Here is a 200,576-nt window from a genome sequence, read left to right as displayed (position 1 = left end):
TCCATTCGCTCGACTTGCATGTATTAGGCACGCCGCCAGCGTTCATCCTGAGCCAGGATCAAACTCTCCAATAAAGTTAGTTTGTCTAGCATCTAAAAATAAAAATTGACGTTTCACGTTGTTTGTTTCGTTCAGTTTTCAAAGAACTTGTCTGCCACTTCAGAAGCGACTTCATCATATTAACATCTTCATTTTTCGATGTCAACTACGTTTTAAAATTTCTTTTTTGTCGTTTTCTGCGTTTCCGCGTCAGCGACGTTTATTAATATACCATCATGATTTTTAAATAACAAGTGTTTTTTTAAAAAAACACAAAAAAATATCCATCCTACTTTCTTCTATATAGAGACACCTCCTCCCATCTATGGAAAACAGCTATTTAAATTGTATACCAATACACTCTAGTTAACCAAACTGTATTTCATAACCCCTTCCTAGATTTTCATTCTCTTCTATATTAAAGCCCTGATCATTTACTTCTCTATAGACTAACAATATAAAAAACAAATCAATCCAAACTAAAAAAACAGATTCACCATTTCCTACATAAAGCAAACATGCCGATTTTTAGTTTTGTTCCTCCACACAAACTATTAATTGAACGAATCGGTTGTTTACAGACAGCTCGATTAGGTAATAGTCTTATCGCTCGGCGAATAGCGGAATAAATAACGAAATTCCAACAAAAACATTAACTTAAGATTATTGTTAGAATTTTTTTACATTTAATTAATGAAAAATATCCATTTTTTGTTATATAGTAAGGAAGGACGTACTCAACTATAAATAAACCAATGGAGGAATTACTTTATGGATAGGTTAACAAAGTTTTCATTAAAAAACCGCGCCGCTGTTATCATCATGGTTTTTCTCATTTCCGTACTTGGCGTTTATTCCGGATCTAAATTACCTATGGAATTTTTACCAAGCATCGATAATCCAGCAGTCACTGTCACAACCTTATCTCAAGGACTCGACGCTGAAGCGATGACAAAAGAAGTAACTGATCCCCTCGAAAAACAATTTCGCAATTTAGAACACATCGACAGCATCACCTCTTCTACGCACGAGGGGTTATCACGTATCGATATCGCGTATACATCCAAAGCAAACATGAAAGACGCAGCACGCGAAGTTGAAAAGGCCATTAACACAATTAAATTACCTAAGGATGCAACTAAACCCATAGTTAGCCAATTAAATACTTCTATGATTCCACTCGCTCAAATTGCTATCCAGAAGCAAAACGGATTTTCAAAAGCAGATGAAAAACAAATCGAAAAAGAAATCGTACCACAACTCGAAAGCATTGATGGTGTTGCCAACGTTATGTTTTTCGGAAAATCAGCCTCTGAATTATCTATCATACTAGACCCAAACCAATTAAAAGATAAAAACGTAACAACAGAACAAATATTAAAAGTTTTACAAGGAAAAGAAACTTCTACTCCAGCTGGAGCAATTACCGTTAATAAAGAAGAATATAACCTTCGTGTCATTGGGGATATAAAAAATGTAGATGATATTAAAAACATAACCGTTGCACCTCAAGTAAAATTGCAAGATGTTGCTCAAATCGAACTTAAACAACACTACGATACAATCTCGCATATAAACGGAGAAGAAGGAACCGGATTAATCATCATGAAAGAGCCAAGTAAAAATGCAGTTGCAATCGGAAAGGAAATCGATAAGAAAATCAAAGATATAAGTAAACAATATAAAGATCAATTTTCTATTAAACTTTTAGCCTCAACTCATGAGCAAGTTGAAAATGCTGTTACTAGTATGGGCAAAGAAGTAATTCTTGGAGCAATTGCTGCAACTCTAATTATCTTAATCTTTTTGCGTAACTTCCGAACGACACTCATCGCCGTTGTCAGTATTCCATTATCTATTTTATTAACACTCTTTTTACTACACCAATCTAACATCACACTTAACACCTTAACGCTCGGTGGTTTAGCAGTTGCAGTTGGACGTCTCGTTGATGATAGTATCGTTGTCATCGAGAATATTTTCCGTCGTTTACAAAAAGAATCTTTCTCTAAAGATATTATTCTCGATGCAACGAAAGAGGTCGCCGTCGCAATTACTTCTTCTACTTTAACAACAGTCGCTGTTTTCTTACCTATCGGCCTCGTATCAGGAGTAATCGGAAAATTAATGTTACCTATGGTATTAGCAGTTGTATATTCTATACTATCATCCTTAATCGTTGCACTAACAGTTGTTCCACTTATGGCTTTTTTACTACTCAAAAAAACAAAGCACAAAAAGCCAAGTTCTTCACCACGATATGTTGCTACATTAAAGTGGGCTCTTTCGCATAAATTCATTATTTTACTTACTGCTTTTTTATTATTCGCAGGATCGATTGCAGCCTATGTATTACTACCGAAAGCGAACATAAAATCTGAAGACGACACAATGTTATCTATTAATATGACTTTCCCAGCTGATTACGCTCCTGAAACACAAAAACAAAAAGCCTTCGATTTCGAAAAGAAATTACTTTCTAATTCGGATGTAACAGATGTTATTTTACGAATGGGATCTAGCGCAGAAGATGCACAATGGGGGCAAACGACAAAAAATAATCTTGCCAGTATATTTGTAGTCTTCAAAAAAGGCTCTGATATTGATCAATATATTAAAGAGTTAAAGAAAGAACATAAAGCTTTTGAGCCTGCTGAACTAGATTATATAAAAACGAGTTATTCAAGCTCTGGTGGTGGCAACAATTTGCAATTTAACGTAACAGCAACTAACGAAACGAATTTAAAAGAGGCTGCTACTATCGTCGAAACAAAACTAAAAGATATGGCTGCTCTCTCTAAAGTAAAAACAAATTTAGAAGACTCTAAGAAAGAATGGCAAATCCATGTTGATCAAACAAAGGCCGAACAACTAGGCTTAACACCAGAATTAGCAGCACAACAAGTAGCATTCCTTATGAAGAAATCACCTATTGGTGAAGTTTCAATCAATAATGAAAAAACAACTATTATAATAGAACACAAAAAAGAAAACATCACTAAACAAGAAGACATTTTAAACACAAACATACTATCACCTATCAATGGACCAATTCCTTTAAAAGACATTGCAACTATTTCAGAAAAGAAACTTCAAACAGAAGTCTTCCATAAAGACGGAAAAGAAACGATTCAAATTACTGCCGAGGCCTCAAATGAAGATTTAAGTAAAGTAAGCGCAGAAGTAAACGAAACGATAGCTAACTTAGACTTACCTAGCGGCGCAAAAGTAACTATTGCAGGTGCAACTGAATCTATGCAAGAGAACTTCACAGATTTATTCAAAATTATGGGGATTGCAATCGGGATTGTATATTTAATTATGGTTATCACCTTCGGACAGGCGCGCGCTCCTTTTGCAATTTTGTTCTCCTTACCATTAGCTGCTGTTGGCGGTATTTTAGGATTAATCATTTCAGGAACACCCGTTGATGTAAATTCCTTGATCGGCGCATTAATGTTAATCGGGATTGTCGTTACAAACGCGATTGTATTAATAGAAAGAGTGCAACAAAATCGGGAACACGGAATGGAAACAAGAGATGCCTTACTAGAAGCGGGATCCACTAGATTACGTCCAATCATTATGACAGCTATAACAACAATCGTCGCTATGCTCCCTCTCCTATTTGGTCAATCGCAAGCAGGAAGCATGGTATCAAAAAGTCTTGCCGTCGTTGTCATCGGTGGTTTAGCAGTCTCAACCGTTCTTACATTAGTAGTCGTTCCAGTTATGTATGAACTATTAGATAAAATCGGGAGAAAAAGACGCTCTCGTAGAAAAATAAGCACTTCCACAGAAACACCTGATATTTAAAAGAAAAGCGTTATCTTCATGAATGAAGATAACGCTTTTCTCTACCTACTCATATAATCCATCATTTTTTGAGCATATCGCTCTAGAGGTTTATCAGAATCTACAATAAGATATTCAGTATTCGAAGGTCTCTTACTACCATCTAACCACTTTTTAAAAGCTACTTCCGAATCCACTTTTCCAATCTGACTGGCCATACGTTTACGTGTTTGCAGCCTATGATTAATCTCTTCCATATCATTAAGGTAACATTCGATATATTTATATTTTACACCATGTTTATTAGACAATTTTATTCCTTTTTCAACCATCCCTTCATATAGACACGGACTATCCAATATAACACTATGCCCTTGTTCTAAATAAGAATCAATCAATGCCCATTCAATATCGTATGATACTCCTCCAACAATTGTCGATTCAACCCCTTTCATTTCTAATGATTGTAACAATGCCGATTTCAAAACGTCATGATCTACAATTACAGCACCTGTTAACTTCGCTATATACTTAGAAACTGTCGATTTTCCCGATCCAGGAAAACCTGACATTTGTAGAAAAAACAAATTAACTTCTCCTCTCATCTGTACCTATTCATCTATATAATCAATTACAAATTCAACAATCATTACATCCATTCCTTCTATATTAAAATACAAAAAGAACTCTCTACTTATAAGTAGAGAGTTCTTTTTGTATTTTATGCTGCTTTTACCTTCTTCGTCGTTTTACTTTTTCTTTTCGTTCCTGTAAAACGCTTATGCAATATAGATGCTACCAAGCGCGAAATAACATTGAATAGTAATACCATAATAATTAATACAGCTGCAGATTTTGTCGCAATCAACTTTGCATCCGGAATAACTCCTTCAGAATTTAACTTCCAAATGTGAACCGCTAATGTTTCAGCTGGTCTAAATGGATTTAGAGGATGGGCAGGACTTGAGAAGTCCGCTGCTGAATTTAAAATCGGGGATGTTAAACCCGCTGTGTAAATTAACGCTGCCGCTTCACCAAATATACGACCTGCCGCTAAAATAATACCTGTAATAATTTGCGGTAATGACGACGGAATAATGATACGAGCAATTGTTTGCCATTTCGTTGCACCTAATCCAAGACTTGCCTCTTTTACATTATGAGGCACTTCTGAAATCGCATTTTCACAAACACGTGTTAAACCTGGTAAGTTTAAAATAGTTAAAGCAAGAGCACCGCCCATTACTGTGTATCCCCAACCTGTCATGGTAACGAACACTAACAAACCGAATAAACCAACAACAATCGAAGGTAACGACGCCATTGTCTCAATACATAAACGAACAAAATTTAAAAAGCGCCCTTGTTTTGCGTACTCTGCTAAATATATTCCAGCCCCTAACCCAAGAGGAATAGATATAACAAGCGTTATAACAAGCATGTAGAAGGAATTGAATAACTGTGGACCAATCCCACCACCAGCTCTTGTATTACTTGGTTCTCCAAACAAGAAATCAGGATCCCAAAATCCCCATCCCTTTTGCAGAATTTCAAACACTAAGAATACTAGCAGAGCTACAACTAAAGCTGCAACTGCATAAAAGATACCTGTCCAAATTTTATTTACCGTTCTTGCATTCATTATTATCGCTCACCTCTTTGCCCAATCGCTCGAATTACTAAAATAAACAGGAATGAAATAACAAGTAAAATCATCGCTAAAGTCCATAGCGCATTATTCCAAGCAGTTCCGTTTAATGTATTTGTCATGTCCATTGTCAAAATACCAGTTAACGTCGCTGTCGGGCTATATATTCCTTCTGGTAATTTAATTGTGTTCCCGATTACCATTTGAACCGCTAATGCTTCACCAAAAGCACGCGCTAAACCTAAAACAACACCTGTTAAAATCCCTTTTTTCGCAGCAGGAACAATCACTCGGCTAACCGCTTGCCATTTCGTCGATCCTAGACCATAAGAAGCTTCTAAATAATCAAATGGAACAGAGCGTATTGCATCAGAAGCGATACTAGCAATAGTAGGTAAAATCATAATACTTAATACAACAATACCCGCAATTAGACTAAATCCCACTCCCCCGAACGAATCACGTAATAGTGGCACTAAAATCGTAACCCCTAATAATCCGTATACAACCGAAGGAATACCAACTAATAATTCTAAAACGGGCTTCAATACTTTATTTCCAAACTTTGGCGAAATTAAATTCATGAATATAGCAAGAGCTATAGCAATTGGCGCACTAATAATAACCGCACCTAACGAAACCACCGTTGAACCTACAATAAAAATCAAAGCCCCGAAGGTTCCTTCGTCAGCATTTGGATTCCATTTTGTCGATGTTAACATCTCAGTAAATGAGATACCACTTTGTGTAAAAGATTGAATACCTTTACCGCAAATAAAAGCAATAATAGCTAATGTAATTAAAACAATAAAAATACCACAAAACGTAACAAGCGATCTTCCTATATATTCACTTTTTACGTAATTAATTTGTTTTTTCCCCTTCATCACAGGTCAGACCCCACTTCATAGATTGAAATGAACAGGACTGGCCTTGCAGCCAGCCCCATAAAAATTTATTACTTATTTAATTTAGACATTGGGATGTAACCCATATCTTCTACTTGCTTTTCAAAGTCTTTGCCTTTTACATAATCAATGTAAGCTTTCGTTGCTTCTTTCGCTTCACCTTTTGTTACCATGTACTCGTAAGACCAGAATGGATATTTACCAGACGAAATGTTTTCAACTTTTGGTTCAGAACCATCAATTTTCACTGTTTGTAGCGCACCTTTTTTATCGCCAACCATGTAAGACATTGCTAAATAACTTACTGAACCTGGAGTAGAATTGATCGCTTGCTCTACTGCACCGTTAGAATCTTGTGTTGTACCAGTTCCATCGTTAATTTTCGCTTCTTTCATAACTGTCTTTTCAAATGTAGCACGTGTACCAGATGAAGCTGGACGGTTAATTACGTTGATTTTTTCATCTTTCCCGCCTACCTCTTTCCAGTTTGTTACTTTCCCAGTGAAGATATCTTGTACTTGTTGCACTGTTAAGTTATCAACTTTTACATCTTTATTTACGACAAGCGCGAATGCAATACCCGCAACCTTGTTATCTACTAATTCTTTCGCTTTTTCAGCATCTTTTATTTTATCCCCTGATGGAACATCTGAATTACCAATTTGTACTGCACCCGATGCTACTTGGTTAATCCCAGTTCCACTACCGCCGCCTTGCACTTGAATAGAAACTTTTGAATTTTTCTCCATGAATTTCTTTCCAGCTTCCTCCGCAAGAGGTAGAAGAGCTGTAGAACCAGCTGCTGCAATCGTACCTGATAATTCTTGTTTTGTATTATCGCTTCCTTTAGCAGTTTCTTTACTAGCTGTATCATCTGCTTTCCCACATCCAACTAACGCTCCTGCTACCACTAAAGCCGCTAAAGAAAATTTAATACCTTTTTTCATAACCATGTCTTGTACCCCCATTTGGATTCTCACTTTTCGAATTCATTTTCTTTCGAACACAAATTCATTGTAGGACAACAATATTATGTGAGTGTTAAGCAATTTTTAATTTTAAGTAAATGACGATAATAGCCCTTAAAAGCTAGGAATCCCAACATTTATAGTTAAAGAACCCAACAAAATCCACACGAATTAAGCTGTAATGTAAATTTATTCTTAACAATGTAAATTCAATGTAAATGTTTTTCGCTCTTTTCCCCTTTTAATTAAAAATACATTTACAAATACATTGTATCTTTTAACTTTTACACTCTTACTTTATTTACATTCAACAGAATTTCAGTAATATTTTTTAGTACAACTAAATAAATTGGAACAATTCTAAAAATAAATGAATATTTTTAAAGTACCAATTGACAGCATCATCCAATGTAGTCTACTATATTATTAACAAAAAGTTTACCTAAGGAAACTTTTTAAACTTAAACAAACAATATAGAGATGAGGTAACTTTTATGGTATCGGCTAATACAAAACCACTTTCCGAGTTTAAGACAGGAGAGTTTGTACAAATTGAGAAGATACAATTAGAAGGAACTATGAAACGACGTTTATTAGACTTAGGATTTATCCCTGGGGCAACAATTAAAGTATTACAGCGCAGTCCACTTGGAGATCCGGTCGCTTATCAAGTAAGCAATACAACTATCGCACTACGTAAGGAAGAAAGTTCCCTTATTTTCGGGGTATTAATAGGAGATGATTTCAGATGAGCAAACATCGTATTGCTTTAGCTGGCAACCCGAACACCGGGAAAAGTACATTATTTAATACTTTAACAGGCTTAAAACAACATACTGGAAACTGGACGGGGAAAACTGTTTTAAAAGCTGAAGGGGAATACGAACATAACGGAAGTAAATATACATTAATAGATTTACCTGGAACTTACTCACTATATTCAAATTCTGCGGATGAAGAAGTAGCAAGAGATTATATTATATTTGAAAAACCAGAAGTAACTGTAGTTGTTATAGATGCAACTGCAATGGAAAGAAATTTAAATTTAGCCCTCCAAGTGATGGAAATGACAAGCAATGTAGTCATTTGTATTAATTTAATTGATGAAGCGGAGAAAAAAGGCATCGTTATTGATGAAAAGAAATTAGCAAAATCGCTCGGTGTACCTGTAGTTAAGATTTCTGCTCGTAACCGAGTAGGTATTGGGCATTTGCTAAGTGTTATCGCTAAAGTAGCAAATAAAAAATTAATTCCAACACCAATTAAAATTTCTTACAGTGAAAAAATCGAAAATATGATTCAGGAATTAGAACCACAAATTTATAAAGTGTTCGGTGATACGTATCCAGCACGTTGGATTGCGTTACGTATATTAGATGGAGATAAAAATTTCTTAACTACACTTCAAAAACACCATAATGAACCACTTGTAAGGGAGGTCGTAATGAATGGAATCTCACTCAGCCAGTAAAGCTCTTCCATTAGACTATATTATTCAACATGCACAAGCACTCTCAAAAGAAGATATACGAGATGATATTGTCGGAGATATTTATCGAACATCTGCAAGCATATGTAAAGAGTCTGTTCAATATACAAATACTGATAAATTGTATCGTTCTGAAAAACTAGATAAAATTTTCACATCTCCAATCTGGGGATTTCCAATTATGCTCGGTATTTTATCTATTATTTTTTATCTTACAATTGCAGGTGCTAACGTACCATCTGATATGATTGCTGAGTTTTTCGGATGGGCCGAAGGATATTTAACATCTTGGTTCCAGGCAGCACATGCACCCGAATGGCTACATGGCATTTTAATACTTGGTTTATTCCGTGGTATCGGTGCTGTTATTAGCGTTATGTTGCCACCTATGGCAATCTTTTTCCCTATGTTCGCACTATTAGAAAACTACGGATATTTACCACGTGTCGCTTTTAATATGGATCGCTTATTTAAACGTTCCGGTGCACATGGCAAACAATCTTTAACAATGGCAATGGGATTTGGTTGTAATGCAGCCGCTATTATGTCAACGCGTATTATTGAATCACCACGTGAACGTATGCTTGCAATCTTAACAAACAACTTCGTTCCTTGTAACGGTCGCTGGCCTATGTTAATTTTAATGGCTTCATTATTTATGGCTGCTGGTTATACAGGTAGTATGCAAACATTAGTTACTGCTGGCGTTGTAGTTGGAATGGTTGTAATTGGTGTTATTATGACATTAACTGTTTCTTGGGTACTATCAAAAACAGCTTTAAAAGGTGTGCCAACTCACTACACTCTTGAGTTACCACCGTACCGTAAGCCAAAAGTTTGGAATACAATTGTACGTGCAACACTCGATAAATCAATTTATGTTTTAAAACGAGCTATCGTTGTAGCTGCCCCTGCGGCTGCATTAACTTGGTTACTAGCTAATATTTTCATCGGTGACACAAGCTTACTTATGTATTTTGTAAACTTCCTAGATCCATTCGCTAAAATGTTAGGACTTGATGGATTCATTTTAGCTGCGTTCATTCTTGGACTACCAGCGAATGAAATTGTTATCCCGATTTTATTAATGTCTTACTTATCAACCGGAGCTTTAACTGAAATAGATGATTTTAACCAAATTAAAAATCTATTCTTAGAAAATGGCTGGACTTGGTTAACAGCGTTAAACACAATGTTGTTCTCACTTCTTCATTTCCCATGTGGAACAACACTGGTTAACATATATAAAGAAACAAAAAGTGCAAAATGGACATTCTTATCGTTTGCAATCCCTACCGTTATCGCCATTGTTGTGACATTCCTCTCTACACAATTGGTACATTGGTTAGGGCTTTTATAAGCAAAGCATACATAGAAGGTATCCCCCTTCACATTTGCTTTGCGCGAAAGAAACCTGAAATCATTCAGGTTTCTTTTTTTGTGCATCAGTATTCCAAGGCTGTGCTCCATACGTTGTGAGTTTCTTATGAATAAAGTATATGGCTCCCGGAAGAACTGCCATTAATATCGTGCAACTAATCCCTAATCCAGTAAACAACTTACATCACCTTATTTCACTCTTTTCGGTAAGGCGGAACCTGAATGCTCAATTGTCGGGTGAACATGAACAGTAACCTCCGCATTACTAAAGTAATTTTCACCTTGATCCCAATTCTTATCTATCTTCTTCCATTCTTTATAATTATGCCGCTTATATACTTCTCCTAACGCTAATACATCTACCTTATATTTTTTTTGAACAAGCTTAATCGATTTTTGGATACGCTTCTCCATTTCTTCCGCAATGGTTTTCTTTAATCCCTTTTCATTCATAATTTGTTTATGATCACTAAAATGTAACTCTGCTAAAGTCCCTTCCAAAGATAAATGGATATCAAACTTCGGTTTTGTAGCATTTTCCGTAGATACTTTAATCTTTCGGCGCATCTTATGAATTTCGTATGTAACAAGCTGACCTTGTTTACGGATAGTAAAGAACCCTCCAATTTTTTTACCTATTACATAATTCATTCCTAATGTTTCTTCTCCATTCAAACTGCCTACACACTTATTATCTTTTCCACGAAACAACGCTGCCCCGTTCATTTGTACCCCCTGCTTTGTTAGTTCTAGAATAGGTAATACGAAACTTCGGTTAGCAATCATTTTTTGCTGTACCTCACCAATTCTTGCAGCTTCAATCATTTGAGCATTTTTCGGAGGATGCTCAGCTAACATATCAATATACTGCGCCGGTAAGTTCTCAGGCTTGGCACTCTGCTTTAAAATAGCTTCTGCATTTTTCTTAGAAACGAACAAACGAATATTTCTTCTCATCTCGTGATCACGAATATATACATCTAACGTATTTTGTAAAACATATGGATTCGCTAATAAATCTTTAGAAAAAATTATCACTTGTATGTGCGGAAAGAATAATGAGCGACTAATTTTTTTAGAGATAATTCGTATTTGCTCAAAGACACTATCTGCTTTCGCACTAACATTAATATAATTCTCACTATCTCGACCGCTTTGGCCACCTTGCTGCGCTAACTTACTGGGAAGTACCATCTGATACGTCCCTTTCATAATTGGATTTGATTTCTTTTTTTTCACAATATCATAGGCTGCACCTACTACAAATCCCCTTTCTTCTATCTCCTCTAACTCAGAACACCCACTCATAAATCCAACTACAGCTATAACCATTATAAATTTAAGAAGGTGTTTCATTTCCACCATTCCTTCTTTTTATTTTATATACAATTAAAACGAGCAAAGGCGCTAACACAACAAATCCCATATCTATCCAAGCTAAATAAGTTCCGTAATGTGATAATGAATCTAAATTACTCGGTATCATATTCACCATAAAAATAATAGGAGCACTTACGAAAATAAAAATATGTTTCTTCACTTTCGGAAACATAGCACAAAACAATAAAGATGCGACGTCATAATACATTGCTGTAGTGTTATAAATAGTAATAATCCAAGTCGTAAAAAAAATCGCATCAAATCTTTCTAAAAAACCTCCACCAATTTCAATTTCTTTACCCAATTCAATTGTTGGATACGTCAATCCACGGGTTGTCATATACGAAAAAACGCTAATACAAGTTACATAAATTAAAATGTATGACAGCACATTTACCATCACTGCTTTTGCAACTGCCATTGGCGCTTTTTTCGCTGTCTTATCGTTCAACATCACAGCATAAAACAGAGCTACCTCAAATCCGATAAATGTGAAAATAGAGTTTTTAACTCCTACAGCATATTGACTTGCGTTCGTTTGAAAAGCTGGTAGTAAATTGTTTATTTCCATTAAATTTATATTCAATAAAGAAAGCAACACTATCGCAATGAGCACGATAGGTAAGAATAGAACATTTAACCTTACTAAAGCCGCTCTCGATCCTGCTACTCCATAAATAACAACTAATAAGAAGAAGAAAGAGAGTAGCTGTATTGGTGTATCACTAAATAAATATGTTTGTGAAATAATTGCAATCATTCGTGACTCATATGCTGTCAAAGCAACAAACGTTAATACTAAAATGCTACTAATTGTGTATGCAACAGGCTTTGTCAAATGCGTACTCGTATATTGAACAAAGTTTTGTTTCGGGAATAAAATAGCTATCCTCGTTACAAACCAACCTAAAACTGCACATATCAATCCACCCAGAAGCAAAATAATCCAACCGTCTGAAAATAAAGTTTGGTTAGCGATATCTCTTGGCATAGACAATGCTCCTATACCAATAATTGTTGAAGATACCGCAAACCCAATTTCCCGAGATCCAATCTCTTCATCGCCATACTCAAATGGTTTCAATTACTCTCGCTCCTTTGGACGTAATGTAGCGTCTTTCGTTTGTAAATATTCCGGTCTCTCTTTCAACATCGATTTTGGCATACGAATAAGTTCTTCTTTCCAATCTTTATAAAATGCAGGAGCGATAGGCGTTGTATACGGCACCCCGACACTCTTCAAATTCGTAATATGAACCGCAAGTGCAATAAGAGCTAAAATAATTCCATACAAACCAAAAGCAGTCGCCGCTAAAACAAAGACAAAAAGTAAAATCCGAAACGTAATCGTAATACTATATACAGGCAGTGAAAATGTAGCAATAGCTGTAACCGCAATAATGATAACTAAAAACGGATTTACAATTCCTGCGTTCACCGCTGCTTCTCCGATTACAAGACCACCTACAATCCCAATTGTTTGCCCCATCGGTTTCGGCAACCTAATTCCCGCTTCTCGTATTAACTCCATCGTTAATGCCATCATTAACGTTTCTATATAAGCTGGAAACGGAACACCTTCCCTGGCTCCAGCGATTGAATAAGCCAGTTTAGAAGGGATAAGTCCTTGGTGATATGATACGAGAGCTACATACATCGCTGGCATTAAAACTGCAACTATGCCAGAACCCATCCGCAAAATTCTTAATAAAGTCCCAATTACCCAACGCTCATAGTGATCTTCCACAGATTGAAAAATATCAACGAATACTAACGGAGCTATAAGGGCAAACGGTGATCCATCCACCAAAATAGCAGCCTTTCCTTTCGCTAATGAGGCCACAATATTATCAGGCCTTTCCGTATTCAAAAACTGCGGGAACGGTGACAAATTATTATCTTGAATTAATTGCTCAATCGTACCCGTCTCAAAAACGACATCTGTCTCTATTGATTGAAGACGCCGATCTAACTCTTTTACAATGTAAGGGTTAATAATGTCTTCTATATATACTAACGTCACTTCTTTTTGGGATCTCTTCCCCATAATATAAGATTGAAACCTCAGCTTCGGGTCACGTAAAGTACGGCGAATTAACATTTTATTCACGTTAATATCTTCATTTAACCCAATCCTCGGTCCACGTATTAAATCTTCTGTTACCGGCGGTTCTAAACTTCTTTTTTCCCACGCTCTACTATTAATCACGATAGCGGTTTGAATATTATCAATTAATATAACTGTATCTCCCGCTAAAATCGCATTTATAATATCCGGAAACGTTGTCTTCTTACCAACTTCCGCAATAGAAATAAAGCGATCCAATAACGTTTGAACAACAGCTTCTTCTTTTTGTACTTCTTCATATTGAAGTGTACGAACTACATATTTATAAACATTATCCTTATCTGTTAACCCACATAAAAAAATAACCGCACAGCGTGTAAAACTACCAGCAAGGGCAACTTCCCTAATTGTTAAATCATTAGGCGAACCTAACTCATCCCTAATTTCTTTCATAACTTCAAATAAGTTACCTTTTAACTCTAACAATTCCCCCACCTAACTTCCTTTTCAACAAGTTTTTAGTTAGATTCCGCTAATAGAAGAAAATATATACAAAAAAGAGCTATCTCTTTTCAAAGATAGCTCTAGCACACGGATTACTTTTCTACTATTATATTGTCTGTCTTTATAGACACATTTCTCGTGAACCCGCTAACGATAAACATCACAATCATATTCATTAACAATGCGACTATACCTACATTTAAATCTTTTATATATTGAGGGAAAGCTGGAAACATCGTAGCTATAGTTGAACCAGATAAAGTAATATATGCGACCACTAACAACCCAATCCCCATCCCTGCAATTGCCCCTTGCTTCGTAATAACTTGACGTGGAAACAAACTACATACAAGTGCAGGGAAAAGTTGTGTCACTATACTATATCCCATTAAAAGAAGTGCACCTATTGTTTCTCCACCTTTAAAAGTGAACAAAACAGCTACAAGCGTTACTACAGGCACAAATAATTTTGCCACTTTAGCAACTTGTCTATCTGAAGCAGATGGGACCATTGTTCGGTAAATGTTTTTTGCTAATAAAGTAGACGCCGCCATAACAAGCATGGAACCCGGAACTAATGCTGTTAATACTCCTGCACTACCAATAATCCCAATAAACCATGGATCAAATGTTTGAAGAGCGAGACGGAATAACGAAAGGTCTACATCCCCTCCCTTTAACCCTGGAACTTGCAGTATAGCAGCAAAACCTGCAAAGAATACGAAAAGCAATACTAAAGAATAAAGGGGCATGATCGCCGCATTTTTCCTAAATACTTTTTCATTTTTTGCAGAGAAAGCAGAAGCAAATGTATGGGGCCACATATAGAAACCGAGAGCTGTTAATACAATAGTAGAAACAAACCAAGAAATGCTCATCCCTTCATCAGGTAAAGATAAAAATCCTGGTTTCGCTGCTTCTACCGCTTCAAACATCGGCTGAAATCCCCCGTAATAATGGTACGGTAAATATATACCTAAAAACATAACGATAAACAGTATCATAATATCCTTCAAAGCTGCTGTCCAAGCAGAGCCGTGTATACCTGAAACCATTACATATATCGTTATAACAATTGCACCAATCCACACTGCAATAACCGGTGATACCCTTCCGTAAGATGCTTCCGAAACGATAATTCCTAATCCTTTTAACTGTAAAACAAGGTATGGAATAATCGAAATAACCCCAATGACAGAAACGATAATGCCAAGTGTCTGACTCTTATATTTCTTCACAAAAAAATCTGGCTGCGAAACAAGATTATGCTCTTTCGCATACTTCCAAACTGGCGGCAATAAAAAGTAAGATAAAATATAAGCTAGTGCACCATAACCTAAAATATAGAAAGTAGGTGCTCCTTTACTATACGCCCATCCACTTCCGCCTAAAAATGTAAACGTCGTATAAATTTCACCTGCCATAAGAAGAAAAACAAAAATAGTGCCAAATCCTCTTCCACCAACTGACCATTGCTCTAAATTCATATCTTTTCCATGTTGTGCCCGAATTCCTAAAAATAGTGCAAGAAACAAAAATAATATAATGATAAGTAATGCGATCATTTTACATCCCCCTTATTAGCAGGATCAAATACGTACACAAGTCCCATACAAAGAGACGTAATGAGCACCGATAATAATACCCAAAACAATAAAAATGGCATCCCTAATACGTAAGGAGTAACTGAATTAGCAAATACAGGTCCAATAACTAAACAAAAAACTGGAATAAGCGCTAATACGTGTATTTTCTTCATCTCATTCTCCTTTACTTATAAAATTCATAATGGATGATACAAAGACTTCCACGCCAATCGGTAATGCATCTTCATCAATCGTAAAACGAGGATGATGGTGAGGATATATAATTCCTTTCTCGTTATTTCCCGCTCCGATAAAAAAGAATGTACCTGGCGCCTTTTGTAAAAACGCTGAAAAATCTTCTCCAGCCATCGTCGGCTGTAAACGAGTAACTTGCTCTCTTCCATAAAGCTGTAATGCTGTTTGCTCAATAATCTCTGTAACTTCATAATCATTTACTACTGGTCGATATCCATATTCATAAGAAAATGTATATTTCGCCCCGTAAGATTCCGTCACATGCTTCACAATTCGTTCAATCCTTTTCTCTGTTTCTTCTCGCAACTCATGTCTTAAACTCCGCACTGTCCCTTCAATCTCCGCTTGTTCTGGGATCACATTATGGGTTGTCCCAGCATGAAATTGCGTAACAGATACTACAAGGGGATCTAATGGATTCGTGAGGCGAGATACAATGTGCTGAAGTTGCGAAACAACTTGTGTACCGATTGCAATGCTATCAACCGTTTCATGAGGGATTCCAGCATGTCCACCTTTTCCTTCTATCGTAATTTTAAAAACATCTGGGGCTGCCATTGCAGGACCATAAATTACACCTATTTTACCAACCTCTAACGATGCCCAAAGGTGAGCACCAATAATATAATCCACACATTCCATTACACCCGCTGCAACCATTTCCTCTGCACCGCCAGGAAAGTTTTCTTCTGCATGTTGGAAGAGAAAACGAATCTCTCCTTTAATCTTCTCTCTTTCTTCTACTAACTTATGTACGACCCCAAGTAATATCGCTATATGTCCATCATGGCCACATGCATGCATCACACCTGGATATGTAGAAATAAAATCAAACTCATTTTCTTCATGAATAGGAAGCGCGTCCATGTCAGCACGAACCGCGATGGTTTTACCAGGTTGCTTACCAATTAACCTTGCCATTACACTATATTTAGTAGGTCTTGACACTTCTAAATATGGGATTTTTTGAAGTATATCGAATACAAACTGTGATGTTTTTTCTTCTTGAAAAGATAACTCTGGATACTTATGAAAATGCCTTCTCCACTCAATTAATTGATTTTTCGATAAAACCAGTTCCTTTGCAACATCCATTTCTCTTCGCCCCTTCTTCACCAAGTTAAATGTTATTATAGCGTGAATCGTTAACTTTTAAAATAATCTTCTGAATTCTCAGTTATAATAACTTAAAAATAAAAAGCCATCAAAAAGATGACTTTTTCAGTATTATAAAATAGTAATCGCTTGTTTCCCCATTTGCTCCCAAGCTTTCTCAAACTCTGCTCGCGGAACAGCAAAACGCGGATTATTTTTAAGTGGATCATTTACATATACAAAGTTTTGATCATACCCAACTATTACTACACTATGTTCATAATATGTAATTTTCACTTCGCCAGAGCTTGTATTCCATGTTTCAAAACTACTCTCGGCTAGTGGCTTAAACGTTGTATTAATAATGACCCATACTGGCGAACCGGAACTAACTACTTTATACATATCTTGCACGTCTCTACCTGTTAAATTAACTACTTTTTCAGGAGCATATTTTTCTGCTAAATTAAAAATGGGTTGATTATATACACCATATCCTGGCTCTGTCTTCGTATAAATATTTCCAACGAACCCCTCATAAGGATTTCCACGTAAACCATTTTGTTCAAATGGAACACGATGAATTTCGCTAGCAAGTTGCATCTTATCTACTTGTATACCTTTGTATTGTAGCAACATAGCCAAACTTGTAACTTCACATCCACGAGGTAATTCTGGTAACTGCTTTATAAACGGAACATTTTCAATCATAGTCGCTTCTTTCATTTCAGATAAAAACTCTAAACGGAACACTTGCGCCTTTTGTATAATTTTATCTTTCCCTATAAAAAACGCGGCAGCAAATATAATTCCAAAAACAAAAAGATATTTTAACTTTTTCATTTTAAACAAAACTCCATTAATTATTATTTTACAGACATACCTCTTATCATTGTACCTTTCTTCTTACTAGTTTGCTAGAAAGATTCTATGAATTATTGTTCACACTTACATCGTTATAAAATTCTAATTATTTTTAATAAAAAGAAAAAACAATATACTTTTCTGAATATTTTTGCTAAAATCAAAATAATTAACATAGTGAAGATATCACCTTGTTAATAAAAACATTCTTAGAGTATTTAGTCATAGTTCGCATTTTACATACTCCATTCATTTCATAATAAATAAGCCGAGTATGTGTCACATCCCCCACTAATGATTAAAAACTCGGAATGAAAATCAATTCATACATACAAGAAAATAACGGGGTGAGGGGCATATGAATCAACAAGTAGAACAAACAGATTTAAAACGAACAATGAAAAGTAGACACCTATTTATGATTGCACTTGGTGGTGTTATCGGAACTGGCCTATTTATGGGATCTGGTCAAATCGTCCATAATGCCGGTCCTGGTGGTGCTATTCTTGCATTTTTAGTCGGTGGATTTGTTATGTATTTAACGATGTTATGTCTTGGTGAATTATCAGTTGCTATGCCAGAAGCAGGTTCATTCCAAAGCTATGCAAGCAAATTTATTTCACCTGGTTTTGGATTTGTTGTCGGTTGGATGTATTGGTTAAATTGGGCTGTTACAGTTGGGGTAGAGTTAACAACTGTAAGTATTTTAATGAAACGTTGGTTTCCAGACGTTTCTTCGTGGATTTGGTGTGTTACATTTGCAGCAGCACTCTTTCTTGTAAACGCATTATCAGCAAAAGCATATGCAGAAGCAGAATTTTGGTTCGCAAGTGTAAAAGTCGCAACCATTGTTATTTTCATCGTACTCGGTGGTGCAGTTATGTTCGGTCTACTAGACTTTAATGGAAAACCAGCGCCAATGCTTCACAATTTCACTGAAAATGGCGGATTATTTCCAAACGGTGCATTAGCTGTTCTTCTTACGATGATTACAGTAAATTACTCCTTCCAAGGAACAGAATTAATCGGAATTGCTTCAGGAGAAAGTGAAAACCCTGAGAAAACAATTCCAAAAGCGATTAAAAATACCATTTGGCGAACTCTCTTCTTCTTCGTCCTAGCAATATCAGTTGTTGTAGGTTTACTCCCATGGCAAGAGGCTAATCTAGTCGAAAGTCCATTTGTACTTATATTTGATGTGGCTGGTGTTCCATATGCAGCTGACATTATGAACTTTGTTATTATTACAGCAGTATTATCCGTAGCCAACTCTGGTCTATACGCAAATTCTCGTATGCTTTGGGCGATGGCAAAACAAGGAATGGCAAGTCCAGCTTTTACGAAGTTAACTAAAAAAGGAGTGCCACTAAACGCATTAATTTTCAGTCTAATTTTTGCAAGTTTGTCTCTATTAACAAGTATATTTGCGGCAGATACTGTCTTTTTAGTTTTAACATCTATTGCAGCTATGGCCGCTGTCGTAGTTTGGATGTCAATCGCAGCTTCACAGTTTTTCTTCCGTAGAAATTTCTTAAAAAACGGCGGGGACATTAATGATTTAAAATATCGCACACCGCTTTATCCAATCGTTCCAATCGTAGCATTCTCACTCAATTTCATTACATTTGTTAGTTTAGCTTTCATTCCAGATCAGAGAATTGCTCTTTATTGTGGTATTCCATTTATGATTTTTTGTTACATTTTATACCAATTAAAATATAAAAAAGTTGTCACATTTGAACAACAAATAAATCTAAAAAAAGAAGTAAACTAAATATACAAAATATTCAGCTATCTTTCTTATCATAAGATAGCTTTTTTCTATTTCTTGGATATCTTGGTATAACTTTATTTATCTTAAAATTTCCACAATCACGTTTTTCACTGGAAAATAGTTTACAATGTTATCAAGTTACAAATGATATTCACCTTAAAAAGTGTGCATTTGTGTCTATTTTTTAACAATATCACAAAAACTATTGCCATCTATAAATTAATAGGTTTATATTGTTTTATTGGCATAGTTTCAATCCAAGGAGAAAGGAGATTTTCAATCGTGCAACTAAAGAAAACGTTTTGGAAGCTGGCTTCGCTTCTTCCGTTATCATTACTTCTGTTCCTCGGCGGCTGTGATAAGAAACTCGCAGTATTAAATCCGCAAGGACCTGTTGCAAAAGCACAGTATGATTTAATTGTTTGGTCATTCTTGCTTATGTCATTAATTATCGCAATTGTATTCATCTTGTTTACAGTCATCTTGATTCGTTATCGTGAAAAACCAGAGAATATGGACTACGAGCCACCTGAACAACACGGTAACACATTATTAGAAATTATTTGGACGCTTGTTCCTGTTATTATCGTTATCGCATTATCGATTCCAACAGTAAAAGCAACGTATGCTTCGGAAGAGGTTCCGGCAGAGTCCAAACATATTAAACCAGTTGAGATTTATGTTACATCTGCAAACTGGAAATGGTTATTCAGTTACCCAGAGGAAAAAATTGAAACCGTTAACTATTTAAACATCCCAGCTGGTGTACCAATTCAATTCAAACTGACTTCTGTCGGTCCAATGAATGCTTTCTGGGTACCAGAACTTGGTGGTATGAAGTACACTATGGATGGCATGATTATGGATCTTTATTTACAAGCTGATAAGCCTGGTTCTTACCTAGGCCGTAGTGCGAACTTCTCTGGTGAAGGATTCACACATATGGAGTTCGAAGTTGAAGCAAAAACTAAAGAGAAATATGACAAGTGGGTTAAAGAAGTACAACAAACTGCTCCTAAACTAACAGAAGATAAGTACAACGAAATTGTTAAACCTGGTGTAGTTGGTCGTATGACATTCTCTAGTCACCACTTAAGTTATGTAGATCCAAAATCACTTGAATATTGTGATTACAACTACTACAAAAACAAAAAATAATAGCTATTATTCCAACAGATTGGAGTGAACACAGTGAAGCTTGATGAATTCTTTGTCACAGGTGACCCGATTATTTACGGTGCAGACGCTTCTATCGTTCTTGTGACATTAGCAATCATTTTCGTACTAACAAAGTATAAAAAATGGAAATGGCTTTGGGACGAATGGTTAACAACTGTTGACCATAAAAAGATTGGGGCCATGTATATTATCTCTGCGGTTATCATGTTATTCCGTGGTGGTATGGACGGTTTAATGATCCGTGCACAGTTAACATTCCCAGAAACAACTTATTTAAATGCTGAACACTATAACGGAATCTTCACAACACACGGTACAGTTATGATTCTTTTCATGGCGATGCCATTCGTTATGGGATTAATGAACCTTGTAGTACCATTACAAATTGGTGCTCGTGACGTTGCATATCCGTTCTTAAATGCTTTAAGTTTCTGGTTATTCTTCGTCGGAGCAATGTTATTTAACATCGCTTTCGTAATCGGTGGTTCTCCAGACGCTGGGTGGACTTCTTACTTCCCAATGGCAGGTACAGAGTTTACTTCTGGTGTAGGAAATAACTACTACGCAATTGCATTACAGATTTCAGGTCTCGGTACGCTAATGACCGGTATTAACTTCCTTGTTACTATCTTAAAAATGCGTACACCTGGTATGACTTTAATGAGAATGCCAATGTTTACTTGGTCAATCTTAATTACAACAGTTATCATTATTTTCGCTTTCCCAGTATTAACAGTTGCTCTTGCATTAATGACATTTGACCGTCTATTCGATGCTCACTTCTTTACGATGGCGAGCGGCGGTATGCCAATGTTATGGGCCAACCTATTCTGGGTATGGGGTCACCCTGAAGTATATATCGTTATTTTACCGGCATTCGGTATTTTCTCTGAAATCATTAGTACATTCTCACGTAAACGTCTATTCGGTTACAGTGCGATGGTATACTCAATGGTTGCAATTTCTTTACTAAGTTTCGTCGTATGGCTTCATCACTTCTTCACGATGGGTGCAGGTCCAGCGGTTAACTCATTCTTCTCGATTTCGACAATGGCGATTTCGATTCCAACCGGGGTTAAGATCTTTAACTGGTTGTTTACACTGTATAAAGGACGTATTCGTTTTACAGTTCCAATGCTTTGGTCATTGGCATTTATTCCAAACTTCGTAGTCGGTGGGGTTACAGGGGTTATGCTTGGTATGGCAGCAGCTGATTATCAGTACCATAACAGCTACTTCCTAATTGCTCACTTCCACTACGTATTAATCGCAGGTACAGTATTCGCTATGCTTGCTGGATTCACATTCTGGTATCCAAAAATGACTGGTCATATGTTAAACGAACGCCTAGGTAAATGGACATTCTGGATCTTTATGAGCGGATTCAATATCTGTTTCTTCCCAATGTACTTCTTAGGTTTAGACGGTATGACTCGTCGTATGTACACTTACTCTGAAAGTCTTGGATGGGGATGGCTAAACCAAATCGCATCTGTTGGTGCGGTAATGATGGGTATTGGTTTCCTAATTCTTTGTTACAACGTAATTTGGAGTGCTCGTCACGGTGAACGTGACACAACTGGAGATCCATGGGATGGCCGTACACTTGAATGGGCAACTCAATCTCCTGTACAACATTACAACTTCGCGAAACTTCCTGAAATCAAAGAAGCTGATGCTTTCTGGTACATGAAAAAACGCGGAGAAACAGTTACACCAGCAGCAGAAGATTTAAAACCAATTCACATGCCAAGTAACTCTGGTGTGCCTATTATTGCGTCTTTATTCTTCGGTCTTGCAGGTTTCGCATTAGTATTTAGCTGGTTCTGGCTTGCAGCAATCGGCGGCGTTGGTATTTTAGCTTGCTTAATCTATCGTTCGTTCGATTATGATGATGGCTACTACGTAAGCGTTGATGAAATTAAAGAAACAGAACATATAGCATGAGAGGTGAAATGATATGGCGGCTTTAGATAAAAGCTTACCTTTGGAATATCAATCCGAGCAAAGCAGATTGAATATCCTAGGATTTTGGATTTTTCTTGGGGCTGAAATTATGCTGTTCGCAACACTTTTCGCCTCTTATCTAGTACTTGCTGGTCGTACGGCAGATGGCCCAACCCCAGCGCAACTGTTTGAACTTAAAACGCTTTTAATTCAAACATTACTACTTTTAACAAGTAGTTTCACATGTGGTATCGTAATTCACGAAATGCGTAAGCACAACCAAAAAGCAATGCTTGGATGGTTCATCCTTACATTACTTTTAGGTGCAGGTTTCCTATTCTTTGAAATCGAAGAGTTCATTATGTACATCGGTGAAGGCGCAACAATTCAAACAAGTGCTTTCCTATCTGCATTCTTCGTTCTTCTTGGAACACATGGTGCCCACGTAACAGGCGGTATCATTTGGGCAACTTGTGTTATTATCCAAATTTTAAAACGAGGTTTAACACCAGTTACAGCGCGTAAAGTATTCATTATCAGCTTATATTGGCATTTCCTTGATCTAGTTTGGGTATTTATTTACACACTAGTTTACTTGAACGGGATGGTGGCGTAAATGGATCAAAATAACAACCAAGCAAACGGGCATGCGCATAGCGGATTCCCTTGGTCACACGTTTTCGGATTTATTTTATCGCTTGCACTAACGTTTCTAGCGTTATACGTGGCACTTTATACAAACTTGCCACTTTCAACGATCTTAACAACTATTATCGTAATGGCTGTTGCGCAAGCGTTGTTACAATTAATTATGTTCATGCATTTAAAAGAAGGAGAAGGAAGAGTTCAAATCCTTACAATGATATACAGTTTCTTCGTTGCAACTGCAACAGTTGGTTTAACTGTATGGATCTTCTTCTCAATGTAATGTACATGAAAAAGACTGCTGAGATTCCTCAGCAGTCTTTTTTTTATCCCTCATTAACGAGCAGTAAGACCCCAGGGGGATCAACTGCCCGTAAAAGCCTTCACTTTATCCCCTCCCCTATTACATCCACATTACGAAATTAACAACAGAATCATGAAAAATATACTTATTATGACAAATCTTAAGAAAACTCTTTCTTTATGAAATCGAATCCATATGCGTTGCTTTTCTACCTATTATATGGCTAAATAGGTACTATATTTATTTGAAGGGAGAGAACGCAATGGAACATCATACTTCTGTTCTATCACTTATGGTTGTCGTTGCAATCGCGTTTTTCGTTCCCCTTTTGTTACAACGCTTTAAATTAAAAGCACTTCCTGTCGTTGTTGCAGAAATCATCGCAGGAATCTTTGTAGGTAAAAGTGGGTTTAATATTATTGAGCCAGATATGTGGCTTCAAGTCTTATCGACACTAGGATTTATCTTCTTAATGTTCTTAAGCGGTTTAGAAATTGATTTTTCTATCTTTAAACAAAAAGGGAAAAAGAATACGACAAACGAACCAAACACATTCCAAGCAGCAAGCATTATCTTCTTATTTATTTTCATCTTATCTTATGCCCTATCATTACTGTTCGTATGGCTAGGATTCGTGGATAATGCAATGTTTATGACTTTAATTATTTCAACTATTTCTTTAGGTGTTGTTGTACCAACATTAAAAGAAAATAACTTAGGAAAAACGGCAATCGGACAAATCATTTTATTAGTCGCTGTTATTGCAGATTTAGTTACAATGATTTTACTCGCTGTATTCGTCGGATTAAATTCCGAAAGCGGCCAAAGCATGTGGCTCCTTCTTCTTCTATTCGGCGCTGGTATTGTTATTTACTTCATTGCAAAACGCTTTAAAAACATTCCATACTTAGATAGCTTAAAAGCTGGTAGTGTACAAATTGATACACGAGCTGTTTTTGCACTCATCTTAATATTAGTTGGGTTATCTGAATCTGTTGGAGCTGAAAATATTTTAGGTGCCTTCTTAGCAGGGGTACTCGTATCGTTATTATCACCAAATGAAGATATGATTGAAAAACTGGATTCCATCGGCTACGGTTTCTTCATCCCTATTTTCTTCGTAATGGTTGGTGTGAATCTAGAAGTTTGGTCTATTTTTAAAGAACCTTCTAGCATGCTAATGATCCCAATTTTAATTGTAGGACTCTTTATCTCAAAACTGATACCATCACTCGTCTTACGAAAATGGTATCCACGTAATATCGTACTAGGAAGTGCCATCTTATTAACATCGACACTTTCTTTAGTTATTGCAGCTGCACAAATTGGTGAAAAACTAGGAATCATCAGTACGAGTTTATCTGCTTCCCTTATTTTAAGCGCAGTTATTACTTGTATTTTTGCACCTATATTATTTAAAAAGATGTTCCCAAAAGTAGAAACACCAAAACCAAAAGTTTCTATTATTGGTGCGAGCAGAATTACCCTTCCGTTATCACTTGATTTAAAACGAGAAGATTATGACGTAACACTTTATATGATGCGTCAAAATAAAATAAATGATGAGGAAGCGAAATCACATGACTTCCCTATCGTAAAATTAGATGACATCACAATCGCTTCATTAACTGAACAAACAGCATTTAACGCAGACCGCGTTGTTGTTGCAACAAGTGATGATGAACAAAACTTATTATTGGCGGAACACGCAAAAGATCTAGGTGTTGAACATGTTATTGCAAGTGTAGAAGATCCACTTCTACAAGAAAAAGCAACGCAAGAACATATCGCCGTATTCTCAACAATTAACTCTACACGTATTCTGTTACGTGCACTAATTGATAAACCGAGTCTCGTTCGCTTAATTACAACAGCAAATGAAACAGTTCGTGAAGTTGAACTACGTAGCAATACATATAACGGTGTTGCACTACGTCGCCTTCCGTTTTTAGGGGATGTACTCGTCATTCAAATTTACCGCGGTAATAAAGCATTAATCCCGCATGGTGATACGAGACTACAACATGGTGATACATTGCTTGTCACAGGTTCAAAAGAACATATTGATACGTTGAAAAACATATTAGAATAAAAAATGCCCCTTACATAATTGAGGGGCATTTTTTTCCATTCCATATGGTAAAATGTTACTATCACATATTATGAGGATGGATCACATTATGTCTATTGTAACTTTAGCTCTTTTATTATTGGCGGAAATACTCGTTGCCATTATTCTCATCGGTGTTAGCATTGAAATTTGTAGTTACGGATGGAAAAAATCGAATGGAATAAAATACTCTTGCCTCTTACTTTCACTCCTTCTCGGAATTGCTAGCATACTCGGACTTTTCGCCGCACCTGCCTATTTCTTTATACAACTAACAGAAAACGCCTTATAAGAAAGGATGTTAATATGATTACCGTGAAAAATATTGAGGGATCTGAAACTTACGTATTACGTCAAAAAATTTTACGCCCGAATCAAACATTAGCAGATTGTAAATACTCTTCCGACTATGAAACAGACACCTTTCACTTAGGCGCATTTATAAACGATGAACTAATTAGTATCGCTTCCTTCTCAAAAGAGATATACCCTGACTTACTAGCAGGTGTTCATTATCGTCTACGAGGAATGGCCACATTACCTGAATTTCGAAACAAACGTGCTGGAAGTTCCTTAATTCAGAAGGCGGAGCAAGTCTTGCAAGAACGTAAAGCAAATATATTATGGTGTAATGGCCGAATTACTGTAGCTGACTATTACAAGCGCTTAGGCTTTCAGGAACATGGTGAAATCTTTGAAATTGAACCGATTGGCCTTCATAAAGTACTGTATAAAAGAATATAAGAAAAGCTTTCCGCAATATGAGAAAGCTTTTCTTATATTTCAATCTTCACTTTTTATTTTTCTCATATATATGTATATAAACAAACTAGGAACTAAAAAACAAGCAAACATAATAAGTCCTGTCATACTAATTTCCTTTATAGCAATATCTGGTGTTACAATAATACAAATAGCTAAAATTCCAATAACAATACCTACTGGAATAAATAATAATTTCATAAAATAGCTGCGTGATACTCCACCTGTATGCTCATATGCCTCTACAGAATGTTTTAAATTTAAGAAGTTAATGACTACGATCCCGCCCATAAATACCATTAATAAATCCGAAACACTTTCATATTCTGCACCTTGCAAAACGTAGCGATAAAAAACGATACCTAGTATGACGATATTTTGTAAGATGAAAACGAGTCTAATATGTTTTAGCCCCTCAATCATTAAACGTTCATCTTTCACAATCCTCACTCCTCTTCCTCCCAAAATAAATCATTCAATGTTTTGTCTACCGCATAACAAATTTTCAAACATAAATCTAAAGACGGGTTGTATTTCCCCTTCTCAATTAAACTAATCGTTTGCCTTGTAACGCCTACTTTTTCTGCTAATTGTTGCTGTGTTAAATCTAACTGAACACGCGCGACTTTTATTTTACTTACAGCCATTCATGTTCCTCCTCTGCCTTTATTGTAACATATATATTCCATTAGGTAATTTATATTTTACTAAAATCGTTTGATTTTTACTTTATTATACACAAAAAAAGAGCCTCCCATAAGAAGCTCCCTCTTCTATATCTATATTATAAGAATAAATGACATCCAAATAAAATTGTAAATAAGTATAGTAACGGATGTACTTCCATCCCTTTCCCTTTCACAATTTTTAAGACTGGATACACTAAAAATCCAATTGCAATTCCATTCGCAATGCTAGACGTTAACGGAATACCGATAAAAATTAAAAATGCTGGTAATGCATCTTCAAATTCATTCCAATTAATATCACGAAGACTTTGCGCCATTAGACTACCTACAATAATTAATGAAGGAGCTGTAATAGCGGCTACACTTGATAAAGAAGCAATCACAGGGCTGAAGAATGCCGTTATAATCGTTAGACCGACAACTACAATACCCGTTAATCCTGTTTTACCACCTGCAGCAATACCAGCTGATGATTCAATCGTCGCTGCTGTTGGGCTTGTTCCAAAGATAGAACCTGTAGTCCCACCAATTGCATCTGCAATAAACGCTTTACCAAAACGTTTCTCTGTATTATCTGTAATTAAACCCGCTTGTTTAATTAAACCAAGTAATGCACCTGTTGTATCAAATAACAGTACAAGTAAAAATGAAAATACAACACCATATAATCCGTATTCAATTACATCTGAAAAGGCATTGATTGGGTTTGAAACGATAATTCCCTCTGGTAAATGAGGCATCGCAACAATTTTATCCGTAAACTTCAGTTGCCCTGTAAAGAAGGCGATAACTCCTGTCACAATCATACTAATAAATAATGCACCGCTCACACGTAATGCCATTAATACCGCCGCTAATATTAAACCAATTAAAGTTAAAATAACGGCTGGAGAATGAAAATCACCAATCGTAACTAAATTAGATGGATGATCAACGATAATTCCAGAAAGGCGTAATCCAATAAAAGCAATAAATAGTCCAATTCCACCTGCAATTGCATGTTTTAAACTATCAGGAATTGCGACAATTAGCTTTTGCCTAAATGAAGTGAAAGATAATAAAAGAAAAATGATACCTGTTACAAATACTGCTGAAAACGCAATGACATATGTAATCCCCTCTGCCTGTTGAACAACAGAATAAGCAAAATACGCATTCATTCCCATAGCTGGAGCAATAACAATTGGATAGTTAGCTAAAAACGCCATACATAGCGTTCCTACAACCGTCGCAATAATAGTTGCTGTAAAAGCTTGATCAAATGGTACACCTGCATCAGATAATATTTTCGGATTGATGACAAGAATATACGCAAATGTAAAAAAAGTTGTGATGCCAGCTAAAAGCTCTTGCTTCACAGAAGTGTTATATTTTTGTAATTGAAACATGGTTATGTACCCTTCCTACATCTGAATTATTATCACATATTCTTTTCTTACTAGTATGTGAGAAAATATAATACTTAATCTTAACAATCAATAAAAAGAAGAGTCAATATATTCGCTAATAGTTCGAATTTTAAGTTTAAGTCTGACAAGTTTAGATGTAGTACAGTTCATCATGATTATTTTTGTAGCATAACAGATAGAAATGTTTTATAATTTGAAATAGTTAAATATTTAGCAAACGCATTCAAATATCGTTCACTCTACAAGGGGGATTCTTCTTATGCAGCACACAAACAAATCTGAAACTTTAAACCGCGGTTTAAAAGAACGACATATTACTTTAATGTCGCTCGGCTCCGCTATTGGCGTTGGACTATTTTTAGGATCCGCTTCTGCTATTAAGCTAGCTGGCCCTTCTATTCTACTAGGTTATATGATCGCCGGACTCGTTATTTTTTTCATTATGCGAGCACTCGGAGAAATGGCAATTGAACAACCTGTTGCCGGTTCTTTTAGTAAATATGCCTCTGATTACCTTGGACCACTAGCTGGCTATATTACTGGCTGGAACTACTGGTTTTTATGGGTTGTTACTTGCATGGCTGAAATTACAGCAGCTGGCATTTACATGCAATACTGGTTCCCAGATATCCCGCGCTGGACTTGGGCTTTACTCGCTCTATTATTAATGAGTGCTTTCAACTTCTTATCCGTAAAAGTATTTGGAGAACTTGAATTTTGGTTTGCTCTCATCAAAATTGTCACAATTATCTGTATGATAATTGTTGGAGCTGGTATTATTTTATTCGGATTTGGAAACGGTGGTATCGCTACTGGTATTTCAAACCTTTGGTCACATGGTGGCTGGTTCCCAAATGGTTTTTCTGGGTTACTACTCTCCATGCAAATGGTGTTATTCGCTTATTTAGGCGTTGAATTAATCGGTGTTACAGCGGGTGAAGCTCAAAATCCGAAAAAAACACTCGCAAAAGCAATCGATAACGTATTTTGGAGAATATTACTGTTCTACGTTGGGGCTCTATTCGTTATGATGGCAATTTATCCATGGAATGAACTTGGGGAAAAAGGAAGTCCATTCGTATTAACATTCCAGCAAATCGGTATCGCAAAAGCAGCAGGGATTATTAACTTTGTCGTATTAACAGCAGCTCTTTCTTCTTGTAATGGTGGTTTATTTAGTACAGGCCGTATGCTATTTACATTAGCTCAGCAAAAGAAAGCACCTGAAAGATTTGGTCGTTTAAATAAAAACGGTATTCCGAGTCAAGGAATTGTAGCAACAGCTATCGTTTTACTCGTTGGTGTTATATTAAACTATCTTGTGCCCGCAAAAGTGTTTACATGGCTGACTAGTATTTCAACTTTCGGGGCAATTTGGACTTGGGGGATCATTTTAATCGCTCAAATTAAATTCCGTAAAGGTTTGCAAACTGATAAAAAGGACAAGCTAACATATAAAATGCCTTTACATCCATTCAGTTCATATTTCTCACTCGCTTTCCTTGCACTCGTATTAGGTATTATGGCGTATTCAGAAGATACAAGAATTGCATTGATTGTTGGTCCTATTTGGCTTATTGGTTTAGCTATCGTGTATTACATGAAAGGTTTCCATAAAATTGATGAAACACCTAATTCAAAAATTAGTTAAACAAAACATCCCTTCCTTATTACTTGGAAGGGATGTTTTTAAATCTATATAAATATTTCTCAACAAAATTCACGTTATTTTTACAATTTTTTAATATTTTTTATGTTTTCCGTCTTTATTTTTACAGAAAAATAAATTACATTATTAAAGCACATATATTTATTATTAGGGGGATTCTTCTATGAAGAATAAAAAATGGATTACATTTTCTTTAGCAACAGCAATTACACTAAGTATAGGGACTTCGTTCATACCGTCTACTTATGCAGAAAGCTCTGTAGACCCAGCTCCTGAAATTGCTGCAAAAGTTGTAAATCAAAACAATGGGAAAAAAGTATTATTCGATAATACACACGGTCAAACTGCCGGAACCGCTGATTGGGTTATTGATGGTGGCTTTTCTGATTTCGGAAATGGTATTGCTCAAAATGGCTATCATGTAAAAGAACTACGTAAATCAACACCAATTACATACGAAGATTTAAAAGACTACAATGTGTTTATCGTTCCAGAAGCAAATATTCCTTACAAAAAATCTGAACAAGATGCTATGTTACAATACGTGAAAAATGGCGGTAGTATTTTCTTTATCGCTGACCATTATAATGCAGATCGTAATAAAAATCGCTGGGACTCTTCTGAAGTATTTAATGGATATAGACGCGGTGCATGGGATAACCCTGCAAAAGGAATGTCAAGTGATGAAGTAAATTCACAAGCTATGCAAGGAGTAGAAAGCTCTGATTGGCTATCTGACAACTTCGGTATTCGCTTCCGCTACAATGCAATCGGTGATGTTGCAGCTAAAAATATTGTGTCACCTGAACAATCATTCGGAATTACAAAAGGTGTTTCATCTGTAGCAATGCATGCAGGTTCTACTCTAGCAATTACAAACCCAAAACTAGCAAAAGGGCTTGTTTATCTTCCAGAAAACCCGTCAAAATGGAATAATGCTGTTGATAGCGGTGTTTATAACGGCGGTGGCGTTGCAGAGGGGCCTTATGCCGCTATCGCAAAAGTAGGGCTTGGAAAAGCTGCCTTTATCGGTGATTCTTCTCCAGTTGAAGATGCATCGCCAAAATACGTTCGTGAAGATTCTGGCCAAACAAAGAAAACTTACGATGGATATAAAGAAGAAAACGATGCTATCTTACTAGAAAATATCGTAAATTGGCTATCGAATAAAGAAACATTTACAAGTTTAGATCAAGTAAATGGTTTACAACTTGATTTACCTACCACTTTACAAACATTTGAACAACCAAGCTTATCAACTGAGCCACAACCTGAACCTTGGAGTGCACCAAATGCAGGTTATCAATGGTTTAATACAAACACTTTTAAACCAGGTTCATACGGTTATAACAGTGCTGTAACAGCAAACGACTACGTAGTTACACACCCTAGCACTCTACCAAACAATGAAGTGTTCCAAATAAAAATCCAAGTAAATAACTTATTACCAAACACAACATACACTAATTACTCTTTAGGTATATTCACTACTGGCGGTACACAAGTAGCAAAAGTTCAAAATACAAATGGTTCTTGGCCATCTGCTTTTGGATATAGTAGTGCATTCTCTTTCACAACAAACAGCTTAGGTTCTGCTGAGAAGATTGTAAATGTACAAATCAATCCAAATACTGCTGGACAAGCAACTCTTCGTCTACGCCAAAATACGACAGCGAAATACAATGAAACTGTAATAATTGATAAGAAATAATGAAGAAGGCAATCCGCATGCGGATTGCCTTTTTCTCACTTCTCTTCTTTCGAGAAAAACATTCTTGAAATAACGATACCTATACTTCCTACAATTAAGAATAACACAGCCCTGATCATCATCGATACTTCTGGTAAGTCCAGAAGGAATAGCTTCCCTATCGTTACGACTAACACGACTAAGCCGGCATACAATATTTCATTCATATTTTTATTCCGTCCAAGCCAAACGGCAAATAATGCATATACCATCCATAATAACGATACAGATACGCTTATTATACTTCCATCTGTAGACAGCACTTCACCGACTCTAGTAATTGCAATAAATACGATAACCATAAACCAATAGAGCGTTATAGAATAAACATATTTTCCGAAGCTCCTTAACACATCTTTCGCTTGTTTCATGCAGTAATAAAATGTACCTATTAAAATAATATGGGCAACAAACCCAGCTGAAATGAAATGATCAAACGGACTAAAAATAGTTTGTATCATTCCAATCGCGTAAATCGTCGCACTAACATACAATTTCACCTGTTGTTTTACTTTAATAGCAGTCACCATACCGAGGAAACCTTGCAATAATAATACAATCGCTGCATTTACTAAACTATACTCATATAAAATCGCTAAACTAAATGCACCCATTGCGAAACCAAATAAAAGATTTGTAAATGTAGAATGTCTATTCTTCCTATATTCAAACACAAACATAGTAGCGTGCACGAGTGCACTAATCATTAATCCCCATGTTGTAAATTCAGGTATTTTTGAAATGGCTAATATAAAGAGAACTGCATTCGCACTAAATATCGCCAAGCGTGGCTCTAATATAAAACTTCTCTCCGTAAACATATGCCAAAATAATAGTAAGTGAATCAAACCATAAACAACCGTTAACTGTATTTGCAAATCCTCTACTAACATTGACATAATAGCAAAGAAAACAAAAAGGACAATAGCAGCAACAGCATAAGAAATCATATATAAATACTGATAACGATTTTTCAACGCATACCATAATAAGCTAAGTGTTAGTATCGTCTCATATCCAAAGAAAATATAAGGATTAGGAGTCGTACTATTTAATAAGAATGGCACGAAGAACGCTCCTACGGCTACGAATATAGTAAGATATTCCGATTGATACCTCTTCGCTACATAAATACCTAAAATGACCCATGCAATATTACATACAAACGCAACACTTGCTGGAATAAATCCATATAAATAATGCGCCGCAAATGTCGTTAAAACTATACCCGTAATACTTCCTCCTGCTAATACTAAACCCAACGCTTGCCGCTCTCGTTTAATTTGAATATCACCTATATAATAAAAACCGATTGATAGGACAATACCAAACACAATTCGTATTACAGGTGTTAATAATCCAGCATCTACCCCTGCTTTAAATAACCAGATTACTCCAAGTAACATAATGCCGACAAATATACGTGGCAACCAAGTTTGGCAAAACTTAATAATATTAAATGGTTCTGGTTTAAATGCAGATATATCTACTTGTTTTACCTCACGTTCTTGCACGGGCTCCTTTATTGTAACTACTTCTTCTTTTTGCTTTTCCTCCATTACCGTTTCAATATATTCTTTCTTTTCTTTACTAACATGTTGCTGAGCATTTTCTACTTCTATTTCTCTTTGTTTTGCTTTCAATTCAAAAAGCGCTTCTTGAATTGTTTCAATTGCCGTTTCGAGCGCTTCTATTTTCTTATTTAAATCCTCCTTCATACGCTCCCCCCTCACCATTCATTCAAAATCTATATATTACCAATTATCTTTATCATACTCTTAGTCTATTCATTTTCAATACTATTTTTCCTAAAAAAAGAAAGGTATCTTCCGAAATAGGAAAACACCTTTTTACTCATTTATTCTTATTTAGAACAACACTAACGATGACACCAATACAAACACCTATAATAGCTGGAACAATCCATCCAACACCTTCTGTATAAAACGGAATGTATTTCAATATTGACGTCCACTGATTCATCATTACATTTTTATTGAAAATATCGATTGCACTAAATACCGCTACAATCCCAACAGCTACTGCATATACGTATGCATACTTTCCAATATATTTATGGAATAACCCTAGAATAATGAGTGTTAATGCAACTGGATAAATAAATCCAAGAATCGGTACTGATACTTTTAAAATTTGTGTTAATCCTAAATTAGCTAAAATCATACTAGCAAAACTTAATATAAATGCCCAAACTTTATACGCTACTTTCGGAAATGCACTTGCGAAAAATTGACTACAAGATGTAACAAGCCCGATTGAAACGCATAAACAAGCGATCGTAAAAATAAGACCTAATAAAACGACTCCGCCTTGTCCAAATAATGTAGTCATAACTTGCGCTAACACGTTCGCCCCATTATCAAATGTACCTAACGAACCGCTAATTGAACCAACATATCCAAGTATGACATAAATAATAGATAATAATAGTCCTGCACCAATTCCAGCAATACTCATATATTTCGCTAAACCTTTATCATCTTCAACACCTTTTGCACGAAGAGCATTTGCAATAACAATCCCAAAAATTAAAGCGGCTAGCGCATCCATTGTTAAATATCCATCTAAAATGCCTTGGAACATAGGAGCTTGTCCATAGTTTCCAGCAGCCTCTTTCACACTGCCTACTGATGTAAACATACTCTTTATAAAAATAAGGGCAATCATCCCTAATAATAACGGTGTTAAAACTTTTCCGAACAACCCCATTAATTTAGACGGTGATAAACTTAACCAGTACACAATACTAAAGAAAATAACCGTGTAACATAATAAAACTACACTTCCCGATTCTGTGAAGAACTGACCTGGTCCCATTTCAAAAGCTAAACTTCCTGCACGTGGTATACCAAGACCTGGTCCAATAAATAAATACACGATACATGGGAAAATAATGGCGAATGAAGAATGAACCCTCCCCGCTAACGTTTGAAAGCTTCCCGCTTTCGCAATAGCGATAACACCCAATATAGGAAGACCTGTTGCTGATATAATAAATCCTATTAATGAAATCCACACATGTTCTCCTGCTTCATACCCAAGGAAAGGTGGGAATATAAGATTCCCCGCTCCAAAGAACATCGAGAATAACATAAGGCTAATCAGTAAAATTTCTTTTTTCTGTAACAATTTCATTTGTTTCTCCTTCTTTAATTTCATCTTTTATGAAATCAATTTCACATATAAAAAAGTGCAATAATTCGCTTCCTAACAAAGAAAACATAGTCCATAGTCTAACATAAAAGAAACACCCATTCTATAGCTATCCCTCTTTTCCAATTTCTTCTGAAAAATCAACCTTTATTGACTTATAATAGTTAATAAGGTAAAATATTAAATGTACAAAATTATTAACTTTGTTTTTGTTTGTGTCAGGAGGAAAATAACATGGAATCAGCGATACAACTAGAAAGAGAACAACAAAGAAAAAAGAAACATCCTCCAGGTTTATACTTACTCTTCTTTACAGAAATGTGGGAAAGATTTAGTTACTATGGATTACGAGGATTATTAACATTATATTTAACGACAGCTTTAGTAAGCGGTGGTCTTGGGTTTAGTCCTGCGTGGGCACTATCCATTTACGGATTTTACACTGGAGCCTGTTATTTCACACCAATGATTGGTGGATACTTAACAGACCGGTTCCTAGGTAGACGAAAAGCGATCACAATTGGTGGTATAACAATGGCAATTGGTAACCTTACACTATTTGCCATGCAAAACCAAGCCGGCCTATACCTCGGATTAGCGCTTATTATTATCGGTAACGGATTCTTCAAACCGAACATCTCTACACTGGTTGGGGAATTATACGAAGAGAACGATCCAAAACGTGATAGTGCATTTACCATTTTCTATATGGGTATTAACGTCGGATCATTTTTAGCTCCACTCGTTTGTGGTTTTTTATCAGAAAATTTATTCAAAACAACAGTTGATGGCGTTGTACATTACGGATTCCGTTACGGTTTCTTAGCCGCTTCAATTGGAATGATCATTGGACAAATTTTATTTACAACATTATCAAATCGCTTCCTTGGTGATATCGGTAAAAAACCAACTCGTGATTTGCAAACAACAGATGGACAACCATCAGTAGGAGATACACCGTTAACAAAAAAAGAAAAACAACGTACCGCAGTTATCGTCATTTTAACATGCTTCGTTGTCTTCTTCTGGGCTGGCTTTGAACAAGCTGGTAGCTCATTAACATTATATACAAACAAATTTGTAGACCGCTCTGTGTTCGGATGGGAAGTTCCAACATCTTGGTTCCAATCGGTCAATCCATTATTTATTATTTTACTTGCTCCAGTCATTTCAGCATTATGGGCAAAACTTGCAACTCGCAAGCGCGGGGATTTAAAAATCCCAACTAAAATGGGACTTGGTATGATCTTGCTTGGTATCGGTTATATCATTCTCGTTATCGCTACATTAAAAACAGGTAGTGATGAACATAACATTACAGAAAAAGCAAACTTACTATTTATCGTCTTTACGTATCTTTTCCATACGTTAGGTGAGCTATTCTTATCACCTGTTGGACTATCAATGGTTAGTGCACTTGCCCCAGTAAAACTTGCTTCTTTATTAATGGGAGTATGGTTAGCAAGCTCAGGAATTGCTAACATTTTAGGCGGACAACTTGCAAGCTTCACAACTTCACTTGGATATGCTGAAGTATTTACAGTAATCGGAGCTGTAGCAATTGTATTAGGTTGTGTTTTATTACTAATTTCTAAGAGATTAGTGAAATGGATGGATTAAAAAAAGATGAGGGATTCCCCTCATCTTTTTTATTTCTTCGCCTTCGTTCCTACTAAATCACCAGCAACAACGTAACGTTTAGAATTATCTTTCACAGATACACATGTAATAAGCGTTATCTCATCTTTCCCATGATCCTCTACAACTTCCCACTTATCAGGAGTTACTTCAGATACACCAGTAACCGCATATTCATATTCATTTTCATTATCATACAAATAAATTTTGTCGCCTTTTTTTAAAGAGGCTACATCACTAAATAAAACACCTTTTTTAGACATGTTATGTCCTGCTAATGCATAGTTCCCTTTTCCCATTACTTGATTTTCTTTTACTGTTGCTGCACCTGATAATAGGTTTTTCTCAGTAGAAGATTTTAAAACAGGAAGTTCTAATGAAACACTCGGGATCGAAATACGACCAATTACTTGTTTCTTATCTAATGATGCAGTCGCTACTTCTGCCAAGTCTGGTTGATCAATTTTCGAAGCATCTACAAATTCCGTCTCATGTTTTTCATAATCCATTTTTTGAACAGCCTGTACATTTTCAGTCTGTTTCTTTTCAGCCTGATATCCATCATAAAATGGCTTTCCGATTAACACACCACCTACAACAAATAGAAGGATTGCTACTATACTATAAATTCTTTGCTTATTCATATACAATTCCTTTCCCTTACAAAATCTTACTCTATATAAAATGATAAGATAATATTGCTATATGTACAAGTATAAGCTAAAAAGAAACCTTCTCGCACGTGCAAGAAGGTTTCTTTTTAAGCGATTTTATTTCGATATAAGGATACGTGAAAAATCGTCATTTGAATAAAGAAAATACTAAATGCAATATATATTGGATATGCAGGAACATATAGATTAGCAATTGGAGAAAGAGTTAAAAAACCAACCGCACAAGGCAGCACGTACCATAGTGACATAAATGTAGTACGACAAGCCTTTTCTGTAATTGCCTTTTCTCGCTCATCCTCTTGAGGAAATAATAGTGGAAACATCCAATACGAGAGCTCTTTATATTTTTTCTTTTGAATTTTATAAAGAACAGTCGATACAATACCAAATATTAAAAGTAATACTAGCGGCATTAAACTCAGTGAAATTTCAGATGGTACTCTCTCCGTTTGAATAAAATTAGCGACTTCAATAGTAAAATAATACAACTCAATAAACGCCCAACCTGCTAATACCATTAAAAGTACATTTAGCATATAAGAAAATACGAGTCTATTCATCCTCTTCCCCCTCCTTATTTAAAACAAACACATCTTCCATCTTTAACTCGAATACATCACAAATCGTAAGTGCTAATAACAATGAAGGAACATAATCACCTTTTTCAATTGCAGCGATTGTTTGTCTCGTTACTCCAACCTTTTCTGCTAATACACTTTGCGAAAAATTAAATCGAGCTCTTAATTCCTTCACTCTATTTAAAATGGACAAATTTACCACCTCTTAATTTCATTGTATGCTTTCCTTAACAAAATGTAAACTCAACTTAACATTATTTTCACAAAAAATCCAACTTTACGTTTTGTAAAGTTGGATTACGTTTTAGTTTAAAATTGTAACTTTAACATTTTTTCTGCCCCAATTACTAGACGAAGCTTTATCCGGCATTAAAACATCGATTTTGTGACCTTTAATCGCGCCACCAGTATCTGCTGCAATTGCAATTCCATAGCCTTCAACATTTACAGTAGATCCTAATGGAATAACAGATGGATCCACCGCAATTAATTTCATTCCTGGGTTTGCAGTTAGATTATAGCCGCCCCATGCAGAATATACTTGTTGACCTGGTGCATAGCCATTTTCACCTGGATCTGCTGTATAAGCTGTTGCATGTACATAAAATTCTTTTCCACCAGCAGTTGGTTTAGGTGGTTGTGCAGGTTCTACCTTTGAATTATTAACAACAGGTTCAACAGGTTCAGCTGGTTTATTAGCTTTTTCTTGCTTTTTCTTTTCTGCAATTTCCGCTTGCGCTTTCGCTAAAGCTTCTTGCTCAGCCTTTGCAGCTGCTTCTGCTTTCGCACGCTCTTCTGCTGCAATTCTTGCTGCTTCTTGCTCACGAGCAATTGTTTCTTGCACTGCCTTCATATTTGACTCAATTTTAGCTTTCTCTTCTGCTGCTAAATTAAGTTGGCTTGCAACCTGATTATATTTATCTTGAACTGTTTGTAAGTTAGCTTGACGCTTTTTCAAGTTATCTTGCAACTCAGCTTGTGCTTTTGCTAATTTTTGTTTGTCTACTACTAAAGATGCTTCTTTTTCATCAATTGTTTTCTTATCTTCTTCAATTTGACGAAGATCTTGTTCTTGTAGACGTAAAATTTCTTTATCAGCTTCTAGAATAGTAGAAACTGCGTTCATACGTTGTAAGAAATCTGCAAAGTTTTTTGACTCTACTACAACTTCTACTACTAAACTCGTATTTGAACTGTTTTGAACAGAAACCATACGTTTTCTCATAATATCCTTACGAGCAAGGACTTTATCCTCTAAAACGACAATTTCATTCTTTTTTTGCTCAATCTGCTTATGTGTTTCATCGATTTTACGTTGAATAGCAGCTTGATCCTCTTTATTTTTTGCAATTGTATTATTTAAATTATGTAGTTCGTTTTCGATACCTTTAATTTCTTTATTAACAGCTTGCTTCTCTTGCTCTTTCTTTTGCATTTCTGCATCGTTTTGCTGCAATTGCTGTTGCATGTTGTTAAGTTTCTCGTCGTTTGACTCTGCTTTAACAGCGACTGTACTAGAAAGACCTATAATTCCTGCTAATACTAGACTACTGATTCGCTTAAAATAGTTCATAATCCGACTCCCTTCTTATACAGTTATACATGATTTATTTTACAGTTTGTTTACAATACCATTAAATACAGTTTATTTTTCATGACAAAAAAAAGGGAATTATGCATAAAATGTAATAGATTCTTAAATATTTAACAATTCCTATATTTAAAAATTATAAAAGATGCTAAAATCCAAATATAGAGAAAATATAACTTCTAAAGGCGGTTGAAATAAATATATGTTTACTCAAAAGAAATCACTCCAACATAAAATTGATCAATTAGAAAGTCGTATACAAGAACTAGAAGCAGAATTAAAACAAAAGGATATCGAACAACAAGAGACTATTTCTTCTATCCACGATCGTGTACAAAGCGTTGTTCAAGAACATAAACTTGTAAATAGCCAGCACCATACACTTCAAAATTTAGTTCAACAATTAAACTTATGTTTCGAAAATGTTTCAACGCGCACGACACATTCCAATGAATTGAATAACGAAATGTTACAAAAAGAACAAAGCTTAATTCAATCTATTGAAGAAATTATTGACTGTTCTAATGAAGGTAAAGAATCTGTTCACCGTTTACTTATTGTAATTAACAAATTAGGTGAACAATCTCAGCGTACGTCTAACAGTATGAATCATTTAAGTGAACGTTCAAAAGAAATCGAGCAAATTGTAGAAGTCATTCAAAACATTGCAGCACAAACAAATTTACTTGCTTTAAATGCGAGTATTGAAGCTGCTCGTGCTGGAGAGCACGGTAAAGGATTCGCTGTCGTTGCTAATGAAGTAAGAAAACTAGCAGAAAGTACAGCGGAAAGTACAAAAAACATAGGCAACTTAACGAAAAAAATTCAAGAAGAAATTGAAAAAGCATACGATAACACAAAAGATAATTTACATTTAGTCGATGAAGGTGTAGAAATGAGTGCCGATACAAACGCTAGAATCGAAAATATTTTAATTATGATTCAAACGTTACAAAACGGTGCTACCAATGTTATTAAAGCTATCGAAAACCAAAAATCTTGTAATGATGATATATTACGTGAATTCGCTAATACACAACAAATGTTCCAAAAGTTAAATACTACTATTATGAATCACATTCATGATGCTGAGAAAGTCGATGTTCAATTAACGAAAAGTCTTGAAGAAACAGTAGTTTCTCATTAATAATAAAAATCCCTTATACTTTTATAAGGGATTTTTATTATATTTCGAATATTTATTTCTTCTCAATATTCATCCGTATCTTTGTTATAATGGACAAGTTGTTTCTTTCGACTAATAAACAAGGAGGTTATTATGGAACAATTTCACTACATTTTAAAATATTTAATTCTCGGTCTGTTCCAAGGGCTAACAGAACCAATTCCGATTTCTTCAAGTGGTCACCTCGTTTTAGCACAACATTTGCTAGGACTAAAAATAGAAGGGTTCAGCTTCGAACTACTTGTTAATTCAGCTTCATTATTAGCTGTATTACTTATTTATAGAAATGATTTAATTCGTCTAACGAAGAATGGTCTATCTTATATCTTTACAAGAGCAGAGGACGCAAAATCAGATTTCTTCTTTATAATTTACCTTGTTATTGCGACCATTCCAGCAGGTGTTATCGGTGTTTTATTTAAAGATTACATCGACCAGTACTTAAAAGGTGTGAAAATGGTTGGGATTTCCCTTCTTATTACTGCTGTCGGCCTTTGGATTATTAGAAACTTACGTGGACGTAAAAATGATGGCGATCTTTCTATGAAAGATGCAATTATTGTCGGATTAGCACAAGCTTGCGCATTAATTCCTGGAATAAGCCGATCAGGTGCAACAATCGTCGCAGCGATGTTACTTGGTATGAAGCAAGAAACAGCTCTTCGTTTCTCATTCTTACTATATATCCCTGTTAGCTTAGGTGGTTTATTACTAAGTATTACAGACATTGCAAAAGATCCAAATCTAGACACATTATTCGTGCCATATATCGTTGCGTTTATCGCAACATTTATCATGACGTACATTTCATTAAAATGGTTTATGAACATTATGGCAAAAGGAAATTTAAAATATTTCTCTTTCTATTGTATTATCGTAGGTGTACTTACTCTTATTTTCTTATAAAGTGAAACTTACAAAGCGAAAAACGAGTCATTCTATTAAACTAGGATGACTCGCTTTTTTATATCTTTATAATGATAAAGCCCCTCTTTCTGTACAGTAAGAGGGGTCCCTTTTATGCGTATACTTTCTTTTCTTGACAATACAAACGAATAACATGTTTATTTTGTTGAAATACATCATGCGTTAGGCGGATAATAATAAAATTTCGTTTTGTTTGATCATCATGAACAAAAATCTGTTCTCCCTCCTGAAAACGCCATGCACTTTCAAAAGTTGTAATATGATCCCCACTTACAGAAAAAAGCTCATATCGCATATCTTGTACCCTCTCTCAACTTATAATAATCACTATATCCTTATATTAAATTTATTATAACTTAATCCCGTTTAAATTTGAAATTTTTTCTATTTCGAAATATTTTAATTTTGTTTTCAGGTTCTTTTAACGTTATAATGATAAACGAATTTTCATTGAAAGGAGCTTCATTTTGACTGCATATTTATTTCCAATAAAAACAGCATTTATTTTATTTCCTATTTTAGCAATGTTTCTATTAATCCCTTTTTTAATATTTAATTATCGTAAATACGGTTATTTAAATAAATGGCGTTCATTTATTTTATATTCATTATTACTTTACTTATTAAATGCCTATTTTCTTGTGATTTTGCCATTACCACAAACGTATGATACTTGTAGCCTACAACCGGCTAATACGCAACATTTGCAACTCTCGCCATTTTATTTCATACAAGAGATTAGTAATCATACCTCGGCGATTTTAACGAAGCCAGCTACGTACTTCTATTTATTAAAGGAATCTGCGTTTTTACAAGTCGCTTTTAACGTTTTACTAACCGTTCCGTTCGGTATGTACTTACGTTATTATTTCCGACGTAGCTTCTTACAAACAGTGTGTATTTCTTTTTGTCTTTCACTATTCTTTGAATTAACACAAGTAACTGGATTATATGGTATTTATAATTGTGCATACCGCTTATTTGATATTGACGATCTGTTTTTAAACACGCTAGGCGGCGTAATTGGTTTTATCATTGCACCAATCTTTACGTACTTCCTTCCGAAAACAAGCGAATTAGATATTCATATTGATTTAGAAACGAAACCAGTCGGATTCATTCGTCGTCTCATCGCTATGCAAATTGATTGGATTTTCTTATCTATCGTTGTACCTTTCATTAAAAATAAAGGAAATTCACTATTTATCGCTAACATCCAATCTTATACAAATGTATACGAACTCCTTTTCATTACATGTTCAATCTTAATTTACTTTATTATCATTCCATACTTTACGAATGGAAGAACAATAGGAAAAGCGTTGCTTCGGATTTACATTAAAGGACAAGCTGAGCGTATTACACTAAAAGAATTATTCATTCGTTACGGGATATTCTATTTCATTTTAGGCGGAATCAATTATATTCTTTCGAGTAGCTCTATCTTAAATCATACAGAGCCTTTAGTATTACTAGTTATACTATTATTCCAATTTGTAATTAACGGTCTATTTATTATTCATGTTTTATTACATGTATTTAGTCGTGATAAGTTACTATTTTACGAGCGCATTAGTCAAACAAGAAATGCGATTATACTAAAAAAAGCTGACAAGTAATACTTTGTCAGCTTTTTTTCATAATCGTAAATAATTTTTCTGTGTAAGGGTTTGAAAACATTTCTGCTTCATCTAGTAACTTTCTCGCCTTTAGAAACGAATGCATTTCTGGATATATATTTTGTAATTTTTCGTACGTTAACGTATGCATTTTCCCCCAATGCGGGCGCCCTTCATACTTTAGAAAAATTTTCTCCACCTCACCAAAATAAGCAGCATACTTCATACCTTTATACATATGAACGGCAATATACGCTGAATCCCTTCCGTACGCTGGACTGAGCCATATATCATCCCTTTTCACATAACGGCATTCAATTGGGAAGTGCACTTTATACTTTTTCTTTTCAATAAGGTTTGAAATATCTTCTACAACAGCCCGCATATACTTTGAAGGAACACTATACTCCATTTCATAAAATGGAACCGCACGCGATGTAGCAAATACTTCATAACTCGGACCAATTATTTTTGTATTCGGTACAGCTTTAGCCGATAATCGACTTACACCTTTACTTATAGAAGGAAACCATTTACATCCTTTAGATAACAAAGAGAACATCTTATTTTCAAGCAACTCTACCTTTAGTTTATGCCATTTCAAGTCACTTTTTTTACCCGTTGTTTCATTTGTAAATTTCACTTGTACTTCATCTGAATAAGGAAAAACAAAAAATTCAAAATGGCGATTCTTCTTATATTCTTCTAGCTTGTTCATTACAGTAGATAATGACTGTTTTTCACTTTTATAAACGAGTGAATAGGCTGGAATAACCTTCAATTTTATTTTTACAATGATACCTAACATTCCTAGCGACAACTGAAAGGCTCTCCAATATTCCACATTCTCAGTTTCCGAACAAACTATACTCTCGCCTGTAGATAAAACTGCGGTAATCTCTATAACTTGTGTTGATAAACTTCCAAAGGTAATACCCGTTCCATGAGTCCCTGTACTAATCGCTCCTGCAATCGATTGCGAATCAATATCCCCTAAATTTTCTTGTGCATAACCTTTTTCTTCAAGTAACTTCCCTAAATCATGTAGCTTTGTTCCTGCCCATACTTCGGCAACCATCTTCTCTGCATCCATATCCAAAATACCTTTCAATTCATCTAAAGAAACTAAAATTTCTTCCGTTTGCACAAGAGGTGTAAACGAGTGTCCTGAACCGACAACACGAATTTTCTTCCCTTTTTTTCGAGCAAGCCCTACAACTTCTACTACATCTTGTATACTTTCTGGATACATCGTATAATGCGGCGTTCCTTCTACATTCCCTGTCCAATTTCTCCATTTTTGTCCCTTTATAGAAAGCATTGGCCATCCCCCCGATATGTTGAATACTCCCCAACAATCTCTCCTTCTTTCACACGATATAAAAAAGGAAAACGCTCACATAACTCTCCAGCTTTACTATGGCGAAACAAGATAGAATCTCCTATCTCTACTCGTTCCTTACCGTTATAAAAAATCGGTGTTTGCACTTCGCCAGCGCCTTCTAAAGCTAATAGTTTGGCACCATTTGGTCTCCAAATCTCAGGTTCTTTATCTTTCCCGATTGCACCTGAGGCAATATATCCACCACCTAAACAAGTGTAAATAAACGGGGCTGGTTTACGCACAACTGGTAAAGCAAATCCGACAGCTGGATGAAATTGCACCTCTTTATAATAATCGAACAGCTTCGGGGCATAAAAAGCAGAACCTATTGTAATCTCTGAAATTGAATTATCTTGCTCAGTTGTTTTTATACTTCCTGTGCCTCCCCCATTTACAAACCTTAGTTCAATACCTAGGTTTTGTATTTCTTTTACGATATGTCCTCTTCTTTCTTTAACTTCTAACACTGACTTCTTCTTTAAATACGAAATTACTTTACTTTTCACTCTTTGATTCGGTATGTGATCTCCTACCCCAGCAATTTGAGCTTCATATCCCATTACACCATCTAGTATTAAAAATGATGATTCTTTTACCCTTTTTATTATTTTCAAAGCACCTTGCACATCTTTTACCGGTGATCTGTTTACCCCAAAATGAAATTGAAAAAAACGACTACTCATATCAATATCCAAACAAACACGAAAACACCCTTTAGACTCCTCAGCAATTTTTTCTAAATAAACAATATGGTCTTCACAATCCACCATACAAGTTATAATGAGGCCTTGCTTTGTTAGCAAACTTATTTCATGTAAAGCCCTTTTATCATAAGCAGGATATCCGAGCAATAAATCATTGAATCCTTGTTCAATTAAAAACAAAGCCTCTCTAGGTGAAAAACACATAATACCTTGAAATCGATCATTTGTAGCTAAAATCTTTTGCATAACCGGAACAGAACGTAGCGATTTACTCGCTATACGAATCTTCTTGTTTCCACTTAATTCCATAACCGATTGAATATTTTTATCTAAAGCTACTTCATCCAAAAATGCACACGGTAATGGAACTTCTTTAAAAATTCCTCGATCCACATTTTTCTCTCCTCTTTTCAATATGTCTTATACATATTGGAAAGAAAGTTGAAATTTCCTCTACAAAATAAAAAAGTTTCTTCCTATTAAGAAGAAACTTTTTTAGGACTATTTCATAGAAATAGTTGCCTCTACTGGATAATGATCAGAGTAATCATTATATGTATATTTTTTAAGCCATGATGTAACAGTCCACTGTGGAGATTTCGGTTGTAATACTTTATTCTCTATAAATGACGGATTCGCATGGTCCTTACTTGCAATAATATAATCTAAATACTCGGCAGGACTATCAGGGAAATTATATTTTGCTATACTGTTTGTCGTCGCATCCCAAGTTGCTGTATGTCCCGTATAAGATGGAATAGAAGCGTGTAATGTTTTAAACATGGATGCGTACTCTGAGTCACTATTGTTCTCTGCATTTATTTTATTCACGTTCATATCACCACCAAATAGGACGTACTCGTCATTTGGTATATTCTTATTTTTAATAAAGTCTTGAATTTCTTTTAACTGATTTGTACGTACAGATGCAGGTGAAGTTTTTCCGCACATACTATCTTCAGCCTGCAAATGCGTCCCGATTACATGAACGAAACGATCATTCTTCTTAATTTTTGTGTATACAAATCCTTTATTCGATAAATTATCTGGCCCGCATCCTTTTGCAAATACATATTGAATCTTTTCAACAATCGGCCATTTACTCACGATTGCAACGCCCCCATCTTCAGGAGTTGAAGATGAATAGCTACCTAACGTTTTATCCCATTCATTTCCGTTACTACGACCTAATACCGCTGTTTGATTTGGATATTCTTTCTTCAAATTCCCTAACAAACGATCTGATGCGCTATTATCAAACACTTCATTTAATATAACCACGTCTTGATTCTTTATATAATCTGCCGCCCCAATTAAATCAGCACGCTCACTTTGTCCCCAGTTCGGATATAAATTTGTTGATAGCATATAAACGTTATGCGTCATCACTTTCAAAGTATTATTTTGATTTGTAGACGTTTCTGCTTGAGCTGAAGATCCTCCGTATAAAACTCCTAAACCAATCCCAAAGCTAAGTACACCTTTTAGTAATTTTCCTTTCACGCTTCATACCTCCATGTATTAGTTATAAAAAGGCCAAATACTCTATTGTGAGATTTGACCTTTTTTTAATACTTAACGATCTCCGTACGTATCAAACCAAAGCTGAATGTATCCGGCAGTAACACGTTGTGCATCCATTAATCGCTTACCTGTCATTGGTGTAACTTCAGCGCGCCATTTATCTGCATATTCTTGTGATACAGCTGCTTTTACGAACCAATCTTTCGTATTATCATTTACAATGCCAGCGTAATCTTGTTTCGCTGCTACTGCCGCTCCGTGAATCCACTCTTCTGGATTTGTACCTTTCCAGTTCCAATATCCATTTCCATCCGTTACTTTATAATTATCTTTTATCGTATCTACAAAGTTTTCATATTTAGAATGGAATCCTTGTGGGTACGAAAGATTTGTAAAGTTTGCCGCATGCATCGGTTGGTTTACATCTCCTAAATAATGAAGAGATAATCCTAAATAGAAGAATGCTTGTTTCATATCTTTATTTTTATATGATTCACCAGCTAATTTAAAATATTTAGCGCCAGTTTCTTTTGCCTGCTTTGCAAATGGAATATATGTTTTTCCATTGTCTGGATCATAGAAATGTGAAGCAAATGTGCTATTATCATAATAAGGATTTTCATAGTCAGCAGCATAAATACCATTTTCTAATTCCGTACGCCATTCATTTAATTGTGCAACTCGATCCTGTTTTACAAGTGTTGTATTGCGAGACATAATATCAATGGCACGGTTTACAATCCATAAATGAGAGTTTACGCCTTCTTTATGTTTATCTTCAGCAGACCAGCGATGAACTATTTTTATTTTACTTCCCCCATCGTTTTCATGAGCAAATGCAACACTTTGTAACGGCGCTACTAATGTAATAGCTGCTGCTAAAGCAAGTACTTTCTTTTTCATCTGAAATCCTCCATTTTATAATTGAATTATTGTAAACTTTTTGTTAGGATCCTATGATATCGTCCGGTTAACCTATGACTAGAATATCCCACCTTTCATGAAATTTCTATCAATAAATTAAAATATGCAAATGTTCATATCATTATAACTTTATACATAGTGAATATAATGAATGAATGCACTTATATTGTAGTAAAGTATTGTTAAGCTACTACGAATGATTGTCTAAACTAATGTAAAAAAAGAGTAAAGCATCCACATGCTTTACTCTTTTTTTCTATTCGATAATATACTTGGTAGTTGTACATTAACTGCCAACTTATGAATAAATCCAAACACTAATCCAATCCCAATAAATATGTATAAGATTGTAAATATCTTTCCGAAATCAGTTTGCGGACTAAAATTCCCATCACCGACAGTCGTCAACGTGACCACACTAAAATATAAAGCGTCAAGAGGACGTAATCCTTCAACTGTACTATAAAAAATCGTACCAGATGTTAATGTTAAAAATGTTAATACGAATAACACTTGAAACTCTTTATCTTTCCACGCTCGTAAACAAGCTTTTAGCATTCGTTTCAATGTCAACATAAATGAAAGCATTAGACTTCCCCTTCCAAACAAAATACCTGTAGTTAAAGGAAAGTCTATCACCTTTCTGTATAGAAAAAAAGTAGCCCTCTTCTATTTCTAGAAAAGAGCTACTTTTTACTATTCTCTATTATTTAGGTGAAACAAGAATTTTCACTTGTGTTTTATCTTTTACAAGTGCTTCAAATCCTTCTTCAACAACTTGATCCACTGTGATTTTTTTCGTAATTAATTTCTCTGCTTGAATTTGGCCAGAGCTAATTAATTTAATAACAGCTGGGAAGATATGACGGTATCCAAGAATACCGATAACTTCTTTTTCTTTTAGTACAAGGTTGTTTGGCGTAATTGTCGCATCTTTTTCCCACACACTAACAATTACAGTTTGTCCTTCAAAGCTTGTACTTTCAATCGCTTGACGAAGTACTACTTCGACACCTGTTACTTCAAAGCTCACATTTACACCTAAACCATTTGTTAAGTTACGAATTTCTGCTAGTACATCTTGAGTAGCTGGATTTAATACATAATCCGCACCTGCTAATTTTGCTAACTCTTGACGTTCTTTAGAAAGTTCTACTGCAATAACAGGAGTTGCTCCTGCTGCTTTAGCTGCTTGAATGACAAGAAGTCCAATTGGACCACAACCAAATACTGCTACAGCTTCCCCTTCTTTTAATTTACTTTGACGTACTGCATGAACTGCTACCGCTGCTGGTTCTACAAGTGCACCTTGTTCATACGTCATTTCATCAGGAATATGGTGGACCATATCTTCTGGTACTACTGTATATTCAGAGAAACCGCCGCCGTCTCCGCCAAGACCGTGGAAAACAAGTTGTTCACAAACATTGTAATGTCCATGTTTACAAGCTTCACATTTACCACAAGAATAAATTGGTTCTACAACGACGCGATCTCCCACTTTATGAGAAGTAACGCCTTCACCGATTTCAACTACCTCACCACTAAACTCATGACCTAAAATAACCGGTGCTTTTACGTGTGTTAATGGGTGCTCTTCTGTTGGAATAAAAATAGGTCCTGCTAAATATTCATGCAAGTCTGTTCCGCAGATACCACACCATTTCACTTTAATCTTAACTGCTCCTGGTCTTACAGTTGGTTCTGGTACTTCTTCTACTCGTACATCGCGTTGATTATGCCAAAGTAATGCTTTCATTTTATACATCCCTCTCTACGTATATACTTAACCTGGTGAAGTTTACAAATCTATTATAATACTTCTATCCATATATTTCAAAAAAACAATCTCATTCCCACTAAATTTTAACAAATAACGTTCAATATTTTGTCACTTTGTACTTTTTTCCACATCTGTTAATGCTAATTTCATTGCGGTTGAAATTAGCATTATGCCATAATAGCATAGGAGAGGTGAATATCGCTTGAAATATTTTATTTACTTTATTGTTATCGTAGCGTTTCTAGATACATTTTCACAATTACCTATTATGAGTACGTTCGCTCAAAGTCTTGGAGGATCTCCTCTTATTATTGGGCTAGTTGTCGGTATGTACTCATTCGCTAATATGATCGGTAATATTATTGCTGGCGCTGCTGTCGATAAATTTGGTGCAAAAAAAATACTTTATATAAGCATGGGGCTTACGAGTTTCATAGTCTTGTTATACACCGTTGTTCAAAGTGGTGAACAACTATTAGTTGTGCGCTTTATGCACGGCTTTAGTGACGGATTTTTAATTCCTGCTGCCTTTACGTTTTTATCAAAACAAACAAATTCAGCAAGACAAGGTAAGGCAATGGCCCTATCTGGTGCTGCTGTTGGAACAGCGGCAATTGTAGGACCGGCTTTCAGTGGAATTATGAAAGCAACTGCTGGTATAGAGTGGGTGTTCATTACCATTTCTATTTTAATGGTCCTTGGTACAATCGTATCTCTATTCTTCTTACCAAATAACGTATCAAGAAAAGATACTTCAAGAACACAAATGATGAACAAAAAGGATATGATTGAACTATTGAAATCAGAACCGTTATTGCAAGCATATATTGGTGCCTTCACGCTAATGTTTTCACAAGGAATTGTCACTTATATGCTACCAGTGAAAGTTGAGGCATTAGCACTTAAAGCATCTACAACAGGCATGATGTTAAGTGTATTCGGCATTACCGCTATCCTCTTCTTCTTGCTGCCAACAAACCGTATTTACGATCGATTTAATCGTTCAAAACTCATGCTAATTGGGATTGCAGTAATGGCATTCGCGTTATCTTTACTTGGATTATTCGCAACAAAAGGTATGCTCTTTATCGTTATGATGATTTATGGCATTGGATTCGCTATCCTTTTCCCATCGATAAATGCATTACTTGTTGAAAATACGACAGATGATAAGCGCGGAAAAGCATTCGGATTGTTTTATGCTTTCTTCTCATTAGGAGTTGTTGCTGGATCCTTTACAGTTGGTGCAATCGGGGCATCCCCTAGCGTCAGCTTCGTTATCGGAACTGCATTCTTATTAACATTCGCTGGAATGATTTATGTAAGAAGCAAAATAAAAAGTAAAGCAAACAGCAAAATAAAAAAGACAATGATGGGTTAATTCCATCATTGTCTTTTTTTTGCCGAATATATTACTTTTGTGTATAGCCAAGTAACAATGTAAATAAATTAAACTGTAAAGGCAACACTACATTTCTTCTTTGACAAAAAAAGTGTATAAATACCAACGATACTTCGACAATTTCCTCGGAAATATTTCCTTTCCCCACATAATTTGATACACTACATATGAACAGACACTTGTATTACACAAGCTAAAATAATAACTTACTGTACAAATTGAAAAGCACACTCTTCATATGAAGAATGTGCTTTTATGTTATTAACGTTTAATCCAAACAGCGCCTGCCGATTTATCCTCTGCCTGTCCAACAACTTGGAATTTAAGTCCAAGGTTTGGAACTTTTCTTCCTGCATCTGCAATTTGTTTGTTACTATATACTTTTGAATCATCAAATGTTGTAACACCTTGTAATCCAGAATAGTTAAACTGTCCACGTGTTAATGAATTTGCACTCCATGCTGGTGTTTGATCAAATGAAAATGCAGCATCTGCAATTTGCATACCTGTATTACCGTAAGTTGGTCTTCCGTTTAAATTCCCAACAAATGCCTCTGGATGCGAATCCACAACACCAAGGAATCCTTCACCTGGATGCACCCCAACCCAGTTATCTTTGAAGCTATCATCTGCATACCAAACGACAAGACCTGTATTATACACTGGACCTTTTCCTGCTTTTAATCCATTATCTGATCCCGCATAGTTTCTCCACTCTAAGTAGTAATAATGAGCTTTCTTTTCTGTCCCATCAGAAACAACAAAACCATTTAAATTCATTTTAGCCTGTCCTTCTGTATCATCAGAAAATACAACTTGTCCATCAACAGTTACATTTACATTATCCATCGCGAAACCTTTATATGTTACAGCCGGATCTGTAATATAATCGAATTGCAGTTTCACTTTTTTCCCTTTAAATTGACTTAAATCATATGATTTATCCATCCATTTTCCATCTGTTGTATCTTTATCTTCTTGGACTACTTTTTCTCCAAGTCTATCAATTAACGTTTTCGTTCCATCTTCTGTTACTGCATGCACTTCGACAAAATCGCACTCTGCTTCTAACTCATAATTTGCTTTATAATCGAATTTTGCATTTGTTCCTTTTGTTAAATCAAAGAATGGTGTCTCTAGTGTTGTATGCATATCATCTCCTCTTGTACTATAATATGCATGCTTTCCAAACTCCGGTTTAATCGTTTCAACACTTTTACCTGGTAAGTTAACACGTACAACGCCTGGACGATTGGATTTTGTAACACTTTGATCAATATATGTAGGAACTCCTACTCCACGCTTAATTTTATCGTAATCTACTTCTAAAATTTTTGCCCAGTTGCCGCCCATATTCTTTTGTAAGAAGTCTTTATTTTGTGGTGAGAAACTAGTTGGCTCTGTTCCTGCAATTTTCCCTGTCCAACTACCTCCACTCATTAATGACCACGCTTCGACAGGTGAACCAGTTCCAGTATATTTCGTGTCATATTCATCTGGTAAACCAAGATCATGTCCAAATTCATGCGCAAATACACCTACTGCTCCATCTTCTGGTTCAATTGTATAATCATGCGCCGCTACTTTTCCACCAAAGTAATCTACCTTTGATTTTGTACCTTCAACCGCTACTGGATCTATTGCTAATTTTGAACGATGTGACCAAATTGCATCATCACCTAATTTACCGCCACCAGCTTCTTGACCAACGCCAGCATGGATTACCATTAAATGATCAATTACACCATCAGGTTCATTTTGATTTCCATCACCATTTGTATCATATCTATCAAATTGATCAAATTGAGATAAATCTAGCCCTTTCTCAGCAGCTGCATGTAAAGCTTCTTTCACTAAATCACGTGCGCCTTTTGGTCCTTTATTATCGTGACCACTACTACCATCAGCACCGTAGTCAGACGCTTTTCCTGGAACAGTTAGCCATTCCGTTACATATCCATCTGTCGTATAACTTCCACCAGACTGCTCTTCATAATATTGTTTAAACGTTTTTACTTTTGAACCATCAAATAATGTGTACGGTTCATTACCAAATAACATTTTTTGATAATGCTCTCTACTAAAGTCATTCGAATACATATACCCTGGTGTTTGATCAATATTATTATGTTTATAATCACTAAATTCAACGAGTAATACTAATACTTTATCAGTTCGAACAGACCCTTTATATGGCGCTTGCTTTGCTTTAGAAGTTGGGACTTGTCCATTCAATTGTTTTTTATTTGGTTCTGGTTTTTGCTCAGGACTAACATTTTTTTCAGGTTTCTTTACTTTCTCCTTTTCTTCCATTTTCTTCTCTTTTACTTTTTTCACGAAATCAGATGCCTCTTTAGCAGTATCCGCTGGAAGAATTTCTTTATTTGCCTGATCGCCTTGTTTCTTTTCAATATACTTTTCTACAGCTTTTTTCGTTTCTTCTTTAGAAGATGCTGGATTAATTGTTCCTCTTTCTTTCAACGCTTCCGCTAAACGATCCTCTTGAATTAAATTGTAATCAATTGGTGTTGTAGATACATTTTCTTTCTCTTTTGCTGGCGTTTCTGCGTATGCTAGCGGAGTACTCATTACAGATGTGCATCCGATAATTGCCGCAATTGCTAATGATGACAACACTTTAAATGGCGTTTTTCTTCTCATTCTATTTCTCTCCTTTTATAAAACTTAAAATTCAGATAAATGAGTGCATTTAAATCGAAATCCCTATTTTCTGCCCTCCCTATATAAAAAGGCATAATTCTATAAACGTTAAGCCTTCTGTTATAGAATCATGCCCCTCCAGTTTTCTGGTCAGAACCGCTACCTTTTTATGTCGAAATATGAAAAATAAAAAGTGATTTGATATATATTAAATAGCTTATATAACAAATTTAAAAGACAATATGCAAAATTGCATGAAAATTCTTTTAAATAAAAAAGAACCCTAGTCAATTAAACTAGGATTCTCGATTTTCTATTATTTCTCTTGTGTTTTTTCCCAATCAGCTAAGAATTTCTCAATTCCTTGATCTGTTAATGGGTGCTTCACTAATGAAGCAATTACGTTTGCTGGGATTGTTGCAATATGTGAACCGTTTAATGCTGCCTCTGTTACGTGAACACTGTGACGTACAGATGCTGCAATAATTTCTGTTTCAATGCCATGAATTGCAAAGATTTCTGCGATTTGGCGGATTAGGTCCATACCGTTATGACCGATATCGTCTAAGCGACCTAAGAATGGTGAAACGTATGTTGCACCAGCACGAGCTGCAAGTAATGCTTGAACTGCTGAGAATACTAATGTAACGTTTGTACGAATTCCTAAGTCAGAGAATGCTTTTACTGCTTTTAAACCTTCTGTTGTCATTGGAACTTTTACAACAACGTTTGGAGCAATTTTCGCTAACTCTTTTCCTTCTTCGATCATTTTATCAGCTTCTAAGCTAATTACTTCTGCACTTACAGGTCCTTCTACAACGTTGCAAATTTCACGAATACGCTCGTGGAAATCTACGCCTTCTTTTGCTACAAGTGATGGATTTGTCGTTACTCCAGCTAATACTCCTAATGCATTTGCCTCTTTAATTTCGTTAATGTTTGCTGTATCAATAAAAAATTTCATTTGTTATTCTTCCTTCCTGATTTTCATTTTATATTTATTTGTTTTTCTTAATAAGCTCTAATTCAATCGGAATAGATTTGTCCACTTTTTTACCTTGTGTTATCTCTTTTGCTGTTTGCATCGCCTTCTCCCCGATTAATTCCGGTTTTTGAGCAACTGTTGCAGCCATACGCCCATCGTTAACCGCTTTTACAGCATCTTCTGTTGCATCAAAACCAACAACGACTACATCTGTTTTTCCAGAAGACTTCAATGCTTCAAGTGCCCCTAATGCCATTTCATCGTTATGCGCAAACACGGCTTTAATATCACCATTTGCTTGCAAAATGTTTTCCATAACAGATAATCCTTTAGCTCTATCAAAATCAGCCGCTTGTTTTGCAACTACTTTTAAAGACTTATCAGCTACGTTATGGAATCCTTTCCCACGCTCACGAGCAGCAGAAGATCCAGGGATTCCTTCTAACTCAGCAACGTTTGCTCCCCCGCCAACTAATTCACGAATGTAATCACTAGCCATTTGACCACCTTCGATATTATTAGATGCAATGTGAGAAACAACCTTACCCGAATTTGCAACGCGGTCTACTGTAATAACAGGAACATTTGCAGCATTTGCCGCACTTACTGCTGAAGCAACAGCATCTGAATCGGTCGGATTAATAACAACTACATCGACACCTTTTTGAATTAAATCCTCAACATCGTTCGTTTGCTTTGCTGCATCATTTTGTGCATCAACAGCAATCAATTCAATGCCGCTTGCTTTCGCTTGCTTTTCTGCTCCTTTTTTCAAAGTCACAAAAAATGGATTGTTTAAAGTTGAAACAGAGAATCCAACTTTAATAGTTTTATTTCGACCTTTATCGCTAGAATCCTTTGCCCATTCTGGTGGTTCCATTGAACAACCAGCAGTAATGACCATAATACATGCAACGAGTATAAGTAACCATTTCTTCATGAACTATCCCTCCATTACACTTCTTTTCGGCGATCAATTAATACAGCTAGTAAGATTACAAGTCCTTTTACAACTTGTTGGAAGAAAGAAGATACACCTAATAAATTTAAACCGTTATTTAGTACACCGATAATAAGTACACCGATGAATGTACCAATAATCCATCCTCTTCCCCCAGAAAGACTTGTTCCACCTAATACAACTGCTGCAATTGCATCTAATTCATAAGAAGTACCTGCAGTTGGCTGTGCAGAATCTAGTCGTGATGTTAAGACAATACCTGCAAGCGCTGCCAAAATTCCGGAAAGACCGTAAATCATTACTTTAATTCTCGTAACATTTATACCTGATAGTGCTGCTGCTTCTTCATTTCCACCAATTGCAAATGTACGGCGACCAAATGTCGTTTTCTTCAAAATGAAGTACAGTACTGCGAAAGCGATCATCATTGTAACAGCTGGTACCGGAATACCTAGAAAATAACCGCGGCCAAACATTTGGAACATTAAATGATCACCAAGACCAGTGATCGGACGTCCGTCCATATAAACAAGCGTCAACCCACGAAAAATAGTCATTGTTGCTAAAGTTGCAATAAATGGAGCTACTTTTCCCTTCGCTATGATGATACCGTTTACAATTCCCATTACAAGACCAGCTAATAATCCAACTGCCATCGCAAGGAACGGGTCCATGCCACTTGCCATCATTCCAGCAACAAGTGCACTTGATAATGCTAAAATAGAACCTACCGATAAGTCAATACCCCCTGTTAAAATTACAAAGGTCATTCCGAATGCAATAAGCGCATTAATCGATACTTGACGCAGTATATTAAATAAATTTGGAATCTCAATAAATGCCGGATTTAAAGCTGTAATTACGACGATAATTAATACTAAACCGATTAAAGAACCGAGTTGTTGTAATACATTCCCCTTCTTAGCCATCCTTACTCTCCCCCTGTAGCTAGTGCCATAATAGACTCTTGTGATGCCTCATCTTTCTCTAAAATGCCGCCGACTTTTCCTTCATGAATAACAAGAACACGATCACTCATTCCTAAAACTTCTGGAAGCTCAGATGATACCATAATAACGGCATCGCCTTGCTCAGTAAGCTTATTCATAATAGAGTAAATTTCTTTTTTCGCTCCAACATCTACACCTCGTGTTGGCTCATCTAAAATGAGTAACTGCGGGTGGATACCTAGCCATTTTGCAATAACAACCTTTTGCTGATTTCCACCAGAAAGAGATTTCACCGCTTGCTCTCCACTAGCTGCTTTCACATTAAGAAGTTTCATCATATCCGCTGTAAACTGTTGTTCTAGTTCGTTACTTAAGACACTTCCCTTTGAAAGACTTTCTAAATTCGGTAAAGCTAAATTTTCTCGAATTGAGAAATCTAAAACTAACCCTTCAGATTTTCTATCCTCTGTAATAAAAGCTATTCTTTGTCTAATCGCATCTATCGGACTATCAATCTTTACTTCTTGTCCATTTATAAAAATTTGGCCAGAATCTAAAGGTTCGTATCCAAATATCGCTTTCATAATATCTGTACGGCCAGCTCCCATCAAGCCAGCAACACCAAGGATTTCACCTTTTCTTACTTGAAACGAAACATTTTCAAACTTCCCTTTTTTCGTTCCGTTACGCATCTCAAAAATGACATCGCCAATTTGACTATTTCGCTCTGGGTAACGTTCACCAATGCTGCGCCCCACCATCATACTCACTACTTCATCAAATGATGTTTCCGGAATGAGTCTCTTTCCTACGTATTCCCCATCACGTAAAATCGTAATGGCATCACATATTGAAAAAATTTCTTCCATTCGGTGTGAGATATAAACGAACGAAACGCCTTCTTTACGTAATTTATTAATGACAGTAAACAACGTTTCAATTTCACGATCTGTTAATGCAGCTGTAGGTTCATCCATAATAATAACGCTCGCGTTTGTCATTAACGCTTTCGCAATTTCGATAATTTGCTGTTGTCCAACCGATAACTCTCCTGCCAACATAGCGCCTTTTACATGTAACCCTAACTCCGCTAGTTGCTGCTGCGCAATCGCGTTCATTTGACGCGTACGCAAAATACCTGTCTTCCCATACATTAACTCTTTACCGAGAAACATATTTTCAGCTACTGTTAAATTCGATAATATGTTCAATTCTTGATGTATAAATGCAATACCGTACTCTTCTGCTTCTTTCGCATTTTTAAAAGTTCGTTCTTGTCCATCAATCGTGATTGTTCCACCATCTTTTTTGTATACACCTGTTAAAATTTTCATGAGCGTTGATTTGCCCGCTCCATTTTCCCCCATCAATGCATGGACTTCCCCTGTTTCAATCATAAACTGTGCATTCTTCAAAACAGGATTGCCATTGAACGCCTTTGAAATATTTTTCATTTCAATACGCATTCCCATCACTTCCTTTTATTAAAAAATCACGCCTGCATGTAAAATTACATTGGCATAAGGAGTAGCCTCTCCTGTACGAATAATTGCTTTCGCTTTCTTCGTGTGCTCTTTAAATTGTTCATGCGATACATATTCAAATGCTGGCTCTATTAATTTCAGCTCGATTTCTTTATTTACTTCCGCATTATTATTAATGACTTCTTCTGCTAACGTTACTTTTTCAATTGCCATATCATCAGCTACCACTTGCAATACGTCTAAAAAGCTAGGTTTTCCAATCTCAACAGCTAAATCAATTCGTTTTACTCCGTCAGGAATTGGTAACCCGCAGTCTGCAATTACAATCGTATCTGTATGTCCAAGTGAAGCAAGGACTGATGCAATCTCACTGTTTAATACACCGTGCTTTTTCAACCGACAATCACCTGCACTTCACGTACTCTATCTCTCGTTGGCATACCGCCCTGTGCTCCAAGTTTCGTTACAGAAAGGCCACCAGCAATATTCGCAAAACGAATTGCTTTTTGAAGTGTTTCTCCTTCAGAAAGCGCAACTGCTAATGCACCATTGAATGTATCACCAGCTCCAGTCGTATCTACTACATCAACAGCGATGCTAGGAACATGTACAATCTCCGTACCATTATGGAAACGAACACCTTTAGAACCTTCTGTCATCAATAGTTTATTTGGATATTTAGCCAGTAAACCTTCAATTGGTGACGTGAAATCATCTAATACGATGCGACACTCATGTTCATTTGGTGTAATATAAGTTGCCTTTTCTAAAACATCTTCTGATAACACTTGTGCTGGCGCTGGATTTAACATAACTGGAATATTATGCTCCTCACAAATAGCCAATACATATTTTACTGTTTCAAGTGGGATCTCTAGTTGAAGAACAACCATATCTGCTTTTATAAGAAGATCTTTTGAACGATCTACAACCGACTCATTTACAAGAGCATTCGCCCCTTGCACGACAACAATACTGTTATCCTCTTCTGCTAAAACGATATGAGCAATTCCTGTCGCCGTATCTGTAACCGGTACCACATAGTCGATAAAAACGCGTTCGTTCTCTAAATTGTTCCTAACTACAGTTCCATAATTATCGTTTCCAACCGCTCCAACCATCGCTACATTTGCGCCTAATCTAGCTGCAGCAACTGCTTGGTTGGCTCCTTTCCCTCCTGGGATTGTATGAAATGCTTCACCAATTACTGTTTCTCCTGCTTTCGGACGTTTTTTTGAAACAGCCACTAAGTCCATTGAAATACTACCTACCACTGCAATATTTGGCATCTGTTTCATCTCCTTACTTCGTTGTATTTCGTTCTATAATTTCAATCGGTAAACGATAGTGTTTCTCTTCTAATACGCTTCCTTCCATCTGCTCTAACAACAGCTCTGTTGCAATTTTTCCCATTTCATAAATTGGCTGTGCAACAGTTGTAATAGATGGATACATCATTTCTGTTAAAGAAATTCCATCGAATCCGATAATTTGTAAATCATCTGGAATAGAAATCCCCTTTTGGAGTGCAGCCTTTACAATACCTATTGCGATTAAATCATTTCCAGCAACAATTCCATCAATATGTGGGTATTCTTCTAATAATTCCACTGCTACACGCTCACTATTAGCTGGATCAAATGTACTCTCCGCAATCATATAAGAAAGATTATTTTGTGTAATAACGTCTACAAAACCTTCAAAACGTTCATTAGCAGTGCTTACATCACGCGGTCCACGAATATGCGCAATATGTTTACAGCCTTTATCTATTAATAGCTTTGTCGCTGCCTGACTCCCTGCATAGTTATCTGCATATACAGTAGGGATACGCTCATTAAACATACGGTCAATTGCAACAACTGGAACAGACAACTTCATGTAATTAACACTATTTTGTGGATTCGTTGCTACAATAAATCCATCCACATTATTTTGCCTAAGTACATCAATATATTGCTTTTCTTTCTCTAAACTCTCATCAGAGTTACAAAGGACAACTGTGTATCCTTGCTTATGCGCTACATCTTCTACGGCACGTGCAACTTCTGGAAAGAATGGATTCACGATATTTGGAACAACTAAGCCAATTAAACGTGATTTTTTATTATACAATGAACGCGCTACTGTACTAGGTTTATAATCTAGCATCTCAATCGCTCGTTCTACTTTCTTTAATGTATCTTCATGAACATATCCATTTTTATTTAACACTCTGGAAACGGTCGCCACAGATACTCCCGCTAATTTCGCAACGTCTTTAATCGTACTCATTCTCTTTCCTCTCCATTCCATGTAACCGTTTACAGAAAATAATATAACGTATTTCTAGAAATACGTCAATCATTTCTCACGAAAAAGCTTTTAAGGTTATACTCAAAAAAGCACCGCCATAAGGCGATGCTTTTTCATTACGAATAGGATACAGTTTGTTCTTTTTCCTCTGTAGCTGGCTCTTCAGCATCTTTTTTACGATCTGACAGTTTAATCTTCTGTAAGAAAATTGTAAAGATAGCGCCTACTATGATAAATACTAATCCTGTTAAGAATACAGTATGAAGTGAGTCTACTAAAGAGTTTTTCAAGATTGGTACAATGCTGTTAGCGAATGCTTCTGGCATTTGTTTTAATGCTTCTGGACTAAATAGCATCGAATATAAACCTTGTGGATCTGTGTGAATCATATCTTTAAATTTCGTTACCATTTGGCCCGCTTCTTTCGGGAACGTATCTAATACAGGTACTAATTTATTTGTTAATGTTGTACCTGAAGTGTTATTCATGATTGACCCTAAAATTGTAATACCAAATGTTCCACCGATTTGACGGAAGAACTGACTTGATGATGTTACGACTCCAAGATCTTTTTTCGGGAAACTTTCTTGTAACGCTAATGTTAATGTCGGCATAACAAGACCCATTCCTAAACCGATAATACTCATATAGAAAGTAGCAGTAAGTTTAGTCGTGTGCATATCCATCGTTGTTAATAACCAGAAACCACCAGCCATAATAAGCATCCCTGTAATAATTTGTGGTTTCACACCAACTTTTAATACAAGTTGACCACCGATAATACTCATCACTATCATTGTAATCATCATCGGTGTCATAATTGTTCCTGATTCAGCAGCACTTACTCCTACAATTCCTTGCATGAAGAATGGTACGAACATAATCGCACCGAACATTCCGATACTCATAAAGAAACCAATCGCATTCAGTATTGTAAACGTGCGATTTTTAAAGAAATGCATCGGTAAAATCGGTTCTTCTGCTTTCGTTTCAACGATAACAAAGCTAATAATACCAATTAGAGCTAATGCAAATAAACCGATAATTTGCCAAGAATCCCATGGATAATCTTTTCCGCCAAACGTTAATGCAAGTAATAAACTTACAACACCGAGAATCATCGTAAAGATTCCAGCAATATCAATCTTGATCGGTCCTGTTTGTTTATGTGACTTTAATCCCATTGCAATAAAGATTGTTGCTAAAATACCAACTGGTAAGTTAATGTAGAATACCCATCTCCAGTTCACTGCGTCTACAATCCAACCACCCACTTGTGGTCCAATTACAGAAGCAAGACCGTATAACGCACCAAAAATACCTTGCCATTTCGCACGTTCTTTTCCCGTAAACATATCTCCGATAATAATCATAGCCATTGGCATCATAATACCGCCACCAAGACCTTGAATACCACGGAAAATAATTAATTCCGTCATACCATTTGCCATACCACATAACGCCGAACCAACCATAAAGATAACTAGTCCTGTAATATATACGTTACGACGGCCAAGTAAATCCGCTAATTTACCTGCAATTGGTACAACTGTCGTTGATGTTAACATATAAGCTGTTGTTAACCACGTCATTAAACTTAATCCGCCTAGTTCACCGACGATACGCGGCATTGCTGTACCAACAATCGTTCCATCTAATGCAGCAAATAGCATCGCGATTATTAAACCAATTAACAGCAACTTTCTATTTATGTTTTCTTGTTGCTCCATGTAATCTCCTCAATTCCTCTTAGTTATTCTCTTTTTTCTCTTGTGTCCCGCAAATAATTGTTTCTAACTTCTCAAAGAGGCGTAACAAATCTTCTCTTTCTTGTAATTCTAAATGTGAGAAATATTTTGCAATATGCTCATTACGAGCGGTCATTGCCTCTTCTACTCTAGCTTTCCCCTTTTTTGTTAACTCAATGATGACAACACGACGGTCATCTTTGTCGTGATAGCGTTCTACAAGCTCTTGGTCAATTAGGCGATCAATCATCACTGTAATTGCACTAGGCTTTACATACATCTTTTTTGCTAATTTTGTCGCTCTTGAAGCACCGTAATGATCTAAAATCTTTAAAATATAAAACTGCGGTGGTGTAAGTCCTGTTGCTTGCATTTGTTCTAATAACTCCGTCTGCATTTTCTTTCCAATCGAAAAGGCAAGAGCTTGAATTTTATCGATATGCGTCATATCATTTGGCATGTTATCCACCTCTTATTTAAGCAATAAAATATTTAACGTATTTAAATATTAATCCCGCAAACAAAATCCGTCAACACTTTTTATTTATAAAAACGTTTACATTTCTGTCACAAAGTTGTATAATTTTCGACGAAGTTAATATTGACAGTCACGGAGAATCGGAGTATACGGCTATGAATCATAAAAAAGGAAACTTTTTTATATTTCATGGCCTTTTTATATTCTCTCTGACTTACAACATTTCGAATTCATTAGGGGAGGATTTTCATTTTATGTTTTTCACACAATTATTTAAGCCTGCGCCCCACGCGGAACGCTTACCAGCTGATCGCGTTGATAGCGAATACCGTAAATTACGTTTACAAGTATTCTTAGGTATCTTCATCGGCTACGCAGGTTACTACTTTGTTCGAAAAAACTTTTCACTAGCGATGCCATACTTAATCGAACAAGGCTTTAGTAAAGGGGAACTTGGGGTTATCCTTTCAGCAGTATCTATCGCTTACGGATTAAGTAAATTTCTTATGGGTATCGTATCCGACCGTTGTAATCCTCGCTACTTTTTAGCAGCTGGGCTATTTTTATCAGGTATCATTAATATTATTTTCGGCTCATTTTCTTTCATTACAACGAGCATTATACTTATGTTTGTCCTTCAGTTTTTAAATGGATGGGTACAAGGTATGGGATGGCCTCCTTGTGGTCGTACGATGGTTCACTGGTTCTCTATTAGTGAACGTGGTACAAAAATGTCTATTTGGAACGTTGCTCATAATGTCGGTGGCGCGCTTATGCCTTCTCTTGTGACATTAGGCTTATACTTCTTCGCAAATGACTGGAAGAGTATTTTTTACTTCCCAGGTATTCTTTCAATTTTAGTTGGTATTTATGTATTAATTACGATGAGAGATACACCTCAATCTTGTGGATTACCTTCTATCGAAGAACATACTGGAGAATATCCATCAGATGAAAAAGTAAAAGATCGAGAACGCGAACTTTCAGTAAAAGAAATTTTATTTAAATACGTACTAAACAATAAATTTTTATGGTACATCGCTATCGCGAACGTTTTCGTTTATTTCGTACGTTACGGCGTTGTAGACTGGGCTCCTACCTATTTAGTAGAGGAAAAAAGTTTCACTCATAGTAGCTCCCGTACAGCTTACGCTCTATATGAATGGGCTGGTATTCCAGGTACACTTCTTTGCGGATGGATGAGTGATAAACTATTTAAAGGGCGCCGCGCACCTGCTGGTATTTTATTTATGGTTGGTGTATTTATCGCCGTTCTTGTTTACTGGCTAAACCCTCCTGGTAATCCAATGGTTGATAGTATCGCACTTGTCGCGATTGGATTTTTAATTTACGGACCTGTTATGTTAATCGGCCTACACGCACTAGACTTAGCACCAAAAAAAGCTGCTGGAACTGCCGCTGGTTTAACTGGGTTCTTCGGTTACCTAGGTGGAGCTACTTTTGCTAGCGCAGCTATGGGCTTTATCGTAGATGCATTCGGATGGGATGGCGGATTCATCTTATTACTTGTATCTTGTGTACTTGCAATGTTCTTCCTTGCTCTTACTTTAAAGACAGGATCTGCAAAACCAAAACAAGCTTAAGTACTAATATTATTCTTATCAAAAAAAGAGAGGCTGTTCTTTCCAGAACACCTCTCTTTTTTCTACATATAAATCTTTTTTCTTACAAAAGATTTATTCTCCTCTTTTTATATGTTAGCGTTTTCAACTAACTTCAATCCCTTATATAACAGCATTCAATCTCTGTATAAAAAGATTTTTGAATATTTTCTCAACTTATGCTTGTCAAACATTGTCAATTTATATTAAAATAACAACAACATACAAAATATTTAGTCTTTTCAGAAAAGATGGAGGGATAGCCATGAAGAATCCACTTCTTCGCATTGAAAACTTACAGACTTCCTTTCGCATACAAGATCACTATCATGCCGCAGTTGATGATGTTTCGTTAACTGTCCATGAAAATGAAATTGTCGCGATAGTTGGTGAATCAGGTTGCGGAAAAAGTGCACTTGCCCTTTCTATTATGCGACTGCATAATGAAGCAAATACAAAATTACAAGGGCAGCTTAACTATAGAGATAAGGATCTACTAACTATGTCAGCCGCAGAGATGAATAAAGTACGCGGATCAAACATCGGTATGATTTTCCAAGAACCTCTTACAGCACTCGATCCTCTTATGACAGTTGGAAAACAAATCGAAGAAAACTTAGACTACCACACAAGCCTTTCAAAAGTTGAAAAAAAAGAACGCACCTTAGAACTACTTCATCAAGTTGGTATTCCAAAACCAGAACTTACATATAAACAATACCCACACGAATTATCTGGCGGAATGAGACAAAGAATTGTTATCGCAATTGCAATTGCTTGTAACCCAGCACTCATTATTGCGGATGAGCCAACAACGGCTCTTGACGTAACCATCCAAGCACAAATTTTAGACTTACTAAAATCTATTCAAGAACAAACGAAAATGGGCATCATTTTAATTACTCATGATTTAAGTGTTGTCGCAGAAACAGCAGATCGTATCGTCGTTATGTACGCTGGACAAGTTGTAGAGACAGGAAAAGTTGAAGAGATTTTTAACAACCCTCTTCACCCATATACTCGTTCTCTATTAAACTCCATTCCATCTGCGTATGGTGAAAAAGAAAAATTGCATGTAATTCAAGGGGTCGTTCCTTCGTTAGCGAAGCTTCCTCGCACAGGTTGTCGCTTCCAAGCTCGAATTCCGTGGATTAGACCTGATCAACACGAGGAAAATCCAATTTTACATGAAGTAAAACCAGACCATTGGGTACGTTGTACTTGCTACAAGCATTTCAACTTCCAAGATAAGAAAGGAGATGACGTAGCTCATGGCACTGCTTAAAGTAGAAGATTTAAAAGTACATTTTCCAATTAAAGGTGGTTTCTTCGGCCGCACATTAGATTACGTGCGTGCTGTCGATGGTGTAAGTTTTGAATTACAACCGGGTGAAACATACGGGATCGTTGGTGAATCTGGAAGTGGCAAATCAACAACGGGTAAAGCAATTATGCATTTAACGAAAGCAACAGAGGGTAGCATTCATTTTAATAATAGAGATTTAACAAAATTAAGTCGCTCCGAGCTACGTGAACAACGAAAAGATATTCAAATGATTTTCCAAGATCCTTATTCATCATTAAATCCGAAGAAACGTGTTCTCGACATTATTGCTGAGCCTCTTCGAAATTTTGAGAAGCTCTCACCTGATGAAGAACGTAGAGCGGTTCAAGAATATCTTGATAAAGTTGGTCTAAATCCAGAGTCAATTTATAAATATCCACATGAATTTTCCGGCGGGCAAAGGCAGCGGATTGGTATTGCACGTGCTCTTACATTAAAACCGAAGCTTATTATTGCTGATGAGCCAGTATCTGCGCTTGACGTCTCTGTACAAGCACAAGTATTAAACTTCTTGCAAGATTTACAAGCTGAGCTCGGACTAACATACTTATTCATTAGTCATGATTTAGGTGTAATTCGTCATATGTGTGATCGTATCGGTGTTATGTATCGCGGACGCATTGTCGAAGAAGCAACTAGTGCAGAAATTTATAGTAATCCGCAACATATTTATACGAAGCGCCTAATATCAGCAATTCCTGATATTCGTCCTGAAAACAGAGAGAGACAGCGTAAGCTCCGTCAACAAGTAAGCTCTGAATACGAGAAATCATACGAAAATTATTTCAATGAAAACGGTCGTGCTTATGACTTAAAAGCAATCTCGCCAACGCACCGGGTGGCATTACCATAAGGGAGTGATAAAACATGTGGAAGTTTATATTACGGAGATTTTTAGTGATGATCCCGCAATTATTCGTGTTAAGTGTACTTGTCTTTCTATTAGCTAAGGCAATGCCAGGCGATGCCTTAACCGGCAGAGCAATGAATCCAAAAGCGGATCCAAAAGTGATTGAAGAACAACGTGAAAAGCTTGGATTAAATGACCCAGTTGCAACACAATATGTTCGCTGGATTAAAAATGCAGCCCAAGGTGACTTCGGTATTTCCTATGCACATAAAATGAAAGTAACCGATTTAATTGGAGAACGACTTGGAAATACAGTATCTTTAGCACTTGTTATTCTTATCCTTACCTATTTAATTGCCATACCACTAGGAGTTATAAGTGGGCGGTGGAATGATACATGGGCTGATCGACTCATTACCATTTACAACTATCTAGGTTTTGCTACACCACTATTTATATTTGCATTAATTATGCTCTTCCTATTCGGATTTAAGTTTGCAATATTCCCAACCGGCGGTAGCGTTGATCCTCAAGTTGCAACAGGTACATTTGCTTACTATTTAAGCAAATTGAATCACATGCTATTACCAGCTTTATCTGGTGCATTAATTGCGACAGTTGGTACGGTTCAATATTTACGAAGCGAAATTATTGATACGAAACATAAAGATTTTGTGCGTACAGTAAGAGCAAAGGGTGTTCCAGAATCAAAAATCTATTCTAGACATATTTTACGAAATTCATTCTTACCAATTGCAGCCTTCTTAGGCTATGAAATTACAGGATTAGTTGGCGGTGCCATCTTTTTAGAAAGTATTTTTAGCTATCCAGGAATTGGACAACTATTTATACAATCTATCTCTCAGCGTGATTTTAGTGTAATAACTGCACTCGTTATGTTTACTGGATTTGCAACGTTACTTGGAACTCTCCTTTCAGATATTATTCTAAGCATCGTCGATCCACGTATTCGTATTGATTAAAGAAAGGAGATGACGTTATGTTAGCAAACCCTGAAAAACAAACTGAAGTTATTCATTACGAAAAAAGCCCTTCTGGTTTCTCTATTATGTGGCGAGAACTTCGTAAAGATAAATTAGCAATGTTTTCACTTATTTTCCTAGCAATCTTATTACTAGCAGTCTACGCAACATCTTTTATTATGAAACAAGAAGATATTGTACGAGTTGATTTATTCGCTATTTATGCTCCTCCCTCTGCTGAACATTGGTTAGGAACAGATTACGGAGGACGCGACATTTTCGGCCAACTTATTATTGGTACACGTAACTCCTTTACAATTGGATTAGCAATTACTATTCTTTCTTGTGTAATTGGCCTTTCAATTGGATTAATTGCCGGTTATTTTGGAGGAGCAATTGATAATATCATTATGCGCATTATCGACTTTGTTATGGTTTTACCATTTTTAATGCTTGTAATTGTATTTATTACACTTGTTCCTACATTCAATATCTTCACTTTCATTTTAATTATGAGCGTGTTCTTATGGACAGGAAAGGCAAGATTAATTCGCTCAAAAGTATTAACTGAAAAAGAACTCGATTATGTCTCTGCATCAAAAACTTTAGGAACACCAAACTGGAAGATCATTCTTTTCCAAGTACTACCTAACTTAAGTTCCATTATCATTGTTAGCGTTACATTAAACCTTGCTGGAAACATCGGTATTGAATCTGGTCTAACCTTCTTAGGATTTGGTCTACCAGAAAGTACACCAAGCCTTGGTACACTTGTTAGTTACGCTAGAAATCCAGATGTATTACAAGAGAAATGGTGGATTTGGTTACCCGCATCAATCATGATTTTAACATTGATGCTGTGTATAAATTTTATTGGTCAAGCGCTACGCCGTTCGGCCGACGCAAGACAAAGAAAAGGATAAGGGGTGGAAGAAATGACAAATAAGCCAAAGTTTTTCAAAGTATTAAGTACACTTGCAGTTTCAACATTACTACTTTCAGCATGTGGGGGCAGTGGTGGTAGTGAAAAAACGAGCAGCACAAAAAAAGTAGATACAAATAAATTTAGTGCATCTGTTAAAAATGATAAAAAGGAAATTAAAGATGGTTCATTAACATATGGTCTTGTTTCTAACACACCATTTGAAGGACTTTTGAACTTCGCTGTATATGAAGGAGATCCTGATAACCAGGTCATTACAATTTTTGATGAATCTTTATTATCAAATGACGAAAACTGGGAATACACGAATGATGGTGCTGCTACATATGAAATTTCTAAAGATAAAAAGACAATTACACTAAAAATTAAAGATAATGTAAAATGGCATGATGGAAACCCTGTTACTGCTGAGGATTTAGAATACTCTTATCTAGTAATTGGTAGCAAACAATATGCTGGTTCTCGCTATGACACTCAAATGCAAATGATTGAAGGTATGGAAGATTACCACAATGGAAAAGCTGAAAAAATTTCAGGTATCAAGGTAACGGACCCAAAAACAATTTCGATTACGTTTAAAGAACCGAATCCTTCAGTGAAAACTGGACTTTGGGCATATCCTCTTCATAAAAAATACTTAGGAGATGTACCAATCGATAAATTAGCAGAGTCTGATAAAATCCGTAAAAACCCAATTGGTTTCGGACCTTTTAAAGTGAAGAAAATTACTCCTGGAGAATCCGTTGAATTTGAACGTTTTGATGACTATTATGGCGGAAAACCAAAGCTGAAAAGCATGGTTTTAAAAGTTGTTAACCCTTCCGTTGTTAACGCGTCCTTAAAAAATGGTGATATTGACATTGCTGAAGTAAGTGCAGATCAGTATCCAAATGTAAGTAAATTAAAAAATGCACAATTAGTCGGTAAAACCGATTTATACTATAGCTATATCGGCTTTAAGTTAGGCCATATGGATAAAGAAAAAGAAGAAGTAGTGATGGATAAGGAGAAATTTAAAGATGTTCGTGTACGTCAAGCAATGGCTTATGCTATTGATAGAAAAGAAATTGGTGAAAAATTATATCATGGCCTACGTTATCCAGCTAACTCACCAATCCCACCATCTCTACCAAAATATCATAACAATAAAGTTGGTGCCTATGATAAAGATGTAGAAAAAGCTAAAAAGTTATTAGATGAAGCTGGCTATAAAGATACGAACGGAGATGGATTCCGTGAAGATCCGAATGGTAAAGAATTTAAAGCTAATTTCTTATCAATGAGTGGTAGCGATGTAAGTGAACCACTTGCAAAATTCTTTATTCAATCTTGGAAAGACATCGGCCTAAAAGTAGAACTTCTTGATGGTCGCTTACACGAATTCAACTCCTTCTACGATATGATTAAAAAAGATGATTCAAAAGTTGATCTTTTCGCTGCCGCTTGGGGAACTGCATCTGATCCAGATCCTTCTGGTATTTGGGCTAAAGATGCAGCGTTCAATTACCCACGTTGGGCTACTGAAAAAAACACAGAATTATTAAAACAAGGTATTTCTCCAGAAGCTGCTGATGAAAAGTACCGTAAAGATGTATACGATAAATGGCAAAAATTAGTTCATGATGAAGTACCATTAATTCCACTTCATTATAAATTTGATTTAAAAGGTGTAAATAATCGCGTAAAAGATTATAAATATACACCAGAAGATCAATACAAATGGGGTAAAGTTAGCGTAACAAGCGATAAAGCAGAAACAGAGAAATAAGAAAATAGCTCCTAGCACTGAGGTACATGCTAGGAGCTATTTTTTATTTATAACCCTTCTCTCGCTATTAATAACAACCAATTCCTTTCCTACTGTAAGATTAAAAGATTTGATGAATCATCTTTATTACAACAGCTAACGTAACAGATGCAGCAAATCCTCCTAAACAAATTAAGCTTACCCCTTGACTGTATGAAAAATTTTGAAATGATTTCATTGCTTCCATCCTCCCTATCTCCCCTTTGATACTCTTATTTTACCAATGGGAAAATTTTCATAACATCGATTTTACTAACAACTAACTTACAAATTTGTAAGTTAATAATTTCCCTTTAAACTTATATATCTAGTATGTCCAAGCTCTCTCCCTTTATACGTCAAAAAAGACCTCGAATTATATCAAGGTCTTGCTTACACTACAAAATATCTCATTCAATTTACTTTATAATCATCACCGGGCATTTTACACGCTTTGCTATTTTATGACTGACACTACCAAGTACCATCTCTTGCAATGTATTTAACCCTCTACTGCCAGCGATAACGAGATCTATATCCCCTGTATTTACATATTGAACAATCGTATCTCCTGGATCGCCATGTAATATCGTAATTTTATAAGAAATGTTCTCTTTCTTTAATAAACCTTCAATCTCTTTTAATTTATCTTTTCGACTAGCCGATATTGTTTCTAAATCTGTTTGACCTTGTATAATATCTGATTTTGCCGTTCTATTATCTACTACGTACACAACTTCAACATTTGTTTCTTCGCTACATTTCGCAATATATGTTGCATGTTCCGCTGCTCGAAGTGCATGTTCAGAACCGTCACATGCTAATATAATTTGTTTGTACATATGCTGAATCCCCTTTTCGTTATCCTACCCGTATTATATAATAAAGCCCCCTAAAAAGGAGGCTTCTAACTTGCGATTCTTTTATTATAAGTAGCTAAATTTGAAATAATTTTCGAGCTTCGTTCATTTAATCCCGTTATACTTACTTTCACGTCACTTTGTTCATACTTCATGATAACTTTATCAATTGCGGCTACTGCTGAATCATCCCATACGTGTGCGTGAGTAAAATTCAACTCAATTTCTTTTACATCTTCCTCAAATGTAAAATTATTTATAAAGTCTGCTGTAGATGCAAAGAAAAGTTGACCATGAATTTCGTATATTTTCTTATTTTCAATATATAAATGTTTCACGTGAATCTTTGCCATATTGAATGCAAATAAAACCGCACTAATTACTGTTCCGATAATTACACCTAATGCTAAATTATGTGTAATTAAGACAATCACAACTGTTACGATCATAACAAATGCGTTTCCTTTTGGTACTTTATGAATCGTTGTTACAGAGTTCCAATCAAATGTTCCAATTGAAACCATAATCATAACTGCAACTAAAGCTGCCATCGGAATATGAACGACATAATCACCTAAAACGAACAGTAATACGATTAGAAATCCACCCGCTACAAATGTTGATAAACGACCTCGTCCACCTGATTTAATATTAATAACAGATTGTCCAATCATTGCACATCCTGCCATTCCTCCGAAGAAACCAGCGACAATGTTTGCGATACCTTGACCACGTGCCTCTTTATGTTTATTACTTTCCGTATGCGTCATATCATCTAAAACTGAAGCTGTTAATAAAGACTCTAGTAAACCGATAATTGCAAGCATAACTGCGTACGGTAAAATAATCCCTAATGTCTCAAGTGTAAAAGGCACGTCAGGCATGCTAAAGAACGGTAATTCTTTCGGCAAGCTTCCCATATCCCCTACTGTTTTTAACTGTAATCCGCTCATAAGTGCAATACTTGTCACAATAATAATGGAAATAAGTGTAGACGGTACAGCTGTCGTAATACGTGGAAATACATATATAATTACAAGTCCTAATGCGACAAGTGCATACATTTGCCAAGTTGCATTTTTAAAATGTGGCAATTGCGCTGTAAAAACTAAAATTCCAAGTGAATTTAAAAAACCACTCATAACAGATTTAGGAACAAACTTCATAAATGAGCTCAGTTTGAACACGCCAAAAATAATTTGGACAATACCGGTTAATATTGTTGTAGCAAATAAGTATTGCAAACCATGATCCTTAACGAGCGTGACCATTAATAATGCCATTGCACCTGTTGCAGCTGAAATCATCCCAGTTCGTCCGCCAACAAATGAAATGGTAACTGCAATACAAAAGGCTGCGTATAACCCAACGGTCGGGTCCACGCCTGCAATAACTGAGAAAGCAATCGCTTCAGGAATTAACGCTAAAGCAACGACAATTCCCGATAGCACGTCTCCTCTCACATTGGAGAACCAGTCATTTTTTATCGTTTGAAACAAAATACCACTCCTCTACTCTTTTATCATTTGATTTTCTCCATAAGAAAATCTCGGCCGACTGCACGAAGGATATTATATAACGAGTAGAGAGATTTTTGCTATGTAAAAGTTTCCTAAAGAAAAAGACGCTACCTTAGCAGCGCCTTTACTCACTTTATTAATGTCCACCGTGCCCTTGACCACTTTCTTGAACAATCTCTAGCCTCTCATCCAATATACCTTGTGTTTCAAATGAAATATCACTCGTACTTCCTAATAAGAAGCCGTGGTTATATGGTCCAAGCGTTGGGTCATCTTTAAACTTCGGCTGAATACTAGCAAGGAAGTCATACACTGGTTGTGAAGCTTTCCCTTCTTCTAACAATACAATAGGTGCGTGTTTACCCATATGTGAAAATGGTGCTCCTGCAACTGCTAAATCTGGTGTTTTGCTTGAAACAAATGATAAACCGTGACCTGGTTTTGTGAACCCCCAGCCAAATTTCGTTTTTTCATCTTTAAACTTCGCAAATGCAACCGAATTTTCTGTTGGAGTCTCTCCACTAATACGCGTTACTTTTCCGTATTTACTTAACTCTTTTGCTACTGCTTTTGAAATGATTTTTTCTGGTCCTAATACATATATATTCGCTTTATCTTTTCTCATTTTTAATGCCTCTATCGTCGCTTCTGGCACCTTATCTTTTTCTGTATATAAAAGCGGTTCTGGCATATGAGAAATCCAATTTACAGCTGGTGTTGTGTATAAACGCCCTTCTTCTTCAGACGAACCGATAATAACACTATTTGGATAACTTCCTGTTATATCGGCATATTCTTTATCCACATCTTTAGCAAATATAGCTGGATCCGTTTCTTTTATTTGCTTTACTTTATATGCTTTTAATTGCTCAAGGATAGATGGACCTACATCCCCCATCACCATAATTTGTGTTCCATCTTTCGTTCCGAGCGGATTTAATCGTTTTATTTCTTTTAACGTCATTTCGGGTACCTTTTCTTTTTCTATAAATAAAATTGGACCGTTATTCGGATGGTGAATAAGATCCGCACTCGCAATACCTAATTGCCACTCGTTTACTGGCACTAAAATAACAGCGCCTGGCTGATTCTCTTTATGCGTTGCTGGCCATATCGTTTGCGAAGTTACTACTGCCATTTGCAAAGGATCGTTTGTGTTTAATCTCGTTACATTTTTTAAACTTGTCGTTAATAAATCATTCGATGCACCTTCGTTCATTTCTTTCGGCGCAGTTACCTCCTGATTCATTTTCATTTCCGTTTGCTCTGTTTTTTTCTCTTCTTTAGATTCATGGTTTTTATGATCCGTGTTCGTTTGTCCACATGCAGCAAGACCAACTGCTGTAATTATTGTTATCCCAAAGATTCGGGTCATCTTTTTCACTATACCGCCTCCATATGAATCGTTTTCGAGCCAATATGATTACCTAAAATGGAATTTCAACTTTACAATAACAAGCAATTCTGAAGAAATTATGCAGATGCATGATAATCTGCACCATTTCTTCATGATTTTGACTTACAATTTAAGTAATAACTACAAATGCGGAGGTACTCTATGGTCGATATACTACTCGTAGATGATGAGCCGAGAATGCTTGAATTATTAACGCTTTATCTTACTCCAATCGGATATAACTGCGTATGTGCAGTGTCCGGGGAAGAAGCTATTTCACATATAGAAAATCGAAATTTCAAATTTGTTTTACTCGATATTATGATGCCAAAGATGGATGGATGGGAAACGTGCAAAAGAATTCGATCCTTTAGTAACGTTCCTATCATTATGGTAACGGCTCGTGATCAAACGGTAGATGTCATCCAAGGGTTAAAACTTGGAGCGGATGATTACGTAACGAAACCTTTCCATGAAGAAGAGCTTTTCGCAAGAATTGAAGCTGTTTTAAGGCGAACGAATCAACACGCGCAAATCCAATATCACGGCATTTTATGGGATGAGGCAAAGCATTTCGTTTCTGTCTATAATGAAGAACTTCTTCTCACTCCAATCGAATTCTCTTTACTCGGGTTATTTTTACGTCATGTGAACTACGTATTAAGCCGCGATCAGCTCATTGAACGAATTTGGGGACTAAATACAAATACAGAAGATAGAACAGTCGATTCACATATTCGTAATTTGCGTGATAAATTACGAAAAGTAAATTTCCCTATTGATCATCATTTAAAAACTGTTTACGGAGTCGGGTATCGATGGGTTGATACTCTAGATTAAGGAGCAAAACGATGAAGCGAATATCTATTCAACTCGGATTTTATTTTTTAATTGTTACACTTTTAATTGAAAGTGTTCTATTTGTCTTGCTTTATTATAGCCTTGTCAACAATAGAGTAAATGAAGAAATGACAGCTTTATTAAAGCGTGGAAATAGTCACCGAGATGTCCTTGAAAAGTATTTTGATAAGCAAACAATCTCCCATGTTGCCCTAATGGAATCTGAAGCCGAAACCACTGTCGTTATTACAAATGCCAATAAGGATGTGCTAGCTAAATCCAACGAAATAACTACTACTATAAAAAAGCATATTGAAAAGATGCAAACACGGACAGATCATGACGGAGCAATTATAGAGAATCATTGGAAAACATCTAATTATATATGTACAGTTAGCCCCATTATAGTGGCAGGAAAAACGGAAGGCTACGTATATATGTTTCTCGGAACGGAATCAATCGAGGAAATGGTTAACGGACTAACAAGACAATTCATTATTGCCGGAGTCATTACGTTTCTATTAACAGCCATCACCATCTTTCTCTTATCACGGTTGTTAACAAAACCATTGTTACACATGAAACATGCCACTGAAAAAATGAGTAAAGGCGATTTATCTGTTTCATTAACGACTACTCGAAATGATGAAATTGGTGAACTAACCTCATCTATTCAAACGCTTGCTAATGATTTACATTATATGAAAACAGAGCGAAGTGAATTTCTAGCAAGTGTTGCTCATGAATTACGAACACCGCTAACATACGTAAGAGGTTATGCTGACATTGCTTTAAAGGAAAACACATCTTCTGAGCAACGTTTGCGATATTTATCTATTATAAAAGATGAGTCTGATTATATTACGAACTTAGTTCAAGATTTATTTTCACTTGCACAAATGGAACAACATAACTTTTCTATTCAAGTAAAGGAAGTATATTTACACACCTTCCTTACTCGCATAGCCGAAAAAGTAAATGCCATGTATAAAGAAAGATACATTAAAGTTTCTTTCTCTTGTCCTCCTACCCTGCTAATAAACTTAGATGAACAGCGATTTGAACAAGTTGTGGTAAACATTTTAAATAACGCTTATAGACATTTACAAGAGCATTCTCATATAAATATTTCTGTTACAGAAGAACATAAACGTATTTCCATTACAATTGAAGATGAAGGCGAAGGTATTCCGCCTGAAGACCTCCCTCACATTTTCGACCGTTTTTATCGAGTTGATAAAGCAAGATCACGAGCTACAGGCGGAACTGGTTTAGGACTATCTATCGTGAAAGAAATTGTAGAACTACACGGCGGGAATATTACTGTAACGAGCGAAGTCGATCATGGGTCTTGCTTTATCATTTCATTGCCATCTATACAAAAACACGACTACTGATAGTAGTCGTGTTTCTTTATCATTTTACTTTATAATATAAATTTACAAATTGCCCAAAACGTTTCGTATCCGTTAAAGTTAAATTAATTTCTGGATTCTTGTCTTGAAATAACGGAACTCCAGAACCTAATATATGCGGTGTAATCGTAACAACATATTCATCAATTAAATTATTCTTAAAGAATTCTCTTAGTAGACTCCCTCCACCGACCATCCATATTTTAGATCCTTCTTGCTCTTTCAACCTTTTCGTAAACTCCACTACATCTTCATTTACAAACTCTACATGTCCGTTCGTACCTTTTTCTGAGTTAGAAAAAACATAACATGCTTTATCTAAGTACGGGAATGTTTCCGTATGCTCTACTACATAATCGTACGTTCTTTTTCCCATAATTATTGTATCAATCGTTTCATACATTTCCGTATAACCGTTATCTCCCTCTCCTTCGGTTTCCATTAACCACTCTAAATCATCATTTTCTTTCGCAATATATCCATCCAAACTAGCGGCTATAAATAAAACAATTTCACGTGACATCTCTTTTCCTCCTTGCATCTCATCTTGATAACATTATGATGTAAACAATATACTAACAATAAAACATGACAATTCATGTCATGTTAAAAAAAGAAACGAGTGAGATAGTTGTCAAAAGCAAAACGTTTACTAGACATTCTTATATTCGCTTCTGCGAAAAGAACATTTACAGCTCAGGAAATAGCTGATGAATTTAACATTTCTGTTCGTACTGTCCATAGATATATTTTAGATTTAAGTGATATGGGATTACCCCTTTACGCAGAACAAGGTCGTAACGGAGGATATAAAGTATTAACGAATAGAGTCATTCCGCCTATTTTATTTACCGAAGAAGAAGCAGTATCCATCTTTTTTGCTTTTCAGTCTTTAAGTTACTATCAAGACTTACCTTTTAACACAGAAATCAATTCCGTTACACATAAACTGTATAGCTCCCTACAGCATGATGCGAAAGCGAAAGTTGATAAAATACGTTCTTATATCGCGTTTTGGAATCCGAAGAGAACAATTAATACACCTCTTTTAAACGAAGTACTAACTGCGGCTATTGAAAATAAAAATTTACACTTTCAATACGAATCTAAATCGGGGATAAAAATAAAACATGTTCATCCTATCGGTGTATACGCTCATGATGGGCTATGGTACCTACCATCCTATGACTTCAGCAGAAAAAAAGTATTACTGTATCGCGTTGATCGTATTCTTTCTATATTATCAACAGAAGAAAATAAAAATACGTTCATGAATTTAGAAAAATGGTTCGACTCTAGCTCTAACGTAGTACACACTCCTACCCAGTTACATGTCTCATTAACAGCAGAAGGTGTGCGCCAATGTAAAAGCGTTCCTTACCTTGAAGAATTCGTAGTAGTAAACGAAGACCGGACAGGATATATACATTCAACAATTGATAAAGGAGAAATCAATTTTATTACCCCTTTGTTTTATAGACTTGGGAAAGATGCACGAGTTTTAGAGCCAAAAGAATTGATAGATGGTTTACGTATGCGTGCGAAAGAAGTTTTACATATGTATGAAGACGAAAAAAGCTGCTAACTATAAGCAGCTTTTTAGTCTAGTTGTTTTACTATTGACGAATATCAAACCACCAACGATTTTTCGAATTCATATTTTCAGTGTCACCAATCCCTCTGTAATTGAAAGCATCCAAAAAGATTGAATCTAATTTTTCTTCATCTACAAAATAACCTAAATTAACTTTTACCGTTTCTCCTGGTTGGATACTGCCAATATTGTAGAAGCTTTTTCCATCTCCATGAGGCTCTAAATAATCAACTTCGCCTGTCATAATATTTTTTTCTGCGATTCCATCTTCTTTAGCGTAGTTCCATGCATGACCTTCAGATTTAAGCAGTTTTATAGATGGCGTCATATAGATTTCTTCTGTCGACTTTTTACCAATATTTTTTACTGTTGTTGTCAGATAGACAAATTTAGGATGAACTAATTTTGACTCTACTAATTGATCAATTGAATCTTTACCATTTCCAATTTTATATTTATCCCTTCTATATGGTATCAATTGTCCAGCTCGATCCAAAGCCTGATTCCTGCTTAGTATTCCTAAGCCCATTTCATTAAAGTTTTCTTGCTTAAAATCTTTAATTGAATCAAAAACTTCAACTTTTTCTATCACATATTCAATTTGGCTGTTATCCATAGATATCGTTACTGGAACTTTTTTCCCTATATGAAATAGTCGTTTGCTGTCTTTTTTCAAAGGAATCACCTTAGTTGTTTTACCTTCTTGGCTAAAATACTTTTTATCATAATCGCTTATATGTGATGACTTTTCTTTTGACGTGGGCTCAAGTGAAATACTCCCTAGCACATCTATCATTTGTTCTTCTTTTATATCGTTTCCAATATAACTTTGTAACATAATTCCCTCTTCCTCAAAATAGAGAAAAACCACTCTATTAAACATTAAATCTTTATTACCAGTTTCTCTATGGACAATTACTGCCTTCTTACCATTTATCTCTTTTTCTTCATAACTTTTCGAGTACAAAGTTGGAAAATCTGAATTCCCCCCTACTCTCCAAAGAGCGAATGAAAATCCCCCCATTGCATAGTTATCTTTAAAGGAATATTTCATTGCAGAGTCATCAATTGCTTCCATATTTTCTGGTAATTTATCGATTTTCAGCTTATACCACTTATCATCCTTTTTCGAGTCCTTATTTGTTACCGACACATTTACCTCATAATTTTGTTTTTGAACAATCATATTATAGACTTTTACTGCTCCAAAAACGGTTGTCGGCATGCCAATCAATAAGCAAGCAGCAGCGATTAACATACGATGTTTTTTACGCTTTTTCTGCGGTTGTCCATCTTTCAACTTCATTTCCTCCATAAACAATTTCTTTTTGCGCGTATATGTATGTGAAAATTTATGTTGTTCTTCGAGTTTATCAAAATCATCTAAAGCAATTTTTTCAGCAAGTTCATATATTTCTTTGGAGTTCTTTGAATTCGTCATGTTGTATACCTCCTATAATATTTTGGACTCGTTTTCGAGCGCGTTCAAACTGCTTGCGGGCATTACCCTCGGTTATTCCCATAACACTTGAAATCTCTTGATACGTTAAGTTATAGAAGACTTTATACTTAAACACCTGTCTGTTAGATTCACTTAATTCTGTTAGCAATGTATCAATTTGAACCTCAGACATTTTACGTTTTTCCCACTCTTCAATATTTTCGTCTACTGCTTCGATTGATTCTCTTTCATATTCTTCTAAAAATGTTTCATGTCGTTTATTTTTCCGGTAACTATCAATCGCCTTGTTTTTCGCGATCCTCAAAATGTAGCGTTTAAGCTCTTCAGTGCTCAAGCTATGGAGCTTTTTCAAGTTTTTATAAAGAGTAATAAACGTCTCTTGAACCGCATCTTCAGCCTGCTGAATATTATTTAAAATAGAATACGCTACATAATAAATTTTTTGTTCGTACAACTCGTATAGCTCTTCCATCTTTTCATAATCGTTGTTTGTGACTTTCATATAATTCCTCCTCTCACTCTATATAACGAATGGGCGATATACTTTGTGACACTACAAAATTCCTTTATATATAAAATTTAATAATAGAATAAACAAAAGCCCAATTTCTCTATTTTAACTGAGAAATTGGGCTTTTGTTTATTAGAATTTTACTGACTGTTCCCTTAAGAAAATCCCTCTTACGCCTTTTCAGTAAACAGCATTTGCTCTATCGCTTCTTGTAACAAATGCTTTGTCTCTTCCAAGTTATAATTCTTCTTTTCTCCTAGTTGTACCGTATAAAACTCGGCAAACGAGCGCTCTTTATATCTCGGTACGACATGCATATGATAATGCGTTAACTCATTAAAGATTCCACCATTTTGACAAATTGTAATTCCATCTGGTTTATATAATGATTTAATCGCTTTTGCAATAAACTTGGAAGCATCCATAATCGATTTCGCTACAATATCATCCAATTCGTCCACTTCTACAACATGCTGCTTTGGCACAATTAAAGTATGACCTGGATAAAAAGGTTCATGATCTAAAAAACATGTTACATAGTCATCTTCATATATTTTATATATAATTTCTTGTTCGTTGGCTAATTTACATCCTAAACATTCCATTACACTTTCTCCTCTCTCTAAAACATAAAAACGTGAGAGCCGTATTCTCACGTTTTTATGTTTCACTTTATTAGTTCAATTGTTTCCGTAACTTTTATACTATCTTTTACCGATTGAACAATCGTGCAATTTTTCACTGCAAGTTGCAGCGCCTTGTCCAATTGCTCTTCTGTAATGTTTTCTGCTTTAATTTTATAGTGCAAATGAACACTTTCAACTGGTTTTGATAAAGCTTCACTTCTACCAATTTCCGTTTCAATTGTAAACGTATCGTATGTAATACGTTTCTTTTCTAAAATTGTTTGCAAGACAATTGCACTACATCCTGCGATAGAAGAAACGAGTAATTGTAACGGTGAATACCCATTTTCTTTTCCAATCGCTAATGGACCATACGATAAATCTGCCTCTATACCATCATGCTTAATTTTTATTTTCATACTTCGCTTCCATCTCCACTTTCATCGGTTTCTTCCGTTTCTTACTCATATAATAATATATATAGCAGAAAATGATAAATGGAATACCACAGTATAACGCCATTCTTTGTTCTGGAATAAACGCTAAACTAATAACAACGATGCTATTTGTAATTAAAGCTAAAATAGGAACAATTGGATATAACGGTGTTCTATACTTTAAGTCCTCTAACTTTCCTCCGCCTTTTATATACTGACTTCTAAAGCGAAGTTGCGATAAAGCAATAATGATCCAACTTGAAACAGCTGATAAACCAGCTATAGATAATAAGTACATGTATACTGTATCTTCTGCAAGGAAACTTGTGAATAAAGAAAGGCCAGCTACTGCAATCGTTACAACCAGTGCTGTAATTGGAATACCACGCTTATTTACTTTCTGGAACGATGTTGGTGCCATTCCTTCATTTGCAAGTGACCATAATATACGAGTTGCCGCATATAATCCTGAATTCGCTACAGATAGTAACGCTGTAATAATAACGAAGTTCATAATATCAGCTGCGTATGGAATACCGATTTTATCAAATACGACTACGAATGGACTTTCAATTACCCCTGCTTCTTTCCAAGAAATTAATCCTACTAAAATCGTCATTGTTAAAATGAAGAATAACATAATGCGCCATACTGTATTACGAATTGCACGTGGAATTGTTTTTTCTGGATTTTCACTTTCTCCCGCTGCAATCCCGATTAACTCTGTTCCTTGGAATGAGAAGTTAACCGTAATCATTGTAAGTAATACGGCAGCTAGTCCATTCGGGAATAATCCACCATCGCTTACAAAGTTAGAGAAAAGAGGTGCTGCTTCTTTTCCGTCATATGATATAAACCCTAATAATGCACCACCACCAAGAACAACAAACGCAAGAATTGTCACTACTTTAATACTAGAGAACCAAAATTCTAATTCAGCATAACTTTTCGCCGAAATTGCGTTTGACGCATATAGAATAACGCCGAATACGAGACACCATACCCAAACATCAACATTCGGAAACCATCTTTTCATCATTAAACCGATTGACGTTAATTCTAGTCCTACTGTCACTGCCCAGCCAAGCCAATATAGCCAGCCAATCATAAAGCCCGTTCCTGGCCCAATAAACTTCGTCGCATACTTTTGGAAAGAACCTGAAACCGGCATTGCTACCGTTAACTCTCCAAGACAAAGCATTGTTAAATACATAATAAATCCGCCCACTAAATATGAAAGGATGGCTCCCCCTGGTCCAGCCTGATTAATGGTATAACCTGAACCTAAGAAAAAACCAGTCCCGATTACACCACCTAGTGCGATCATAAATAAATGTCTACTCTTCATCGTACGATGTAATTTCTCATTCGTTGATTGCTGCATCTAAATCCTCCCCCTACCGATACCCCTATATCTTGTTAAAATTTTCTGATAATAAAAATATACACGAAAGCGATTACAATTTCTATATAAAATTAAAACTTTTCTGATAAAACAATATAAAAAATCGAATTATCGCGAGATTTAGATTATAATTAAAGGAAAATAAGGAGAAACAAGGAAAAACCTTTACATATATTGTAAAGGTTAACAGATTTCTAATCTTCTCGATAAAATTGATAAACTATAATTTATGATAAAGTACATACAAGCTACTACTATAAACGTTGGAATCATATAATTCACATTCTGTCCGCTAATAATTTGAGCATTATGCATAAGCTCTGGCAGTGATATAACAACTGCTAATGATGTATCTTTCAGCAATGAAATAAACTGACTAACAAGCGGCGGGACCATTCTTCTTAATGCTTGTGGTAAAATAATGTGCCAAAGCGCTTGAACATACGTTAATCCTGAAGATCTTGCAGCCTCAATCTGTCCTTTTTCAATAGATAATAAACCACTTCGAACAATTTCAGATATCATTGCTGCTTCAAATATTGTTAAAGCAACAATTGTAGCTGTTATAATTTCTAATTTCAAGCCTGCTTCTGGAAGTGCAAAATACGTGAAAAATATAATTAAAAGTAGTGGTAAATTTCGAATTACTTCAACGATAATTCCTAATACTTGTGAGACGATAGGTATTTTCATATACCGCAATATCCCTATTACACTACCAATAATAAAGCTAAGTACAATCGCTACGAGCGCTACCTCTAGCGTTATAAGTAATCCTTTTAATAAAAACAGAATATGATCTCCTGTAATTGCTCCCTTAAAATCCATTTACACCGCCTCCTTTGCTAAGCGTTTTTCTAAATAACGCACTAGCATACTGAGCGGAATTGTTAATATTAAATAAAACATCCCGACAAATATATAGACGTCGAACGTAACCAATGTCTTCGTTGAAATTAAGTCTCCTTGATACATTAAATCCGTACCAGCGATAATTCCGAGTATGGAAGAGTTTTTTACTAAATTGAGAAATTGATTTCCTAGAGGAGGAATTACGATTTTCATCGCTTGGGGTAAAACGATATGGTACATTGCTTGCGTATAAGTCAATCCTGAGGAACGTGCTGCTTCCATTTGGCCTTTTGCGACTGATAAAATACCAGCGCGAATAACTTCCGCAATAAACGCTGCCGTATATACGGTAAGCGTAACTGTTCCTGCTACAAACCCATTTAAAGTAATTCCTATTACAGGTAAAGCAAAATAGAATATAAATGCAATTAATACAAGTGGAATATTTCTTACAAACTCCACAAAAGCTGATCCTATCCAATTTAAAATACGAATAGGTGCAATACGCATTACAGCCAAAATTACTCCTAAAATAAAGCTTCCTATTAATGCAATTACACTAGACATAACTGTATACTTAAAGCCTTCTAAATACATATCAATGTTATTCGTTAATATAGAAAAATCAGGCACATATTCTCCCCTCTTTCTTTACAAGAAGAGGATGAGCATCCCTCATCCTCTCACTGTTACTATTCACTAGAAATAAAGCCCCACTAATTAAAGTTTCACTTTACTTCTCTTGTTTTTGTCCAATCCATTTTTCATACAATTTATCGTATTCCCCATTCGCTTTCATATCTTTTAGTAAGCTATTAATCTCTTTCGTCAAATCATCTGCACCTTTTTGCACTGCAATTCCGTACGGTTCATCCGTAAAAATTTTCCCTACAACTTCATAATTTGAATCTTGTTTTGCCATGCCGTAAAGAATTGCATTATCTGTCGTTAAAACATCGCCTTTCCCCGCTTTTAACGCCGTAAATGCCTCACTGTAATTTTCAAATTCTAATACAGTCGCTTCTGGTGACTTTTGACGAATATTATTTGTAGACGTTGAACCTTTTACAGCTAACACTTTCACACCCTTTTTCACATCATCAATACTTTTAATATCGCTCCCTTTTTTCACAAGTAACGATTGCCCCGCTTTAAAATATACATCTGAAAAATCCACTTCTTTTTTACGTTCTTCTGTAATTGTCATTGTTGCGATAATTGCATCAATATCACCGTTTTTCAATAGTGGAATACGCGTTTTAGATGTTACTTCTTTTAATTCTAGTTTCTTTTCATCTCCGAGAATTTTTTTCGCAAGTGCTTTCGCGACATCAACATCAAATCCTTCTACCTGCCCAGTGGAAGGATTTTTTAATCCAAATAAGTTCGTATCATTCTTCACCCCAACTACTAGTTTCCCGCGCTTTTTAATTTGCTCAACAGCCCCACCTTGCTTCGTATTCGTTTCTTTCGCCTCATCTTTTTTACTTCCGCATCCGGCAACGACAAGTACGAATAAACATGAGAATACGATTAACGTAAACAGCTTTTTCATTTTAAGCATGAAATTCCTCCTTTAATGATTTAACACTCGGCTTAAAAATAGACGAGCTCTTTCCTGTTCAGGATTTGCAAAAAATTGTGTTGGTGTCGTATCTTCAATAATTTGACCATCATCCATAAATAAGATCCGATCTGCTACTTCTCGCGCAAATCCCATTTCATGCGTGACAACGACCATTGTCATTCCTTCTTTAGCTAGCGTTTTCATAACATCAAGTACTTCCCCAATCATCTCCGGATCAAGAGCAGACGTAGGCTCATCGAATAGCATAATTTCCGGCTGCATTGCCAATCCCCTAGCAATCGCTACCCTTTGCTGTTGTCCTCCGGATAATTGATGCGGGTATACACTAGCCTTCTCCGGAATTCCTACTTTCTCTAAATAAAACATCGCTGTTTGCTCAGCTTCCTCTTTTGAAACTTTATTTACTTTAATCGGTGCTAGTGTAATATTTTGAAGAACCGTTTTATGTGGATATAAATAAAAATGTTGAAAGACCATCCCAATATTCCGGCGTAATTCATTCATATCTGTTTTTGTATTGTGTACCTCCGTATTTTGTACAAGTAACTCTCCATCTGTAATTGTCTCTAGCTGATTTATACACCGAAGCAACGTGCTTTTTCCTGATCCTGAAGGACCAACAACTACTACCACTTCACCTTTTTTCACTTGCACATTAATATCTTTTAAAACTTGAAAGTTGCCATAATATTTATTTACATTACGAAACTCTATCAACATACTCTCCCCCTCCTTCCCCTAACAAAGCATGTACATTCTTTTTATATTCAAAAATAGGCAAAAAAATAACTTCCAGCCTCATTTTGTCCATAAAAAAAGCAAAGGGATTTCCCTTTGCTTCTTCATTTCTATTCTATTAAGATACTTCTTCTTTCTTATCTTTCCCGTATTCATGCTCCCAGAAATCAGCATTTTTAATTCCTAATGGCCCTGGATCGAATACCGGATCTTTTCCTTCTTTTTTCTGCTTTTCATAATCCTTTAATGCAACTAATGCAGGTTTTTGTAATAGTAAAATCGCAATGATATTTACCCATGCCATAATTCCTACACCGATGTCACCTAAAGCCCACGCCGTTGCTGCTGTTTTTATACAACCGTAGAATACAGCTCCTAAAAATACAAATTTTAGTACCATAGACAGCCAAGGACGGTCTTTATCACGATTTAAGTATGCGATATTCGTTTCTGCAATGTAGTAATACGCCATAATTGTTGTAAATGCAAAGAATAGTAACGAGATTGCAACGAAACCGTTTCCAAATCCAGGGAAAACAGATTCTACCGCAGCTTGTGTATATCCCGGTCCTGGCTGAGCACCATTTAATTTATTTACGATAAAGTTTTTTCCGCTTGCATCAAATACGTTATACATGCCTGTAATAATCATCATAAATGCTGTTGCTGAACAAACAAATAATGTATCAATGTAAACGGAAAATGCTTGCACTAAACCTTGTTTAGCTGGATGTGATACTTCCGCAGCTGCTGCTGCATGTGGTCCAGTTCCTTGCCCTGCTTCATTGGAATAAATACCACGTTTTACTCCCCAAGAAATTGCTAAACCGATAATACCACCGAAAGCCGCCTCTAATGCAAAAGCACTTCTTATAATTAACATAAATGCTTCTGGCAACTTTTCAATATTCATAGCAACAATAACGCAAGCTACTAAAATATAACCTACTGCCATAAACGGTACGACAACTTGTGCCACGTTAACAATTCGCTTTACTCCACCGAAGATGATAAGAGCTAATACAACAACTAATAAAGCCCCTGATACGGTAGTGTTAATTCCAAAAGCTGTTTCTAAACTTACAGCAATACTATTTGCTTGCACACCTGGTAGTAAAAGCCCCGTTGCAAGAATTGTCGCTGCAACGAATACTAATGCATACCATTTCACACCTAAACCTTTTTCAATGTAATAAGCAGGTCCACCACGAAACTGCCCTTGATGTTTCGTCTTATATATTTGTGCTAATGTAGATTCTACATAAGCTGATCCTGCTCCTAAAAAGGCCACTGCCCACATCCAAAATACAGCTCCTGGTCCACCGAATGCAACCGCTGTTGCTACCCCAGCTATATTCCCTGTCCCAACGCGCCCTGATAACGAAAGTGCTAACGCTTGGAATGAAGAAACACCAGCCTCTGATTTTTCACCTTGAAATGTCAGCTTCACCATTTCGCCTACATGCCTTACTTGTAAAAACCTCGTTCGAATGGAAAAATATAAACCTACTCCTAAACATAAATAAACAAGTGCTGGACTCCAAACAATATTATTTAACCAATTTACGAAAGCTTCCAACATTCCCCCTCCTCCTTTATAAAGAATATTCAGAATATATATAAAATTATAAGTGTATACCGAATCTATAACAATATTATTTTAATAAAACAAACATATTTTTGTATAAAAAAACAAAGCATACATTTATTCTGTATACTTTGTTTTCACAAAAATGTATTATATATTCACAATTGCTTCTCTTTTTATAATTCTTTCATATAGCTCTTCTGATAATTCTCGGAAGTTATCTGGCATATCTTTCCCCTTAAACTTCTTTTGAAGTGTACCGTATAAACCAACATCACGTAGACGTAAAAACAACGGTAACGATTCGTACCAACTATCCGCTAGTCTGTGCTCATACTCATAGCCTTTTCGTAACACTTGTAGCTGTTTACGAGCAAAGTCTGTCTTCTCTTCCGCTGTCCACGGTGTAAATAGAACAGAGTAATAGAGAACCATCGCTAAATCATGTATAAAGTAATTATAAGCCGCATCATCAAAATCAAAGATTGTTAGCTCTTTACCATCATAATGAAAATTACCGGGATGGATATCACCGTGCATAAGGCCGAACGTTTCTCTTTCGATTGGAAGAGCCTTTATTTCATCCATTAATACCGCTGCAATCTTTTTCACTTGATCATCTTCTAATTCATTAACAATCCCACTTTCGTCTTCTTCCCACGTATCACGATAGTCTGTTTTAGGATAGTTCATTGTTAGGCGATGCAGTTGGCCAATCGCTTTTCCCCATGCTTCAAAGTAAGTCTCTCCCCAATAAGGAGATTCTTCTCCTTTTACTTGCTCACCTTTTGCATATGTAAATAAGGAAGCGAAAAAGAAAGTTTCATCCTCTGCTCTAATTTCTTCTACAAGATTTTGAGACGTTGAATAAAGAGGTCCTGCTACCTTTGCCCCATTCTCCGCCACATATCGTAAAAAATCTAGTTCAGCTTCGACTCCCTTTTTAGAACGATGAGAAGAGTGAGTTAAACGTAATACGTAATCTTCACCACGATCGCCCTTCGCCTTAAAAATATAATTTTCAAAATCTCCAAGTGGCTTCTCTTCCACTGTTACATGAAACAAACTCGCTGCTCTTTTTAAAACCTCTTTTGTAAAAACACGTTCTACAGCTATTTCCATATGTATCCCTCCTATATATCTTCTTAATTCGACACAAATGTTAAAAGTACTGCTATGAAATTAAATAGTGCGTGGGCAATTATAGCTGATAAAATAGAATTTGTTTTCTCATATAACCACGCAAATACTACTCCACTTAAAAAATTCACTGGTAATGTGTTATATGTTGGAATATGAACAACGGTAAATATTATAGAACTTATAAGCACTCCATCCCATATACCATATCTATCACGAAAAAATGTATAAAAAACACCTCGATATAAAATCTCTTCATAAATTGGTGATATAACTGCTGCTCCAATTACCGCGATACAGAACGAATATATTGATTTATTATTTTGGACCGTCTCCGTTTTACTATTTTCAAAAGAAATACCCATTTTCTCCATTATCATTAATACAGCAACACTAACTACAATTAAGGTAATCAATGCTATAACTGTCCATAAAAAATCTTTCCATGAAAGCTTTCGGATTCCAATATCTTTCCAAGATAGTTGATATCTTTTTATACAAAAAAGATAAACTACAGTAGTAAATATCACTGCCATTATAAATCCCATTAATACTCCGGCATATAATGAGTTCCCTATTATTTTTAAAGCATAGTTATAAAAAAGAGATTCAACTGTTACTGGGACAATTAGAAATACGAAAACTAATAAATATAAAATTTCTTTCCATCCCCACATATTTTTCAAAATCATATACACCATCCCTCTACTCCGTATTTCCTTAAGTATAAAAGATGACGTAACGTAACTTTCAAGATTTTCCCCAAATAATCCAAGCATAAATTTCTCACAAAAAGCAAAAATTAACAGGAGTGACTTTATTCTAATAGAGGTGGAAATTATGACTGAACAGGAAAATTCACAACAAAATAATAGCAAAAAGCATATGTTTCCATCACTTCCGGAAAATATTAATTACATTGAAAATAAGCTCTGTCACTCAGATGATATAAAAAAATTAGATGTCCCTTTTCAAAACGGAAAAGGAACGATCATATATATTGAATCTTTAGCAGATCCAAATCTAATTCATCAATTAGCTCTTGAGCCATTATTAACGCGGTCGGATTTATCTTTAGATAAAGCTTTTTCTACGTTAAATATGAAAAAAGAAACGAATTTAAATTATGGGATACAACTTTTATTACAAGGTAAATCATTATATTTTCATGAACATGTCGTTAGTTTTTGTATTTTCGAAACAGCTTTATCTTTAAAGAGAGATATAGCAGAGCCTGATAATGAAGGGGTTGTGCGCGGTCCACATACTGGTTTTGTAGAGGACCTAGCAACTAATTTAACCTCTATTCGTAAACTCATTAAGAGTTCAAATTTAGTTGTTAAGTATTTTACAATTGGTGAAGAAATGCACACGAAAGTAGCAATTGCTTATATGCAAAATATAGCGAATGACGATTTAGTTACAGAAGTGAAAAGAAGATTAGAAACGATTAAAACGGATGCACTTATGCCACCAGGATACATACAAGAATTTATAGAGGATACGTCTTTCTCGCCATTTCCGCAGCAATTAAATACAGAGCGTCCAGATAGAGTCGCAGCAAATTTAATGGAAGGACGAGTTGCTATTTTATCTGACGGAGATCCAACAGTGCTCATCGTACCTGTTACGTTATTCGCTTTTTATCAATCACCAGATGATTATAATAACCGCTGGATTGTCGGTTCTTTTATCCGAATGATTCGCTTAGTAAGTTTTTTAATTGCCTTTCTCTTGCCAGCTTTTTATATTGCAACTGTCGCTTTTCATCCCGATGTGTTGCCGCTCGAACTTGTGTATACAATTAAAGCTTCATTAGAGAAAGTACCGCTTCCTCCTATTTTTGAAGCTCTCTTAATGGAATTAATCTTTGAATTGTTACGAGAAGCTGGTATTCGCTTGCCGAGCCGCGTTGGACAAACAATCGGTATTGTAGGTGGTTTAGTAATTGGTGATGCAATTGTAAAAGCTGGACTTGTTTCTTACACAATGATTATCGTTGTAGCTTTAACTGCAATTTCATCTTTTCTCGTTCCATCAAACGATATGAGTTCAGCAGTTCGAATTCTTCGTTTTCCATTAATGCTCCTTGCTGCTATATTCGGATATATTGGAATATCATTCGGTCTAATTATAACTTTCGTTCACTTATGTCAGCTTCATTCTTTTCATACACCATATCTTTCTCCTGTTGCCCCGATGCGGATTAAAGATATGAAAGATTCTTTCGTAAGACTACCAATTTGGTCATTTTGGGAACGACCACATGATCCAAAACCGAAAAAAATGCAACGACAACATGTAACGAGAGAGGATGAGGACGGTGACAAACACGCAAAGTAAAATCTCGCTAGTTCAATTTACCTTTTTCGTTATTCAATGCCAAATCGGAGTTGGTATACTTTCTCTCCCTAACCGTCTTCACCCAATTGCTAAAGGTGGTGGATGGATTTCTGCACTCATCGCTGGACTTGCAATTCAACTTATCATTTTACTTATGTGGCTTTTCTTAAAACGATTTCCTGATGCAGATATGTATGAAAGTGTTTGTATGCTATTTGGTAATAAGTTTGGAAAACTATTAGGTTTTGCTTATGTTTTTTATTTTACCCTTATCGGTATGACGGTTATGTTGAATGTTTGTAATGTCGTTAAAGTTTGGATATTACAAGCAACTCCGTGGTATGCCATTCTTATGTTATTTACAATAGCTTGTTGTTATGTAGCTTATAATACGTTTAAAGTCATGGTACGATTTTATGTCATGGCCTCTATTCTCATTTTACCTATGGCGCTTTTAATTGCCCTAGGGCTTTCCCGAGCTGATTTTTCTTATATTTTTCCCATTACAGAGGCTGGATGGTGGAATATTATTCAAGCATCGAAAGAAACAATTACAGCCATGTATGGTTTTGAAATTATTCTTATCGCTTTCCCAAAAGTAAATGGGAATTCTGTGGCAAAACTGAAGGCCATTTCTATCGCTAATGGATTTGTAACTCTTTTTTATACTTTTACTGTTTGGATTTGCTTTATCGTATTTAGTCCAAAACAAATTGAACTTATCCCAGAGCCAGTTGCTTACTTATTACGCTCCTTGCATATCGGGATTATAGACCGGACTGATTTACTATTCATTCCAATATGGATGATAACAGTTGTGGCTTCTATTGCGAGTTATTATTGCGCTGCTTCAATCGGAATTAGACATATCTTCAATCTTGCTAATCATAAAAAGGCTGTTCCAATCGTTGGTATTATTGCTTTTAGTGTAGCCCTATTTATAGATACACCTGAAGAATTAAAAGTAATTGCAACTTTCACTGATAAGTTCACCTATATTTTCATCGTTGTCCTCCCTCTTTTATTTCTACTCTATTCAGTAATAAGAAAGAAGAAAGGAGAACAGTATGTTCAAAAAAAGATTTAAATTACTTTTTATATTATGTACTAGTTCCCTCCTTTCTGGCTGTTGGGATCAAGAACCATTAAGGGAAGCAAGGTTAGCTTATAGTATTGGATCTGATATTACGGAAGAGAATAAACTCCAGCAAACAATCGAGCTCGTAAAAAGTTCGAGCGGAGAGCAATCTTCATTCGAAAATGAAATACATTCAGCAACCGGGCATAACATAAGGGATACAAGCGATGCCCTAAAAAAAAATGTGACTGGGAATATTCGCTATTTCAAATATGGTGTTCAATTACTAGGAACCAAAATTCTAAAAAAAGGTATACTACCCTATTTAGATGTCAGCTTTCGTGACCCAACAAACCCAACTGCTTTAGTAAAACTTATTGCAGTAGATGGTGAAACGTCCGAGATACTCGAAAAAAAGAAAGTAGGAAATTTACTAATTGGAGATTTTCTAAAGAAAAAAGTGAAAAGCTTAGAAGATATGAGTGTATTTCCAAAAGAAACTTTAGAAACAGCTGCTACAAAAATGTTAGATCCCGGGAAAGATTTCACCCTCCCGTCTATAAAAATAAAAGGAAAAGAAGTAATTACAAACGGGTTAGCTTTATTTAATAATGATAAATTAACTGGGCATTTACCTTTGAAACATTCTGTTTTATTCGTGTTATTAACCGGAAAAATGGGAACAAGTGCCCGTATAACCCAAAAACTTACTAGCGATGAATCAGAGAAGACATCTGATTATTTAACAATGGAAATTAGCAATCGAAAGTTAAAACGAGACTTAAAAATAACAACGGATAAAAAAGGAAATGTTTATGCTCACATTAAGCTTCAATTAAAAGTTATAGCGCTTGAAGCTCCGAGAGATAATCTTTACAAAATGGATGAAAGAGCCAAACTAAACAAAGAATTGTCTAAACAGCTTACGAAAGAAGCTAAAAAGATAACGAAAAAGTTACAAAAAGCAAATTGTGATGCTTTCGGTATTGGAAGACATCTTATCGCTTATCACCCTGACTTATGGAAGAAAAAAAATTGGAATAAAGATTATGCAAAAGTAAAATTTAAGCCTGAGGTAGAGGTAAGCATTTTGTATAGCGGTGTCTTAAAATAAAAGGTTGTATGCCACGCGGGCATACAACCTTTTATTTCGTATATCGATAGACAATTGCCTCATATGGTCTTAAGTTAAGTTTTGTAATATCCTTGCTGAAATCTTTATAATTCGACAGTAGTACTTCTTGCTTCATCCCATCTAATTGAACATGAGCTGGTACAGAGTACGTTATTTCTTCTCCATAGAAGTTATTAATAACAAGTAGCACTTCACTCTCTGTAGTACGAGTATATGCCCAAATCTTAGCATGATTTTCATCTAAAATAGCATATTCTCCTTCTGTAATTACATCATACGTTTTTCTAAGTTCTATTAACTTTTTATAATGATAAAATACAGACTCTTTATCTTCTAATGCTTTTTCTACATTAATCTCTTTATAATTCTCAGCAACTGAAATCCAAGGTGTACTTGTTGTAAAACCACTGTTCACCTTTTCATTCCACTGCATCGGAGTACGAGAGTTGTCACGAGATTTTTGTTTTAAAATCCCGATAATCTCTTCTTTTGATAATCCTTCTTCTAGCTTTATATCGTGTATATTTAACGATTCCACATCGCGATATTGCTCGATGGACTCGAATTTAGGATTCGTCATACCGATTTCTTCGCCTTGATAAATGTAAGGTGTTCCTTGCAACATATGCATAGCTGTCGCTAACATTTTCGCAGATTCATTTCGGTACTTTCTATCATCACCGAAGCGTGACACAATACGAGGCTGGTCATGATTACACCAGAACAACGCATTCCATCCTCCGCCCTTTTGCATTTCAATTTGCCAATTAGACATAATCTCTTTTAATTTAATGAAATCAAAATCAGCTTGCGTCCACTTATCTCCATTCGGATAATCTACTTTTAAATGATGGAAACTAAACGTCATACTTAATTCATTACGCTCAGGGTTTGAATATTTAATACAATTATCAATTGTCGTAGATGACATTTCTCCAACTGTAATTACATCTTTCCCTTCAAAAACCTTTCGGTTCATCTCTTGTAAATATTCATGAACGCGCGGGCCATCTGTATAATATTTACGCCCATCGCTTGTCGCCGTACTTCCGTCATCATTTAAGAACTGTTGATCTTTTGAAATTAAATTAATAACATCTAATCGGAATCCAGTTACCCCTTTATCAAGCCAAAAACGCATCATATCATATACTTCTTCACGAAGTTTTTTATTTTCCCAATTTAAGTCAGCTTGTGTCTCATCAAATAGATGTAAAAAATATTGCTCTGTCTTCTCATCATATTTCCAAGCAGACCCACCAAACTTAGATTGCCAATTATTTTTTTCATCACGCCAAATATAGTAATTACGATATGGACTATTTTTATCTTCCTTTGCTTCCTTAAACCACTTATGCTCCGTAGAACTATGATTTACAACAATGTCGAGCATAATTTCAATGTTACGTGCCTTTGCTTCTTCTAAAAGCTCTTCAAACTCTTCCATCGTTCCGTAAGATGGATCAATACTGTAGTAATCACTTACATCGTATCCATTATCATTTTGTGGTGATTGGTATATCGGTGTTAACCAAATATAATCTACTCCGAGTTCTTTTAAATAATCTAGTTTCTCTGTAACTCCTTTTATATCACCGGTTTCTTTATTGTAATAGCTATTAAAGCTCTTCGGATAAATTTGATAAACTACACTTTTATGCCAATCCTTCATGTTTAACTTCCTCCTACTTCTGTTTTACTCGTTTTGCAAATAACCATGTTAACGTAAATGGGATTACAATCGCGATAATCATTCCTACAATAAACATTGGAATCGATTTCGGAATGATAGAAATAAATGCTGGTAATCCGCCAATTCCAATAGCAGGTGCTAATACACCATTTAACGTAATAAATATAGCTGCAATAGCCGATCCTATAATCGCTGCATAGAACGGGAATTTATTTCGTAAGTTTACACCAAACATAGCTGGCTCTGTAATACCGAAATATGCTGAGATTGCTGATGTAGATGCCATGCTTTTATCATTTTGATTTTTAGAAATCCAGAACATCGCAAATGCCGCACTACCTTGCGCAATGTTAGAAAGAGCAATCATTGGCCAAATGAATGTACCACCGTGCTGTGCAATTAATTGTAAGTCGATAGCAATAAACATATGATGCATACCTGTAATTACAAGCGGTGCATATAATGCTCCAAACAATATTGCTCCAACTACTGGTACTGTTTCATATACACCTACTAACCCAGCTGTTAATAAATCTCCAATATGACGTGTAACTGGACCAATAATTCCTAATGCTAACACACCTGTTACGACAATCGTTGTAATTGGTACAACTAATAATTGAATTGCATTTGGTACATGTTTCTTTAAGAAGATTTCCACTTTACTTAATACAAATGCTGCTACTAAAACCGGTAAGATTTGACCTTGATACCCTACCTTTTCAATTTGAAATAATCCTAAAATATCGAAGTACTCAATCTTTTGTCCATCTAAACCAGTCGCTGCTTTTCCATAATCCCACGCGTTTAATAAGGCTGGATGCACAAGCATTAATCCCATAACAATCCCTAATATCGGACTACCACCAAAACGCTTCGTTGCTGACCAACCGACAAGCGCTGGTAAGAATACGAATGCTGTATTCGCCATCATATTAATTAAATCCCAAAGCCCACTTAAGTTTGGATACACATCTAATAAATTTTTACCTTCAAAAAATAAGTCCTTTGCCCCTAATAGATTGTTAATTCCCATTAGTAAACCAGCTGTTACGATGGCTGGTAATATCGGCATAAATACATCTGAAAATACCTTTACAAACTTTTGAGCTGGATTTAACTTTTGGTTTCCAGAATCTTTTACATCAGCTACTGTCGCTTCCTTCATACCTGCAAGCGTTATCAATTCGGCATAAACTCGATCAACATCTCCTGGACCGATTACAATTTGAAATACTCCAGCGTTATGAAACGCTCCCTTCACTAATGAAACAGACTGTAATTTATCGTTATCTATTTTACTTTCATCTTTTAAAGCGATACGGAGCCTCGTTACACAATGCGCAGCTTGTTCAATATTGTCTTTTCCACCAATATACTGCAACACTTCCTCTGCTGTTTGACGATAGTCTTTCCCCATATTCCCGTCCCTCTTTTCTTTTTTTGATACCGTTTACAATTACATATTAACTCGTATATATAAGTTAGTCAACACTCGTATATACGAGTTTGTGATTTTTTTATAAAAAAAGAGATGAAACGTTATTTCGTTCCATCTCCTTATTTTCTCCGCGCCACATCCGAAAAATGAAAAATATCTAAACGATGGCGTGATTCTGTATATTCGAACTGACTTCCATCATAAAAATGCGTAAAGTTTTTCACAACGACAACATAGTCTGTTCCATTTAAATCTAAATACTCTCTATCGTCCTCTGTACATGGCTGCACTTCAATTACCCTCTGTGAGTAACTAATATGAAGACCTAATTCTTTCTCGATGTATTTATAAATGGATTCCGCTGCAATTTCACTCGTTAATCCAGGAATATATTCCGATACAAAATGATTAATATCCAAAATTACTTTTTCTCCATCAATATTTCGTACTCGTTTAATATGATCTATTTCTGTTTTCTCTTTCACATTTAATAGCTTTGCAACTTCTTTTGTCGCTTTTACTTTCTCCATTTCCACGACTTCTGTAATACAATGGCGTCCTAAACGTTCATTTTCTTCTTGGAAACTTACAATACCACCAAAGTTGAATTCAATGTTTTTTCGCTTTAAAACAAAAACACCTTTTCCATGTATTTTTTGAACATATCCACGCTCTTGTAATAAATCTACAGCTTTTCTTACCGTACCGCGGCTTGCTTCATACTGCTTCATTAATTCAGTTTCGGATGGGATTTTGCATCCCTCTTTTAATCGCTTATTATCAATAGACTTACTGATTTCTGTATAAATTTGTTCATACTTACTCATCATCTACAATAGCCCCTTGTCACCTTCTAATTCTATATGTATTATACCATGCTACACTCTTCTGCCAATCTCTCACTTATTTTCCAGTATAGGAAAAATACAGGTAAATATTTAATCTCTAAAACGTATTTTTATAAAAATTTTTATATTTTTCTTTTCATTCAAAAAAACATGTAGTATACTAACTTCAAAATCAGAGGAGAAAGGGAGCAAAGAACTATGCTTACTTATACAACAATTGTAGTTACATTTGCACAAAAACATCATCATCATACGTAACCCTTGAAACCTAGCGGAAAAATTACGCGTAGGTACAAGGGTTATTCCCGTTGTACCTACGTTAGGCGAAGAGCCATGTAGGTATTTTTTATCTACATGGCTCTTTTTTTATTGCCAAAAAGCTAGTAAAAAATGATGTTTAAGCAAAACTTACTACAAAGGAGTTAACAAAAATGGAAACGAAAAAATGGGGATTATGGATTTTAACAGCTTTTGTAATCGGAAATATGGTTGGCGGTGGCGTATTTATGCTCCCAGCAAATTTAGCACACGTATCAGGTCCAATGGGTTCTACACTCGCATGGAGTATTACAGGCCTTGGCGTATTTATGATTGCACTCGTATTTGGAAATTTAGCAATCCGAAAACCAGAATTAAAAGCTGGACCACAAAGTTATGCTCAAGCGATGTTCCCTTCAAAAAAAGCGGGTAAAGTTGCAGGATATAGTATGGCATGGGGCTATTGGGCTGCGAACTGGGCTGCAACCGCATCTGTTATTATTTCCTTTGCTGGATATTTATCAACATTCTTTCCAGTGTTACAAAGTAAGCAAATTCTTTTTTCAACGAACGGATTTTCACTAGAACTCGGAAAAGGACTAACTTTCCTCGTATGTAGCCTTATGTTATGGGGAATTCAATATATTCTTTCTCAAAATATTGACCGAGCTGGAAATATGAATCTTCTTGCTACCATTGCAAAAATTATTGGATTTACAATGTTTATTGTAATCACATTATTCATTTTCAATGCCTCTAATTTCGGAGACGGTCAAACATTTATGAATGAAACAGGGCAATCAATTTCGTTAGGTGGACAAATCAATTCAGCTGCTATCGCAACACTTTGGGCATTTATCGGTATTGAATCTGCTGTAATGCTTTCTAACCGTGCAAAATCTCAGCGCGATGTAAAAAAAGCTACCATTTTCGGGTTGATTATCGCTCTTCTTATTTACATGTCAATTACTTTACTTACAATGGGAGCTCTCTCGCAAGATGCTTTAAAAGAATCTCAAAAACCATTGGTAGACGCATTAAATTTAGCAATTGGCAATAAAGGTGCCTATATCATGGCTTTACTTGCACTTGTATCTTTATTTGGATCTACAGTTGGCTGGATCGTTGTTAGTTCAGAAGTACCTTACCAGGCAGCCAAGAATGGACTTTTCCCTAAGTTTTTCGCGAAAACAAATAAAAAAGGTAGTCCTTCAAAATCATTATTTATTACAAATGTGATGACGCAAATTTTCTTATTCTCAACGATTTCTGGTACCGTATCAGAAGCTTATAATTTCGCTATCGTTGTAGCAACATTAGCTTATTTAATTCCATACCTTGTTTCTACGCTGTACCAATTCAAATTGGTTATTACAGGAGAAACGTATGATATAATGCCTGGCTCTCGAATAAAGGATGGGATCATTACCACATTAGCATTTGTATACTCTATTTGGGTTATCAAAACCGGAACTGCTGATTTAAAAACGTTCTTCTTAGGAATTGGATTGTTCGTATTAGGTCTTATTCTTTATCCAGTACTCATGAAAAACTCACAAAAAACGAATTAAAAAAAGAGAAGCTACCAGCTTCTCTTTTTTATTAAAAATCTGTAATTAACTTTTCTTTTAACTCTCCTACAGATAAAGGTTTCGCATAATAAAATCCTTGGACGTAATCACAGCCCATAGATTGTAATAAACTTTCTTGCTCTACTGTTTCTACTCCTTCAGCAACTACTGCTAAATTTAAGCTATGGGCAATTTCAATAACAGATTTTACAATCGTTCGCTCTGGCTGTGCGTGATCATAATGAAATTCACGAATAAAGTTACGATCAATTTTCACTATATCCAGTGGCAGTTGCTTTAAATAATATAAGGAAGAATAACCTGTTCCAAAGTCATCTAAAGCAATTAAAATACCCATATTTCTTAATTCTTGTAATGTAGCAATAATATAATCAAAATGGCGAACAGCGATACTTTCCGTTACTTCCAAAATTAAACGATTCGGTGGAAAGCCAGTTCTCCTTAAAATGCTACGTACAGATATAATAAAACGCTTTTGCATTAATTGTTGTATGGATAAATTAACAGATAACTTTAGTCCTTCTTCGTAATCTGGCAATGTTTTAAACAAGCGACATGACTTTTCTAATACCCAGTCTCCTAATTTTATAATAAGTCCAGATTCTTCAGCTACTGGAATAAATTCGCCTGGCGAAATAGGCCCTTCTTCTGTCGAACAACGTGCTAAAGCCTCAATACCGGTATATTTCTTCGTTTTCAAATCAATAATAGGCTGCAGTACCACATCTAATTCTTCATCACGGATTGCCTTTTGCAAAGCGAATTCAATTTTCATTCTACGATTTATTTTCGCACGTAACTCATCTGTAAAGAAACACGCGGCATTTCTGCCTTGTTCTTTCGCACTATACATGGCTAAATCCGAATTTTTCAATAGAGTTTCTACATCTTGCCCGTCTTGCGGATATGCGCACAGTCCTAGACTAGCTGAAATGTATACTTCATGACCTTCAAGCATAAATGGGGCCTGAAAACATGACAACACAGATGTTGCTAACTGCCTCATTTCATCTTGTTTATGATTTTTTGTTAACAGCACAAATTCGTCGCCACCCAGCCTAGCCAGAACGTCTTTCTCTCCTAGCACATAATGCAACCGTGAAGCAACTTCGCTTAAAAGTAAATCCCCTATCATATGACCTAGCGTATCGTTTACTAATTTAAAACGATCCAAATCAAAGTAAATCATACCAAATTCTTTTTTTCCTGCAATCATCTCGTTTACAGTCGTTATTAGCTGCAATCGGTTCGGTAAACTCGTTAAAGCATCATGATACGCAAGCTCCCTATAACGACTTTCACTTAACCGCAACCTCTGTTCTGCTTCTTTCCTACTACTAATATCATTTCGGATCGCGATAAATTGATACGGCTCTCCTTTTTCATTTAAAAACGGAACAATTGTTGTTTTAACCCAATAATACGTCCCATCTTTTGCTTGATTTCGAATCTCACCTCTCCATACTTTTCCGTTCAAAATACGCTTCCATAGAATTTGAAAAAATGTTTTCGGGTGATACCCTGAATTTAAAATACGATGATCTTTTCCTATTAACTCTTCTCGTGTATATTTGGAGATTTCACAAAACTTATCATTTACATATGTAATAAGACCATTTCGGTCTGTAATCGCAACAATTGAAGACTCATCTAATGCTAACTTTAAATCTCGCAATGAAGAGTCATATAATGCATGACCTCTTTGTTCTAGCATGCGCATCTCTCCTTGCTTCCTATCTGACTAAAACACAACTTGTTTCTCTTCATAGAAATAGAGATATTTCATTTCTTAATAATAGCTATTTGCATTCATCACATTTTGAAATATGCCGATTAAAATAACATAATATTATTTGTAATAAAAAGCAATATAATACCGTTTCAATTATAAATAGTAGTTTCTTATCGCTATAATTAGCTTACTTTATTATAATTCATTCTCTTACATTCCTTTATAGCTAGCTCTATACAATGCCTATTCCCTATTAATCCCGCTCATATCTAACCTCTTTACTTTACTAGCGAAATAGAATTTCGAGCACACTATACAACTATTCACGGATAATAATATAAAAGTTAAAATTAGTATATATGTTTTTGAATTACAATAACAAAATATTAACATATTTTCACCTTTATTTTGGAAATATTTTATAAATACTTTATTAAACTAAAAAAAGAGGAAAGCCTCTTTTTTAGTTTAATAAGGATATGGTAATTGCTGATACCCCGGATATGGAGTTGGATATGGTGCTGGGTATGGCGCTGGATAAGTTACTGGGTACGGTGCTGGATAGTAGTCTCCACTTGCTGCACCCGTTAATGCGCCAGCTGTAAGTCCACCTAACACGCCTCCAGCAAAACTTCCTGGGAAAAATCCGCCGCCCCATGAGCCGCCCCCCCAGCCCCATCCGCCTCCGTGATGGTGGTGATGATCATAGTGATTGTGCCCTCCATGATGGTGATGTCCGCCGTTATGGTTGTGCCCTCCATGAGGATGATGATTACGATAATACAATCCGTTATTTTCTATATAATTCATGTTTCCCCTCTCCTTTTCCATTTTCTCATCTTAATAGGTATTGTATGGATAGTACGGACCTTGTTAGTAACCTATATAATTAAGAAGAATCCGCGTAATAAAGATAACTATATCCTGGTCTTCATCATGCACCTGCTACAAATCCATGATATGGTTATCCCCTTTCCTATATAAAGGGCAAGGGTTTTGTCCCTCCTACACTGTTTATTAACCAGCAAATAGCTGGATAATAACGTCACAATATAATGTATGTAGGACAAATGCGGAAAGCATGGAGAAAATGTCTATATTTTGTAAAAAAAACAAAACACTTTATAATAAGAATGTCGGATTATACCTTTTTATATAAGAGGTCTATACTTAAGAAAGATTAGAGGAATTTTATAGAAATGAAGAAGCCTATCGTTCAATTACTATCAATATTTGTAATTATATCTATCGTTCTTTTCCTATTAAATACATCATTTATTTCGTTATATACATTTGTCGGCGCTCTCTGGTCCATCACAATCATAGGAATTTCATTCGTTATTTTCATCGAAAATAGGTCTCCTCAAAGCACCTTAGCGTGGTTTTTAGTATTAGCACTTCTTCCCGTTATAGGGGTGCTTTTATACTCTATTTTCGGTCGTAGCCGTTGGAGAAGAAAAAAACATCTCCATCGTTCAGAAGAACAAAGAAAATTATTCCGTGAAATATTAGAAGGAAGACGACTAGAATTAGCACTCACAGTCCCCTTACATGAACGTTCTGTACATTTAACAGAAGTCGTACAAAAATTTGGAGGCGGGCCTGCCGCAGATAGAACGACGACAAAACTTTTAACAAATGGAGATCAAACATTCTCAGAAATTTTGCAAGCTATCGAGCAAGCAAAACATCACATACATATTCAATACTATATTTATAAATCTGATGAGATTGGTACGAAAGTTCGAGATGCTTTAATAAAAAAAGCAAAATCTGGTGTTATTGTACGCTTTCTTTATGATGGACTCGGAAGTAACACTTTAAGAAGACGCTTTTTAAAACCTATGAAAGAAGCTGGGATCGAAATTGTAGAATTTGACCCTATTTTTTCAGCTTGGTTACTTGAAACAGTCAATTATCGTAACCACCGTAAAATCGTTATTGTAGATGGAGAAATCGGTTTTACTGGTGGACTCAACGTCGGTGATGAATATCTTGGTCGTTCAAAAAAATTCCCCATTTGGCGTGATAGCCATTTAAAAATAGAAGGGAAAGCGTTATATAAATTACAAGCAATCTTTCTAGAGGATTGGCTCTATGCATCTAGTGGGTTGAATACTTATTCTTGGGATCAATTTATGAATAGACAATACTTCCCAGGTAAAGAAATTTCAAATGCAGAAGGTGCTGTGCAAATTGTAGCGAGCGGACCAAGCTCAGATGATAAAAGCATTCGCAATACATTATTAGCTGTTATGGGATCTGCAAAAAAATCGATTTGGATCGCTACACCTTACTTTATTCCAGATCAAGAAACTTTAACATTATTACGTTTAAGTGCAATATCTGGCATAGATGTACGCATTTTATATCCTGGTAAAAGTGATAGTATTATTAGTGATCAAGCATCTCAGTCCTACTTCACTCCGCTTTTAAAAGCTGGTGCTTCCATTTATAGTTATAAAGATGGTTTTATGCATGCAAAAATTGTACTCGTTGATGATAAGATCGCGACAATTGGAACGGCAAATATGGACGTACGCAGCTTTGAATTAAATTATGAACTTATTAGCGTACTATATGAATCAGAAACCGTTCATGATATTAAACATGATTTTGAAGACGACTTTAAGCATTCCACTGAAATTAAATGGAACGCATTCCAAAAAAGAAGTATCAAAAAACGAATATTAGAGTCTTTCATGCGACTCATTTCTCCTTTACTGTAAGCAATCAATGTAACATTGATTGCTTTTTCTTTTCCATTTCCCCTCTCTCCTTTTCTTTGCATACCATATTAAAACAAGTTATCATAAGATGTATTACTTTATGAAAATAATGTTAGGTGGGAAATACATGTTAGAACAATTTCATATACATGCTGATTTAAAACAACAGCTCTCAACCATTCACGAAAAAAATAAACAAGAAGCTGGTGAAAATGCACATTTAATTGGAAAGAAAATATATAAAGCATCTGATAACAGCATTATTGAAGATGCTATTACAGCGCTTCTTCTTGGCAAAAACATTCTATTAAAAGGGCCGACTGGTAGTGGTAAAACAGTACTAGCTGAAACTCTTTCTTCTTTATTCCAAAAACCAATGCATAGCATTAACTGTTCTGTTGACCTAGATGTAGAAGGTATTTTAGGATACAACACACTACAAACGAAAGATGGCGCATCTGAAGTTACATTCGTTAACGGCCCTCTTATGAAAGCAATGAAGAACGGTCATTTCCTATATATTGATGAAATCAATATGGCAAAACCTGAAACGTTACCACTTCTTCACGGTGCATTAGATTACCGTAAAATGATTACAAATCCATTTACACAAGAGGTTGTATATGGCGATGACGAGTATCGTGTAATTGCAGCAATTAATGAAGGTTACGTTGGAACAAGTGAACTAAACGAAGCATTAAAAAACCGTTTCGTTATTATTGAAGTTCCATACATTCAAGGTGATACATTAAAAGAACTATTACTATCTGAATCAAAATTAAATGATGTTGCAACAATTGAAAAGTTCGTTGCATTTGCAAGCGACCTTATGCCTTTAGCTCGTGACGGACGTGTAAGTGAAGAAGCAGCAAGTATTCGTGGCATTATCGACGCATGTGATTTAGGTGTATATATTCCTGTTATGCGTGCAATTGAACGTAGTATTATCGCAAAATTAAACGATGAAACAGAACAAATGACTGTCCGTGAATTAGCAGAAAGTTATTTCTTTGAGGGATAATTCATGAGACAAATTTTTAGTGACAAAAAAATTGATGCGTCGCTGTTTCTACAAATGGAAAACTTAATGTATGCTCTTCTAAAAGAAGACGATGCCTACCTTGAGTATGGCTATAAAGCATACTACGACGAAATTGAAAAAAAGGTTGTCATTAGTCACTTTTGGGATGATCGAAAAGAAGAGGATACAGTAATCGGATTAAAAAGCGAAGTGTTTTTAAAAGCACTTGGTAATAAACATTACTCGGACATGACTTTAATTCGTTCTTATGCGATTGAATTACAAGAATCACCCTTAAAAAAGTTTTTAACACAATTATTTGTTCTATTAGAAGATTTACGTGTTGAGGAAATCGTAAAAAACTTACGCCCTGGCACAAAGCATGTTTTTAAAAGAAGAAAAGAAATGTATCGCAATTACTTTGGTTCACAAAATGAAATCAATCGTGTTCGTAACTATCACGGTGATCGTCTATTTTGTCTCTGCTATCTTTCATTAACGAGCGATAAATATGAAATGTTTAATAATGAATATTTCGAGCAAATTGAAGCAATTTTGCATGAAACATTCCAAGCTCGTAATACAGAAGACATTATGTATATCGTTGAAAAAATTCGCTATCGCTTAGAGGAACTTCTTGAAAGTGATATGCTTAATAATTATTTCGGACATGCTCCACTTTATTTATCTGTCATTGCAGACGAAAAGAACTGTCGCGTCGAAGATTTAGCAAATGATGATACGCAGCTCATAGATGACGATGAAAATAAAAACAAAATGGATGAAAGTTTCTCCACATGGCATCGTGAAAATAAAAATAACGAAAACGAGAACTTTTTACGCTTTGAATTAGAAAGCGGAACAAAAACAAACATGATGGGCGATACTGCTCGTGAATCAGAAGATGGCGACCAAGCACTTGGTTCTGTGCAAGGTACTTCTCAAAAAAGTACACAATCCAACTTTGATGGCACTGATACAGAAGAAGCAAGAGCTTCACACGCTTCTAGCCAAAACGAGGGTGCATACGGTAAGTATAACGTTGGTGCTTCTCATATATTTAAAGAAGCTCGCAAATCAAATCCTGATGAAAAAAAGGATTACCAAGCTATCAAATCAGTCGTTAATAAAGATGTAAAAGAATTAAAGAAAATTATCGAAAAAACGATTGAAAATAAAACGAATGCAAATAGTGATAAATATTACGGAAGACTTCGTAAGAAATTCCTTCGTATTTATACTGAAAAGCAGCCGCGCATGTTTTATAAAAAAGGACAAGAATCACAAGAACTTGACGTTGCATTCCAATTACTAGTGGACTGCTCTGGTTCTATGTATAACAAGATGGAAGAAACGAAAAAGAGTGTGGTCCTATTCCATGAAGCGTTGAAATCTTTAAAAATCCCGCACGCTATTAGCGGATTTTGGGAAGATGCTTCTAGTGCTAAGCCTGAGGATAAGCCGAACGTTATCCATGAAGTTGTTACGTATAAAAACTCAACGTTACCAAACGTCGGTCCAGAAATTATGCAACTTCGCGAAGAAGAAGATAACCGCGACGGGTATATTATTCGTATCGTTTCCGAAAAGCTTGCGAAAAGACCAGAAAAACATAAATTCTTACTTGTCTTTACAGACGGTGAGCCTTCTGCGCTAGACTATCAACAAGACGGTATTTTAGATACGCATGAAGCTGTCAAACTTGCTCGTAAAAGTGGTATGGAAGTAATCGGAATCTTCATCGAAGAAGGCGAAGCGAAAGAAGCCACTTATCAATTAATGAAGAACATTTATAACCATCACTTCTTAGTTGCAAATCACGCTGAAGATTTACGTCTGAAGATTAAACCACTATTGAAAAAGTTACTACTGAAGACGATTGAATAGAAAAACAGGAGCGTTTTCGCTCCTGTTTTTTTCTTTCAATCACTTTGTTTCTGGTTGAAACTTGTATGGAATGGCTACTTCTAATAATGCCTCGAATCCTCCATCGTAGAATGGAAATCGTTCATTTGCGATCGTTCGATCCACCCACTCTATTGCAGAAATTTCTTCTTCATCTTCCGCAATCAGTTCACCCTTTACTACATTTGCTCGGAATGTAAATAGTATCGCATGATTCCCTGATGCTTCAAAGAATTTTTCATTGATCGCAACAAGTCCACCTGCCACGGCAGTTAAACCTGTCTCTTCTTTCACTTCTCTTATTAGTGCTTCCTCTAATATTTCACCTTTTTCCACAGCCCCACCCGGCAGTGACCAAACGTTTTGTTCTATATTATGTACCATTAATATTTTATCTGTTTCTTCATCATGTATTAGTGCATATACAACGTCAACTCTTTGCATAAGACTTCTCTCCCTCAAAAAATAAAGAAGAGCCAATTCCTAAGAATCGACCCTTCCTATTAATTCATCACTAACTCAGCTGTGAACTTTTTTTTTAACTTAGCCAACATGTCCGTTGTCATTTTGTCTAAATCGTATTCTGCTTTAAAGCCCCACTCGTTCATTGCTGCTGTTGCGTCAATAGAGTTCGGCCAGCTATCAGCGATTGTTTGACGAGCAGGATCTACAGCGTAATCCATTGTAAACGTCGGGATGTGTTTACGAATGGATGCTGCGATTTGCTCTGGCTCAAAGCTCATTGCTGTAATATTGAACGCGTTTCTATGCACAAGTTTACTTGGATCAGCTTCCATTAATGAAATGATCGCTTGTAAAGCATCTGGCATATACATCATATCCATGTATGTTCCTTCTGCAATGTATGAGGTGTATGTGCCTTTTTTAATCGCCTCATAATAAATTTCAACTGCATAGTCAGTTGTTCCGCCTCCTGGAGGAGCTACGTAAGAAATTAAACCTGGGAAACGTACACCGCGCGTATCAACGCCAAACTTTTGATGATAATAATCACATAGTAATTCTCCTGCTACTTTGTTTACCCCATACATCGTAGTAGGACGCTGAATTGTATCTTGTGGCGTATTATCTTTCGGTGTTGATGGACCGAATGCACCGATAGAACTTGGCGTGAAAAACTTACAGTTTAATTCACGAGCTGCTTCTAATGCATTTACAAGTCCACCCATATTTAAATTCCAAGCAAATAACGGATTTTTTTCTGCTGTTGCTGAAAGTAAAGCTGCTAAATGAATAATTGTATCTACTTCATTACGCTTTGCGATATCATGTAGTTTTTGTCCATCTGTTACATCTAACGTTTCAAATGGACCAGACGTTACTACTTCACTATCTGTTTCACGAATATCTGTTGCAATAACATTTGATGCACCGTATACATCACGAAGTTTCATTACTAATTCAGAACCAATTTGCCCTAAAGAACCGGTTACTAGAATTTTTTTCATTTTCCCCACTCCTCATTTGCAAGCTATTCAAAAGATGTCGTTACTTAAATGATGCCCATTTCTTTTCCTACTTTTTCATACTTACGAATTGCTTCATCTAACATTTCTTTCGTATGAGCTGCTGTAGGCATATTACGAACGCGTCCTGTTCCTTTAGCTACAGTTGGGAACACGATAGATTTTGCATATACGCCTTCTTCATTTAGACGTTTACTAAATTCTTGTGTTAATACTTCGTCACCAATAATACAAGGTGTAATTGGCGTTTCACTTTCTCCAATGTTAAAGCCAAGTTCTTTTAACCCTTGTTTTAAATAGCGGCCATTTTCCCAGAGACGATCATGTAACTCTGTGCTTTCCATTAAAATTTCAATTGATCGCATACATGCAGCTGCATCAGCTGGTGTTAATGCTGTGGAGAATAAGAATGGACGTGAACGAACTTTTAACCAGTCAATTAAGTTTTGTTTCCCTGCTACATATCCACCAATTACCCCAATTGCTTTTGATAATGTACCAATTTGGAAATCAACTTTATCAGATAGACCGAAATGCTTTACAGTTCCTGCACCTTTTCCAAGTACACCTGAACCGTGTGCATCGTCTACATATGTCATTAAATCTAATTCTTCTGCAATCTCAACAATCTCTGGTAATTTTGCAACATCTCCATCCATTGAGAAGACACCGTCTGTAATTACCATTAATTTATTGTAAAGACCTGATTCTTTCGCTGCGATTGCTTTTTGGCGTAAATCTTCCATATCAGAATGTTTATAAACGATGATTTTCGCTCTTGATAAACGACTACCATCAATAATAGAAGCATGGTTTAATTCGTCTGAAAGAATCGCATCATTTTTATCCATAACGGCTGAAATCGCTGCCATATTACAGTTAAATCCTGATTGGTAAGCAATTGCTGCTTCTGTATGTTTAAACTTTGCAATTGTCTCTTCTAATTTAATATGCAAATCTAAAGTACCGTTAATTGTACGAACAGCTCCTGCTCCAACGCCGTACTTATGAATTGCACCAATTGCTGCTTCTTGCAAACGGCTATCTGTTGCTAATCCAAGATAGTTGTTTGAAGATAAGTTAATATATTCTTTTCCGCCAATTGTAATGATCGGTCCATTTGAACTCTCAAGCGGATCAATTACGTTATAAAGCCCCTTTGATTTTAAATCCTCTAAATTTTCTTCTAAAAATTTCGCAAGTGTTTTACTAGACATTGTGAAGCCTCCCATCGTTCATGTAAGCGGATTATTGTCTTAATAGTTCTAATAATCCCTCTACTAGCTTAACACGTTTTTAGAATTTATTATAGAAAAATAGTTTAAAGTAACCGCTTACAATTCTAGATTATATATGATTCATTACAAGAAATCTATCATTTACTTTTCATATTTGGTAGAATAAAAAAAATATTTAAGGGGGCTTCAATCATGGCATTTACTGAATCTGATGTATATAATAACGAAGCATTTTTTGAACAATATATGAAACGAAGATACCGAGAAAATAGCCCAAATGAATCACTTGAAAAACCAGCCTTCTTTCAACTCATTGGTGATGTGAAAGGAAAGAAAATCCTCGATTTAGGCTGCGGTGACGCCAAGTTTGGCGAGGAATTATTAGAGAATGGCTGCCACTCTTACACTGGTATTGAAGGCTCCGAACTTATGTATGAAAAAGCTAAAAAACAACTAGAAAATAAAAATGGAACCGTCCATTGTTTAAACCTCAAAGACTACACATACCCTCCTTCTACTTTTGATTTAGTAACGTCTAGACTCGCCTTACATTATATTGAACATCTTCCTATCATTTTTCAAAATGTGTACGAAGCTTTAAAAACAAATGGAACCTTTACTTTTAGTGTTCAACACCCTGTTATTACTTCTTCATTTGAAAGCTTGCAAACGAGCGGAAAAAGAACAAGCTGGCTCGTCGATGATTATTTTAAAATGGGAAAACGCGTTGAACCTTGGATTGATCAAGAAGTTATTAAATATCATCGTACAACGGAAGAATATTTTACATTATTACAACAAGCTGGATTTACGATTACAAATATAAAAGAAGCTACACCAAATCAAACTTATTTTCAGAGCGAAGAAGAATATGAACGACGTTTACGAATTCCCCTCTTCCTACTATTCTCTTGCGAAAAATAAAAAAGACGATGAATCATCATCGACTTTTTTATTATCTCATTGCCTGAGCAACCTCTTTACGTACACGTCTTCCTTTTCCATGCGGAATACAAAGTGGCGTCCCAAATAACGGATCCGTACTAATTTGACATTCCATTCGGAACACATCACGTACTAGCTTCTCATCCACTACTTCTTCCGGCTTACCTTGTGCATATATTTGTTTATCTTGAATGGCAACAATATTGTCTGCATAACGGCATGCTAAATTTAAATCGTGTAATACCATAACAATTGTTCTTTGTTCTGTTTCATTTAATTCAAATAATAAATCTAGCACTTCAATTTGGTGAGTCATATCTAAATATGTAGTAGGCTCATCCAGTAAAATGATATCTGTATCTTGTGCAAGCGTCATTGCAATCCAAGCACGTTGACGTTGTCCACCTGAAAGAGCATGCACATCACGCTCAGCAAATTCTGTCATACCTGTTGCTGCAAGTGCTCTTTGTACCATTTCTTCATCTTTTTCTGACCATTGCTTCAGCCATGTTTGATATGGATAACGTCCTTGCTTTACAAGCTGCAATACTGTAAGTCCTTCTGGCGCTTGCGGTCCTTGCGGTAAAATTGCCATTTGACGAGCGATTTGCTTCGTTTGCATACTTTGAATGGCTTGATTATCTAACAAAATGTCACCCGTTGTTGGCTTTAATAATCTAGCTAGTGAACGTAATAAAGTTGATTTCCCGCAACCGTTAGAACCGATAAAGATTGTAATTTCGCCTTTTGGAATTTCTAAATTCAACTCATCAATAATAATTGTTTCACCATAAGACAACGTCAAACGTTTCGTCTCCAATGCTCTTTGCATATTCATCTCCCTTTATGAATTCCGACTTTTATAAAGTAAATAAATAAAATAAGGTGCACCAATTGCTGATGTAAATACCCCTGCTGGAATTTCAAGTGGTGTGAAAACTGTACGCCCAATTAAATCTGCAGCAAGTACTAAAATTGCACCAACAATAGCCGCAACTGGGAGTAATGCACCGTATAAAGAACCAACTAGTCTTCGTGAAATATGAGGTGCCATTAAACCGACAAACCCAATTCCTCCGGCAAAGGCAACTGCGCCACCAATTAAAGCTGTACTCAGTAATAACATGAATACGCGTGACTTCGTTAAAGGAACACCAAGTCCTACCGCAATATCATCCCCTAGCTCTTGTGCATTTAAATGTCTAGCAGCTATAAATGATATTACCGTTAAAATGAGAACCCACGGCGCAAGCACCATAACGTTTTGCCATGAAGAGCCGTAAACAGTACCTGTAATCCATACATTCGCTTGACTCGCTTGATAAATTGGCGCTAACAACATAAACAAAGTCGTTGCCGCTTTCGTTAATGCCCAAAAACCAACACCAATTAAAACAAGACTAATCGGTGATAATCCGTCATTTCTCCATGCAAATAAATATACAAAAAGCGCTACAATCGTTGCCCCAGCGAAGGCTGCTAACGGCATATAATGAATGCTTACGGTTAGCGCATTATTTTTATCACTGAATATAGCTAAAAATAATACAACTGCAACACTTGCACCACCTGTAATCCCGATGATATCAGGAGAAGCCAGTGGATTTCGAACGAGACCCTGTAAAATACATCCTGCTACAGCAAGTGCGATTCCTACAAGGATGGCAATCAAAATACGCGGCATACGAAACTTGTTTACAACCATATTTGACATTGCATCGCCATTTCCAGTAATCGCTTGCCATACATCATACGGAGGAATTTTCATGTCTCCCATACCTGCACTCGCAAAAAATACTCCTATTAAAACAACTAGTAAACTGAATAAGACGAGACAAGCTCGTTTATACATTAAAAACGAGAGCCCACCTTTTCCTATACGAAACGGAATATACTTCTTCATTTGCTAAGCCCTCTCTTACGTGCAATATAAATAAAGAATGGTGCCCCGATAAACGCTGTCATAACCCCTACTGGTACTTCTTGTGGCATAATGACATATCTTGCTGCTATATCAGCTAAGATTAATAGTATTGCACCTAACAATCCGCTATACGGTACTCTCCACCTGTGATCTACTCCAACAAGAAATCTGGCAAAATGCGGAGTAACAATACCAATAAATCCAATCGGACCAGCGACTGCAACTGAACCACCAGACAACAGGACAATAATAAATAGTACGAATGATTTCATTAAAATCGTTCTTTGTCCAAGTCCTTTTGCAACGTCTTCCCCCATCATTATTGTATTTACTTTCCCTGCCATCATAAGAGATGCGATCCAGCCTACTAATAAATATGGGAATACAGATTGTAAAATTTCTAACTTTCTTCCTTGCACGGATCCGGCAAGCCAAAACAGTACTTCTTCAAGCGCTTTTTCATTTAACACAAGTAATCCTTGCGTTAATGATGAAAATAACGCACTAATTGCGACCCCTGCTAACGTTAACTTAAGAGGCGTCGTCCCTTCTTTTCCTAAAGAACTAGAAGCAAATACGAGCACAGCTGCAATTGCTGCCCCTAAAAAGGCAATCCACGTGAAAGCTGATAATGATGTCACGGAAAAAATAACAATTGCTACAACTATGAAGAAAGCAGCACCTGAATTTAATCCAATAAAATCTGGAGAAGCAAGTGGATTCTTCGTTAAAGTTTGCATAAGACAACCGGCAATGGCTAAACTAGCACCAACACTAGCTGCAATTAATGCCCTTGGTAAACGCACATTTTGAATAATAATATGTTCATTGGAACCATTAAAATGAAAAAAAGCATCTAACGCTAATTTCCAGCTCGTATTTGTATATCCGAAAATAATACTTCCCCAAATACAAATAATGACTGCAATGATTCCAACAAATAATCCAATCCATTTTGCTTGATTTGTTTTTAATAACATGCAGCGTTTCCCCTTCAATGTATAATGATACGTTGTAAGTGTATTTCAACTTAATTCTCATTGTCAACGATAATGAGAACTATTTTCATTGATATGTATTGACAATCAAAAGATAAAAGCTTAATATCATGCTTGCTATTGAAAAAACTTCTCAGTATGTAGGGGGTACATAATGAATTTAACACGAAAGAAATCGTTTACAGTATTTGTATTTTTACTAGCCTTTTCATTACTTTTAAGTGCTTGTGGAAAATCAAATACGAAAGAGGAAACAAAAGAAGATACAAAAAAAGAAATGATTACGGTGGAACACGCAATGGGTAAAACAGAAGTTCCTGCTAATCCAAAACGTGTAGTCATTTTAACAAATGAAGGAACTGAAGCTTTACTTGAACTAGGTGTGAAACCAGTTGGGGCTGTAAAATCTTGGACTGGGGATCCATGGTATCCACATATTAAAGATAAAATGAAAGATGTAAAAGTTGTTGGTGATGAGGGACAAGTGAACGTGGAAACAATCGCTTCTTTAAAACCAGACTTAATTATCGGTAACAAAATGCGTCACGAAAAAGTGTACGAGCAACTAACAGCAATTGCACCTACTGTGTTCTCTGAGACGCTACGTGGTGAATGGAAAGATAACTTCAAATTTTATGCAAAAGCATTAAATAAAGAAAAAGAAGGTCAAAAGATTTTAGCTGATTACGATAAAAGTATGCAAGATTTAAAAGCTAAACTAGGCGATAAAGTAAATCAAGAAATCTCTATGGTCCGCTTCATGCCTGGTGATGTTCGTATTTATCATGGTGATACATTCTCTGGTGTTATTTTAAAAGAGCTTGGATTTAAACGCCCTGGTGACCAAAATAAAGACGACTTTGCAGAGCGTAACGTGTCTAAAGAACGTATTTCTGCAATGGATGGCGACGTATTATTCTACTTCACATTCGATAAAGGAAATGAGAAAAAAGGCTCTGAATTAGAAAAAGAATATATCAATGATCCGCTATTTAAAAATTTAAATGCAGTGAAAAATGGTAAAGCATACAAAGTTGATGACGTTATTTGGAATACAGCTGGTGGTGTAATGGCTGCTAACCTACTATTAGATGATATCGAAAAACGCTTTGTTAAATAATATTTCCTTAACCAGCTCCCCTTCTATGGAGCTGGTTATTTTTCAATTCACTTAAATGTCACATTATTTCATTTTGTATTTTTATTCTCAATATGTTATATTGTAAAAGTAAATAGAATATATTTTCTCTATATCAGAATAAATATTTTAATCTAAATTTTCTGATTAATCACTATTTTATTTTCTTTTAGAATTCAATTATTACATTTGAAAACGCTTATTATCTAGTTTTCAGGGAAAAATACAGTAACGGTTGAAGAAAAATAGATTTTTTAGAAATTTTCTTTCTATTTCCATATAATTCTATTGACTTCTAAATATTTTGTGAATTAAAATAATTACATAAATATCCGTTATACAGGATTAGGGGGAAACAAACATGGATGCAGCTTTAAAATTAGACAAAGCTGGAGAGCAACAATCACCAAAAAAACATCCACCAGGATTATATTTGTTGTTCTTTACAGAGGCATGGGAAAGATTTAGTTATTACGGAATGCGTGGCTTATTAGTTCTTTATTTAACAACGAGCTTAGTAAGCGGCGGTTTAGGATTTGATAAAGCAGTTGCTGTACAAATATACGGTATTTTCACAATGTTAGTATACTTCACTCCGATTATTGGTGGTTGGTTAACTGACCATTTCATTACGAAACGCCATGCCATTACTATTGGTGGTATCATTATGGCAATTGGTAACTTTGTACTATTTTCAATGAACACTAAAACTGGACTATTTTTAGGATTAGGATTATTAGTTATTGGTAACGGATTCTTCAAACCAAATATTTCGACTTTATTAGGTMAATTATATAGCAAAAACGACTCTCGTCGTGATAGTGCCTTCACTATCTTCTACATGGGAATTAACTTAGGGGCTCTTATCGCTCCATTCATTTGCGGTTACTTCGCAGATTATAGATACGGTTTCTTAACAGCTTGTATCGGTATGATCATTGGACAGCTTGCTTTTAATTTCTTAGCACCTCGTTACTTAGGATCTATCGGAACAACTGTTGTCGGTAAAAAGTCTAAAGAAAAAAATGCAAAAGCAATTGAGAAAAAACCTTTAACAACACAAGAGAAAAAACGTACTACTGCAATTTTAATTTTAACTTGTTTCGTTGTATTCTTCTGGGCAGGATTTGAACAAGCTGGTAGTTCTTTAACACTTTACACAGATAAGTTCGTGGATCGTACAATTGGTGGATTTACAATTCCAACACCTTGGTTCCAATCTGTAAACCCACTATTCATTATCTTACTAGCATTACCGGTTTCTGCATTATGGATTAAACTTTCAAAAACGAAAAATGGTGACTTAAAAATCCCAACAAAAATGGCATTTGGTATGATTTTACTAGGGATTGGATATTTAGTTCTAACTTTAGCTGTATTAAAAACTGGTAGCGATGAAGGTAATATTGCAATGAAAGCAAACTTACTATTCATTGTATTCACTTACATGTTCCATACAATCGGTGAATTATTCTTATCACCAATCGGATTATCTATGGTAAGTGCAATCGCTCCTGTTAAATTAGCATCATTATTAATGGGTGTATGGTTAGCTGGTACTGGCTTCGCAAACTTATTAGCAGGACAATTAGCTGCCTTCACTCAATCTTTAGGATATTTAGAAGTATTCGCAAGCATCGGTGTTATCGTAATCGTGCTAGGATTAGTACTTCTTATGTTCTCTAAGAAAATTGCACATATGATGGAATAGGAAATAAAAAGACGCTTCTAAACATTTAGAAGCGTCTTTTCTATTACTTCTCCTCTAAAGCCGTCACGTTCACGTGAACGCTTTCTCCAGGATTAGATACATCATACACTTGAGCAACTCCACTCTGCTCGTCACAGCTCTCAATCCATACTGGTACGCCCTCATATGTAACGTCAATGCTACTTGAAGAAGATAAGATTTGTTTCACACGTTTTACATCCATACTACTACTCCTCCTTTTCCTTACTACACTCCTTTCTATCTTTTCTTTTCCCTTTAGAATATATTCCATATAACAACATGTTAATTGATAACCTTTTCTTCCTTACATGCTAACATTTACTCTCATATCACCTTTCTGACAAATAAAAAAAGACGTATATCCCACACGTCTTTTTCCATAATATTCAAATTTTAAGAAAATAATGTTTTTACAACTTCACTTACTTTATCATTATGAATTTGATAATACACTTCTAGTCCTCGTCTTTCAAAGCGCACTACTTTATTTTGTTTTAATTTCGTTAAATGTTGCGAAACCGTTGATTGTGGAATTTCTAACACTTCCTGTAATTGTGTTACATTACAAGTTCCACGTTGCATTAGTTCCATTACTAGGCGTAAACGTAACGGATGCGCTAACGCTCTTAACATTTGTACATCTTCTTCTGAAATACGACATTCGAATTGATTTTGGCTCATAAAGTTCCCCTCATTTTCGTTTTTATTTTCTTTTTATTTATTTATATATCTGTTCTTATATTTCCTGTTACGACATAACTTTATCAACCTATAATGCTGAAAATTTTTTCCACCTTTATCAGGAAAGAATTCAGGAAAAATTCCTTGCTGATTTTGAATATTATACTATACGATATAATGAAAAAGCAAAAGTAAGGGCTATGAATACTTTGCTTACAAACGTTGTTTTATCAAGCTTTTTGTTATATTTTCACCTCACTGCAACGTACAGTAACGATATTGTAAAATACCGTCTATAATTGATAACCTATCGTAACGTATTTGGGTTATATTTAACCTCTTTGTTATGCTAAAAGGAATTTTCAGTAAAAAAAGATAATGTAATATTAAAAATTGACTTATTGTTGTTTTAATTCGTATTGTACTTGCTCAGACTGTTATTCAAAACTTCCTATTAAATGCATTTGGTTTCTCTTTCTTACTAGATCAACTCAGACCAGCATGTGACACCTATCAAATTTCAACATCCTATATACTTAATGCAAAGACGTCATCTAACATATAAGATTAATGATATACGAACAAATAAAACAATATAGAAATAACTTCAAAAAGCAAACTCAAATCTATTTGAGTTTGCTTTTTGTCTACTTTATGAACAAAGCATTTCTTTTAATACTATTATGGAATAATTATACTTTTTTACGTTGACAATAGTGTTGAAGGAGAATATACTAAGCATGTAAGTTGATTGTGAATTGTTTCACAAATAATGTGAATTTCTTCACATAAAATAGATAGGAGTTGTCATTATTATGAGTACTTGGACACAAATTTATGACCCATTAAACAATATTTGGTTATCTGCACTAATCGCAGCACTTCCAATTTTCTGCTTCATCATTTGTTTAATGGGACTGAAAATGAAAAGTTACATGGCTGGTCTTTACAGTGTGATTGTCGCTATTATTCTTGCTATATTCGTTTATAAAATGCCAGCAACCGTAGCTGTAGCATCTGCCGGATTCGGTGTTTTATCTGGATTTTATCCAATTTGTACTATCGTTATCGCAGCAATTTTCCTTTACAAATTAACAGTTAAAACAGAGCAATTCAACATCATTCGTGATAGTATTTCAAGCATTACAAATGATCAACGTTTACAAGTATTATTAATCGCTTATTCTTTCGGTGCTTTCTTAGAAGGCGCAGCTGGTTTAGGGGTTCCAGTTGCTATTACAGCTGCATTACTTGTGGGTATGGGCTTTAATCCATTAAAAGCAGCAGGTATTTGTTTGGTAGCTAACATCGCTGGTGGTGCTATGGGTGCTATGGGTATCCCAGTTACAGTACCAGCACAATTAACTGAGCTAGACGCATTAACTATCGGTCGTCAAACTGTTCTTATTTTACCATTCATTAGTATTGTTTTACCTTTCTTACTTGTTTCAATGGTTGATGGAATTAAAGGTATTAAAGAAACTTGGCAAGGTATTCTTGTAAGTGGTTTTTCTTTCGCTATAACTCAGTTCCTTGTGACTTACTTCTTAGGTGCAGAACTTACTAATATTTTCGCAGCCGTTGTAAGTATGGTTTCTCTAGCATTATTCTTACGTGTTTGGCAACCAAAATCTTCTTCTACAGAAGAAAAACAAGAAAAACAAGAATCTCATACATTCAATCAAATTTTATATGCTTGGTCTCCATTCGTATTCTTAACTGCATTCGTAACAATCTTTAATTTAAAACCAATTAAAGCTTTATTTGCTCCGGATGGCGCACTAGCAAACTTAGTATTTAACATTCAGTTCCCTGGTCTTCATAATGCTGTTATGAAAACTACACCAATTACAAAAGCTGATACACCTTTCGCGGCTGTTTTCAAGTTTGATGTATTCTCATCTACAACTACTGCAATCGTATTAGCAATTATTGTTTCACTTATCGTTTACCGCGTAAAAGGTAAAATGGTTAAAGAATTAATAGTAGAAACAATGAAAGAACTAAAAGCTCCAGTATATACAATCTGTAGCGTTATCGCTTTAGCCTACGTAGAGAACTACTCTGGTATGTCATCTACACTTGGACTGGCATTCTCTTCTACTGGTAATGCATTCCCAGTTCTTTCTCCAATCTTAGGATGGATTGGCGTATTCATTACAGGTTCAGTAGTATCAAGTGGTTCATTATTCGCACCGCTTCAAGCAGTAACTGCAGATCAATTAAATATCGTTCCTTCTACTCTTGTTGCATTAAACGTAGTAGGTGGTACAATGGCAAAAATGGTTTCACCACAATCTGTAGCCGTTGCTTGTGCAGCAGTTGGACTAGTTGGTAAAGAGTCTGCCCTATTTAAAACAGCGATGAAATACAGTTTAATCTTCTTAGCTATTATTAGCTTACTTCAATTAAACTCTGTATTTAATATCTTTTAAAAAAACACCGATCCATTTGGATCGGTGTTTTTTTCATATTACATCTTCTTATTCTTTAATAAAGAAGCTCCAGCAATTTCAGGATGCGTCATTTCGAATGGATCTAAAATAATATCCAATTCTTCTTCTGTCAGTACACCATGTTCTAAACATAGCTCCCTAACAGATTTTCCTGTTTCAATTGCTTCACGTGCAATACGAGATGCTGCTTCGTAACCAATATGAGGGTTCACCGCTGTAATAATTCCAACACTTTTCTCTACATATTGCTTCAGCAATTCTTCATTTGCTGTAATTCCTTTAATACAATATTCACGGAATACACGGAATCCGTTATTCATAATACTAATAGATTGAATTAAATTAAATACGAGTACAGGCTCCATTACGTTTAACTCTAATTGTCCTGCTTCTGATGCTAAGCAAATTGTATGATCATTACCAATTACTTGGAAAGCAACTTGATTAATTACTTCTGCCATAACAGGATTTACTTTACCTGGCATAATAGATGAACCTGGTTGGCGAGCTGGTAATTGAATTTCCGCCAATCCAACACGTGGACCAGATGCCATAATACGAAGATCATTTGCAATTTTAGACATATTCATCATACATACTTTTAATGCGGCAGATACTTCTGTGTATGCATCTGTGTTTTGCGTTGCATCAACTAAATGCTCTGCACCAACAAGTGGTAATCCGCTAAATGTTCGCAAGTGTTTAACCACTTGTTCAATGTACGTAGGGTTTGCATTTAATCCCGTACCAACAGCTGTCGCCCCCATGTTCACTTCATATAAATGTTGGCGAGACTGTTTAATTCTTTTTATATCACGCTCAAGCACTCGGCTATACGCTTCAAATTCTTGTCCAAGACGAATCGGAACAGCATCTTGTAAATGTGTACGTCCCATTTTAATGACGTGGTCGAACTCTTTTGCTTTTTCACGGAAAGCAGCATGAAGTTCTTCCATTGTAATAAGAAGTTCTTCTAACATCATAAGAGTTGCAATATGAATTCCCGTTGGAAACGCATCATTCGTTGATTGAGCCATGTTCACATGCGTGTTTGGGCTAATTTTCACATACTCGCCTTTTTCACATCCCATACGTTCTAAAGCTCGATTAGCGATTACTTCATTTGTATTCATATTAATAGAAGTTCCAGCACCGCCTTGGATTGGATCCACGATAAATTGATCATGGAATTTCCCATCAACAATTTCTTGCGCTGCCTCTGCAATTTCATATCCAATGTCTTTAGCTAAGTAACCAGTATCCATATTTGCAAGTGCCGCTGCTTTTTTCACAATTGCCATTGCCGTAATGAGTGACGGATGAATGCGATATCCTGTAATCGGGAAGTTTTCTACAGCACGTAATGTTTGTACCCCATAATAAGCTACACTCGGTACTTCCTTTTCACCTAAAAAATCTTTCTCTATACGTATATCCTTCGTTGCTATCATTTTCATCACCTATACTTTTCATTCTAAATCCTTATCTAAAAAATTCGCCTCTAAAAAAACGAGTATCATTCAGAAGAATTTTTCAGTATCCACCTTCACTATATAGCACCTTTTTTGAAAGCGCAAACATTTATTTTTCTATATATACCTTTTATAAAGTGAAACTTTAATCAGTGGGGGTTTTGTTGATCCCCCACCTAACTTCTTCGCTTTCGCTGAATTTTGAAGTAGGGGTCTTACTGCCCACAAATAGCTTGATAAAAATTTATAGAAAATCATTCTTCTACCTTCTTTATTTCCACTCGTTTAATTTGATGCATATCCTTTTCAAGAACTTTAAAAGAAAAGCCGTGTTTTTCAATAATATCTCCTTCAGCAACGATTTGCTTTTGTACCATAATCCAGCCACCAATTGTATCTACATCAGCAGCGATTAAGTGTAGGCCAAATAAATCATTTACTTCACTAATAAGCACTTTTCCCTCTACGATTTTATAGCCTTCACTTATATGCTCTATAGGCGGGTGTTCATCTTCATCGTATTCATCTCGGATTTCTCCAACAATTTCTTCTAAAATATCTTCTAGTGTAACGATCCCCGCTGTCCCACCATATTCATCATATAATACAGCTAATGGAATTCGTTTTCTTTGCATTTGTAATAGCAAATCATGAATAGGAATATTTTCTAACACTTCAATAACTGGTCTTGTATATGGCTTAATCGAGCACCCCTCGTCTCGATTACCATCCATATAACGAATAAATAAATCCTTTACATTAACCATCCCAATAATTTCATCTTTATCTTCACCAAATACGGGATATCTCGTGTACTTTTCTTGTGCGATTATTTTAATATGTGTTTCAAATGGTTCGTCCTCATATAAACCTACAACTTCCGTACGAGGTACCATAATTTCCTTTGCGACTCTATTATCGAATTCAAAAATATTATTTACATATTTAAATTCCCTTTGATTAATCTCTCCGCTCTCATAACTCTCGGATAAGATTAATCGTAATTCTTCCTCCGAATGAGCAACTTCATGTTCAGAAGCCGGATGTAATCCGAATAACCCTGTCACAAGCCTTGCAGAACCATTTAAAGCCCAAATAAACGGATACATTACTCGGTAAAAGTAAATAATTGGCTTCGATAATAATAAACTAACTTGTTCTGCCCTTTGTATAGCGAGCGTCTTCGGAGCAAGTTCACCAATGACAACATGTAAAAACGTAATAACTGCAAAGGCAATAATAAATGAAACTGTACTTGCAATTGCAGGAGATAGGTGTAGTTTTAAAAACAACGGCTCGAGTATATGTTTTATAGTGGGCTCTCCTAACCACCCAAGCCCTAAAGCAGTAATTGTAATACCTAACTGACATGCTGATAAATACTCATCTAAATTCGAAGTTACTTTTTTAGCTGCCAATGCTCCTCGTCGTTTCTCACTAACGAGTTGATCAATACGACTGCTACGTACCTTAATAATTGCAAACTCAACAGCCACAAAAAATGCTGTTAACGCAATAAGGATGGCTACCATCAATAATTTTAAAATATCCACATATGTCCTTTAGCTTTCTTAGCTAAAGTTACACCTCCTTTAAAAAAGAAGTTTCACTTTAGTTTCTTCATTTATTTGAAAGCAACCCTATATAAAATTCACCAATTTCAAGCCTCATACAATTCTAAAGGCAAGCCATCAGGATCTTGGAAAAAGACAAATTTTTTATCCGTAATTTCATCCATACGTATCGCTTCAGTCTCCACACCGCATTGTTTTAAATGGTTTACAGCTTCTTCTATATTTGTAACAGCAAATGCTAAATGTCTAAGTCCAGCTGCTTCTGGAAAACTCGGGCGCTCAGGTGGACTAGGAAATGAAAATAATTCAATTTGATACTCTTCCCCTACACATAAATCTAACTTATAAGAATCTCGTTCTTTTCTATATACTTCATTTATCGCTTTAAAACCTAATATCCGAGTATAAAAATCCTTTGACAGTTCATAATTCGAACAAATAATTGCAACGTGGTGCACTCTACATATATTCATGCTCTCTCTATTCCTTTCTTTACCAAAGATGCATATTCTCCCTTGAAATGAAAAACATATATAGCAGAATATCTCTTTTAGGGGGCTTACTATGAAATTTATTACTTTTTTCGTGGGACTTATCGTTGTTTTCTTCCTTGCTTATATTGCTAGCAACAATAAGAAACATATTAAATTTAAACCAATTTTCATCATGCTTATTATACAGTTGATTTTAACCTATTTATTATTAAATACAGAAATCGGCCTCATACTTATTCGGGTCATTTCCAGTCTGTTTACAAAGCTACTCGAGTATGCTGCTGATGGTATAAACTTTGTATTTGGCGGTCTTGCCAATAAAGGTGAAATGTCATTTTTCCTTACTGTATTATTACCAATTGTCTTCATTTCCGTCTTAATTGGTATACTACAACATTTCAAAATACTACCATTTTTTATTCATTGGATCGGTTACTTCCTTAGCAAAATAAATGGTCTTGGGAAATTAGAATCTTACAACGCTATCGCCTCTGCCATTGTCGGCCAATCAGAAGTTTTTATTACAGTTAAAAAGCAATTAGCTCAAATTCCAAAACACCGTCTTTATACACTTTGTGCTTCTGCCATGTCAACCGTATCTATGTCTATCGTAGGTGCCTATATGACAATGATTGAGCCTAAATATGTAGTAACCGCACTCGTTCTCAATTTATTTAGTGGTTTTATTATCATACTCATCATCAATCCTTACGACGTGAAAGATGAGGAAGATATTTTAGAAATTAAAGGCGAAAAGCAAAGCTTTTTTGAAATGCTTGGAGAATACATTCTAGATGGCTTTCGCGTAGCCATCGTTGTCGGCGCTATGCTCATCGGATTCGTCGCATTAATTAGCTGCATTAATGACCTATTCCTCATTATATTCGGCATTACTTTCCAGCAATTAATCGGCTACGTATTTGCGCCTGTTGCATTCCTTATCGGTGTACCAAGTTCTGAAATTGTCACAGCTGGTAGCATTATGGCAACGAAGCTTGTAACGAATGAATTTGTGGCAATGATGGACCTTAGTAAACTTTCTAATAGCCTTTCTCCCCGTACAGTGGGTATCATTTCTGTTTTCCTCGTTTCTTTTGCCAACTTTTCTTCTATCGGCATTATTTCAGGTGCAGTAAAAGGGTTAAACGAAGAACAAGGAAACGTCGTTGCCAGATTTGGCCTTAAATTACTATATGGAGCTACTCTCGTTAGCATTTTATCTGCAATTATCGTAAGCATTATGTTGTAATTAGGTAAAATTTTATCATTTTCTTATCCCTATCTTTTGTATACAATAACGAATAGGTGTCTTATAAATAATCAAGACATCTATTTTTTATACATGTACAATCGCTTTTATTTAGCGTACAATATTTTTTATGTGTTTGAATGCGCTTCTAGATGTATACACTTTGATAGTTTTAAAGGAGAAAAATGATGAAATCCGATATGAACAAAGACACCCGAGCCAAAAACGGACGCTCAAAGAAAAAACGCCTACTTTGGTTCCTTCTTATTCCATTACTGATTATAGCACTTGGAGCAGGGGGCTACTCCTTCCATATATACAGTAAAGCAAAGTCTGTATTAAGTAATGCCTATTCTGAACTGGGCCGCGGGGATAAATCCAGCAAACGTGAAAAAGCTGTGAAACCTATGACTGACAACATTTCCGTACTTATTATGGGTGTTGATGAAAGTGATATTAGGGACAAGAGTTATGGAAAAGCAACTCGTACGGATGCGCTATTACTTGCAACAATTAATAAAAACGATAAATCTGTTAAACTTGTGAGTATTCCACGTGACTCACGTGTCTACATTAAATCACGTGATAAATACGATAAAATTACACATGCGCACGTATTCGGTGGTGTGGACAGCACAATTGATACAGTAGAGAACTTTTTAGATGTTCCAGTTGATTACTATGTAAAATTCAACTTTAAATCATTTATCAAGATTGTCGATTCTCTTGGTGGTATTACTGTCGATGTTCCGGTTGAGTTTACAGAACAAAATAGTAAAGACGAAGCAGATGCAATTCACCTCAAAAAAGGACGTCAACATTTAAATGGAGAAGAGGCATTAGCACTAGCTAGAACTCGTCATATCGATAGTGATTATATGCGCGGTCAACGACAACAGCTTGTTTTAGAAGCTATTGCTGCAAAAGCACTATCTCTTAATTCCATTAATAAAATCGGTGGCCTCTTAGACGCTGTCGATAAAGACTTAAAAACAAATTTAACTTTTGATGATATGATGACAATTGCCAAAAATTCAATGGATTCCAATTTAAAAATGGACAAAATGCAAGTAGAAGGTACTGATAAATATATAGGTGGTATTTATTATTACGTTCCAAATGAAAAAAGCGTCAATAATATTTCGACAACACTACAAGAACATCTCGGTGTTACGAATAAAAATGAACATAAAAAATTATAATAAAAAGGCTGCTAGATCTTTCTAGACAGCCTTTTTATTATAATTTTCAACATATTTCTCGTGCATATTGTGACAAAAAGAGACAATTATTACAACAGTGTAACATTTTTTATAAAAACATTACACGCATAGTGGAAATAATAGTATACTAGTACGTACATAATGTTATTTTCATCATTTTTATACAAAAAATGTAATACATATATTTATACAAAAATTTCTGGGGGGAAATAAATGAAGCTAAGTAAAATACTGATCGGTTCTGCAATTACTGGAGGCATATTACTTTGTGTAGGCGGTGTTGGTGGATATCAATATGTATCCAAACTAAATAATCAATTAGATACTACTGCATTACCAAATACTACATTTGAAGGTATTTCTCTCGATGGAAAAAATAAAAAAGATATTCAAGCAATTATTAATCAAAAGGTAACTGAATTAGATCAAAAATCTCTTACCTACATATTCCAAAATGATAAACAAACGTACACATGGAAAGATTTAGGGATAAATTATAAGGAAAAAGATATTATTGACAAAATCTTTAAAGAACAAGAAGGAAACGCAATGAATCGTTACCAAATGCGGAAGCAGGCCGAAAACGGTGAATTAAAACGTGACTATAAATTAACAGCTCAATTAAATACAACTGCTTATGAAAGCTTTATGAAGGATAAATATAATGACACATTAAAAAATCCTGTTAATGCAGAATTAAGTGTTGAAGGCTCTACAGTAAATATTAGCCAAAGTCAAAATGGAGAAAAAATTGATAAAGGAAAATTAACTGATTTAACGCAGCAGGCCATTACTTCTGGCTCATCGGACGTTACATTACCAGTTACACTCTTAAAACCTGAGCGTTCTACAGAAGATATACAAAAAATGGGGATTAAAGAAGTAATTGCTGAATATTCAACTCCAATGGCTGGTCGGAATGGAAACCAGTCCTATAACGTAAATAAGTCAGCTAATACTTTAAGTGGAGTTATTGTCGCACCTGATGAAACGTTTAGTTTTAATGGCCGCGTTGGCGTAACGGATGCTGCCCATGGTTATAAATCCGCAGCAGTATTTTCACAAGGTAAAGTTATACAAAGTGCAGGCGGAGGCGTTTGCCAAGTTAGTAGCACTTTATATAGCGCAGCTTTAAGAGCAGATTTAGGAATTGTTTCTCGAAGCAATCATTCTATGCCCGTAAATTATTTACCACTTGGGCAAGATGCAGCAGTGGCAGATTATGGTCCGGATTTAAAATTTAAAAACAATACAGGCAATCATATTTATATTCAGGCATTTTCAAATGGAGGTAGTATTACTACTCGCATTTTCGGTACAAATACTGGTAAAAATGTTGAAGTTTCTTCTCAAGTAGTTAGTAGAGCTGGGGATAAAATAACAGCGGTTACGTATAAAAAAGTAACACAAAACGGTGAAGTAATATCAAATGGACAAATTTCAAAAAGCGTATATAAAAGTGCCCCAACACAATGAGACACCATCAAATTGGCAAACAAAAAAGGCGTGATCTATTCACGCCTTTTTCTTTTGCAATAATAGTAAAAAAGCTTCCAGATGGTCTTTCGTTTCTTCTAAAGACCACATACGATTTCCTTGCTTCGCAACTAATACGCACGCCTCTTCCCAAGCGCTCTTTTTCTTCATATATAATAATTCATCGCGTAACTTCAAAACAATTTCTTCATCCTCTTGCTCTAGAAACTCTTCCATCACGCCTACTATTTCATCCTCATGGATACTTAACGTACAATACGATTTGAGAAAATATTGTAATGTCGTATACATATTTACTCCCCCTTCTTATTTATCTGATGGATAAGAAGTAATGATCTTATATCCTAAATCTCCTGACTTATCTCTCGCCAAAACAGTAACAGTTTTTACTAACTTGTCTTTTACATTCATATTTTTCTTTATTACCGTTTTTCCAACTGGGAATGAATGAGTTGTATTTAATACGAGACGAGCCTCTTTAGAATTTTTTAACCAATCTTGAATTTCCTTATCATGCTGCTTCAAACTATCTTTTACAGCTTTCGTCGCTGTTTCCTTATCATAGTATGTACTTGCCGCTGATACTTTATCTGTCTTCAAGCGATTCTTCAAATCCTCTTCTGATTTTCCTACATGTCTTTCAATCGTATGACCATTTTTAGGTGGCCCTTCCATTTCATCTAAAATATTATCACTAATTTTTTCTACTGATGTCGATTGATTCCCTGTTTGTTTCTCTGTTTTTTGTTCTTTTCCTGCACATCCACTTAAGATCAGCATTAGTGCCAATAAACTACTCAAGAAAAGACTACTTATTCGTTTCATCATATCACCTCTTTCATGATTATTATCGTAACTCCACTAAAAGTCAATTTCACACCGAAAAAACATATACATTTTTAAAATTCCTCATCAATTTTGCCATATTATCACCCTAGTTTCATCAAACTACTATTTTGGACCCTATCCGAAATATACCCCTATATTTTTTAAATTATTTCCCGACTTAAAACACCACTTAAAACACCGAACAAACTCTGTAAATACAGGATTTATCCGGTGTTTTCCAAACCAGAAAAATATACCCCTCATTTTATATACCCTATACCTATATAAGGTATATAAACGGTGTTTTATCAACAGTTTCCTACATTATGTAAATTTGCACTTGCCTACACAATAGAAATATGGTGTAATGCAAAAAAAGATAAAGGATTTTAAACAATGGCTGAAACAATTCAAAACTTCTTAACAGACTATTATTCAATCGCAATTCCACTTAGTATCTTAATTAACATCATCATCAGTCTTTTAGGTTTTATCCCTAGTATTTTTTTGACCGCTATTAACATACAGCTCTTTGGTGTAACAAACGGGACCATTATTTCGATCGCAGGTGAGGCATTAGGGGCTATTATCTCGTTTTATATTTATCGTATAGGCCTTCAGAAATTCACTCACAACAAAGCAAATAAGTATCCAAAGGTAGAACGCCTACTTTATGTAGAAGGTAGAGAGGCCTTTCTACTCGTTCTATCGTTTCGATTCATACCTTTCATCCCATCAAGTATCGTTACTTTATTTGCCGCTCTAGGCAAAATGTCATTACTCTCTTTCAGTATTGCCAGCACAATAGGTAAAATACCGGCTTTGTTAATCGAAGTATATTCTGCCTATCATGTCATGAATGGAACGAATGAAGCGAAGTGGATTGTAACAATAGCGGGTTGTGTTGGATTGTTTTATTTGTGGAAAAAATGGAGAAAAAAATAAAGAAGGAGCATAGGCTCCTTCTTTATTTTTGAAGTATTTTATTAATAATACTCTCTTAAACCCTTAGTTTACACCAACAGCACTAAATGATTGCTTCACTGCTGCTACTTCCGCAGAAGTCGCACCATATAAATCAGCTGCAGCTTGTACTGCACCAGCACGAGCTTGGCTAAATGTAGTAGATTGCGTGAAATATTGTGTATTTGCACGGTAATAAATTGCACCTAACTTATCTTTACCAATACCAGTTACAGTTACACCAGAATGTGTACCACCATTTGCTAATAAATAAGCTTGTTTGTTAATGATACCACTGTTCGTATGAACTCCACCGTTATCACTTGAACCAGTGTAACGCTTAGAATAATGATCTGGATCACCATATTTCGCCGGATCACTCATAGAGCGAAGTGCATCTCCTGCTTTACCAGGCGTGTAAATATCTTCACCAATCTCCCAATCTGGATTACGGTTATCATAGAACTCTACTAATGTACCAAAGATATCAGAAATTGCTTCATTTAATGCTCCTGATTCATTTTGATAAATTAAATTCGAGCTATTTTCCGTAACCGCATGCGTTAATTCATGACCAATTACATCAATTCCACCAGATAATGAAGTAAACGTTACACCATCACCATCTCCGTATACCATTTGTGATCCGTTCCAGAATGCATTATTATAATTACTTCCGTAATGAACTGTTGATTTTAACGGCGCTCCTGCATCATTAATAGAATTTCTATTAAATGTAGCTTTATAGTAATCATATGTTTTACCTGCATAGTAATGAGCATCTACCGCTGCTGCATCATACGCTGCATTAAAAACATTATCTGCATCTGCCCATAATGTTCCTGGTAATGTTGAACGATTTTTCGCATCATATGTGAAAATCGTTGCCCCGCGTGTATTATCTTGTAAGTAGTAAGATGATCCAGATAACGTTGTATTAAGCGATTTCGTATCTCCTAATACCCCTTTACCAGTTCCTACTTTATTTGTTCCTGTTACAGGCTTTACAACTGCTTTTGCATCTTGCTTAGGAGCCTCTTGTTTAACTGGTGACTTATCATCATTCGTCACATGATCGATTGTATTAAACTTATTTAATACTTTACCGCTTTCTGCTTCAATGAAATAGTAGTAGTTTCCTGGGCTTGGATCTAAGAAGTTTAGATTTACAACGTATGCATATGTTGTTTCTTCACCATTTTGATATACATATAAGTCCGCTTTTGGTTCTACCTCATACTTAGGTGTAACACCTAAATCTTTTTGCGCAATTTCAATTGCTTTTGCGCCCTCGATCTTATTTTTATTCTTCAACTTTTCTTTTTTGTCTAAATCAGGTGCAACTGTTCCAGACAATACTTTTAAAGAACCATCTTTACTTACATGAGCTACTTGCGTAGAACCCCATACAGGTACTCCTTCGTATACTTGTTGCATACGTACTACTGTTGAATCAGTTACAGCATCTTTTTTCACTTGTTTTACTTTGAAAGAATCTTGCGCACTCTTTTCCCCTAACTTATAATCACCTTTTGCTGCGTTTAAGTAATCAAACACAACAGATTCTGCTTTCTTACCAGTCGCTCCAGTTAGATCACCAGAAATAAACTCAGGTGATTGCACCGTTTCATTGTACTTCTTCGTAGAGAGCACATTTTTAGAATCCGCAAATGCAGAGCCTGTCCCTCCAAACGTTGTAACTGCCATTCCTGCCGCTAACACTAACGCTAAACTTTTCTTTTTCATGAATCTTCCCCCTAATAAATTATTTTTTGAAAAAGAGTAGTTTTATCGTAGCACTATGTTTCCACCATTAATATACTAAAAATTCAAATAATTATTTTCTCAAGTTTTGTAGAATTTTGAGGAACAAATATTGAAAAAACCCCTTTCCGATTGGAAAGGGGTTTTTATTAAGAATTTATTACTTCTATTAGTTCTTTAGCTTGACCATACATATCTCCAGTCCAAGCATATTGAGGTTCTAACACTACTAATATAGCCACTAATGCTAGTGCACCAAAAATCATTTTCTTCATATTCATCTTCCTCCCTTTTCTTCTAATAAATTAATAGTTAGTCTATAATACCGATTACTTTCTTGGAATTCTAATACTTCTTCATGATATTTTGCTAATTCTAAATATACCTTTTTTAAATCTTTTTTATTTTCCTCTTGCTTAAAAAATGTTAAAGCTTCTGTTTCTAAAAACTTTTTATACACCCCCTTCTCTTCAAAATATTTATATTGAAGTATTAAAAGTGTATATAACATACTTTTATACTTCTCATCTCTTTTCGCAACTTCTATCCCTTTATTAATCCACTCTTTTACTTCTTCAAATTCCTTCAATTCAATACATTGCAATGCAATCTCATATACAGCATCAATATAATCTAAATCTTCTTCCTTCTTGTATTGTAAACATTGTAAATAATACTCTTTCGCTTTTGCATAATCCTTTAAATGGTAATGTAAATACCCCATGTTATTTAGAGCAATCGCTGTTATGTTATCTTTATCCGCAAAAGAATTAGCCTCTCTTAAAATATTTCTATAAATTCCTAAAGCTTCGTTATATTGTTTTTTCTGTATATAACTTAACCCTATCAATAACTGGCAATTAATCACATGACGAAATTTATATTCATTCTTAAAGCCTTCCATAGCTAAATGAGCAAAATGTAAAGCCATATGTTCTATTTCTAATTCATTATAAACAAGAGCTAAATTATAATAGATTCCAGTTTCATAATAGCCTTGTTCTTTCGCCATCACTTCAGTTTGAACTAAATAATCTAAGGCCGTTTTATATTTATGCTGTAAAAAATAATATAGACCTTTACTATACGTATATAATAATTTCTGAAATGGCGAATACTTTTTGTACATCTTTTTTAATCTCTCTAATTCTTCTTCAACAGCCAGAAAATCTCGTTTCATAATTAAATAACGCGTATACAGCAGTTTATAATAATTTATAATTTCAAAATCCAAAACATGCTTCATTTCACCTTGCAACTCTTCATATATGCGTTCTACTTGCGGCTTGTCCAAATGAACTAGTGCATTCAACCATTCATCTAGCTTCCCCTTCACATCTTCTTCTACATCTCTCAAATCCGTCACGGCAATTTCTAACCTTGTGCAGAGCAATTGTAGAATTTCTTCTGATGCCTCGATCTTTCCATTTTCGATTTTACTTAAGTATGAGACAGAACAAATGCCCTGACATAATTCTTCTTGTGTCATTTTTTGCTGTAGCCGTTTATAAAAGACTTGTTTGCCTATTTTTTCTAATGTTTGTTGCATTGTCCTCCTCCATTCTCATTACCCCCATTACTCTAATAATACATAAAATCTTGAGAAATATAAATTGATAAATGTTAATTTTCTAAAAAATATGCATTATTTCATTTTTTTCCCTCTTGACTACACTTTCATATCCATTCTTTGCTACGAGCGATGAAAAATTGGTATACTATAACCAAATTATGGAGGTGTTTTCGCGATGACTTATTATAAAGACGATAGCTATGCCTTACATACAGATTTATATCAAATTAATATGGCTTATACATATTGGAAAGATGGTATTCATAATCGCCGCTCGGTGTTTGATTTATACTTTCGAAAGCTTCCATTCGAGAACGGTTATGCTGTTTTTGCTGGCCTTGAAAAGATTGTAGAGTACATAGAAAACTTCAGCTTTACCGAAAGCGATATCGCTTATTTAGCAGAATTACAATTTGAAGAAGAATTCCTTCATTATTTACAAAATATGAAATTCACTGGGACCGTTCGAAGTATGCAAGAAGGTGAAGTTGTATTTAATAACGAGCCTTTATTACGTGTTGATGCACCGCTCGGCGAAGCACAAATTATTGAAACTGCCCTGTTAAACATTGTGAATTACCAAACATTAATTGCAACAAAAGCTGCTCGTATGAAGCACGCTGCAAATAATGATGAACTTTTAGAATTTGGTACAAGACGTGCCCACGAGTTTGATGCAGCTCTTTGGGGCACACGAGCTGCCTTTATTGGTGGTTTCTCATCTACGAGTAACGTACGAGCTGGGAAGCGCTTCGGAATACCTGTAGCAGGCACACACGCTCACTCTTTCGTTCAAGCGTATCGCGATGAATATGTCGCGTTTAAGAAATACGCTGAAACTCATAAAAAATGTGTCTTTCTCATTGATACATACGACACTTTAAAATCAGGTGTTCCAAATGCGATTCGCGTCGCGAAAGAGTTTGGGGATCGTATCGATTTTTATGGAATTCGCCTTGATAGTGGTGATATGGCTTATTTATCTAAAAAGGCAAGAAAACTACTAGATGAAGCTGGGTTTACAAACACAAAAATTATTGCTTCTAGCGATTTAGATGAATACACAATTATGCACTTGAAATCTCAAGGCGCAAAAATTGATGTATGGGGCGTTGGGACAAAATTAATTACGTCCTTTGAACAACCAGCGTTAGGGGCTGTCTATAAACTAGTTGCGATTGAAGATACTGATGGAAAGTTAAATGATACAATTAAAATTTCATCTAACCCTGAAAAAATTACCACTCCAGGACTGAAACGAATTTATCGCATTATCAATCGAGTTAACGATCATGCAGAAGGCGATTATATTGCATTAGATTCTGAAGAGCCAGGAAAAGAAGAACGTTTAAAAATGTTTCATCCTGTTCACACATATATAAGTAAATTTGTAACAAACTTTGAAGCACGCGAACTGCATAAAGACATTTTCATTAACGGCGAAAGAACATATGAACTACCAGGTATATTAGATATTCAAAAATATAACGAACAGAGTCTCGCACTATTTTGGGAAGAATATATGCGAACTTTAAATCCCGAAGAGTACCCTGTCGATTTAAGTCAAGAATGTTGGGATCATAAAATGAATTACATTCAAACTGTTCGAGAACAAGTTGAAAAAAATATACAAAAATAAAACAGAGAAGCTTTTCCTTCTCTGTTTTTTCAATACGATATGTATCTTTGTGGAAAATATATTAAAATAGTACGACAAATATTTTTTATTTGTAAATTTTAATATTTGTTATTATTTTATTGAGTCAATTTCAACAAAATAACCTAAAAAAGAGGACGCAGGTTGCGTCCTCTTTTTTATAAATCTTTCACTCGTAGTACACGCATTGCATTTAACACCGCAAGTAGTGTCACACCAACATCTGAGAAGACAGCTTCCCACATTGTTGCAATACCAAAAGCACCAAGTAATAAAACTAATCCTTTTACCCCTAATGCAAAGATGATATTCTGCCATACAATGCGTCGTGTGCGTTTTGCAATATTTAAGGCTGTTGCAATTTTTGAAGGCTCATCAGTCATAATAACAATGTCTGCCGCCTCAATCGCTGCATCTGATCCTAAACCACCCATCGCAATACCAACATCTGCTCTTGCTAATACCGGTGTGTCATTAATACCATCACCAACGAAAGCAACTTTTTCTTTTCCGTTCTTCGCCGCATCAATTTTTTCAATCTCTTCGACTTTTTGTTGCGGTAATAGTTCTGCGTGAACTTCATCTAAACCTAATTCTTTACCAACAGCTTCACCAACGGATTTTGCATCACCCGTTAACATGACTGTCTTCTTAATACCTAGTTCTTTTAATTTTTGAATTGCTTGTTTTGAATCTTCTTTTACCTCATCAGAGATAACGATATAACCTGCATATTCCCCATCTACAGCAACGTGAACTAATGTACCTACCGTTTCTGGTTGCTTAAATGTAATGTTTTCTTTTTTCATTAATTTAGCATTACCTGCAAAAATTTCTTTTCCTTGTACTTTTACGACTGTACCGTGACCAGAAATTTCGCTATACTCATCGATTATTTTTTCATCAATTGATTTTCCGTATGCTTTTCGAATAGATTGTGCAATTGGATGATTAGAATACACTTCAGCAAATGTTGCATACTCTAATAATTCTTCATTTGTAATACCTTTGCTTGGTTCCATTTTTGTAACTTTGAAGACACCTTTTGTTAATGTTCCTGTTTTATCAAAAACAATATATTTCACATCATTTAAAGCTTCTAAATAGTTACTTCCTTTTATTAACACACCACTTTTAGATGCACCACCAATTCCTCCAAAGAATCCAAGAGGAATAGATACAACTAACGCACATGGACAAGAGATTACTAAGAACACTAAAGCTCTATAAATCCATTCTGAGAATGTAGCTCCTTCTAAAATAAGTGGTGGAATAAACGCCATGATCGCTGCTGTAATAACTACAACCGGAGTGTAGTAACGCGCGAACTTCGTAATAAAGTTTTCTGTTGGCGCTTTTTTACTGCTTGCATTTTGAACTAAATCTAAAATTTTTGATACAGTTGATTCACCAAATTCTTTTGTAACTTCAATTGTTAATACGCCATTTTGGTTCACAAAACCACTTAATACATCATTTCCAACTTCGACTTCACGTGGTACAGATTCACCAGTCAATGCTGAAGTATCTACCATTGATGTTCCTTCAACTACTTTTCCGTCTAATGGTACTTTCTCACCAGGCTTCACGATAATATAATCGCCGATTTGTACATCTTCTGGTGATACTTGTTTCGTTTCATTTCCAACCTTCACATTCGCATAATCAGGACGGATATCCATTAATGAAGTAATTGACTTTCGGGAGCGATTGACCGCAATACTTTGGAATAGTTCCCCTACTTGATAGAATAGCATTACCGCAACAGCTTCTGAATATTGTTGAATCGCAAAAGCTCCTAGTGTTGCAATTGCCATTAAGAAGTTCTCATCGAACACTTGGCCGCGAGTTATGTTTCTTACCGCTCTCCAAACAATATCTCCGCCTATTAATAAATACGCAAGGACGAATAACGGAATTGTTATCATTTGTGGTAAGCCAGCTAATGCAGCAATTGCTGTCAAAATTCCGCCGACCACTAATCGTCCTACCATCTTTTTCACATTTGCTTCACCATGGTCGTGACTATGTCCGTGGTCATGACCACCTTTTTCTTCACGAACAACTTTTACATCTGGTTCTAACTTTTGAACGACATTTGTTATATTTGCTATAGTCGCTTCTAATTCTCTTTTATTCGCTACTTCAACTCTTAATTTCTTTGATACGAAATCAACAGTTGCTGCTGAAACAGTGGGCATTTCTTTCACTTTATTTTCAATCTTCATCGCACAGTTTGCGCAATCTAAACCTTCTAATATAAATACTTCTTTCGCTACTTTTGTGTTGTTTTCTTCTTGTACTTTAATGTGCGGTTCTAATTTTGTAACGAGTTGTTTTGCTTCTGTAACAACTTCGCTTTCTTTATTTTGTGCTGTTTCTAAAACCATTGTTTTTGTCGCGAAATTTACAGAGCAAGAATTTACTCCTTCTATATTCCCAACGCCTTTTTCAATTTTCATTGCACAGTTCGCACAATCTAAACCTTCTAACACCAGTTTCTTTTTCACTAATGCTTCAGCCATCGTTCTCCCTCCTCGCGTTCTTTTTATTCTTCCTCGTTTACGTGTTCAAACGCTTGCTCGAAGATATGAATTACGTGCTGGTCAGCTAACGAATAATAAACGACCTTTCCTTCTTTACGATTCTTTACAAGTTTCGCTTGCTTTAACACACGAAGCTGATGTGAAATAGATGATTGTGTCATTCCTAATAAATACGCTAAATCACACACACACATTTCTGCTTCAAATAACGCATGTAATATTCTCGTACGTGTACGATCACCTAATACTTTAAATAGTTCTGCTACTTTACTTAAACTTTCATCAGTTGGAATTGTTTGTTTTACTTGATCAACAACTTCTTCATGAATTATCGTTTGAGAACATGTCTCTTGTGGTGTTTCTACTTTATTTCCAGCCATTATAGCTCACCTCTTCATTTGAACATATGAACAATCATTCATATATCTTATACTCTTATTATATGAGCGTCCATTCATATGTGTCAATGAAATCTCATACATTTTTCCGAACATTTTGTTCATATTTTAATAAGGCTTACACATATTTTCCACATCCATTACATTCTCATACGAAAAAAGGATGTACATTTTGCACAAAAGAAAAAAGCCTTGCGCGCTCCCTAGACGCACAAGGCTTACTATACTTATATCCCTTTTAATCAGCTGTTAATTAGCTTGTTCTAAATTATCCTGTGAACTTCCATCGTCTTTTAAATGACTATGTTTTTTCGAATAAACAAAGTATACAACTACTCCGATTGCTAACCAAACACCGAAGTATATCCATGTTTTTAACGGTAAATTTACCATTAAGAATAGACAACATGCAACTGAAATAATCGGTAAGATTGGTACAAGTGGTACCATAAATCCGCGTTGTAATTTCGGATGTGTTTTACGAAGAATGATAACAGTTACACCCACCATCGCAAATGTTAATAACGCTCCAATATTCGCTAAATTTGACAATTCTTTTAAATCGATAAATCCAGCAATTAATGCACTACCAATTCCTGTTAACCAAACTGAAAATGTTGGTGCTTCTGTCTTTTTATTAATTTTTGCAAATGATTTTGGTAATAAACCGTCACGGCTCATCGCGAAGAATACACGTGTTGTTGCATAAATGTAAGCAAAAATTACAGCCATAATACCAATTACAGCTCCAATTGCGATTATACCTGCTACTTTGTCTTGGCCTACAACTTCTAACACATATGCCATAGCTTCTGGTACATCTAATTCCTTATAAGAAACCATACCTGTCATAACGAGACAAACTACAACATAAATGATTGTACAAATAACTAACGAAGCAATAATACCAATCGGTAGATCACGTTGCGGATTTTTTACTTCTTCAGCAGAAGTTGCTAATGCATCAAATCCTAGGAAAGCAAAGAATACTGCTGCTCCTCCGGCGAAAACTCCACTTATGCCGTACGGTGCAAATGGTATCCAGTTTTCTGGTTTCACGTAGAATACACCAACTGCAATGAATAAAACAACAATACCAATTTTAATTAATACCATTATGTTATTCACACGCTTACTTTCTTTCGTACCTCGTGATAATAACCAAGTTATCACCAACGTAACGATAATTGCGGGTAAGTTCACCATACCACCTTGCGATGGAATCGTTAACAAGGCTTTAGGAATTTCAAGTCCTAATCCACTAACTAAGTTATTGAAATAACCCGTCCATCCGCCAGCTACTGCGGCAGTTGTTACGACATATACGGATAACAATGTCCATCCCATTAAATGGGCAACAAACTCACCAATTGTTGCATATGAATATGTGTACACACTACCTGAAACAGGAAGTGTAGATGCAACTTCTGCATAACATAATGCTGCAAATCCACAAACAATTGCTGCAATCATGAATGAAAAAATAACTGCTGGACCAGCATCTCTTGCTGCTACTAATCCTGTTAATACTAGAACTCCTGTACCGATTATCGCACCAATCCCTAGCATTGTTAGGTCGAATGCCCCTAGCGTTTTCGTTAAAGTTTTACTTTTACTTTCCCCTAACAATTGCGTAACGGATTTCTTTTTAAATAGGTTGGCCACGATGTATGCCCCCTTTTGCCAAGAAGAGCTAAGAGATCTTCACTCTTAGCTCTTATCATGTTGGTTTATATATTGTTCGATTTTGTTTTGTATAATGCTTCTATTAGCAAGATACTGTTTCTGCTTCTAATAATTCTTTAGCACCTTTGTACTCTACACCGTGAGCTTCTGCAACTGCTTCGAATGTTACATAGCCGTCTAATGTGTTAATACCTTTTAGTAATGCAGAGTTGCCTAGGCAAGCTTCTTTATAGCCTTTGTTAGCAATTTGTACTGCATATGGTACTGTTACGTTTGTTAATGCAAGAGTTGATGTACGTGGAACCGCACCTGGCATGTTTGCAACTGCATAATGAACAACGCCGTGTTTTTCGTAAGTTGGGTTATCATGAGTTGTAATACGGTCAGTTGTTTCGAAAATACCACCTTGGTCAATCGCGATATCTACAACAACAGAACCTGGTTCCATTGATTGAATCATTTCTTCTGTTACAAGTTTTGGCGCTTTTGCACCTGGGATTAATACTGCACCGATTACAAGATCAGACTCTTTTACAGCTTCTGCAATATTGTAAGGATTAGACATTAAAGTTTTTACTTGGTTTCCGAAAATGTCATCTAATTGACGAAGACGTTCTGCACTTAAGTCGATGATTGTTACATCCGCACCTAGTCCAACTGCAATTTTAGCAGCATTTGTACCAGCTTGTCCACCACCGATGATTGTTACTTTACCACGTTTAACCCCTGGAACACCTGCAAGTAAGATACCTTTACCGCCTTTGTTTTTCTCAAGGAATTGTGCACCAATTTGTGCAGCCATACGACCAGCTACTTCACTCATAGGTGCAAGTAATGGTAGAGAACGGTTTTCTAATTGTACTGTTTCATATGCAATAGAAACAACTTTCTTTTCGATTAATGCTTTTGTTAATTCTGGTTCTGGAGCTAAGTGTAAGTATGTGAATAAGATTAAACCTTCGCTGAAGTGTTTGTATTCGCTTTCAACTGGTTCCTTAACTTTCATAACCATTTCCATGTTCCAAGCTTCTTCAGCCGTATCAACAATTTTTGCTCCCGCTTCAACATACTGAGCATCTGTGAAACCAGATCCTAGACCTGCACCCTTTTGAATGAATACTTCGTGATTGTTACGAATTAAATGTACAACACCTGCTGGTGTCATTGCCACACGGTTTTCGTTGTTTTTAATTTCTGCTGGTACCCCAATACGCATAATGAAATGCCCCCTTATAATTAACAGAAAAAAGAAAGTCTTTTTTCTTTTTGTAATAATTAATAACTTATGTCCTTATTCTAGCATAACTTAAAAGTTATGAAAACGCTAACATATCATTTTTTAAAAGTTTATATATTTAGAATAGTGTAAATATAAGAAACATTGATTCTATTAGCATCTTCGCTCCATTTCATTATCTATCACTCTATTTTTATTATACTCCCTAAAAATAAGCAGTATTCACTTATTATTCGACAATAATGTAACAATGTAAGAAACCCGAGTGATTCCGTATACATATACAGTTAATAATTTGTACAATACTTTAGGGATATATTCTTTTCATAAAAAAACAGCTGCAAGCATTTAGCCAGCAGCTGGATAACTTATAAATAACTTGGAAAATAAATCATCTGTTGTTTCACTAATTTTATCAAACAGATCACTTTCTTCCGCTTCTTGCTCTTTTAACATCTTAATTGTTTCACGTGCATCTTCAGGATAATCGGTAATGATTCCATCTACGTTTAATTTATAATATCCCTTTAAACTTTCCATATCATTTACCGTCCATACGTAAATCGGCTTGTTTAACTTTCTTGCTTCTTTTACTAATTTCTTATTTAACATGTATTCTTCTGCTACATAAAAATCAGCCTTCACATTCTTTAAGTTGGCTCTACTTGCATACAGTATATATCCTACTTTTATATTTGGATTTGCACGTTTAAACTCTTTAATAAGCGGATAGTGTAGCGTTTGAATGACACATTGTTTCTCAAATTCATTATCTTTAATCACTTTTAATACTTTGTTTACGAAATCTTTTTCGCCACCATGAAGCTTCACTTCAATATTAAGTTTGATTTTGTTCTTTGACAGCTTAATGATCTCATCAAGTGTACTGATTTGTCCTGACAATCCGTCTTGACTAAGAGTAAGCTGCCTTAACTCATCCATCGTTAAATCTGACACATGAACATTAGCATTAGCAAGACGCTTTAGCTTCAAATCATGTATAACTGCTAGTTCACCGTCTTTCGTTTGCAGTACATCAATTTCAGCGTAGTCTGCTTTCGCATCAATAGCCCCCTGCACAGCTTCTTTCGTATTCTCTACACCTTTTGAAATATAACCACGATGCGCCATAATAATTGGTTCTTTATATGTGTTTGTAATAAAGGTCACAATGAAAGCAACAACCATTCCAGCAGTAATAATTCCTACAATATATACGCCAATAAATTTCCAACGATGTTTTTGGAAGAAACATTTATCTGCTTTCGTTTTCGAATAATCTAATCCTTCTTCTAATAAAACATCTTCGACCGCAACCTTTTGTAAATACAATCTTGTTAACGCCATAATATAAAACGGCGTCATAATAAAGCTAAATAGGTACAATGTACTTGTTAAGAAGACTGAAATAGTTGACTCTGCTAGTAGTGCAAATGTCCCTTCTGGGTTCGTAAATTCATACACTCCCCACAGACAAAGTAAATAAATTCCTACACATAAAAGAAAGACGATTCCTACAGATATGAAAAAACCTACTAAAAAGAACAATACTTTAAAGAAGCTTTCTTTTACTAAGTTCGCACTTTTTCGTGCTGCCGTACGGAACGGCTTCTTCTCTAAAACGATAATAGGTAAAACAAAAATCCAACGAAGATTTAAATAGGCAACTACAGCAAAGAAAGTATAATATCCAACTTGCCCCATTGTTGTCTTAAATAGTTCACCTGTAATAAAATTAGGAATTTGAATTTCAGGAATCAATGCAGATTTATATCCCATACTTAATAGTGGTAATAGTACAACTGCATACAAAACAAATCCGGGTAAGCAATATGTAAACAGGGAAGGTAAATACGTTACTGTTTTATACAAAATTGGACGTAGTCTCACCTTTTGCCTTTTATGAGCGAAGTACGAAATGATAATAAGTACTGCAAACTCTGTAAATATAAGAAACAATGCCAATATAGATAAAATTAAAATCGCCAAAATCCCGTATGGTGTTTTCAAAAATGCTAATAACTCATCATTTGTTGCGTTTGCATACCCACCAAAGTACAACAACTTATTGAAAATAATACCGAAAAGTGGGATAAACACAATCGCTGCTAACAATTTATAAGCAAGTTGGAATGTTAACACATTCCAAAAAGCAAATCTAACAGTTTGAAAGGAATGTCTCATTACTCCTGGTATAGATAGTCTTTTACGGTGTTGCATATATTCCTCCATATTCTAAAACGATATTTGAGATGGATTCCATATTTCCATTTCTAATCCATCTTTTTAATAATAATATATTCCGCTTAACATGAACACTCTTATACATACAATGAAAAAAGTGATGGCTACGTCCCATCACTTTTTCATTTACCCTATTTTTTCTCTAATCCTTGCCCAAATGCTTTCAAGAAGCTAAAACCGAATGTAATGGCTCTATTGATATCTGGATCTTTTAACACTTTAAAGAAATCCATCACTTTTGTTTTTTTACCACTATTTAATTCATCTGTTGCAAATTGCAATCCAGTAACTAAACTCGATGTGATTTGCTTCGTTACTTCTGGGTCAACTGCAGATAGCGCTTCCCCCGCCCCCATCATATTGTTGAGTGCATTTTTAACGGGTTCACGATTTAATTGCTCCACAGCGATTTTTGAAACATCTTCCTTCGCAGCAAGTAAACTAATCGCTGCATCTAATATCCCAGCCTTCTGCAACTGTGCTAAAAGCTGCATCGTTTCTTCTACTGCTTCACGATTATTAGATAGCTCATGTAGAAGTTCATCTGCTAATTGCTGTTTCTGTTCTTCCTCTGTTACAACTTTCTTTTTAATTAACGTAATTTCTTTCGCCACTATCTCCGCCCCCTAGTCCACAAGTGATACGTATTGTTTTCTTTGCCACTTTTGCTCGATTTCAACACCATTTTGCGGATTACGCTTTTTATCTCGCGGGTTTGAAGATGGTAACGGACGATTTCCTTTTTCACGTAACACACGCATTTTCACCATCGTTTGTTTATATGCTGGTGTACACGTATAAAGGTCTGTTGCCGTCCCAGTTAAAATATTGATTGCCTCTTCATTTACTGTTGCATGCATTGGTAAATATAGCTCTTTCCCCGTTACACGATCAGTAATAAGCGCTTGTACTTTAATTTTCCCAAATGGTGATGCTAATTCTACAAGACCACCATCTTTTACATTGCGCTCTATAGCGAGTTCAGGTGAAATTTCAACGAATACTTCAGATACTTTAGATAAAATACCAGCCGACTTATTCGTCATATTCCCTTCATGGAAATGTTCTAGCATACGACCATTATTTAAAAGTAAATCATACTCATCTGGCGCTACAACCGGTGGTACCCATTCATCTAATGATAAACGAGCAAGTTTATCTGGGAAGTTAAATCCGTCTACATATAATAGCGGTGTATCGCTACCATCATGACTACCCCAACATAAACTATTCCATCCTTCTAGACGATCATACGTCGCTTGAGAGTATAACGGTGCAAGTGATGCGATTTCGTCCATAATTTCACTTGGACTTTCGTAATTCCAATCCCCGCCCAGTGCACGAGCAACTTTTTGCAAAATCCACCAGTCTGGTTTGGAATCACCAAGCGGTTTCAATACTTCATATAATCTTTGAATACGGCGCTCTGTATTCGTAAACGTTCCTTCTTTTTCTAAGCTTGGTGCTGCCGGTAAAATAACATCAGCAAAACGAGCTGTTTTTGATAAGAACATATCTTGAACAACGAGGAAGTCTAAATTTGATAAAATATGTTGCACATGGTTCGCATTTGAATCGACTAAAGCCATTTCTTCACCCATGACATACATACCGCGTAGTTTTCCTTCTTCCGCTGCAAGTAACATTGCAATATTATTTAATCCTGGTGCTTTCGGAATAGTTGTACCGTATGCTTTTTCAAATTTCGCACGAAGCGTATCATCTGATACTGCTTGATAACCAGGAAGCCAGTTTGGTAATGTTGCCATATCACAAGCACCTTGTACGTTATTATGCCCTCTTAATGGGTATGCACCTGCACCAGGACGACGATAGTTACCCGTAACAAGTAGTAAATTTGAAATTGCTGCTGATGTCGTACTTCCTCCTGTATTTTGAGTTACACCCATTCCCCAAAGTATACAAGTACCATCTGCTTCATATACCATACGGGCCATTTCTTTTAACTGAGCTTTAGAAATCCCCGTAATTTCTTCTGTGTAATCAAGCGTATACTTTTCTAACATTTTGCTATATTCATCAAAGTTCTTCACATTTTCAGCTAAAAACTTTTTATCGTGCCAATCTTGATCAATGATATATTTCGTAATACCTGCAAGCCATACGTAATCCGTTCCTTGGCGCGGATGAATAAATAGATCCGCACGCTCTGCCATTTCATGTTTACGAAGGTCTGCTACAATCAGTTTTTGCTCGTGTAATTTATGAGCACGTTTTACTCTCGTAGCAAGTACAGGATGTCCTTCTGTTGGATTCGCACCAACGATAATAACAAGGCCTGCTTCAGCTATATCTTTCACTGTTCCAGCATCCCCGCCCATACCGACAGTTTTAAATAAACCGTCTGTCGCTGGAGATTGACAATAACGAGAACAGTTGTCCACATTATTCGTTCCATATATTTGTCGGGCTAGTTTTTGCATAAGGTAATTTTCTTCATTCGTTACTTTCGATGAAGAAATGAATCCAAATGCATCGCCGCCATATTGAGATTTAATATGCTGCATGTTAGAAGCAACAACTTCTAATGCTTCTTCCCATGAAGCTTCAACAAACATATCTCCTTGGCGAATTAATGGCTTCGTAATTCGATCTTCACTATTTACAAAGTCCCATCCAAATTTACCTTTTACACATGTGGAAATACCATTAACAGGTGCATCTGAAACAGGTTGCACTTTTAATATATGGCGATCTTTTGTCCATACTTCAAAGGAACAACCGACACCACAAAATGTACAAACTGTTTTTGTTTTATTAACTTTCGTCTTACGCATCGCAGCCTCTACTTCTGAAACCGCTAAAATACTACTATATCCAGGCTCTACATCCTTTACAAAATCAATCATTGGATCTAACACATCTGGTTTTAATCCAGTCATGAACCCAGCTTCACCTAGCATTGTTTTTTCCATTAACGCATTACATGGACATACTGTTACACACTGCCCACAACTTACACAAGATGAGTCATTTATGCTTACACCATGATCCCATATAACACGTGGACGATCTAAGTTCCAGTCTATCGATATAGTTTCATTAACCTGTAAGTTTTGACATACTTCTACACACTGTCCACAAGCAATACATTGATTTGGATCATACCGATAAAACGGATGTGACATATCCACTTCACAAGCACTTACTTTCGGCTCATACGGATATTTCTGTTCTTCAATTCCCATCATATGTACCGTGTTATGGACTTTACAGTTACCATTATTGTTATCACAAACGGTACAATACAATAAATGATTCTCTAATATTCGATCCATTGCCTCAGTCTGTGCCTCTTTTGCACGCTGGGACTGTCTTTCAATATGCATACCGTTCTCTAATTTTGTTGAACAAGCACGTAATAACTTCCCATTTACTTCTACAATACACGTATCACAAGTTTGAATTGGATCTACTTCTGGTACATGACAAATTTGAGGATGTTCCAAATTACTCTCGTTAAATAATTGTAGTATCGTCTTTTCACCCGATGTAGAAAAGTCTTTACCATCCACGGTTACATGGACTGTCTGTTCTGCCATAGTTTCCCCTCTCCTTACAACCAACTGTACAACACAATTATGAATCCGTTTTCAAAATCGCATTACTGTACATATTTTTGAACGCTCTGTCCGAATACTTTTCTTATGAAGTCGATTCTAGATGTTATAAGGTATAACTACGAAAGCTTGAAAATATCACTATTCTACAGTTCTATTATATCGTACATATACAATAATAACCAAAATAATCTGTGATTTCCTTGCTAATAGGTGTTTTTATTTCCCCATTGTTTTATGATAAATATGGGAGAGAAATACATATAAAAGGGGAATTTAATATGAGGCCTACGCAAGAGACTTATACAATTGTACGCTATCAATCTGGTACATTTTCAAAACAACTGGATGAGATTGTTACAGAATCTCCTATTACTATTAAATTAAATGGTGAAGAATATGTAACAGTTGTATGCACACCAAATTATATTGAAGATATGGTAATTGGTTTTTTAATTTCTGAAGGAATTATTGCTTCCTATAAAGATGTTGAAGAACTATGGGTGCAAAAAGATAACGGAATTGTCCATGTAACATCATCAAAAGTAAATCCACTCTATCAAACTTTATATAATAAACGATACATCACTTCTTGCTGCGGAAAAGGTAGACAAGGTTTTATTTTCGTTAACGATGCAGCAAAAGCAAAAGATTTACATGATATACATGTAAAAATTACTCCTGAAGAATGCTTTCACTTAATGAATACTTTACAACAATCTTCCACTACCTTTCGCCAAACCGGTGGGGTTCACAATACCGCGCTATGTGATCGAAACAATATCCTCCTATCAAGAATGGATATTGGAAGACATAATGCATTAGATAAAATATATGGTCATTGTTTACGCAACGATATATCCGTTAAAGGAAAAATCATCGCATTTAGCGGGCGTATTTCATCCGAAATTTTACTCAAAGTTTCAAAAATCGGATGTGAAATGGTTCTATCTAAATCCGCTCCAACAAAATTAGCATTACAACTTGCTCACGATTTAGGCATTACAGTCGTAGGATTTATTAGAAATGAATCTTGCAATATTTACACACATCCACATCGAATTGATGGTTATCAATCGAATAACTAAAATAACTCCTCAGTTGAGGAGTTATTTTAGTTATAAAAATGTAATATATTAAAGACTTGAATAGTTAATGAAGTTAATATATAATTTCATTACATATTAAAAACAACACATTGTAGCATATATCTTTTCATTCTTTTACAAATTAAAAGAGACTGTTAACAAAACGCATACACAATCTTATTGAAGTAATGGATTTATTTCGACCAAGGAGGTTATAACTATGGAAATTCGCTTATTAACGACAGAGGACGCAGAAATATATTTAAAAGTTTGTATGGAAGGTTTAACGAAGAACCCGGAAGCTTTTAGCTCTTCTTATGAAGATGTTCTTAAACATGAGGATCCTGTAGCTGCTATGGCAAAACGATTAAGCAATCCGGATAAGTATACTCTAGGGGTCTTCAAAGATAACGATTTAATCGGCATTTCTACTTTAGAAACAAAGCCTTTCATTAAACAAGAACATAAAGCAAAAATCGGTTCCGTTTTTGTTTCCCCAAAAGCGCGTGGCCTTGGAGCAGGAAGAGCTCTAATTAAAGCAATTATCGAAAATGCCGATAAATTACATGTAGAACAACTTATGCTCGATGTTGTAGTTGGTAACGATGCCGCAAAAAAATTATATGAGTCATTAGGCTTCCAAACTTACGGCGTACAAGAGCGTTCATTAAAACATAACGGGCAATATTGGGACGAGGAACATATGGTTCTGTTCTTAAATGATTAATACTTCAATATAGTTTTTTAAAAGCATCTTCTTATTAAGGAAGGTGCTTTTTTCATTACAACAATGTAATCTTCATGTCACCTTTATCGATCGTACCAAACCTTTCCATTCATTATACTAAAAGTATAATGTGAAACTTTACTCAGTGGAAAGCTTTACCTCCACTGAGTATTAGCCCTCACCAATCGGGCTTTTATGGGCAGTTGATCTTCCATCTAACTTCTTCGCATCCATTAAATATTTAGATGGAAGTCTTACTGCCCATTAATGCGGGGTAAAGTGACACTTTCATTAGTGAGGTACCAATCATGAAATGAACGTATAGCATTCAATTGATATATAAAGGAGAATGTGACATGAAACAAAACAAACGAGCTATGCTTTTAATATTTACTACAGCAATTGTAACTTCTGGTTTAGCAATTTTACCTTGGTTTATTATATAAAACTATTCCCCTAATAACGAAAAAAAGCTTATTGCTTCTTAAGAAGCAATAAGCTTTTTCTATATTATAAAATCCCCAAAATTTTATTTACACAACTTATAATAATAACCATAGATACGGTAATGCACATGACAACCGTATTACGATCTTGCTTTTCTTTTTTTGAAATTTCTTCTTTTGGATTCATGTGTATGATCTCCTTTTAAAAAAAGTGTGAGATAGGAAATTTTTCTTATCCGATGCGAGGTGAATACGAAAACCCTCTCTATCTCACATACACAATAGAATGGAATTGTCATTTTATAAATAAAATGACATGACGTTATGTCGCAACATAGGGTATTTTGTGTCGCTACGTTTTCTATTATAAAAAATAGTTGTGCAAAACTAGTGCATTTTTTATGTCAATTACTCTGAGCGAGAAATCACTCTTCCACTCAATCACATAAAAAGAGTTTTTTATCATTTTCATGTAAACTATACAAGTAGAATGAACAGTTTGGGGTGCACAAGATTATGGTAAAAATTTTATTAGTAGACGATGAAGAACGTATGTTACGATTATTAGATCTGTTCTTAAGTCCTCGTGGCTATTTTTGTATGAAAGCTACCTCTGGCCTTGAAGCACTAAAGTTAATAGAACAAAAAGACTTCGATATTATTTTGTTAGATGTAATGATGCCGAATATGGATGGATGGGATACTTGCTATCAAATCCGTCAAATTTCCAACGTTCCAATCATTATGCTAACAGCTCGTAATCAAAGTTACGATATGGTGAAAGGCCTTACTATCGGCGCAGATGACTATATTACAAAACCATTTGATGAGCATGTATTAGTTGCACGAATTGAGGCTATATTACGCCGTACAAAGAAAGATGGATTTGTTAGCTTCAATGGTATTGAGTGGGATAAAACAAAACATACTGTCACAGTGTATGATGAAAAAATCTCACTGACTCCTATCGAATTTTCATTACTTGGACTATTTTTACAAAATACAAACCGTGCTTATAGCCGAGATGATTTAATCGAAAAAATTTGGGGTTATGAAACAGACATTGAATATAGAACAATCGATTCACATATTCGCAATATCCGCGATAAATTACGCAAAAAAGGATTTCCAGTTGAAAATTACTTAGAAACTGTCTATAAAGTCGGATATAAATGGAAAAGTGAATAATTACTTCGGTCAGTGGACAATAGTATACCACTGACCCTTTATATGAAATAAGGTATGGTGAGAAAATGAGTAAACTTTCACTTAAAATTGGGACATACTTTTTAATACTAGCTTTATGTATTGAAACAATTGCTTTCGTATCTTTTTACAAAAGCATTTCAAACATGCGCATTGAGGAGGAAACACTTGCTCTTTTAGAAAAGGGTAATCGCTATAGTAACAAAATTACAAACCGCACAAAGTGGAGTGCCATTGCTAAAGAAAAGAAATACCTCGAACGCGCTGAATACAATAAAAAGCCTAACCGTCCTATGTATCCAGAGTTCGATATCGCGAATGAAGCTGAACACTTAGTAGAATCAGAATTAATTGCTAACTCTGATATAGCCATCATAATAACAGACAATAATGGCAAAGTCATTTCCACTTCAGAACCCGTAACAAAGGCAATGCAGAAACAACTTACTTGTAAAACAGAACCTATTCCAAAAGGCGGATTAATCGTCGAAAAGAACTGGAAAAAATCAAAATTCATCACTACGGTAAGCCCGCTGGAACTTCAAGGATTTCAAGGTAAGTTGTATATGTTATTAAAAACATCTTTCTTAGAAAATATGTTACTTAAACTCATGAACCAATTTCTTATCATTAGTGTTTTAACAATTATTTTAACGACTATTTCTGTCTTTGTTTTTTCTCGTGTTATTACAGAACCGCTTATAAAAATGAAGAAGGCAACAGAAAAAATGTCAAAGTTAAATAAGCCAATTCAATTAGGTATTAAACGGAATGATGAACTTGGAAGTTTAGCAAAAACGATTGAAGATTTATCTAGTGAACTGACTTATATGAAAAAAGAACGCAATGAATTTCTCGCTAGTGTTGCCCATGAACTATTAACTCCATTAACCTATATGAAAGGTTATGCGAAGGTAGCAAAGAGAGACTCTTTAACGAAAGAAGAGCGTGAAGAATACTTACAAATCATTGAGGATGAAACAGATAGTGTAACCGATCTCGTCCAAGATTTATTTATGCTGGTGCAATTAGAACAACACCAGTTTGTTATAAAAAAACAAAAAGTGATTCTTCAACCATTTTTAGAACGAATGGTTGAAAAAACAAAAACAACATTAACAAATAAACAAATGCAACTCCATGTATATTGCAAAGATGATTTAGAAGTTTGCATAGACGAAAGACGTATGGAACAAGTTATGTTAAATTTATTACACAACGCTTATCAACATTCGCCAGAAAACACTACTATTACGATACGCGTACTCACAGAAACAGATTCTTTTACAATAAGTGTAGCCGATGAAGGAGAAGGTATTCCTGAAGAAGATATCCCGCATATTTTTGATCGTTTTTATCGTGTTGATAAATCGAGAACGAGAGCTACTGGAGGAAAAGGTATCGGGCTAGCTGTTGCAAAAGAAATTGTAGAATTGCATAACGGTTCCATTCTAGTAACAAGCCAATTAGGAGTAGGAACAAACTTTAGAATCGAGCTACCTTTTGAATAAGATACGTGTGAAAACACCAGTAGTAGTAAACACTACTGGTGTTATTTTGTTCATAAAATCAGCTCATATAAGCTAACCTTTTGAAATTATTCTTATTTCAATATAAAATAAAGTAAAACTTTAACCAATCGGGCATTTACGGGCAGTTATCTCCCACCTAAAATCCGCGCATTCGCCGGATTTTAAAGTTGGATTCTTACTGCCCGCAAATAGCGGGGTAAAGGTACATTTGCAAAGATTTGGAGGGTGATATAATTGGATATCCATGTATTAACAAAAGATGAAGCAGAAATTTACTTAGAACTTCGTGTAGAAGGATTAAAGCAAAACCCTGAAGCTTTCAGCTCTTCTTATGAAGATATTATTAATAAAGAGTGTGCGATTGAATATAAAGCACAAAAATTAGCACAAGATGAAAACTATACGCTAGGTGCATTTAAAGATGGACAATTAATCGGAGTTGCAACGCTGGAAACGAAACCATATGTAAAACAAGAACATAAAGCTAAAATTGGTTCTGTATATGTGTCTCCAAAAGCACGCGGACTTGGAGCAGGAAAAGCACTTATTAAAGAATGTCTTGAACTTGCTAAATCTTTAGAAGTAGAACAAGTTATGCTTGATGTTGTTGTCGGCAACGATGGTGCGAAGAAACTTTATGAATCATTAGGTTTTAAAACATTCGGTGTACAAGAACGTTCACTGAAATATAACGGACAGTATTGGGACGAAGAGCATATGGTCTTATTCTTAGATGAAAATAAATAATAAAAAACATCCTCATGCCTGGAGGATGTTTTTTACTTTCTTGTATACCATGCCTTATGTAATAATTGAACCGCTTTCGCAATTTCGTCTTCTGATAAAATTGCAAACCCAAGTAAAACTACATTTTCAGGCGCAGTACCGTCTTTATAGTACGTAGAAACAGGATATATTTTAATACTATATTTTGCAGCTTCTTTAATTAGTTCTTCTTCTCGCATTCCATTATGCACTTTTAATAAAATGTGTAATCCAGAATCTTCTCCTATCACTTCAACACGATTAGAGAAATACTTCTCTATTTCAAAAACAAGTCGATCCCTCTTTTTTCGGTAGACGACGCGCATTTTATGAATATGTTTTTCCCAATAGCCTTCATTTAAAAACTTTCTAATCACTTCTTGGTCCATTCTTGAAACACTTTGTGTATAAAACAAATATTCCTTTTGATATTTTTCAATTACATTCTTCGGTAATACTATATAGCTCATCCGTAATGAGGGCAACAAAGCTTTTGAGAGCGTCCCCATATAAATAACTTTCCCATCTGTATCTAAACCTTGTAGTGCCGGAATTGGCTTTCCTGAATAACGAAATTCACTATCGTAATCATCTTCAATAATATACCTGTCTTCCTCTTTCTTCGCCCATTGTAAAAGCTGCGTCCTTCTCGTAATAGGCATAATCATTCCATATGGGAATTGATGAGATGGAGTTACAAATACAACATTCGCATCGCTATTTTCTAAATCTGCCATACAAATTCCGTCTCTATCTAAAGACAACATTTGAACCTTCTTCTCTCCCTGTTCAAAAACGACCATTTTCCTATGATAACCTGGATTTTCAACAGCATAATTACTCCCCTTCAACAATTGAAAAAGTAACTTCACTAATATTTGTGTTCCCGCCCCTAATACAATTTGGCTAGCTGAACAACGCACACCTCTAGATTCATACAAATAGTTGGCAATTTCCTCCCTCAGGCTCAATTCCCCTTGAGGATGTCCAAGAAAAAGCAATTCATTATTATGTGGTTGCCATACATCATTTATAAGCTTGCGGTACGTAGTGAACGGAAACGTATTCGTATCAACCCCTGTTTGGGTGAAATCAAATGTATAGTTCTCCTCCTGAAACGGTACTTCTTCTACTTTCGCTTCACTTCCTTCTACATAAATCATTTGTTCAACTTTACATACAAAATAACCTTTTCTCGATGCTGACTCAATATAACCTTCTGCAAGTAATTGCTCGTAAGCCGCTTCTACTGTATTCTTACTCACTTGTAAATAGCTTGCCAGCTTTCTTTTTGCAGGTAATTTTGTTAAAGCCGGAATCGTTCCATCTTTAATCTCTTTTTTTATATACTCATACAATTGCACGTACAATGCTCTTTTACTATTCACATTTAAATTAGGCGTTAATTCTAACATAATATCTGACCCCTTAATAAAACTAAAATCTGATACTTTTTACAGTACCAGAAGTTATATATAATTCCTTTTATCATGTCACACATAAAAAATCAAATACCGGAGAGGAGAAACATGATAATGAACAATGATAGACGTATCGGACTCATTATGATTATTATAGGGGCTACATTATGGGGATTATCTGGTCCAATGATTCAGTGGCTATTTCAGCATACTAATGTATCCTCAATTGATTTTTTAACAATTCGCTTGTTGCTTGCAGGAATATTTATTTTGTCTTTCTTACTTATAAAGAAACAAAACATATTTCAAATTTGGAAACACCCTAGATATTCTATACAACTTATTATTTTCTCTATTCTCGGCATGCTTGGTGCGCAATACGCCTTTATTGAAACAGTTCATATTAGTAACGCCGTTACAGCGACATTATTTCAATTTCTTGGCCCTGTTCTTATTACCATTTATGTCGCATTTGGACAAAAAAAATTCCCAGCGTCTATGCAACTGCTCGCAATTATAACAGCACTAACGGGGACATACTTTATTATTACAAATGGTTCAATTGAAAATATTGTTTTATCAAAAGAAGCCATTATTTTTGGTCTATTAACTGCAATTGGATTTGCATTTTATACCCTTCATCCAGCCTCTCTTATTAAAGAATGCGGAACAACTGTAGTAATTGGCTGGGGAATGTTAATTGGCGGTATTGCCCTGCTTATTTGTAATCGCTCGTTTGAATGGAATCAACTTTCACAAACTTTTACATCAAAAACTTTTTCTATGCTTATTCTTATCATCATAAGTGGCACTCTTTCTTTCCTCCTTTATATCGGTAGTCTGAAATATTTAGCAGCAACAGAAACGAGCATTTTATCTAGCATTGAACCACTTGTAGCTGCCATCGTTTCAATCGCTTGGCTAAATGAATCCTTTGGAGCATATCAATTATTAGGCGGCGTATGTATCGTTCTTTCTGTTATTTTCTTAACGATGCCACAAAAAGAGAATGAACCTACCTTTTCAACTGAACAAATATAGAAAATGTCAAAAGAGGTCGTACAAAACTTACGACCTCTTTTTATACTTTAAAGGAATTGTCCCGCTTTCTAGCAAATACAATTACACTAACAATAAAATTTAGGAGTGTGACACCATGAAAAAAATTGGAACTATGCTACTTTTCTCCTTTCTCATCGCTGGATGCACACAAGCGCAGCCTGATTCAGAAGTACCTAAAAAAGAAGCTATCGCCACGTCATCCACTCAAGTTAATGCACCTTCCTTCTTTCATCTTAGCGTTTTAAAAGATGTAAATTGGGAAGAAACACCCTCCTTCATACAAGAAAAAATACCTTTAAAAGGTATCGAAGAAAAAATCGCAATGGCTGATAGCCCTATTATCGCAAATGAAAAAAATGAAATGATGTGGTACTTTTTAGATCCTGAAATGCCAACTGGAAAACTATCTATTATTGCACTAAAGCAAGGATCAATAACTCCAACACCCGTACTCTTTCAACAAGAAACTTCCAAACCAACTTGGACTACTTCAAATACAATTGATTCTACTACAAACGAACTCCCTCTCACTATGTCACTACCTTCATCTGGATTATGGGTATTAAATATATATGTGAATGAAAAATATTATGATCAGTTTTTAATTACCGCTGAGTAAAGTGACAAAACTAAAACACTTTCTTACAACAATGTAATTTCTACGTCATGTACTTCGATAGTTGAAGTATCTCTCTTCTCTTATACTTAAAGTAAGAAATGACACGAGGAGAGATGAGAGATGAAAAAAATGATAGAAGTAATCGTAGCAGTAACTGAGGTTTTAGTAAATGGTAAACAAGTTGCAATGGAATTAAATAAATAGTGAAGACACACAAATAAATAATTTTACACTTCTTCATTATTTTGATTTCTTATCTCAAAAAAGCAGTGCCTTTTTAGGCACTGCTTTTAGCTATTAATAACTTGGTATTTTCATAATTTGCGCCACACCTGAATCAATGGCTGCTTTCGCTACAGCTTCCGCAACACTTGGAACAACTCTTTTATCTAACGGATTCGGGATTACATAATTCGCATTACGTTCTTCGTCCGTAATGATGTTAGCGATCCCATATGCTGCCGCTAATTTCATCTCTTCTGTAATATCAGTCGCGCGCACATCTAACGCACCACGGAATATCCCTGGGAACGCCAATACATTATTTACTTGATTCGCATAATCCGAGCGCCCGGTTCCTACTACAGCTGCCCCAGCCTCTAATGCATCCTCTGGGAAGATTTCTGGAATTGGATTCGCCATAGCAAACACAATTGCTTTCTCATTCATCGTTTGTACAAGTTCTTTCGTTAATACGTTAGGAGCAGATACGCCAATAAAAATATCAGCTTGATGAATCGCTTCTTTTAACGCTCCACGCACATATTCTCGATTTGTCTTTTTGGAAACTTCAATTTGTGCTTCGTTCATCCATGATTCACCTTCACAAACAATACCTTCTAAGCTAACTAACGTAATGCGCTTTGCACCAGCTTTTAATAATAATTTTCCAATTGCAATTCCTGCCGAACCCGCACCGTTAATAACAATTTTCACATTATCCATTTGTTTGCTAACAACTTTTAATGCATTAATAACAGCTGCTAAGACGACAATAGCGGTCCCATGTTGATCATCATGGAATACAGGAATATTTGTTTCTGCTTTTAATCGCTTTTCAATTTCAAAACAACGTGGTGCCGCAATATCTTCTAAGTTAATTCCTGCAAACGTAGGCTCTAAATTTTTCACAAGAGTAACGATTTCATCCACATCAGTCGTACCTAAACATAACGGGAAAGCATCTACATTCGCAAATTTCTTAAATAAAATACTCTTCCCTTCCATAACAGGCATAGCTGCTTTCGGTCCAATATTCCCTAAACCAAGTACCGCTGTTCCATCTGAGATAACAGCCACCATATTACCGCGTGCCGTATAGTCATACACTGTTTCTTCATCCGCCGCAATTGCTTTGCAAGACTCCGCTACACCTGGTGTATATGTCAGGCTTAAATCATCCGCTGAATTTACTTCTACTTTACTTGTAATTTCAATTTTCCCTACTAATTCTTTATGCAGTAACAATGATCTTTCATTAATTTGATTATCTAACATACTTATAATCTCCCCTTAAATTGACAAGCTAGCTATATGAATATAGCTAGCTTGTTTGATCATGAAAACATTTTCAATAAAATTGTCGCTGTTACAACCATTGCTGCCCCGCCTAAACGTGTTGAAATTTGGGCAAACGGCATTAATTCCATACGATTTGAAGCTGATAAAATAGCAACATCTCCAGTTCCACCTAAACCACTATGACATCCCGTTACAATTGCTGATTCAACTGGATACATTTTCATCACTTTCCCTACAAGAAAACCTGATGCTACCATTGTAAGAACAACTGATGCGCACACAACAACATATCCTACTGAAAGAACTGCTGCTACGTCTTTTAACGGAATATATAGCAATCCTAATCCAACCATTAACGGCCAAGTTAAATTCTTCGAAATGAATTTATATAAATGGAATGCTCCTTGCTCCATTTTTGCTGGCATTAATTTAAAGTATTTCACAAGTGCTGCTGAGAAAATCATAATGATTGCCCCAGGAATACCGATGAACTTAGAAGCAAATCCTCCGAAGATGAAGAACGTACACGCAATTAATAAACCTGCTCCCATTAATGAGAAGTCAATTGGCTTCTCTGTATTTTGTTCTTTTAATAACTCTGCTTGATTGTCTGTTTTCACTAATACACCGTTACCACTAAGCTCCGGTTTCTTCTCACCTAAACGCTTCATATACCCTGCACTCACGATTGCGAACATATTTCCAATAATAGCCGCTGGAATAAGTTGTGATACAAACGTTGCTGATGATTCATTTAAAATATCACTATAAGCTAGCGACAATGGTAAAATCCCTTCCCCAATACCACCACTCACAATTGGTACGATGATAAAGAAGAATGTTTGCTTCATTTCAAATCCAAATAGTGAACCGACCAATAATCCTACCGCTACAGAAGCTAACGTCCCTACTACTAAAGGTATAAACATACGAACGAAACCTTGTACTAATACTTTACGATTCATTCCTAAAATACTTCCGACTACTAAACAAGAAATATATAAATATAAAAAGTTCGATTTTTTCATTAACATAGTCGCAGCTTCCATTGAAGCTGGATTCATCCAGTTAAAAAATACAAGTAATGATGGAATAAATAATGAAAGTATTGCCGGGCCGCCGATATTTTTTAAAATTGGAATTCTCATTCCAATGTCGCCTAAGAAAATACCCATGATCATAATAACTGCAAATCCACCAATCATATCTGCTGGCAATTTATTATATACAGATGCCCCATAAATAATAGCAGCCAATACTACATATAACGGTAAAGGTATAACACCGATTTTTACATTCATAATTTTAGAAGCGAAAGATTCTCTTTGTACTTCATTTCCTCCAGAAAATGATACCGCTTCCACATTCTTTTGAATTCCCATATGGCACCTCCTTGTTTTCTTAATAACAATATTAAAACGCTTTCAATAGTAAAAATAGTTTTTGTAAGTTTTGTAATTGATTTTGTAATTAAAAAAAGTATAAGCGACTTATAATAAGTCGCTTATACGTAAAACTCTATTTTATTTTGGTCAATACATCTTAATTTACTCACTGGTCTTCCTACATGTTGATACACCATTTCGTTTTCTAATACTCCAATTTCAGTCAAAAACATTACATACTTTCGAATAGAAACTCTTGAAACTCCAACTAATTGCGCCATTTGATCTGTTGTAAACGCTCGTCCATTCAGCGACTCGATCTTTTGCCAAATTAATTGCATCGTTTGCTTCGTTAATCCTTTCGGAAGCTCTTTAGTGACAGTAGGCTCTCTTTTTTCTTTTTGCAAAATTAACGAATCTAATTCCGATTGACTAATTTTTTGTTGTTCTTTCATGAAAGTAAGCTTTTCTCGATATATAGTTAACGCCTTTTTAAATCGTTCAAATGTAAATGGTTTAATTAAATAATCTACTACACCATATTGTAATGCTTTTTTAATACTCCCCATATCATGTACAGCTGAAATCATCATAATATCGATTTCTTTTTCTTGGTTCCGAATATACATTAAAAGCTCAAATCCAGTTTCTTCAGGCATAAAAATATCAAGTAATACTAAATCTACTCGTAATTCCTCTAATACTTCTATCGCTTCTTTAACGGAGTTAACTGCTTGAACAAGTTCAAACCCTCCTACTTGCTCTAAATAATGCGTATTTAACATTGCTACCATCGGGTCATCTTCTACAATTAAAACTTTAATCATATTTGCCTCTCATCCCTACCTTTAGGTATTTCAATTGTTATCGTTGTTCCCTTTCCTACTAATGAATGCATATGAATTTCCCCATTTATTCGCTGTATACTTTCTTTTACAAGATACAAACCATAACCACGGTTATCTCCCTTTGTGGAATAACCTTTCGTAAATAATGCCCCTATTTCTTCTTCTGGTATACCTTTCCCCGTATCTTGTACTGTAATGATTAATGTATCCCCATATTGTATCTCAAGTTCAACTTGCTTCTTTTCACAATTCATCACTGCCTCTAATGCATTATCAATTAAATTTCCGACAATCGTAATTAGTTCATGAATAATACTTTCATCATCTATTTCCGGCATGTAAGAATCTTCACTTATGATTAATTTTATATTTTTCTCTCTAGCATAGCTAAGTTTCCCAAGTAAAAAACCAGCAAATACTGGACTTTTTATTCTCTCCATAACCCCACCAATTTCATATTGATGCTCTGATACCATACCGCTTATATACTTCTGTAATTCTTCATACTGCTTCATGTGTGTAAGTCCTAATACGACATGCATTTTATTCATAAATTCATGCGATTGTGCCCGTAATGCTTCCGCATATAGTCTAATACCAGTTAATTCTTCTGCTAATTTTCTAACCTCTGTTTTATCACGAAATGTTGCAATTGCACCAACTATTTCTCCTTTTACATATAAAGGAACACGATTCGTCACAATCGTAATTCCATAAATATTTTGTTCTTCGTTTAATTGTACTTCTCCCGTTTGTAATACTTCTTTTATACGTGAATTAGGCATATACAACTCAACATCTTTACCGATAAAATCTTCTTCAAGTCCACTTTTCTTAAACAATCGTTTTGCCTCATTATTTATTAAAGTTACATTGGCTTCTTTATCTACAGCAATAATACCTTCCTTTACAGATTGTAGCATCGTATTTCTTTCTTCAAGAATTTTCGCTATCCTGTGAGGTTCAAGACCGAATAAACTTTTCTTTATATGTCTAGCTAGCAATATTGCTCCTATAATTCCAACTAGTACTCCAACTCCGACACCAATGTAAATGATATGTCTACTTTCCCTAACTCTCTCTTTTACATTATCTGCTGAAATACCAACGGCCACCGCTCCAAGTTGTTCACCTGTTTCAGAAAATACAGGTACAAACACTCGCATTGAAATACCTAAAGTTCCTTCTGCCAGCGATACATGTTCCTTTCCTTTCAATGCAGGCCCTTCATCTCCCCCAATAAAATGATAGCCTATTTTTTGAGGATTTGGATGTGATTTTCTTATTCCATTCATGTCCATAACTACAATGAATTGAACACCTGTGTTTTTTAATATTCTATTTGTATACGTTTGGATTGCAGAAGTATCTGCCTTCCCAATCAAACCATCGATTACAATTGAATCATTCGCCACAATGTGTGCAATTGTTTTTGCTTTCTCTGCTTGGCTATCCTCCGTCGTCCGTTCTACATTATGACTAATTAATATATCTGTCACAAGTAAAGAAAAAATTACAACTGTACAAACTAACAATGTAATCGTTTTCCATAAATTCCATAGTCTTTTTCTTTTTTTCATCCCGTTAATGACTCCCCTAATTGCTGAATAGAAAAATAAGTAAGGTGAAAATAATATCACCTTACTTATCTGCTGTTATTATACTTTAAATTTACTAGTCATCGCTTGTAGTTCTTCGGCCATCCCAGCTAAGTTTTGCGAAGCTGAACTAATTTCTTCCATTGAATTCACTTGTTCTTCTGTTGAAGCAGCAACACTTTGCATACTAGCTGTATTTTCTTCTGCAGCCGCTGCAATTTCATCAATAGCATTTGTCACTTCATTTGCATCTCCAGCAATTCTCTTCGTTGTTTCTACCATTTGATTAACTTGAGAAACAATATGTGTAGTAGAACTTAAAATTTCCGTAAAACTTGCTTTCGTTTTTGTTACAACATCAAGGCCTTGTTGAACTTCTCCATTCACATTATCCATCGCCTTAACAGTATGTTCAATATCCGCCTTAATTTCTGCAATTAAATTTGCAATCTCTCCAGATGATTCTCCTGATTGCTCCGCTAATTTTCTAACCTCATCAGCTACAATAGCAAACCCTCGGCCCTGTTCACCTGCTCTTGCCGCTTCAATAGCCGCATTTAAAGCTAATAAGTTCGTTTGAGTAGCGATGTTTTGAATCGCTTCAGAAATAGCTCCTACCTGCTTTGATTTCTCATCAAGAAGTTTAATAATAGCATCTGACTCGGATACCGATTTAGAAATAGACTGCATTTGTTTTGCTGTTTGTTCAACCAATTCTTCCCCTTCTTCAGCTCTTTCTCTCGCATGTAATGAGGAGATAGAAATTGATTCCGCGCTTCCAGTTACATCTTGAATTGCTGTATTTACTTGTTGTAATGTAGCCGCACCTTCTTCAACACCTTGACTTTGTGATTCAGCCCCACCTGATACTTGTTCCATTGCAATTGTAATTTGATCTGTCGCATCATTTGCTTGCTGTACGCTCGCTGTTAACTCTTCAGCCGATGCAGCGACATGTTCTGCTGAAAAACTAATTTGAGTAATCACATCTTGTAAAGAGGCAGACATTTCATTAAATGAATTCCCTAATTTCCCTATATCATCCTTGGAATGGATTGTAATTTTCTCTGTCAAATCTCCCTTACTAATTTTATGTGCCGAGTCAGCTATTTTTCTTAATGGTCTTGTAATAGACTTTGTAATGAAATAAATTAATACACTACCAAATACAATAGCTATAGCAATGACAATCAAAGTCTTATAAAACACTGGATTCGCAGCTTCGGTAATTTCTTCGTCGAACATAACCCCGACTACTTTCCATCCTGTTTTCTCATTTGTTGCAAAGATTAAATTCTTTTTATCACCTTGTTCTGTATAAGACACATTTCCTTGTTTTTCTTCATAAATTGGTTTAATCCACGGATCAGTAACTTTTGCACCTGGTTTTCTAGATGGATGACTAACAATTTGCTTATTTTGATCTAGAATAACTGCATAACCTTTTTCACCAATGTTAATCATTTTGGAAATTTTTAAGATGTTATCTAAATTTAAGTTAATTCCTATAACACCTTTACCATCTTTTACTTCTTTAGCAATTGTCACTACCATATTTTTAGTAGATGCTGATTGATATGGTGCAGTAACAATTACTTTCCCTTTATTTTCATGTGCTTCTTTATACCAAGATCTATCTGTTGGATTATACCCATCAGCCATTTGGATAAATGGTTCTCTTATAAACTTTCCTGCCTGTGTTCCAATATAAATACCTTCTACTTCTGGATGAAGTTTTATATATTGCGTTAACTTCGTTCTTACTATTTCTTCTTGTCCGTTTGGATATGTATCCTCTGTTAAAATGTCTGCAAAGTACGCCGCATCAACAAATTTCTCTTCTATATTTTGAGAAATAACAGTATTTAAAACTGAAATATTCTCCTTTGCTTTACCTGTAATTTGTTGTTCAAAATTTGTTTTGGCAGTTTGATATGAAACACCACCGATAATAAGTCCTGGTATAGTTAAAATAAGAAAAAATGAAATGATTAATTTTTTCTTAACACTCATACATTTAACCCAGTTAAATATTTTTTGCATAATAATCCTCCTTTATGTAATGTGGATACTTGTGTAATTTTATACAAGTAACATATATAAAACAATATATAATGATAACATGTAATTTTTTTGTCAATTATGCATTTTTACATATTCACTACTTCTAAATATTTAATCATAAAAAATAAGAGAACCTCAGCTTATTATATAAGCTGAGGTTCTCTTATTTCTTAACAAAAAACACCCACAAAAACTCCTCTTACAGTTCCTTACATCTATTTCCTTACTAATTCATTTAGAGCTTTTCACATAACTAATCGCCTGACTCCCCATTTGCATCCATGCCTTTTCAAATTTTCCTCTCGGCACTTTTACATCTAGGCTATCCTCGAGAGGATCCCGAATATATACAAATTCTTCATCGTATCCAATCAGTACTACACAATGTTCATTATACGTAATAGAAACATCTCCGCTATTTGTTTCCCATGTAGTAAATTCATCTTCATCTAATGGCGCAAATGTTGCATTCGTAATCATAACTACCGGTTGTCCTGATTGTACACTCTTATAAAGTTCTTCTATACTCTTCCCTGTTAAGTCCACAGCTTTATTAGGTAAATACTTTTTCGCTAATTGAAAAAGTGGTCCGTGATATACACCATATCCAGATTCAGAAAAGGTATAAATATTCCCTACAAATCCTTCATTCGGATTTCCACGTACACCATCGTTCATAAAATCAACTTTCTTTATTTCATTTGCTAATTGCATCTTATCCACTGTAATGCCTGCATATTGTAACATCATCGCTAAGCTAGTCACTTCACAGCCTCTATCTAGCTCTGGTAATTGCTGAATTAAAGGTACATTCGATAAGATGACCTTTTCATCATTATTACTAAAATCTGCTTCTTTTCCGCTTTGTATATTGAAGAATGTTAACTTCTCCACATACTTTGTAATGCCATTTTTATATACATTCCATACTGCTATAGCTAGTAAAGCCATACATATATACCACTTCCATCTCCGTATCACTCTCACGCCCTTTTTAGTTCGTTAAATAAGAATAAAACGCATCAGCATCCGTGCGAATCACCGGTACAAAATTTAGTTCTTTTCCTTTTTCAGGCTGATCTTTTTTAATTTTTTCTGCTAATTCTTGAACGTTCATATTCGTTTTATCCATATTAAGCTCATCTGCCATTTGTAACACTTTTTGTTCATTAATTTCGCTTAATACTTGATATATATCTTTACCATACAAATCAATATGATATTTTTTTGCTTCTTCCTGCACCTTTTGTTCATACACTTCTTGCGCTAACGTTTCTATCTCTTTTTCTTTTTGTGAAATACCTAACTTCCCTGCTTCCTCTCTTACTTTCGTTCCATAGATTTCTTCCGCAATGTCTTCTATTTCTTTTCCATTTGTCGAAATGCCTAATTTATCCGCTTCATCATTAATTTTAATCGTATTAATTTGATTAATTAAATTTACAATCGTTGTATTTTCTATAGATATGCCTAGCTTTAACGCTTCTTGCTTCACTTTTGTTTCATAGATTTCTTCTGAAAGAGTTCCAACGTCTTTTCTTTCAATCGAAATTCCTAACTGTTCAGCTTCTCTTCCTACTTCCGTCTCATGAATTTCTTTTTCTAGCGTAATTTGTTCTTTCCCTTCCGTTTCAATACCTAGATTCTCCGCCTTTTCTTCTGTATGCACCGCATGTATCTTTCCATTATTTAATTGTTCTTTACTGCGCTGCGTGTAATTTGTCTTTCCTTGTGATGTTTCAGAAGGAGAGGCACCCCCTAATATGCTTAAGCTCATTACTCCAATAGTGAATACCGTCATCATTTTCTTTTTCAAAATTAATTCCTCCCTCTTACACTTTCTTTTCCATCATTCCCTATACATAATCGAAATAACATTATGATCGATATAATCTGCTCAAATACCTTTTTATAATCGCTTCTTCATAGGGCGAACTTTCTGTATATCATACATGTTATAAATAGTTTCTTAACTTTCCCTTAAAAAAAGACGACCTTGTAAAAACAAGATCGTCTTCTCACTTATATTCTTTGGTTTTTAGGGAAATTCACTTCAAAACAAGTACCCTCTCCCCATTTGCTATCTACTAATATTTTCCCATAATGCTTTTCTACAATCCAATTTGCGATTGAAAGGCCTAATCCCGCTCCTTCTGACGCACTTCTCGCTTTATCACCTTGATAAAAACGATCAAATAATTTTGGGATGTCCTCATCTTTAACCCCTATCCCGTCATCTTTCACTCGTATATGAATTGAGCTGCTCGTTTGCGTACAATCGATTTGAATATGTCCGCCCCCATTTGTATACTTCATCGCATTATCTAACAATATGACCATCATTTGATGAATTCTCTCTCTATCACCCATAAATGATATGTCATGTTCTACTTTCAATATCATCTCTTTTTCTTGATATGAAGCAATTTCCTTATATGGATCTACTATTTCTTCTAACAATTTATCCATTTCAAATGTTTTCTTATCCATCTCAATTTGATTAGAATCCGAACGTGCTAACAATAATAAGTTAGTTACAAGCTTAGATAACCGTCTACACTCCTTTGAAATCGTAGAAATATCCATCGCTTTTTCTTCTATTGTCGCAGATGGTGACTGGAATAACACATCCGTTTTTGATTGAATAACTGCAAGTGGTGTCCTTAATTCATGTGATGCATCCGAAACGAATTGCTGCTGTTTTTCCCACGAATTTTGAATGGGTATGAGTGCCCTGCCGGCTAAGAAAAAGCCGATGCCTATTGCACATAAACTTCCTACACTACAACCAATAACAAGAATTAAAAATAAAGTATTTAACATTTCTTTTTCAGCTGTTATATCGCGTACAATTTGAACTATTTTTGTATCTTGTTGAAATGCAAACGTTCTAAAATATTGCCCTTGCACTTCTATATCTTGCAAAGTTCCTAATTTCTTTGGAGAAAACTTTTCCAAATTATCTTCAAAGATAAAACGGCGTTTGCCGTTTTCAATGCCTATCTCCACTGTGTTTCCAAGCCAAGTTAACTCCGTTATCCTTGGATCCCCAATCGGAGGATATCCCCTAATTTTTTTAGGTAGTTTTTTATCATCTGAATTCTTTCTATGCTGAACGGATTTTCCTATCGATTTATCTACTTCATTATAAATACGATTATATGTGTATGAATAAATGATACTGCCTAATACACCTATCAAGATAATAAATACTAATGAATTCAATATAGTCAATCGAATGCGTGTTTTCTGAAACATGCTTCCCTTTTTCATTGTTCTTTTAATATATATCCAATACCTCGAACAGTTTGAATATCTTTCTGATAACCGAATGGCTCTAATTTTTTACGTAAATGATGTACATACACTTCTACAATTGCTACTGTCGTATCTGAATCAAATCCCCAAACACGATCAAAAATTTGTTCACGCATTAAAATCTTTCCGCTATTTTGAACAAGGTACTCTAGAAGCTCATATTGTTTTAATGTTAACTTCGTACTTTGTCCATCTACTTGAACGTCTTTATCTTTTCCGAACAGTTCAATCCCTTTATAACGAATAGTCTGCTTTGTTGTTAAATTACCGCTTCGTCGTAATAAAGCACGAATTCTCGCTTTTAACTCTGGAGCCTGAAATGGCTTAACGATATAGTCATCCCCACCAAAGTCTAAGCCTTTCACGCGATCTTCTAAAGAGTCTCTCGCTGTCAAAAATAGGACTGGTGTTTCAATTTTTTCATCACGTATTTTTTGAATTACTTCAAAACCGTCCATTTCTGGCATCATCACATCAAGTAAAATGGCATCATATATATTTTGTAACGCTAGAAATAATCCATCTTCCCCATTCAATGCTGTATCTACTTCAAATTCATCGCGTAATATTTGGACAATAGACTCTAATAAAGAAGCATTATCTTCTACTACGAGTAAGCGCATATTCTCACCTTCCACCATATTGTTCAATTCTATTTATAATTATATTTTAACGTTTTTCTCAATATAAAATTTGAATGATTTATTATAAAAATTCTTTCTTAAATTTTTCTTAATAAAAAATTGAAAGAAATAAGACTCCCCTTATCTCTTTCAACTTTTTACTACGTACACCTTTTTACTCGGCAATTCTAAACAATTTAACTGGCCACCATATACAGCACCGCCATCAATCCCTATAATACGATTACTCCCAAAATACACGCCGCAATTCTCACTACCATGAAACGTTTTTGTTTCCGTATGACCAAATACAACAACCTTTTCACCACTATACCCACTATGAAACTCATTACGTATCCACATTAACGTATATGGTTCACATTCCGAAACTCGCTTCAATGGCTCAACACCGGCATGTACAAATATATACTCTTCTGTTTCAATGTAATGATCTAATTCTTGAATAAATTTTACATGTTCCTCTAAAACATGCGATTGTAAAATTGGTTTTTGGAAGGCTTCTTCATTAACCACAATATCTTCTTCTACAAAGCCATAGCTGTATAAAGTCTTATCTCCACCATTCCTTTTTACCCAATGGTTCCATGAACGTTCTTCATCAGTCGTTAACGCTTTAATCATCATATCTTCATGATTACCCTTTAGAACGAGGGCTCCCTCTTCTTTTAACGCTTTTACCTTTTCAATTACAGCACGCGCATTGGGACCACGATCTACATAATCCCCTAATAAAATCAATTGATCCTGTCTTGCATCATATTGAGCTTCTTCTAATAACTGTTCGAACTTTTCTATTTCTCCATGAATATCACTAATAACAAGAATTCTTTTCATATTATCCCCTTCTTTCTAAGCCACTCTCTTTCTAATTATAGTTCAAAACAACAGAAATTTCTGAATCCATATTCGAAATCACATTTATTACAAATAAAACGATTGTCCTTACAACAATGTAAGTCTCTTGTCATCCAATTCGATAGTTGCAAGTGCTATATTTCCTTATACTAAAAGTAAGAAATGAAACAAAAAACAAGGAGAGATGAGACATGAAAAAAGTGATGGAAGTTGTAGTAGCGGTGGCAGAGGTTTTCGTAAATGGCAAACAAGTTGCAATGGAGTTAAATAAATAATGAAAAGGACAAGATTCATTCTAGACCCTTTACTCATATAAAAGAGATAAGACTTCTTCATTTTTTTGATCCCTTATCTCCTTGTAAAAAAAGCCGTATCCTTTTTTGGGATACGGCTTTCTTATTGCCATGTTCATTTACACACTTTATTATTCCTAGTTGGTTATAAACAAGTAAAATCTCGGCTTAAATTGTTTTATCCTCCTTATTGACTATACCCTCTCTTCAAACAATTTTTTCAAAACAAAAATCCCATTCAAATACACATTACTGAATCCATCATACTAAATGACTTCTTCATTCTGTCTATCTAAATGAGATTATTTCGTACTTTTTATTTCTTTATCTTGTTATTCCACCGGTTGTGGTTGTGGCTGTACGACTTCATTCGCTCCAGCTAACCTCAACATATTTGCAATATCTTTAAAACCTCTTTTTTCAGCATATTGCAGTGGCGTAATATTTTCCTTATTGGCCAAATTTACATCTGCCCCGTGGTCAATAAGCATTTGAATTACTTTCTTATGGTTTTCACTACCATTTCCTAATACGATTGCTTCTACTACAGCTGTTCCACCACGATCATTTCTATAGTTCACATCAATATCTGTATGCTCTAATAACTCTTTTACGACCTCTACATGGCCACGTTCAGATGCAGAAATGAGTGCTGTTCCACCTGATTTAGTAGTTTCTTTCGTATTAACCCCTGCATTAATTAGTAGCTTTACAATGTCTGTATATCCTTCTCTACTTGCATAAAGAAATGGATTACTTTGTTTCTCATCTTTCCTTTCAATATTAGCACCTGCACCAATTAATGCTTTAACTGTCTCTACATGATTTTGATACGTTGCTGCAAGGATAGGAGTTTCTCCGTTGTCACCTTCTACGTTTATATTGGCTCCATCTTGAATCAGCTTCATAGCTGTTTCCGTGTCTCCAAGAGTCGCAGAAAGTAGCAACTGTTTGTCCATTAAATTTATACTTTTTTCTTCTTTAGGTTCTTCCTGTTCTTTATGCTTTTCTTTTTTCTTTTCGTTTTTCACATGAACCGGTTTCGATTCTGGCTCCTCTTGCTTATCGCAAGCCACTACCGTCATTAAAAGTCCTAATAACATACATAATAAAATTTTTTGTTTTCTCACAACTACAGCTCCTATGAAAGATAATGTTTTCTTAACCATTCCTCCATCACATACAATAACTCTTCTTGAGTACATTTATCCATAAGCCCTTTATATTCCTTCTTTAATCGGATTATCTTAAAACCTATACTATGTTTCTCAACCTATTGGAATGATGTGCCTGATGGCCTCATCATTAACATTATGAAGCAATTAGTTTAGCACGATTTTACCGCATTTGTATACATTTCTAAAAAGTACATAAATGATTGCTTTAGGTTACTATATTCCATTGTAACCGTTCTTCTAAAATTTTTACACCTTTTCTATATTTGCACCTGAGTAATACTAAAAAAGACAACTTATGTAGTTGTCTTTTTTTAGTATTAATGATGACCACCGTGATTTCCCTTTTTCGGGTTCCCCATCATCTCTTTATTCATTTCCCATTTATGCTCTGCTAGCTCTTTATATGAAAGAACTTTCCCTTTATAGTTAGACACAAAGTTTTCTGCATCCTTTTTATTTTCAAATGAAATGACATTATAAGCCATCGGTGTCGTTATTGTTTTATCATATACGTAAGTCGCATCTTCTAACGAAATCCACTCTTTCGAATCATAATCTCGAACAAATTTTTCTTTCGTCTTTTCACCTGGATTAATCTCCATCCATTTATACATACAACCGATATCATCAAACTTTAACGCTTTTCCATTTTCTAAAATGACTTCTGTTGCAAATTGATTATCCATTACCCCAATTTGGCAAATATCACACTTATCATGTTTCTCATCAATTGCTACAGCCTCTGCTTGTTTCTTACCACATCCTACTATTGTAAAGACAAAGAATAAGCATATAGCAAGTGTCACATACTTTGTTCTCATTTTACTTCCTCCCTAACCGTATCTTCCACAAGGAGCATATCAAAAAGTTGTGTGAGATTTGTGAAAAAATAATGTACTTTTTGTAATATAAAGACCAAAAAAGATGTGTAGCCATTTCTACACATCTCTCATCATTCACAACCTGTAATTAATAAATCGTCTTCTAACTTAACTAATAATGTATCTGTATTAATTTGCTGACCAACAACTACATTTACTAACCTTATATTTCCACTAATACCGACCGCAACTTTTTCAAGCTCACCGTTATTTTTTCGGATCATCATTAAATTTTCCCACTCATATACGTAAGAAGATTCATTAACAAAAATCTCTTCTACTTTTCCTTCATAAGAACTATAAATCTCTTCAATTCTCGTTTTCATATAAAATCTACTCCCTATTTCACACTTCAATATTTTCATCTTATTCTACCATTCTTACGGAGAGCAGCTTACTTTTTAAAAATTCAAATTAACTACCGTGAACAAAATGACCAAAATAAAAATTATGCTTCTAATGATGTTATTTTTCAAATTATTTACCATTTGAATGAATGCTTTTATGATAAATAAAAAACACTTTTTCTGAATTTTCGTTACATTTTGAAAGCGCAATCATTCTTGAGGGGGAGATTACATGTTAGCACTACTTGGATTTGCGATGGTATTTGTCTTTATGTTTTTAATTATGACGAAACGTATGTCAGCACTAGTAGCATTAATATTAATTCCAATTACTTTCGCATTAATTGGCGGTTTTTATGCAAATATGGGACCTATGATGTTAGAAGGAATTCAAAAACTAGCACCTACTGGTATTATGCTTATGTTTGCTATTTTGTATTTTGGAATTATGATTGATAGCGGTTTATTCGATCCTGTCATTAGTAGGATTTTGAAATTTGTAAAAGGAGATCCTTTAAAAATTGTTGTTGGTACAGCGATTCTTACTATTATCGTTTCATTAGATGGGGATGGAACAACAACGTATATGATTACGGTTTCCGCAATGTACCCATTATATAAACGCCTTGGAATGAATCCACTTATATTAGCTGGGGTTGTTATGTTAGGAGCAGGAGTGACAAATCTTACACCGTGGGGCGGACCGACAGCTCGGGTTATGAGTGCTCTTGGACTAGACGCATCAGAGCTCTTTACACCACTTATACCAGGAATGATCGCTGGTGCAATTTGGGTCGTTTTCGTTGCTTACTATCTTGGCAAAAAAGAAAGAAAACGATTAGGAATTATGGATGTACAATACTTAAAACAAATGCAAACGATGGATGAGCAAGCTGCCACAGTAGAAGCTGCCGTTCATAAACGCCCTAAACTTCTATGGATTAACTTTTTATTAACTGTTACCTTACTTGTCTGTCTCATACTAGAAGTTATGCCGTTACCTGTTTTATTTACAATCGCTTTCGCCATTGCTGTTATGCTTAACTATCCGAACTTAGAACAACAGAAAGAACGTATTGCTTCTCACGCAGGAAACGTATTAGCCGTTGTTTCTCTCGTATTTGCCGCTGGAATTTTCACTGGTATTTTATCAGGAACAAAAATGGTAGATGCAATGGCTCAAAGTGTAGTCACTCTTATACCAGACGCTCTTGGACCACAATTACCGATTATTACAGCTCTTCTTAGTATGCCGTTCACATTTTTCATGTCCAATGATGCATTTTACTTCGGAGTATTACCTATTTTAACGAAAGCTGCCGCTACTTACGGAATTAGTGCAGCTGAAATGGGACGTGCTTCATTACTCGGGCAACCTGTTCACTTATTAAGTCCTCTTGTCGCTTCCACTTATTTATTAGTCGGAATGGCCAAAGTTGATTTTGGTGAACATCAACGCTTTACGTTACTTTGGGCTGTTGGAACGACAATGGTGATGTTAATTACGGGAATTGTAATCGGAATTATTCCAATATAAGACGTAAAAAAACAGTAGAAGAAATGTAATTCTCTACTGTTTTTTTGTTATGAAGAAACAAGAAAATACCTTCTTTCTGGTCTCCCTACACTCCCATATATAAGCTCCGCATGAACTTTCTTTCCAGATATTAAATACTCTAAATAACGCCTCGCTGTTGATCGGCTTACCCCAACCATTGAGCTTAACACTTCTGCCGTAATACCTTCTTCATCAACTGCTAACATATGCTTTTTTATTTTTGCTAAAGTTAAAGGATCTATCCCTTTCGGGGCATATTCTATTTCATTTCCCTTTACGCCTCTTTGAGACCATAAATGTTCAATTTGTTCTATAGATAATTGATTAGTTTTTTTTAACTGCACAATCTTTTTTTGGTAACTTTCCAAACTCGCTTTAAATCGATCAAACATAAGTGGCTTTACGATATAATCTGTTACTCCGCCTCGTAGAGCGTGCCTCACTACATCTGTTTCCGATGCAGCTGTAATCATAATAATATCTGTATCATGCAAATTATTCCTAATATATGTGACAAGTTCGGTTCCTTGCATATCAGGTAAGTACACGTCTAATAAAACGAGTTGTGGCTTCACAAACTCTAGCCATTCTTTCGCTTGTTCTCCAGTCGTTGCTGTTCCAATTACTTTAAATCCCTCAATCTTTTCAGTAAAACGACGATGAATGTCCGCAATTCGAATATCATCTTCTACAATCAATACTTCAATCTCCTCACCCATTACAATTCGCCTCTCTCTTTTGGTAATGCAATAATAAATAATGCACCACCTAAATCCCCTTTTTCGATTGCAATACTTCCATTTAAATCTTCTACTAACTCTTTCACTTTTGCTAATCCATATCCTCGTTTCCCGCCTTCTTTCGTCGAGAAGCCTTTATAAAATATGCTAGTAATGACTTCATCATGAATCCCTTGTCCTGAATCTTCCACTTCAATTACTATCTCTTCTCCAATATCAGTTACAAACATCCTTACCTTCTTATCATTCTCTTCATTTCTTTCAATTGCTTCAAATGCATTCGTAATTAAATTTCCTAAAATAGAAACGACGTAATTACTCTCAATATGCGGGCTTAATTTATCTAAGCTACTTTCTCGATCTAGCATAAAATCAATCTTTAACTCTCGCGCTCTATTATAGAATCCAATTAAAATTCCACCTAACCATGGATTTTGAATTCGCTTCATAATAAATTGAACAAAATCTTGATATACCGCTGTTTCCTTATGAATAAGCTCTAAAGCATCTTCATATGATTCTAACTGGATAAGACCTGAAAGCGTATACAACAAATTGTTATATTCATGCGTTTGCGCTCGTAATGCCTCTGTATATTGCTTCGTCTGAGATAACTCTGCTGTTAACTGATCCATTTCAGATTTCAAACGTAAGCTCGATACGACGCCAGTTACTTTATTTTTCACTTTAATAGGTAGACGGTTCGCAATAACAGCCTGCCCTTTTATATTTAATTGACGATCAAACTGTTCTTCACCAGTTTGAAGTACATCTAGTATCGTTGAATTAGGAATTACATTTAAAATAAATTCTCCAATAATATTACGCTGTTCATCTAACGAAAGAATATCATAAGCCGCTTGATTGACTAAACTAATCATGCCATTGTGATCAATTACAATAATCCCTTCACGTACAGATTGAATCACTGTACTATGCTCTTCATATAAAGATGAAATTTCTTCTGGCTCCATCCCAAACATCATTCTTTTTATACTTCCGGCTAAATATATAGAACCAATTATCCCGATTAAAAGACCTATTACTGTAATCCAAAATACACGCTTTCCATATACTTCTACCGCTCCATGAATATCATCCATTGAAAATCCAACAGACACCACGCCTATAATTTCATTTTCCTGATTACGGATTGGAACTTTGCCGCGTAATGAAGGACCTAATGATCCAGTTGCTTTCGAAATATAAGATTTTCCTTCTACTAGAACTCCTTTATTATCTCCACCAACCATTGCTTCTCCTATTTTATCTCGCTTAGGATGTGCATATCGAATCCCCTCTTTGTTTCCAACTACAATAAAATCAGCATCTGTATCAATTCGAATTTTTTCTGCAATTGGCTGAATGATAGAAGCTGGGTTTTCTTTTTGAAAAGCTTCCGTTATTTCAGGTATAGCAGCAACTGTTTTCGCAACATGCAAAGCCCGTTTCCCAATTTGCTCTTCTACCGTTTCAGACAATATGTAATAAAATAAATAACTTGTTAATAGAAGTACGACTAGAATAAGTGTACTAATTGTTATTGTGATTCTCGGTTGTAGTTTTAACTTTTTAAATTTCAAAACCATTCCCCTAACATAATTAAAGATAGAATTTAATGAATTTACAGTCTTTTGCGATTACAACTAATCATAACACGGTTACTCTATATTTCTTTATTTTTATCTTCACAAAAAAAGAAACGAAGTACAATTACTACCTCGTTTCTTAACATTTTTTATTACACTTTAAATTTCCCAATCATCTCTTGTAATTCTTCTGCCATTTGCGATAAATGAACTGCTGCTGCATTGATTTCATCTACCGAAGCTAATTGTTCTTCTGAAGAACCAGCAATATTTTGAACGCTTGCTGCATTTTCTTCAATTGTAGCTGCAATTTCATTAATAGATGCACTAACTTGTTTTGCATCTACTGTCATTTGTTCCGCTACTTCTACCATACTATCAATTTGTACAACTGTATCATCTGTAGACTTCAATATTTCAGCGAAGCTTTGCTTCGTTTCATTTGCAACTACAAGTCCTGATTGTACTTCTGTTCCAACTTGCTTCATAGAGCTTACTGTTTCTTTTATGTCAAATTGTATCTCTTTTACTAGTTTTCCAATTTCCGTAGAAGACTGTCCTGATTGTTCTGCTAACTTTCGCACTTCATCTGCTACAATTGCAAATCCTCTTCCTTGTTCTCCAGCTCTCGCAGCCTCAATTGCAGCATTTAATGCTAATAAATTTGTCTGCTCTGCAATATGTTGAATTACCTCAAGGATTGCTCCAATTTGTTTCGACTTATCATCTAGCAAAACAATAACTTTATCTGATTGTGAAACAGACTCATGGATTAATTGCATTTGATTCACCGTTTGTTCAACTAACTTCCCACCATCTTCAGCCTTTTTCTTCGTATACATAGATGCTGTGGATACTAATGAAGAACTGTCTGCCACACGTTGAATTCCTTCTGTAACTTCTTCTAATAATGTTGCGCCTTCTTCGACTTCTTTCGTTTGTATTTCCGCTCCACTCGACACTTGCTCTATCGCTTGTGTAATTTGTTCCGTTGCTTCACTCGTCTGCTTCATACTAGCTGTTAATTCTTCTGAAGATGCCGCTACATGACCTGCTGAAGTATTTATATTGGAAATGACATTCTGTAATGATGCTGCCATCTCGTTAAAGCTTTCTCCTAACTGTCCAATTTCATCTTTAGAATGAACTGTAATGGATTCTGTTAAATCGCCTTCACTAATCTTTTTCGACGATATAACAAGTTGTTTTAACGGATTAATAATAGAAGCAATTATGAAGTAAATTAAAATCCCGCCAATTATTAATGAAATACCAATAACAGTTATCGTTTTATAGAAAATAGGTTCAGCAGCTTCAATAATTTCTTTTGCAGGCATAATTCCTGCTATTTTCCATCCAGTTATCTTATTTGTTTTAAAAGTGATATGACGATCTTCACCATCTAATCTGAAATTAAAATCACCTGTTTCTTGTTTGTACAACTCTTTTTCAAGTTTCTCTTCTACCTTATCACCTGGCTTCATCGTTGGATGTGCTACCACATTTTTATCTTGATCAAAAATTGCTACATATCCACTTTTACCGATATTAACCATCTTTGAAGTGTTTACGATATCATTAATAATTAAATCAATACCAAGAACACCGCTCTTATCCTCATTTTGTTTTGCTATTGTAATAACAATATTTCCTGTCGTTTTTGATTTATATGGAGCTGTAATAATTACTTCTCCACTTTTTTTCACTGCCTCTTTATACCAATCTCTTTCTGTAGGATTATATCCTTCTGGCATTTGAATAGACGGTGATTGAATAAACTGCCCATTGCTGGATCCAGTATAGATGGCTTCCAGTTCTGGATGTAACTTATTATATTCTTCTAGTTTATTTTGGATATTTTGTATTTGATCCGTTTGGTAATTTGATTGTGTAAATAGTTTCGTAAAATAAACTGCATCTACTTTTTTACTATCCAATTCTTTATTAATTACATTATCCAAAATTTTTATATTGTCTTTCGCCGATTGTGAAATCGTCTCATTAAAGTTTGTCTTCGCTTGCTGATAAGACGTCCAACCAATTACAATACTTGGAAGAATCAAAATGATAACAAATGACACAAGTAACTTTGCTTTTAAACTACTACTCCTTAATTTCCCTTGAAACATATTTCTACCCCTCCATACCGTTTTAAATGTAATTGTTTTACATTTAATTTCTTTATATAAATCATACGATTCAAATGTATCAACTCTTTCTCTATTGAAGAGTTGATACATACCTTTTTCATTCTATATAAATTAAATAATTAAAACAATATATAAAAATGTATATTATTCGAAATATTATAATTCACAGAAGAACCTCTAGTATCTCACTTACTAGAGGTTCCTACCGCTTTACTATTCTTTATCTTTTTCTACTTCTTTTTTCGCATCTTCTACTACAGATACAACAGGTTTATCGTTTGATAATTGTTGTACTGCTCCTTTTCCAGCAAATCCTTCTAATAACTCTTTTAAATCAATGCCAGAAGAAGCTTTTAATGTTTCTTGCATCGTTGCCATTAAATCAGTCGCATAACCTGCAACTTTTCCGGCACCGCTATTTTTACCACCGCCACCTGTATCGACAACTGTAATTTTATCAATGTTGCTAAGTGGGCTTGCAACTTCCTTCGCATAACTTGGAAGCATGTTAAGAACCATATCCATAATCGCCGCTTGGCCATATAACTCAAATGCCTCTGCAATTTTTTGTTTTGCTTCCGCTTCTGCTAAACCTTTTAATCTGATAACATCTGCTTCCGCTGTACCTTGTGCTTTTTGTACTTCTGCTTTTGCTTGACCTTGCGCTTTTTCGATTTCCGCCTTCGCTAAACCTTCTACACGAACTTCTTCTGCACGTGCTCTTGCTTCCGCTTCAATTTTATATTGATCTGCATCTGCTTTTTTCATTTGTTTTACTTTTTCCGCTTCTGCTGATTGTTCAACAGCATAGCGATCTGCATCTGCCTTTTTCTTTACTTCGGCATCATATTGCTTTTCACGACGCGCAATCTCTTTTTCTTCTAATTCAATTTGCTTTTCACGCTCAATGATTTTAACTCGCATTTGCTCTTCTGTAACACCTTGTTGCGCTTTTGCTTGTTGTAATTCATAGGAAAGATCTGCATCTGCGCGAGCTTGTTCTTGGTCTCTCTTATAAGATTGTACTTTTAACTCTTTATGTTTTTCAGCTTCAGCGATTTGTGCATCACGTTGATACTCAGCTTCTTTCGCTTCTTTCTCAGCACGAGCTTTTTCAATTCGCGCCTCTTTTTCACGCTCTGCATTTGCAACTGTTGCATCACGCTTAACCATCGCAATTTGTGGCTGACCAAGTGCATCTAAGTAACCGTTCTTATCCATGATTTCTTTAATTGTAAAGGAAACGATGCGAAGTCCCATCTTCTTTAAATCTGTAGAAGCTACTTCATGTACCTTTTGAGCAAATTGCTCTCTATTACTATAGGCATCTTCTACTGTCATAGAAGATAAAATAGCACGTAGATGCCCTTCTAAAACTTCTTTTGCTTCTATTTTCAACTCTTCTGTTTCTTTTCCTAAATATTGTTCAGCTGCTGTAGAAACTTCTTCAATGGTAGACCCTACTTTAATAATAGAAACACCATTTACTGTAATCGGTACACCTTGTTTCGTATACGTATCACGTGTTCCCACTTCTAATTTGTAGTTTAATAGACTTAAAGGCTCTGCTCTTTGCATAATCGGAACTACGAAAGTACCGCCGCCACGAATAATCTTAATCTTCTTTCCATCATCAGTGGTAACTACATTTTTCCCGCCACCAAGCCAGTTTCCAGTAACAATTAATGCTTCATCTGGTCCAACTGTTCGATACTTTGTAATGAATACTAAAATGAGTAGAATTAAAATTGCGAGTAATACTCCACCGATAATTAATGGAATCGTCATGTAAATTCCCCCTTATAATTTTGGTTTCTTTAAAGAATAAGCAATGTTCTGTACAAGCAGAACACCATCTTGGACTCCCTCGATAATAACTTCAGTTCCTTGTGAAATATCTTTCTTTCCAACTGTTTTAGCTAGGATTGCATTGTTTCCAAATTGGGAGGAAATTAATACTTCACCAAACCCTTCTGTAGGAATAGTCGTAATGACCTCTCCCTTACAACCAATAAATTCATCCATACGCTGCACAGTGTTTTGTTCTGCTTCTGCAATCGGCTTTAAAATTAATATTTTCATTATGAAAACACCAATAAAGGATATAGCAAATGCAGACCCGAAAATAAGAATGCTATTAAAGGAAAATAAATATTCTCCTATATAACTAAGTCCACATAACATGGCGAAAAAACTAAGTAATAAAGTAACAACGGATACAGATCCGCCTCCAAAACTAAATATGGATTCAAATATATCTCCAAAAAAGATATAAATAACAGTGAGTATAGTAGCAATAATAAATCCGTATAAATAAATTGTTTCAAGTGGATAACCAAACAAAGCCATTTCTTATCCCCCTCTCTTAAACAATCCCTTTTTTGTTATGTGTATGCCCACCTCTTTCAAAGATTATAGTTCTTAATTTTCAGTTATTTACCCTTTAAAGAAAAGCCTGTAAGACAGGCCCCTAAAAAAGAACAGGAGAAACCTATTGTGACAGGCTCCTCCTAGTAAATAACCGATATATTATATATCTATATAATATACTATTTTCCACAAAAAGTAAAGTTAAACATACATTGGAAAAGCACTTATTTTACTGATAATTCGTACGTTCCATCGCCATTATCATATTTATATACATACAAATAATACTTACCTGGTTTTGCATTAAATTTTGCCTCTATATGATTTCCATTAGCTTGACCGTAAGCGGCATAATTTTGCATATCTGATTCATGATGAAGCACCCATGTCATCCCGATTCCATACTCATTTAAAACGGAAATATCGATATTTTTCGTTGATGCTACATTAAATGTATAAACATCGGTGTGATCTCCGCCGATAAGGCTACCTTTTATAGTAGTGTTTAACCCGATACGATTTGCTTCCTCTGGACGATTATTTGGTTCTAATTCTGTTAAACTTCCATCTTTAATCGTAACAGTGGTTTCGTTTCTGCTCTCCTTACCTTTATCATCTTTTACTCTTAACGCTACTTTATAAATTCCTTCTCTTTCATATGCATGTATTGGATTAACTTCTGCACTTGTGCTGCCATCTCCAAATTCCCATAAATAAGAAACAATTTTTCCATCTTCATCATTTGAGCCATCACTTTTAAATTGAATTCCTTCTTTTACAAGCCCATTATAAGGTCCATTTATATTAACCGTTGGAGCTTTATTTTCTCCATCATCTTTTGCGATACCGTGGAAGACTACATCATATTCAAATTCATTTGAACTATTCACACGATAATTGACGAAGTATGCTGTAACAGTTTTGTAGCCACTCCATTCTTTTTGCGCCAGTTGTTCTAGTGCTTCATTTACTCGTTTACTCATTTCGTTCCAATCTTCAGATTCACCTTTTGTTACACTACCTGTAAATGTGCCTTCTAATGTAAATGTATTAAAGAATTGGGAGCTATGTTTTGTCATTTTTGCCTCTTTCATTGGCAACGTATCACTAATTTCTTTCTCTACTGCTGTTAACGATTTTGGTGCATGTTCAGCTAAATAATCATCTGCTACTTCCGGTACATTATATTTATCTTGATTATCAATTAGCTGTTGCATATACTCTTGATACTCTTTATTTAGTTTAGAATCTTTACTTAAATTCTCACGATAGGCATCATAATTTTTCACGTCATTTGCACGAATTAAATCTTGAATTTTATCAAATGTTTCAAATTGATGTGTATATAAATAAGATTGCAATGCGAACGAGTAATTATAGAAATCCCAGGAACCATATTTAGCAAATAATGTGCGCTCTGCTGTATAACGGCTTGCAGGATCAGATGATAATCCACTAATGATGCTCTTTCTCGGTACTACATTATTTGTACGAGTAGATCCTGCGAAAAATTCTGCATTTCCTTCTTGGAACCAAGTTAATCTCTCATTTTGATACATATCTCCTCTTCCAAATAAACCTGGCACTTCAAATCTCCCTTGAAGATAATGAGTAAACTCATGACGGAATAACTCTTCTAAACTATAAATACTTTGTTCTGGCGTACGCTCATATGTAAAGAATGTACCTGTTTCTTCTATATAAATGCCACCGTTGTTTGTTTCATATCCATACAGTTGTCTGTTTAACTGATATTCGTCTGGAGTATTATAGATTACTATCGTTAATACGTCGTCTGCATTACCTGGCTCTAATGCTTTGTCATTCCCAATTACACGATGATACTGTGCTTTTACTTCCTTTGCAGCCCAGTATAGTCTCTTAATTTTTTCTTCTGATACTTTATCTCCTGTTTTAAATACGATAGATCCATCGTCGAATGTATACGTTTTTGGTAAGTACTGTTCTTTTCCTTCTTTACGTATCGTCTCTAAATCTACCGTATTACCGCTATAATCTTTTCCGTTATAATTTGTTGTAATTTGTTCTACTGCAACAAAATACGGCTCACTTAAACGCGGATACATATGCATTGCTTGTGTAACAACCTCTAAACCTTTATTTGGATTACTATGAAACTTCCCTAAACGACTAGCAAAATAAATTCCATTATTAACGAGCCACTTATTTTCTGGTGTTACTTCATTTAAAAGAGCAATACGATTTATTTCATTAATAAATCCATCTATTTTCCCGTACCACATTGTATCTTTTGCTTCTTTACGAGTTTCAAATAAATAAGATTGCATATCATAATCAATACCTTGCATCATATCGTATACAGCTTGTCCTTTCATACGATCGTCTACATACGTATGAAGATTATCATTGTATTGCTTTAAAATATTCGATGCGTATTGAACCGTTTCCACATCACTTGAAGCATTACTAATTAATTTACCGTATGCAGATACGACTGCATCTTGCTCATATGTACCAAGCTTAAAGTTTGGATTGGCTGCAATTGCTTTTAAAGCAGGTAAACATTTATCCTGGAAGCTTCTCTCATTTAAATCACTTAATTCATTATTGTAAAATGCGAGATAAAAAGCTGAACGTAACACTTCTGTAAACGTTTGAATTCCTTTTGAATCATCTTTCGTAAACGTACTACCTCGGTGAGCTAATTCATCTATAACTGCTTGCATTTTCCCTTTGTCTTTATAAAAAGCCTTTGCATCTTCATTGAACTGGAATAAGTCTGTAATTTGATTCCATTTAATACTTCCTAGCGTTTCAACCAATTCTTGATTATTCATTTTGTTTAAATCAGCCATTGAATAGCTTTCTTTAATTTGCTTTACTTCTGAGCTCTTCATAATAGATGCTGGTCGCTGTGAAAAGTCTCCTACTTTTAAACGTTCTTGAAACGATAATGTTTCCTCTGCTTTAGAAACATGTCCAATCTCATCTACTGGTTTTTCAATCCCAACTGGTTTCGAATGCAATACATTGTATGGCACCTTTTCTTCTGCTGATACATTCGTTTGAATTGCTCCTAACGATAGCGCCATTGTACTAATACTAAGCATCACTTTATTAATCTTTGATTTCTTGTTCATATCATTGCCCCCTATTTATATATTCCCTTGAAGAATTTAACATAAAATCTAGATACAACAATATAAAATGCAATATTTCATATTATTTCTTCCTATATTTTGTACATATCGTGAACAGACTTACCTTTATCTAACCTCCAATAATTATGAATCCATAGCGATTAAACTGTCCTTTTACACAAGATAAAAATCGAATTTTTTGACAATTGATCTTTTAATTGTTATAGTTAATATAATTGTTAACTTTATTAAACAAAGGTGGGATTCTATGATAAAAAAAGAAAACAGTGTATTTTATATCTCCATCTTGCTAACAACATTATTCATTATATGGGGAATTACCCCGGCAAGTTGGATACAAGGCTATGATTTGCAAAGTGTTACATCTTCCTTAAACTCATTTATCCTCAATAAATTTGGATGGTTTTACTCTCTACTTATGATCGCAATGATTATTTTAGCCACTTATTTAGCATTTTCTAAGTACGGTTCTATTCGTCTTGGTAAAGATGGAGAAAAACCACAGTATAGTTATCCATCTTGGCTATCCATGTTGTTTGGAGCAGGAATGGGAATTGGACTCCTCTTTTATGGAATCACTGAACCGATTTCACATTTTACAGATCCATTAACAGGAAAAGCAGGTACAGAGGAAAGCGCCAAACTCGCTATGCAATATTCATTTTTCCACTGGGGACTCTTTCCGTGGTCACTATACGCGATGGTTGCTTTAACAATTGCATATTTCACATTCCGTAAACAAAAAGGTAGCACAATTGGGGCTACAGTTACTCCATTATTTAATCGATCGAAAAATTCTCCTATCGGAAAAACAGTCGATATTTTGGCTGTTTTAGCCACAGTATTCGGTATTGTGCCATCTGTTGGGATTGGTGCTCAACAAATCGCCGGAGGATTAAGCTATTTATTCCCTTCTATTCATAACACTGTACTTACACAGCTTGTACTTATCGCCATCTTCGCTGTTTTATATTTAACAAGTGCACAAACAGGCTTAGATCGTGGGATTAAATATTTGAGTAACTTAAATTTCTCTCTTGCAGGTATTTTACTCGTCTCCTTTTTACTTTTAGGACCGACTGTATTTATTATGAAATATTTCACATCTACACTCGGTTCTTATATCGGAGCTTTACCTAGTATGGGATTAAATTTAGGAGCATTTAATGAAAAATCTTCTTCTTGGATTGAAAACTGGACTATTTTCTATTGGGGATGGTGGATCTCTTGGTCTCCATTCGTCGGTACATTCATCGCTCGTATTTCTAAAGGGCGTACAATAAAAGAATTTATTATTGGAGTTGTATTAGTCCCAACTCTTATCTGTACATTTTGGTTTGCAGTATTTGGCGGTACCGCTATCCATATGGAAATGTTCCAATCGCTTGGTATAGCTGATGAAATCGCAAAAAATGGTACAGAGATTGGATTATTTGCTGTTATTTCACACCTACCGTTCTCTACATTTTTAACAATTATCGGGTTAATTTTAGTAGCCACATTTTTCGTTACTTCTGCTGACTCGGCAACATTTGTTGTTTCAATGCAAACGAGTAACGGAAGCTTATCACCGAAAAATAGTTTAAAACTTATATGGGGATTAACAATCGCGATAATTGCTGCTATTTTATTACAAGCTGGAGGATTAAATGCACTGCAAATAGCAGCTATAATTGCCGCGCTACCATTTTCTATCGTAGTTGTTCTTATGGTCATTTCGCTCTTTAAGGAGCTTCGAAAAGAAGATGTTAATTTACAAGCAAAAGAAGTTCCGCAAAAAATAAAGAAGGTTATGTAACGATTAGCACCTCTCCTAAAGAAGAATTCGGTCCTCCGATTAGTCCTGAATCCATTATTACTGAGGGCTGCAAAATAAATTAAATAAAACCCATTCGTATGAAATATAATTTTCATACGAATGGGTTTTTACTCTATTATATAGTGTTGTAAACATGCTTTCTCCTCAAAACCTACTTTCTTGTACAACTTCATCGTACCATCATTATTCGTATTCAAACATAGTTCTATCTCTCTCATCCCTTGAAAGGAGAAAATATACTGAATTGCCCCTTGTAATAAGCGCTCTCCAACACCTTTTCTTCTACTATTTTCAGTCGTTGCAATAAATTCGATATTCGCTTCTTGAAACTCCGGATTTACTTCAACATATACATAACCTTCTAACTTATCATTCTTCATACTTACAAATAATTTATTCGTATCACTTAAACGTTCGATAATTTCAATTCCTTCATAATATGTATTAGGAAAAACATTATTGTGTAAAGCGATAAACTGCTCAAATACTTTTGGTAAAGCCTCTTCTACATTACATATAACACGTTTTCTTGGAATGTTTTTTAAAATGAGAATACTATGTCGATCTTGTTCTTTAGCATGTAAATCCTTCATTAAGCGAGCACAATTATTATTTTCCACATGATAAAAACCATAAAATTTCTCAATATGAAAAGGCATCTTTTCTATAAGTTCCTTCCACATATGTAAAGCAACTTCTTCCCAATTCTCTACAATAATAAACGGCCCCCATATTTCTGCACATTTTTTCACTTCATCCACATCAAATCCTAATACACCTATTATTTTATTATTTTCATAAGTAACAACAAAAGATTGTTCCCATCCTATATCAGAAAAATCATGGATAATTGTCTGTAATAACTCCTCTTTCTCGTCTCCACAATAACCAACATAATGAGTAGCATCTTTATTCATACTTGCAATAAATGATGCCACCTCTTCAGTTTTCAAAATAGAACTGACATGCATGACCTCTCCTCCTTCTCTAATATATTTACACCTTTTACATTTATATCCTTCTAAAAAAGACATCATCATAAGCATATTTCAAAATGAAATCGCCATGATAATGTCTTCTCAAAAACTCACATAATTATTTTACATTATAATAAGATAAAACGTTTTTATTTCTTAAATAATCTCTTTCTAAATACAAACATACTCAGTGCTGAAAGAACTAATGCTACACCCGAAAGTAAAGTTGATGTATTCGCTTGTCCACCTGTTGCTCCTAGCGATTTCTTACTTTCTTCTTCTTTATTAACAACTGGTTTATTTTCTTTCATGCTTTGATTCTCTACTACTTTTTCTTTCACAACTTGATTATTCACGTTTTGTTCTTGAACTGGTGCCGATTGATTGATTTCTTCTTTCGATTCTTCAACTTCTTTTGTTGGCTCTTTTTCTTCTTCTTTCGATCCTTCAACTCCTGTTGTTGGTTCTTTTACTTCTTCTTTCGATTCTTCAACTTCTTTTGTCGGCTCTTTTTCTTCTTCTTTCGATCCTTCAACTCCTGTTGTTGGTTCTTTTACCTCTTCTTTCGATCCTTTAACTTCTTTTGTTGGCTCTTTTTCTTCTTCTTTCGATTCTTCAACTTCTTTTGTTGGCTCTTTTTCTTCTTCTTTCGATTCTTCAACTTCTTTTGTTGGCTCTTTTTCTTCTTCTTTCGATTCTTCAATTTCTTTTGTTGGTTCTTTCCCTTCTTCTTTTGGTTCTTCAACTTCTTCTTTTGATTCTTCAACTTCTTTTGTTGGTTCTTTTACTTCTTCTTTTGATTCTTCAGCTTCTTTTGCTGGTTCTTTTGGCTCTTCTTTTGATTCTTCAACTTCTTTTGCTGGTTCTTTTTCTTCTTCTTTTTCAACTATATTCTGGATTACTGTTCCGTTAAAACTTATACTAATTTCATCCGAATCTAAATCAAATTTATACACCTTTTCACCTGGAGTACTCCATTTTATTACTCGGTTATTAAATGTTCCACCCTCACTTGTCAGTTTAATATTCTCAATAATTTCTCCTTCTAAATCATATACAGGAACTTGAATTTCTTCATTTACTTTTGCTTCATCTAAAAAGATTTTCTGTCTGCCGGCATCAATTGAAAACCATTGGCCTAATTGTATTAACGGCCTTACATCACGAATCTCATTTCCAGCTAATTTTAAACTGAGTAGGTCTAACATTGGGCTAAGAACTGAAACATCTTTAATTTGATTATCAGCAAGATTTAACCACTGTAAACTTTTTAATGAAGATAGTGGTGTTATATCTTCAATCTGATTATGAGATACATTCACATCGTTCAACTTTTCTAAGTTTGAGATAAATTCAATATTCTTCAAACCTACTCCTTCTAAAGTAAGTTTTTCTAAGTTCATCATATATTCTAAACCTGTTATATCTTTTATATTTTCCCCTTTTTCTTTAAGTATCTCTAATTTTTTAATCTGCAATAAATCTTCTTTTGTGATAGGAGCGTTTAAATTCTCTCTACCTAAATTCTCTTTATTAATATGTTGTTGTAAAGTTTTATCAAGAATTATATTTTCCTTTTGTTCATCATTTCCTTTTATTTCATCTAACCTTTCAACAACATTTTGAATTACTGTTCCATTAAACTTAATACGATTCTCTTCTGGTTTTATATCCAACAGAAATTCGTATGTTTTTTCACCAGTAGTACTCCATTTAACAGAACCATTATTAACTACTCCATCTCCATTCTTTAATTGAACAGTATCGAGTGGCTCTCCTTGTAAATTATAGATAGGTATTTTAACTTCCTTATCTTTTTCTACATCATCTAAAAAGATTTTTTGTCTTTGAATATCAATGTACATTCTTTTCCCTAACTCTTGAACCGGTCTAACATCACGAATTTCATTTGACCCTAGCTTTAAATCGTATAAACCTGTTAAGTGGCTAAGTGGCGTTATGTCTGAGATATAGTTTTCTTCTAAATTAAGTGATTGTACGGTAGACAATCTTGATACAGGTTCGATGTTTTCTAATTCATTTTTAGAAAGATCTAACTCTACTAACTTTTTCATTGGTGTAATATGTTCAATATTAGTCAGTCCATTGTTGCTTAAAGATAAACTCTTCACATTCTTCAATTGCTCAATCCCAGCAAGATTAGCATTACTAATTTGATTATTTGCTACAGTCAAAGTCTTTAAAGTTGTTACTGTAAATAATGGTTTAATATCTTTTATATAATTACTATTTAAATCTAGCATTTTGATCTTCTTCATTTGACTCAATGGGCTTAAATCCGAGATTTTATTGTTTCTCAAGCTTAAACTTTCGATATGTTCTAACTCAGCCAAAGGTCCAATATCTTTAAGTTCACCATAAGTTATACTTAATGATTTCAATTGTCTCAAACTCGAGATAAATTGTATATTTTCTAACTTAACTTCTTCCAATGTTAAGGTTTCTAAGTTCGTCATATATTCTAAACCAGTTACGTCTTGTATTCCTTTACTTTTCGCTTCAACGACTATTAAAGATTTAACTTTTAATAAATCTTCCTTAGTTATTGGCGTATTTAGATTCTCTCTATTTAAATTATACTTATTAATATGCCTTTGTAATTGCTTATCTAATATTACATTTCCGTCTTCATCCTGTTGATCCTCTTTATTTTCCTTTTGCTTTTCTGGAACATTATTTTCTAAATTTAAAGCATTTACTTCAAACTGCACTTGATATTTATTATCATAGGCCATTGTCGGAATATAAATATGCATTTGCATATTATATCTTTTTCCTAATTCTCCTACTTCAAACTGAATCACTTTCGTTCCGTTTTTCTTTTTATCTTCTGATATTACTTTTACATCATGAAACACACCAGGAGTATGAACATCTTCTGTTTTCAAGTATTTGAAGAAATCACTATCACTTAACGTTGCCGTTACCATTTTCTTTCCATTCTCAATCGTTAACTTAGGATCCTTTATATAAACAGCTGCCATAGACTCCTCATTCGTTTTATCTTTATATGCTTTCATAACAGCATCATATGTACCATCTTCTAAAGCATAGCCCTTTTTATTAGCCTCAATTGCTACTRCCGCTAAAGCAGGCGTTGAATACGTGGCAAATGGAAGTGATAACGCCGCAGCGATAATCATCGCATTTATATGTTTTCTTTTATTTTTTTTCAACTTTACATCTCCTCCAAAATATATAAATCTAAATGTAATCATATCTCGAATAAATGATAATAATTTTCATTATCATTGTCAACTAAAAAAATAAAAAGTTAACAAAAAAATAACCCCTTTTTAAGGGGGTTATGCCATTTTTTCTCCGGTTTCTTCTTTAAAAAAGCTCTTCATCGCATGGAATACGTCTGCTTTTTGCTTTAAAATATAATATCTAAAATTCTCATCTTTAATATTTTTATAGGCTGACATGAGGGTACTATGGCGGTTGTACTGGTTCACTTCCCCATATCCAAACATATTACACTTCTTCATTAACTCCTCGACAAGCTTTACACATCTAGCATTATCTGATGTTAAATTATCACCGTCTGAAAAATGGAATGGATAAATATTATAGCGGTCTGGTGAGTATTTATTATCAATTAGCTCGAGTGCTTTTTTATATACAGAAGAACATATCGTTCCGCCACTTTCTCCTTTTGAGAAAAACTCTTCCTCTGGAACTACTTTTGCCTCCGTATGATGGGCAATAAACTCAATATCTACTGTTTCATACTTCGTTCGTAGAAATCGCGTCATCCAGAAAAAGAAGCTACGTGCCATATATTTCTCCCATATTCCCATCGATCCACTCGTATCCATCATCGCTAATACAACAGCTTTTGAATCTGGCTTTAATACTTCATTCCAAGTACGGAACTTTAAATCTTCTTGGTGAATCGGATGAAAAGAGGCTTTACCACGCATCGCATTTCGTTTATATGCGGATATCATCGTTCGTTTCTTATCGATATTTCCCCATAATCCAGTCTTTCTAATGTCATTAAATTCAACATGTTCAATCCGGTTTTCATCTATTTCTTTTCTCTTTAAATTAGGCAGCTCTAACTCTTTGAAAAATGCTTGCTCTAATTCTAAAATAGAGACTTCAGCTTCATAATAATCTTCTCCAGCCGCGTCCCCTGCTCCTTGCCCTTTTCCTGGTCCTTTTTGCTTTTGACCACCTGATCCATCTCTCGCAACGACATCACCAACTTTGCTGTCACCATTTCCTTGCCCAACGTGTTTGTTTTTATCATAATTGTACCTAATCTTATATTCATCTAAAGAACGAATCGGTATTTTTACAACATCCTTACCATTAGACATAACTATGCTTTCTTCTGTTACAAGATCGGGTAAATTATTCTTAATTGCCTCTTGTACTTTTTCTTGATGGCGTTGTTGGTCGTCATATCCTTTGCGATGGAGGGACCAGTTTTCCTGTGAAATCGTATAATTTGGTTGGTTTTCTTCACCCATTTCTTTCCCTCCTTACTGTAATTGTCTTCCCTTATGAACAGTAAGCTAGAAATTTTATTTTATACTGTGCAAGCTAGAATGAAAGATAACTGCCCATCGAAATTCATCCCATAAACATATATAACGTTTTTCATATAATACTCCGAGCATCCTAAACAAAATTTTGCCACTCACATACTAGAAAGAAATATTCAGCCGTTGATAAGAAAGAAACACAATGCATAGTTGCACACATTTACACTTTGCAACATATTGTATTGTGTTGGCTTTTTTCGTATGAATGGTTGGTTACTCTATCATATGCATATTGTAAAAATAATTGACAATAAATTCATGAAATTGTATCTTAATTTATTACATTTGGACAAGGTATGACACTTTACACATATAAATGGATAATAAAACGCTGTCCCGCAAAATACAAGAGACAGCGTTTTGTTATCAAACTATCGGTTTAGCAGACTACCTACATAGCGTAATAATTCATTCGCAGATGAAGAATTATAGCCGTGCTCATCAATTAAGCGTGCAACAACATCATTGATTTTCTTAAGCTGATTTTCGTCTGGCGTTTTCGTTGATGTTGTAATTTTCACTATATCTTTTAAATCAGCAAATAGTTTTTTCTGAATCGCTTCGCGAAGACGCTCATGTGAATTATAATCAAAGCGTTTTCCTTTACGCGCGTAAGCAGAAATGCGAATTAAAATTTCTTCACGGAATGCTTTCTTAGCATTTTCTGAAATTCCAATTTGCTCCTCAATTGAGCGCATTAGCTTTTCATCTGGACTCATTTCTTCACCTGTTAATGGATCACGTAATTTCGATTTATTGCAATATGCTTCAACGTTATCTAAGTAATTATCCATAAGTGTCTTCGCTGATTCTTCATATGAATACACGAATGCTTTTTGTACTTCTTTCTTCGCAATTTCATCATATTCTTTTCTCGCTAATGAGATGAAATTCATATAACGCTCTCGATCTTCATTACTAATTGACGGATGCTGATCCAACCCGTCTTTGAGCGATCTAAGTACATCTAATGCGTTAATAGATGGTACCTCTTTTCGAATAATTGTAGAAGAAATTCGGTTAATAACATAACGAGGGTCAATACCTCTCATACCTTCATCTTGATATTCACGTTGTAGCTCCTCTACATCAATCGCATTATAGCCTTCTACCGTTTCTCCATCATATAAACGCATCTTTTTAATTAAATCAATATCTGGACGCTTCGGATCTTTTAAACGAGTTAAAATCGTAAACATTGCTGCAACGCGAAGTGTGTGCGGTGCAATATGCACATTGGATACATCACTTTCACGAATCATTTTTTCATAAATATGTTCTTCTTCACTCACTCGTAAATTGTATGGAACTGGCATTACAATAATTCTTGAGTGCAATGCTTCATTTTTCTTGTTTGCTATGAAGGAACGATACTCCGTTTCATTCGTATGCGCTACAATTAATTCATCTGCTGAAATAAGCGCAAATCTTCCCGCTTTGAAATTCCCTTCTTGCGTAAGCGATAATAAATGCCATAAAAACTTCTCGTCGCATTTTAGCATCTCTTGGAATTCCATCATCCCACGGTTTGCCTTATTCAATTCTCCATCGAAGCGATACGCTCGTGGGTCTGATTCTGAACCATATTCTGCGATTGTTGAAAAGTCCAGACTACCTGTTAAATCGGCGATATCTTGTGATTTAGGATCAGACGGGCTAAATGTACCAATCCCTGTACGGCGATCTTCCGAGAAGAAAATACGCTCTACAACTACATCCTCAATTCTTGAACCATATTCTTGCTCTAGACGCATTACGTTTAATGGCGATAAATTCCCTTCAATTCTAACTCCATACTCACCAAAGAAATCATCCCGTAAATGATGCGGAATTAAATGCAGTGGATCTTCATGCATTGGGCAGCCTTTAATTGCAAAAATTGCGCCTCGATCTGTTCGTGAATATGTTTCTAATCCTCGTTTCAACATCGTAACTAATGTTGATTTCCCGCCACTAACAGGACCCATTAATAATAAAATACGTTTTCTAACATCTAATCGTTTTGCAGATGGATGAAAATATTCCTCCACAAGACGTTCTAAAGCATCCTCTAATCCAAATAGCTGATTACTAAAGAAGTTATACTTTCTTCTACCATCTACTTCTTCGATTCCAGCATCTTTTATCATATTGTAAATGCGAGAGTGTGCTGTTTGAGCCACCCATGGTCTTTCCTTCACAAGCTCTAAATACTCCGCAAACGTACCTTCCCATTGTAACCGTTCTTCTGCTGCTCGATGCTGTTCAATCTTTTTTAGAATATCCATTATAGCTCCTCCCCCATCTCCTTGTTCAATCGGATTATTATAAAAGGTATGCTAGGATGTCCTTAAACATTCTTTAAATCAAAATGAAATATACAGTAGTGCTATAAAATTCTCTCCAAAATTCAAAGAAAATTCTGTATAATATAGGTATTAAAGTTTTTACACCTCTATTCATTTTAAATAAATTCTTTTCTTCCAAGAACCTTACATACATTTTGATTCATATTTAAGATTCGTAAACTGAAAAATAGGAGGGATATTAGTATGAAATTATTATTAATTTTAGGTGTATCACTCACATTTCTTACAGCTATTTTCACATCTGGTTACAATGATAAACCTGGTACACAAAAAAAGTGATGTGCTTCTTAGCACATCACTTTTTTTATCAATCATTTATAATACACATTTTCCACATCATATTTTGATAAAGGTCGGCTATAATAATAACCTTGCACAAACTTCACATTCTTTTCCTTCAAAAATTGTATTTGTTCCGCTTTTTCTACTCCTTCTGCAATTACATTCAATTCCAAAGTATGAGCTAAATGAATAATTGCAGCTGTAATATTCGTATCACGTTCATCCACATGTATACCTTCCATAAAAGAACGATCGATTTTCAACGTATCAATTGGGTACGTTTTTAAATAACTTAAAGATGAATATCCCGTCCCAAAATCATCTAAATGAATCTTTAAATTTTGTTCTTTTAATTGTAGCAATACCCTTTTCGATATGTCTTTATGCATAAGGGCTCCTTCTGTAACCTCTATCGCTAATAGATGAGCTGGTACATTGTACTTATGTAACGCTCGTGTAATCATCTCTATTAATGTAATCGAGCGAAAGTGCCTGGCTGAAATATTAACTGCAATCGGGACAACTTCATATCCTTTATTTAACCATTCACGTATTTGCCGACACACTTCATTTACTACCCATTCATCAAGCTTAATAATAAATCCTGTTCTTTCTGCTAGCGGAATAAATTGATTGGGAGAGACAAATCCCAATTCTTTATTCTCCCACCTTATTAAAGCTTCCATACTCGCTATTTTTTTCGTTTCAATATTCATTTGTGGCTGATAATACAAGCAGAATTCATTTTTTTCTATAGCACGATGCAATTGGTTTTCTATTATAAATCTTTGTTCACGCTCACAATCTAATCCACTGCAATAAAACTGATAATGCCCTTTTCCTTTTTCTTTTGCTTTTTCCAAAGCAGCATCAACTCTTTGGAATAATATTTTTTCATCCTCTCCATCTGTTGGAGCCATTACAATTCCGATTGACGCACTTAAATAGACGTCCTCTTCTTCGATTACAAAATGTTCACTAATCTTTTTTAGTATGCTTTTTGCAACTATCTCTACACGTTCTTTCGTTATATTTTCTATTAACATAACAAATTGATCATCGTGTTCTCTAAATAAGTGCATACCGTCTATTTGAAGACTGCTTAAACATTCTGTAACTTTTTGTAATACTTTATCTCCTTCTTTATGACCAAAAGTATCATTAATAAGGTGAAATTCATCTAAATCTATAAAAACAAGTGCAAACTCTGTATTATCATTTAAAAAAACATTTAACTTATTTGCACATGAAATTCTATTCATTAATCCTGTTAATTGGTCATAATAAGCTAAATATTCTGTTCGCATTTCATTCAATACTTGCCTTGTAACATCCCTCGTAACAATATATACCCCAACAATTTCGGCGTTCACAATAATCGGAATAGTTCTCAAAGAAATATAGAGCTCGTACCCTTCTTTATGAACATATTTCTTTGAAACAATTTGTTTTGCCCTTCCTTGCAGGGCTCCTTTAAATATAATTTGAAAATCTTTTTCATATTCCTTATTAATAAATTCAAAAATAAATTTATTATGTAATTCTTCATATCGATATCCAAATATTTCATACGTTGCTGGATTTGCATATGTAATTCTACCTATAGAATCCATAGATATAATGGAGTCATTATTATATTCTAATAACGACTTAAACAACATTTGTTTTTCCTCTATCTCTGCCTTTTCCTCAATCTGAGCTGTGATATCCCTCGTAATACAAATAATAAACTGACATACTCCTTCTTCGTCGAATACAGGATTAAGTGAAGATTCATAATGTAACTCACCCTTTGGTAAACTAACTACATCACAAAAGGTATGTGCTTTCGCTTCGCTCGCTACTTTTGCATATTGCACTCGCAATATTTCCGCCGTATCTTCTGATAATACTTCAGCAAACGTTTTTCCATAACATTCTTCGCCTAGCTTCCCATAATCCATACCTATCTTATTTACATAAATATATTTAAAGGTTTCCTCATCCATAACTTTCACAATAAATACTAAATCTTGAATAGCATGTAATAGTCCTCTTCTTATTAAATCCATATCTATCATACTTAAAAAGGTATTTTGATTATTATATTGTTCCTTCATATTTATCTCAACCCGTCTAATCTATTTTTATTCATATATCCCATTCTATATGAATATGTACCCTTTTTTAAATGTATGATTACATATTATTTTTATTTTTAGAAAAAAAGTCGCCATATGGCGACTTTTAATAAACAATTTCTAAATCTAATCCCGGATAATTTTGTTGACGGAATGCTTCATAAATTAAAATAGCTGCTGTATTAGATAAATTTAATGAGCGCACTTTATCAGTCATTGGAATACGTAAACAATGATCGAAATTTTCTTCGATTACATTAGCTGGTAAGCCGTTTGTTTCTCTTCCAAATACAAAATAGTAATCCTTCTCACGTTTGCTATAATCAAATGCTGTATGAGCTTTCTCGCCATACTTTGTTAAATAGAAGAATTCACCGTCTTTATTTTTCTCATAAAATTCTTCAATTGAATCATAATACGTAACTTTCACGTGCTGCCAATAATCTAATCCTGCACGCTTTAACATTTTATCATCCGTTGAAAATCCAAGCGGTCTAATCAAATGTAATTCTGTTCCAGTTGCTGCACAAGTACGAGCAATATTCCCTGTATTTGCTGGAATTTCTGGTTGATATAAAACAACATGTACTCCCACGCGATATTCACCTCTGTTTTTTGTCTACTACGTATTATACCACTTGAGCGAAAAATCTCTACCCATTAATAATATGAAAGAATTTATATTTCATTTGTGGTGTATATTTACTAGAATCTTCATAGTTCCAATAACGCCGACGGCTATTCGCTGAATGTGCATTTACAAGTGGCATACCATCTGCGTCTTTTGCTACTACAATCGTCGTATGATTCCACCTACCATCATCCTCGAAATCATAAGCGATGACATCACCAAGAATAAGGTCCTCTGGCCTTTCTACCGCTTCAGCTCGAAGCCCTGTTGTAGCACCTGACAAATACCAATAAAAAGAGTGTGCGACAGCCCAGCTCCAACTCCACTGATTCTCCCTTTGCCACCATCCTTTGCGAATATTAGGATATCCATTCATTGGTACTTCTCCAGTATGAAGACATTGAGAAATAAAATTCGTACAATTATCAGGGAAATTACGATATACAGGGTTTCGATCATCCCACCAACGCTCTGCATATTTAACTGCCTCTAAACGGTTGTACCGATAAGAACCGTACTTCTCTTTTGTAACTTCCCTTTCTAACGTCTCACTCATTCCAACTGCTTCTGGCACTTCAATAGCATAATCACCTATTACCCGGCTATTATTTAAACAAACTCTTCGTTTTAGTTGTTCCTCTTCGATATAAAATAATTCTTTATGCTTAATTAAATATTTAAAATGTATTTGATAATCAATTTCTTGATGATTGCTATTATTTAATTGTCTCATGAAAGAAACATCCGCAGTTGCTTTCACTATCTCTGCATTACGCTTTTGAAACAATTGTTTCTTTCTCTGTGCTATTTGTAATAAATCTTCAGCAATACCATCTACATTTGTTCGTTTCTCTGTTACATATGCTAAAAATTGTTGTACTTGCTTTTCAATATTTATTTTTACAACCATTTCGTCTCCCTCCCATATTACAATATGAAGAAGGGAGATATTATCTACTCTTTTTTCTGCGCTAACAATTCAAGTCCGCGATTCATTTCATGAAGAACCTCTTCATCTTTCTCACGTTGCATCGCTTTTTCAATAGCTTCGCCCACGCCATCTCCACCAATTTTCCCAAGTGCCCATGCTGCTGTTCCGCGAAGTACTGGTCTTGGATCGTCTTTCATAACACCAATTAAATCTGGAATTGCTGATGCCTCTTTAAAATGCGCAAGTGCCAAAATTGCATTTCGTTGCAACGGCTTTTTACCTCTCCATGAACCAGACATAATTCCATATTTCTCTTTAAAATCACGATTGCTAATTGTTAAAAGTGGTGTTAATAACGGCTTAACTAACTCAGGATCTGGTTCCATCTCAGGATGATTATGAAAATCCATTCCTTTATTTTTCGGACAAACAGTCTGACATGTATCACATCCATAAATACGATTTCCTATTTTGTCGCGGTATTCTTCCGGTAGGAATCCTTTCGTTTGTGTTAAAAATGCAATACATTTCTTCGAATCTAACTGTCCTCCTTGTATTAAAGCGCCTGTAGGACAAACATCAATACATTTTGTACAACTTCCACATTGATCTTCTATCGGCTGATCTGGTGGGAAGGGAACGTTTGTAATTATTTCTCCTAAATATACATACGAACCAAATTCAGGTGTAATTATAGCGCAATTCTTACCACTCCATCCAATACCGGCACGCTCCGAAACAGCTCGATCACTTAATTCACCCGTATCAACCATTGACTTAACTTCTATATCGGGAAGTTTTTCGATTAAATATGCTTCTAGTTTTTGCAAACGATCTCGTAAAACAAGATGATAATCTTGTCCCCAAGAGGCACGACAAAAAATACCGCGGCGTTCTCCGCGCTTACTTAATGGTGCATTTTTTAATTTTGAAGGATACGCTAATGCAATCGCAATAATTGATTTTGCACCAGGTAGTAGAAGCTGTGGGTTCGTTCTCTTTTCTATATCAGACTCTTCAAATCCCGATTGATAATTTAATTGTTGTTGCTGGATTAACCTCTGCTTTAATTCCTCAAATGGTGAGGCACTAGCAAAGCCTATTTTATCTATACCAATTGTTTTACTATACGCAATGACATCTTGCTTTAATTGTTCAAAATCCATTCCTAATCGCCTCCTCAGATGAATCCATCCCTTATGTAACGACTATATTGGTTAGCAATTCACTTTTGGAATACTATTCTTTACTTCTATTTTCGCATACAATTATGTTTTTCAAACATTAAAAAACGCAATGCCTCGTTTATCTTAGAAACGAAACACTGCGTTGATCACAATTTATAGAAAAACATTTAATAAAATTTGGAGCGGGTGAAGAGAATCGAACTCTCGACCAGAGCTTGGAAGGCTCTTGTTTTACCACTAAACTACACCCGCAAATATGAAATAAATATAAGATATTAGAATAACTTATGTAAAGTAGTATAGCATGTAAAAAAAACGGAAGCAAGAATTTTATCGAAAAAAGTCGAAAAAGTGATGAGTATCTCATCACTTTTTCAATTCTTTATCAATCGCCTTCTTCATACTATCGAAATCAGGGTTTGCAAGATTTCCGTTTATATATACTGAAGGAGCACCTTGAACTTTTAATTTTTGAGCACGATCTGAATCTTTACGTACTTTTTCTTTTATTTCTTTACTGTGTAAATCTTTCTTAAATTGTTCTACATCAACTTTCGGAAGCTTCTCTTTCACAATGTTAAGAAGTAATTCTTCTGTAATCCATTCTTCCGTGTCTTTCTTTTGACTTTGATAAATCTCATCGTAGAAAATCCAGAATGAATCTTGATCTTGTTTATAAATTGCTTCACCAGCTGCTGCACCTAAATCAGAGTCTTTTCCGATAAATGGGAAGTTAATAAAGTATAACTGCACTTTACCTTTATCGATATACTCTTCTTTTAATCGTGGTAATACTGTTACATCCCAAGTACGACAAGCAGGACATTTGAAGTCTCCAAATTCAACTACCTTAACTGGGGCATCATCTTTCCCTAAAGATTGTTGTGTGGAATAAGCAAACATCTCATTCCCTTTATCTTTTTTGTCATTTATGATGCTATACGCAATTGTTCCGATTACAATCAATACTGCGATAGAAAAAACTACACCAAGAGCCATGAGTTTATTTGATTTCATATACATTCCTCTTTAAATTCATATTCTGTATACAGCATTGTACACAATACACATAATATCAACACTTATATACGTCACGCAATGAACACGCTCACATAAATTACAAAAACACAATAATTGTGACGATATTGTGTCACAATTTGTCACAATTTATTCAAAAAAAGGAAGCTCCTATGTAGGAACTTCCTTTAGCTTACTGCTTTTTCACGAGCACTCTTTAACATCGACTGCTCTGTTTTTATATCATGACGAATTACTAACTTCTCACTAACTGCTTGCACATACTCATTATGATTGATATAGCCTTCTTTCTCCATTAATCTCAAAACGACATTTCGTCTCTCTACGGCCTTATCATAATTTTGTGCAGGTGAGTAATAAGCGGGTGCCTTTACTACAGCAGCCATCATTGCACTTTCAGCCAACGTTAATTGGCTCACCTTTTTACCGAAGTAAAGGTTTGCTGCTTTTTCAATTCCCCATGCTCCTTCTCCGTAATAAATATTACTTACATACAATTTTAAAATTTCATCCTTCGTAAATGTGCGTTCAATTTTTTTCGTATAAAAAATTTCTTTCCACTTACGAGAAAATGTACGTTCATTCGTTAAAAAGGCATTTTTGGATAACTGTTGTGTAATTGTGCTTCCGCCTTGCACAACACCACCAGCTTTTATATTCTCAACAGACGCTCTGACAATCGCTATATAATCTAAACCGTTATGATGATAAAACCTTTTATCTTCTGTCGCAATAAATGCATGTGTTAATGATTCTGGCACCTCTAACTTAGCAGGTACATGTAATTTACTAATATCACTTTGCTCGATCATTACATTTCCAATGAATAATAACGTACAACTTAACAATAATAATAAAATAATGGCTTTATAAAAGAATTTAGTCATTGGATTTAATGCAACTTTTTGATGATAGTTCACCCTAGATAATACTCGTTCTTTCATCTTAAACACCTCTTTTCCACACAGCGTATAACTCTTACTTTAAGAATACCTTGTTGTAAAAAAATATCCCATCGATTTCTCTTACACGTACCTTACATCATTGTAAGGTATAAAAAAGTATTGTATCACAGTCCTTTTTTATCTACTACTCATCTGAAATATTGAATATAGATTATGCTAAACCAATAACAGAGTATACCTTAAGCCTATACTTCCCTATTAAAACATCCTATTTTCATTATATCATCTACAAAAATATATATTTGTAAGTATCTAGTAATCTAAATGTATACAATATATCATACATTATACAGAACAAACGTTCCTGGAATCAATACTAGCACTATTATTATTTTGACCTTTTTCTTAAACAGTATACAAAAAAGAGTAGTGATTTGATTGTATCTCAAACCGGCTACCCTTTTCTTTACAATCTATCTATTAAATTATATGGCTGCACTTCCCACGTTTCGTACGGAATACAATGTGCTGCTCTCATCGCATCAAGCGTTCTGGATTTCATATGAGGACGCGTTATATACCCATCTATATTCTCTTCATTTAAAGCAACAAATTTAGCCTCTTGTATTTCTTCAGGCTGAATTTGTATTTCACCGCTCACGTATGCCACTTTAAAAACAACACCTAGAATGTGCATGGAAGCATTATAATAAACTCCTGTAATACCGATAGGCTTCACCGTTAATCCTGTTTCCTCTTTTATTTCCCTACAAACAGCTTGATCGAGCGCTTCTCCTTCTTCCACCTGTCCTCCTGGCAACTCCCACGTATCCGATCGCCAATGTACTTTAGCTAATAACACTTCGTCTTTTTCATTTGTTAAATAACCTGCTACAGCAACGATATGCTTTGGTGTTTTATGTTCCATATTAAACCTCCTAGAAATAATGATTATTTCATATATCCCTATAAGCATATTCCCTGTCTAAAACAAAATACCTTTACTAATTCATCCTCTTAATTAACTTCATGAAAAAAAGCCCCTATCCGTTAAATGAACAGGGGCTTCTATCGTATTATTCTCCTAAGTCTACGTTGTGGTAAACTTGTTGCACATCTTCTAGATCTTCTAATGCATCAACCATTTTTTCAAATTGTACTTGAGCATCTTCAGGAAGTTCTACATCACTTTGTGCAAGCATTGTTAATTCTGCAACTGTGAATTCTTCAACACCAGCATCTTTAAGTGCAGATTGTACGGAATGGAATTGATCAGGTTCAGCATACACGATAACAGAATCTTCTTCTTCTAGAATGTCACGTGCATCAACATCTGCTTCCATTAAAATTTCAAGAACTTCATCTGATGTTTTACCTTCAAGACCGATAACAGCTGTCGCATCAAACATGTAAGCTACAGAACCGTTTACACCCATGTTACCACTGTTTTTGCTAAATGCAGCTCGTACATCTGCTGCAGTACGGTTTACGTTATTTGTAAGTGTATCTACAATTACCATAGATCCGTTTGGTCCGAATCCTTCATAACGAAGCTCGTCATAATTTTCTTCTGAACCGCCTTTTGCCTTTTCAACTGCACGATCAATAATTGTTCTTGGTACGTTGTATGTTTTCGCACGTTCTAATACAACTCTAAGCGCTTGGTTTGATTCTGGATCTGGCTCGCCTTGTTTTGCTGCCACATAAATCTCACGTCCAAATTTCGCGTATATACGGCTTGTATTTGCATCTTTTGATGCTTTTTTTTCTTTAATATTATTCCATTTACGACCCATACTTTCCACTCTCTTTCCCGTTTTAAATCTACATAAAAATATTAATATGAAATATAATGTGTATTCAACACATTTTTAAAAGAAATATAAAAAGTTCATTTTTGATTCATATTACAGACATAATATAAATTACTATCATTTTGTTCTTTCGACAAGTTATATTATACATGAATTTCTACATTTATTACGAATTTTAAAAGCACATAGTATAATTTAACAAAAAAGACTCTAACAGAAATGTTAGAGTCTTTTTATATAGCCGATACATATTTCCATAATATTCCCATAACTACTTTCTATTGTTGTATAATAAAAAAAGGAAAAAATTTGAAGAGAGATGGAGGGAGAAGTATGACACATTCACATGAGAAAAAAGCACATGGTCTGAAAGGAATAGGAGAGAAGTTAAACCCAACTATCTATCAAGTGAGATTCATGAAATTAGATGAACCAATTCAATTTGAGTCATTTCCTGAATTAAAGGAATTAGGAGATTGGTTGAGTACTTCAACGCACATGTGGGCGTGCCACTCAACTATGTACAAGTACAACAAAGAAGAGTTTGAAAAGAGGTTTTTAGAAATTACAAACTTAACCGTTGATAATGTACTAATATCTACTGGTGCTGTCGGATTTAACTTCATGTCACCGGGTTGGAGAAATTCTCTCTAGAGTGCTCGAAGGGAATATTGTATATACAATATTTTGCTGGAATTTTATAGAATATCACAATTAAAAGGATAAAAATGAATGTTTGTTTTTATCCTTTTAATGTTTCGCAGTCTACTCACCGTACACTTTTTGTACTTATTTTGTCATATAATGAAAAGAAAATACAAAAAAACTCTATACTAATTGTATAGAGTTTTTTTCGCCGTTCATGATACCGATGGTCGGGGTCGAACCGACACTCCCGAAGGAACACGATTTTGAGTCGTGCGCGTCTGCCAATTCCGCCACATCGGCACAAAAGAAAGGCGGCAACCGGATTTGAACCGGTGGTAAAGGTTTTGCAGACCTCTGCCTTACCACTTGGCTATGCCGCCATGCTAAATTTTATTGGAGCGGAAGACGGGATTCGAACCCGCGACCCCAACCTTGGCAAGGTTGTATTCTACCACTGAACTACTTCCGCAAAATGGCTGGGCTAGCTGGATTCGAACCAGCGCATGACGGAGTCAAAGTCCGTTGCCTTACCGCTTGGCTATAGCCCATCGAATTCTTACTTAATTATATGTAAGTATCAATTAAATTATTTGTAATTTTAAAAATAAAAATGGGGCGACTGATGGGAATCGAACCCACGAATGCCGGAGCCACAATCCGGTGCGTTAACCACTTCGCCACAACCGCCATGTTGTGTAAATATATTTGGCAGGGGCAGTAGGAATCGAACCCACACTGGAGGTTTTGGAGACCTCAGTTCTACCTTTAAACTATGCCCCTATGTAAATGGTGGAGGGGGGCAGATTCGAACTGCCGAACCCGAAGGAGCGGATTTACAGTCCGCCGCGTTTAGCCACTTCGCTACCCCTCCGAAACTTACATGGTGCCGGCTAGAGGACTTGAACCCCCAACCTACTGATTACAAGTCAGTTGCTCTACCAATTGAGCTAAGCCGGCGTATATTATTAAGATAAATGGTGGCTCGGGACGGAATCGAACCGCCGACACGAGGATTTTCAGTCCTCTGCTCTACCGACTGAGCTACCGAGCCTTATTAAAATGGCGGTCCCGACCGGGGTCGAACCGGCGATCTCCTGCGTGACAGGCAGGCATGTTAACCACTACACCACGGGACCATTTGGTTGCGGGGACAGGATTTGAACCTGCGACCTTCGGGTTATGAGCCCGACGAGCTACCGTGCT

Annotated in this window: 170 protein-coding genes, 11 tRNA genes, 1 rRNA gene and 2 pseudogenes; 54 read left to right on the top strand and 130 right to left on the bottom strand. The window is 35.3% G+C overall.

What is annotated here, in order from left to right:
- Positions 1-74: ribosomal RNA gene (locus AC1DMU_RS22050) — 16S ribosomal RNA — on the bottom strand; the annotation flags it as partial.
- Between the two features lie 736 nt (positions 75-810).
- Here AC1DMU_RS22050 and AC1DMU_RS22045 point away from each other — a divergent pair.
- A complete protein-coding gene (locus AC1DMU_RS22045) occupies positions 811-3,855 on the top strand; it encodes an efflux RND transporter permease subunit (protein ID WP_088061946.1) in 3,045 nt (1,014 codons plus the stop codon).
- Positions 3,856-3,896: 41 nt separating this feature from the next.
- Here the strand turns inward: AC1DMU_RS22045 and AC1DMU_RS22040 are convergent, their stop codons facing one another.
- The 4 genes from AC1DMU_RS22040 to AC1DMU_RS22025 all read right to left on the bottom strand — a co-directional run bounded on the left by AC1DMU_RS22040 (position 3,897) and on the right by AC1DMU_RS22025 (position 7,343).
- Positions 3,897-4,421, bottom strand: a complete 525-nt coding sequence (locus tag AC1DMU_RS22040; protein WP_088061944.1) for a P-loop nucleotide/nucleoside kinase family protein — start codon at positions 4,419-4,421, stop codon at positions 3,897-3,899.
- A gap of 134 nt (positions 4,422-4,555) precedes the next feature.
- A complete protein-coding gene (pstA, locus tag AC1DMU_RS22035) occupies positions 4,556-5,476 on the bottom strand; it encodes a phosphate ABC transporter permease PstA (RefSeq protein WP_048562942.1) in 921 nt (306 codons plus the stop codon).
- A 2-nt stretch (positions 5,477-5,478) separates the two neighbouring features.
- Positions 5,479-6,369 carry a phosphate ABC transporter permease subunit PstC gene (pstC, locus tag AC1DMU_RS22030; protein WP_000676675.1) on the bottom strand — a complete coding sequence of 297 codons (891 nt, stop codon included), beginning with the start codon at positions 6,367-6,369 and terminating at the stop codon, positions 5,479-5,481.
- 71 nt (positions 6,370-6,440) lie between these two features.
- A complete protein-coding gene (locus AC1DMU_RS22025; protein WP_000245097.1) occupies positions 6,441-7,343 on the bottom strand; it encodes a phosphate ABC transporter substrate-binding protein PstS family protein in 903 nt (300 codons plus the stop codon).
- Positions 7,344-7,852: 509 nt separating this feature from the next.
- On the opposite strand from AC1DMU_RS22025, the gene AC1DMU_RS22020 reads away from it, so the two are divergent.
- Genes AC1DMU_RS22020 through AC1DMU_RS22010 form a run of 3 tightly spaced genes read left to right on the top strand, consistent with a single transcriptional unit; the run spans position 7,853 to position 10,207 of the window.
- The gene (locus AC1DMU_RS22020) at positions 7,853-8,110 is read left to right on the top strand and encodes a FeoA family protein (RefSeq protein WP_000252989.1); all 258 of its coding nucleotides are present in this window, start codon (positions 7,853-7,855) and stop codon (positions 8,108-8,110) included.
- Positions 8,107-8,829 carry a FeoB small GTPase domain-containing protein gene (locus AC1DMU_RS22015; RefSeq protein WP_046953769.1) on the top strand — a complete coding sequence of 241 codons (723 nt, stop codon included), beginning with the start codon at positions 8,107-8,109 and terminating at the stop codon, positions 8,827-8,829. The genes AC1DMU_RS22020 and AC1DMU_RS22015 overlap by 4 nt, the downstream gene beginning before the upstream one ends.
- Positions 8,807-10,207 carry a nucleoside recognition domain-containing protein gene (locus AC1DMU_RS22010; protein WP_088061939.1) on the top strand — a complete coding sequence of 467 codons (1,401 nt, stop codon included), beginning with the start codon at positions 8,807-8,809 and terminating at the stop codon, positions 10,205-10,207. The genes AC1DMU_RS22015 and AC1DMU_RS22010 overlap by 23 nt, the downstream gene beginning before the upstream one ends.
- A gap of 60 nt (positions 10,208-10,267) precedes the next feature.
- Here AC1DMU_RS22010 and AC1DMU_RS22005 read toward each other — a convergent pair whose 3' ends face one another.
- From AC1DMU_RS22005 to AC1DMU_RS21970, 8 genes are all read right to left on the bottom strand, one after another.
- Entirely contained in the window at positions 10,268-10,405 is a 138-nt protein-coding gene (locus AC1DMU_RS22005; protein WP_000493989.1) for a hypothetical protein, read from the bottom strand.
- Positions 10,406-10,416: 11 nt separating this feature from the next.
- Positions 10,417-11,583, bottom strand: a complete 1,167-nt coding sequence (locus AC1DMU_RS22000) for a Ger(x)C family spore germination protein (protein ID WP_141542837.1) — start codon at positions 11,581-11,583, stop codon at positions 10,417-10,419.
- Positions 11,567-12,691: a spore germination protein GerLB gene (gene gerLB, locus AC1DMU_RS21995; RefSeq protein WP_476941565.1), complete on the bottom strand. Its 1,125-nt coding sequence runs from the start codon at positions 12,689-12,691 to the stop codon at positions 11,567-11,569. The genes AC1DMU_RS22000 and gerLB overlap by 17 nt, the downstream gene beginning before the upstream one ends.
- Positions 12,692-14,170: a spore germination protein GerLA gene (gene gerLA, locus AC1DMU_RS21990; RefSeq protein ID WP_097890002.1), complete on the bottom strand. Its 1,479-nt coding sequence runs from the start codon at positions 14,168-14,170 to the stop codon at positions 12,692-12,694. It lies immediately after the preceding gene.
- Between the two features lie 101 nt (positions 14,171-14,271).
- Complete coding sequence (locus AC1DMU_RS21985) at positions 14,272-15,744, bottom strand: sodium:solute symporter family protein (protein ID WP_088061933.1); 1,473 nt, start codon at positions 15,742-15,744, stop codon at positions 14,272-14,274.
- Positions 15,741-15,938 (bottom strand): DUF3311 domain-containing protein, encoded by a 198-nt coding sequence (locus AC1DMU_RS21980; RefSeq protein WP_087983279.1) that lies wholly within the window; start codon positions 15,936-15,938, stop codon positions 15,741-15,743. Before AC1DMU_RS21980 ends, AC1DMU_RS21985 begins: the two co-directional genes overlap by 4 nt.
- A gap of 1 nt (position 15,939) precedes the next feature.
- Complete coding sequence (locus AC1DMU_RS21975) at positions 15,940-17,115, bottom strand: amidohydrolase (RefSeq protein ID WP_088061931.1); 1,176 nt, start codon at positions 17,113-17,115, stop codon at positions 15,940-15,942.
- 132 nt (positions 17,116-17,247) lie between these two features.
- On the bottom strand, positions 17,248-17,958 hold the full coding sequence (locus tag AC1DMU_RS21970) for a C39 family peptidase (RefSeq protein WP_088061929.1): 711 nt from the start codon (positions 17,956-17,958) through the stop codon (positions 17,248-17,250).
- Positions 17,959-18,337: 379 nt separating this feature from the next.
- Between AC1DMU_RS21970 and AC1DMU_RS21965 the strand changes: the two genes are divergently transcribed.
- From AC1DMU_RS21965 to AC1DMU_RS21930, 8 genes are all read left to right on the top strand, one after another.
- Entirely contained in the window at positions 18,338-19,753 is a 1,416-nt protein-coding gene (locus AC1DMU_RS21965; RefSeq protein ID WP_088061927.1) for an amino acid permease, read from the top strand.
- Between the two features lie 282 nt (positions 19,754-20,035).
- The gene (locus AC1DMU_RS21960) at positions 20,036-20,911 is read left to right on the top strand and encodes a cytochrome aa3 quinol oxidase subunit II (RefSeq protein WP_046957295.1); all 876 of its coding nucleotides are present in this window, start codon (positions 20,036-20,038) and stop codon (positions 20,909-20,911) included.
- A gap of 33 nt (positions 20,912-20,944) precedes the next feature.
- On the top strand, positions 20,945-22,879 hold the full coding sequence (gene qoxB, locus AC1DMU_RS21955) for a cytochrome aa3 quinol oxidase subunit I (protein ID WP_048562936.1): 1,935 nt from the start codon (positions 20,945-20,947) through the stop codon (positions 22,877-22,879).
- Between the two features lie 13 nt (positions 22,880-22,892).
- On the top strand, positions 22,893-23,495 hold the full coding sequence (gene qoxC, locus AC1DMU_RS21950) for a cytochrome aa3 quinol oxidase subunit III (RefSeq protein ID WP_000729314.1): 603 nt from the start codon (positions 22,893-22,895) through the stop codon (positions 23,493-23,495).
- Positions 23,496-23,807 carry a cytochrome aa3 quinol oxidase subunit IV gene (qoxD, locus tag AC1DMU_RS21945; RefSeq protein WP_000372611.1) on the top strand — a complete coding sequence of 104 codons (312 nt, stop codon included), beginning with the start codon at positions 23,496-23,498 and terminating at the stop codon, positions 23,805-23,807.
- Positions 23,808-24,090: 283 nt separating this feature from the next.
- A complete protein-coding gene (locus tag AC1DMU_RS21940; RefSeq protein ID WP_088061925.1) occupies positions 24,091-25,920 on the top strand; it encodes a monovalent cation:proton antiporter family protein in 1,830 nt (609 codons plus the stop codon).
- A gap of 52 nt (positions 25,921-25,972) precedes the next feature.
- Positions 25,973-26,230, top strand: a complete 258-nt coding sequence (locus AC1DMU_RS21935) for a DUF4022 family protein (protein WP_141542836.1) — start codon at positions 25,973-25,975, stop codon at positions 26,228-26,230.
- A 14-nt stretch (positions 26,231-26,244) separates the two neighbouring features.
- The gene (locus AC1DMU_RS21930; RefSeq protein ID WP_000633772.1) at positions 26,245-26,682 is read left to right on the top strand and encodes a GNAT family N-acetyltransferase; all 438 of its coding nucleotides are present in this window, start codon (positions 26,245-26,247) and stop codon (positions 26,680-26,682) included.
- Positions 26,683-26,721: 39 nt separating this feature from the next.
- Here the strand turns inward: AC1DMU_RS21930 and AC1DMU_RS21925 are convergent, their stop codons facing one another.
- The 3 genes from AC1DMU_RS21925 to AC1DMU_RS21915 form a co-directional block, all read right to left on the bottom strand.
- Positions 26,722-27,150, bottom strand: coding sequence for a hypothetical protein (locus tag AC1DMU_RS21925; RefSeq protein ID WP_088061923.1), 429 nt, complete (start codon positions 27,148-27,150; stop codon positions 26,722-26,724).
- The gene (locus AC1DMU_RS21920) at positions 27,147-27,347 is read right to left on the bottom strand and encodes a helix-turn-helix transcriptional regulator (protein ID WP_000301181.1); all 201 of its coding nucleotides are present in this window, start codon (positions 27,345-27,347) and stop codon (positions 27,147-27,149) included. The genes AC1DMU_RS21925 and AC1DMU_RS21920 overlap by 4 nt, the downstream gene beginning before the upstream one ends.
- Positions 27,348-27,484: 137 nt before the next feature.
- A complete protein-coding gene (locus AC1DMU_RS21915) occupies positions 27,485-28,777 on the bottom strand; it encodes an NCS2 family permease (RefSeq protein WP_087983292.1) in 1,293 nt (430 codons plus the stop codon).
- A 280-nt stretch (positions 28,778-29,057) separates the two neighbouring features.
- On the opposite strand from AC1DMU_RS21915, the gene AC1DMU_RS21910 reads away from it, so the two are divergent.
- Together AC1DMU_RS21910 and AC1DMU_RS21905 are read left to right on the top strand one after the other, a co-directional pair.
- Positions 29,058-30,449, top strand: a complete 1,392-nt coding sequence (locus AC1DMU_RS21910) for an amino acid permease (RefSeq protein ID WP_087983295.1) — start codon at positions 29,058-29,060, stop codon at positions 30,447-30,449.
- Positions 30,450-30,630: 181 nt separating this feature from the next.
- Positions 30,631-32,178: a DNA-binding protein gene (locus tag AC1DMU_RS21905; protein ID WP_088061919.1), complete on the top strand. Its 1,548-nt coding sequence runs from the start codon at positions 30,631-30,633 to the stop codon at positions 32,176-32,178.
- A 35-nt stretch (positions 32,179-32,213) separates the two neighbouring features.
- Here the strand turns inward: AC1DMU_RS21905 and AC1DMU_RS21900 are convergent, their stop codons facing one another.
- Both AC1DMU_RS21900 and brnQ1 read right to left on the bottom strand, forming a co-directional pair.
- Positions 32,214-33,935: a DUF2339 domain-containing protein gene (locus AC1DMU_RS21900; RefSeq protein ID WP_088061917.1), complete on the bottom strand. Its 1,722-nt coding sequence runs from the start codon at positions 33,933-33,935 to the stop codon at positions 32,214-32,216.
- 136 nt (positions 33,936-34,071) lie between these two features.
- Positions 34,072-35,373, bottom strand: a complete 1,302-nt coding sequence (gene brnQ1, locus AC1DMU_RS21895; protein WP_088061915.1) for a branched-chain amino acid transport system II carrier protein BrnQ1 — start codon at positions 35,371-35,373, stop codon at positions 34,072-34,074.
- 252 nt (positions 35,374-35,625) lie between these two features.
- Here brnQ1 and AC1DMU_RS21890 point away from each other — a divergent pair, with 252 nt between their 5' ends.
- On the top strand, positions 35,626-37,011 hold the full coding sequence (locus AC1DMU_RS21890; protein ID WP_088061913.1) for a peptide MFS transporter: 1,386 nt from the start codon (positions 35,626-35,628) through the stop codon (positions 37,009-37,011).
- Between the two features lie 29 nt (positions 37,012-37,040).
- On the opposite strand, the gene AC1DMU_RS21885 is transcribed toward AC1DMU_RS21890, so the two are convergent.
- The 4 genes from AC1DMU_RS21885 to AC1DMU_RS21870 form a co-directional block, all read right to left on the bottom strand.
- Positions 37,041-37,673: a class A sortase gene (locus AC1DMU_RS21885; protein ID WP_088061911.1), complete on the bottom strand. Its 633-nt coding sequence runs from the start codon at positions 37,671-37,673 to the stop codon at positions 37,041-37,043.
- A gap of 116 nt (positions 37,674-37,789) precedes the next feature.
- Positions 37,790-38,263: a DUF2178 domain-containing protein gene (locus AC1DMU_RS21880; RefSeq protein WP_088061909.1), complete on the bottom strand. Its 474-nt coding sequence runs from the start codon at positions 38,261-38,263 to the stop codon at positions 37,790-37,792.
- Entirely contained in the window at positions 38,256-38,474 is a 219-nt protein-coding gene (locus tag AC1DMU_RS21875; RefSeq protein ID WP_141542835.1) for a helix-turn-helix transcriptional regulator, read from the bottom strand. The genes AC1DMU_RS21880 and AC1DMU_RS21875 overlap by 8 nt, the downstream gene beginning before the upstream one ends.
- A gap of 111 nt (positions 38,475-38,585) precedes the next feature.
- Positions 38,586-39,854: a 3D domain-containing protein gene (locus AC1DMU_RS21870; protein ID WP_088061905.1), complete on the bottom strand. Its 1,269-nt coding sequence runs from the start codon at positions 39,852-39,854 to the stop codon at positions 38,586-38,588.
- Positions 39,855-40,074: 220 nt separating this feature from the next.
- Between AC1DMU_RS21870 and AC1DMU_RS21865 the strand changes: the two genes are divergently transcribed.
- A complete protein-coding gene (locus AC1DMU_RS21865; RefSeq protein WP_087983311.1) occupies positions 40,075-41,019 on the top strand; it encodes a methyl-accepting chemotaxis protein in 945 nt (314 codons plus the stop codon).
- A gap of 132 nt (positions 41,020-41,151) precedes the next feature.
- Entirely contained in the window at positions 41,152-41,964 is an 813-nt protein-coding gene (locus tag AC1DMU_RS21860) for an undecaprenyl-diphosphate phosphatase (RefSeq protein ID WP_044791332.1), read from the top strand.
- A 112-nt stretch (positions 41,965-42,076) separates the two neighbouring features.
- Here the strand turns inward: AC1DMU_RS21860 and AC1DMU_RS21855 are convergent, their stop codons facing one another.
- Positions 42,077-42,280, bottom strand: coding sequence for a hypothetical protein (locus AC1DMU_RS21855; protein WP_001268332.1), 204 nt, complete (start codon positions 42,278-42,280; stop codon positions 42,077-42,079).
- 172 nt (positions 42,281-42,452) lie between these two features.
- On the opposite strand from AC1DMU_RS21855, the gene AC1DMU_RS21850 reads away from it, so the two are divergent.
- The gene (locus tag AC1DMU_RS21850) at positions 42,453-43,604 is read left to right on the top strand and encodes a VanZ family protein (protein ID WP_087983313.1); all 1,152 of its coding nucleotides are present in this window, start codon (positions 42,453-42,455) and stop codon (positions 43,602-43,604) included.
- Positions 43,605-43,611: 7 nt separating this feature from the next.
- On the opposite strand, the gene AC1DMU_RS21845 is transcribed toward AC1DMU_RS21850, so the two are convergent.
- The 6 genes from AC1DMU_RS21845 to bdhA all read right to left on the bottom strand — a co-directional run bounded on the left by AC1DMU_RS21845 (position 43,612) and on the right by bdhA (position 49,899).
- Entirely contained in the window at positions 43,612-44,925 is a 1,314-nt protein-coding gene (locus tag AC1DMU_RS21845) for a D-arabinono-1,4-lactone oxidase (protein ID WP_088061903.1), read from the bottom strand.
- Positions 44,913-46,085, bottom strand: a complete 1,173-nt coding sequence (locus tag AC1DMU_RS21840) for an amino acid deaminase/aldolase (RefSeq protein ID WP_088061901.1) — start codon at positions 46,083-46,085, stop codon at positions 44,913-44,915. Before AC1DMU_RS21840 ends, AC1DMU_RS21845 begins: the two co-directional genes overlap by 13 nt.
- Before the next feature lie 108 nt (positions 46,086-46,193).
- Positions 46,194-47,195, bottom strand: a complete 1,002-nt coding sequence (gene sph, locus AC1DMU_RS21835) for a sphingomyelinase C (RefSeq protein ID WP_000676775.1) — start codon at positions 47,193-47,195, stop codon at positions 46,194-46,196.
- A 72-nt stretch (positions 47,196-47,267) separates the two neighbouring features.
- Positions 47,268-48,119, bottom strand: coding sequence for a phospholipase CerA (gene cerA / locus AC1DMU_RS21830; protein WP_000731008.1), 852 nt, complete (start codon positions 48,117-48,119; stop codon positions 47,268-47,270).
- A 264-nt stretch (positions 48,120-48,383) separates the two neighbouring features.
- Positions 48,384-48,728: a potassium channel family protein gene (locus AC1DMU_RS21825; protein ID WP_000948236.1), complete on the bottom strand. Its 345-nt coding sequence runs from the start codon at positions 48,726-48,728 to the stop codon at positions 48,384-48,386.
- A 118-nt stretch (positions 48,729-48,846) separates the two neighbouring features.
- Positions 48,847-49,899, bottom strand: a complete 1,053-nt coding sequence (gene bdhA / locus AC1DMU_RS21820; RefSeq protein WP_000645832.1) for a (R,R)-butanediol dehydrogenase — start codon at positions 49,897-49,899, stop codon at positions 48,847-48,849.
- A gap of 226 nt (positions 49,900-50,125) precedes the next feature.
- On the opposite strand from bdhA, the gene AC1DMU_RS21815 reads away from it, so the two are divergent.
- On the top strand, positions 50,126-51,304 hold the full coding sequence (locus AC1DMU_RS21815) for an MFS transporter (protein ID WP_088061900.1): 1,179 nt from the start codon (positions 50,126-50,128) through the stop codon (positions 51,302-51,304).
- Between the two features lie 282 nt (positions 51,305-51,586).
- Here the strand turns inward: AC1DMU_RS21815 and inhA2 are convergent, their stop codons facing one another.
- From inhA2 to AC1DMU_RS21765, 10 genes are all read right to left on the bottom strand, one after another.
- Entirely contained in the window at positions 51,587-53,986 is a 2,400-nt protein-coding gene (inhA2, locus tag AC1DMU_RS21810) for a M6 family metalloprotease immune inhibitor InhA2 (RefSeq protein ID WP_088061897.1), read from the bottom strand.
- Between the two features lie 316 nt (positions 53,987-54,302).
- Positions 54,303-54,950, bottom strand: a complete 648-nt coding sequence (fsa, locus tag AC1DMU_RS21805; protein ID WP_000667662.1) for a fructose-6-phosphate aldolase — start codon at positions 54,948-54,950, stop codon at positions 54,303-54,305.
- Positions 54,951-54,984: 34 nt separating this feature from the next.
- Complete coding sequence (rbsB, locus tag AC1DMU_RS21800; protein ID WP_088061895.1) at positions 54,985-55,911, bottom strand: ribose ABC transporter substrate-binding protein RbsB; 927 nt, start codon at positions 55,909-55,911, stop codon at positions 54,985-54,987.
- Positions 55,912-55,925: 14 nt separating this feature from the next.
- Entirely contained in the window at positions 55,926-56,861 is a 936-nt protein-coding gene (locus tag AC1DMU_RS21795) for an ABC transporter permease subunit (RefSeq protein WP_476941564.1), read from the bottom strand.
- 2 nt (positions 56,862-56,863) lie between these two features.
- Complete coding sequence (gene rbsA, locus AC1DMU_RS21790) at positions 56,864-58,348, bottom strand: ribose ABC transporter ATP-binding protein RbsA (protein ID WP_046953796.1); 1,485 nt, start codon at positions 58,346-58,348, stop codon at positions 56,864-56,866.
- 18 nt (positions 58,349-58,366) lie between these two features.
- On the bottom strand, positions 58,367-58,762 hold the full coding sequence (rbsD, locus tag AC1DMU_RS21785; RefSeq protein WP_000716160.1) for a D-ribose pyranase: 396 nt from the start codon (positions 58,760-58,762) through the stop codon (positions 58,367-58,369).
- Positions 58,759-59,655, bottom strand: a complete 897-nt coding sequence (gene rbsK / locus AC1DMU_RS21780; protein WP_088061891.1) for a ribokinase — start codon at positions 59,653-59,655, stop codon at positions 58,759-58,761. Before rbsK ends, rbsD begins: the two co-directional genes overlap by 4 nt.
- Before the next feature lie 13 nt (positions 59,656-59,668).
- Positions 59,669-60,640, bottom strand: a complete 972-nt coding sequence (gene rbsR / locus AC1DMU_RS21775; protein WP_088061888.1) for a ribose operon transcriptional repressor RbsR — start codon at positions 60,638-60,640, stop codon at positions 59,669-59,671.
- A 137-nt stretch (positions 60,641-60,777) separates the two neighbouring features.
- Positions 60,778-62,391, bottom strand: a complete 1,614-nt coding sequence (locus AC1DMU_RS21770; RefSeq protein WP_088061886.1) for an MDR family MFS transporter — start codon at positions 62,389-62,391, stop codon at positions 60,778-60,780.
- 19 nt (positions 62,392-62,410) lie between these two features.
- Positions 62,411-62,869, bottom strand: coding sequence for a MarR family winged helix-turn-helix transcriptional regulator (locus AC1DMU_RS21765; RefSeq protein WP_001132358.1), 459 nt, complete (start codon positions 62,867-62,869; stop codon positions 62,411-62,413).
- Between the two features lie 272 nt (positions 62,870-63,141).
- Between AC1DMU_RS21765 and glpT the strand changes: the two genes are divergently transcribed.
- The 6 genes from glpT (at position 63,142) to opp4A (ending at position 70,398) form a co-directional block, all read left to right on the top strand.
- Complete coding sequence (gene glpT, locus AC1DMU_RS21760) at positions 63,142-64,491, top strand: glycerol-3-phosphate transporter (protein ID WP_088061884.1); 1,350 nt, start codon at positions 63,142-63,144, stop codon at positions 64,489-64,491.
- A gap of 283 nt (positions 64,492-64,774) precedes the next feature.
- A complete protein-coding gene (locus AC1DMU_RS21755; protein ID WP_000795363.1) occupies positions 64,775-65,794 on the top strand; it encodes an ABC transporter ATP-binding protein in 1,020 nt (339 codons plus the stop codon).
- Entirely contained in the window at positions 65,781-66,707 is a 927-nt protein-coding gene (locus tag AC1DMU_RS21750; protein ID WP_001196372.1) for an ABC transporter ATP-binding protein, read from the top strand. The genes AC1DMU_RS21755 and AC1DMU_RS21750 overlap by 14 nt, the downstream gene beginning before the upstream one ends.
- Before the next feature lie 14 nt (positions 66,708-66,721).
- On the top strand, positions 66,722-67,687 hold the full coding sequence (opp4B, locus tag AC1DMU_RS21745) for an oligopeptide ABC transporter permease (protein ID WP_088061882.1): 966 nt from the start codon (positions 66,722-66,724) through the stop codon (positions 67,685-67,687).
- 17 nt (positions 67,688-67,704) lie between these two features.
- A complete protein-coding gene (locus AC1DMU_RS21740; RefSeq protein ID WP_088061880.1) occupies positions 67,705-68,610 on the top strand; it encodes an ABC transporter permease in 906 nt (301 codons plus the stop codon).
- Positions 68,611-68,622: 12 nt separating this feature from the next.
- Positions 68,623-70,398, top strand: coding sequence for an oligopeptide ABC transporter substrate-binding protein (opp4A, locus tag AC1DMU_RS21735; protein WP_088061877.1), 1,776 nt, complete (start codon positions 68,623-68,625; stop codon positions 70,396-70,398).
- A 100-nt stretch (positions 70,399-70,498) separates the two neighbouring features.
- Here the strand turns inward: opp4A and AC1DMU_RS21730 are convergent, their stop codons facing one another.
- The 4 genes from AC1DMU_RS21730 to AC1DMU_RS21715 form a co-directional block, all read right to left on the bottom strand.
- On the bottom strand, positions 70,499-70,624 hold the full coding sequence (locus AC1DMU_RS21730; RefSeq protein ID WP_088061875.1) for a DUF4027 family protein: 126 nt from the start codon (positions 70,622-70,624) through the stop codon (positions 70,499-70,501).
- 211 nt (positions 70,625-70,835) lie between these two features.
- Positions 70,836-71,258, bottom strand: a complete 423-nt coding sequence (locus tag AC1DMU_RS21725) for a universal stress protein (protein ID WP_000277996.1) — start codon at positions 71,256-71,258, stop codon at positions 70,836-70,838.
- 65 nt (positions 71,259-71,323) lie between these two features.
- Complete coding sequence (locus tag AC1DMU_RS21720; protein ID WP_088061873.1) at positions 71,324-72,775, bottom strand: SulP family inorganic anion transporter; 1,452 nt, start codon at positions 72,773-72,775, stop codon at positions 71,324-71,326.
- Between the two features lie 157 nt (positions 72,776-72,932).
- Entirely contained in the window at positions 72,933-74,180 is a 1,248-nt protein-coding gene (locus AC1DMU_RS21715) for an ArsR family transcriptional regulator (RefSeq protein ID WP_088061871.1), read from the bottom strand.
- Between the two features lie 174 nt (positions 74,181-74,354).
- On the opposite strand from AC1DMU_RS21715, the gene AC1DMU_RS21710 reads away from it, so the two are divergent.
- Together AC1DMU_RS21710 and AC1DMU_RS21705 are read left to right on the top strand one after the other, a co-directional pair.
- Positions 74,355-75,032, top strand: coding sequence for a response regulator transcription factor (locus AC1DMU_RS21710; protein ID WP_088061870.1), 678 nt, complete (start codon positions 74,355-74,357; stop codon positions 75,030-75,032).
- An 11-nt stretch (positions 75,033-75,043) separates the two neighbouring features.
- The gene (locus tag AC1DMU_RS21705) at positions 75,044-76,429 is read left to right on the top strand and encodes a sensor histidine kinase (RefSeq protein WP_088061868.1); all 1,386 of its coding nucleotides are present in this window, start codon (positions 75,044-75,046) and stop codon (positions 76,427-76,429) included.
- A gap of 19 nt (positions 76,430-76,448) precedes the next feature.
- Here AC1DMU_RS21705 and AC1DMU_RS21700 read toward each other — a convergent pair whose 3' ends face one another.
- Entirely contained in the window at positions 76,449-76,970 is a 522-nt protein-coding gene (locus AC1DMU_RS21700) for a dihydrofolate reductase family protein (RefSeq protein ID WP_088061866.1), read from the bottom strand.
- Positions 76,971-77,078: 108 nt separating this feature from the next.
- Between AC1DMU_RS21700 and AC1DMU_RS21695 the strand changes: the two genes are divergently transcribed.
- Entirely contained in the window at positions 77,079-78,032 is a 954-nt protein-coding gene (locus AC1DMU_RS21695; RefSeq protein ID WP_088061864.1) for a helix-turn-helix transcriptional regulator, read from the top strand.
- Between the two features lie 31 nt (positions 78,033-78,063).
- Here AC1DMU_RS21695 and AC1DMU_RS21690 read toward each other — a convergent pair whose 3' ends face one another.
- The 12 genes from AC1DMU_RS21690 to AC1DMU_RS21635 form a co-directional block, all read right to left on the bottom strand.
- On the bottom strand, positions 78,064-79,482 hold the full coding sequence (locus tag AC1DMU_RS21690; RefSeq protein ID WP_088061862.1) for an anti-sigma factor: 1,419 nt from the start codon (positions 79,480-79,482) through the stop codon (positions 78,064-78,066).
- Positions 79,448-80,005, bottom strand: coding sequence for an RNA polymerase sigma factor (locus AC1DMU_RS21685; RefSeq protein WP_088061860.1), 558 nt, complete (start codon positions 80,003-80,005; stop codon positions 79,448-79,450). The genes AC1DMU_RS21690 and AC1DMU_RS21685 overlap by 35 nt, the downstream gene beginning before the upstream one ends.
- A 179-nt stretch (positions 80,006-80,184) precedes the next feature.
- On the bottom strand, positions 80,185-80,619 hold the full coding sequence (locus AC1DMU_RS21680; protein ID WP_088061858.1) for an HIT family protein: 435 nt from the start codon (positions 80,617-80,619) through the stop codon (positions 80,185-80,187).
- 62 nt (positions 80,620-80,681) lie between these two features.
- Entirely contained in the window at positions 80,682-81,059 is a 378-nt protein-coding gene (locus AC1DMU_RS21675; protein ID WP_088061856.1) for an OsmC family protein, read from the bottom strand.
- A complete protein-coding gene (locus tag AC1DMU_RS21670; RefSeq protein ID WP_088061854.1) occupies positions 81,043-82,461 on the bottom strand; it encodes an amino acid permease in 1,419 nt (472 codons plus the stop codon). Before AC1DMU_RS21670 ends, AC1DMU_RS21675 begins: the two co-directional genes overlap by 17 nt.
- Before the next feature lie 204 nt (positions 82,462-82,665).
- Positions 82,666-83,310: an amino acid ABC transporter permease gene (locus tag AC1DMU_RS21665; protein ID WP_088061852.1), complete on the bottom strand. Its 645-nt coding sequence runs from the start codon at positions 83,308-83,310 to the stop codon at positions 82,666-82,668.
- A complete protein-coding gene (locus tag AC1DMU_RS21660; RefSeq protein WP_048541718.1) occupies positions 83,311-83,967 on the bottom strand; it encodes an amino acid ABC transporter permease in 657 nt (218 codons plus the stop codon).
- A gap of 100 nt (positions 83,968-84,067) precedes the next feature.
- Positions 84,068-84,898: a glutamine ABC transporter substrate-binding protein GlnH gene (gene glnH / locus AC1DMU_RS21655; RefSeq protein WP_000916483.1), complete on the bottom strand. Its 831-nt coding sequence runs from the start codon at positions 84,896-84,898 to the stop codon at positions 84,068-84,070.
- Between the two features lie 12 nt (positions 84,899-84,910).
- The gene (locus tag AC1DMU_RS21650; protein WP_048541716.1) at positions 84,911-85,642 is read right to left on the bottom strand and encodes an amino acid ABC transporter ATP-binding protein; all 732 of its coding nucleotides are present in this window, start codon (positions 85,640-85,642) and stop codon (positions 84,911-84,913) included.
- 136 nt (positions 85,643-85,778) lie between these two features.
- On the bottom strand, positions 85,779-87,239 hold the full coding sequence (locus AC1DMU_RS21645) for an alanine/glycine:cation symporter family protein (RefSeq protein ID WP_000387178.1): 1,461 nt from the start codon (positions 87,237-87,239) through the stop codon (positions 85,779-85,781).
- 159 nt (positions 87,240-87,398) lie between these two features.
- Positions 87,399-88,370 carry a phosphotransferase enzyme family protein gene (locus tag AC1DMU_RS21640; RefSeq protein ID WP_088061850.1) on the bottom strand — a complete coding sequence of 324 codons (972 nt, stop codon included), beginning with the start codon at positions 88,368-88,370 and terminating at the stop codon, positions 87,399-87,401.
- 23 nt (positions 88,371-88,393) lie between these two features.
- The gene (locus AC1DMU_RS21635) at positions 88,394-89,080 is read right to left on the bottom strand and encodes a CPBP family intramembrane glutamic endopeptidase (protein WP_088061848.1); all 687 of its coding nucleotides are present in this window, start codon (positions 89,078-89,080) and stop codon (positions 88,394-88,396) included.
- Between the two features lie 148 nt (positions 89,081-89,228).
- On the opposite strand from AC1DMU_RS21635, the gene gerKA reads away from it, so the two are divergent.
- From gerKA to gerKC, 3 genes are read left to right on the top strand one after another with little or no spacing between them, the layout of a single operon-like run.
- On the top strand, positions 89,229-90,731 hold the full coding sequence (gene gerKA / locus AC1DMU_RS21630) for a spore germination protein GerKA (protein ID WP_088061847.1): 1,503 nt from the start codon (positions 89,229-89,231) through the stop codon (positions 90,729-90,731).
- Complete coding sequence (locus tag AC1DMU_RS21625; RefSeq protein ID WP_060487006.1) at positions 90,712-91,818, top strand: GerAB/ArcD/ProY family transporter; 1,107 nt, start codon at positions 90,712-90,714, stop codon at positions 91,816-91,818. The genes gerKA and AC1DMU_RS21625 overlap by 20 nt, the downstream gene beginning before the upstream one ends.
- Positions 91,799-92,923: a spore germination protein GerKC gene (gene gerKC, locus AC1DMU_RS21620; protein WP_000474009.1), complete on the top strand. Its 1,125-nt coding sequence runs from the start codon at positions 91,799-91,801 to the stop codon at positions 92,921-92,923. The genes AC1DMU_RS21625 and gerKC overlap by 20 nt, the downstream gene beginning before the upstream one ends.
- A 31-nt stretch (positions 92,924-92,954) precedes the next feature.
- On the opposite strand, the gene treC is transcribed toward gerKC, so the two are convergent.
- The 3 genes from treC to treR all read right to left on the bottom strand — a co-directional run bounded on the left by treC (position 92,955) and on the right by treR (position 96,908).
- A complete protein-coding gene (treC, locus tag AC1DMU_RS21615) occupies positions 92,955-94,616 on the bottom strand; it encodes an alpha,alpha-phosphotrehalase (RefSeq protein WP_088061845.1) in 1,662 nt (553 codons plus the stop codon).
- Between the two features lie 13 nt (positions 94,617-94,629).
- Positions 94,630-96,057: a PTS system trehalose-specific EIIBC component gene (treP, locus tag AC1DMU_RS21610; RefSeq protein ID WP_476941563.1), complete on the bottom strand. Its 1,428-nt coding sequence runs from the start codon at positions 96,055-96,057 to the stop codon at positions 94,630-94,632.
- A 140-nt stretch (positions 96,058-96,197) separates the two neighbouring features.
- Positions 96,198-96,908 (bottom strand): trehalose operon repressor, encoded by a 711-nt coding sequence (gene treR / locus AC1DMU_RS21605; RefSeq protein WP_088061842.1) that lies wholly within the window; start codon positions 96,906-96,908, stop codon positions 96,198-96,200.
- Positions 96,909-97,357: 449 nt separating this feature from the next.
- Between treR and AC1DMU_RS21600 the strand changes: the two genes are divergently transcribed.
- Entirely contained in the window at positions 97,358-98,755 is a 1,398-nt protein-coding gene (locus AC1DMU_RS21600) for an amino acid permease (RefSeq protein WP_088061841.1), read from the top strand.
- A gap of 31 nt (positions 98,756-98,786) precedes the next feature.
- On the opposite strand, the gene AC1DMU_RS21595 is transcribed toward AC1DMU_RS21600, so the two are convergent.
- Together AC1DMU_RS21595 and AC1DMU_RS21590 are read right to left on the bottom strand one after the other, a co-directional pair.
- On the bottom strand, positions 98,787-100,490 hold the full coding sequence (locus AC1DMU_RS21595) for a putative bifunctional diguanylate cyclase/phosphodiesterase (RefSeq protein WP_087983374.1): 1,704 nt from the start codon (positions 100,488-100,490) through the stop codon (positions 98,787-98,789).
- Positions 100,491-100,976: 486 nt separating this feature from the next.
- Entirely contained in the window at positions 100,977-101,318 is a 342-nt protein-coding gene (locus tag AC1DMU_RS21590) for a cobalt transporter (RefSeq protein WP_088061839.1), read from the bottom strand.
- 389 nt (positions 101,319-101,707) lie between these two features.
- Between AC1DMU_RS21590 and AC1DMU_RS21585 the strand changes: the two genes are divergently transcribed.
- The 3 genes from AC1DMU_RS21585 to AC1DMU_RS21575 all read left to right on the top strand — a co-directional run bounded on the left by AC1DMU_RS21585 (position 101,708) and on the right by AC1DMU_RS21575 (position 106,145).
- Positions 101,708-103,237 carry a cardiolipin synthase gene (locus tag AC1DMU_RS21585; RefSeq protein WP_060487013.1) on the top strand — a complete coding sequence of 510 codons (1,530 nt, stop codon included), beginning with the start codon at positions 101,708-101,710 and terminating at the stop codon, positions 103,235-103,237.
- 127 nt (positions 103,238-103,364) lie between these two features.
- Positions 103,365-104,258, top strand: coding sequence for an ATP-binding protein (locus AC1DMU_RS21580; RefSeq protein ID WP_000892965.1), 894 nt, complete (start codon positions 103,365-103,367; stop codon positions 104,256-104,258).
- Positions 104,259-104,261: 3 nt separating this feature from the next.
- Positions 104,262-106,145: a vWA domain-containing protein gene (locus tag AC1DMU_RS21575; RefSeq protein WP_088061837.1), complete on the top strand. Its 1,884-nt coding sequence runs from the start codon at positions 104,262-104,264 to the stop codon at positions 106,143-106,145.
- Positions 106,146-106,184: 39 nt separating this feature from the next.
- Here AC1DMU_RS21575 and AC1DMU_RS21570 read toward each other — a convergent pair whose 3' ends face one another.
- From AC1DMU_RS21570 to AC1DMU_RS21560, 3 genes are read right to left on the bottom strand one after another with little or no spacing between them, the layout of a single operon-like run.
- Positions 106,185-106,607 (bottom strand): NUDIX hydrolase, encoded by a 423-nt coding sequence (locus AC1DMU_RS21570; RefSeq protein ID WP_088061835.1) that lies wholly within the window; start codon positions 106,605-106,607, stop codon positions 106,185-106,187.
- Positions 106,608-106,666: 59 nt separating this feature from the next.
- The gene (locus tag AC1DMU_RS21565) at positions 106,667-107,632 is read right to left on the bottom strand and encodes an L-threonine 3-dehydrogenase (RefSeq protein ID WP_000723143.1); all 966 of its coding nucleotides are present in this window, start codon (positions 107,630-107,632) and stop codon (positions 106,667-106,669) included.
- Positions 107,633-107,676: 44 nt separating this feature from the next.
- Positions 107,677-108,867 carry a glycine C-acetyltransferase gene (locus AC1DMU_RS21560; protein WP_000095914.1) on the bottom strand — a complete coding sequence of 397 codons (1,191 nt, stop codon included), beginning with the start codon at positions 108,865-108,867 and terminating at the stop codon, positions 107,677-107,679.
- A 213-nt stretch (positions 108,868-109,080) separates the two neighbouring features.
- Here AC1DMU_RS21560 and AC1DMU_RS21555 point away from each other — a divergent pair, with 213 nt between their 5' ends.
- Entirely contained in the window at positions 109,081-109,812 is a 732-nt protein-coding gene (locus tag AC1DMU_RS21555) for a class I SAM-dependent methyltransferase (RefSeq protein ID WP_088061833.1), read from the top strand.
- 31 nt (positions 109,813-109,843) lie between these two features.
- Here AC1DMU_RS21555 and AC1DMU_RS21550 read toward each other — a convergent pair whose 3' ends face one another.
- Genes AC1DMU_RS21550 through AC1DMU_RS21540 form a run of 3 tightly spaced genes read right to left on the bottom strand, consistent with a single transcriptional unit; the run spans position 109,844 to position 112,737 of the window.
- Positions 109,844-110,665, bottom strand: coding sequence for an ABC transporter ATP-binding protein (locus AC1DMU_RS21550; protein WP_088061831.1), 822 nt, complete (start codon positions 110,663-110,665; stop codon positions 109,844-109,846).
- Positions 110,666-110,677: 12 nt separating this feature from the next.
- The gene (locus AC1DMU_RS21545) at positions 110,678-111,736 is read right to left on the bottom strand and encodes a FecCD family ABC transporter permease (RefSeq protein ID WP_088061829.1); all 1,059 of its coding nucleotides are present in this window, start codon (positions 111,734-111,736) and stop codon (positions 110,678-110,680) included.
- Complete coding sequence (locus AC1DMU_RS21540) at positions 111,733-112,737, bottom strand: FecCD family ABC transporter permease (RefSeq protein WP_088061827.1); 1,005 nt, start codon at positions 112,735-112,737, stop codon at positions 111,733-111,735. The genes AC1DMU_RS21545 and AC1DMU_RS21540 overlap by 4 nt, the downstream gene beginning before the upstream one ends.
- Before the next feature lie 172 nt (positions 112,738-112,909).
- On the opposite strand from AC1DMU_RS21540, the gene AC1DMU_RS21535 reads away from it, so the two are divergent.
- Both AC1DMU_RS21535 and AC1DMU_RS21530 read left to right on the top strand, forming a co-directional pair.
- The gene (locus AC1DMU_RS21535; protein ID WP_088061825.1) at positions 112,910-113,875 is read left to right on the top strand and encodes an ABC transporter substrate-binding protein; all 966 of its coding nucleotides are present in this window, start codon (positions 112,910-112,912) and stop codon (positions 113,873-113,875) included.
- Between the two features lie 379 nt (positions 113,876-114,254).
- Positions 114,255-115,604 carry a peptide MFS transporter gene (locus AC1DMU_RS21530; protein WP_476941562.1) on the top strand — a complete coding sequence of 450 codons (1,350 nt, stop codon included), beginning with the start codon at positions 114,255-114,257 and terminating at the stop codon, positions 115,602-115,604.
- Positions 115,605-115,647: 43 nt separating this feature from the next.
- On the opposite strand, the gene AC1DMU_RS21525 is transcribed toward AC1DMU_RS21530, so the two are convergent.
- Together AC1DMU_RS21525 and AC1DMU_RS21520 are read right to left on the bottom strand one after the other, a co-directional pair.
- The gene (locus AC1DMU_RS21525) at positions 115,648-115,827 is read right to left on the bottom strand and encodes an acid-soluble spore protein H (RefSeq protein ID WP_000382688.1); all 180 of its coding nucleotides are present in this window, start codon (positions 115,825-115,827) and stop codon (positions 115,648-115,650) included.
- A gap of 191 nt (positions 115,828-116,018) precedes the next feature.
- Complete coding sequence (locus tag AC1DMU_RS21520; RefSeq protein WP_000081429.1) at positions 116,019-116,306, bottom strand: ArsR/SmtB family transcription factor; 288 nt, start codon at positions 116,304-116,306, stop codon at positions 116,019-116,021.
- An 815-nt stretch (positions 116,307-117,121) separates the two neighbouring features.
- Here AC1DMU_RS21520 and AC1DMU_RS21515 point away from each other — a divergent pair.
- Positions 117,122-118,741, top strand: coding sequence for an L-lactate permease (locus AC1DMU_RS21515; RefSeq protein WP_088061821.1), 1,620 nt, complete (start codon positions 117,122-117,124; stop codon positions 118,739-118,741).
- A gap of 38 nt (positions 118,742-118,779) precedes the next feature.
- Here AC1DMU_RS21515 and aspA read toward each other — a convergent pair whose 3' ends face one another.
- The 3 genes from aspA to gloA2 all read right to left on the bottom strand — a co-directional run bounded on the left by aspA (position 118,780) and on the right by gloA2 (position 122,281).
- Positions 118,780-120,213, bottom strand: coding sequence for an aspartate ammonia-lyase (gene aspA / locus AC1DMU_RS21510; protein ID WP_088061819.1), 1,434 nt, complete (start codon positions 120,211-120,213; stop codon positions 118,780-118,782).
- A 275-nt stretch (positions 120,214-120,488) separates the two neighbouring features.
- Positions 120,489-121,787, bottom strand: coding sequence for a hemolysin family protein (locus tag AC1DMU_RS21505; RefSeq protein ID WP_088061817.1), 1,299 nt, complete (start codon positions 121,785-121,787; stop codon positions 120,489-120,491).
- 107 nt (positions 121,788-121,894) lie between these two features.
- Positions 121,895-122,281 (bottom strand): SMU1112c/YaeR family gloxylase I-like metalloprotein, encoded by a 387-nt coding sequence (gene gloA2, locus AC1DMU_RS21500; RefSeq protein WP_001017670.1) that lies wholly within the window; start codon positions 122,279-122,281, stop codon positions 121,895-121,897.
- A gap of 91 nt (positions 122,282-122,372) precedes the next feature.
- On the opposite strand from gloA2, the gene AC1DMU_RS21495 reads away from it, so the two are divergent.
- The 3 genes from AC1DMU_RS21495 (at position 122,373) to AC1DMU_RS21485 (ending at position 126,250) form a co-directional block, all read left to right on the top strand.
- Entirely contained in the window at positions 122,373-123,551 is a 1,179-nt protein-coding gene (locus AC1DMU_RS21495) for a NupC/NupG family nucleoside CNT transporter (RefSeq protein ID WP_088061816.1), read from the top strand.
- A gap of 185 nt (positions 123,552-123,736) precedes the next feature.
- Positions 123,737-124,753, top strand: coding sequence for an LCP family protein (locus AC1DMU_RS21490; protein ID WP_286675865.1), 1,017 nt, complete (start codon positions 123,737-123,739; stop codon positions 124,751-124,753).
- A 234-nt stretch (positions 124,754-124,987) separates the two neighbouring features.
- Positions 124,988-126,250 carry a VanW family protein gene (locus AC1DMU_RS21485; protein ID WP_088061812.1) on the top strand — a complete coding sequence of 421 codons (1,263 nt, stop codon included), beginning with the start codon at positions 124,988-124,990 and terminating at the stop codon, positions 126,248-126,250.
- Positions 126,251-126,289: 39 nt separating this feature from the next.
- Here the strand turns inward: AC1DMU_RS21485 and AC1DMU_RS21480 are convergent, their stop codons facing one another.
- Both AC1DMU_RS21480 and AC1DMU_RS21475 read right to left on the bottom strand, forming a co-directional pair.
- Positions 126,290-126,562, bottom strand: coding sequence for a hypothetical protein (locus tag AC1DMU_RS21480; protein WP_088061810.1), 273 nt, complete (start codon positions 126,560-126,562; stop codon positions 126,290-126,292).
- A 15-nt stretch (positions 126,563-126,577) separates the two neighbouring features.
- Positions 126,578-127,096: an RNase A-like domain-containing lipoprotein gene (locus AC1DMU_RS21475; RefSeq protein ID WP_000822712.1), complete on the bottom strand. Its 519-nt coding sequence runs from the start codon at positions 127,094-127,096 to the stop codon at positions 126,578-126,580.
- A 399-nt stretch (positions 127,097-127,495) separates the two neighbouring features.
- Between AC1DMU_RS21475 and AC1DMU_RS21470 the strand changes: the two genes are divergently transcribed.
- Complete coding sequence (locus AC1DMU_RS21470) at positions 127,496-128,044, top strand: TVP38/TMEM64 family protein (RefSeq protein ID WP_088061808.1); 549 nt, start codon at positions 127,496-127,498, stop codon at positions 128,042-128,044.
- Between the two features lie 63 nt (positions 128,045-128,107).
- On the opposite strand, the gene AC1DMU_RS21465 is transcribed toward AC1DMU_RS21470, so the two are convergent.
- The 3 genes from AC1DMU_RS21465 to AC1DMU_RS21455 form a co-directional block, all read right to left on the bottom strand.
- A complete protein-coding gene (locus AC1DMU_RS21465; protein WP_088061807.1) occupies positions 128,108-129,808 on the bottom strand; it encodes a M4 family metallopeptidase in 1,701 nt (566 codons plus the stop codon).
- Positions 129,809-129,975: 167 nt separating this feature from the next.
- Complete coding sequence (locus tag AC1DMU_RS21460; protein ID WP_131933998.1) at positions 129,976-130,101, bottom strand: NprX family peptide pheromone; 126 nt, start codon at positions 130,099-130,101, stop codon at positions 129,976-129,978.
- 2 nt (positions 130,102-130,103) lie between these two features.
- Positions 130,104-131,375, bottom strand: a complete 1,272-nt coding sequence (locus AC1DMU_RS21455; protein ID WP_088061805.1) for a helix-turn-helix domain-containing protein — start codon at positions 131,373-131,375, stop codon at positions 130,104-130,106.
- Positions 131,376-131,574: 199 nt separating this feature from the next.
- On the opposite strand from AC1DMU_RS21455, the gene AC1DMU_RS21450 reads away from it, so the two are divergent.
- On the top strand, positions 131,575-133,038 hold the full coding sequence (locus AC1DMU_RS21450) for a nicotinate phosphoribosyltransferase (RefSeq protein WP_088061803.1): 1,464 nt from the start codon (positions 131,575-131,577) through the stop codon (positions 133,036-133,038).
- 176 nt (positions 133,039-133,214) lie between these two features.
- Here AC1DMU_RS21450 and AC1DMU_RS21445 read toward each other — a convergent pair whose 3' ends face one another.
- From AC1DMU_RS21445 to fdhF, 7 genes are all read right to left on the bottom strand, one after another.
- The gene (locus tag AC1DMU_RS21445; protein ID WP_088061801.1) at positions 133,215-135,581 is read right to left on the bottom strand and encodes a heavy metal translocating P-type ATPase; all 2,367 of its coding nucleotides are present in this window, start codon (positions 135,579-135,581) and stop codon (positions 133,215-133,217) included.
- Between the two features lie 23 nt (positions 135,582-135,604).
- Positions 135,605-135,982, bottom strand: a complete 378-nt coding sequence (locus AC1DMU_RS21440) for an ArsR/SmtB family transcription factor (RefSeq protein ID WP_000918377.1) — start codon at positions 135,980-135,982, stop codon at positions 135,605-135,607.
- Between the two features lie 267 nt (positions 135,983-136,249).
- The gene (locus AC1DMU_RS21435; RefSeq protein WP_048562855.1) at positions 136,250-137,665 is read right to left on the bottom strand and encodes an amino acid permease; all 1,416 of its coding nucleotides are present in this window, start codon (positions 137,663-137,665) and stop codon (positions 136,250-136,252) included.
- Positions 137,666-137,768: 103 nt separating this feature from the next.
- On the bottom strand, positions 137,769-138,902 hold the full coding sequence (ald, locus tag AC1DMU_RS21430) for an alanine dehydrogenase (protein ID WP_088061799.1): 1,134 nt from the start codon (positions 138,900-138,902) through the stop codon (positions 137,769-137,771).
- 369 nt (positions 138,903-139,271) lie between these two features.
- On the bottom strand, positions 139,272-141,143 hold the full coding sequence (locus AC1DMU_RS21425; protein WP_088061797.1) for a glycerophosphoryl diester phosphodiesterase membrane domain-containing protein: 1,872 nt from the start codon (positions 141,141-141,143) through the stop codon (positions 139,272-139,274).
- Positions 141,144-141,298: 155 nt separating this feature from the next.
- Positions 141,299-141,781: a helical membrane plugin domain-containing protein gene (locus AC1DMU_RS21420; protein ID WP_048541641.1), complete on the bottom strand. Its 483-nt coding sequence runs from the start codon at positions 141,779-141,781 to the stop codon at positions 141,299-141,301.
- Positions 141,782-141,793: 12 nt separating this feature from the next.
- Positions 141,794-144,730 carry a formate dehydrogenase subunit alpha gene (gene fdhF / locus AC1DMU_RS21415; RefSeq protein WP_088061795.1) on the bottom strand — a complete coding sequence of 979 codons (2,937 nt, stop codon included), beginning with the start codon at positions 144,728-144,730 and terminating at the stop codon, positions 141,794-141,796.
- 299 nt (positions 144,731-145,029) lie between these two features.
- Between fdhF and fdhD the strand changes: the two genes are divergently transcribed.
- Positions 145,030-145,836, top strand: a complete 807-nt coding sequence (gene fdhD, locus AC1DMU_RS21410) for a formate dehydrogenase accessory sulfurtransferase FdhD (RefSeq protein ID WP_088061793.1) — start codon at positions 145,030-145,032, stop codon at positions 145,834-145,836.
- Between the two features lie 220 nt (positions 145,837-146,056).
- On the top strand, positions 146,057-146,563 hold the full coding sequence (locus tag AC1DMU_RS21405) for a GNAT family N-acetyltransferase (protein ID WP_000405878.1): 507 nt from the start codon (positions 146,057-146,059) through the stop codon (positions 146,561-146,563).
- Between the two features lie 510 nt (positions 146,564-147,073).
- On the opposite strand, the gene AC1DMU_RS21400 is transcribed toward AC1DMU_RS21405, so the two are convergent.
- Positions 147,074-147,196 (bottom strand): hypothetical protein, encoded by a 123-nt coding sequence (locus AC1DMU_RS21400; protein ID WP_080492832.1) that lies wholly within the window; start codon positions 147,194-147,196, stop codon positions 147,074-147,076.
- A 329-nt stretch (positions 147,197-147,525) separates the two neighbouring features.
- Here AC1DMU_RS21400 and AC1DMU_RS21395 point away from each other — a divergent pair, with 329 nt between their 5' ends.
- The 3 genes from AC1DMU_RS21395 to AC1DMU_RS21385 all read left to right on the top strand — a co-directional run bounded on the left by AC1DMU_RS21395 (position 147,526) and on the right by AC1DMU_RS21385 (position 150,494).
- Positions 147,526-148,197: a response regulator transcription factor gene (locus AC1DMU_RS21395; protein ID WP_088061791.1), complete on the top strand. Its 672-nt coding sequence runs from the start codon at positions 147,526-147,528 to the stop codon at positions 148,195-148,197.
- 65 nt (positions 148,198-148,262) lie between these two features.
- The gene (locus tag AC1DMU_RS21390; protein ID WP_088061789.1) at positions 148,263-149,726 is read left to right on the top strand and encodes a HAMP domain-containing sensor histidine kinase; all 1,464 of its coding nucleotides are present in this window, start codon (positions 148,263-148,265) and stop codon (positions 149,724-149,726) included.
- A 255-nt stretch (positions 149,727-149,981) separates the two neighbouring features.
- Positions 149,982-150,494: a GNAT family N-acetyltransferase gene (locus AC1DMU_RS21385; protein WP_000351216.1), complete on the top strand. Its 513-nt coding sequence runs from the start codon at positions 149,982-149,984 to the stop codon at positions 150,492-150,494.
- A 32-nt stretch (positions 150,495-150,526) separates the two neighbouring features.
- Here the strand turns inward: AC1DMU_RS21385 and pdxR are convergent, their stop codons facing one another.
- On the bottom strand, positions 150,527-151,927 hold the full coding sequence (gene pdxR, locus AC1DMU_RS21380; protein ID WP_088061786.1) for a MocR-like pyridoxine biosynthesis transcription factor PdxR: 1,401 nt from the start codon (positions 151,925-151,927) through the stop codon (positions 150,527-150,529).
- Positions 151,928-152,047: 120 nt separating this feature from the next.
- On the opposite strand from pdxR, the gene AC1DMU_RS21375 reads away from it, so the two are divergent.
- Together AC1DMU_RS21375 and AC1DMU_RS21370 are read left to right on the top strand one after the other, a co-directional pair.
- A complete protein-coding gene (locus tag AC1DMU_RS21375; RefSeq protein WP_088061784.1) occupies positions 152,048-152,974 on the top strand; it encodes a DMT family transporter in 927 nt (308 codons plus the stop codon).
- 115 nt (positions 152,975-153,089) lie between these two features.
- The gene (locus AC1DMU_RS21370; protein WP_075310643.1) at positions 153,090-153,614 is read left to right on the top strand and encodes a DUF4871 domain-containing protein; all 525 of its coding nucleotides are present in this window, start codon (positions 153,090-153,092) and stop codon (positions 153,612-153,614) included.
- A 297-nt stretch (positions 153,615-153,911) separates the two neighbouring features.
- Here the strand turns inward: AC1DMU_RS21370 and AC1DMU_RS21365 are convergent, their stop codons facing one another.
- From AC1DMU_RS21365 to AC1DMU_RS21300, 14 genes and pseudogenes are all read right to left on the bottom strand, one after another.
- A complete protein-coding gene (locus tag AC1DMU_RS21365; protein WP_075310641.1) occupies positions 153,912-155,111 on the bottom strand; it encodes an NAD(P)-dependent malic enzyme in 1,200 nt (399 codons plus the stop codon).
- 59 nt (positions 155,112-155,170) lie between these two features.
- The gene (locus tag AC1DMU_RS21360) at positions 155,171-156,517 is read right to left on the bottom strand and encodes a 2-hydroxycarboxylate transporter family protein (protein ID WP_000512729.1); all 1,347 of its coding nucleotides are present in this window, start codon (positions 156,515-156,517) and stop codon (positions 155,171-155,173) included.
- Positions 156,518-156,639: 122 nt separating this feature from the next.
- A complete protein-coding gene (locus AC1DMU_RS21355) occupies positions 156,640-157,347 on the bottom strand; it encodes a response regulator (protein ID WP_088061782.1) in 708 nt (235 codons plus the stop codon).
- Positions 157,344-158,948, bottom strand: a complete 1,605-nt coding sequence (locus AC1DMU_RS21350; protein WP_088061780.1) for a sensor histidine kinase — start codon at positions 158,946-158,948, stop codon at positions 157,344-157,346. The genes AC1DMU_RS21355 and AC1DMU_RS21350 overlap by 4 nt, the downstream gene beginning before the upstream one ends.
- Before the next feature lie 78 nt (positions 158,949-159,026).
- Positions 159,027-159,845: a methyl-accepting chemotaxis protein gene (locus AC1DMU_RS21345; RefSeq protein ID WP_434087966.1), complete on the bottom strand. Its 819-nt coding sequence runs from the start codon at positions 159,843-159,845 to the stop codon at positions 159,027-159,029.
- A gap of 120 nt (positions 159,846-159,965) precedes the next feature.
- Positions 159,966-160,979, bottom strand: a pseudogene (locus AC1DMU_RS21340) (HAMP domain-containing protein); the annotation flags it as partial.
- Between the two features lie 282 nt (positions 160,980-161,261).
- Positions 161,262-162,011: a C39 family peptidase gene (locus AC1DMU_RS21335; protein WP_142291672.1), complete on the bottom strand. Its 750-nt coding sequence runs from the start codon at positions 162,009-162,011 to the stop codon at positions 161,262-161,264.
- A 13-nt stretch (positions 162,012-162,024) separates the two neighbouring features.
- Positions 162,025-162,846 (bottom strand): transporter, encoded by an 822-nt coding sequence (locus AC1DMU_RS21330; protein WP_088061776.1) that lies wholly within the window; start codon positions 162,844-162,846, stop codon positions 162,025-162,027.
- A 206-nt stretch (positions 162,847-163,052) separates the two neighbouring features.
- On the bottom strand, positions 163,053-164,303 hold the full coding sequence (locus tag AC1DMU_RS21325) for a sensor histidine kinase (RefSeq protein ID WP_088061774.1): 1,251 nt from the start codon (positions 164,301-164,303) through the stop codon (positions 163,053-163,055).
- On the bottom strand, positions 164,300-164,971 hold the full coding sequence (locus tag AC1DMU_RS21320; RefSeq protein WP_088061772.1) for a response regulator transcription factor: 672 nt from the start codon (positions 164,969-164,971) through the stop codon (positions 164,300-164,302). Before AC1DMU_RS21320 ends, AC1DMU_RS21325 begins: the two co-directional genes overlap by 4 nt.
- 150 nt (positions 164,972-165,121) lie before the next feature.
- On the bottom strand, positions 165,122-165,826 hold the full coding sequence (locus AC1DMU_RS21315) for a metallophosphoesterase family protein (RefSeq protein ID WP_048562841.1): 705 nt from the start codon (positions 165,824-165,826) through the stop codon (positions 165,122-165,124).
- A gap of 646 nt (positions 165,827-166,472) precedes the next feature.
- Entirely contained in the window at positions 166,473-167,345 is an 873-nt protein-coding gene (locus AC1DMU_RS21310; protein ID WP_097890741.1) for an ankyrin repeat domain-containing protein, read from the bottom strand.
- Between the two features lie 290 nt (positions 167,346-167,635).
- Positions 167,636-168,139, bottom strand: a complete 504-nt coding sequence (locus AC1DMU_RS21305; RefSeq protein ID WP_001259409.1) for a nitrous oxide reductase accessory protein NosL — start codon at positions 168,137-168,139, stop codon at positions 167,636-167,638.
- Positions 168,140-168,270: 131 nt separating this feature from the next.
- Positions 168,271-168,525, bottom strand: a complete 255-nt coding sequence (locus tag AC1DMU_RS21300) for a hypothetical protein (protein WP_087983445.1) — start codon at positions 168,523-168,525, stop codon at positions 168,271-168,273.
- Between the two features lie 253 nt (positions 168,526-168,778).
- Between AC1DMU_RS21300 and AC1DMU_RS21295 the strand changes: the two genes are divergently transcribed.
- Positions 168,779-170,083, top strand: a complete 1,305-nt coding sequence (locus AC1DMU_RS21295) for a CitMHS family transporter (RefSeq protein ID WP_088608948.1) — start codon at positions 168,779-168,781, stop codon at positions 170,081-170,083.
- Positions 170,084-170,130: 47 nt separating this feature from the next.
- Here the strand turns inward: AC1DMU_RS21295 and AC1DMU_RS21290 are convergent, their stop codons facing one another.
- From AC1DMU_RS21290 to colA, 7 genes and pseudogenes are all read right to left on the bottom strand, one after another.
- Complete coding sequence (locus AC1DMU_RS21290; RefSeq protein WP_088061768.1) at positions 170,131-170,823, bottom strand: response regulator; 693 nt, start codon at positions 170,821-170,823, stop codon at positions 170,131-170,133.
- The gene (locus AC1DMU_RS21285) at positions 170,823-172,433 is read right to left on the bottom strand and encodes an ATP-binding protein (RefSeq protein ID WP_088061766.1); all 1,611 of its coding nucleotides are present in this window, start codon (positions 172,431-172,433) and stop codon (positions 170,823-170,825) included. The genes AC1DMU_RS21290 and AC1DMU_RS21285 overlap by 1 nt, the downstream gene beginning before the upstream one ends.
- Positions 172,434-172,585: 152 nt before the next feature.
- Positions 172,586-173,446 (bottom strand): methyl-accepting chemotaxis protein, encoded by an 861-nt coding sequence (locus AC1DMU_RS21280; protein ID WP_371399490.1) that lies wholly within the window; start codon positions 173,444-173,446, stop codon positions 172,586-172,588.
- Positions 173,447-173,527: 81 nt separating this feature from the next.
- Positions 173,528-174,562, bottom strand: a pseudogene (locus AC1DMU_RS21275) (HAMP domain-containing protein); the annotation flags it as partial.
- Positions 174,563-174,796: 234 nt separating this feature from the next.
- Positions 174,797-176,371: a flotillin family protein gene (locus AC1DMU_RS21270; protein ID WP_000154996.1), complete on the bottom strand. Its 1,575-nt coding sequence runs from the start codon at positions 176,369-176,371 to the stop codon at positions 174,797-174,799.
- A gap of 12 nt (positions 176,372-176,383) precedes the next feature.
- Positions 176,384-176,932 (bottom strand): NfeD family protein, encoded by a 549-nt coding sequence (locus AC1DMU_RS21265; RefSeq protein WP_001173145.1) that lies wholly within the window; start codon positions 176,930-176,932, stop codon positions 176,384-176,386.
- A gap of 245 nt (positions 176,933-177,177) precedes the next feature.
- Entirely contained in the window at positions 177,178-180,075 is a 2,898-nt protein-coding gene (gene colA / locus AC1DMU_RS21260; RefSeq protein WP_088061762.1) for a collagenase ColA, read from the bottom strand.
- A 268-nt stretch (positions 180,076-180,343) separates the two neighbouring features.
- On the opposite strand from colA, the gene opuD reads away from it, so the two are divergent.
- The gene (gene opuD / locus AC1DMU_RS21255; protein ID WP_088061760.1) at positions 180,344-181,894 is read left to right on the top strand and encodes a glycine betaine transporter OpuD; all 1,551 of its coding nucleotides are present in this window, start codon (positions 180,344-180,346) and stop codon (positions 181,892-181,894) included.
- A gap of 128 nt (positions 181,895-182,022) precedes the next feature.
- Here opuD and AC1DMU_RS21250 read toward each other — a convergent pair whose 3' ends face one another.
- The 13 genes from AC1DMU_RS21250 to AC1DMU_RS21190 all read right to left on the bottom strand — a co-directional run bounded on the left by AC1DMU_RS21250 (position 182,023) and on the right by AC1DMU_RS21190 (position 198,707).
- The gene (locus tag AC1DMU_RS21250) at positions 182,023-182,886 is read right to left on the bottom strand and encodes a GNAT family N-acetyltransferase (RefSeq protein WP_088061758.1); all 864 of its coding nucleotides are present in this window, start codon (positions 182,884-182,886) and stop codon (positions 182,023-182,025) included.
- A 155-nt stretch (positions 182,887-183,041) separates the two neighbouring features.
- A complete protein-coding gene (locus AC1DMU_RS21245; RefSeq protein WP_476941561.1) occupies positions 183,042-186,089 on the bottom strand; it encodes an NEAT domain-containing protein in 3,048 nt (1,015 codons plus the stop codon).
- Between the two features lie 129 nt (positions 186,090-186,218).
- Positions 186,219-187,394 carry a sporulation protein YhbH gene (yhbH, locus tag AC1DMU_RS21240; protein WP_046957378.1) on the bottom strand — a complete coding sequence of 392 codons (1,176 nt, stop codon included), beginning with the start codon at positions 187,392-187,394 and terminating at the stop codon, positions 186,219-186,221.
- Positions 187,395-187,840: 446 nt separating this feature from the next.
- The gene (locus tag AC1DMU_RS21235) at positions 187,841-189,736 is read right to left on the bottom strand and encodes a PrkA family serine protein kinase (protein WP_000353275.1); all 1,896 of its coding nucleotides are present in this window, start codon (positions 189,734-189,736) and stop codon (positions 187,841-187,843) included.
- Between the two features lie 392 nt (positions 189,737-190,128).
- Entirely contained in the window at positions 190,129-192,198 is a 2,070-nt protein-coding gene (locus AC1DMU_RS21230) for a sensor domain-containing protein (protein ID WP_088061754.1), read from the bottom strand.
- 127 nt (positions 192,199-192,325) lie between these two features.
- The gene (gene trmL / locus AC1DMU_RS21225) at positions 192,326-192,814 is read right to left on the bottom strand and encodes a tRNA (uridine(34)/cytosine(34)/5-carboxymethylaminomethyluridine(34)-2'-O)-methyltransferase TrmL (RefSeq protein WP_000538149.1); all 489 of its coding nucleotides are present in this window, start codon (positions 192,812-192,814) and stop codon (positions 192,326-192,328) included.
- Positions 192,815-192,872: 58 nt separating this feature from the next.
- Positions 192,873-193,760: an amidase domain-containing protein gene (locus AC1DMU_RS21220; RefSeq protein ID WP_088061751.1), complete on the bottom strand. Its 888-nt coding sequence runs from the start codon at positions 193,758-193,760 to the stop codon at positions 192,873-192,875.
- Between the two features lie 44 nt (positions 193,761-193,804).
- Positions 193,805-194,947: a tRNA epoxyqueuosine(34) reductase QueG gene (gene queG / locus AC1DMU_RS21215; RefSeq protein ID WP_048541846.1), complete on the bottom strand. Its 1,143-nt coding sequence runs from the start codon at positions 194,945-194,947 to the stop codon at positions 193,805-193,807.
- 199 nt (positions 194,948-195,146) lie between these two features.
- Positions 195,147-195,220, bottom strand: a tRNA-Gly gene (locus AC1DMU_RS21210).
- Between the two features lie 114 nt (positions 195,221-195,334).
- Positions 195,335-195,985 (bottom strand): DsbA family protein, encoded by a 651-nt coding sequence (locus AC1DMU_RS21205; RefSeq protein ID WP_000841323.1) that lies wholly within the window; start codon positions 195,983-195,985, stop codon positions 195,335-195,337.
- Between the two features lie 188 nt (positions 195,986-196,173).
- Entirely contained in the window at positions 196,174-196,950 is a 777-nt protein-coding gene (locus AC1DMU_RS21200) for a transglycosylase domain-containing protein (protein WP_048541849.1), read from the bottom strand.
- Positions 196,951-197,377: 427 nt separating this feature from the next.
- The gene (locus AC1DMU_RS21195; RefSeq protein WP_088061749.1) at positions 197,378-197,839 is read right to left on the bottom strand and encodes an NUDIX hydrolase; all 462 of its coding nucleotides are present in this window, start codon (positions 197,837-197,839) and stop codon (positions 197,378-197,380) included.
- A gap of 148 nt (positions 197,840-197,987) precedes the next feature.
- Positions 197,988-198,707 carry a YebC/PmpR family DNA-binding transcriptional regulator gene (locus AC1DMU_RS21190; RefSeq protein ID WP_000532975.1) on the bottom strand — a complete coding sequence of 240 codons (720 nt, stop codon included), beginning with the start codon at positions 198,705-198,707 and terminating at the stop codon, positions 197,988-197,990.
- 351 nt (positions 198,708-199,058) lie between these two features.
- Between AC1DMU_RS21190 and AC1DMU_RS21185 the strand changes: the two genes are divergently transcribed.
- Positions 199,059-199,379 carry a DUF3884 family protein gene (locus tag AC1DMU_RS21185; RefSeq protein WP_046956772.1) on the top strand — a complete coding sequence of 107 codons (321 nt, stop codon included), beginning with the start codon at positions 199,059-199,061 and terminating at the stop codon, positions 199,377-199,379.
- A gap of 212 nt (positions 199,380-199,591) precedes the next feature.
- Here the strand turns inward: AC1DMU_RS21185 and AC1DMU_RS21180 are convergent.
- From AC1DMU_RS21180 to AC1DMU_RS21135, 10 genes are all read right to left on the bottom strand, one after another.
- A tRNA-Leu gene (locus tag AC1DMU_RS21180) sits at positions 199,592-199,673 on the bottom strand.
- 9 nt (positions 199,674-199,682) lie between these two features.
- A tRNA-Cys gene (locus AC1DMU_RS21175) sits at positions 199,683-199,753 on the bottom strand.
- A gap of 14 nt (positions 199,754-199,767) precedes the next feature.
- Positions 199,768-199,842 (bottom strand) — tRNA-Gly (locus AC1DMU_RS21170).
- Between the two features lie 4 nt (positions 199,843-199,846).
- Positions 199,847-199,921, bottom strand: a tRNA-Gln gene (locus AC1DMU_RS21165).
- A gap of 63 nt (positions 199,922-199,984) precedes the next feature.
- Positions 199,985-200,060 (bottom strand) — tRNA-His (locus AC1DMU_RS21160).
- Between the two features lie 19 nt (positions 200,061-200,079).
- A tRNA-Trp gene (locus AC1DMU_RS21155) sits at positions 200,080-200,153 on the bottom strand.
- A 7-nt stretch (positions 200,154-200,160) separates the two neighbouring features.
- A tRNA-Tyr gene (locus AC1DMU_RS21150) sits at positions 200,161-200,244 on the bottom strand.
- 10 nt (positions 200,245-200,254) lie between these two features.
- Positions 200,255-200,330: transfer RNA gene (locus AC1DMU_RS21145), tRNA-Thr, on the bottom strand.
- A gap of 18 nt (positions 200,331-200,348) precedes the next feature.
- Positions 200,349-200,424, bottom strand: a tRNA-Phe gene (locus AC1DMU_RS21140).
- A 9-nt stretch (positions 200,425-200,433) separates the two neighbouring features.
- Positions 200,434-200,509 (bottom strand) — tRNA-Asp (locus AC1DMU_RS21135).
- Between the last annotated feature and the right edge of the window lie 67 nt (positions 200,510-200,576).

This window comes from Bacillus sp. 01N45, from assembly GCF_056399205.1.
This window is presented reverse-complemented; position numbering and strand designations above follow the sequence as displayed.

Coding starts and splice junctions, on each gene's coding strand:
- AC1DMU_RS21915 (WP_087983292.1), bottom strand. CDS start 28,777: ATGTTTCAATTACAAAAATATAACACTTCTGTGAAGCAAGAGCTTTTA.
- gerKC (WP_000474009.1), top strand. CDS start 91,799: ATGTTCAAAAAAAGATTTAAATTACTTTTTATATTATGTACTAGTTCC.
- AC1DMU_RS21880 (WP_088061909.1), bottom strand. CDS start 38,263: ATGAATAGACTCGTATTTTCTTATATGCTAAATGTACTTTTAATGGTA.
- AC1DMU_RS21570 (WP_088061835.1), bottom strand. CDS start 106,607: ATGCAAAGAGTTGACGTTGTATATGCACTAATACATGATGAAGAAACA.
- AC1DMU_RS21465 (WP_088061807.1), bottom strand. CDS start 129,808: ATGAAAAAGAAAAGTTTAGCGTTAGTGTTAGCGGCAGGAATGGCAGTT.
- treP (WP_476941563.1), bottom strand. CDS start 96,057: ATGGGGAAAGACTATCGTCAAACAGCAGAGGAAGTGTTGCAGTATATT.
- AC1DMU_RS21220 (WP_088061751.1), bottom strand. CDS start 193,760: ATGGTTGTAAAAATAAATATTGAAAAGCAAGTACAACAATTTTTAGCA.
- AC1DMU_RS21325 (WP_088061774.1), bottom strand. CDS start 164,303: ATGAAAAAGGGAAGCATGTTTCAGAAAACACGCATTCGATTGACTATA.
- AC1DMU_RS21185 (WP_046956772.1), top strand. CDS start 199,059: ATGACACATTCACATGAGAAAAAAGCACATGGTCTGAAAGGAATAGGA.
- AC1DMU_RS21680 (WP_088061858.1), bottom strand. CDS start 80,619: ATGGAATGTTTAGGATGTAAATTAGCCAACGAACAAGAAATTATATAT.
- fdhF (WP_088061795.1), bottom strand. CDS start 144,730: ATGGCAGAACAGACAGTCCATGTAACCGTGGATGGTAAAGACTTTTCT.
- AC1DMU_RS21710 (WP_088061870.1), top strand. CDS start 74,355: ATGGTCGATATACTACTCGTAGATGATGAGCCGAGAATGCTTGAATTA.
- qoxC (WP_000729314.1), top strand. CDS start 22,893: ATGGCGGCTTTAGATAAAAGCTTACCTTTGGAATATCAATCCGAGCAA.
- opp4A (WP_088061877.1), top strand. CDS start 68,623: ATGACAAATAAGCCAAAGTTTTTCAAAGTATTAAGTACACTTGCAGTT.
- AC1DMU_RS21575 (WP_088061837.1), top strand. CDS start 104,262: ATGAGACAAATTTTTAGTGACAAAAAAATTGATGCGTCGCTGTTTCTA.
- colA (WP_088061762.1), bottom strand. CDS start 180,075: ATGAACAAGAAATCAAAGATTAATAAAGTGATGCTTAGTATTAGTACA.
- AC1DMU_RS21305 (WP_001259409.1), bottom strand. CDS start 168,139: ATGAGAACAAAGTATGTGACACTTGCTATATGCTTATTCTTTGTCTTT.
- AC1DMU_RS21585 (WP_060487013.1), top strand. CDS start 101,708: ATGAAGAAGCCTATCGTTCAATTACTATCAATATTTGTAATTATATCT.
- AC1DMU_RS21560 (WP_000095914.1), bottom strand. CDS start 108,867: ATGTCTAGTAAAACACTTGCGAAATTTTTAGAAGAAAATTTAGAGGAT.
- AC1DMU_RS21900 (WP_088061917.1), bottom strand. CDS start 33,935: ATGAAGGAGGATTTAAATAAGAAAATAGAAGCGCTCGAAACGGCAATT.
- AC1DMU_RS21455 (WP_088061805.1), bottom strand. CDS start 131,375: ATGCAACAAACATTAGAAAAAATAGGCAAACAAGTCTTTTATAAACGG.
- pdxR (WP_088061786.1), bottom strand. CDS start 151,927: ATGTTAGAATTAACGCCTAATTTAAATGTGAATAGTAAAAGAGCATTG.
- AC1DMU_RS21290 (WP_088061768.1), bottom strand. CDS start 170,823: ATGGGTGAGGAGATTGAAGTATTGATTGTAGAAGATGATATTCGAATT.
- AC1DMU_RS21320 (WP_088061772.1), bottom strand. CDS start 164,971: ATGCGCTTACTCGTAGTAGAAGATAATGCTTCTTTATTAGAGTCTATT.
- qoxD (WP_000372611.1), top strand. CDS start 23,496: ATGGATCAAAATAACAACCAAGCAAACGGGCATGCGCATAGCGGATTC.
- AC1DMU_RS21870 (WP_088061905.1), bottom strand. CDS start 39,854: ATGAACTATTTTAAGCGAATCAGTAGTCTAGTATTAGCAGGAATTATA.
- opuD (WP_088061760.1), top strand. CDS start 180,344: ATGATAAAAAAAGAAAACAGTGTATTTTATATCTCCATCTTGCTAACA.
- AC1DMU_RS21855 (WP_001268332.1), bottom strand. CDS start 42,280: ATGCGATATGAGCTTTTTTCTGTAAGTGGGGATCATATTACAACTTTT.
- AC1DMU_RS21310 (WP_097890741.1), bottom strand. CDS start 167,345: ATGTACTCAAGAAGAGTTATTGTATGTGATGGAGGAATGGTTAAGAAA.
- AC1DMU_RS21685 (WP_088061860.1), bottom strand. CDS start 80,005: ATGAAAGTCACAAACAACGATTATGAAAAGATGGAAGAGCTATACGAG.
- AC1DMU_RS21425 (WP_088061797.1), bottom strand. CDS start 141,143: ATGCAACACCGTAAAAGACTATCTATACCAGGAGTAATGAGACATTCC.
- AC1DMU_RS21195 (WP_088061749.1), bottom strand. CDS start 197,839: ATGGAACATAAAACACCAAAGCATATCGTTGCTGTAGCAGGTTATTTA.
- AC1DMU_RS21365 (WP_075310641.1), bottom strand. CDS start 155,111: ATGTTAGATAATCAAATTAATGAAAGATCATTGTTACTGCATAAAGAA.
- AC1DMU_RS21280 (WP_371399490.1), bottom strand. CDS start 173,446: ATGAAGCAGACGAGTGAAGCAACGGAACAAATTACACAAGCGATAGAG.
- AC1DMU_RS21190 (WP_000532975.1), bottom strand. CDS start 198,707: ATGGGTCGTAAATGGAATAATATTAAAGAAAAAAAAGCATCAAAAGAT.
- AC1DMU_RS21865 (WP_087983311.1), top strand. CDS start 40,075: ATGTTTACTCAAAAGAAATCACTCCAACATAAAATTGATCAATTAGAA.
- yhbH (WP_046957378.1), bottom strand. CDS start 187,394: ATGGGTGAAGAAAACCAACCAAATTATACGATTTCACAGGAAAACTGG.
- AC1DMU_RS21590 (WP_088061839.1), bottom strand. CDS start 101,318: ATGAATTATATAGAAAATAACGGATTGTATTATCGTAATCATCATCCT.
- AC1DMU_RS21980 (WP_087983279.1), bottom strand. CDS start 15,938: ATGAAGAAAATACACGTATTAGCGCTTATTCCAGTTTTTTGTTTAGTT.
- AC1DMU_RS21770 (WP_088061886.1), bottom strand. CDS start 62,391: ATGGAGCAACAAGAAAACATAAATAGAAAGTTGCTGTTAATTGGTTTA.
- AC1DMU_RS21640 (WP_088061850.1), bottom strand. CDS start 88,370: ATGGAAATAGCTGTAGAACGTGTTTTTACAAAAGAGGTTTTAAAAAGA.
- AC1DMU_RS21270 (WP_000154996.1), bottom strand. CDS start 176,371: ATGACGATTCCATTAATTATCGGTGGAGTATTACTCGCAATTTTAATT.
- AC1DMU_RS21885 (WP_088061911.1), bottom strand. CDS start 37,673: ATGAATAAGCAAAGAATTTATAGTATAGTAGCAATCCTTCTATTTGTT.
- AC1DMU_RS21235 (WP_000353275.1), bottom strand. CDS start 189,736: ATGGATATTCTAAAAAAGATTGAACAGCATCGAGCAGCAGAAGAACGG.
- AC1DMU_RS21315 (WP_048562841.1), bottom strand. CDS start 165,826: ATGAAAAGAATTCTTGTTATTAGTGATATTCATGGAGAAATAGAAAAG.
- rbsB (WP_088061895.1), bottom strand. CDS start 55,911: ATGAAGAAATGGTTACTTATACTCGTTGCATGTATTATGGTCATTACT.
- glnH (WP_000916483.1), bottom strand. CDS start 84,898: ATGCTTAAAATGAAAAAGCTGTTTACGTTAATCGTATTCTCATGTTTA.
- rbsR (WP_088061888.1), bottom strand. CDS start 60,640: ATGAGTACGATTAAAGACGTTGCGAAATTAGCGGGAGTATCTGTGGCG.
- AC1DMU_RS21975 (WP_088061931.1), bottom strand. CDS start 17,115: ATGGATGTTGCAAAGGAACTGGTTTTATCGAAAAATCAATTAATTGAG.
- AC1DMU_RS21450 (WP_088061803.1), top strand. CDS start 131,575: ATGACTTATTATAAAGACGATAGCTATGCCTTACATACAGATTTATAT.
- AC1DMU_RS21200 (WP_048541849.1), bottom strand. CDS start 196,950: ATGAAAGAACGAGTATTATCTAGGGTGAACTATCATCAAAAAGTTGCA.
- AC1DMU_RS22010 (WP_088061939.1), top strand. CDS start 8,807: ATGGAATCTCACTCAGCCAGTAAAGCTCTTCCATTAGACTATATTATT.
- AC1DMU_RS21670 (WP_088061854.1), bottom strand. CDS start 82,461: ATGCAGCAATCAACGAATGAGAAATTACATCGTACGATGAAGAGTAGA.
- AC1DMU_RS21400 (WP_080492832.1), bottom strand. CDS start 147,196: ATGAATCCAAAAGAAGAAATTTCAAAAAAAGAAAAGCAAGATCGTAAT.
- AC1DMU_RS22000 (WP_141542837.1), bottom strand. CDS start 11,583: ATGAAACACCTTCTTAAATTTATAATGGTTATAGCTGTAGTTGGATTT.
- treC (WP_088061845.1), bottom strand. CDS start 94,616: ATGAAGGATTGGCATAAAAGTGTAGTTTATCAAATTTATCCGAAGAGC.
- AC1DMU_RS21495 (WP_088061816.1), top strand. CDS start 122,373: ATGAAATTTATTACTTTTTTCGTGGGACTTATCGTTGTTTTCTTCCTT.
- AC1DMU_RS21905 (WP_088061919.1), top strand. CDS start 30,631: ATGAAGAATAAAAAATGGATTACATTTTCTTTAGCAACAGCAATTACA.
- AC1DMU_RS21265 (WP_001173145.1), bottom strand. CDS start 176,932: ATGGCTTTGTTTGGTTATCCACTTGAAACAATTTATTTATACGGATTT.
- AC1DMU_RS21375 (WP_088061784.1), top strand. CDS start 152,048: ATGAACAATGATAGACGTATCGGACTCATTATGATTATTATAGGGGCT.
- AC1DMU_RS21485 (WP_088061812.1), top strand. CDS start 124,988: ATGAAGCTAAGTAAAATACTGATCGGTTCTGCAATTACTGGAGGCATA.
- AC1DMU_RS21545 (WP_088061829.1), bottom strand. CDS start 111,736: ATGAAGAAGTATATTCCGTTTCGTATAGGAAAAGGTGGGCTCTCGTTT.
- fdhD (WP_088061793.1), top strand. CDS start 145,030: ATGAGGCCTACGCAAGAGACTTATACAATTGTACGCTATCAATCTGGT.
- rbsK (WP_088061891.1), bottom strand. CDS start 59,655: ATGCCAAATATTGCAGTGGTAGGTAGTATTTCAATGGACTTAGTGGCT.
- AC1DMU_RS21345 (WP_434087966.1), bottom strand. CDS start 159,845: ATGGAACAAGTATCAGGTGGGGCTGAATCACAAAGTCAAGGTGTTGAA.
- AC1DMU_RS21650 (WP_048541716.1), bottom strand. CDS start 85,642: ATGTTGATAGAGTTTCGTAATGTAAATAAATATTATGGCAACTTTCAA.
- AC1DMU_RS21755 (WP_000795363.1), top strand. CDS start 64,775: ATGAAGAATCCACTTCTTCGCATTGAAAACTTACAGACTTCCTTTCGC.
- AC1DMU_RS21595 (WP_087983374.1), bottom strand. CDS start 100,490: ATGCTAGAACAAAGAGGTCATGCATTATATGACTCTTCATTGCGAGAT.
- ald (WP_088061799.1), bottom strand. CDS start 138,902: ATGCGTATTGGGGTACCAGCAGAAATTAAAAACAACGAAAACCGTGTG.
- AC1DMU_RS21535 (WP_088061825.1), top strand. CDS start 112,910: ATGAATTTAACACGAAAGAAATCGTTTACAGTATTTGTATTTTTACTA.
- AC1DMU_RS21460 (WP_131933998.1), bottom strand. CDS start 130,101: ATGAAGAAAATGATTTTTGGTGCACTAGCATTAGTGGCTATATTAGTA.
- AC1DMU_RS21360 (WP_000512729.1), bottom strand. CDS start 156,517: ATGGGAATTCAAAAGAATGTGGAAGCGGTATCATTTTCTGGAGGAAAT.
- AC1DMU_RS22045 (WP_088061946.1), top strand. CDS start 811: ATGGATAGGTTAACAAAGTTTTCATTAAAAAACCGCGCCGCTGTTATC.
- AC1DMU_RS21490 (WP_286675865.1), top strand. CDS start 123,737: ATGATGAAATCCGATATGAACAAAGACACCCGAGCCAAAAACGGACGC.
- rbsA (WP_046953796.1), bottom strand. CDS start 58,348: ATGCGTATTGAAATGAAAAATATTTCAAAGGCGTTCAATGGCAATCCT.
- AC1DMU_RS21550 (WP_088061831.1), bottom strand. CDS start 110,665: ATGCAAAGAGCATTGGAGACGAAACGTTTGACGTTGTCTTATGGTGAA.
- AC1DMU_RS21295 (WP_088608948.1), top strand. CDS start 168,779: ATGTTAGCACTACTTGGATTTGCGATGGTATTTGTCTTTATGTTTTTA.
- AC1DMU_RS21555 (WP_088061833.1), top strand. CDS start 109,081: ATGGCATTTACTGAATCTGATGTATATAATAACGAAGCATTTTTTGAA.
- AC1DMU_RS21930 (WP_000633772.1), top strand. CDS start 26,245: ATGATTACCGTGAAAAATATTGAGGGATCTGAAACTTACGTATTACGT.
- AC1DMU_RS21940 (WP_088061925.1), top strand. CDS start 24,091: ATGGAACATCATACTTCTGTTCTATCACTTATGGTTGTCGTTGCAATC.
- AC1DMU_RS21700 (WP_088061866.1), bottom strand. CDS start 76,970: ATGTCACGTGAAATTGTTTTATTTATAGCCGCTAGTTTGGATGGATAT.
- AC1DMU_RS21725 (WP_000277996.1), bottom strand. CDS start 71,258: ATGTACAAACAAATTATATTAGCATGTGACGGTTCTGAACATGCACTT.
- AC1DMU_RS21890 (WP_088061913.1), top strand. CDS start 35,626: ATGGAATCAGCGATACAACTAGAAAGAGAACAACAAAGAAAAAAGAAA.
- AC1DMU_RS21370 (WP_075310643.1), top strand. CDS start 153,090: ATGAAAAAAATTGGAACTATGCTACTTTTCTCCTTTCTCATCGCTGGA.
- AC1DMU_RS21565 (WP_000723143.1), bottom strand. CDS start 107,632: ATGAAAAAAATTCTAGTAACCGGTTCTTTAGGGCAAATTGGTTCTGAA.
- AC1DMU_RS21390 (WP_088061789.1), top strand. CDS start 148,263: ATGAGTAAACTTTCACTTAAAATTGGGACATACTTTTTAATACTAGCT.
- AC1DMU_RS21635 (WP_088061848.1), bottom strand. CDS start 89,080: ATGATTTTGAAAAATATGTGGGGATGGAAAGAAATTTTATATTTATTA.
- AC1DMU_RS21515 (WP_088061821.1), top strand. CDS start 117,122: ATGAGTACTTGGACACAAATTTATGACCCATTAAACAATATTTGGTTA.
- inhA2 (WP_088061897.1), bottom strand. CDS start 53,986: ATGAGAAGAAAAACGCCATTTAAAGTGTTGTCATCATTAGCAATTGCG.
- cerA (WP_000731008.1), bottom strand. CDS start 48,119: ATGAAAAAGAAAGTACTTGCTTTAGCAGCAGCTATTACATTAGTAGCG.
- AC1DMU_RS21910 (WP_087983295.1), top strand. CDS start 29,058: ATGCAGCACACAAACAAATCTGAAACTTTAAACCGCGGTTTAAAAGAA.
- AC1DMU_RS21845 (WP_088061903.1), bottom strand. CDS start 44,925: ATGCTTTCTATAAAGGGACAAAAATGGAGAAATTGGACAGGGAATGTA.
- AC1DMU_RS21705 (WP_088061868.1), top strand. CDS start 75,044: ATGAAGCGAATATCTATTCAACTCGGATTTTATTTTTTAATTGTTACA.
- AC1DMU_RS21740 (WP_088061880.1), top strand. CDS start 67,705: ATGTTAGCAAACCCTGAAAAACAAACTGAAGTTATTCATTACGAAAAA.
- gloA2 (WP_001017670.1), bottom strand. CDS start 122,281: ATGAATATATGTAGAGTGCACCACGTTGCAATTATTTGTTCGAATTAT.
- AC1DMU_RS22020 (WP_000252989.1), top strand. CDS start 7,853: ATGGTATCGGCTAATACAAAACCACTTTCCGAGTTTAAGACAGGAGAG.
- AC1DMU_RS21475 (WP_000822712.1), bottom strand. CDS start 127,096: ATGAAACGAATAAGTAGTCTTTTCTTGAGTAGTTTATTGGCACTAATG.
- AC1DMU_RS21665 (WP_088061852.1), bottom strand. CDS start 83,310: ATGGATTTTAAGGGAGCAATTACAGGAGATCATATTCTGTTTTTATTA.
- opp4B (WP_088061882.1), top strand. CDS start 66,722: ATGTGGAAGTTTATATTACGGAGATTTTTAGTGATGATCCCGCAATTA.
- AC1DMU_RS21970 (WP_088061929.1), bottom strand. CDS start 17,958: ATGAAAAAGTTAAAATATCTTTTTGTTTTTGGAATTATATTTGCTGCC.
- AC1DMU_RS21350 (WP_088061780.1), bottom strand. CDS start 158,948: ATGAAAAAAAGAAAAAGACTATGGAATTTATGGAAAACGATTACATTG.
- AC1DMU_RS21600 (WP_088061841.1), top strand. CDS start 97,358: ATGGAAACGAAAAAATGGGGATTATGGATTTTAACAGCTTTTGTAATC.
- glpT (WP_088061884.1), top strand. CDS start 63,142: ATGTTTTTCACACAATTATTTAAGCCTGCGCCCCACGCGGAACGCTTA.
- AC1DMU_RS22025 (WP_000245097.1), bottom strand. CDS start 7,343: ATGGTTATGAAAAAAGGTATTAAATTTTCTTTAGCGGCTTTAGTGGTA.
- AC1DMU_RS21445 (WP_088061801.1), bottom strand. CDS start 135,581: ATGGCTGAAGCATTAGTGAAAAAGAAACTGGTGTTAGAAGGTTTAGAT.
- AC1DMU_RS21520 (WP_000081429.1), bottom strand. CDS start 116,306: ATGAGCCAAAATCAATTCGAATGTCGTATTTCAGAAGAAGATGTACAA.
- AC1DMU_RS21440 (WP_000918377.1), bottom strand. CDS start 135,982: ATGGCTGGAAATAAAGTAGAAACACCACAAGAGACATGTTCTCAAACG.
- AC1DMU_RS21795 (WP_476941564.1), bottom strand. CDS start 56,861: ATGGCTAAGAAGGGGAATGTATTACAACAACTCGGTTCTTTAATCGGT.
- AC1DMU_RS21690 (WP_088061862.1), bottom strand. CDS start 79,482: ATGACGAATTCAAAGAACTCCAAAGAAATATATGAACTTGCTGAAAAA.
- gerKA (WP_088061847.1), top strand. CDS start 89,229: ATGACTGAACAGGAAAATTCACAACAAAATAATAGCAAAAAGCATATG.
- AC1DMU_RS21250 (WP_088061758.1), bottom strand. CDS start 182,886: ATGCATGTCAGTTCTATTTTGAAAACTGAAGAGGTGGCATCATTTATT.
- pstA (WP_048562942.1), bottom strand. CDS start 5,476: ATGAATGCAAGAACGGTAAATAAAATTTGGACAGGTATCTTTTATGCA.
- aspA (WP_088061819.1), bottom strand. CDS start 120,213: ATGATAGCAACGAAGGATATACGTATAGAGAAAGATTTTTTAGGTGAA.
- AC1DMU_RS21540 (WP_088061827.1), bottom strand. CDS start 112,737: ATGTTATTAAAAACAAATCAAGCAAAATGGATTGGATTATTTGTTGGA.
- fsa (WP_000667662.1), bottom strand. CDS start 54,950: ATGAAATTTTTTATTGATACAGCAAACATTAACGAAATTAAAGAGGCA.
- AC1DMU_RS21860 (WP_044791332.1), top strand. CDS start 41,152: ATGGAACAATTTCACTACATTTTAAAATATTTAATTCTCGGTCTGTTC.
- AC1DMU_RS21405 (WP_000405878.1), top strand. CDS start 146,057: ATGGAAATTCGCTTATTAACGACAGAGGACGCAGAAATATATTTAAAA.
- AC1DMU_RS21985 (WP_088061933.1), bottom strand. CDS start 15,744: ATGATCGCATTACTTATCATTATATTATTTTTGTTTCTTGCACTATTT.
- AC1DMU_RS21935 (WP_141542836.1), top strand. CDS start 25,973: ATGTTACTATCACATATTATGAGGATGGATCACATTATGTCTATTGTA.
- AC1DMU_RS21765 (WP_001132358.1), bottom strand. CDS start 62,869: ATGCCAAATGATATGACGCATATCGATAAAATTCAAGCTCTTGCCTTT.
- AC1DMU_RS21525 (WP_000382688.1), bottom strand. CDS start 115,827: ATGGATGTAAAACGTGTGAAACAAATCTTATCTTCTTCAAGTAGCATT.
- AC1DMU_RS21395 (WP_088061791.1), top strand. CDS start 147,526: ATGGTAAAAATTTTATTAGTAGACGATGAAGAACGTATGTTACGATTA.
- treR (WP_088061842.1), bottom strand. CDS start 96,908: ATGATGAGTAAGTATGAACAAATTTATACAGAAATCAGTAAGTCTATT.
- queG (WP_048541846.1), bottom strand. CDS start 194,947: ATGGATTTTGAACAATTAAAGCAAGATGTCATTGCGTATAGTAAAACA.
- AC1DMU_RS21300 (WP_087983445.1), bottom strand. CDS start 168,525: ATGAAAACGAGAATTGAAGAGATTTATAGTTCTTATGAAGGAAAAGTA.
- AC1DMU_RS21470 (WP_088061808.1), top strand. CDS start 127,496: ATGGCTGAAACAATTCAAAACTTCTTAACAGACTATTATTCAATCGCA.
- AC1DMU_RS21230 (WP_088061754.1), bottom strand. CDS start 192,198: ATGAAGGAACAATATAATAATCAAAATACCTTTTTAAGTATGATAGAT.
- AC1DMU_RS21965 (WP_088061927.1), top strand. CDS start 18,338: ATGAATCAACAAGTAGAACAAACAGATTTAAAACGAACAATGAAAAGT.
- AC1DMU_RS21205 (WP_000841323.1), bottom strand. CDS start 195,985: ATGAAATCAAATAAACTCATGGCTCTTGGTGTAGTTTTTTCTATCGCA.
- AC1DMU_RS21730 (WP_088061875.1), bottom strand. CDS start 70,624: ATGGAAGCAATGAAATCATTTCAAAATTTTTCATACAGTCAAGGGGTA.
- AC1DMU_RS21580 (WP_000892965.1), top strand. CDS start 103,365: ATGTTAGAACAATTTCATATACATGCTGATTTAAAACAACAGCTCTCA.
- bdhA (WP_000645832.1), bottom strand. CDS start 49,899: ATGAAAGCATTACTTTGGCATAATCAACGCGATGTACGAGTAGAAGAA.
- AC1DMU_RS21920 (WP_000301181.1), bottom strand. CDS start 27,347: ATGGCTGTAAGTAAAATAAAAGTCGCGCGTGTTCAGTTAGATTTAACA.
- AC1DMU_RS21285 (WP_088061766.1), bottom strand. CDS start 172,433: ATGGTTTTGAAATTTAAAAAGTTAAAACTACAACCGAGAATCACAATA.
- AC1DMU_RS22015 (WP_046953769.1), top strand. CDS start 8,107: ATGAGCAAACATCGTATTGCTTTAGCTGGCAACCCGAACACCGGGAAA.
- AC1DMU_RS21825 (WP_000948236.1), bottom strand. CDS start 48,728: ATGCTTTCATTTATGTTGACATTGAAACGAATGCTAAAAGCTTGTTTA.
- brnQ1 (WP_088061915.1), bottom strand. CDS start 35,373: ATGAAATTGTTACAGAAAAAAGAAATTTTACTGATTAGCCTTATGTTA.
- AC1DMU_RS21480 (WP_088061810.1), bottom strand. CDS start 126,562: ATGTATACGACATTACAATATTTTCTCAAATCGTATTGTACGTTAAGT.
- AC1DMU_RS21355 (WP_088061782.1), bottom strand. CDS start 157,347: ATGATTAAAGTTTTAATTGTAGAAGATGACCCGATGGTAGCAATGTTA.
- pstC (WP_000676675.1), bottom strand. CDS start 6,369: ATGAAGGGGAAAAAACAAATTAATTACGTAAAAAGTGAATATATAGGA.
- AC1DMU_RS21750 (WP_001196372.1), top strand. CDS start 65,781: ATGGCACTGCTTAAAGTAGAAGATTTAAAAGTACATTTTCCAATTAAA.
- AC1DMU_RS21675 (WP_088061856.1), bottom strand. CDS start 81,059: ATGAAAATAAAAATTAAGCATGATGGTATAGAGGCAGATTTATCGTAT.